The sequence below is a fragment of the Streptomyces parvulus genome, from assembly GCF_014648855.1.
GTDB classification, from domain to species: domain Bacteria; phylum Actinomycetota; class Actinomycetes; order Streptomycetales; family Streptomycetaceae; genus Streptomyces; species Streptomyces parvulus.
On record NZ_BMRX01000009.1, the window covers coordinates 113,258 to 337,761 of the forward strand.

Annotated in this window: 226 protein-coding genes, 4 tRNA genes, 2 pseudogenes and 1 riboswitch (2 of these 233 running past the window's edge); of the genes and pseudogenes, 67 read left to right on the forward strand and 165 right to left on the reverse strand. The window is 71.2% G+C overall.

Annotated features, from left to right (window positions below; genetic code table 11):
* The 4 genes from groL to IE108_RS18715 all read right to left on the reverse strand — a co-directional run.
* On the reverse strand, window positions 1-663 hold the 5' end (the start) of the coding sequence (groL, locus tag IE108_RS18700; RefSeq protein WP_064729387.1) for a chaperonin GroEL. The gene continues 963 nt to the left of window position 1, outside the view; the window shows 663 of its 1,626 coding nt (coding positions 1-663); its start codon is at window positions 661-663; its stop codon lies off the left edge, out of view.
* A gap of 141 nt (window positions 664-804) precedes the next feature.
* Entirely contained in the window at window positions 805-1,113 is a 309-nt protein-coding gene (gene groES, locus IE108_RS18705; protein WP_003974211.1) for a co-chaperone GroES, read from the reverse strand.
* A 298-nt stretch (window positions 1,114-1,411) separates the two neighbouring features.
* Entirely contained in the window at window positions 1,412-2,155 is a 744-nt protein-coding gene (locus IE108_RS18710; protein ID WP_064729386.1) for a polysaccharide deacetylase family protein, read from the reverse strand.
* A complete protein-coding gene (locus tag IE108_RS18715) occupies window positions 2,152-3,108 on the reverse strand; it encodes a polysaccharide deacetylase family protein (RefSeq protein WP_079163633.1) in 957 nt (318 codons plus the stop codon). Before IE108_RS18715 ends, IE108_RS18710 begins: the two co-directional genes overlap by 4 nt.
* A gap of 90 nt (window positions 3,109-3,198) precedes the next feature.
* Between IE108_RS18715 and IE108_RS18720 the strand changes: the two genes are divergently transcribed.
* Window positions 3,199-4,380 carry a class I SAM-dependent methyltransferase gene (locus IE108_RS18720; RefSeq protein WP_229852148.1) on the forward strand — a complete coding sequence of 394 codons (1,182 nt, stop codon included), beginning with the start codon at window positions 3,199-3,201 and terminating at the stop codon, window positions 4,378-4,380.
* Here the strand turns inward: IE108_RS18720 and IE108_RS18725 are convergent.
* The 8 genes from IE108_RS18725 to tsaB form a co-directional block, all read right to left on the reverse strand.
* Entirely contained in the window at window positions 4,377-5,630 is a 1,254-nt protein-coding gene (locus IE108_RS18725; RefSeq protein ID WP_064729384.1) for an RNA polymerase sigma factor, read from the reverse strand. The genes IE108_RS18720 and IE108_RS18725 overlap by 4 nt on opposite strands.
* Window positions 5,631-5,674: 44 nt before the next feature.
* Window positions 5,675-6,031, reverse strand: coding sequence for a YciI family protein (locus tag IE108_RS18730; protein WP_064729383.1), 357 nt, complete (start codon window positions 6,029-6,031; stop codon window positions 5,675-5,677).
* A gap of 119 nt (window positions 6,032-6,150) precedes the next feature.
* Entirely contained in the window at window positions 6,151-7,188 is a 1,038-nt protein-coding gene (locus IE108_RS18735) for an LCP family protein (RefSeq protein WP_079163632.1), read from the reverse strand.
* Between the two features lie 199 nt (window positions 7,189-7,387).
* A complete protein-coding gene (locus IE108_RS18740) occupies window positions 7,388-8,440 on the reverse strand; it encodes a LacI family DNA-binding transcriptional regulator (protein WP_064729382.1) in 1,053 nt (350 codons plus the stop codon).
* 140 nt (window positions 8,441-8,580) lie between these two features.
* The gene (locus IE108_RS18745; protein WP_064729381.1) at window positions 8,581-8,838 is read right to left on the reverse strand and encodes a hypothetical protein; all 258 of its coding nucleotides are present in this window, start codon (window positions 8,836-8,838) and stop codon (window positions 8,581-8,583) included.
* Window positions 8,835-9,932, reverse strand: a complete 1,098-nt coding sequence (tsaD, locus tag IE108_RS18750; protein ID WP_064729380.1) for a tRNA (adenosine(37)-N6)-threonylcarbamoyltransferase complex transferase subunit TsaD — start codon at window positions 9,930-9,932, stop codon at window positions 8,835-8,837. The genes IE108_RS18745 and tsaD overlap by 4 nt, the downstream gene beginning before the upstream one ends.
* A complete protein-coding gene (rimI, locus tag IE108_RS18755) occupies window positions 9,925-10,449 on the reverse strand; it encodes a ribosomal protein S18-alanine N-acetyltransferase (RefSeq protein WP_064731929.1) in 525 nt (174 codons plus the stop codon). Before rimI ends, tsaD begins: the two co-directional genes overlap by 8 nt.
* A gap of 29 nt (window positions 10,450-10,478) precedes the next feature.
* Complete coding sequence (gene tsaB / locus IE108_RS18760; RefSeq protein WP_064729379.1) at window positions 10,479-11,132, reverse strand: tRNA (adenosine(37)-N6)-threonylcarbamoyltransferase complex dimerization subunit type 1 TsaB; 654 nt, start codon at window positions 11,130-11,132, stop codon at window positions 10,479-10,481.
* A gap of 150 nt (window positions 11,133-11,282) precedes the next feature.
* Here tsaB and IE108_RS18765 point away from each other — a divergent pair, with 150 nt between their 5' ends.
* Both IE108_RS18765 and IE108_RS18770 read left to right on the forward strand, forming a co-directional pair.
* Window positions 11,283-11,837 carry a hypothetical protein gene (locus IE108_RS18765; RefSeq protein WP_064729378.1) on the forward strand — a complete coding sequence of 185 codons (555 nt, stop codon included), beginning with the start codon at window positions 11,283-11,285 and terminating at the stop codon, window positions 11,835-11,837.
* Window positions 11,838-11,977: 140 nt separating this feature from the next.
* Window positions 11,978-12,151, forward strand: a complete 174-nt coding sequence (locus IE108_RS18770; RefSeq protein WP_189397703.1) for a hypothetical protein — start codon at window positions 11,978-11,980, stop codon at window positions 12,149-12,151.
* Between the two features lie 25 nt (window positions 12,152-12,176).
* Here the strand turns inward: IE108_RS18770 and tsaE are convergent, their stop codons facing one another.
* The 3 genes from tsaE to alr form a co-directional block, all read right to left on the reverse strand.
* Complete coding sequence (tsaE, locus tag IE108_RS18775; RefSeq protein WP_064729377.1) at window positions 12,177-12,701, reverse strand: tRNA (adenosine(37)-N6)-threonylcarbamoyltransferase complex ATPase subunit type 1 TsaE; 525 nt, start codon at window positions 12,699-12,701, stop codon at window positions 12,177-12,179.
* Window positions 12,667-13,926, reverse strand: a complete 1,260-nt coding sequence (locus IE108_RS18780) for an alpha/beta fold hydrolase (RefSeq protein WP_064731928.1) — start codon at window positions 13,924-13,926, stop codon at window positions 12,667-12,669. The genes tsaE and IE108_RS18780 overlap by 35 nt, the downstream gene beginning before the upstream one ends.
* Window positions 13,927-14,020: 94 nt before the next feature.
* On the reverse strand, window positions 14,021-15,187 hold the full coding sequence (gene alr, locus IE108_RS18785) for an alanine racemase (RefSeq protein WP_064729376.1): 1,167 nt from the start codon (window positions 15,185-15,187) through the stop codon (window positions 14,021-14,023).
* A gap of 91 nt (window positions 15,188-15,278) precedes the next feature.
* Between alr and IE108_RS18790 the strand changes: the two genes are divergently transcribed.
* Complete coding sequence (locus tag IE108_RS18790; protein WP_064729375.1) at window positions 15,279-15,650, forward strand: holo-ACP synthase; 372 nt, start codon at window positions 15,279-15,281, stop codon at window positions 15,648-15,650.
* Between the two features lie 205 nt (window positions 15,651-15,855).
* On the opposite strand, the gene IE108_RS18795 is transcribed toward IE108_RS18790, so the two are convergent.
* Complete coding sequence (locus IE108_RS18795; protein WP_064729374.1) at window positions 15,856-16,473, reverse strand: helix-turn-helix domain-containing protein; 618 nt, start codon at window positions 16,471-16,473, stop codon at window positions 15,856-15,858.
* A gap of 72 nt (window positions 16,474-16,545) precedes the next feature.
* On the opposite strand from IE108_RS18795, the gene IE108_RS18800 reads away from it, so the two are divergent.
* Window positions 16,546-18,012, forward strand: coding sequence for a bifunctional ADP-dependent NAD(P)H-hydrate dehydratase/NAD(P)H-hydrate epimerase (locus IE108_RS18800; RefSeq protein ID WP_064729373.1), 1,467 nt, complete (start codon window positions 16,546-16,548; stop codon window positions 18,010-18,012).
* An 84-nt stretch (window positions 18,013-18,096) separates the two neighbouring features.
* Here IE108_RS18800 and glmS read toward each other — a convergent pair whose 3' ends face one another.
* Complete coding sequence (gene glmS / locus IE108_RS18805; RefSeq protein WP_064729372.1) at window positions 18,097-19,944, reverse strand: glutamine--fructose-6-phosphate transaminase (isomerizing); 1,848 nt, start codon at window positions 19,942-19,944, stop codon at window positions 18,097-18,099.
* A gap of 75 nt (window positions 19,945-20,019) precedes the next feature.
* A complete protein-coding gene (locus IE108_RS18810; RefSeq protein ID WP_064729371.1) occupies window positions 20,020-20,808 on the reverse strand; it encodes a hypothetical protein in 789 nt (262 codons plus the stop codon).
* Window positions 20,809-21,024: 216 nt separating this feature from the next.
* Here IE108_RS18810 and coaA point away from each other — a divergent pair, with 216 nt between their 5' ends.
* Together coaA and IE108_RS18820 are read left to right on the forward strand one after the other, a co-directional pair.
* Complete coding sequence (gene coaA, locus IE108_RS18815; protein ID WP_064729370.1) at window positions 21,025-22,014, forward strand: type I pantothenate kinase; 990 nt, start codon at window positions 21,025-21,027, stop codon at window positions 22,012-22,014.
* 32 nt (window positions 22,015-22,046) lie between these two features.
* Window positions 22,047-22,988, forward strand: coding sequence for a DUF389 domain-containing protein (locus IE108_RS18820; protein WP_064729369.1), 942 nt, complete (start codon window positions 22,047-22,049; stop codon window positions 22,986-22,988).
* Window positions 22,989-23,072: 84 nt separating this feature from the next.
* Here the strand turns inward: IE108_RS18820 and glmM are convergent, their stop codons facing one another.
* The 4 genes from glmM to IE108_RS18840 all read right to left on the reverse strand — a co-directional run bounded on the left by glmM (window position 23,073) and on the right by IE108_RS18840 (window position 27,043).
* On the reverse strand, window positions 23,073-24,431 hold the full coding sequence (glmM, locus tag IE108_RS18825) for a phosphoglucosamine mutase (protein ID WP_064729368.1): 1,359 nt from the start codon (window positions 24,429-24,431) through the stop codon (window positions 23,073-23,075).
* A 200-nt stretch (window positions 24,432-24,631) separates the two neighbouring features.
* Window positions 24,632-25,144: a 30S ribosomal protein S9 gene (gene rpsI / locus IE108_RS18830; protein ID WP_043380984.1), complete on the reverse strand. Its 513-nt coding sequence runs from the start codon at window positions 25,142-25,144 to the stop codon at window positions 24,632-24,634.
* A gap of 42 nt (window positions 25,145-25,186) precedes the next feature.
* Window positions 25,187-25,630: a 50S ribosomal protein L13 gene (gene rplM, locus IE108_RS18835; RefSeq protein WP_064729367.1), complete on the reverse strand. Its 444-nt coding sequence runs from the start codon at window positions 25,628-25,630 to the stop codon at window positions 25,187-25,189.
* Window positions 25,631-25,837: 207 nt separating this feature from the next.
* The gene (locus tag IE108_RS18840) at window positions 25,838-27,043 is read right to left on the reverse strand and encodes a glycosyltransferase 87 family protein (protein WP_064729366.1); all 1,206 of its coding nucleotides are present in this window, start codon (window positions 27,041-27,043) and stop codon (window positions 25,838-25,840) included.
* Between the two features lie 74 nt (window positions 27,044-27,117).
* Here IE108_RS18840 and IE108_RS18845 point away from each other — a divergent pair, with 74 nt between their 5' ends.
* On the forward strand, window positions 27,118-28,011 hold the full coding sequence (locus IE108_RS18845) for a hypothetical protein (protein WP_064731927.1): 894 nt from the start codon (window positions 27,118-27,120) through the stop codon (window positions 28,009-28,011).
* On the opposite strand, the gene truA is transcribed toward IE108_RS18845, so the two are convergent.
* From truA to IE108_RS19025, 36 genes are all read right to left on the reverse strand, one after another.
* The gene (truA, locus tag IE108_RS18850) at window positions 28,012-28,866 is read right to left on the reverse strand and encodes a tRNA pseudouridine(38-40) synthase TruA (protein ID WP_064729365.1); all 855 of its coding nucleotides are present in this window, start codon (window positions 28,864-28,866) and stop codon (window positions 28,012-28,014) included.
* A gap of 139 nt (window positions 28,867-29,005) precedes the next feature.
* Complete coding sequence (gene rplQ / locus IE108_RS18855) at window positions 29,006-29,503, reverse strand: 50S ribosomal protein L17 (protein WP_064729364.1); 498 nt, start codon at window positions 29,501-29,503, stop codon at window positions 29,006-29,008.
* Window positions 29,504-29,679: 176 nt separating this feature from the next.
* Window positions 29,680-30,702, reverse strand: a complete 1,023-nt coding sequence (locus IE108_RS18860) for a DNA-directed RNA polymerase subunit alpha (protein WP_003966937.1) — start codon at window positions 30,700-30,702, stop codon at window positions 29,680-29,682.
* A gap of 147 nt (window positions 30,703-30,849) precedes the next feature.
* Window positions 30,850-31,254 (reverse strand): 30S ribosomal protein S11, encoded by a 405-nt coding sequence (rpsK, locus tag IE108_RS18865; protein WP_007443997.1) that lies wholly within the window; start codon window positions 31,252-31,254, stop codon window positions 30,850-30,852.
* A gap of 67 nt (window positions 31,255-31,321) precedes the next feature.
* Entirely contained in the window at window positions 31,322-31,702 is a 381-nt protein-coding gene (gene rpsM / locus IE108_RS18870; protein ID WP_003974244.1) for a 30S ribosomal protein S13, read from the reverse strand.
* Between the two features lie 187 nt (window positions 31,703-31,889).
* Window positions 31,890-32,003: a 50S ribosomal protein L36 gene (rpmJ, locus tag IE108_RS18875; RefSeq protein ID WP_003974245.1), complete on the reverse strand. Its 114-nt coding sequence runs from the start codon at window positions 32,001-32,003 to the stop codon at window positions 31,890-31,892.
* A 68-nt stretch (window positions 32,004-32,071) separates the two neighbouring features.
* The gene (infA, locus tag IE108_RS18880; protein WP_003948620.1) at window positions 32,072-32,293 is read right to left on the reverse strand and encodes a translation initiation factor IF-1; all 222 of its coding nucleotides are present in this window, start codon (window positions 32,291-32,293) and stop codon (window positions 32,072-32,074) included.
* Window positions 32,294-32,443: 150 nt separating this feature from the next.
* Window positions 32,444-33,280, reverse strand: a complete 837-nt coding sequence (gene map / locus IE108_RS18885; RefSeq protein ID WP_064729363.1) for a type I methionyl aminopeptidase — start codon at window positions 33,278-33,280, stop codon at window positions 32,444-32,446.
* A gap of 139 nt (window positions 33,281-33,419) precedes the next feature.
* Complete coding sequence (locus tag IE108_RS18890) at window positions 33,420-34,073, reverse strand: adenylate kinase (RefSeq protein ID WP_064729362.1); 654 nt, start codon at window positions 34,071-34,073, stop codon at window positions 33,420-33,422.
* Window positions 34,073-35,386 (reverse strand): preprotein translocase subunit SecY, encoded by a 1,314-nt coding sequence (gene secY, locus IE108_RS18895; RefSeq protein WP_064729361.1) that lies wholly within the window; start codon window positions 35,384-35,386, stop codon window positions 34,073-34,075. Before secY ends, IE108_RS18890 begins: the two co-directional genes overlap by 1 nt.
* A gap of 241 nt (window positions 35,387-35,627) precedes the next feature.
* Window positions 35,628-36,083 (reverse strand): 50S ribosomal protein L15, encoded by a 456-nt coding sequence (gene rplO / locus IE108_RS18900; protein WP_003974249.1) that lies wholly within the window; start codon window positions 36,081-36,083, stop codon window positions 35,628-35,630.
* A gap of 2 nt (window positions 36,084-36,085) precedes the next feature.
* On the reverse strand, window positions 36,086-36,268 hold the full coding sequence (rpmD, locus tag IE108_RS18905; RefSeq protein WP_006140898.1) for a 50S ribosomal protein L30: 183 nt from the start codon (window positions 36,266-36,268) through the stop codon (window positions 36,086-36,088).
* Between the two features lie 2 nt (window positions 36,269-36,270).
* Entirely contained in the window at window positions 36,271-36,876 is a 606-nt protein-coding gene (gene rpsE / locus IE108_RS18910; RefSeq protein WP_030420826.1) for a 30S ribosomal protein S5, read from the reverse strand.
* Between the two features lie 43 nt (window positions 36,877-36,919).
* Window positions 36,920-37,303, reverse strand: a complete 384-nt coding sequence (gene rplR / locus IE108_RS18915) for a 50S ribosomal protein L18 (protein WP_064729360.1) — start codon at window positions 37,301-37,303, stop codon at window positions 36,920-36,922.
* Between the two features lie 3 nt (window positions 37,304-37,306).
* Window positions 37,307-37,846: a 50S ribosomal protein L6 gene (gene rplF / locus IE108_RS18920; protein ID WP_055418362.1), complete on the reverse strand. Its 540-nt coding sequence runs from the start codon at window positions 37,844-37,846 to the stop codon at window positions 37,307-37,309.
* Window positions 37,847-37,870: 24 nt separating this feature from the next.
* Window positions 37,871-38,269, reverse strand: coding sequence for a 30S ribosomal protein S8 (rpsH, locus tag IE108_RS18925; RefSeq protein WP_064729359.1), 399 nt, complete (start codon window positions 38,267-38,269; stop codon window positions 37,871-37,873).
* Between the two features lie 209 nt (window positions 38,270-38,478).
* Entirely contained in the window at window positions 38,479-38,664 is a 186-nt protein-coding gene (locus IE108_RS18930; protein WP_003948630.1) for a type Z 30S ribosomal protein S14, read from the reverse strand.
* 5 nt (window positions 38,665-38,669) lie between these two features.
* Entirely contained in the window at window positions 38,670-39,227 is a 558-nt protein-coding gene (gene rplE / locus IE108_RS18935; RefSeq protein WP_019329632.1) for a 50S ribosomal protein L5, read from the reverse strand.
* Complete coding sequence (rplX, locus tag IE108_RS18940) at window positions 39,227-39,550, reverse strand: 50S ribosomal protein L24 (protein ID WP_003992365.1); 324 nt, start codon at window positions 39,548-39,550, stop codon at window positions 39,227-39,229. The genes rplE and rplX overlap by 1 nt, the downstream gene beginning before the upstream one ends.
* 2 nt (window positions 39,551-39,552) lie before the next feature.
* Window positions 39,553-39,921 (reverse strand): 50S ribosomal protein L14, encoded by a 369-nt coding sequence (gene rplN, locus IE108_RS18945; RefSeq protein ID WP_003992364.1) that lies wholly within the window; start codon window positions 39,919-39,921, stop codon window positions 39,553-39,555.
* A gap of 106 nt (window positions 39,922-40,027) precedes the next feature.
* Window positions 40,028-40,315 carry a 30S ribosomal protein S17 gene (gene rpsQ / locus IE108_RS18950; RefSeq protein WP_064729358.1) on the reverse strand — a complete coding sequence of 96 codons (288 nt, stop codon included), beginning with the start codon at window positions 40,313-40,315 and terminating at the stop codon, window positions 40,028-40,030.
* Window positions 40,315-40,539: a 50S ribosomal protein L29 gene (rpmC, locus tag IE108_RS18955; protein WP_003974259.1), complete on the reverse strand. Its 225-nt coding sequence runs from the start codon at window positions 40,537-40,539 to the stop codon at window positions 40,315-40,317. The genes rpsQ and rpmC overlap by 1 nt, the downstream gene beginning before the upstream one ends.
* Window positions 40,539-40,958, reverse strand: a complete 420-nt coding sequence (gene rplP / locus IE108_RS18960; RefSeq protein WP_003974260.1) for a 50S ribosomal protein L16 — start codon at window positions 40,956-40,958, stop codon at window positions 40,539-40,541. The genes rpmC and rplP overlap by 1 nt, the downstream gene beginning before the upstream one ends.
* A gap of 5 nt (window positions 40,959-40,963) precedes the next feature.
* Window positions 40,964-41,794, reverse strand: a complete 831-nt coding sequence (rpsC, locus tag IE108_RS18965; protein ID WP_064729357.1) for a 30S ribosomal protein S3 — start codon at window positions 41,792-41,794, stop codon at window positions 40,964-40,966.
* Entirely contained in the window at window positions 41,794-42,141 is a 348-nt protein-coding gene (gene rplV / locus IE108_RS18970; protein ID WP_003974262.1) for a 50S ribosomal protein L22, read from the reverse strand. The genes rpsC and rplV overlap by 1 nt, the downstream gene beginning before the upstream one ends.
* A gap of 42 nt (window positions 42,142-42,183) precedes the next feature.
* Entirely contained in the window at window positions 42,184-42,465 is a 282-nt protein-coding gene (gene rpsS, locus IE108_RS18975; RefSeq protein ID WP_003974263.1) for a 30S ribosomal protein S19, read from the reverse strand.
* Between the two features lie 12 nt (window positions 42,466-42,477).
* Window positions 42,478-43,314 (reverse strand): 50S ribosomal protein L2, encoded by an 837-nt coding sequence (rplB, locus tag IE108_RS18980; protein ID WP_019329639.1) that lies wholly within the window; start codon window positions 43,312-43,314, stop codon window positions 42,478-42,480.
* Window positions 43,315-43,354: 40 nt separating this feature from the next.
* A complete protein-coding gene (rplW, locus tag IE108_RS18985) occupies window positions 43,355-43,774 on the reverse strand; it encodes a 50S ribosomal protein L23 (RefSeq protein WP_007443985.1) in 420 nt (139 codons plus the stop codon).
* Window positions 43,774-44,430: a 50S ribosomal protein L4 gene (gene rplD, locus IE108_RS18990; protein WP_064729356.1), complete on the reverse strand. Its 657-nt coding sequence runs from the start codon at window positions 44,428-44,430 to the stop codon at window positions 43,774-43,776. The genes rplW and rplD overlap by 1 nt, the downstream gene beginning before the upstream one ends.
* 8 nt (window positions 44,431-44,438) lie before the next feature.
* Window positions 44,439-45,083: a 50S ribosomal protein L3 gene (rplC, locus tag IE108_RS18995; RefSeq protein ID WP_064729355.1), complete on the reverse strand. Its 645-nt coding sequence runs from the start codon at window positions 45,081-45,083 to the stop codon at window positions 44,439-44,441.
* 16 nt (window positions 45,084-45,099) lie between these two features.
* Window positions 45,100-45,408, reverse strand: a complete 309-nt coding sequence (rpsJ, locus tag IE108_RS19000; RefSeq protein ID WP_003948644.1) for a 30S ribosomal protein S10 — start codon at window positions 45,406-45,408, stop codon at window positions 45,100-45,102.
* A gap of 427 nt (window positions 45,409-45,835) precedes the next feature.
* Window positions 45,836-46,351 carry a hypothetical protein gene (locus tag IE108_RS19005; RefSeq protein ID WP_064729354.1) on the reverse strand — a complete coding sequence of 172 codons (516 nt, stop codon included), beginning with the start codon at window positions 46,349-46,351 and terminating at the stop codon, window positions 45,836-45,838.
* Window positions 46,339-50,994, reverse strand: a complete 4,656-nt coding sequence (locus IE108_RS19010; protein WP_064729353.1) for a DUF6531 domain-containing protein — start codon at window positions 50,992-50,994, stop codon at window positions 46,339-46,341. Before IE108_RS19010 ends, IE108_RS19005 begins: the two co-directional genes overlap by 13 nt.
* Before the next feature lie 91 nt (window positions 50,995-51,085).
* On the reverse strand, window positions 51,086-51,565 hold the full coding sequence (locus tag IE108_RS19015) for a hypothetical protein (RefSeq protein WP_064729352.1): 480 nt from the start codon (window positions 51,563-51,565) through the stop codon (window positions 51,086-51,088).
* A 16-nt stretch (window positions 51,566-51,581) separates the two neighbouring features.
* Entirely contained in the window at window positions 51,582-52,547 is a 966-nt protein-coding gene (locus tag IE108_RS19020) for an SUKH-3 domain-containing protein (RefSeq protein ID WP_064729351.1), read from the reverse strand.
* A 10-nt stretch (window positions 52,548-52,557) separates the two neighbouring features.
* Window positions 52,558-53,205, reverse strand: coding sequence for a hypothetical protein (locus tag IE108_RS19025; RefSeq protein ID WP_064729350.1), 648 nt, complete (start codon window positions 53,203-53,205; stop codon window positions 52,558-52,560).
* Between the two features lie 470 nt (window positions 53,206-53,675).
* Here IE108_RS19025 and IE108_RS19030 point away from each other — a divergent pair, with 470 nt between their 5' ends.
* Together IE108_RS19030 and IE108_RS19035 are read left to right on the forward strand one after the other, a co-directional pair.
* Window positions 53,676-54,032 carry a MerR family transcriptional regulator gene (locus tag IE108_RS19030; RefSeq protein ID WP_064729349.1) on the forward strand — a complete coding sequence of 119 codons (357 nt, stop codon included), beginning with the start codon at window positions 53,676-53,678 and terminating at the stop codon, window positions 54,030-54,032.
* 50 nt (window positions 54,033-54,082) lie between these two features.
* On the forward strand, window positions 54,083-54,442 hold the full coding sequence (locus IE108_RS19035) for a hypothetical protein (RefSeq protein ID WP_064731926.1): 360 nt from the start codon (window positions 54,083-54,085) through the stop codon (window positions 54,440-54,442).
* 26 nt (window positions 54,443-54,468) lie between these two features.
* Here IE108_RS19035 and gdhA read toward each other — a convergent pair whose 3' ends face one another.
* Together gdhA and IE108_RS19045 are read right to left on the reverse strand one after the other, a co-directional pair.
* Window positions 54,469-55,830 (reverse strand): NADP-specific glutamate dehydrogenase, encoded by a 1,362-nt coding sequence (gene gdhA / locus IE108_RS19040; RefSeq protein WP_064729348.1) that lies wholly within the window; start codon window positions 55,828-55,830, stop codon window positions 54,469-54,471.
* 179 nt (window positions 55,831-56,009) lie between these two features.
* A complete protein-coding gene (locus IE108_RS19045; protein ID WP_064731925.1) occupies window positions 56,010-56,777 on the reverse strand; it encodes an SDR family oxidoreductase in 768 nt (255 codons plus the stop codon).
* Window positions 56,778-56,863: 86 nt separating this feature from the next.
* Between IE108_RS19045 and IE108_RS19050 the strand changes: the two genes are divergently transcribed.
* Window positions 56,864-57,781 carry a helix-turn-helix transcriptional regulator gene (locus IE108_RS19050; protein WP_064729347.1) on the forward strand — a complete coding sequence of 306 codons (918 nt, stop codon included), beginning with the start codon at window positions 56,864-56,866 and terminating at the stop codon, window positions 57,779-57,781.
* Here IE108_RS19050 and IE108_RS19055 read toward each other — a convergent pair.
* Window positions 57,732-57,926 carry a DUF397 domain-containing protein gene (locus tag IE108_RS19055; protein ID WP_064729346.1) on the reverse strand — a complete coding sequence of 65 codons (195 nt, stop codon included), beginning with the start codon at window positions 57,924-57,926 and terminating at the stop codon, window positions 57,732-57,734. The genes IE108_RS19050 and IE108_RS19055 overlap by 50 nt on opposite strands.
* Complete coding sequence (locus tag IE108_RS19060) at window positions 57,923-58,771, reverse strand: helix-turn-helix domain-containing protein (RefSeq protein WP_064731924.1); 849 nt, start codon at window positions 58,769-58,771, stop codon at window positions 57,923-57,925. Before IE108_RS19060 ends, IE108_RS19055 begins: the two co-directional genes overlap by 4 nt.
* 157 nt (window positions 58,772-58,928) lie before the next feature.
* Here IE108_RS19060 and IE108_RS19065 point away from each other — a divergent pair, with 157 nt between their 5' ends.
* The 4 genes from IE108_RS19065 (at window position 58,929) to IE108_RS19080 (ending at window position 62,107) form a co-directional block, all read left to right on the forward strand.
* Complete coding sequence (locus IE108_RS19065; RefSeq protein ID WP_064729345.1) at window positions 58,929-59,366, forward strand: ATP-binding protein; 438 nt, start codon at window positions 58,929-58,931, stop codon at window positions 59,364-59,366.
* A gap of 84 nt (window positions 59,367-59,450) precedes the next feature.
* Window positions 59,451-60,419, forward strand: coding sequence for a LysR family transcriptional regulator (locus IE108_RS19070; RefSeq protein WP_064729344.1), 969 nt, complete (start codon window positions 59,451-59,453; stop codon window positions 60,417-60,419).
* 10 nt (window positions 60,420-60,429) lie between these two features.
* Complete coding sequence (locus IE108_RS19075; protein WP_159394621.1) at window positions 60,430-60,615, forward strand: hypothetical protein; 186 nt, start codon at window positions 60,430-60,432, stop codon at window positions 60,613-60,615.
* Window positions 60,616-60,733: 118 nt separating this feature from the next.
* On the forward strand, window positions 60,734-62,107 hold the full coding sequence (locus IE108_RS19080; protein WP_064729342.1) for a carbohydrate-binding protein: 1,374 nt from the start codon (window positions 60,734-60,736) through the stop codon (window positions 62,105-62,107).
* 83 nt (window positions 62,108-62,190) lie between these two features.
* On the opposite strand, the gene IE108_RS19085 is transcribed toward IE108_RS19080, so the two are convergent.
* From IE108_RS19085 to IE108_RS19095, 3 genes are all read right to left on the reverse strand, one after another.
* Window positions 62,191-63,327: a hypothetical protein gene (locus IE108_RS19085; protein ID WP_064729341.1), complete on the reverse strand. Its 1,137-nt coding sequence runs from the start codon at window positions 63,325-63,327 to the stop codon at window positions 62,191-62,193.
* A gap of 157 nt (window positions 63,328-63,484) precedes the next feature.
* Window positions 63,485-64,117, reverse strand: coding sequence for a response regulator (locus tag IE108_RS19090; protein ID WP_064729340.1), 633 nt, complete (start codon window positions 64,115-64,117; stop codon window positions 63,485-63,487).
* Window positions 64,117-65,403, reverse strand: a complete 1,287-nt coding sequence (locus IE108_RS19095) for a sensor histidine kinase (protein WP_064729339.1) — start codon at window positions 65,401-65,403, stop codon at window positions 64,117-64,119. The genes IE108_RS19090 and IE108_RS19095 overlap by 1 nt, the downstream gene beginning before the upstream one ends.
* A 171-nt stretch (window positions 65,404-65,574) precedes the next feature.
* On the opposite strand from IE108_RS19095, the gene IE108_RS19100 reads away from it, so the two are divergent.
* Both IE108_RS19100 and IE108_RS19105 read left to right on the forward strand, forming a co-directional pair.
* A complete protein-coding gene (locus IE108_RS19100; RefSeq protein WP_079163631.1) occupies window positions 65,575-66,357 on the forward strand; it encodes an ABC transporter ATP-binding protein in 783 nt (260 codons plus the stop codon).
* The gene (locus tag IE108_RS19105; RefSeq protein ID WP_064729337.1) at window positions 66,351-68,810 is read left to right on the forward strand and encodes an FtsX-like permease family protein; all 2,460 of its coding nucleotides are present in this window, start codon (window positions 66,351-66,353) and stop codon (window positions 68,808-68,810) included. Before IE108_RS19100 ends, IE108_RS19105 begins: the two co-directional genes overlap by 7 nt.
* Window positions 68,811-68,921: 111 nt before the next feature.
* Here the strand turns inward: IE108_RS19105 and tuf are convergent, their stop codons facing one another.
* The 5 genes from tuf to IE108_RS19130 all read right to left on the reverse strand — a co-directional run bounded on the left by tuf (window position 68,922) and on the right by IE108_RS19130 (window position 74,609).
* Window positions 68,922-70,115 carry an elongation factor Tu gene (gene tuf / locus IE108_RS19110; protein WP_064729336.1) on the reverse strand — a complete coding sequence of 398 codons (1,194 nt, stop codon included), beginning with the start codon at window positions 70,113-70,115 and terminating at the stop codon, window positions 68,922-68,924.
* A gap of 168 nt (window positions 70,116-70,283) precedes the next feature.
* Entirely contained in the window at window positions 70,284-72,410 is a 2,127-nt protein-coding gene (gene fusA / locus IE108_RS19115) for an elongation factor G (RefSeq protein ID WP_064729335.1), read from the reverse strand.
* A 39-nt stretch (window positions 72,411-72,449) separates the two neighbouring features.
* Window positions 72,450-72,920: a 30S ribosomal protein S7 gene (gene rpsG / locus IE108_RS19120; protein ID WP_003974303.1), complete on the reverse strand. Its 471-nt coding sequence runs from the start codon at window positions 72,918-72,920 to the stop codon at window positions 72,450-72,452.
* 2 nt (window positions 72,921-72,922) lie between these two features.
* Window positions 72,923-73,294: a 30S ribosomal protein S12 gene (gene rpsL, locus IE108_RS19125; protein WP_003948652.1), complete on the reverse strand. Its 372-nt coding sequence runs from the start codon at window positions 73,292-73,294 to the stop codon at window positions 72,923-72,925.
* A gap of 289 nt (window positions 73,295-73,583) precedes the next feature.
* Window positions 73,584-74,609 (reverse strand): glycosyltransferase family 2 protein, encoded by a 1,026-nt coding sequence (locus IE108_RS19130; protein ID WP_064729334.1) that lies wholly within the window; start codon window positions 74,607-74,609, stop codon window positions 73,584-73,586.
* 101 nt (window positions 74,610-74,710) lie between these two features.
* Between IE108_RS19130 and IE108_RS19135 the strand changes: the two genes are divergently transcribed.
* On the forward strand, window positions 74,711-76,003 hold the full coding sequence (locus tag IE108_RS19135) for a putative hexosyltransferase (RefSeq protein ID WP_064729333.1): 1,293 nt from the start codon (window positions 74,711-74,713) through the stop codon (window positions 76,001-76,003).
* A 73-nt stretch (window positions 76,004-76,076) separates the two neighbouring features.
* On the opposite strand, the gene IE108_RS19140 is transcribed toward IE108_RS19135, so the two are convergent.
* The 11 genes from IE108_RS19140 to IE108_RS19190 all read right to left on the reverse strand — a co-directional run bounded on the left by IE108_RS19140 (window position 76,077) and on the right by IE108_RS19190 (window position 90,320).
* A complete protein-coding gene (locus IE108_RS19140; RefSeq protein WP_064729332.1) occupies window positions 76,077-79,976 on the reverse strand; it encodes a DNA-directed RNA polymerase subunit beta' in 3,900 nt (1,299 codons plus the stop codon).
* Window positions 79,977-80,073: 97 nt separating this feature from the next.
* Entirely contained in the window at window positions 80,074-83,559 is a 3,486-nt protein-coding gene (rpoB, locus tag IE108_RS19145) for a DNA-directed RNA polymerase subunit beta (protein WP_064729331.1), read from the reverse strand.
* Window positions 83,560-84,147: 588 nt separating this feature from the next.
* Window positions 84,148-84,537 (reverse strand): 50S ribosomal protein L7/L12, encoded by a 390-nt coding sequence (gene rplL / locus IE108_RS19150; RefSeq protein WP_064729330.1) that lies wholly within the window; start codon window positions 84,535-84,537, stop codon window positions 84,148-84,150.
* A gap of 117 nt (window positions 84,538-84,654) precedes the next feature.
* Window positions 84,655-85,185: a 50S ribosomal protein L10 gene (gene rplJ / locus IE108_RS19155; RefSeq protein WP_064729329.1), complete on the reverse strand. Its 531-nt coding sequence runs from the start codon at window positions 85,183-85,185 to the stop codon at window positions 84,655-84,657.
* A gap of 306 nt (window positions 85,186-85,491) precedes the next feature.
* Window positions 85,492-86,337 (reverse strand): SCO4651 family lipoprotein, encoded by an 846-nt coding sequence (locus IE108_RS19160; protein WP_064729328.1) that lies wholly within the window; start codon window positions 86,335-86,337, stop codon window positions 85,492-85,494.
* A 143-nt stretch (window positions 86,338-86,480) separates the two neighbouring features.
* Window positions 86,481-87,326, reverse strand: a complete 846-nt coding sequence (locus IE108_RS19165) for an SCO4651 family lipoprotein (protein ID WP_064729327.1) — start codon at window positions 87,324-87,326, stop codon at window positions 86,481-86,483.
* Window positions 87,327-87,489: 163 nt separating this feature from the next.
* Window positions 87,490-88,215: a 50S ribosomal protein L1 gene (rplA, locus tag IE108_RS19170; protein ID WP_064729326.1), complete on the reverse strand. Its 726-nt coding sequence runs from the start codon at window positions 88,213-88,215 to the stop codon at window positions 87,490-87,492.
* Between the two features lie 84 nt (window positions 88,216-88,299).
* Window positions 88,300-88,734, reverse strand: coding sequence for a 50S ribosomal protein L11 (gene rplK / locus IE108_RS19175; RefSeq protein WP_003974315.1), 435 nt, complete (start codon window positions 88,732-88,734; stop codon window positions 88,300-88,302).
* Window positions 88,735-88,913: 179 nt separating this feature from the next.
* Window positions 88,914-89,777, reverse strand: coding sequence for a transcription termination/antitermination protein NusG (gene nusG, locus IE108_RS19180; RefSeq protein WP_064729325.1), 864 nt, complete (start codon window positions 89,775-89,777; stop codon window positions 88,914-88,916).
* 80 nt (window positions 89,778-89,857) lie between these two features.
* Window positions 89,858-90,139 (reverse strand): preprotein translocase subunit SecE, encoded by a 282-nt coding sequence (secE, locus tag IE108_RS19185; RefSeq protein ID WP_064729324.1) that lies wholly within the window; start codon window positions 90,137-90,139, stop codon window positions 89,858-89,860.
* Window positions 90,140-90,247: 108 nt separating this feature from the next.
* A tRNA-Trp gene (locus IE108_RS19190) sits at window positions 90,248-90,320 on the reverse strand.
* Window positions 90,321-90,591: 271 nt separating this feature from the next.
* On the opposite strand from IE108_RS19190, the gene IE108_RS19195 reads away from it, so the two are divergent.
* Both IE108_RS19195 and IE108_RS19200 read left to right on the forward strand, forming a co-directional pair.
* Window positions 90,592-91,818: a pyridoxal phosphate-dependent aminotransferase gene (locus tag IE108_RS19195; protein WP_064729323.1), complete on the forward strand. Its 1,227-nt coding sequence runs from the start codon at window positions 90,592-90,594 to the stop codon at window positions 91,816-91,818.
* A 121-nt stretch (window positions 91,819-91,939) separates the two neighbouring features.
* On the forward strand, window positions 91,940-92,971 hold the full coding sequence (locus IE108_RS19200) for an adenosine deaminase (protein WP_064729322.1): 1,032 nt from the start codon (window positions 91,940-91,942) through the stop codon (window positions 92,969-92,971).
* Window positions 92,972-92,990: 19 nt separating this feature from the next.
* Here IE108_RS19200 and IE108_RS19205 read toward each other — a convergent pair whose 3' ends face one another.
* From IE108_RS19205 to IE108_RS19240, 8 genes are all read right to left on the reverse strand, one after another.
* Entirely contained in the window at window positions 92,991-94,046 is a 1,056-nt protein-coding gene (locus tag IE108_RS19205) for a UDP-N-acetylmuramate dehydrogenase (protein ID WP_064729321.1), read from the reverse strand.
* Between the two features lie 169 nt (window positions 94,047-94,215).
* Complete coding sequence (locus tag IE108_RS19210; RefSeq protein WP_064729320.1) at window positions 94,216-95,697, reverse strand: MFS transporter; 1,482 nt, start codon at window positions 95,695-95,697, stop codon at window positions 94,216-94,218.
* 112 nt (window positions 95,698-95,809) lie between these two features.
* Complete coding sequence (locus tag IE108_RS19215) at window positions 95,810-96,382, reverse strand: TetR/AcrR family transcriptional regulator (RefSeq protein WP_064729319.1); 573 nt, start codon at window positions 96,380-96,382, stop codon at window positions 95,810-95,812.
* A 134-nt stretch (window positions 96,383-96,516) separates the two neighbouring features.
* Window positions 96,517-96,933: a MaoC family dehydratase gene (locus IE108_RS19220; protein ID WP_107420467.1), complete on the reverse strand. Its 417-nt coding sequence runs from the start codon at window positions 96,931-96,933 to the stop codon at window positions 96,517-96,519.
* Window positions 96,934-96,974: 41 nt separating this feature from the next.
* Window positions 96,975-97,427, reverse strand: a complete 453-nt coding sequence (locus tag IE108_RS19225; RefSeq protein WP_064729318.1) for a MaoC family dehydratase N-terminal domain-containing protein — start codon at window positions 97,425-97,427, stop codon at window positions 96,975-96,977.
* 123 nt (window positions 97,428-97,550) lie between these two features.
* A complete protein-coding gene (gene rpmG / locus IE108_RS19230; RefSeq protein WP_003948671.1) occupies window positions 97,551-97,715 on the reverse strand; it encodes a 50S ribosomal protein L33 in 165 nt (54 codons plus the stop codon).
* A gap of 89 nt (window positions 97,716-97,804) precedes the next feature.
* Window positions 97,805-97,877 (reverse strand) — tRNA-Met (locus IE108_RS19235).
* 46 nt (window positions 97,878-97,923) lie between these two features.
* A tRNA-Thr gene (locus IE108_RS19240) sits at window positions 97,924-97,996 on the reverse strand.
* Between the two features lie 212 nt (window positions 97,997-98,208).
* Here IE108_RS19240 and IE108_RS19245 point away from each other — a divergent pair.
* On the forward strand, window positions 98,209-99,480 hold the full coding sequence (locus IE108_RS19245) for an amidohydrolase family protein (RefSeq protein ID WP_064729317.1): 1,272 nt from the start codon (window positions 98,209-98,211) through the stop codon (window positions 99,478-99,480).
* Window positions 99,481-99,614: 134 nt separating this feature from the next.
* On the forward strand, window positions 99,615-100,271 hold the full coding sequence (locus IE108_RS19250) for an NAD(P)H-binding protein (RefSeq protein ID WP_064729316.1): 657 nt from the start codon (window positions 99,615-99,617) through the stop codon (window positions 100,269-100,271).
* A 164-nt stretch (window positions 100,272-100,435) separates the two neighbouring features.
* Here the strand turns inward: IE108_RS19250 and IE108_RS19255 are convergent, their stop codons facing one another.
* Window positions 100,436-100,654, reverse strand: coding sequence for a hypothetical protein (locus IE108_RS19255; protein ID WP_064729315.1), 219 nt, complete (start codon window positions 100,652-100,654; stop codon window positions 100,436-100,438).
* Window positions 100,655-100,761: 107 nt separating this feature from the next.
* Between IE108_RS19255 and IE108_RS19260 the strand changes: the two genes are divergently transcribed.
* On the forward strand, window positions 100,762-101,295 hold the full coding sequence (locus IE108_RS19260; protein WP_107420246.1) for a hypothetical protein: 534 nt from the start codon (window positions 100,762-100,764) through the stop codon (window positions 101,293-101,295).
* A 74-nt stretch (window positions 101,296-101,369) separates the two neighbouring features.
* On the opposite strand, the gene IE108_RS19265 is transcribed toward IE108_RS19260, so the two are convergent.
* A tRNA-Phe gene (locus IE108_RS19265) sits at window positions 101,370-101,502 on the reverse strand.
* Between the two features lie 146 nt (window positions 101,503-101,648).
* On the opposite strand from IE108_RS19265, the gene IE108_RS19270 reads away from it, so the two are divergent.
* On the forward strand, window positions 101,649-102,137 hold the full coding sequence (locus IE108_RS19270; protein ID WP_003974333.1) for a YajQ family cyclic di-GMP-binding protein: 489 nt from the start codon (window positions 101,649-101,651) through the stop codon (window positions 102,135-102,137).
* 67 nt (window positions 102,138-102,204) lie between these two features.
* Here IE108_RS19270 and IE108_RS19275 read toward each other — a convergent pair whose 3' ends face one another.
* Window positions 102,205-102,471 carry a GlsB/YeaQ/YmgE family stress response membrane protein gene (locus IE108_RS19275; RefSeq protein ID WP_064729314.1) on the reverse strand — a complete coding sequence of 89 codons (267 nt, stop codon included), beginning with the start codon at window positions 102,469-102,471 and terminating at the stop codon, window positions 102,205-102,207.
* 138 nt (window positions 102,472-102,609) lie between these two features.
* On the opposite strand from IE108_RS19275, the gene IE108_RS19280 reads away from it, so the two are divergent.
* The gene (locus IE108_RS19280; RefSeq protein ID WP_064729313.1) at window positions 102,610-103,854 is read left to right on the forward strand and encodes an APC family permease; all 1,245 of its coding nucleotides are present in this window, start codon (window positions 102,610-102,612) and stop codon (window positions 103,852-103,854) included.
* Between the two features lie 58 nt (window positions 103,855-103,912).
* Here the strand turns inward: IE108_RS19280 and IE108_RS19285 are convergent, their stop codons facing one another.
* The 13 genes from IE108_RS19285 to IE108_RS19345 form a co-directional block, all read right to left on the reverse strand.
* Entirely contained in the window at window positions 103,913-104,503 is a 591-nt protein-coding gene (locus IE108_RS19285) for an SMI1/KNR4 family protein (protein ID WP_064729312.1), read from the reverse strand.
* 97 nt (window positions 104,504-104,600) lie between these two features.
* Window positions 104,601-105,017: a YccF domain-containing protein gene (locus tag IE108_RS19290; protein WP_064729311.1), complete on the reverse strand. Its 417-nt coding sequence runs from the start codon at window positions 105,015-105,017 to the stop codon at window positions 104,601-104,603.
* Window positions 105,014-105,877: a zinc metalloprotease HtpX gene (gene htpX / locus IE108_RS19295; RefSeq protein ID WP_064729310.1), complete on the reverse strand. Its 864-nt coding sequence runs from the start codon at window positions 105,875-105,877 to the stop codon at window positions 105,014-105,016. Before htpX ends, IE108_RS19290 begins: the two co-directional genes overlap by 4 nt.
* Before the next feature lie 261 nt (window positions 105,878-106,138).
* Window positions 106,139-107,707, reverse strand: coding sequence for an NADH-quinone oxidoreductase subunit N (locus tag IE108_RS19300; protein ID WP_064729309.1), 1,569 nt, complete (start codon window positions 107,705-107,707; stop codon window positions 106,139-106,141).
* The gene (locus tag IE108_RS19305) at window positions 107,704-109,302 is read right to left on the reverse strand and encodes a complex I subunit 4 family protein (protein WP_064729308.1); all 1,599 of its coding nucleotides are present in this window, start codon (window positions 109,300-109,302) and stop codon (window positions 107,704-107,706) included. The genes IE108_RS19300 and IE108_RS19305 overlap by 4 nt, the downstream gene beginning before the upstream one ends.
* A gap of 6 nt (window positions 109,303-109,308) precedes the next feature.
* A complete protein-coding gene (locus tag IE108_RS19310; RefSeq protein ID WP_064729307.1) occupies window positions 109,309-111,303 on the reverse strand; it encodes an NADH-quinone oxidoreductase subunit 5 family protein in 1,995 nt (664 codons plus the stop codon).
* The gene (gene nuoK / locus IE108_RS19315; RefSeq protein ID WP_064729306.1) at window positions 111,300-111,692 is read right to left on the reverse strand and encodes an NADH-quinone oxidoreductase subunit NuoK; all 393 of its coding nucleotides are present in this window, start codon (window positions 111,690-111,692) and stop codon (window positions 111,300-111,302) included. The genes IE108_RS19310 and nuoK (IE108_RS19315) overlap by 4 nt, the downstream gene beginning before the upstream one ends.
* Window positions 111,692-112,420 carry an NADH-quinone oxidoreductase subunit J family protein gene (locus IE108_RS19320; RefSeq protein ID WP_064729305.1) on the reverse strand — a complete coding sequence of 243 codons (729 nt, stop codon included), beginning with the start codon at window positions 112,418-112,420 and terminating at the stop codon, window positions 111,692-111,694. Before IE108_RS19320 ends, nuoK (IE108_RS19315) begins: the two co-directional genes overlap by 1 nt.
* On the reverse strand, window positions 112,417-113,019 hold the full coding sequence (locus IE108_RS19325) for a NuoI/complex I 23 kDa subunit family protein (RefSeq protein ID WP_064729304.1): 603 nt from the start codon (window positions 113,017-113,019) through the stop codon (window positions 112,417-112,419). Before IE108_RS19325 ends, IE108_RS19320 begins: the two co-directional genes overlap by 4 nt.
* Before the next feature lie 2 nt (window positions 113,020-113,021).
* Entirely contained in the window at window positions 113,022-113,990 is a 969-nt protein-coding gene (locus IE108_RS19330) for a complex I subunit 1/NuoH family protein (RefSeq protein ID WP_064729303.1), read from the reverse strand.
* Window positions 113,987-115,393, reverse strand: a complete 1,407-nt coding sequence (locus tag IE108_RS19335) for an NADH-quinone oxidoreductase subunit C (protein ID WP_064729302.1) — start codon at window positions 115,391-115,393, stop codon at window positions 113,987-113,989. Before IE108_RS19335 ends, IE108_RS19330 begins: the two co-directional genes overlap by 4 nt.
* Window positions 115,390-116,169, reverse strand: coding sequence for an NADH-quinone oxidoreductase subunit B (locus IE108_RS19340; protein WP_064729301.1), 780 nt, complete (start codon window positions 116,167-116,169; stop codon window positions 115,390-115,392). The genes IE108_RS19335 and IE108_RS19340 overlap by 4 nt, the downstream gene beginning before the upstream one ends.
* Window positions 116,160-116,600 carry an NADH-quinone oxidoreductase subunit A gene (locus IE108_RS19345; RefSeq protein WP_079163629.1) on the reverse strand — a complete coding sequence of 147 codons (441 nt, stop codon included), beginning with the start codon at window positions 116,598-116,600 and terminating at the stop codon, window positions 116,160-116,162. The genes IE108_RS19340 and IE108_RS19345 overlap by 10 nt, the downstream gene beginning before the upstream one ends.
* Window positions 116,601-116,798: 198 nt before the next feature.
* Between IE108_RS19345 and IE108_RS19350 the strand changes: the two genes are divergently transcribed.
* From IE108_RS19350 to IE108_RS19390, 9 genes are all read left to right on the forward strand, one after another.
* Window positions 116,799-118,058 (forward strand): sensor histidine kinase, encoded by a 1,260-nt coding sequence (locus tag IE108_RS19350; protein WP_064729300.1) that lies wholly within the window; start codon window positions 116,799-116,801, stop codon window positions 118,056-118,058.
* 167 nt (window positions 118,059-118,225) lie between these two features.
* On the forward strand, window positions 118,226-119,593 hold the full coding sequence (locus IE108_RS19355) for a sensor histidine kinase (protein WP_064729299.1): 1,368 nt from the start codon (window positions 118,226-118,228) through the stop codon (window positions 119,591-119,593).
* A gap of 286 nt (window positions 119,594-119,879) precedes the next feature.
* Complete coding sequence (locus IE108_RS19360; protein ID WP_283015861.1) at window positions 119,880-120,539, forward strand: response regulator transcription factor; 660 nt, start codon at window positions 119,880-119,882, stop codon at window positions 120,537-120,539.
* 283 nt (window positions 120,540-120,822) lie between these two features.
* Entirely contained in the window at window positions 120,823-122,760 is a 1,938-nt protein-coding gene (locus tag IE108_RS19365) for a 2-oxoacid:acceptor oxidoreductase subunit alpha (RefSeq protein WP_064729298.1), read from the forward strand.
* The gene (locus tag IE108_RS19370; protein WP_064729297.1) at window positions 122,753-123,811 is read left to right on the forward strand and encodes a 2-oxoacid:ferredoxin oxidoreductase subunit beta; all 1,059 of its coding nucleotides are present in this window, start codon (window positions 122,753-122,755) and stop codon (window positions 123,809-123,811) included. Before IE108_RS19365 ends, IE108_RS19370 begins: the two co-directional genes overlap by 8 nt.
* A 183-nt stretch (window positions 123,812-123,994) precedes the next feature.
* Complete coding sequence (locus tag IE108_RS19375) at window positions 123,995-124,849, forward strand: SDR family oxidoreductase (RefSeq protein WP_064729296.1); 855 nt, start codon at window positions 123,995-123,997, stop codon at window positions 124,847-124,849.
* A gap of 150 nt (window positions 124,850-124,999) precedes the next feature.
* Entirely contained in the window at window positions 125,000-126,001 is a 1,002-nt protein-coding gene (gene rarD, locus IE108_RS19380; RefSeq protein ID WP_064729295.1) for an EamA family transporter RarD, read from the forward strand.
* Window positions 126,002-126,017: 16 nt separating this feature from the next.
* Window positions 126,018-126,488, forward strand: coding sequence for a VOC family protein (locus IE108_RS19385; RefSeq protein WP_064729294.1), 471 nt, complete (start codon window positions 126,018-126,020; stop codon window positions 126,486-126,488).
* A gap of 175 nt (window positions 126,489-126,663) precedes the next feature.
* Window positions 126,664-127,638: a M28 family metallopeptidase gene (locus IE108_RS19390; RefSeq protein WP_064729293.1), complete on the forward strand. Its 975-nt coding sequence runs from the start codon at window positions 126,664-126,666 to the stop codon at window positions 127,636-127,638.
* A gap of 55 nt (window positions 127,639-127,693) precedes the next feature.
* On the opposite strand, the gene IE108_RS19395 is transcribed toward IE108_RS19390, so the two are convergent.
* Window positions 127,694-129,145 (reverse strand): hypothetical protein, encoded by a 1,452-nt coding sequence (locus IE108_RS19395; protein WP_064729292.1) that lies wholly within the window; start codon window positions 129,143-129,145, stop codon window positions 127,694-127,696.
* A gap of 227 nt (window positions 129,146-129,372) precedes the next feature.
* Here IE108_RS19395 and IE108_RS19400 point away from each other — a divergent pair, with 227 nt between their 5' ends.
* Window positions 129,373-129,987 carry a DUF6668 family protein gene (locus IE108_RS19400; protein WP_079163628.1) on the forward strand — a complete coding sequence of 205 codons (615 nt, stop codon included), beginning with the start codon at window positions 129,373-129,375 and terminating at the stop codon, window positions 129,985-129,987.
* Window positions 129,988-130,116: 129 nt separating this feature from the next.
* Complete coding sequence (locus tag IE108_RS19405) at window positions 130,117-130,713, forward strand: flavodoxin family protein (RefSeq protein WP_064729291.1); 597 nt, start codon at window positions 130,117-130,119, stop codon at window positions 130,711-130,713.
* A 17-nt stretch (window positions 130,714-130,730) separates the two neighbouring features.
* Here IE108_RS19405 and IE108_RS19410 read toward each other — a convergent pair whose 3' ends face one another.
* The 4 genes from IE108_RS19410 to IE108_RS19425 all read right to left on the reverse strand — a co-directional run bounded on the left by IE108_RS19410 (window position 130,731) and on the right by IE108_RS19425 (window position 135,142).
* On the reverse strand, window positions 130,731-131,624 hold the full coding sequence (locus tag IE108_RS19410) for an ABC transporter permease (RefSeq protein WP_064729290.1): 894 nt from the start codon (window positions 131,622-131,624) through the stop codon (window positions 130,731-130,733).
* Window positions 131,611-132,585, reverse strand: coding sequence for an ABC transporter ATP-binding protein (locus IE108_RS19415; RefSeq protein WP_064729289.1), 975 nt, complete (start codon window positions 132,583-132,585; stop codon window positions 131,611-131,613). The genes IE108_RS19410 and IE108_RS19415 overlap by 14 nt, the downstream gene beginning before the upstream one ends.
* Window positions 132,586-132,630: 45 nt before the next feature.
* On the reverse strand, window positions 132,631-133,845 hold the full coding sequence (locus IE108_RS19420; protein WP_064729288.1) for a LolA family protein: 1,215 nt from the start codon (window positions 133,843-133,845) through the stop codon (window positions 132,631-132,633).
* A 286-nt stretch (window positions 133,846-134,131) separates the two neighbouring features.
* A complete protein-coding gene (locus tag IE108_RS19425; protein WP_064729287.1) occupies window positions 134,132-135,142 on the reverse strand; it encodes a polyprenyl synthetase family protein in 1,011 nt (336 codons plus the stop codon).
* Between the two features lie 567 nt (window positions 135,143-135,709).
* Window positions 135,710-135,865: riboswitch (cyclic di-AMP (ydaO/yuaA leader) on the forward strand.
* Between the two features lie 4 nt (window positions 135,866-135,869).
* Here IE108_RS19425 and IE108_RS19430 point away from each other — a divergent pair.
* The gene (locus tag IE108_RS19430) at window positions 135,870-136,361 is read left to right on the forward strand and encodes a transglycosylase SLT domain-containing protein (protein ID WP_064729286.1); all 492 of its coding nucleotides are present in this window, start codon (window positions 135,870-135,872) and stop codon (window positions 136,359-136,361) included.
* 15 nt (window positions 136,362-136,376) lie between these two features.
* On the opposite strand, the gene IE108_RS19435 is transcribed toward IE108_RS19430, so the two are convergent.
* The gene (locus tag IE108_RS19435; RefSeq protein WP_064729285.1) at window positions 136,377-137,177 is read right to left on the reverse strand and encodes an HAD family hydrolase; all 801 of its coding nucleotides are present in this window, start codon (window positions 137,175-137,177) and stop codon (window positions 136,377-136,379) included.
* Between the two features lie 265 nt (window positions 137,178-137,442).
* On the opposite strand from IE108_RS19435, the gene IE108_RS19440 reads away from it, so the two are divergent.
* The 3 genes from IE108_RS19440 to IE108_RS19450 are packed head-to-tail and all read left to right on the forward strand — an operon-like array spanning window position 137,443 to window position 140,743.
* Window positions 137,443-138,507 (forward strand): GNAT family N-acetyltransferase, encoded by a 1,065-nt coding sequence (locus IE108_RS19440; protein WP_226485895.1) that lies wholly within the window; start codon window positions 137,443-137,445, stop codon window positions 138,505-138,507.
* Window positions 138,508-138,536: 29 nt separating this feature from the next.
* Window positions 138,537-139,931, forward strand: a complete 1,395-nt coding sequence (locus tag IE108_RS19445; protein ID WP_189397706.1) for a glycosyltransferase family 2 protein — start codon at window positions 138,537-138,539, stop codon at window positions 139,929-139,931.
* On the forward strand, window positions 139,928-140,743 hold the full coding sequence (locus tag IE108_RS19450) for a polysaccharide deacetylase family protein (RefSeq protein WP_229852156.1): 816 nt from the start codon (window positions 139,928-139,930) through the stop codon (window positions 140,741-140,743). Before IE108_RS19445 ends, IE108_RS19450 begins: the two co-directional genes overlap by 4 nt.
* A gap of 26 nt (window positions 140,744-140,769) precedes the next feature.
* On the opposite strand, the gene IE108_RS19455 is transcribed toward IE108_RS19450, so the two are convergent.
* The 5 genes from IE108_RS19455 to IE108_RS19475 form a co-directional block, all read right to left on the reverse strand.
* Window positions 140,770-141,918: a glycosyl hydrolase gene (locus IE108_RS19455; RefSeq protein ID WP_064729283.1), complete on the reverse strand. Its 1,149-nt coding sequence runs from the start codon at window positions 141,916-141,918 to the stop codon at window positions 140,770-140,772.
* Window positions 141,915-142,379, reverse strand: a complete 465-nt coding sequence (locus tag IE108_RS19460; RefSeq protein ID WP_064729282.1) for a hypothetical protein — start codon at window positions 142,377-142,379, stop codon at window positions 141,915-141,917. The genes IE108_RS19455 and IE108_RS19460 overlap by 4 nt, the downstream gene beginning before the upstream one ends.
* A 14-nt stretch (window positions 142,380-142,393) precedes the next feature.
* Window positions 142,394-144,220, reverse strand: coding sequence for a glycosyltransferase (locus tag IE108_RS19465; protein WP_373297013.1), 1,827 nt, complete (start codon window positions 144,218-144,220; stop codon window positions 142,394-142,396).
* Window positions 144,221-144,430: 210 nt separating this feature from the next.
* Window positions 144,431-147,319, reverse strand: a complete 2,889-nt coding sequence (locus IE108_RS34850; protein ID WP_229852160.1) for a lipopolysaccharide biosynthesis protein — start codon at window positions 147,317-147,319, stop codon at window positions 144,431-144,433.
* Window positions 147,312-148,568 (reverse strand): DegT/DnrJ/EryC1/StrS family aminotransferase, encoded by a 1,257-nt coding sequence (locus IE108_RS19475; protein ID WP_079163626.1) that lies wholly within the window; start codon window positions 148,566-148,568, stop codon window positions 147,312-147,314. Before IE108_RS19475 ends, IE108_RS34850 begins: the two co-directional genes overlap by 8 nt.
* 423 nt (window positions 148,569-148,991) lie before the next feature.
* On the opposite strand from IE108_RS19475, the gene fahA reads away from it, so the two are divergent.
* The 8 genes from fahA (at window position 148,992) to IE108_RS19515 (ending at window position 158,500) form a co-directional block, all read left to right on the forward strand.
* On the forward strand, window positions 148,992-150,218 hold the full coding sequence (gene fahA, locus IE108_RS19480; RefSeq protein WP_064729279.1) for a fumarylacetoacetase: 1,227 nt from the start codon (window positions 148,992-148,994) through the stop codon (window positions 150,216-150,218).
* A gap of 174 nt (window positions 150,219-150,392) precedes the next feature.
* On the forward strand, window positions 150,393-151,331 hold the full coding sequence (locus tag IE108_RS19485) for a M56 family metallopeptidase (RefSeq protein WP_064729278.1): 939 nt from the start codon (window positions 150,393-150,395) through the stop codon (window positions 151,329-151,331).
* Window positions 151,332-151,508: 177 nt separating this feature from the next.
* On the forward strand, window positions 151,509-152,297 hold the full coding sequence (locus IE108_RS19490; RefSeq protein WP_064729277.1) for a GntR family transcriptional regulator: 789 nt from the start codon (window positions 151,509-151,511) through the stop codon (window positions 152,295-152,297).
* Between the two features lie 65 nt (window positions 152,298-152,362).
* Window positions 152,363-152,590, forward strand: coding sequence for a 4Fe-4S dicluster domain-containing protein (locus IE108_RS19495; protein ID WP_064729276.1), 228 nt, complete (start codon window positions 152,363-152,365; stop codon window positions 152,588-152,590).
* A 13-nt stretch (window positions 152,591-152,603) separates the two neighbouring features.
* Window positions 152,604-153,971, forward strand: a complete 1,368-nt coding sequence (locus IE108_RS19500; protein WP_064729275.1) for an ABC transporter substrate-binding protein — start codon at window positions 152,604-152,606, stop codon at window positions 153,969-153,971.
* Window positions 153,968-154,900, forward strand: coding sequence for an ABC transporter permease (locus tag IE108_RS19505; RefSeq protein WP_064729274.1), 933 nt, complete (start codon window positions 153,968-153,970; stop codon window positions 154,898-154,900). Before IE108_RS19500 ends, IE108_RS19505 begins: the two co-directional genes overlap by 4 nt.
* Complete coding sequence (locus tag IE108_RS19510; protein WP_079163625.1) at window positions 154,878-155,762, forward strand: ABC transporter ATP-binding protein; 885 nt, start codon at window positions 154,878-154,880, stop codon at window positions 155,760-155,762. Before IE108_RS19505 ends, IE108_RS19510 begins: the two co-directional genes overlap by 23 nt.
* Window positions 155,763-155,773: 11 nt before the next feature.
* Window positions 155,774-158,500 carry a fumarate reductase/succinate dehydrogenase flavoprotein subunit gene (locus IE108_RS19515; RefSeq protein ID WP_064729273.1) on the forward strand — a complete coding sequence of 909 codons (2,727 nt, stop codon included), beginning with the start codon at window positions 155,774-155,776 and terminating at the stop codon, window positions 158,498-158,500.
* Between the two features lie 42 nt (window positions 158,501-158,542).
* Here the strand turns inward: IE108_RS19515 and recQ are convergent, their stop codons facing one another.
* Complete coding sequence (gene recQ / locus IE108_RS19520) at window positions 158,543-160,540, reverse strand: DNA helicase RecQ (RefSeq protein ID WP_064731915.1); 1,998 nt, start codon at window positions 160,538-160,540, stop codon at window positions 158,543-158,545.
* Window positions 160,541-160,734: 194 nt separating this feature from the next.
* Here recQ and IE108_RS19525 point away from each other — a divergent pair, with 194 nt between their 5' ends.
* Window positions 160,735-161,334 carry a Uma2 family endonuclease gene (locus tag IE108_RS19525; RefSeq protein WP_064729272.1) on the forward strand — a complete coding sequence of 200 codons (600 nt, stop codon included), beginning with the start codon at window positions 160,735-160,737 and terminating at the stop codon, window positions 161,332-161,334.
* Window positions 161,335-161,410: 76 nt separating this feature from the next.
* Here the strand turns inward: IE108_RS19525 and nuoN are convergent, their stop codons facing one another.
* Genes nuoN through IE108_RS19595 form a run of 14 tightly spaced genes read right to left on the reverse strand, consistent with a single transcriptional unit; the run spans window position 161,411 to window position 177,481 of the window.
* Complete coding sequence (nuoN, locus tag IE108_RS19530) at window positions 161,411-163,060, reverse strand: NADH-quinone oxidoreductase subunit NuoN (protein ID WP_064729271.1); 1,650 nt, start codon at window positions 163,058-163,060, stop codon at window positions 161,411-161,413.
* Window positions 163,057-164,628 (reverse strand): NADH-quinone oxidoreductase subunit M, encoded by a 1,572-nt coding sequence (locus tag IE108_RS19535; protein WP_064729270.1) that lies wholly within the window; start codon window positions 164,626-164,628, stop codon window positions 163,057-163,059. Before IE108_RS19535 ends, nuoN begins: the two co-directional genes overlap by 4 nt.
* A 5-nt stretch (window positions 164,629-164,633) precedes the next feature.
* Window positions 164,634-166,598 (reverse strand): NADH-quinone oxidoreductase subunit L, encoded by a 1,965-nt coding sequence (gene nuoL, locus IE108_RS19540; RefSeq protein WP_064729269.1) that lies wholly within the window; start codon window positions 166,596-166,598, stop codon window positions 164,634-164,636.
* A gap of 9 nt (window positions 166,599-166,607) precedes the next feature.
* Complete coding sequence (gene nuoK, locus IE108_RS19545) at window positions 166,608-166,907, reverse strand: NADH-quinone oxidoreductase subunit NuoK (protein ID WP_003974374.1); 300 nt, start codon at window positions 166,905-166,907, stop codon at window positions 166,608-166,610.
* A complete protein-coding gene (locus IE108_RS19550) occupies window positions 166,904-167,761 on the reverse strand; it encodes an NADH-quinone oxidoreductase subunit J (protein WP_064729268.1) in 858 nt (285 codons plus the stop codon). The genes nuoK (IE108_RS19545) and IE108_RS19550 overlap by 4 nt, the downstream gene beginning before the upstream one ends.
* On the reverse strand, window positions 167,758-168,399 hold the full coding sequence (gene nuoI / locus IE108_RS19555) for an NADH-quinone oxidoreductase subunit NuoI (RefSeq protein WP_064729267.1): 642 nt from the start codon (window positions 168,397-168,399) through the stop codon (window positions 167,758-167,760). The genes IE108_RS19550 and nuoI overlap by 4 nt, the downstream gene beginning before the upstream one ends.
* Window positions 168,392-169,768, reverse strand: a complete 1,377-nt coding sequence (nuoH, locus tag IE108_RS19560; protein WP_064729266.1) for an NADH-quinone oxidoreductase subunit NuoH — start codon at window positions 169,766-169,768, stop codon at window positions 168,392-168,394. The genes nuoI and nuoH overlap by 8 nt, the downstream gene beginning before the upstream one ends.
* Window positions 169,765-172,269, reverse strand: coding sequence for an NADH-quinone oxidoreductase subunit G (locus IE108_RS19565; RefSeq protein ID WP_064729265.1), 2,505 nt, complete (start codon window positions 172,267-172,269; stop codon window positions 169,765-169,767). Before IE108_RS19565 ends, nuoH begins: the two co-directional genes overlap by 4 nt.
* Window positions 172,266-173,618, reverse strand: coding sequence for an NADH-quinone oxidoreductase subunit NuoF (gene nuoF, locus IE108_RS19570; RefSeq protein ID WP_181849477.1), 1,353 nt, complete (start codon window positions 173,616-173,618; stop codon window positions 172,266-172,268). Before nuoF ends, IE108_RS19565 begins: the two co-directional genes overlap by 4 nt.
* Window positions 173,615-174,487, reverse strand: a complete 873-nt coding sequence (gene nuoE / locus IE108_RS19575) for an NADH-quinone oxidoreductase subunit NuoE (RefSeq protein WP_064729263.1) — start codon at window positions 174,485-174,487, stop codon at window positions 173,615-173,617. The genes nuoF and nuoE overlap by 4 nt, the downstream gene beginning before the upstream one ends.
* The gene (locus tag IE108_RS19580) at window positions 174,484-175,806 is read right to left on the reverse strand and encodes an NADH-quinone oxidoreductase subunit D (RefSeq protein WP_064729262.1); all 1,323 of its coding nucleotides are present in this window, start codon (window positions 175,804-175,806) and stop codon (window positions 174,484-174,486) included. Before IE108_RS19580 ends, nuoE begins: the two co-directional genes overlap by 4 nt.
* Window positions 175,803-176,558: an NADH-quinone oxidoreductase subunit C gene (locus IE108_RS19585; protein WP_064729261.1), complete on the reverse strand. Its 756-nt coding sequence runs from the start codon at window positions 176,556-176,558 to the stop codon at window positions 175,803-175,805. Before IE108_RS19585 ends, IE108_RS19580 begins: the two co-directional genes overlap by 4 nt.
* On the reverse strand, window positions 176,555-177,109 hold the full coding sequence (locus IE108_RS19590) for a NuoB/complex I 20 kDa subunit family protein (RefSeq protein WP_018528252.1): 555 nt from the start codon (window positions 177,107-177,109) through the stop codon (window positions 176,555-176,557). Before IE108_RS19590 ends, IE108_RS19585 begins: the two co-directional genes overlap by 4 nt.
* Before the next feature lie 12 nt (window positions 177,110-177,121).
* Window positions 177,122-177,481: an NADH-quinone oxidoreductase subunit A gene (locus IE108_RS19595; protein ID WP_003974383.1), complete on the reverse strand. Its 360-nt coding sequence runs from the start codon at window positions 177,479-177,481 to the stop codon at window positions 177,122-177,124.
* A gap of 782 nt (window positions 177,482-178,263) precedes the next feature.
* Here IE108_RS19595 and IE108_RS19600 point away from each other — a divergent pair.
* The gene (locus tag IE108_RS19600; RefSeq protein ID WP_079163624.1) at window positions 178,264-179,091 is read left to right on the forward strand and encodes a C40 family peptidase; all 828 of its coding nucleotides are present in this window, start codon (window positions 178,264-178,266) and stop codon (window positions 179,089-179,091) included.
* 152 nt (window positions 179,092-179,243) lie between these two features.
* Window positions 179,244-179,882: a peptide deformylase gene (def, locus tag IE108_RS19605; protein ID WP_064731914.1), complete on the forward strand. Its 639-nt coding sequence runs from the start codon at window positions 179,244-179,246 to the stop codon at window positions 179,880-179,882.
* On the opposite strand, the gene IE108_RS19610 is transcribed toward def, so the two are convergent.
* Window positions 179,883-181,175 (reverse strand): geranylgeranyl reductase family protein, encoded by a 1,293-nt coding sequence (locus IE108_RS19610; protein ID WP_064729259.1) that lies wholly within the window; start codon window positions 181,173-181,175, stop codon window positions 179,883-179,885.
* A gap of 97 nt (window positions 181,176-181,272) precedes the next feature.
* Here IE108_RS19610 and IE108_RS19615 point away from each other — a divergent pair, with 97 nt between their 5' ends.
* Window positions 181,273-181,788, forward strand: a complete 516-nt coding sequence (locus tag IE108_RS19615) for a GNAT family N-acetyltransferase (RefSeq protein ID WP_064729258.1) — start codon at window positions 181,273-181,275, stop codon at window positions 181,786-181,788.
* A 93-nt stretch (window positions 181,789-181,881) separates the two neighbouring features.
* Window positions 181,882-182,262: a PASTA domain-containing protein gene (locus tag IE108_RS19620; RefSeq protein WP_064731913.1), complete on the forward strand. Its 381-nt coding sequence runs from the start codon at window positions 181,882-181,884 to the stop codon at window positions 182,260-182,262.
* Window positions 182,263-182,282: 20 nt separating this feature from the next.
* Here the strand turns inward: IE108_RS19620 and IE108_RS19625 are convergent, their stop codons facing one another.
* From IE108_RS19625 to IE108_RS19645, 5 genes and pseudogenes are all read right to left on the reverse strand, one after another.
* The gene (locus tag IE108_RS19625) at window positions 182,283-182,978 is read right to left on the reverse strand and encodes a demethylmenaquinone methyltransferase (RefSeq protein WP_064729257.1); all 696 of its coding nucleotides are present in this window, start codon (window positions 182,976-182,978) and stop codon (window positions 182,283-182,285) included.
* Between the two features lie 30 nt (window positions 182,979-183,008).
* Window positions 183,009-183,611: an imidazolonepropionase-like domain-containing protein gene (locus IE108_RS19630; protein WP_064729256.1), complete on the reverse strand. Its 603-nt coding sequence runs from the start codon at window positions 183,609-183,611 to the stop codon at window positions 183,009-183,011.
* 7 nt (window positions 183,612-183,618) lie between these two features.
* Window positions 183,619-184,818 carry a cyclic dehypoxanthinyl futalosine synthase gene (gene mqnC, locus IE108_RS19635; protein WP_064729255.1) on the reverse strand — a complete coding sequence of 400 codons (1,200 nt, stop codon included), beginning with the start codon at window positions 184,816-184,818 and terminating at the stop codon, window positions 183,619-183,621.
* A gap of 78 nt (window positions 184,819-184,896) precedes the next feature.
* Window positions 184,897-185,553, reverse strand: a pseudogene (locus IE108_RS35250) (prepilin peptidase); the annotation flags it as partial.
* A 506-nt stretch (window positions 185,554-186,059) separates the two neighbouring features.
* Entirely contained in the window at window positions 186,060-189,071 is a 3,012-nt protein-coding gene (locus tag IE108_RS19645; RefSeq protein ID WP_229852164.1) for a BTAD domain-containing putative transcriptional regulator, read from the reverse strand.
* 300 nt (window positions 189,072-189,371) lie between these two features.
* Here IE108_RS19645 and IE108_RS19650 point away from each other — a divergent pair, with 300 nt between their 5' ends.
* Together IE108_RS19650 and IE108_RS19655 are read left to right on the forward strand one after the other, a co-directional pair.
* A complete protein-coding gene (locus IE108_RS19650; RefSeq protein ID WP_064729253.1) occupies window positions 189,372-190,004 on the forward strand; it encodes a hypothetical protein in 633 nt (210 codons plus the stop codon).
* Between the two features lie 23 nt (window positions 190,005-190,027).
* On the forward strand, window positions 190,028-191,050 hold the full coding sequence (locus IE108_RS19655) for a hypothetical protein (protein WP_107420245.1): 1,023 nt from the start codon (window positions 190,028-190,030) through the stop codon (window positions 191,048-191,050).
* Between the two features lie 83 nt (window positions 191,051-191,133).
* Here IE108_RS19655 and IE108_RS19660 read toward each other — a convergent pair.
* Together IE108_RS19660 and IE108_RS19665 are read right to left on the reverse strand one after the other, a co-directional pair.
* Window positions 191,134-191,927: pseudogene (locus IE108_RS19660) on the reverse strand (hypothetical protein).
* Between the two features lie 33 nt (window positions 191,928-191,960).
* Window positions 191,961-192,386, reverse strand: a complete 426-nt coding sequence (locus tag IE108_RS19665; RefSeq protein ID WP_064729251.1) for an ATP-binding protein — start codon at window positions 192,384-192,386, stop codon at window positions 191,961-191,963.
* A gap of 212 nt (window positions 192,387-192,598) precedes the next feature.
* Between IE108_RS19665 and IE108_RS19670 the strand changes: the two genes are divergently transcribed.
* The 6 genes from IE108_RS19670 (at window position 192,599) to IE108_RS19695 (ending at window position 196,726) form a co-directional block, all read left to right on the forward strand.
* Window positions 192,599-193,450 (forward strand): helix-turn-helix domain-containing protein, encoded by an 852-nt coding sequence (locus IE108_RS19670; RefSeq protein ID WP_064729250.1) that lies wholly within the window; start codon window positions 192,599-192,601, stop codon window positions 193,448-193,450.
* A 10-nt stretch (window positions 193,451-193,460) separates the two neighbouring features.
* A complete protein-coding gene (locus IE108_RS19675; protein ID WP_064729249.1) occupies window positions 193,461-193,652 on the forward strand; it encodes a DUF397 domain-containing protein in 192 nt (63 codons plus the stop codon).
* A 76-nt stretch (window positions 193,653-193,728) separates the two neighbouring features.
* Entirely contained in the window at window positions 193,729-195,321 is a 1,593-nt protein-coding gene (locus IE108_RS19680; protein WP_064729248.1) for a DUF8616 domain-containing protein, read from the forward strand.
* Window positions 195,322-195,344: 23 nt separating this feature from the next.
* Entirely contained in the window at window positions 195,345-195,746 is a 402-nt protein-coding gene (locus IE108_RS19685) for a hypothetical protein (protein WP_064729247.1), read from the forward strand.
* Between the two features lie 100 nt (window positions 195,747-195,846).
* Entirely contained in the window at window positions 195,847-196,368 is a 522-nt protein-coding gene (locus IE108_RS19690; protein WP_229852165.1) for a hypothetical protein, read from the forward strand.
* Window positions 196,369-196,393: 25 nt separating this feature from the next.
* On the forward strand, window positions 196,394-196,726 hold the full coding sequence (locus IE108_RS19695) for a hypothetical protein (RefSeq protein ID WP_064729245.1): 333 nt from the start codon (window positions 196,394-196,396) through the stop codon (window positions 196,724-196,726).
* A 13-nt stretch (window positions 196,727-196,739) separates the two neighbouring features.
* Here IE108_RS19695 and IE108_RS19700 read toward each other — a convergent pair whose 3' ends face one another.
* From IE108_RS19700 to IE108_RS19765, 14 genes are all read right to left on the reverse strand, one after another.
* Complete coding sequence (locus IE108_RS19700) at window positions 196,740-197,333, reverse strand: hypothetical protein (RefSeq protein WP_079163846.1); 594 nt, start codon at window positions 197,331-197,333, stop codon at window positions 196,740-196,742.
* An 8-nt stretch (window positions 197,334-197,341) separates the two neighbouring features.
* Window positions 197,342-197,965 (reverse strand): hypothetical protein, encoded by a 624-nt coding sequence (locus tag IE108_RS19705; protein ID WP_064729243.1) that lies wholly within the window; start codon window positions 197,963-197,965, stop codon window positions 197,342-197,344.
* The gene (locus IE108_RS19710; RefSeq protein WP_064729242.1) at window positions 197,962-199,302 is read right to left on the reverse strand and encodes a hypothetical protein; all 1,341 of its coding nucleotides are present in this window, start codon (window positions 199,300-199,302) and stop codon (window positions 197,962-197,964) included. Before IE108_RS19710 ends, IE108_RS19705 begins: the two co-directional genes overlap by 4 nt.
* Complete coding sequence (locus IE108_RS19715; RefSeq protein ID WP_064729241.1) at window positions 199,299-200,723, reverse strand: putative T7SS-secreted protein; 1,425 nt, start codon at window positions 200,721-200,723, stop codon at window positions 199,299-199,301. Before IE108_RS19715 ends, IE108_RS19710 begins: the two co-directional genes overlap by 4 nt.
* Complete coding sequence (locus IE108_RS19720) at window positions 200,720-201,046, reverse strand: hypothetical protein (protein ID WP_064729240.1); 327 nt, start codon at window positions 201,044-201,046, stop codon at window positions 200,720-200,722. The genes IE108_RS19715 and IE108_RS19720 overlap by 4 nt, the downstream gene beginning before the upstream one ends.
* 48 nt (window positions 201,047-201,094) lie before the next feature.
* Window positions 201,095-201,556: a TadE/TadG family type IV pilus assembly protein gene (locus IE108_RS19725; protein WP_064729239.1), complete on the reverse strand. Its 462-nt coding sequence runs from the start codon at window positions 201,554-201,556 to the stop codon at window positions 201,095-201,097.
* On the reverse strand, window positions 201,553-202,005 hold the full coding sequence (locus tag IE108_RS19730) for a TadE/TadG family type IV pilus assembly protein (protein ID WP_079163621.1): 453 nt from the start codon (window positions 202,003-202,005) through the stop codon (window positions 201,553-201,555). The genes IE108_RS19725 and IE108_RS19730 overlap by 4 nt, the downstream gene beginning before the upstream one ends.
* Window positions 202,006-202,434 carry a TadE/TadG family type IV pilus assembly protein gene (locus IE108_RS19735; protein WP_189397708.1) on the reverse strand — a complete coding sequence of 143 codons (429 nt, stop codon included), beginning with the start codon at window positions 202,432-202,434 and terminating at the stop codon, window positions 202,006-202,008.
* Between the two features lie 142 nt (window positions 202,435-202,576).
* Window positions 202,577-202,837: a hypothetical protein gene (locus IE108_RS19740; protein WP_030145342.1), complete on the reverse strand. Its 261-nt coding sequence runs from the start codon at window positions 202,835-202,837 to the stop codon at window positions 202,577-202,579.
* Between the two features lie 82 nt (window positions 202,838-202,919).
* Window positions 202,920-203,840, reverse strand: a complete 921-nt coding sequence (locus tag IE108_RS19745; RefSeq protein WP_064729238.1) for a type II secretion system F family protein — start codon at window positions 203,838-203,840, stop codon at window positions 202,920-202,922.
* Window positions 203,837-204,838, reverse strand: coding sequence for a type II secretion system F family protein (locus tag IE108_RS19750; RefSeq protein ID WP_079163845.1), 1,002 nt, complete (start codon window positions 204,836-204,838; stop codon window positions 203,837-203,839). The genes IE108_RS19745 and IE108_RS19750 overlap by 4 nt, the downstream gene beginning before the upstream one ends.
* 48 nt (window positions 204,839-204,886) lie before the next feature.
* Window positions 204,887-206,194, reverse strand: coding sequence for a TadA family conjugal transfer-associated ATPase (locus IE108_RS19755; protein ID WP_064729236.1), 1,308 nt, complete (start codon window positions 206,192-206,194; stop codon window positions 204,887-204,889).
* Window positions 206,191-207,096, reverse strand: coding sequence for a hypothetical protein (locus IE108_RS19760; protein ID WP_064729235.1), 906 nt, complete (start codon window positions 207,094-207,096; stop codon window positions 206,191-206,193). The genes IE108_RS19755 and IE108_RS19760 overlap by 4 nt, the downstream gene beginning before the upstream one ends.
* Before the next feature lie 17 nt (window positions 207,097-207,113).
* Window positions 207,114-207,836 (reverse strand): hypothetical protein, encoded by a 723-nt coding sequence (locus tag IE108_RS19765; protein ID WP_064729234.1) that lies wholly within the window; start codon window positions 207,834-207,836, stop codon window positions 207,114-207,116.
* 637 nt (window positions 207,837-208,473) lie between these two features.
* On the opposite strand from IE108_RS19765, the gene IE108_RS19770 reads away from it, so the two are divergent.
* Window positions 208,474-208,860 carry a hypothetical protein gene (locus IE108_RS19770; protein WP_064729233.1) on the forward strand — a complete coding sequence of 129 codons (387 nt, stop codon included), beginning with the start codon at window positions 208,474-208,476 and terminating at the stop codon, window positions 208,858-208,860.
* Between the two features lie 162 nt (window positions 208,861-209,022).
* Here IE108_RS19770 and IE108_RS19775 read toward each other — a convergent pair whose 3' ends face one another.
* Window positions 209,023-209,631, reverse strand: coding sequence for a hypothetical protein (locus IE108_RS19775; RefSeq protein ID WP_229852166.1), 609 nt, complete (start codon window positions 209,629-209,631; stop codon window positions 209,023-209,025).
* Window positions 209,632-209,779: 148 nt separating this feature from the next.
* Here IE108_RS19775 and IE108_RS19780 point away from each other — a divergent pair, with 148 nt between their 5' ends.
* Together IE108_RS19780 and IE108_RS19785 are read left to right on the forward strand one after the other, a co-directional pair.
* A complete protein-coding gene (locus IE108_RS19780) occupies window positions 209,780-210,436 on the forward strand; it encodes a hypothetical protein (RefSeq protein ID WP_064729232.1) in 657 nt (218 codons plus the stop codon).
* The gene (locus IE108_RS19785; RefSeq protein WP_064729231.1) at window positions 210,433-211,470 is read left to right on the forward strand and encodes a hypothetical protein; all 1,038 of its coding nucleotides are present in this window, start codon (window positions 210,433-210,435) and stop codon (window positions 211,468-211,470) included. The genes IE108_RS19780 and IE108_RS19785 overlap by 4 nt, the downstream gene beginning before the upstream one ends.
* A gap of 84 nt (window positions 211,471-211,554) precedes the next feature.
* Here IE108_RS19785 and IE108_RS19790 read toward each other — a convergent pair whose 3' ends face one another.
* From IE108_RS19790 to IE108_RS19810, 5 genes are read right to left on the reverse strand one after another with little or no spacing between them, the layout of a single operon-like run.
* Complete coding sequence (locus IE108_RS19790; RefSeq protein ID WP_064729229.1) at window positions 211,555-212,148, reverse strand: hypothetical protein; 594 nt, start codon at window positions 212,146-212,148, stop codon at window positions 211,555-211,557.
* Window positions 212,141-212,785, reverse strand: a complete 645-nt coding sequence (locus IE108_RS19795) for a hypothetical protein (RefSeq protein WP_229852167.1) — start codon at window positions 212,783-212,785, stop codon at window positions 212,141-212,143. Before IE108_RS19795 ends, IE108_RS19790 begins: the two co-directional genes overlap by 8 nt.
* Window positions 212,786-212,823: 38 nt before the next feature.
* Window positions 212,824-214,173 (reverse strand): hypothetical protein, encoded by a 1,350-nt coding sequence (locus IE108_RS19800; RefSeq protein ID WP_159394620.1) that lies wholly within the window; start codon window positions 214,171-214,173, stop codon window positions 212,824-212,826.
* A 31-nt stretch (window positions 214,174-214,204) separates the two neighbouring features.
* Window positions 214,205-215,719: a putative T7SS-secreted protein gene (locus IE108_RS19805; RefSeq protein WP_064729226.1), complete on the reverse strand. Its 1,515-nt coding sequence runs from the start codon at window positions 215,717-215,719 to the stop codon at window positions 214,205-214,207.
* Complete coding sequence (locus tag IE108_RS19810; RefSeq protein WP_229852168.1) at window positions 215,716-216,018, reverse strand: hypothetical protein; 303 nt, start codon at window positions 216,016-216,018, stop codon at window positions 215,716-215,718. The genes IE108_RS19805 and IE108_RS19810 overlap by 4 nt, the downstream gene beginning before the upstream one ends.
* A gap of 507 nt (window positions 216,019-216,525) precedes the next feature.
* Here IE108_RS19810 and IE108_RS19815 point away from each other — a divergent pair.
* Together IE108_RS19815 and IE108_RS19820 are read left to right on the forward strand one after the other, a co-directional pair.
* The gene (locus IE108_RS19815) at window positions 216,526-217,197 is read left to right on the forward strand and encodes a hypothetical protein (RefSeq protein WP_189397710.1); all 672 of its coding nucleotides are present in this window, start codon (window positions 216,526-216,528) and stop codon (window positions 217,195-217,197) included.
* The gene (locus IE108_RS19820) at window positions 217,194-218,279 is read left to right on the forward strand and encodes a hypothetical protein (protein ID WP_064731906.1); all 1,086 of its coding nucleotides are present in this window, start codon (window positions 217,194-217,196) and stop codon (window positions 218,277-218,279) included. The genes IE108_RS19815 and IE108_RS19820 overlap by 4 nt, the downstream gene beginning before the upstream one ends.
* Window positions 218,280-218,324: 45 nt before the next feature.
* On the opposite strand, the gene IE108_RS19825 is transcribed toward IE108_RS19820, so the two are convergent.
* The 6 genes from IE108_RS19825 to IE108_RS19850 form a co-directional block, all read right to left on the reverse strand.
* Window positions 218,325-218,888 (reverse strand): hypothetical protein, encoded by a 564-nt coding sequence (locus IE108_RS19825; protein WP_064729224.1) that lies wholly within the window; start codon window positions 218,886-218,888, stop codon window positions 218,325-218,327.
* Window positions 218,885-219,583 (reverse strand): hypothetical protein, encoded by a 699-nt coding sequence (locus tag IE108_RS19830; protein WP_079163620.1) that lies wholly within the window; start codon window positions 219,581-219,583, stop codon window positions 218,885-218,887. The genes IE108_RS19825 and IE108_RS19830 overlap by 4 nt, the downstream gene beginning before the upstream one ends.
* The gene (locus tag IE108_RS19835) at window positions 219,580-220,152 is read right to left on the reverse strand and encodes a hypothetical protein (RefSeq protein WP_079163619.1); all 573 of its coding nucleotides are present in this window, start codon (window positions 220,150-220,152) and stop codon (window positions 219,580-219,582) included. Before IE108_RS19835 ends, IE108_RS19830 begins: the two co-directional genes overlap by 4 nt.
* Before the next feature lie 11 nt (window positions 220,153-220,163).
* Window positions 220,164-221,417, reverse strand: a complete 1,254-nt coding sequence (locus IE108_RS19840) for a putative T7SS-secreted protein (protein ID WP_064729223.1) — start codon at window positions 221,415-221,417, stop codon at window positions 220,164-220,166.
* Window positions 221,418-221,419: 2 nt separating this feature from the next.
* Window positions 221,420-221,731, reverse strand: a complete 312-nt coding sequence (locus tag IE108_RS19845) for a hypothetical protein (RefSeq protein ID WP_064729222.1) — start codon at window positions 221,729-221,731, stop codon at window positions 221,420-221,422.
* A gap of 105 nt (window positions 221,732-221,836) precedes the next feature.
* Window positions 221,837-222,136 carry a WXG100 family type VII secretion target gene (locus tag IE108_RS19850; RefSeq protein ID WP_064729221.1) on the reverse strand — a complete coding sequence of 100 codons (300 nt, stop codon included), beginning with the start codon at window positions 222,134-222,136 and terminating at the stop codon, window positions 221,837-221,839.
* Window positions 222,137-222,422: 286 nt separating this feature from the next.
* Between IE108_RS19850 and IE108_RS19855 the strand changes: the two genes are divergently transcribed.
* Window positions 222,423-224,504, forward strand: partial view of an FtsK/SpoIIIE domain-containing protein gene (locus IE108_RS19855; RefSeq protein ID WP_064729220.1) — the 5' portion only. 2,523 nt of this gene lie beyond the right edge of the window; only the first 2,082 of its 4,605 coding nucleotides appear in the window; its start codon is at window positions 222,423-222,425; its stop codon lies beyond the right edge, outside the window.

Here is a 224,504-nt window from a genome sequence, read left to right on the forward strand (position 1 = left end):
GTTGATCAGGATGTACGGGTCGTCGAGGACGGCCTCCATACGCTCCTGGTCCGTCACGAAGTACGGCGACAGGTAGCCCTTGTCGAAGGCCATGCCCTCGGTGAAGTCCAGCTCCAGACCGAAGGTGTTGGACTCCTCGACGGTGATGACACCGTCCTTGCCGACCTTGTCCATCGCCTCGGCGATCAGCTCGCCGACCTGCTGGTCCTGGGCGGACAGCGCGGCCACGGCGGCGATGTCGGACTTCTCGTCGATCGGCCGGGCCGTGGCGAGGAGGTCCTCGGACACGGCGGCGACGGCCGCGTCGATGCCCTTCTTCAGCAGCGCCGGGGAGGCGCCGGCGGCGACGTTCTTCAGGCCCTCGCGGACCAGCGCCTGGGCGAGCACGGTGGCGGTGGTGGTGCCGTCACCCGCGATGTCGTTGGTCTTGGTCGCCACCTCCTTCACCAGCTGGGCGCCGAGGTTCTCGTACGGGTCCTCGACCTCGACCTCGCGGGCGATGGTGACGCCGTCGTTGGTGATGGTGGGAGCGCCGAACTTCTTGTCGATGACGACGTTGCGGCCCTTGGGGCCGATCGTCACCTTCACGGTGTCGGCGAGCTTGTTGACGCCGCGCTCGAGGGCGCGACGGGCGTCCTCGTCGAACTTCAGGATCTTCGCCATGGGAGCGTGAGCCCTCTTCCGGAAATCTTGGGGTTAAACGGCGACTGCGCCCCGGGCGCCCGGCTTTTTATGGTCGCGGGAGCCAGGGGCGCAGCTGTAAAGCAAGGTGCTTCGGTGAAGCGAAGGGCTGGTGAGCCGCTTCTACTTCTCGACGATCGCGAGCACGTCGCGGGCCGAGAGGACGAGGTACTCCTCGCCGTTGTACTTCACCTCGGTGCCGCCGTACTTGCTGTAGAGCACGACGTCGCCGACGCTGACGTCGAGCGGAAGGCGGTTGCCGTCCTCGAAGCGGCCCGGGCCGACGGCCAGGACGACGCCCTCCTGGGGCTTCTCCTTGGCGGTGTCCGGAATGACCAGGCCCGAAGCCGTGGTCTGCTCGGCGTCGAGCGGCTGGACCACGATGCGGTCCTCGAGCGGCTTGATGGCAACCTTGGAGCTGGTGGTCGTCACGATCCGACCTCCCCCTTCGGAGATCTCACGGGGTTAACTGTCTGAGGTGGCGACCAGGTCGATCCGTCGTCGCGGGTGCCGGACCTGCCCGTCGCGTTGTTGGCACTCTCCAGTGGGGAGTGCCAGGGCCGAGACTATGACTGCGATTAGCACTCGGTCAAGCGGAGTGCCAATGCCTGCGGCGCGTCGGCCGGGTTTTCGCGTGAACGCCGGTCTGTGGAGCGCATTCGGCGTGGGTGTGGGCCTCGCTGGGGGCTGCCGCCCCCAGACCCCCGCTTCGGCCTGGACGGCCTCGTCCTCAAACGCCGGACGGGCTGGAAGTGAGGTAGTCGTTCAAGTTGCCCACCTTCAGCCCCTGCTCCTCGATCGTCTCCAGCAAACGCTCCGTACGGGCCGCCAGGTCCACGGACACGATGTCGCCGGGGTGCAGGCGGTGCTCGCCCCGGGTGTAGGACAGGTCGCCGTCGGCGTTCAGGGACGCCCGCCACAGGACCACGGCCGTGATGCCGCAGTCGGCGGCGGCGCGCAGGGTCGTGGTGTCGTACGTGCCGTGCGGTGGGCGGAAGAGGTGGGGGCGGACGCCGAAGCGGGAGCCGAGCTTGGTCTGCTGGCCGCAGATCTCGGCGCGCTGGCCGGCGTAGGGCAGGCCGCGCAGGGAGCGGTGGTCCAGGGTGTGGTTCTGGAGGCTCGCGCCCACCGAGCGCAGGCCGGCGAAGTGGCCGTACGCCGGTCCGGCCACGGTGTCGGTGAGGAACAGGGTGACCGGGAGGCGCCGTTCGCGGATCAGGGCGGTGAAGCCGGGGTCGCGCTCGGCGCCGTCGTCGTAGGTGAGGAAGACGACCCGGTCGGTGGTGCGGACGTGGTCGACGACGGGCGGCAGGTTCCGGCTCTGGTCGCCGCCCCGGTCGCCGCCCCGCGCGGGCTCCCCGGCCACCGGCTGCCCGGCGGGGCCGGCGAACCGCGCGCATCCGGTGAGCAGCACGGCGGTCAGGGCGGCGGCCAGGGTCGCGGTGGTCGCCGGCCGGTACCGCCCCCACCTCACAGGTAGTCCTCCAGGCGGGCCACCGCGTACCCCTCGGCGGTGATCCGGTCCAGGAAGCGGCGCGCCATGTCGGTCATGGTGCCGTCCCAGTCCTCGGTGCCCCGGAAGTGCGTGAGGACGATGTCGCCGGGGTGCAGGTCGCGGTCCCACTCGCGGTACTCCCAGTGGTCGACGAACACCTCCTCGTTCCAGATGGGCGCGTACTCGATGCCGCAGGTCTTGGCGGCGCGCAGGGTGTCGCGGTTGTAGTTGCCGAAGGGCGGGCGGAAGAGGACGGGGCGCTTGCCGTAGCGCTTCTCCATGACGTCCTGCATGCCGCAGATCTCGCGCTTCTGCTCCGCGTAGGAGAGGCCGGGGAGGTAGGGGTGGCTCAGGGTGTGGTTGTTGAGGGTGACTCCGCGGCCCTGCATCTTCTTGAAGTAGCCGTAGTCGTCCTTGATCTCCTCGTCGGTGAGGAAGACGGTGTACGGGATCTTCAGCTCGCTCATCATCCTCAGGAAGGCGCGGTCCTTCTCGGCGCCGTCGTCGATGGTGAGGAAGACGATCTTCTCCTTGGTGGGGATCGTGGTGAAGACCGGCGGGAGGCCGTCATCCTCCTGGCCCTCGACCTCGAAGCCGTCGCGCGCCGTGATCTCCGGCTTCTTCGCGGGGGGCTCGGGCGCCGTCAGCGGGACCTTCGCGAGGTTCCAGCGCTTGGCCGCGGCGACCCGGGCGGCCTGCGCCGCGCGCAGTTTGGCCGCGTAGCCGTCGAGGGCGCGGGCCGGGGGTGCCTGGAGGGGCTCCTGGCCGGGGGCGCCTCGGACGTCCGGGGCGTCCTGCGCACAGCCGGCGGCGAGGGCGGCCGCGGCGAGGAGGACGGCGACGGCGGCGGCGCGCCCGCGCGGCCCGGGGGCAGTCGCCGCCCGCAGCACCCGCGACGCCCGGCTTTTGTCATTTTGTACGACTGCTCGCATGGTGCCGGATCCTCGCAGTCCCGGGCCGCCGGACCCCGCCCGACACCACGCCGGAGGCACACCGTCCACCGACTGGCCCACAATGAGTCGGTGAACGACCTCGACGCCCTGCTCCGCCTGCTCACCCCCGAAGGCCGCGCGCTCCTCGACAAGGTGCGCGACACCGACCCCGCGCGGGAGTTGGCCGTCGCCACCCGGCTGCGCCGCGACCACCCCGCGGAGCTCGTGTCGGCCGCGCTGTGGCAGGCACGGCTGCGGCAGCGGGCGGTGGCGAAGTTCGGAGCCGGGGACGCCGGGCGGATGTTCTTCACGGCCAACGGGGTCGAGCAGTCCACGCGGGCGAGTGTGGCGGCGTACCGGGCGCAGCGGTTCGCCGCCCTGGGCGTCACGTCCGTCGCCGACCTGTGCTGCGGGATCGGCGGTGACGCGATCGCGCTGGCCCGGGCGGGCATCCGGGTGCTGGCCGTGGACCGCGACCCGGCGACCGCCGCGGCGGCGCGCGCCAACGCGGAGGCGCTGGGGCTGGCCGAGCTGATCGAGGTGCGCGAGACGGATGTCGAGGCGGTGGACACCGACGGGTACGACGCGGTCTTCGTCGACCCGGCCCGGCGCGGCGGCCGGGGGCGGATCTTCGACCCCGAGGCCTACTCGCCGCCGCTGTCCTGGGCCGTCGGCGCGGCCCGTGCGGCCTCCCGCGCCGCCGCGCTGAAGGTGGCGCCCGGCATCCCGCACGAGGCGGTGCCGGACGACGCCGAGGCCGAGTGGATCTCCGACGGCGGGGACGTGAAGGAGGCGGTGCTGTGGTTCGGCGGCGCCGCGGGGGCCGTGCGGGCCACCCTGCTGCCGGGCCCCCGCACCCTGCCGGGCGCCGGCCTGCCCGACCCGGAGGTGCGCGCACCCGGCCGGTACCTGTACGAGCCGGACGGCGCCGTGATCCGCGCCCACCTGGTCGCCGAGGTCGCCGCGCAGGTAGACGGCGGTCTGCTCGACGCGACCATCGCGTACGTCACCGCGGACGAGCTGCTACCGACGCCGTACGCCACCGCGTACGAGATCACCGACCTGATGCCCTTCAACGTGAAGAGGCTGAAGGCGCTGCTGCGGGAGCGGGGGGTCGGCACGCTGACGGTGAAGAAGCGGGGCTCGGCGGTGGAGCCGGAGGAGCTGCGGCGCAAGGTCAAGCCGCAGGGGCCGAACGCGGCGACGGTGTTCATGACCCGGGTCGCGGGGGCGCCGACGATGCTGATCGGGCACCCGGCGCCCAGGGCCTAGCCCGCCTCCCGCGCCCGGCGGGTCAGCAGCTCGCGTTCGCGTTCGTTGCGGGCCAGGGACGCGGCCCGTTCGAACTCCGCGCGCGCCTCGGCCGTACGCCCCAGGCGGAGCAGGAGGTCGCCGCGGACGCTGGGGAGCAGGTGGTAGTCGCGCAGGGCCGGTTCGGCGGCCAGGGCGTCGACGAGGGTCAGCGCGGGGGCCGGGCCCTCGGCCATCGACACGGCGACCGCGCGGTTGAGTTCGACGACCGGGGACGGGGCGCGGGCGGCGAGCAGGCCGTAGAGCGCGGCGATCCGCGGCCAGTCGGTCTCCTCGTAGCGGTACGCCGTCGCGTGGCAGGCGGCGATCGCGGCCTGGAGGGCGTACGGGCCCGGGGCGCCGGAGCCGGCCGTGGCGTGGGCGTGGTCGAGGGCCGTGATGCCGCGGGCGATGAGCAGACGGCTCCAGCGGCGGCGGTTCTGGTCGCGCAGGAGCACCGGCTCGCCGCCGGGGCCGGTGCGGGCGGCGGTGCGGGAGGCCTGGAACTCCAGCAGCGCCGTAAGGCCGTGCACCTCGGGTTCCTTGGGCATCAGGGCGGACAGGACGCGGGCCAGGCGCAGGGCGTCCTCGCACAGCGCCGGGCGGAGCCAGTCGTCGCCGGCGGTGGCCGCGTACCCCTCGTTGAAGATCAGGTAGATGACCTCGAGGACCGAGCCGAGGCGGGCCGCGCGGTCCGGGCCGTACGGCACCTCGAAGGCGACGTTCTTCCTGGCCAGGGTGCGTTTGGCGCGCACGATGCGCTGTGCCACGGTCGGTTCCGGTACGAGGAAGGCGCGGGCGATCTCGGGGGTGGTCAGGCCGCCGAGCAGCCGCAGGGTCAGGGCGATGCGGGCCTCGGCGGAGAGCACCGGGTGGCAGGCGGTGAAGACCAGCCGCAGCAGGTCGTCGTCGATGTCGTCCGGCCCGGCGGGCTCCTCGGGCGGCCCCGTCTCGGCGGGCAGTTCGCGGCCGATCTCGGCGAGCTTGCGGGCGTAGGTCTCCCGGCGCCGGATCAGGTCGACGGCGCGGCGGCGGGCGGTGGCCATGAGCCAGGCGCCGGGGTTGTCGGGCACGCCGTCCCTCGGCCACTGCTCCAGGGCGGCGACCAGGGCGTCCTGCGTGAGTTCCTCGGCGATGCCGACGTCGCGCACGAGCCGGGCGACGCCGGCGACGACGCGCGGCGTCTCCAGTCGGAAGACGGTCTCCAGGGCCTCGGTGGGCTGCTGTTCCACAGCCCACCATGCAACACCCTCGAACGGGCCGGGCAAAGCGGAACTCAGCCCTCCATGAGCTGGCGCACCTCGCAGGTGACCGTCCAGTACTCCTCGTGCACCTTCAGGAACCGCTTGGTCCACTCGACGGCCTCGGCCTTGTCCTTCGCCTGGAGGAGGGCGTAGCCGCCGACGACCTCCTTGGACTCGGTGAACGGCCCGTCGGTGACGGACAGCTGCCCGCCCTCGTAGTGGACGCGGGTGCCGTCGGCGGTCGGCGTCAGACCGGCCGTGTCGAGCAGCACGCCGGCCTTCGTCATCTCCTCCATCAGCTTCTCCATGCGCTGCACCAGCTCGGGGCTGGGGCCGCCGGAGAGGGCGTCGGTCTCCTCGATGCGGATCAGCGACAGGTAGCGGGGCACGGTGACTCCTCGGGTTCGGCGGCGGGGTCGCTCCCCGGCCGCTCACCCAGTGCGTCGAACGGGACGCGCGCGGATCGACAGGCTCGCCGACTTTCTTCGAGGAATTTTCCGGGGCGCCGCTAGCGCAGCGATTCCCACAGGTCACGGGCGTCGGGCTCGCGGGCCACCACCCGGTTGGGATCCCAGGGCGCCGGGTCCACCGGCAGGGTCACGGTGCGTACGTCGTCCGCCGCAAGGCCCCCGAGGCTGCGGCCGAGGCCCGTCAGCTCGCCCAGCGAGTCGAGGCCGGTGTCGGTGGTGAGGCTGTCGGTGGCCGCGTCCGCGACCTGGTACAGGCGCGGGGGGTCGGTGAGCAGGTCGGTGGCGGCGATCTGCTCCAGGAGCGCCTTCACCAGGTTCTGCTGTAGCTCTATCCGGGCCAGGTCGCTGCCGCCGGCCAGCCCGTAGCGGGTGCGGGCGAGGCCGAGCGCCTCGGTGCCGTCGAGGTGGTGGGTGCCGGCGTCCAGGTGCAGGTGGCTCTTGTCGTCGTCGATGTCCACGTCCGTGGTGACGGTGACTCCGCCGAGGGCGTCCACCAGCTTGGCGAAGCCGGAGAAGTCGATCTCGATGTAGTGGTCCATGCGGACGCCGGTCAGGGACTCGACGGTCTTGACCGCGCAGACCGGTCCGCCCAGTTCGTAGGCGGTGTTGAACATCGCGCCGCTCGCCTCCCGGGTCGAGCCGCCGGACTCCAGCGGGCAGGACGGGCGGTCGACGAGCGTGTCGCGCGGGATGCTGACCACGGTGGCGGCGGTGCGGCCCGCGTCGAGGTGGACGACCATCGCCGTGTCGGAGCGGGCGCCGCCGCTGTCGCCGCCGCCGAGTTCGCTGTTCTCCTCGCCGGTGCGCGAGTCGGAGCCGAGGACCAGGAGGTTCAGGGCGCCGGTGGGCACCGGGGACGCGGACGGCGAGCCGGAGGGGGCGGTGGCCGGGCGGGCGGGGCGGTCGTCGCCCAGGGCACCGTCGATGTCGACGCTGGTGATGTTGCCGTTGAGGTGCCAGTAGGCCCAGCCGGCGGCTGCGGAGCCGAGCAGCAGGGCGCCGGCGAGCGCCAGGCCGGCCACCTTGAAACCCTTCGAACGCCCACCGCGCCCGTCCCGCGCTTCCCGCGCAGCCATGCGTCCGCCCCCGCCCCAGCCGGTCCCGTTCGCGTCCCCTCGCGCCTGCCCCGTCGGAGGGAACATAAGTCGGAATTGTTGAAACAGGAACGTGCGGGTCGGGATTCTGCGTAAATTCTCAGACTTCGGCCGGGGCCCGGGAGTCGGGGCCGCTGAGACCCGGCGCGACGCGGCCGGGACGCGACGGGCTCCCCGCCGCTCAGCCGGCGCCGGGCGCCGCCGTGCTGCTGCGCACCTCCAGGCTGGTGGCCAGCTCCACCCGGGTCGCCGACGCGGAGCCGTCGTCCCGCCCGAGGTCCAGGACCAGCCGCGCCGCCGCCTCGGCCATCTCCGTCAGCGGCTGCCGTACGGTCGTCAGCGGCGGCCCCACCCAGCGCGCCACCGGCAGGTCGTCGAAGCCGACCACGCTGAGGTCGTCCGGGATGCGCAGCCCCAGTTCGCGCGCCGCCTCGTACAGGCCGAGCGCCTGGAGGTCGTTGCCCGCGAAGACCGCGGTCGGCCGGTCGGGCCGGCGCAGCAGCTCCAGGCCCCGCCGGTAGCCGGCCTCGTGGTGGAAGTCGCCGGTGACGATCAGACCGGGGTCGACCGGCAGCCCGGCGGTCTCCAGGGCGGCCCGGTAGCCGTCGACACGGGCGCGGCTGCACATCATCCGGGTGGGTCCGCTGATCGCGCCGATGCGGGTGTGGCCGAGGTCGACCAGGTGGCGGGTGGCGGCGAGTCCGCCCTGCCAGTTGGTGGCGCCGATGGACGGCACGTCGGCGCCGGGGTCGCCGGCCGGGTCCATCACCACGAAGGGGATGGAGCGGCTGGTCAGCAGCGCCCGCTGCGACTCGTCGAGGCCGGACAGCACGAGGATCACGCCGTGCGGACGGCGGGCGGCGACCTGGTCGGCCCAGGTCCGGCCGGGCGTGAGGCGCCCCGCGCTCTCGGAGAGCACCACGCTGAGCCCGGCGTCCCGGGCCACGTTCTCCACGCCCCGGATGACCTCCATCGCCCAGGCGCTCTCCAGCTCGTGGAAGACCAGGTCGATCAGCGGCGAACGGGCCGACTCGGCACGCCGGCGCCGGTAGCCGTGGGTCCGCAGCAGCTCCTCCACCCGGGCCCGGGTGGCGGGAGCGACGTCGACCCGCCCGTTGAGCACCTTCGAAACAGTCGGCGCCGAAACACCGGCCGCCCGCGCGATCTCGGCGAGGGTCGCGGTCTGCGGGGACCGCTTTTGCGTCCGGGTTTCAGCGGGCTGGGGGGATGTCATGGCGGCGATCGTAACCTCGCGGTGCCCTCCTGACGAAGGGTTCAGCGAAGACGGGACTCCGGAACATTCGGAGAGACGGCCGAATCATTCGACCCGCCCGGCCGCGCCCGGCCGACCGCCCGCGTCAGTCCCCGGCCGCCTCAGTCCCCGTCCGCCGACTCGAACCGCCACCGGTGCACCTGACGGGTGACCAACCCCCCGTCGGGCTCCGGCAGTTCCGGCAGGTCCGCGTCGTACGGCGCGTCCCACCACGTGATGACCAGGACCCGGTCCTGCGGGGCGCGCAGGGTCTCGCGGCGGAGGGGGGAGGGGGCGAGGGGCTGGGCGCGGGCCCAGGCCAGGAGGGCCTCGCCGCGGCCGGGGACGGCGCGCGCCTCCCACATCAGGGCGACCGTCACGAGTACAGGTTCTCCCTGCTCACCTCGTGGACGTGGTCGTGGGAGTGACCGGTCCCGGGCACGTGCGGGTCGGTCACCGGCAGCGAGGAGTCCGCCGACAGGTCCCAGTCGGAGGCGGCCCGGCCGCGGGCGACCATCTCGGCGCCGAGGGCGGCCACCATGGCGCCGTTGTCCGTGCAGAGCTTCGGACGCGGCACCCGCAGCCGGATGCCGGCCGCCTCGCAGCGCTCCTGGGCCAGCGCGCGCAGCCGGGAGTTGGCGGCCACGCCGCCGCCGATCATCAGGTGGTCGACGCCCTCGTCCTTGCAGGCGCGCACCGCCTTGCGGGTCAGCACGTCCACGACCGCCTCCTGGAAGGACGCCGACACGTCGCGCACCGGCACTCCCTCCCCCGCCGCCCGCTTCGCCTCGATCCAGCGGGCCACGGCCGTCTTCAGCCCGGAGAAGGAGAAGTCGTACGCCGGGTCGCGCGGGCCGGTCAGCCCGCGCGGGAAGGCGATCGCGTTCGGGTCGCCCTCGCGCGCGTACCGGTCGATGACGGGGCCGCCGGGGAAGCCCAGGTTCAGCACCCGGGCGATCTTGTCGAAGGCCTCGCCGGCCGCGTCGTCGATGGTGGCGCCCATCGGGCGGACGTCGGAGGTGATGTCCGTCGACAGCAGCAGCGAGGAGTGGCCGCCGGAGACCAGCAGCGCCATCGTCGGCTCGGGCAGCGCGCCGTGCTCCAGCTGGTCGACGCAGATGTGCGAGGCGAGGTGGTTGACGCCGTACAGGGGCTTGCCGAGGGCGTAGGCGTACGCCTTGGCCGCCGAGACGCCGACCAGCAGGGCGCCGGCGAGGCCGGGGCCGGCGGTCACCGCGATGCCGTCGAGGTCGCGGGGCGACACCCCGGCCTCCTTGAGGGCGCGCTCGATGGTGGGGACCATCGCCTCCAGGTGGGCGCGGCTCGCCACCTCGGGGACGACGCCGCCGAAGCGGGCGTGCTCGTCGACGCTGGACGCGATGGCGTCGGCCAGCAGGGTGGTGCCGCGGACGACACCGACGCCGGTCTCGTCGCAGGAGGTCTCGATCCCCAGGACCAGAGGTTCGTCAGCCATGATTGTCGGTTCCCATGTCGGTTCCCGGGGCGGTTCCCGGGCCGGCGGTTCCCTGATCGGTGCCCGCCACGGAGTTGGAAGGGTCGGTCAGGCGCATCACCAGGGCGTCCACGTTGCCCGGCTGGTAGTAGCCGCGCCGGAAGCCGATGGGCTCGAAGCCGAACCGCTCGTAGAGCCGCTGGGCGCGGGTGTTGTCCACCCGGCACTCCAGCAGCACCTCGGTGCACTCGAAGGCGGTCGCCGCCCGCAGCAGCTCGGTCAGCAGCCGCGCGCCGAGCCCGGTGCCCCAGTGGTCGCGGGCGACGGCGATGGTCTGCACGTCGCCCTGGTCCCCGGAGGTGACGAGGCCGGCGTAGCCGACCAGGCGGCCGTCCTCCTCGGCGACGAGGTAGCGCCGGGTCGCGCCGGGGCCGCGCGCGTGGGCCAGCTCGGACCAGAACATGCCCCGCGACCAGGCGTCCTCGGGGAACAGCTCCCGCTCCATGCGGAGCACGGGGTCGATGTCCCACCAGCGCATCTCGCGCAGCACGGCAGTGGCTGACTCGGTCACTTGGGGGTGACCACCTTGTAGTTCTTGGGCACCTGGGCGTCCGGCCGCCGCAGGTACAGCGGCCGGGGCTCCGCCAGTTCCTCGCCCGCGGCCAGCTTCTCGGCGGCCAGGCTCGCGAGGGCGGCGGCGGAGACGTGCTCGGGCTCGTGCGCCTTCGGGAAGGTGTCGGGGTAGAGCAGCGCGCCCGCGCCGACGGCGGGGAGCCCGGCGACCTGTCCGGCGATGTCGGCCGGCCGGTCGACGGCCGGGTCGGTGAGCCGGGTGCGGGAGTCGGCGTAGCGCGCCCAGTAGACCTCCTTGCGGCGGGCGTCGGTCGCCACCACGAAGGGCCCCTCCAGGTCGGCGGCGTACGCCAGGCCGTCCAGCGTGCACACGCCGTGCACGGGGACGCCGAGGGCGAGCCCGAAGGTGTCCGCGGTCATCAGGCCGACGCGCAGGCCCGTGTAGGGGCCGGGGCCGATGCCGGCGACGATCCCGGTGACGGCGTCGAGCCGCAGTCCGGCCTCGGCGAGCACCCGGTCGACGGCGGGCAGCAGCAGCTCGCCGTGGCGGCGTGCGTCCACCTGGCTCGACGAGGCGATGACGTCCGAACCGTCGTGCAGCGCGACGGTCACGGCGGGCGTGGCGGTATCCAGAGCGAGCAAGAGCACGCAAACAGCCTACGGCGCCGCGCGGCCCCCGGCGGACGCCCGGTCGGCTCCCCCACCCCGGACCCGTGTCGCACAGAGCGATCACCACGTCACGTACTGCTACCGTCGCCGGGAACGCAGGCAGGACGTACGACGACGAGGTGGTCGCCCGTGGCAAGCAGCAGCGCCGGTTTCGTCACCGGCCTCACCGCGGCCGCCCTCGCGACGATCGGCTACCTCGGCCACCAGGCGGCGGCCACCGCCCCCGAGGACCTCGGCCGGCCGCGGGCGAGCGGCAGCCCCGCCCCCGGCGCGTCCAAGGCGCCGCGCGACCGCAGGCACCCCGAGGCGCTGCCGGGCGGGTCCGGCCAGGGTGAACGGGTGGTGTACTCGGTGGACGACGACCGGGTGTGGCTGGTCGGCGCGGGCGGCGAGGTGCGGCGCACCTTCCGGGTCACGCCCAGCACCGTCGACCCGGCGCCGGGCACCTACGCGGTCACCTCCCGCTCCAACCGGATCACCGGTTCCGACGGCAGCCCGGTCGAGCACGTCGTGCGCTTCACCAGCACCGAGGGCGTGGTCATCGGGTTCAGTGCGGCGGTCGACGGCTCGACGGCGAGGCCCGATCCGGGCGAGCGCACCGGCGGCATCCGGGAGTCGCGTGCGGACGGCGACGCGATGTGGCGGTTCGCGACGATCGGGCAGCCGGTCGTCGTCGTCCCCTGAGGCGGGCGGACGCCGGGGCGGATGTTCCGACAAGGCGTCGGGAAAATATTGCGTTCCCGGTCTTGGCCGTGGTCACATGGTACCCAGCTCGTAGTTAGGCATGCCTAACTACGCCCGCCCCCGACCCGCAGGAGGCGTCCATGTCCCAGACCGAGCCGCGTCCCGGCCCGAGGCCGCTGTCACCCGCGCCCGGCCCGGTGCCCATGAGCGAACTGCTGGCGTCCTGCGCCGCCGCCGCGGCGGTCTCGACGCCGCCGCGCGCACCCGCGCCGGAGACTCGCCGGCCCGGGCGGGAGCACCGCGAGGCCGCCTGACACCCGGCACGCGGGACGGGGCCGATCAGCCCGCCAGCACGCTCATGTCGGCCTCGGCCCAGCGCGTGCCGACCCCGGTCAGCGTCACGTGCCGCACCTCGTCCGCGGTGTCGCCGACGGCGCGGTCGATCCGCAGCTGCAGCCGGTCGTCGGTCAGCTCCTCGACCTTGCCCTCGCCCCACTCCACGACGATCACGGAGTCGGGCAGCGAGACGTCCAGGTCGAGGTCCTCCATGTCGTCGAGGCCCCCGGAGAGCCGGTAGGCGTCCACGTGGACCAGCGGCGGGCCGGAACCGAGCGAGGGGTGCACACGGGCGATCACGAAGGTCGGCGAGGTGACGGCGCCGCGCACGCCCAGGCCCTCGCCGAGACCGCGGGTCAGCGTCGTCTTGCCCGCGCCCAGCTCCCCGCTGAGCATCACCAGGTCACCGGCGCGCAGCAGCTTGGCGAGCCTGCGGCCCAGTTCCCGCATCTGCTCGGGGGAGGTGACGGTGATCTCGGTGCCCGGGGCGGGCTCAGCCGGGCCCCGCGGTGCTGCTGGTGCTTCCATAGCCCTCAACGGTAGCGGCTGCCGGGACCGCGCCCGCGCGGGCGAGCAGGTCGGCGAGACGGTCGGTGACCAGCTCCGGATGCTCCAGCATCACGAGGTGCCCCGCGTCGGGGACGAGCACCAGTTCCGCCTCCGGCAGCAGCCCCGCGATCGCCTCGCTGTGCTCGCTCGGCGTCACCAGGTCCCGCACCCCGGCCAGCACCAGGACGGGCAGGTCCGCGAAGTGGGCGAGGGCCTCGGTCTTGTCGTGGTCGTTGAAGGCCGGGTAGTACTCCGCGACCACGTCGATCGGCGTCGACTCGATCATCCGCTCGGCGAACCGGGCCACCGCCGGGTCGACGTCCCGGGAGGCGAAGGAGTACCGCTTGATGATCCCGGCGAACAGGTCGGCCGTCGCCCGCCGCCCCTTCTCCACCAGCTCGGCGCGCTGCCCCAGCACCTTCAGCACACCCGGCAGCACCCGCCGGACCGCGTTGACGCCGGCCACCGGGAGGCCGAAGTTGACCTCGCCGAGCCGGCCGGAGGACGTGCCGACCAGGGCGACGCCGACGACCCGCTCGCGGACCAGGTCGGGGTAGGCGTCGGCCAGGGCCATCACGGTCATGCCGCCCATGGAGTGCCCGACCAGCACGATCGGCCCCTCGGGCACGGCCGCGTCGATGACGGCCCGCAGGTCCCGGCCCAGCTCCTCGATGGTGACCGGCGCCCCGTCCCGCCCCTGGGACACGCCCCTTGCGGACCGGCCGTGGCTGCGCTGGTCCCAGTGCACGGTGCGCACGACGCCCCGCAGGGCGGCCCGCTGGAAGTGCCAGGAGTCCTGGTTGAGGCAGTAGCCGTGGCTGAAGACGACGGTGACCGGGGCGGGTGCCTTGCGGCCGAACAGCCGCCTCCTGCGCCGGGTGAGCGCGGACTCCGCCGCCGGTTCGACGTCGTCGACCTCGTAGTACAGCTCGGTGCCGTCGTCGGCGTACGCCTTGCCGGGGGTGCCGCGCAGGCCGCCGTAGGGTCCCGCCGAGTCCAGGGCGAGGCGGGCCTTCTGTCGCATGCCGCGGCCGACCGTCAGCCGCTCTATCGCCACGCCGGCCGCGGCGCCCGCCGCGACCACGCCTATGGCGACGCCCGCGAGGCCCGTCGTCCGGCGCCAGCCGCCGGCGGCGGCCTCGGTGGCCGCTTCCGTGGCGGAGGCGACGGCCGACGCGACGGCCTCCGCGTTGCTCTCGCTCACGTACACCGCTCCTCATTCGCCGGGCCGCTGTGCGCTGTGCGGATACCCGTTGATTGCCGATTCACCTGACCGCGCGGTCCGCCGCGCGGGCGCGTCACTCGTTGACGTAGACGCGCGGCACGCGGGATCCGATCCGGGTGACGATCTCGTACCCGATGGTGCCGGCCGCCTGCGCCCAGTCCTCGGCGGTGGGCTCGCCGCGGTCGCCGGGCCCGAACAGCACCGCCTCGGCGCCCGGTTCGGGCCGGTCGCCGCCGAGGTCGACGACGAACTGGTCCATCGCGATCCGGCCCGCGACGGTGCGCCACTTGCCGTCCACCAGGACGGGTCCGGTGGAGGAGGCGTGGCGCGGTACGCCGTCCGCGTAGCCGAGCGGGACGAGGCCGAGGGTGGTGTCGCCGGGGGTCGTGTAGTGGTGCCCGTAGCTCACGCCGTGTCCGCCGGGGACCTGCTTGACCAGGGCCAGCGCGGCGCTCAGCGTCATCACGGGCCGCAGGCCGAGGTCGGCCGGGGTGCCGATCTCGGGGCTGGGCGAGACGCCGTACATGGCGATGCCGGGCCGCACCAGGTCGAAGTGGGCCTCGGGGAGGGTGAGCGTGGCGGGCGAGTTGGCGATGTGCCGGACGTCGGGGCGCACGCCCTGCCGCTCGGCGTAGGCGGTCATCTCGTGGAAGCGGGCCAGCTGCGCCGCGATGGAGGGGTGTCCGGGCTCGTCGGCGCAGGCGAAGTGCGACCAGAGCCCCGTGACGCGCACCAGGCCCTCGGCCTCGGCGCGCAGGGCACCGCCGACCAGGTCCTCCCAGTCGGCGCCCGGCTGGCAGCCGCCCCGGCCGAGGCCGGTGTCGGCCTTGAGCTGCACGAGAGCGGGGCGTCCGGCGAGCCGGGCTCCCTCGGTGGCCTCCGCCAGGGCCCAGGGGGCGCTGACGGACACGTCGAGACCGGCCTCCACCGCCTCCCGCCAGGGGCCGCCCGGCGTCCACAGCCAGCACATGATCCGTACGTCGTCGGGCACCCCGGCGTCCGCGCGCAGGGCGAGCGCCTCGTGCGGGGTGGCCGTGCCCAGCCAGGTCGCGCCGGCCGCCACGGCCGCGCGGGCGCAGGGGGCGGCGCCGTGGCCGTAACCGTCTGCCTTGACGACGGCCATGAGGGCCGACCCGGGGGCCCGTTCGCGCAGGGCGCGCACGTTGGCCCGCAGGGCGGCCAGGTCGATCTCGGCCCGGGCCCGCAGTTCCGCGTCCCGCCGAGCAGCTGTCTCACTCATCGTGCCCACAGTGTCTCAGAGCCCTCGCCCGTCGCCGTGTGGCCGGGCGTCACCCGCCGGGCGGCGGCCGCCACTGGTTAGGGTGCCCGGCATGAGCATCATCGGGGTCGGGATCGACGTGGCCGAGATCGAGCGGTTCGGGGCCTCGCTGGAGCGCACCCCCGCGCTCGCCGGACGGCTCTTCCTGGAGAGCGAGTTGCTGCTGCCGAGCGGGGAGCGCCGGGGCGTCGCCTCGCTCGCGGCCCGCTTCGCGGCGAAGGAGGCCCTGGCCAAGGCGCTGGGCGCGCCGGCGGGTCTGCTCTGGACGGACGCCGAGGTGTACGTCGAGGACAGCGGCCGACCGCGGCTGCGGGTGACGGGGACGGTGGCGGCACGGGCGGCGGAACTGGGCGTGGCGTCGTGGCACGTGTCGCTCAGCCACGACGCGGGGGTGGCGTCGGCGGTGGTGGTGGCGGAGGGGTAGGGCCTGTCGTTTGGATCAGGCCGGCTGAGAGAAGGGGTCCTTGCCTGCCCACCCGAGCGGGGCGTGGTGCGTGCGGCTGCAAGGCGGAGGAGGGCGACAACGCGGAGCGTTGGCAACCGACGACAACGCCGCAGATGCGCGTGCCACGCCCCGCGACGCCGGCATGATCCAAACGACAGGCCCTAGCGCTCTCGCGGGCGTTACCTCAGCTCCCCCGGGACCCGTCCCCCGTCGGTCGGACCCGGATGTGCATGCGCTCTCCCTGGGCGCCGTACAGGGCGAGCCACTCGACCGGGCGGTCACCCGCGTTGGCGATGCCGTGCGGGACGCGGGTGTCGAACTCCGCCGTCTCGCCCGCCGTGAGGACGAGGTCGTGGTCGCCCAGAGCGAGGAGCAGGCGGCCGGAGAGGACGTAGAGCCACTCGTGGCCCTCGTGCGACCCCTGGGCGGGACGCGGGCTGCCGGGGGTCCGCGGGACGGCCGGGGCGGGGAGGATCTGCTTGTAGGCGTGCAGCCCGTCGTTCGGGTTCCGGGTGAGCGGCACCCAGGTCTGGCCGTGCCGGGTGAAGGGCCGCGGGTGGACGCGGGGGTCGCCGGTGCTGGAGCCGACCAGTTCGTCCAGCGGCAGGCGGTGGGCCCGGGCCAGCGGCAGCAGGTGCCGCAGACCGGGCTCGCGCCGCCCGGACTCCAGCCGGGACAGGGTGCTCACCGAGACGCCGGTCGCGGCGGCGAGCTGGGCCAGGGTCAGTCCGCGGGCCTGCCGGATCGCGCGCAGCCGGGTCCCCAGGGAGGTCATGACCTGTGCCGTCTCCTCGTCGCCCATGGCACCACCATCCCTCACTTCGCGCGGACGGCGCTCGTGCGTGTTCCACGCGTACGGGGAAGACTCGTCGGCATGCGGACTGCGTACGGCGTGGAGACGGTCAGGACGGCGGAACGCCAGGAGATGGCACGGCTGCCGGAGGGCGCGTTGATGCAACGGGCCGCCGCCGGGCTCGCCGCCGCCTGTGCCGAGGTGCTGGGGCGGGTGGCCGGCCGGGTCTACGGCGGCCGGGTGGTGCTGCTGGTCGGCAGCGGGGACAACGGCGGCGACGCCCTGTACGCGGGGGCAAGGCTGGCCCGGCGCGGGGCGGGTGTGACGGCGGTGCTGCTGGCGCCGGAGCGCGCGCACGGGCCGGGGCTCGCCGCGTTGCGCCGGGCGGGCGGCCGGACGGTGGCGGGCGGCCCGGAGGCCGGCACCGGTACGGCGGTGGAGCTGATCGCGCGGGCCGACCTCGTCGTCGACGGGATCGTCGGGATCGGCGGCAGGGGCGGGCTGCGGGAGGAGGCGGTGCCGCTCGCGGACGCGGCCGCGCGGTCCCGGGCCGCCGTCGTCGCCGTCGACCTGCCCAGCGGGGTCGACGCGGACACCGGCGAGGTGCGCGGGGCCGCGGTCCGGGCCGACCTGACGGTGACGTTCGGGGCGCACAAGCCGGGGCTGCTGGTCGATCCGGCGCGGGAGTACGCCGGTTCGGTGCGGCTGGTGGACATCGGGCTGCCGCTGCCGGGCGAGGCGGCCGAGCTGGAGGCCCTGCAACACGCCGACGTGGCCCGGCTGCTGCCGGTGCCGGGCGCGGAGAGCGACAAGTACCGGCGGGGGGTCGTGGGCGTCGCCGCCGGGTCGGCCCGCTATCCGGGCGCGGCCGTGCTCGCCGTCGCCGGCGCGCTGCGGGGCGGTGCCGGGGCGGTGCGGTACGTGGGTCCGGCGGGCGACGCGGTGATCGCGCGCTTCCCGGAGACGCTGGTGTCCGAGCGGGGGCCGCGGCGGGCGGGGCGGGTGCAGGCCTGGGTGGTCGGGCCGGGCGCCGGTGACGACGCCGGGACGGTGGCCGAGGTGCTGGCGGCCGAGGTGCCGGTGCTGATCGACGCGGACGGGCTGCGGCTGGCCGACCGGGACGCGGTGCGGGCGCGCACGGCGGCGACGCTGATGACGCCGCACGCCGGGGAGGCGGCGGCGCTGCTGGGGGTGGCCCGGGAGGAGGTCGAGGGCGCGCGGCTGGCGTCGGCGCGGGAGCTGGCGGCGCGGTACGGGGCGACGGTGCTGCTGAAGGGCTCGACGACGGTGGTGGCGGGGGCCGACGGCGGACCGGTGCGGGTCAACCCGACCGGGACGTCGTGGCTCGCGACGGCCGGCAGCGGTGACGTGCTGTCGGGGCTGGCGGGATCCCTGCTGGCGTCGGGCCTGTCGGCGCTGGACGCGGGCAGCGCCGCCGCCTACCTGCACGGCCTGGCGGGCCGCTTCGCCGCCGACGGCGCGCCGGCCGGGGCGCACGACGTGGCGGAGGCGATTCCCCGGGCGTGGCGGGACGTCGGGAGGGGCTGAGCCCCCCGGCTCACGCCCGCTCCCCCGTACGGCCCGCCCCCGGAACCGCGCCCGAGGGCCGGGGCGCCCGGCTCCCGGGCGCCGCTACTCCACCGTCACCGACTTGGCCAGGTTCCGCGGCTGGTCGACCTCGTTGCCGCGGGCCGTGGCCAGTTCGCAGGCGAAGACCTGCAGCGGCACCGTCGCGACCAGCGGCTGGAGCAGCGTCGGCGTGGCCGGTACCCGGACCAGGTGGTCGGCGTACGGGACGACCGCCTCGTCGCCCTCCTCGGCGATGACGATGGTGCGGGCGCCGCGGGCCCTGATCTCCTGGATGTTGGACACGATCTTGTCGTGCAGGACGGAGCGCCCGCGCGGGGACGGCACGACCACGACGACCGGCAGGTCCTCCTCGATCAGCGCGATCGGCCCGTGCTTCAGCTCGCCCGCCGCGAAGCCCTCGGCGTGCATGTACGCCAGCTCCTTCAGCTTCAGGGCGCCTTCGAGGGCGACCGGGTGGCCGACGTGCCGGCCCAGGAACAGCACCGTGTTCTTGTGGGCCAGGGAGCGGGCCAGCTCGCGCACGGGCTCCATGGTCTCCAGGACCCGCTCCACCGCGCCGGAGATCCGTGAGAGGTCGCGGACGACGTCGCGGATCTCGTCGCCGTACTTGGTGCCCCGCACCTGCCCGAGGTAGAGGGCGACCAGGTAGCAGGCCACCAGCTGGGTGAGGAAGGCCTTGGTGGAGGCGACGGCGACCTCGGGGCCGGCGTGCGTGTAGAGCACGGCGTCGGACTCGCGCGGGATGGTGGAGCCGTTGGTGTTGCAGATGGCCAGCACCTTGGCGCCCTGCTCGCGGGCGTGGCGCAGGGCCATGAGGGTGTCCATGGTCTCCCCGGACTGGGAGATCGCGACGACCAGCGTCCGCTGGTCCAGGATCGGGTCCCGGTAGCGGAACTCGCTGGCCAGCTCCACCTCGCAGGGCACCCGCGTCCAGTGTTCGATGGCGTACTTGGCGATGAGCCCCGCGTGGTAGGCCGTGCCGCAGGCGACGATGACGACCTTGTCGACCTCGCGCAGCACCTCCGGCGGGATGCGCACCTCGTCCAGGCTCAGCGTGCCGGAGCCGTCGATGCGCCCCAGGAGGGTGTCGGCGACCGCCTTGGGCTGCTCGGCGATCTCCTTGAGCATGAAGTAGTCGTAGCCGGCCTTCTCGGCTGCCGAGGCGTCCCAGTCGACGTGGTACGAGCGGACCTCGGCCGGACTGCCGTCGAAGCCGGTGACCGTCACGCCCTCCCGGCGCAGCTCGACCACCTGGTCCTGGCCCAGCTCGACCGCGTCCCGGGTGTGCGCGATGAAGGCCGCCACGTCCGAGGCGAGGAAGCACTCGCCCTCCCCCACGCCCACCACCAGCGGCGAGTTGCGGCGGGCGCCCACGACCACGTCCGGCGCGTCCGCGTGCACCGCGACCAGCGTGAACGCGCCCTCCAGCCGCCGGCACACCAGCCGCATCGCCTCGGCGAGGTCGGCGCGGGCGGAGAACTCCTCGGCGAGCAGGTGCGCGACCACCTCGGTGTCGGTCTCCGAGGGCAGGTCGTGGCCGCGCTCGGCCAGCTCGGCCCGCAGCGGGGCGAAGTTCTCGATGATGCCGTTGTGCACCACGGCCACCCGGCCCGCGTTGTCCAGGTGCGGGTGGGCGTTGGCGTCGGTGGGGCCGCCGTGGGTGGCCCAGCGGGTGTGGCCGATGCCGGTCGCGGCGGACGGCAGCGGGTGTTCGGACAGTTCCTTGTCGAGGTTGACGAGCTTGCCGGCCCGCTTGGCGGTGGCGAGGCCACCGTCGGCGAGCACGGCGACGCCCGCCGAGTCGTACCCCCGGTACTCGAGCCGCTTGAGTCCGGCCATCACGACGTCGAGCGCCGACTGCGGCCCTACGTATCCCACGATTCCGCACATGACCGGCAGCCTACGATCAGATCCGGTCCCGAACCGGCCCAATCGTGCCCGAAATCGGAAATTCCACCGGCCGAATCAGCCCAGCTTGGCGTGCTGCGCGTCGCTGATCTCGGTGGGGAACGGGAAGTCCTTGCCGGTGCCCGCGGCGGCCAGATTGAGGACGGTGTAGGTCGCGACCGTGGAGCCCTTGCGGGTGACGGACACCTTGACCGGGAACTCGTCGCCGTCCTCGCCGACCATCGTCATCGTCATGGCGACGGCCTCGTCCGCCCCGCCGGGCGCCTCTCCCTGCGCCACCTTGGCGATCTTGGCGGGCTCACCCATCGCGGTGAAGGCGAAGCCGCCGGCGCAGGCGCCGGCCGCCTCCTTGACGTCCTTCAGCACCGCCTCGGCGCCGCCGTCGTCGTAGGTGGCCAGCGTGATCAGGGCCTTGTCCAGGTCGAAGGCGGCCCCGATGGACTCCTCGGTGCTCGCGTCGCCGGACGGCTTCTTCGGGCCCTCGGTCCAGCTGCGCTTGACGGACGCGGCCGGCTCGCCCAGCGGGACGCCGGCCTCGGCGAAGGCGAGCGGTTCGCACTCCGCCCCGGCGCCCTTCACCTTGTCCTTGGCCACGTCGTCGGCCGCGGACACCTTGGTGACCTTGCCGTTCTTGACGTCAGCCTGCGCCAGAGCCGCCTTCTCCAGCTCGGCCGCGGTGAGCGCCGGGGCGGCGGACGCGGCCGCGCCCCCCTTGCCGTCGGCGGCCGGCTTGCCGGAGTCGCCGTCGGAGCCCCCGTCGTCGGAGGACCCGCAGGCGGTGGCGAGCAGGGCCAGTACGGCGGCGGAGGCGGCGAGCGCGCTGCGGCGGATGACGGTCGGTCTCACGGCGTGGGTTCTCTCTCCCGGACGGCGGAATCCCCAGCGGTTCCGCACAATTGTGCGAGCACTGTAGACACAGCGGACTGACAGGCGGTCAGCTCTACGCCACCCGGTATCCGACCGTGACAACCACGTGATCTTGCTCGCGGCGGGCACCGAGCGGGAGCGCGGGCGTGACACAGCCCACCTGCCGCCCCGTTCGAACTCCGTTAACAATGGACTGTGATCTCTCCGGTCCCCTCGATACCGCGGAGCGCCCACCGGCACCGGCCGGAGGCGACTCCCTACGTCGACCTCACCCGCCCCGAGTGGAGCGCGCTGCGCGAGAAGACGCCGCTGCCGCTGACCGCCGAGGAGGTCGAGAAGCTGCGCGGCCTCGGCGACGTCATCGACCTCGACGAGGTGCGGGACATCTACCTCCCGCTGTCCCGGCTCCTCAACCTCTACGTCGGCGCCACCGACGGCCTGCGCGGCGCCCTGAACACCTTCCTCGGCGCGCGGGGCTCCCAGTCCGGCACCCCGTTCGTCATAGGCGTCGCCGGCTCGGTCGCGGTCGGCAAGTCCACCGTCGCCCGCCTGCTCCAGGCCCTGCTCTCCCGCTGGCCCGAGCACCCGCGCGTCGAACTGGTCACGACCGACGGCTTCCTGCTCCCGACGCGGGAGCTGGAGCAACGCGGCCTGATGTCCCGCAAGGGCTTCCCCGAGTCGTACGACCGACGGGCCCTGACCCGCTTCGTCGCCGACATCAAGGCGGGCAAGGCGGAGGTCACGGCGCCCGTGTACTCCCACCTCATCTACGACATCGTCCCGGACCAGAAACTCGTGGTGCGCCGCCCCGACATCCTGATCGTCGAGGGCCTCAACGTCCTCCAGCCCGCACTGCCCGGCAAGGACGGCCGCACCAGGGTGGGCCTCGCCGACTACTTCGACTTCAGCGTCTACGTCGACGCCCGCACCGAGGACATCGAGCGCTGGTACCTCAGCCGCTTCCGGAAGCTGCGCGACACCGCCTTCCAGAACCCGTCCTCGTACTTCCGCAAGTACACCCAGGTCTCCGAGGAGGAGGCCCTCGACTACGCCCGCACCACCTGGCGCACCATCAACAAGCCGAACCTGGTGGAGAACGTGGCCCCCACCCGCGGCCGGGCCACCCTCGTCCTGCGCAAGGGCCCCGACCACAAGGTCCAGCGCCTCAGCCTCCGCAAGCTGTGACGGCGCCCGCCGGCAGCAGGTAGAAATACCGGATGCTGCATCTGCGCCTGATCACCCCGGCCGACCGCACCGACGAGGTGGTCCGCCTGATCGACCGTACGGTCGGCACCACCCACCTCGTCGTCCTGCCGGGCGCCGCCCGCGAACCGGAGGGCGACGTCGTCATGTGCGACGTGGCACGCGAGGCAGGCGACGAACTCATCGGCGCCCTGCGGAAACTGGGCATCGACAGCTGCGGCGCCATCACCGCGGAGAACATCGACCTGTCCCTCTCCGAGCGCGCCGACAAGGCGGAGAAGGACGCGCCCGGCGAACCCGCGGACGCGGTGCTGTGGGAGCAGTTGGAGGAGGCGACGCACGAGGAGTCGACCCTCTCCATCACCTACGTCGCCTTCATCACGCTGGCCACGATGATCGCGGCCTGCGGCGTGGTCCTGGACAACGCGATCCTCATCGTCGGCGCGATGGCCGTGGGCCCGGAGTTCGGCCCCCTCGCCGGCATCTGCACGGCCATCGTCCAGCGGGCCCCGCGGCTGGCGCTGCGGTCACTGATCGCCCTGCTGGTGGGCTTCGCGGTGGCCATGGCGGTGACGGTGGGGTTCAGCTGGATCATGTCCGGCTTCAACCTCTTCAGCGAGGCCAAGCTGGAGGGCGACCGCCCCAACACGGGCTTCGTGTACGCGCCCGACGCGTTCTCGTTCGTGGTCGCGATCCTCGCCGGGGTGGCGGGCACACTCTCCCTCACCTCGGCGAAGTCCGGCGCCCTGGTCGGCGTCGCCATCTCGGTCACCACGGTCCCGGCCGCGGCGAACGCGGCCGTCGCCCTCAGCTTCGGCGACACGGACCAGACGGTGGGCTCCAGCGAGCAGCTCCTGCTGAACCTGTTCGGCATCGTGGTGGCGGGCACCCTGACCCTGCTGGCCCAGAAGGCATTGTGGGCCGTGCAACGACGCCGGACGGTATCGCGCCCGTAGGGGCGCGGGGAACTGCGCGCCCGGCCACGACGCACCCGCGCCCCGCGACGCACAGAACCCCCACCCCGGACCCGCCCCCGCGAACTACCCCAGCGCGGACTTGACGGAATCCGCCAGCCGCCCCGCGACAGACCGAGCCTGCTCGATATCCGCCGCCTCGACCATCACGCGCACCAACGGCTCGGTCCCCGAGGACCGCAGCAGCACCCGCCCCGTACTCCCCAGCTCCCGCTCCGCCTCCGCGACGGCGGTCGCCAGCTCGGCAGAGGTCGTCACCCGCGACTTGTCCACGTCCGGCACATTGATCAGCACCTGCGGCAGCCGCTCCATGACCCCCGCCAGCTCCCGCAGCGAGCGCCCGGTCTGCGCGACCCGCGCCGCCAGCATCAGCCCGGTCAGCGTGCCGTCACCGGTGGTGGCGTGGTCGAGGATGATGACGTGGCCGGACTGCTCGCCGCCCAGGGCGAAGCCGTGCTCCTTCATCTCCTCCAGCACGTACCGGTCGCCGACGCCGGTCTGCACGAACCGGATGCCCTCGCGCTCCATGGCCAGCTTGAAGCCCAGGTTGGACATGACCGTCGCGACGACCGTGTCCGAGCGCAGCGCCTCCCGCTCCCGCATGGCCAGCGCGAGCACGGCGAGGATCTGGTCGCCGTCCACCTCCGCGCCGGTGTGGTCCACGGCGAGGCAGCGGTCGGCGTCGCCGTCGTGGGCGATGCCCAGGTCGGCGCCGTGCTCGACGACGGCGGCCTTGAGCAGGTCGAGGTGGGTGGAGCCGCAGCCGTCGTTGATGTTGAGGCCGTCGGGCACCGCGCCGATGGTGACCAGCTCGGCACCGGCCCGCGCGAACGCCTCCGGCGAGACCCGGGAGGCCGCGCCGTGCGCCTCGTCGAGGACGATCTTCAGTCCGTCGAGCCGGTTCGGCAGGACGCCGACGAGGTGGGCGACATACTGGTCGAGCCCCTCGTCGTAGTCCCGCACGCGGCCCACGCCGGCGCCTGTCGGGCGGTCCCAGGGGGCGCCGGTGCGGTGCTCCTCGTAGACGGACTCGATGCGGTCCTCCAGCTCGTCGGCGAGCTTGTGGCCGCCGCGGGCGAAGAACTTGATGCCGTTGTCGGGCATGGCGTTGTGGCTGGCGGACAGCATCACGCCGAGGTCCGCGCCGAGCGCGCCGGTGAGGTGGGCCACCGCGGGCGTCGGCAGCACGCCGACCCGGAGCACGTCCACGCCGGCGCTGGCCAGGCCCGCGACGACGGCGGCTTCCAGGAACTCGCCGGAGGCGCGCGGATCCCGTCCGACCACCGCGGTCGGCCGGTGCCCGGCGAAGGTGCCCGCCTCGGCCAGTACGTGCGCCGCGGCGACGGAGAGGCCCAGCGCCAGCTCGGCCGTCAGATCCGCGTTGGCGACACCGCGCACGCCGTCCGTGCCGAAGAGTCGTCCCACTTGTCCTCCTGAGGAAACGTCAATTCCGGAAGCGGCTGCCGACTACGGCCCACGCCATCCGATCACACAAGCCCTTGAGCCTTTGAGCTTCTGAACGCTTGAACGTCTTGTGCCGTTATACGCCCAACGGCGGGGATAAACGAACGCCCCGGCAGCACAGTGGCGTGCCGCCGGGGCGTTCGGAGTACAGCCGGTGCGACTTAGCGCTTGCTGTACTGCGGGGCCTTGCGGGCCTTCTTCAGACCGGCCTTCTTGCGCTCGACCGCACGGTCGTCGCGCTTGAGGAAGCCGGCCTTCTTGAGCGGGCCGCGGTTGTTGTCGACGTCGGCCTCGTTCAGGGCGCGGGCGACACCGAGACGGAGCGCGCCGGCCTGGCCGGAGACACCGCCACCGGCGATGCGGGCGATGACGTCGTAACGGTCGTCCAGCTCGAGCACCTTGAAGGGCTCGTTGACCTCCTGCTGGTGCACCTTGTTGGGGAAGTAGTCCTCAAGGGTGCGGCCGTTGATCTTCCACTTGCCGGTGCCCGGAACGATCCGGACACGGGCGATGGCGTTCTTGCGACGGCCCAGGCCGGCGGCCGGCTGGGGCTCGCCGAAGGCGGAGGCCATGGACTCCGAGGTGTACTCACCCTCGACGGGGACCTCGGACTCGGTGGTGTAGCTGTCGATGTCGATCTCTTCGAGCGGCTGCTCGGCAGTGGTCTCGGCCACGATGCTCCTCAGATTCTCTTCAGTCTTAGGGGGTGGCCGGAATTACTGCGCGACCTGGGTGATCTCGAACGGCTGCGGCTGCTGCGCGCCGTGCGGGTGCTGGTCACCCTTGTAGACCTTCAGCTTCGAGAGCATCTGACGGCCCAGCGAGTTCTTGGGAAGCATGCCCTTGACGGCCTTCTCGATGGCCTTCTCGGGGTTCTTGTCCAGGAGCTCGTCGTAACGGACGGAGCGCAGACCACCCGGGTAGCCGGAGTGGCGGTACGCCATCTTCTGGGTCCGCTTGTTGCCGGAGAGGTGCACCTTGTCGGCGTTGATGATGATGACGAAGTCACCGGTGTCGACGTGGGGCGCGTAGATCGGCTTGTGCTTGCCGCGCAGGATGGAGGCCGCAGTGGTGGCCAGACGACCCAGGACGACGTCCTGAGCGTCGATGACGTGCCACTGGCGCGTCACATCGCCGGGCTTGGGGCTGTACGTACGCACGGTTCGTAGCCTTCGCTTCTTCAGTGAGTGGTCCTGACATGGTCACCGAAGACGATCACGACAGCCCTGACCGCACCGCGGTGACGCATACCGCGTGCTGGTCGCTGGTCATCGGTCCCGGTGGACCGGTGTAAGGGCCCCTCACGTGAGAATGAGCAAGCCAATACACATACGACTGTGCAGAATACCCGGGGGCCCACGGCCGGGTCAAAACGGGGTCGCGGGGGCCTTCGCGGGCTCCGGCGTCCGCCCCGACGGTACCCGGCCGCCGAGGACCGGCCCCCGGGGCCGGGACTGCCGGGCCACCGTCACCGCCAGCACGCACAGCGTGAACGCGTCCCGGAAGGCCCGCCGCCGCTCCGACTCCAGCCACGGCCAGGTCAGCCCGGGTACCTGCGGCACGAGGGCGATCCAGAACCACACCCCGCGGGCGACGGACCCGGCGTACGGCAGCCCGGCGAGCAGCAGCGGCAGGACGACCAGGAGGTAGTGGTCGTAGGAGGGCCGCGAGACGAGGAACGCCGAGAGCATCAGCCCCGCACCGGTCTCCGCGAGCCGCAGCGGGCCGGGATCGGCCCGCCGCCAGCGCCGCAGCGCGCAGAGCACCCCGGCGCAGGCCGCGGCCGCCGCGAGCCCCTGGGCGAGGCCCTGCGGCACCCCCAGCCGGGGCAGCACGGCCGCCGGCGAGGCCTCGTAGAGCCGGACGAAGCCGTCGTCGCCGTGCAGCAGGAACGGCAGGGTGCGGGTGAAGAACCCCGCCGGGTCGGGCATCGCCAGGGCCGCCGCGGCCGAGGCCAGCGCGGGCACCAGGGCGGCCGCCGCGAGCGCCCGCCACCGCCCGGCGAACAGGAAGAGCAGGAGCAGGGGCGCGAGCAGCGGCTTGAGCGCGACGGCCGCGCCGACCACCGCACCCGCCGCCGTCCACCGGCCCCGGCTCGCCAGCAGCAGGCAGAGCGGGAGCGCCACGGTCGCCGTCACCGTCCAGTTGCCGAGCCGCACCAGGTGCCCGAAGGGCGCGAAGCCCGCCGCGAGCCCGGTCAGCCCGAGACAGGCGAGCCGGCTGCCGAGCGGCACCCGGTGCAGCCTGAGCGCGCAGGCCCAGGCCAGCGCCAGCAGCGCGGTGACCGCGCACGGGACCAGCACCCGCAGCACGGCACCGGGCAGCAGCGCCTGCGGGACGGCGGCGAGGACCGCGCTCGGCAGATAGAGGAAGTGCGGATCGTCGTACGGCGAGCCGCCGGCCAGCCAGGTGCGGGCGGCCCGCACGACGATCGCGTTGTCCATCCCCCCGCTCGGGGTCACGCGTGCCGCGTGCGCGGCGCAGACCGCCAGCACCGTCACCGGCACCGCCCACAGGTGCCGTCCCGCCGGTCGCACCAACCACCCGGAGATGTCGCTTTTGCCCGTCCGCATGAACGGAACGCTAGGCGCTTCGGGCCCCCGGGACGCGCACCAGCACGCCGCCGGGCCCGTCTAAGATGCGCCCCATGAGCTTTGGGCAGGGGGGACCTCAGTCACAGTGGGATCCCTGGAAACCGCAGTCGCAGCAGCCACAGCAGCAGCCCTGGAGCAGCGGCGAGAGTGACAACACCCCGGACTGGGCGGCCCTCGCCGAGGCCTCCGAGGCCCGCGCCAAGCGCCGCCGCCTGTTCCTCATCGGCGGGGGCGCGCTGGCCACCGTGGCGATAGCCGGCGCCGTCGCCGTGGCCGTGGTCTCGGCGAACGGCTCCGGCCAGGCCTCCGACGGTCCCGCCTCGCAGCTCCCCGGGACGGCCGACATCCCGAGCGCGACGGCCACCGCCCCCTCCTTCGCGCCGACCAGCGCGCCGCCGCCGCTGGACCCGAAGGACTTCGTCGCCAGCGCCAAGAAGGACAAGGCCCCGCTCAGCCCGGACCTGCTCTTCCCCGGCACGCAGCTGACCATGGGCGAGACGGTCTACAAGAAGGGCCCCACGGCCGACACCCGCACCTGCGGCTCCGCCGTCCAGGGCTCGCTGCCGAAGGTCCTGAACGACAACGACTGCACCCGCCTGATCCGGGTCACCTACACCGCGGGCGACACCGCGGTGACCGTGGGCGTGGCGGTCTTCGACGCCGAGGCGCAGGCCGCCGCGGCCAAGAAGCAGGCCGACAAGAAGAGCATCGTGCGCTCCCTGTCCGGCGGCGGCGTGAAGTCCTTCTGCACCGGCGCGGTCTGCCGCTCCACCACCAACTCCTACGGCCGCTACGCCTACTTCACCGTGGCGGGCTTCACCGGCGGCAAGGACGTCACGGAGAAGTCCACGGAGGTGTTCCGGGCCGGCGACGACCTCGCCGAGTTCGCCTTCCGGCAGATCCGCGGGCGCGGCGAGGCCCAGGCGTCGGCGGCGGCGGAGGGCTGATCAGCAGCAGCCGGCCCCGGGCAGGGACCGCTTGTTGCGGGCCTCCTTGTTCCGGGCGGCGAGCAGCTCGTCGGCCGGGTAGCCGACCTCTTCCAGGGTCAGCCCGTGCGGTCGTACGACGTGCACGGCCGAGTCCCTGACCCGCGCGGCCAGCACCTTCGCCGGCCAGTCCGGCGGCCGGTGGCCGTCGCCGACGAAGAGCAGCGCCCCGATCAGCGAGCGCACCATGTTGTGGCAGAAGGCGTCGGCCCGCACGGTGGCGGTGACGATCCCCTCCTCACCGCGCATCAGGCTCAGCTCCTGGAGCGTCCGGATGGTGGTGGCGCCCTCCCGCTTCTTGCAGTACGCGGCGAAGTCGTGCTCGCCCAGCAGCCCGCCGGCCGCCTCGTTCATGGCGTCCACGTCGAGCGGCCAGTCGTGCCACAGCACGTGGCCGCGCAGCAGCGGGTCGACGCCGCCCGGGTTGTCGGTGACCCGGTAGGCGTAGCGCCGCCAGACCGCCGAGAAGCGGGCGTTGAAGCCGGCGGGCGCCTCCCGCAGGGCCCAGACCCGCACGTCCCTCGGCAGCCGCCCCGCGAGCCGCTTGAGCAGCTTGCCGTGGTGCTCGTCCCACACCTCGCGGGGCAGGTCGACATGGGCCACCTGCCCCCGGGCGTGCACCCCGGAGTCGGTACGTCCCGCCACCGTCAGTTCGTACGTCTCCCGGGACCGCGTGACGGTCCGCAGCGCGTCCTCGATCTCCCCCTGCACGGTCCGCCGTCCCCCGGCCTGCTTGGCCCACCCGGAGAACTCGCTCCCGTCGTAGGAAAGGTCCAGCCGCACCCGGACGTACCCGGCCTCAACTTCGTCACTCACCCAGCGATCCTCTCACCAACGACAAAGCGGGCCCGCCCCTCGAAGGGAACGGGCCCGCAACGCCCTCAAGGGGCGCGGGGAACTGCGCGACAAGCCACGACGAAGCCGCAGCCGCAGCCGCGCAGCCCGCGGCAGACGCTTACGCGTCCTTCGACTCCTCGGCGGCGTCGTCGGCCTTGGTCGTGTCGACCTTGGTCTCGGCGGCCTCGGTGGTCTCGGCGTCCTTGGCGGCACGCTTGGTCGCGGCCTCCGCCTCGCCGGTCGCCTGCTGCGCGACGGTCAGCGCCTCGACCAGCTCGATGACGGCCATGGGCGCGTTGTCGCCACGGCGGTTGCCGATCTTGGTGATGCGCGTGTAACCACCGGGGCGGTTCTCGTAGCGCGGGCCGATCTCGGTGAAGAGCGTGTGGACGACGCTCTTGTCCGTGATCACCTGGAGCACCTGACGGCGGTTGTGAAGGTCGCCCTTCTTCGCCTTGGTGACCAGACGCTCGGCGTACGGGCGCAGGCGGCGGGCCTTGGCCTCGGTGGTCGTGATCTTGCCGTGCTCGAAGAGCGACTTCGCGAGGTTCGCGAGGAGCAGCTTCTCGTGCGCGGCGCTGCCGCCCAGACGGGCACCCTTGGTGGGCTTCGGCATGGTGTTTCTCCTAGGTGTCTGCCCCGGCCGTATCAGGTACCGAAGTCAGTATCCGAGCAGGCGGCCGCCTGTCGGAGATCCGGGGCGCCTGTTTCAAGCGCCCCGGAGCACCCGTGCCCCAAAGGGGCGCGGGGAACTGCGCGACCGGCCACAGCCGGCGCGCAGCCGAAAACCGATCAGTACTGCTCGGTCTCCACGAACCCGGCGTCCGCGTCGTCGTCGGCGCCGAAGGCGTCCGCGGCGGCGGTCGGGTCGAACCCGGGAGGCGAGTCCTTCAGCGCAAGCCCCATACCCGCGAGCTTGGCCTTGACCTCGTCGATGGACTTCGCACCGAAGTTGCGGATGTCCAGCAGGTCGGCCTCGGAGCGGGCGACGAGCTCACCCACGGAGTGGATGCCCTCGCGCTTGAGGCAGTTGTACGACCGAACGGTGAGCTCCAGCTCCTCGATCGGCAGCGCCAGATCGGCGGCGAGCGCGGCGTCCGTCGGGGACGGACCCATGTCGATGCCCTCGGCGTCGATGTTCAGCTCGCGGGCGAGACCGAACAGCTCGACCAGCGTCTTGCCGGCGGACGCCATGGCGTCGCGCGGCCGCATGGCCTGCTTGGTCTCGACGTCGACGATCAGCTTGTCGAAGTCGGTGCGCTGCTCGACACGCGTGGCCTCGACCTTGTACGTGACCTTGAGAACCGGCGAGTAGATCGAGTCGACCGGGATGCGCCCGATCTCCTGACCGACCTGCTTGTTCTGCACGGCGGAGACGTAGCCGCGACCGCGCTCGACGGTCAGCTCCATCTCCAGCTTGCCCTTGCCGTTGAGCGTGGCGAGGACGAGGTCGGGGTTGTGCACCTCGACACCGGCCGGGGGCGCGATGTCGGCGGCGGTGACCAGACCCGGGCCCTGCTTGCGCAGGTACATCACGACCGGCTCGTCGTGCTCCGAGGAGACGACCAGCTGCTTGATGTTGAGGATCAGGTCGGTGACGTCCTCCTTGACGCCCGGCACGGTGGTGAACTCGTGCAGGACACCGTCGATGCGGATGCTGGTGACAGCAGCGCCGGGGATCGACGAGAGGAGGGTGCGGCGGAGGGAGTTGCCGAGGGTGTAGCCGAAGCCCGGCTCCAGCGGCTCGATGACGAACCGGGAGCGGAACTCGTCGACGACCTCTTCGGTCAACGAGGGACGCTGAGCGATCAGCATGTGGTGATCCTTCAGTCAGGGGCGCCCGCTATTTGACGCCCGACCAGTACTGCAAGGGTACGGGCGATACGACCCGAAGGAGCCGTACCGCCCGAAAACCCTGGTGAAGCGGGTGAAGCGATGAAGCGCTGTCGCGGCGGAACGCGATCAGACGCGACGGCGCTTCGGGGGACGGCAGCCGTTGTGCGGGGTGGGCGTGACGTCCTGGATCGAGCCGACCTCGAGGCCGGTCGCCTGCAGGGAGCGGATGGCGGTCTCACGACCGGAACCCGGGCCCTTGACGAAGACGTCGACCTTGCGCATGCCGTGCTCCTGCGCGCGGCGGGCGGCCGACTCGGCGGCCATCTGCGCGGCGAACGGCGTGGACTTCCGGGAGCCCTTGAAGCCGACGTGGCCGGCGGAGGCCCAGGAGATCACGTTGCCGGTCGGGTCCGTGATGGACACGATCGTGTTGTTGAACGTGCTCTTGATGTGCGCGTGGCCGTGAGCGACGTTCTTCTTTTCCTTGCGGCGCACCTTCTTGGTCGCGCCCTGACGTCCCTTGGGGGGCATGTCGTTCTCCTACGGGAGGTGGTCGGTCCTACAGCGAAGACCGCTGGACGGCGAAGTCCGCTGCGGACTACTTCTTGCCCGGCTTCTTCTTGCCGGCGATGGCGCGACGCGGACCCTTGCGGGTACGGGCGTTCGTGCTGGTGCGCTGACCGCGGACGGGCAGGCCACGACGGTGGCGCAGACCCTGGTAGGTGCCGATCTCGACCTTGCGGCGGATGTCGGCCTGGACCTCGCGGCGGAGGTCACCCTCGGTCTTGATGTTGTTGTCGACGTACTCGCGGATCGCGACGAGCTGCTCCTCGGAGAGGTCCCGAACACGGGTGTTCGGGTCCACGCCGGTGGCGGCGAGCGTCTGCTGCGAGAGCGTCCGGCCGATGCCGAACACGTAGGTGAGGGCGATCTCCACGCGCTTTTCGCGCGGGATGTCAACACCGGAAACGCGTGCCATTCAATGGCTCCAGTTGATTGTCGGAGGTCTTCCACAGAACCGGTCCCCGGCCGCCGTATGAGGTACGAGTCGGGTCCCCGGCCTCCGAACCGGGGGTGTCGGACGCCTGGGCGCCCGGGTCCTGCGTATGAACATATTCAGCTCGCGTCGCGCGAAGTCCTGCGAATCGCGGAGGGAGGGTCGTGCGTCAGCCCTGGCGCTGCTTGTGGCGCGGGTTGTCGCAGATGACCATGACCCGGCCGTGACGGCGGATCACCCTGCACTTGTCGCAGATCTTCTTGACGCTCGGCTTGACCTTCATGGGTGTGAGGTTCTCCGGGTCAGTTGCCGGCGGTCCCTGGGCCTGCGGCCTCGGGACGTGGGCAAGATCTACTTGTACCGGTAGACGATCCGGCCACGCGTCAGGTCGTACGGAGACAGCTCCACCACGACCCGGTCGTCAGGGAGGATGCGGATGTAGTGCATGCGCATCTTGCCGCTGATGTGTGCCAGGACCTGGTGGCCGTTCTGGAGCTCGACCTTGAACATGGCGTTCGGAAGAGACTCGACGACAGTGCCCTCGATCTCGATGGCACCTTGCTTCTTGGCCACGCTTCGCCCTTCGAATCGACTACCTTGATCGACTCTCTTCGCACCGTACGAGCGCATGCAGACATGCGGGTGCACGAGAGCCGACGAGTCAGTCTACGTCAGCAGCCCCGGAAAGGCGAAACGGGGAAGTCTGCCCCGGATACGAGATCGTTATGCAAGAGGATCCGGCGCCGCCGTGACGCCCAGCTCCGCGAGCTTCGCCCGGCCGCCGTCGGGGGACGTGAGGACCAGGGGGCCCTCGTCCGTCAGGGCGACCGAGTGCTCCCAGTGGGAGGACCAGGTGCCGTCCGTGGTGATGACCGTCCAGTCGTCCGACAGGACCTCGGTGCGCGGGGTGCCGAGCGAGACCATCGGCTCGATGGCGAGGCAGAAGCCGGGGACCAGCTTGGGGCCCTTGCCGCGGCGGCGGTCGACGTAGTTCAGCAGGTGCGGGTCCATGTGCATCTCGGTGCCGATGCCGTGGCCGCCGTAGTCCTCGATGATCCCGTACTTGCCGCCGCCGGGCTTCGGCTGGCGGCGGATGTACGTCTCGATGGCCCGGGAGACGTCCACGAGGCGGTTGCCCTGCTTCATGGCCGCGATGCCCGCCCACATCGACTCCTCGGTCACCCGGGACAGCTCCACCAGCTCCGGGGAGTGACCGGAGCCGACGAAGGCGGTGTAGGCCGCGTCGCCGTGCCAGCCGTCGATGATCGCGCCGCAGTCGATGGAGATGACGTCGCCGTCCTTGAGGACCACGTCGTCGGAGGGGATGCCGTGGACGACGACCTCGTTCACCGAGGTGCAGATGGTCGCGGGGAAGCCGCCGTAGCCCAGGAAGTTCGGCTTGGCGTCGTGCTCCGCGAGCACCTTGCGGGCGACCTGGTCCAGGTCCTTGGTCGTGGCGCCGGGCACGGCGGCCTCGCGGGTGGCCGCGTGGATGGCGGCGACGACCAGCCCCGCCTCACGCATCTTGGCGATCTGCTCGGGGCTCTTGATCTGCACCATGGGGACTGCGGCCTTTCTGGACCGGAGGGGACGGGACGCTTCCAACGATACGGGGGACGGACCGGGCCGCCCCACCTCACAGCTCAGCCGCGGGCCCCAGGGCTGGGGACCGCGGCTGACGCCGGGCTTGCCGGGATGACTACTGGTCGCGCTTGAGCGCCTCCAGCGCACGGCCCGTGACCTCGTCCACGGGTCCCGTCGCCGCGATGGTGACGACCAGGCCCTGCGCCTTGTAGTAGTCGATGATCGGCTCGGTCTGCGTGTGGTAGACCTCCAGCCGCTTGCGGACCGTCTCCTCGGAGTCGTCGTCCCGCTGGTACAGCTCGCCGCCGCAGACGTCGCAGACGCCTTCCTGCTTCGGCGGGGTGTACGTGACGTGGAAGACGTGCGCCGAGTTGTTCCGGCACACGCGCCGGCCGGCGATCCGCTTCACGACCTCGGCCTCGGGGGCCTCCAGGTCGAGCACGGCGTCGAGCTTCATGTCCTCGGTCTCGAGCAGCTCGTCCAGCGCCTCGGCCTGCGAGACGTTCCGCGGGAAGCCGTCCAGCAGGAAGCCGCCCTCGGCGTCCGGCTGCTCCATGCGGTCCTTCGCCATGGCGATGGTGACCTCGTCCGGTACGAGGTTGCCGGCGTCCATGTACGACTTGGCGAGCTTGCCCAGTTCGGTCTGCTGGCTGATGTTGGCGCGGAACAGGTCGCCCGTGGAGATGTGCGGAATGTGCAGCGTCTCGGCTAGGCGGGTTGCCTGCGTACCCTTTCCGGCGCCAGGAGGCCCGACGAGGACGATTCGCATCAGCGGAGGAACCCTTCGTAATTGCGCTGCTGGAGCTGGCTCTCGATCTGCTTCACCGTCTCGAGACCGACACCCACGATGATCAGGATGCTGGTACCACCGAACGGGAAGTTCTGGTTTGCCCCGAAACCAGCCAACGCCATTGTCGGGACGAGAGCGATCAGACCCAGATACAGCGAACCCGGCCAGGTGATCCGGTTGAGTACGTAGCTCAAGTACTCAGCGGTCGGTCGGCCAGCCCGGATGCCCGGGATGAAGCCACCATACTTCTTCATGTTGTCCGCGACTTCCTCGGGGTTGAACGAGATGGCCACGTAGAAGAAGGCGAAGAAGACGATCAGGAAGAAGTACAGGATGATGTGCGGCGTCGCCGCGGTGTCCGCGAGGTTCTTCGTGATCCAGGTGGCCCAGCCCGACGTCGAGTTCGAGAACTGGACGATCAGCGCCGGGATGTAGAGCAGCGACGAGGCGAAGATGACGGGGATGACACCCGCCTGGTTCACCTTGAGCGGGATGTACGTCGAGGTACCGCCGTAGGACCGGCGGCCGATCATGCGCTTCGCGTACTGCACCGGGATGCGGCGCTGGGCCTGCTCGACGAAGACCACCAGGCCGACCATGACGAGGCCGACGGCGATCACGGTGCCGAACTCGATCCAGCCGCCCGCCAGGTCGCCCTGCTTCTTGATGGCCCACAGCGCGGACGGGAAGGTCGCGGCGATCGAGATGAACATCAGGATCGACATGCCGTTGCCGATGCCGCGGTCGGTGATCAGCTCGCCGAGCCACATGACGACGGCCGTACCGGCGGTCATGGTGATCACCATGACGATCGTGGTGAAGATCGCCTGGTCGGGCACGATCTGGCCGGCGACGGTGCAGCCGGAGAACAGGGCGCCGCTGCGGGCGGTGGCCACCAGGCCGGTGCCCTGGAGGATCGCGAGCGCGATGGTCAGGTAGCGGGTGTACTGCGTGATCTTCGCGGTGCCCGCCTGGCCCTCCTTCTTGAGGGCTTCCAGGCGCGGGATCACCACGGTCAGCAGCTGGAGAATGATGCTCGCCGTGATGTACGGCATGATGCCGAGCGCGAAGACCGTGATCTGCAGCAGGGCGCCACCGCTGAACATGTTGACCAGGCCGAAGAGGCCCTGGTTGCCGGACGCCTGGTCCACGCACTCCTGGACGTTCTTGTAGTCGACGCCTGGAATGGGGATGTGGGTACCGAGCCGGTAGACCACGATGATGCCGAGCGTGAAGAGCAGCTTCTTGCGCAGGTCGGGCGTCTTGAACGCCCGGGCGAACGCGGTGAGCACGGTGCCTCCTGCGACCCCCGCGCTACTGCGTCAAGGGTGACGGTCTTGAGGTTCGACTGACGACTAAGTGAGTAACGGTGAACTGCCGCTCAGGGTGCCCCATGTGACGCACCCGTGAAAGAGGGCAGCGCAGGCCACCTTACCGGCGGGAGCACTTCCCTTGGAACGACCAACCGGGGATACCCCTTTTGTGGGGTATCCCCGGTCGGGATCGCTCAAGTCATCGAGACGCCTGAAGGGTTCAGACGAGCTCGGTGACGGTGCCGCCGGCGGCGGTGATCTTCTCCTTGGCGGAGCCGGAGACGGCGTCGACCGTCACCTGCAGCGCCACGGAGATCTCGCCCTGGCCGAGGACCTTGACGAGGCTGTTCTTGCGAACGGCACCCTTGGCCACCAGACCCTCGACGGTGACCTCGCCACCCTCGGGGTAGAGCGCGGCCAGCTTGTCGAGGTTCACGACCTGGAACTCGGTCTTGAACGGGTTCTTGAAGCCCTTCAGCTTCGGGAGACGCATGTGGAGGGGCATCTGGCCACCCTCGAAGCGCTCCGGAACCTGGTAGCGGGCCTTCGTGCCCTTGGTACCACGACCGGCCGTCTTACCCTTCGACGCCTCACCACGACCCACACGGGTCTTGGCGGTCTTGGCGCCCGGGGCGGGACGGAGGTTGTGGATCTTGAGCGGGTTGTTCTCCGCCATGATCAGTCGACCTCCTCGACCGACACGAGGTGGCGGACGGTGTGCACCATGCCGCGGAACTCGGGGCGGTCCTCCTTGACGACCTGCGTGTTGATCCCCTTGAGACCAAGGGAACGCAGGGTGTCACGGTGGTTCTGCTTGCTGCCGATGTAGGACTTGACCTGCGTAATCTTGAGCTGCGCCATGATTACGCACCCGCCCCGGCACGCGCACGGAGAAGAGCCGCGGGGGCCACGTCCTCGAGCGGCAGACCACGGCGGGCCGCGATCTCCTCGGGACGCTGGAGACCCTTGAGGGCCTCCACGGTCGCGTGCACGATGTTGATCTGGTTGTCGGAGCCGAGCGACTTCGACAGCACGTCGTGGATACCGGCGCACTCGAGCACGGCGCGCACCGGACCACCGGCGATAACGCCGGTACCCGGGGACGCGGGCTTGAGCAGCACGACGCCGGCAGCCTTCTCACCCTGGATGGGGTGCGGGATGGTGCCCTGGATGCGGGGGACCTTGAAGAAGTGCTTCTTGGCCTCCTCAACACCCTTGGCGATGGCGGCCGGCACCTCCTTGGCCTTGCCGTATCCGACACCCACGGTGCCGTCACCGTCGCCCACCACGACCAGCGCGGTGAAGCTGAAGCGACGACCACCCTTCACAACCTTGGCGACGCGGTTGATCGCGACTACGCGCTCAACGTAAGCGGTCTTCTCGGCGGCAGCTGCGCCGCCGTCACGGCCCTTCCGGTCCCGCCGCTCGCCGCCACCGGCACCGCTGCCGCGGCGCTGGGGTCCAGCCATTGGAATTACCTCTCTCTGTTTCCGCTAGCGATACGGAACCGGCTCAGAACTTCAGACCGGCTTCGCGGGCGGCGTCCGCCAGAGCGGCGATGCGCCCGGCGTACTGGTTACCACCACGGTCGAACACGACAGCCTCGACGCCGGCGGCCTTGGCACGCTCGGCGACCAGGGCGCCGACCTGCTTGGCCTGCGCGGACTTGTCGGCCTCGCCACCACGGATCGAGGTGTCCAGGGTCGACGCCGAGGCCACGGTGTGGCCCTTGATGTCGTCGATCACCTGAGCCACGATGTGGCGGTTGGAGCGAGTAACGACCAGACGGGGACGCTCCGCCGTACCCGAGAGATTCTTGCGAATCCGGATGTGGCGGCGCTTGATCGCGGCGCGCTTGTAGGCGTCGCCCTTGAGGATCTTCTGCCCGTATGCCATGGCTTACTTACCCGCCTTTCCGACCTTGCGGCGGATGACTTCGCCCTCGTACTTGACGCCCTTGGCCTTGTACGGGTCGGGCTTGCGCAGCTTGCGGATGTTGGCCGCAACCTCGCCGACCTTCTGCTTGTCGATGCCCTCGACCGAGAAACGGGTCGGGGACTCCACCTTGAAGGTGATGCCCTCGGGGGCCTCGACCAGGATCGGGTGGCTGTAGCCGAGGGAGAACTCCAGGTTCGAACCCTTGGCGAGCACGCGGTAACCGACACCGCTGATCTCGAGCTTCTTCACGTAACCCTGGGTCACGCCGGTGATCATGTTCGCCACCAGCGTGCGGGACAGGCCGTGCAGGGCCTTGCTCTGACGCTCTTCGTTGGGGCGGGTGACGTTCAGAACGCCGTCCTCACCCTTGGCGATGTCGATCGGTGCCACGACGGTGTGAGTCAGCGAACCCTTGGGGCCCTTGACCGAGACCGTACGGCCGTCGATGGTGACGTCCACGCCGGCGGGAACCGCGATGGGGAGCTTGCCGATGCGCGACATAGCTGTTTCCTCCGTTCCCTTCCGCTACCAGACGTAGGCGAGGACTTCCCCACCCACGCCCTTCTTGCCGGCCTGCTTGTCGGTGAGGAGCCCGTGCGACGTGGAGATGATCGCCACGCCCAGGCCGCCCAGCACCTTCGGCAGGTTGGTGGACTTCGCGTACACCCGGAGACCGGGCTTGGAGATCCGCTTGATGCCCGCGATGGAGCGCTCACGGTTCGGGCCGAACTTCAGCTCGAGGACGAGGTTCTTGCCGACCTCGGCGTCCTCGGTCTTCCAGCCCGTGATGAAGCCCTCCTGCTGGAGGATCTCCGCGATGTGAGACTTGATCTTGGACGCCGGCATCGACACGGAGTCGTGGTACGCCGAGTTCGCGTTCCGCAGACGCGTAAGCATGTCTGCGATCGGATCAGTCATGGTCATGAATTGGCCTTCGGCCTCTCTCGCCGGGGTTTCCTGGTGCGCCATCCCTCTCCCCGATCCGAGACGGGACGGGTGCGGCGCGGTGGACCTACGGCGTAGTAAGTCGTACGGGCGGCAGACGCCCAACCCCACAAGCCTAAGGCATGGAAGGCTGGGCCTCTGCCGACCCAGATGCTTACCGAGAGCCTGGATGAACCCGGATTACCGGATTACCAGGAGCTCTTGGTCACGCCCGGCAGCTCGCCACGGTGAGCCATCTCACGAAGGCAGACGCGGCACAGGCCGAACTTGCGGTACACGGAGTGGGGACGGCCGCAGCGCTGGCAGCGCGTGTAGCCACGCACGCCGAACTTGGGCTTGCGAGCAGCCTTCGCGATGAGAGCCTTCTTCGCCATCTCGCTCACGCCTCCTTGAAGGGGAAGCCGAGGTGACGAAGGAGCGCGCGGCCCTCAGCGTCGTTGGTCGCCGTGGTCACCACGGTGATGTCCATACCCCGGACGCGGTCGATCTTGTCCTGGTCGATCTCGTGGAACATGACCTGCTCCGTGAGACCGAAGGTGTAGTTGCCACGGCCGTCGAACTGCTTGGGGGACAGGCCGCGGAAGTCGCGGATGCGCGGCAGCGCCAGCGACAGGGTGCGGTCCAGGAACTCCCACATGCGGTCGCCACGGAGCGTGACGTGGGCACCGATCGGCTGGCCCTCACGCAGCTTGAACTGCGCGATGGACTTGCGGGCCTTGGTGACGGCCGGCTTCTGACCGGTGATCGTGGTGAGGTCGCGGATGGCGCCCTCGATCAGCTTGGAGTCGCGGGCGGCGTCGCCCACACCCATGTTGACCACGATCTTGACGAGGCCGGGAACCTGCATGACGTTCTCGTAGGAGAACTCCTCACGCAGCTTGCCCGCGATCTCCTCGCGGTACTTCGTCTTCAGACGCGGAGTGGTGGTGGTAGCCATCAGATGTCCTCACCCGTCCGCTTGGCAACGCGGATCTTGTTGCCCTCGTCGTCGAAGCGGTAACCGACGCGCGTGACGACCTTGTTGCCGTCCTTCTCCACGACCAGCTGGACGTTGGAGACGTGGATCGGGGCCTCGGTGGTCACGATGCCGCCGGCCTGCGAACCGCGAGCGGTCGGCCCGGCCTTGGTGTGCTTCTTGACCCGGTTGACACCCTCGACCAGGACGCGGTCCTCGCGGGGGAAGGCCGCGATGACCTTGCCCTGCTTGCCCTTGTCCTTACCGGTGATGACCTGGACCAGGTCGCCCTTCTTGATCTTCATGCTCACAGCACCTCCGGCGCGAGGGAGATGATCTTCATGAACTTCTTCTCGCGCAGCTCACGGCCCACCGGGCCGAAGATACGGGTGCCGCGAGGGTCGCCGTCGTTCTTCAGAATGACGGCGGCGTTCTCGTCGAAGCGGATGTACGAGCCGTCCGGACGGCGGCGCTCCTTGACGGTGCGAACGATGACCGCCTTGATGACGTCACCCTTCTTCACGTTGCCGCCGGGGATCGCGTCCTTGACGGTGGCGACGATGACGTCACCGATGCCCGCGTAGCGGCGACCGGAGCCACCGAGTACACGGATGCAAAGGATTTCCTTCGCACCAGTGTTGTCGGCGACGCGCAGTCGCGACTCCTGCTGGATCACGTCTATCTCCTGATTGTCTGCCGGTTCCCCGGGGGCCGCTCACGTCTCGCGTGAACGGACCCCGGAGCCTGGCGGAACTGACCTGCGAGGGATGCCCCGCAGGAAATTACTTGGCCTTCTCGAGGACCTCGACGACGCGCCAGCGCTTCGTCGCGGACAGCGGCCGGGTCTCCATGAGGAGGACGCGGTCGCCGACACCGGCGGAGTTCTGCTCGTCGTGGGCCTTGAGCTTCTCGGTACGGCGGATGACCTTGCCGTACAGGGCGTGCTTGACGCGGTCCTCGACGGCGACGACGACGGTCTTGTCCATCTTGTCGCTGACGACCAGACCCTCGCGGGTCTTGCGGAAGCCGCGCGCGGCCTTCGTCTCTTCAGTCACGTTGCTCTCGCTCATCAGGCGCTCTCCACCGTCTCGATGCCCAGCTCGCGCTCACGCATCAGGGTGTAGATCCGCGCGATGTCCTTGCGGACGGCCTTGAGCCGACCGTGGTTCTCGAGCTGACCCGTCGCCGCCTGGAAGCGGAGGTTGAACAGCTCTTCCTTGGCCTCGCGGAGCTTCGCCAGAAGCTCCTCGTTGCCCAGCTCGCGCAGCTCGGACGCCTTGGTACCGGCCGACATCACGCTTCACCTGCCTCGCGCTTGACGATCCGGCACTTCATCGGCAGCTTGTGGGCCGCACGGGTCAGCGCCTCACGGGCGATCTTCTCGTTGGGGTAGGACAGCTCGAACATGACCCGGCCCGGGTGCACGTTCGCGATCCACCACTCCGGGGAACCCTTACCGGAACCCATGCGGGTCTCGGCCGGCTTCTTCGTGAGCGGGCGGTCCGGGTAGATGTTGATCCAGACCTTGCCGCCACGCTTGATGTGGCGGGTCATCGCGATACGGGCCGCCTCGATCTGGCGGTTGGTCACGTACGCCGGCGTGAGGGCCTGGATGCCGTACTCGCCGAACGCAACCTGCGTACCGCCCTTGGCCATGCCACGGCGCTTCGGGTGGTGCTGCTTGCGGTGCTTGACCCTACGGGGGATCAGCATGACGGTCAGGCCTCCGTTCCGGTGCTCTCAGCCGGAGCGGCAGCGGCGGGCGCGTCGGCCTTGGGGGCCTCGGCGGCCGGAGCCGACTGCTGCTGCGGCTTGCGCCCACGACGCTCGCCACCGCGGCCACCGCGGGCCGGGCGGTCGTTGCCGCCACGGGCCGGACGGTTGCCGGCGCGGGCGGCGGCGTTCTCGGCGCGGACCTCGGCGATGTTCTTGACGTCGCCCTTGTAGATCCAGACCTTCACACCGATGCGGCCGAAGGTCGTCTTGGCCTCGAAGAAGCCGTAGTCCACGTTCGCGCGGAGCGTGTGCAGGGGCACACGGCCCTCGCGGTAGAACTCCGAGCGGGACATCTCGGCGCCACCGAGGCGGCCACCGCACTGGATCTTGATGCCCTTGGCGCCGGCCTTCATCGTGCCCTGCATGCTCTTGCGCATGGCGCGACGGAAGGAGACGCGGGAGGAGAGCTGCTCGGCGACGGCCTGGGCCACCAGCTGAGCGTCCGTCTCCGGGCTCTTGACCTCGAGGATGTTCAGCTGGACCTGCTTGCCGGTCAGCTTCTCCAGGTCACCGCGGATGCGGTCCGCCTCGGCGCCGCGGCGGCCGATGACGATGCCGGGACGGGCGGTGTGGATGTCCACACGCACGCGGTCACGGGTGCGCTCGATCTCCACCTTCGAGATGCCGGCGCGCTCCATGCCGGACGTCATCATCCGACGGATGGCGACGTCTTCCTTGACGTAGTCCTTGTACAGCTTGTCGGCGTACCAACGCGACTTGAAGTCGGTCGTGACACCGAGCCGGAACCCGTGCGGGTTTACCTTCTGGCCCATTACCGGGTTCCTTCCTTGCTGCTGACGACCACGGTGATGTGGCTGGTCCGCTTGCGGATCCGGTAGGCGCGGCCCTGGGCGCGCGGCCGGAACCGCTTCAGGGTCGGGCCCTCGTCGACGTAGGCCTCGGAGATGAAGAGGCTGTCGGCGTCGGTGTGGTCGTAGTTGTGCGCGGCGTTGGCGATGGCGCTGTCCAGCACCTTGCCGACCGGCACGCTCGCGGCCTGCGGGGCGAAACGCAGGACCGCCTGAGCCTCCGTGGCATCCATGCCACGGATGAGGTCCACCACGCGGCGGGCCTTCATGGGCGTGACGCGGATGTACCGCGCCTGGGCCCTGGCTTCCATGGTTGTCCCTTCAGTGTTTGTCATGGTCATTCCACCCCGCTACTAGCGGCGCTTCGACTTCCGGTCGTCCTTGACGTGACCCCGGAAGGTGCGCGTCGGCGAGAACTCGCCGAGCTTGTGGCCGACCATGGACTCGGTGACAAACACCGGGATGTGGGTCTTGCCGTTGTGCACCGCGATCGTGTGGCCGAGCATCGCCGGGACGATCATCGAGCGACGGGACCAGGTCTTGATGACGTTCTTGGTACCGGCTTCGTTCTGCGTGTCCACCTTCTTGATCAGGTGGTCGTCGACGAAGGGTCCCTTCTTCAAGCTACGAGGCATCTCAACCCGTCCTTAGCGCTTCTTGTTCGTCTTGCGGCGGCGGACGATGTACTTGTTCGACGCCTTCTTGGGCGAACGAGTACGGCCTTCCTTCTTGCCCCAGGGGGACACCGGGTGGCGACCACCCGAGGTACGGCCTTCGCCACCACCGTGCGGGTGGTCCACCGGGTTCATGACCACACCACGCACGGTCGGGCGAACGCCCAGCCAGCGCTTACGGCCCGCCTTGCCCCAGTTGATGTTGCTCTGCTCGGCGTTGCCGACCTCGCCGACGGTGGCGCGGCAGCGCACGTCGACCAGGCGGATCTCTCCGGACGGCATGCGCAGGTGGGCCATCTGACCCTCCTTCGCGAGCAGCTGCACGGAGGCACCGGCGGAGCGGGCGAACTTGGCGCCGCCACCGGGACGGAGCTCGATCGCGTGGATCGTGGTACCGACCGGGATGTTGCGGAGCGCCAGGTTGTTGCCCGGCTTGATGTCGGCCCCGGGACCGTTCTCGACGCGGTCACCCTGCTGCAGGTTGCGCGGGGCGAGGATGTAGCGCTTCTCGCCGTCGGCGTAGTGCAGCAGCGCGATGCGCGCGGTGCGGTTGGGGTCGTACTCGATGTGCGCGACCTTCGCCGGCACGCCGTCCTTGTCGTGCCGACGGAAGTCGATCACGCGGTAGGCGCGCTTGTGTCCGCCACCCTGGTGGCGAACGGTCACACGACCGGCGTTGTTACGGCCGCCCTTGCTGTGCAGCGGGCGGACCAGCGACTTCTCCGGCGTGGACCGCGTGACCTCGACGAAGTCGGCGACGCTGGAGCCACGGCGGCCCGGCGTAGTCGGCTTGTACTTGCGGATTCCCATTTCTCAGTCCTCGTCCGATTCCGGACGATCCGGACCTCCGTCAGGAGGTCGGACCGCCGAAGATGTCGATACGGTCGCCCTCGGCGAGGGTCACGATCGCGCGCTTGCTGTCGGCACGCTTGCCGAAGCCCGTGCGGGTCCGCTTCCGCTTGCCCTGGCGGTTGATCGTGTTGACCCCGGTGACCTTGACCGAGAAGACCGCCTGGACGGCTTCCTTGATCTGGGTCTTGTTGGAGCCCGGCGCGACGATGAACGTGTACTTGTTCTCGTCGAGGAGCGCGTAGCTCTTCTCCGACACGACCGGCTTCAGCAGCACGTCACGGGGGTCCGTGAAGGCCTTGCTGGCCGGGGTGACGACGGTGTTCTTGCCCTCGGCCTCGTGGCGGCGCGCCTTGGCGACGCGCGCGGCCTTGGCGGCCTTGGCCGCCTTGGAGGCGATGCTCGGGTGACGCGTAGCCATCAGGCCTCGCTCCCTTCGGTGTCATTGGCCTTCGGGCCGGACACGAAGGACTCGAAGGCGGCCTGGGTGAAGACCACGTCGTCCGAGACGAGAACGTCGTACGTGTTCAGCTGGCCCGGCTCCAGGATGTGGATCTGGGGCAGGTTGCGCGCGGACAGCCACGCGGCCTCGTCGGCGCGGTCGACGACCAGGAGCAGGTTCTTGCGCTCCGAGATCTTGCCGAACAGCGTCCGGGCGGCCTTCGTGGACGGGTTGTCGCCCTCGATGACGCCGGTGACGACGTGGATGCGGTTGTGGCGGGCCCGGTCGGTGAGGGCGTGGCGCAGGGCCGCGGCCTTCATCTTCTTCGGGGTCCGCTGCGAGTAGTCACGCGGCTGCGGGCCGTGGACGACGCCACCGCCGGCGAACTGCGGCGCACGGGTCGAACCCTGGCGGGCGCGGCCGGTGCCCTTCTGGCGGTACGGCTTCTTGCCGCCACCGCGGACCTCGCCGCGACGCTTGGTCTTGTGCGTGCCCTGGCGGGCAGCGGCGTTCTGCGCGACGACGACCTGGTGGATCAGCGGGATGCTGATCTTCTCCACGCCGAAGATCTCCGCGGGGAGCTCGACGCTTCCGGTCTTCTCGCCCGCAGGCGAAAGGATGTCAACAGTGCTCATCGGTTACCTCAGGCCCCCTTGGCCGCGGTGCGGACCAGGACGAGGCCGCCGTTCGGACCGGGAATGGCGCCCTTGATGAGCAGCAGACCCTTCTCCGCGTCAACGGCGTGGACGGTCAGGTTCTGGGTGGTGACCCGCTCGTTGCCCATGCGGCCCGCCATGCGCATGCCCTTGAAGACACGGCCGGGGGTGGCACAGCCACCGATGGATCCGGGCATGCGGTGCACACGGTGGGCACCGTGCGACGCCTTGCCACCCTTGAAGTTGTGGCGCTTCATGACGCCGGCGAAGCCCTTGCCCTTGCTCTTCGCGGTGACGTCGACCTTCACGCCGGACTCGAAGGCCTCAGCGGTGATCTCCTGGCCGAGGGTGTAGTCGCTGGCACCAGCGGTACGGATCTCGACGAGGTGGCGACGGGGGGTGACGTCGGCCTTGGCGAAGTGGCCCTTGAGGGGCTTGTTCACCTTGCGCGGGTCGATCTCGCCGAAGGCGATCTGGACCGACTCGTAGCCGTCGACGTCGTTCGTGCGGACCTGGGTGACGACGTTGGGGCCGGCCTTGACGACGGTGACCGGAACAACGCGGTTGTTCTCGTCCCACACCTGCGTCATGCCGAGCTTCTCGCCCAGGATGCCCTTGATCTGCTTGGTCATCTTCAGATCACCGCCCTCAGAGCTTGATCTCGATGTCGACACCGGCCGGGAGGTCGAGTCGCATCAGAGAGTCAACGGTCTTGGGGGTCGGGTCGAGGATGTCGATGAGGCGCTTGTGCGTGCGCATCTCGAAGTGCTCGCGCGAGTCCTTGTACTTGTGCGGCGACTTGATGACGCAGTACACGTTCTTCTCAGTGGGCAGCGGCACCGGGCCCGCGACCGACGCACCAGTGCGGGTCACCGTCTCGACGATCTTCTTCGCCGAGGAGTCGATGACCTCGTGGTCGTAGGCCTTGAGCCGGATGCGGATCTTCTGTCCCGCCATGGCTACTCAGTAGTCCTGTCTCTCGTAACGCTCTGGACCCGGCGGCCCTTGTGTCTCCACGCCCCGCCTCCGACCCACGCGGTCGGGCGTGTCGCACTCTCGCTGACACAGATGTCCCTTGTTCGAACATCCCTGCTCTGGGAGGTGCGGGCCCTTCCGGAACCGCGGACCGGGGGCGAGAAGCCCACCGGGTGCCTGGCCGGTACCCCGCTGACACTTCCCGGAAGATTCCCGTACGTCCGCCCCTGATCAGGGACGACGAGTACTGTGGGACTCGCTTCCGGTCCCCCCGGCGGGAGGCGCACAGCATCGGCACTCGACCGAGCAACCCCGCTAGTCTGCCATACGGGGCGGGGGGCTGGCCAATCGGGCCGGAGAGAATACCCCGGGGGTGGCGGGGGTCAAACCAGGGCCTTCCCCAGGCCCCCTACAACCACTCGCCGCCGTCATCTTCCGCGCCGGCTCCGTAGTCGCGTACCACCACAACGAGCTGCACCGGCACGTCGGTGTCGTCATGCTTGACGCCGGCCAGGACGACCTTGCCCGAGACTCGCCACGCAGTGTGGTCGATGTAGTCCGCACCGTCGGTCAGGTCTTCCTCCGAACTCTCCAGCCTGGCCCCGAGGGGTCCGGACTCCAACTGGGCGACGAGTCCCGGGAGCTCCGCGGACGCCGCGTCGTAGAGGTCGTCGATGTATGTGTCCGGGTCCGGCCACTCCTCTTCGACGTCTCGGTGCCAGACGGTGAACTCCACCTGCACCGAGGGCCCGTCCCCTTGAATCCACGCATGGGCATCGCCGCGGCGCCAGGACGTCACCCACTCCGTCGCCGGATTGGCGCGGCCCCCCTCCCAGCCTGCCGCGTCGAGCACGGCTGCTGCCGCCGGCCCGGTGAGCTCGTCGAGATCGGTCAGCCGAACCAGTTCCGCACTTACGTCAACCATTTACTCATTCCACTCATACCGTTTCCGGGCACATGAAATACCGCTAGCGTACCGCTCGCCATCGCTTCCGGGAAATGACTTCCGAGCAATTCCCGGAAGTGCGCAGCCCCGGCTTCATTGGATATCGCGTAACGCACACCCTTTCCGCCCATTTCTTCATTCAATTTCAGGAGCTTGGCGGCCTGGTCGGTGATTTTCGCCTCATTGTAGAAGTCATTACGAGGATTATAGACGGACTTAGCCCACTCACCGTCCCGTCCGCCGGTGAACTTAGCCTCCATGATCCATCCATTGGTGGGACCACCGTCCACGTGCACCTCCCGACCGTTGGACAGCTTCCATATCTGCTCATAGTCCGTACCGGAAACCACACGCTGATACCGGAACGAGGGACGCTTCAGCATCTTTTCGGTCATCCAGGCGAGCCCCTTGAACGTAGGGCAGGACTGGAGACCGAGAGGGTCGGACCAGACCAGCGGGTTGAGCACGTACCCGTAGTGGTCGGGGCCCGCTGCGAGACCCAGCGGGTCGGGAGAAACGTACCGCGCCGTGTATGGATCGTAATAGCGGAAATGGTTGTAGTGCAGCTCGCTCTCGGCGTCGAAATACTGCCCAGGGAAACGAAGCTGACATCCTTCTTCCGACGCTTGAAGGTGCCGCCCTTCCCCCCAAAGACTCGACCTGTTCTTCCAGGTCACGTTTCCGTCTGGAGTGAGCAGTTCGACGGGACTGCCGACGAGATCGCTCACTATGAGCCTGAATCTCTGGTCTACTTCGTCCTGGGGAGCGTCTTTGGCCCATTCCCGTGTACATTGCGCCACTGCACGATGGCTGTCGGGCGTGTACTCCCATGTGATGCTGGTTCGGGCTCCGGGACCGAGCTCATGGATCTCCTCCGCGAGTCGGCTGCCGTCCCACACGAAGAACACCGCTTCGCTGACGTCCCCGAGGGAGTCGAGACGCTCTTTCGCCACCCGGCGTCCGAGAGGGTCGTAGGTGTAGCGCCAGGTAGTCCCATCCGGCGTGACGAGGCATGTCAGCCGGTCGTCGGCGTTCCAGGTATAGGTCCAGCTCTTGCGGAGGCCCGAGAGCGTTCTGCGAGTGCGCCGGATCACCCGCCCCTGGTCGTCATAGACGTAGCTGGTGCGGCCGGCTCGCGTCAGCCGGTTTCCGGCGTACGCGAAGCGCTGCGTGGGTTCGTGCTGGACACCGTCCGCGTTCTCTCGATGAGAGGCGATCAGTCGTCCCCCATCGTCGTAGGCATAGCTTTCGCTCCATCCCTCCGCCCTGACTCCGGTCGGCCGACCCCCCGCGTCCAGGGAAAAGCGCTTCCGGTCGCCCTGGTTTTCGCGTACCTCGAGGGGACCAACAGGGCCATGGATGTATTGACGGTCGATGGAAGGTGCCGGTGCCCCCGGAGCACTGTGCGTCGAGGGGAAGACCTTCTGGCTGCGCATCCGGTGCAACGCATCCCAGGACTGCACAACCGCGGGGCCGTCGGCCAGCCGGATCTCCGTCTCCCGGCCCGCAGCGTCGTAGCCAAACTGCAAGGTATGGCCGGACGCCACCAGTTGACGCGGCTGGCCGTCCATGGTGTACGACCAGTTGCTCTCGACTCCGGAAGGAGTGACTCGGGTTGTGCGGCGACCGGCCAGGTCGTAGCGGAAGCGGCTTGTTCGCCCGTTGACGGACTCCTCGGTCACACGACCGTATTCATCGTGCGCGAAGGTGAGCTGGACGCCGGGCGAGAGCGCTTCCGCCAGTTGCCCGGCGTCGTCATATCGGAACACCGTTGTCGAGTCCCCGGCACGCTTCTCCACCACGTTGCCGATCACGTCGCGCACGTACTCGACGGACTCGCCGGCGCCGTTGACTTGTCTGATGAGCCGGCCCACCTCATCTCGCGCATAGCTGAGCGAACGACCGTCGAAGTCCTGTTCCGCGATCAGGTGGCCTGCGGCGTCATAGGTGTACCGCCAGGAAAGCCCCCGGTCGTTGGCGACGGCTGTGAGCCGAAGCTCGGTGTCGTGCTCGAACCGGAGGATTGCGCCGGCGGGATCAGTTCTGCTCGCCAACTGGTCGAAGTGGGAGTACGTCGAAGTGGTGGTTGCTCCGCTGGGGTCGGCGTACGCAAGAAGATTCCCCTCCGCATCCCAGACCCAGGACTCCACGCTGCCGTCAGCCGCGATCCTTTGCTTCTTCCTGCCCTCCGGCGTCCACGAGATGTGAGTGACACCGCCAAGCGGATCCGTGACCGAGTCGACGCGGCCGAACGGGTCACGGCCGTACTCGACGAACGCGCCCGCCGAGTTCGCGACCCTCACCGGCAGACCCGCGGCATTGGTCACGATGGAGACGCTCGCCCCGTGAGGGTCAGTAATGCCGGTGAGCGCACCTCCGAGTCCATACGTGAAGCCGGTCGTGGCACCACCGGGCTCCACTACGGACGTACGGTTCCCACGCTCGTCGTAGGAGTAGGTGCGCACCGCCCCGTCGCCACCGACCGTCATGACGGGAAGGTGCCATTGGTTGTACTCGGCGGTCGCTCGACGTCCGTCGGGACCGGCGATGGAAGTGACGTTGCCTGCCTCGTCGTAGGTGTACGCGGTCTCCCGTCCCATGGGGTCGGTCTGCTTGAGCAGCCGACCGTGACGATCCCATTCGAGCGACTCCTGCCGGTCCAGTGGATCGATCACCCTGACGAGTTGCAGCAACTCGTTGTGCTCGAACCGGGTCGCGTGACCCAGTGAATCCGAATACGTGGTGACGCGATGCGCGGGGTCGTAGTCGATGACACAGTTCAGGTACCCGTCAGCGCCCCGCCCTGCGACGCAACGATCCTCACCGTCGTACACGAACCTGTACCAACTCGCGTTTCTGTCGGTCCAGGAGACAACTCGCGCTCGGTCGTCGTAGTCGAGTTGGAGGGGCAACCCCGAAGAATTGATGATCTGTGTGAGATGGCGGTCGACCGAGTATGAGTACCGAACAATGGTCGTCGCGTCGTCGGTGTGAGCGCCGTGACGCAACCGCAGAGTCCTGACCAACCCGTCCGTCGTCTCGACCTCGACGTGGTAGCCGGCTGAGTGCCGAACATCGGTCGGAGCACCGTCGGCGCTCCGGGCTATCTCGACGCGGTTGTCATTCCGGTCCGTGATCGCGGACAGTGCCAGTGTGTAGGGCATGTCCGGCAGCGGATCGGCGACCAATGAGAAGTGACGTGTCACGCCGAGCGCCGGATCGTGAATGCGCAGGGTGCCACGGTCGGGCCCATCCCATTCCAGCGGCCACCGCGGCCCCTCGATCGGCATGGCTGTAACCCCGGCCACAGGCACGGGATACGCAAGGATCATGCCGTCTTCCGCGGCGAACAACACCCCTTCGGCGTCCAGCTCGACCCGCTCGTCGAGCGTGGATGCCCAGGACCTACCGAACCATCGGCCTTCTCGATACGTCGAGAGATGGGTGCGCTTCAGCGTCAGCGCCAGGACACCAGGCAACTCGACGTCGGTGTCGTACATCAGCATTTCGCCGGTGACCATGTCGATGGGGTCGCCACCGGGGCATCTGCCCGCAAGTGCCTTGGCTCGCTTCACGAGGTTGCCGGTGCCTCCCCTGAGAGACCTCCCCAGCCCTCTGACGCCCTGCGCCATGCCTTTGAGCCCCAGCTTGCCGGCTGACCTCAGTCCCTTCGCGAGCCCGCCGAGCGTCGTCAGCCCCTTCATACCGGGTATGCAGTCCAGCGCCGCCAGCCCCACGTCCCACAGGGACGCCTGGCCCTTGCTGTATTTGTAGAGCGTGTCCGCCAGGACCACGAGGGCCGCGATCAGCACGATCGCGCCCAGGATCGGCCCGCCGATGATCATCGCGACGATGCCGACGACCGCGACGACGACCTTGCAGACCGTGACGATCGTGTCCCAGTTGTCGGAGAACCAGTCGCCGACGTCCTCCCACCACGACCGGTTCTGGATACCGGCGTCCGACGCCTCGTCGATCTTGTTCTTCGCGTCCCGGGCCGCGTCCTCACGCATCTTGCGCGCGTCCTCGGCCATCTTCTTCGCCGCGTCCAGCGCACCCTGCGCCGAGTCCACCGCCGACTGCGCGTTCGTCTGCGCCGTCTTCGCGTGCTGCGCGTCACGCGTGGCCGCGCGGACCTTCGCCTCGTCCGGCTTGTCCCCGTCCGACTTACTGCCCGTCGGATCGTCCTTGTACTTGTCCGCCTCCTTCGACGCCCGCGTCACCCACGAATCCGCCGAGGACAGCTTCGACTGGGCCGAAGTCAGGTCCTGACGGGCCTCGCGCGCCTTGACGAGGGCCCGGTCGGCCAGGGCCTGGGCGCGCTCCAGCTTCGGCCAGAAGTCGGCCAGGGCGTCGCCGCACATCCCGTACGACTTCTCCAGCTTCTTCAGGTTCTTCGGGACGCCGGAGAACTCCTCCTTGAAGACCGCCGCCGACTTGCCCGCCCACTCCGCGAGCGTGGTCTCCCCCGCCATGCCCTTGACCAGACGCAGCGCCTCGGACACGTCGTCCGCGAAGTCGTGCAACGTCTTCGCGAGCGTGCGCACGCGCTGCGGGTCACCGGGCGTCGGGTCCTTGTCCAGGTCCAGGACATGCCAGTCACTCGGCCTGTGGCCCACCATCACGCAACCCCCGTCGACGCACGCGCATCAGCAACAACCCGTATGCACACGTGAACTTACAAGGCACGGACGTTCGACGAAAGTGCTGTCTTCAGGGCCTGGAGCGGCGTCGGCGCAGGGCTTCGCGTGTGTCGATGAGCGCGTACGACGCCTCCAACCGCCAGGTCTCCAGCTTGTCCAGTACGCGCGACGCGATCTTCCATCCCTTCAGCCACAGCGGCAGTTGCCGGAACGGCACGAACGTCATGGTGTCGTCCACGGCGTTGACGGCGATGCTCCTGCGGCCGGGGCCCGCCGATCGCAGCGCGGCGTACAGCTCTGGCGTCAACTCGCCGTTGAGCCGGGCCGTGGTGCCCGCCGCGGTGTAGGCGAAGCCGCGCTGGGCGGCCTCCGGCAGCTTCATGGCGCGGATGATCCGCGGCGATGCCTCCTGCAGGGGGCAGTTGAAGGCCAACCCGATCACGGCGGTTCCCAGGTGGCGCTCTCCACGTTCGTAGGCCGCGTCCCATGCGGCGGGGTCGTCGATACCGAGTAGGCCCTCGCCCGATTCCCAGTTCAGCTCGGCTGTCACAACCGCGCGCGTCCTTTCAGCCGGCCCCAGGTCGGATTCTCTTGGTGATCTGCTCCATCGCCTGGTCCGGGGTGGAGGCCAGCAGCCAGACGTCGTCCATGCCCTCGTACACCGCGCCGTCCTCCGCCATGGTCAGGTGCGAGTTGCGGCGGTCGCGCATGCCGATGGGGTAGAGGGCCACACCCGCCCGGTCGGACAGGTCTTCGATGATCTCCGTGTCCCAGAAGGCCAGCAAGGGGTCCAGGGCGAACTCCCTCCACGGCATCTCGGAGAATGGCTCGCGGTGCGGGACTCGCAGTGCGCCGAATTCCGCCAGGAAGCGGCGAGCGGCGTCGTGGGGTTCGAAGCCGCCGGTCTCCAGCAGGATGCTCTCCCAGGTGTCCGTGGGGACGGCTCTGCCGGGAGACCAGCCGGCCGCCCGCAGCACACGGTCCGTCTCCGCCGGCCAGCGGGGCGATTGGATGTCCGGGGCGGGGCCCACCGTGTCCACGCGCCGCCAGAAGGCGTGGTCCTCCGCTGCGCCTCCGCTCGGCTTCCAGAGCGCGGACGGGGCGGCCTGCATGTCCACCAGACGGTCCAGGGCCTGGTCCGTTGCCGGGGCAAGCAACTCCACGCGGTCCCTCAACAGGTACAGCGCTCCGCCCTCGCCGATGCCCAGGAGGCTCGCGCCGTCGTCCGCGGCGCCCACGGGGTACAGGGTTGTGCGCGCTTCCCGGCTCACCCGTGCGAATCGCTCCTCCTGCCACTCGGCGACAAGAGGGTCGAACCGGATGGCCGACGGGTGGCGGCGCACGTCGGTGGGCCAGCCGGAGGTGATCAGGCCGCCGAATTCGGCGAGAAAGCTGCGCGCGGCATCGTGGGGTGCGAAGTCGCCGCGCTCGCTCAGGATCGACTCCCAGGTCGCCGTCGGGACCGCGCGGCCCGGTCGCCACCCGGCTCGGCACAGCACGGTGTCCGTGCGGGTCGACCAACGCCGTGTCACGAGGCGGGGCTCATCCCACGAACCGGAACGAAGAAGTGATCGCGTCGAAGATGTCGAAGAAGGAGTCCGCCAGGTCGAGGACCTGGCTGCTGCCCGCCACCAGGGCGACCTTGCCCTCCTGGCCCGGGACCGGGATGTAGGTCTGCATCAGGACGGCGCGGACCGTGCGGTTCAGGGCGTCGTCCGGGACCGGGATGTCCTCCACGCCCTGGGTGCGGGCGGCCGGGCCCACGCCGGGGATGTCGACCGTGGTCACCTTGCGCCAGGAGTCGCCGGGCTTCCTGGCCTCCTTGACCGCCAACTGGCCCGCTATGGCGGCCGGGTCGTTGGGGAGGGGGTCGCCGGAGGACGTGCGGCCGCCGATGAGGGAGACCGTCACGGATCCGGTGATCGGGGTGTCGCCGCCGAAGCTCTCCGCCATGCAGCCGCAGTACAGGGCGCCCGACTTCCACGCGTCCGAGGCCGCCTTCTGGAGGAAGGTGATGTACGCGGAGCGGGACGGGGCCAGCTCCGGGTACCGCCGGACCCGGTCGTCGACCATGCGGCGGATCGAGTCGTCCCGGGACTCCGGACGGACGTCGAACTCCCACCAGGACTCCGGCACCTTGATCCGGAACCCGCCTCGCTCGACGGTCAGTGCCTCCGTGTAACGGGCCATGACGTGACCGGCCTCCCCGTGCGTCGTCCGATGATCCGTTGATCCGTGCCGTCATCGTCCCACCGTTCGAGCGGCCGACAGGGCCAGGGGGCGCTCGCGGCAGATAATCGCTCACCCGGTTTGAGGAAAATCTGTCGTGGTCGCTGTAGACATTCGGCGGCTTCCGTGGTTAATCTTCTGTCGTAGCCAAGAAGTCAGGGAGAGAAGGAGGAGGACGCCATCAGGATCGCCCGGTCGAGGACGTTCTCACCGGGTACCGCAGGCCCCGGAACGGAAGGTGGTCCCACGGTCACGCATCCGCGATCCCTCATCCGCCCGCCCCTCGACGGGGCCCGGGACGGAAGCAGAAGGCCGGCAGTGAAGTAGCCGCCGGCAGATGGTGTTACAAATCCCTCGGGGCCTTGGTGCCGTACGGCACCAAGGCCCCTCGACCGTTTACGCAGGCCCCGAACCCGTCAGCAGAGGTGCAGATGACCGCAGACAGACCGCTCGACCCCATCGACGACGACGACTACCCCGCGTACACCATGGGCCGCGCGGCCGAGATGCTCGGCACCACGCCCGCCTTCCTGCGGGCCCTCGGCGAGGCCAGGCTGATCACTCCCCTGCGCTCCGAGGGCGGCCATCGCCGCTACTCCCGCTACCAGCTGCGCATCGCCGCCCGCGCCCGCGAGATGGTCGACCAGGGCACCGCCATCGAGGCGGCCTGCCGCATCATCATCCTGGAGGACCAGCTCGAAGAGGCCCAGCGCATCAACGCCGAGCTGCGGCGGGGCGGCGCCGAGACCTCCGGGAACCCGGCGGGAAGTGCCCGTACCGCCCGGTAATCCCCCCGAGCGGTGCGCCCCCACCGGTCCGGCGGATAAAATCCGTGCTCATGCCGAAGCCTGACGAGCTGCTCATGGACGTCGCCGCCCTGGTGGAGTCCGGGCAGAGCAGCCGGATGTCCCTGACCGTGGTCACCCACGGCGCTGTCATCACCGGTCGCCTGGCCCCCGAGAGGGTCTGGAGGCGGCGGGTGTCGGAAGTACTGACGGACTCAGCCGACCTGGGCGACTTCTCCGCCGTCTTCGACGGTCACGCGGAGAAGGCCGGGCCACCCACGCACCTGCACTTCCATGTCGCCCGGATCCTCCAGGGCACCATGGGGATCCCGGAGACCGGCGGTATGTACCGCGTGGCGATCGAGGACGTCAGTGCCTGGACCGTGGGTGACTTCAGCTACTCCGACCACTGAACCCCCGCCCGGCGGGGGCGGTTTCCTCAGATCACGCCCTGCGCCAGCATCGCGTCCGCCACCCGCTCGAAGCCCGCGATGTTGGCGCCGGTGACGTAGTCGCCGGGGGTGCCGTAGCGGGTGGCGGTTTCGTGGCAGGTGGTGTGGATGCTGGTCATGATGGCCGCGAGTTCGTCCTCGACGCGGGCCGCCGGCCAGGACGTACGGGCGTGGTTCTGGGCCATCTCCAGGGCGCTGACCGCGACGCCGCCCGCGTTGGCCGCCTTGCCGGGGCCGAAGGCGACGCCGGCCTGCTGGAGGAGGTGGACGGCGTCGGGGGTGGCCGGCATGTTGGCGCCCTCGGAGACCGCCTTCACGCCGTTGCGGACCAGCGCCGCCGCGTCCTGGGCGTCGAGTTCGTTCTGCGTGGCCGACGGGAGGGCGACGTCGGCCGGGACCTCCCAGACACGGCCGCCGGGGACGAAGCGGGCGGAGGCGCCGCGGCGCTCGGCGTACGTGTCGACGCGGCCGCGTTCGACCTCCTTGACCTGCTTGAGCAGGTCCACGTCGATGCCCTTCTCGTCGACCACGTAGCCGGAGGAGTCCGAGCACGTGACGGGGTTGGCGCCGAGGGCGATGAGCTTCTCGATGGTGTAGATCGCGACGTTCCCGGAGCCGGACACGACCGTCGTCTGGCCCTCCAGGTCCTCGCCGCGTTCGCGCAGCATCGCCGCCGCGAAGAGCACGTTGCCGTAGCCGGTCGCCTCCGGGCGGATCAGCGAACCGCCCCAGCCCGCGCCCTTGCCGGTGAGGACGCCGGCCTCCCAGCGGTTGGTGATGCGGCGGTACTGGCCGAAGAGGTAGCCGATCTCGCGGCCGCCGACGCCGATGTCGCCGGCCGGCACGTCGGTGTGCTCGCCGATGTGCCGGTACAGCTCGGTCATGAACGACTGGCAGAACCGCATGACCTCCGCGTCACTGCGTCCGCGCGGGTCGAAGTCGCTGCCGCCCTTGCCGCCGCCGATGCCGAGGCCGGTCAGGGCGTTCTTGAAGATCTGCTCGAAGCCCAGGAACTTGATGACGCCCAGGTTCACCGAGGGGTGGAAGCGCAGACCGCCCTTGTACGGGCCCAGTGCGCTGTTGAACTCGACGCGGAAGCCGCGGTTGACGTGGACGCGGCCCCTGTCGTCCGGCCACGGCACCCGGAAGACCACCTGCCGCTCCGGCTCCACCAGCCGCTCGACCAGCCCCGGCTCGGCGTACTCGGGGCGCGCCGCGAGGACCGGCGCGAGCGTCTCCAGGACCTCGCGGGCCGCCTGGTGGAACTCGGGCTGGGCCGGGTTGCGGTGCTCGATCTCCGTGAGGAGGCGGGCAAGCGCGGTCTTCGTGTCGGGTCGCGTCGTCGTCACGTAGGACCTCTCTGGTATCGGCGGCACCGGTCGTGATCAGTGTTACGTGCAGGAAAACGTCCTGACCAGCACCTGGCCACGGTATGAGACGGAGACCTCCCCGGCCGCGTGCCCCGCCGCCGCGGGCCCGCGAGCGAGCCCGGGGGACGCGTCCGCCCCCCGGCGGGGCGTCGGCACCGTCAGACAAGCCCTCCGTTGGCGCGCAGCACCTGGCCGTTGACCCAGTGGCCGGCCGGGCCGCTCAGGAAGGCGACCACCTCGGCGATGTCCTCGGGGCGGCCCAGCCGCTCCAGCGGCGGGATCTTCGAGAGGCGGTCGATCTGCTCGGGGGTCTTGCCGTCGAGGAAGAGGTCCGTCGCGGTCGGTCCCGGCGCGACCGTGTTCACGGTGACGTCCCGGCCGCGCAGCTCCCGCGCGAGGATCAGCGTCATCCCCTCCACCGCGGCCTTGCTCGCCACGTACGCCCCGTACTCGGGGAACTGCGTGCCGACCACGGAGGTCGAGAAGGTCACCAGCGAGCCGCCCGCGCGCAGGCGCCGTGCGGCCTGCTGGGCGACGACGAAGGTGCCGCGGATGTTGGTGCGGTGCATGGCGTCGAGGGCGGCCAGGTCCAGGTCGGCCACGGTCGACAGGGTCATCCGCCCGGCGGCGTTGACCACCACGTCGACGCCGCCGTACTCCGCCTCCGCCCGGTCGAACAGCGCCGCGACCTCCTTCTCGTCCGCCACGTCGGCCTGTACGGCGACCGCCCGGCCGCCGGCTCCGGTGATCGCGGCGACCGTGTCCTCGGCGGAGGCCGCGTCGCGCGCGTAGTTCACGACGACCGCCAGGCCGTCCCGGGCGAGCTGCTGGGAGACGGCCCGGCCGATGCCGCGGGAGCCGCCGGTGACGATCGCGACCCGGAGGCCGGCGGGGGCGGGCTGGTTCGGCTGTGTGCTCGGTGTCATGTCGGTCATGACTTCACCCTGCGCCGCCCCGGCCCACGCAACCAGGGGATGTCATCCCCTGGGTGGCGGACCCGGCCGGGCGCAGAATGGGGCGCATGGGCGCCGTCAAGTACACCGAGCTGGGAGCCTTCCTCCGCTCCCGGCGTGAGCGCATCCGGCCGGCCGACGTGGGGCTCCCGTCCGGGCCGCGCCGCCGCGTGCCGGGACTGCGGCGCGAGGAGGTCGCCCAGCTCGCCGGGGCGTCGGTGGACTACTACAACGAGCTGGAGCGGGGTGCCGGGTCGCAGCCGTCCGAGCAGATGATCGCCGCGCTGGCGCGGGCGCCGCGGCTCTCGGCCGACGAGCGGGACTACCTGTACCGGCTCGCCGACCGGCCGGTGCCCGTGCAGGGCGGCGCCGCCTCGCACGTCCACCCCGGCATGCTCGACCTGCTCGGCCGGATGGCCTCGACCCCGGCCCAGGTGATCACCGACCTGCACGTCACCCTCGTACAGAATCCGCTCGCCGTGGCGCTGCTCGGGGACCAGTCCGGGCTGCGGGGGCCGAGGGCGAGCTTCGTGCACCGGTGGTTCACCGAGCCGGCCGCGCGGGAGCTGTACCCCGAGGCCGACCACGCGGCCCAGTCCCGCGCTTTCGTCGCCGACCTGCGGGCCGCCGCCGCGCGCAGGAACGCGCGGGACCCGGAGGCCGGGACGATGATCCGTACGCTGCTCGGCCTCTCCCCCGAGTTCGCCGCGCTCTGGGCCGACCACGACGTCGCCGTCCGGCGCGACGACCGCAAACGGCTCAACCACCCCACGCTGGGTCTGATCGAGGTCAACTGCCTCAACCTGTTCAGCGAGGACGGGCGTCAGCGGCTGCTCTGGTTCACACCGGCGGTGGGGACGGAGAGCGCGGGGCTGCTGGAGCTGCTGGCGGTGGTGGGGACGCAGGAGGTCGCGCCGTCCTCCACGGTCAGTCCTGCGACGCGTACGGCAGGAAGGTCGCCCAGGCGGTCGGGGTGAGCGCCAGGCGGGGGCCCTCTTCTACGTGCTTGGAGTCGCGGACGTGGACCGTGCCGGGGGTTTTCGCGATCTCGACGCAGGAGTTGCCGTCCGTGCCGCTGCTGTAGCTGCTTTTGAACCACGCCAGTTCGGCCTTGCGGATCATGTTTCTCCCAGCAGTTGTTCGATGAAGGCGTGCGACTCCCTCGATGGGAGAGCCTGCGCCCGGATGGTGCCGTACCGCAGTTCAAGGATCCGCAGATCCTTGGGGTCGGTGACCGGGCGCCCGTTGAACGCGCCGTCCGATCGCCCCACGGCCGTGCCGTCCGGGAACTTCAGCAACTCGATCTTGCCGTCCACACCCGGATGGGCGTCGGTGCTGGTAGGCATCACCTGAAGTGTGACGTGGTTCAGCCTTCCCACCTCCAGCAGACGTTCGAGCTGGCGCTGCCTCACCATTGTGCCGCCAACCGGCCGACGCAACGGCGCCTCTTCCAGGACGAAGTGGATCGACGGCGCGGGGTCGCGTCCGAGGACCGTCTGCCGTGCAAGGCGAGCCGCCACCATGCGCTCCACGTCGTCCACGGAGTAAGGCGGCTGGGCCGCCTCCATCAATGCGCGGGCATGTTCGGGCGTTTGGAGCAGCCCGTGCACGCTGTTGCACTCGTAGATACCGATCTCAACCGCCTTCCCCTCCAGCTTCCCCAGCTCCCGCACCCGCTTCGGATACCGGACCCTCTTCACGTCCTCCCAGGCCGCCGCGATCAGCCCGCCCGCGTCCAGTACCGCGTCCGCCCTGTCCAGGTACTCCTGGCGGGGAATCCGCTTGCCGCCCTCGACCTTGTAGACCAGGTCCTCCCCGTACCCGACCGCCTCGCCGAAGTCGGCCGCCCGCATCCCCACCGCCTCGCGGCGGAGCCTCAACTGCCGTCCCACCGTGGTGATGACCGCGACGCCCCACTCGTCGTCGGGGTCCACCTCCCACCCCGGCTCGTTCGTCTCGACCGTCATCCCGCGCCCCTTCGTCGTGCTGGCCGTCTCGCTCCGGCGCCCTACCCGCGCGCCCCGGCCCGACAGCCCCGACACCGGTGGACAACCACCGGACAGTGACTGTACGTACCCGCTGAGTCACTTCTCACCGTACGCACCCGGCGCCACGCTGAGTGACGTGAACCAGCGATCCACCGAACTCGACGCGCCCGTACGCAACTTCAGCGTGCAGCTCTCCCCCACGCCGCGCGGGGCGCGCCTCGCCCGGCTGCTCGCCACCGAGCAGCTCCGGAGCTGGGGCCTGCCCCTGGACCCCGCGCGCCAGCTGGTCGCCGAGCTGGCGGCCAACGCGGCGGAGCACGGGCGCGTCCCCGGGCGCGACTTCCGGCTCACGCTCTACGTCGTCGGCGACTTCCTGCGCATCGAGGTCACCGACACCCGGGGCGAGCGGCGTCCCCAGCCGCGTACGCCGGAGCCGGACGCGGAGTCGGGCCGCGGGCTGCTGCTCGTCGAGGCGCTGGCGCACCGGTGGGGCGTCGTGGAGGGGCGGTTTCCGCGGAAGACGGTGTGGGCCGAAGTGCGGTGCGAGGGGCAGGAGCCGGCCTTCGGCACCTGATCGGCGGAAGGCCGGCCGCCCGGCACCGTCACAGGTCCGGACCAACCCCTTGCCCCGGCCCCTCCCCCGCCGCAAGCTCCCCCTATGGAGCTGGAGTTGCGGCATCTCAGGACGGTCCGGGCCATCGCCGACGCCGGCAGCCTCACCAGGGCGGCGACGGCACTGGGGCTCGCGCAGCCCGCACTGAGCGCGCAGCTGAAGCGCATCGAACGGGCGCTGGGCGGCGCGCTGTTCGTCCGGGGCCGGCACGGGGTGCGGGCCACGGCGCTGGGCGAACTGGTGCTGGAACGCAGCCGCATCGTGCTGCCCGCGGTGACCGAGCTGCAACAGGAGGCGGCCCGGTTCGCGCGGGCCCCGCGCACCGCCCGGCACCTCCGGCTGGGCGGCACCCACGGGCCGCTGCTCGGCGCCCTGGTGGACCGGCTGGCCGGGGTGGCGCCGGAGGCCCGGATGACGACGTGCACGTCGTGGTCGGAGCGGGAGCTGGCCGGGCAACTGTCGGACGGACGCCTGGACTTCGCGCTCGCCGGGACCTGCGGATCGGCGGCCCCGCCCGGTGCCGAGGGGCTGGTCTGGCGAGAGGTCGCCGTCGACCCGGTCTTCGTCATGGTGCCCGGCGGCCACCCGCTCGCCGGCCGGCCGGAGGTGGACCTGACCGACCTGGCGGGCGAGGAGTGGGCCTGCGTCCCCGGCGACGGCTGCTTCGGCGACTGCTTCACCGCGTCCTGCGCCCGCGCCGGCTTCACCCCGCGCCGCATGTACGAGACGGACACCGCGTCCCTCGTCCACCTGGTGCGGGTGGGCCGCGCGGTGGGCCTGTGCCGGGCGACCTTCCCGACCACCCCCGGCATCGTCACCCGCCCGCTCACCGGCACCCCACTGGCCTGGCGACACCTGCTGGGCTGGCACGGTGTGTCACAGCGGACGGACCTCGCGACCACCGTCCTCGCCCAGGCCCGGGGCGCGCACGCGGACGTGGCTGCGGGCAGTGACAGTTACACCGAGTGGCTGTCCGCGCACCCCGTCCCGTATGCCGGTGGCCGGCCGGGGTAGGCGGGGCGGCATGAGGCGATGGCTGAAGCTCGTGGCCCTGGCGGCCGTCTTGAGTGCCTGCATGGGCGTCGTCTCCCGGCTGTGGCAGGACACCTGGGCCGACGCCGCGTGGTTCGGCGTCACCATGTGCTGCGTGACGCTGGGCGTCTGGGGCGCCAGGGCCTACGTCGACCGCAACGCTCAGGGCAAGGACTGACGCGCTTCCACCCGCCGCGTCCCATAACGCCACCCAGAGGGCCGACCGACGTCTTACGGCCGCCCTCCGCCCCTCCCTACGGTTTCGGCACCTCCCCACCGAGACCGAGGAGACCCCCATGCCCCACCGACACCGACAGACCAGAGCCGTGGGTGCCGCCCTTGCCGCCACGGCGGCCCTGCTCGTGGCCGGGCTCAGCGGCTCCGCGAGCGCCGGGACGGCACCCTCCCCCGCCGCGCCCACGGCCGCCGAGTCGCTGCGCGCCGACGCCGCCCCTCCCGCCCTGCTCCGGGCCATGGAGCGCGACCTCGGCCTCGGCCGCGAGCAGGCCGAGCGCCGGCTCGGGAACGAGGCCGAGGCCGGTGCCGTCGCGGGCCGGCTCCGGGCCGACCTCGGCGGCGACTTCGCGGGCGCCTGGGTGCGGGGCGCCGAGTCCGGCACGCTGACCGTGGCGACGACGGACGCGGCCGACGTGCCGGCGATCGAGGCGCGGGGCGCGGTGGCCGAGGTCGTCCGGCACTCGCTCGCCGACCTGGGCGCGGCCAAGTCGAGGCTGGACCGGGCGGCCGCTCACCGGGACACCGCCGACGCGCCGGTCCGCTACGTCGACGTACGCACGAACACGGTCACCGTCCAGGCCGTACGCCCGTCCGCGGCCCGGGCGCTGCTCGCCGCGGCCGGGGTGGACGCCGGGCTCGCGCGCGTCGAGACGTCGGCCGAGCGGCCCCGTCCGCTGTACGACCTGCGGGGCGGCGAGGCGTACTACATCAACAACAGCGGACGCTGCTCGGTCGGCTTCCCCGTCACCAAGGGCACCCAGCAGGGCTTCGCGACCGCCGGTCACTGCGGCCGGGCCGGCGCGAGCACCAGCGGCGCCAACCGGGTGGCCCAGGGCACCTTCCAGGGATCGGTCTTCCCCGGCCGCGACATGGCCTGGGTGGCGGCCAACTCCCAGTGGACGGCGACCCCGTACGTCAGCGGGGCCGGCGGCCAGAACGTGCAGGTCGCCGGGTCCACGCAGGCCCCGGTCGGGGCGTCCGTGTGCCGCTCCGGCTCCACCACCGGCTGGCACTGCGGCACCATCCAGCAGCACGACACCAGCGTGACCTACCCCGAGGGCACCATCACCGGCGTCACCCGCACCACGGTGTGCGCCGAGCCCGGCGACTCCGGCGGCTCGTACATATCCGGCAGCCAGGCGCAGGGCGTCACCTCGGGCGGCTCGGGCAACTGCGGCAGCGGTGGCACGACGTTCTTCCAGCCGATCAACCCGCTGCTCCAGAACTACGGCCTCACCCTGAAGACGACCGGAGGCGGCGGCGAGGACCCGGGCGAGCCCGGCGAGCCGGGCGGCACCTGGGCGGCCGGCACCGTCTACCGGCCGGGCGACACGGTGACGTACGGCGGCGCCACCTACCGCTGCCTCCAGGGCCACCAGGCCCAGCGGGGCTGGGAGCCGGCGAACGTACCGGCGCTGTGGCAGCGGGTGTGAGCGACTGACCCCGCGAACGGGGGGGGCGGGCCCGGGTGTGCGCGCAGGGAGAGCGCACCCGGGCCCGGTCGCGCCGCCGGACGTCAGGTGCGGGTGACCCGGCCGCAGGACCCGTCGGGCGTGAGGGGCACGGAGGTGTCGTACGGGTCGACCGCGGGCCCGGTGGGGCGCTCGCCGTCGGGGGCGCCGTCCGCGAACCCGGGGTGCAGGTAGCCGTCGTCGACGCCGCAGTCGGTGTTGTTGTGCTCGGCGTAGTACTTCTCCAGCAGCAGCCTGCCCTCGGTCACGTCCCAGACGGCCGGGTCGTTGAGCGTCAGCGTCAGCTCGCGGCGGACGATCACGCGGGCCACCGGGCCGTCGGGGTCGCCGGCCCGCACCAGCGGGTAGACGAAGGTGTAGTCCGCGCCGACCTTCACCACCCCGGGCTCCCCCGCGGTCGCCCGCATCCGGCCCCGGACCTTGACCACGTCGCCCGCCGGGCGGACCTCGGCCGGGTCGAAGCGGGTGAACAGCAGCAGCGGGTCGTGCTCCTCGTCCGGGTCCCGCAGCGACCGGCGCAGACCGGACAGCAGCTTCGGCTGCTTGGGGTCGAGGACGGCCAGCGCCTCGTCCGGCCGCCCGCCGCGCAGGACACCGGGGTCCAGGTTGGCGGCGACCAGCAGTTCCTTGGTGCGGCGCAGCGCGAACGCCACTTCGTCCGCGCTCCGTCCGGAGAGCGCCTTCGCCTCGGGCACCTCGATGCCGTCGGCGCCCTCGGCCCACGATTCGGCGGGCGAGCCGCGGAACGGGTGCTCGCGGGTGGCCCGCCCGGTGTCGGCGGGGTCCCCGGCGGCGCCGGCCGCGGCCGCCGACGGCTGTCCGGCACCGCCGTCCCCGTCGGGCAGCACCAGCGAGGGCCGTACGGCGACGACCGCCAGCGCCGCCAGCACCAGCACGCCGACGACCGCGCCCACCAGCCGCTTCCGGGAGCCGCCGGCCGGCGCGGAAGGCCCGGTACGCCATCCCGGCGGGCCCTGGTCGCCGCGCCTGCCATCCCGGCGGGCCGCCTCGTCCTCCTCGCGCAGCCGACGGGCCACCATCCGGGCCCGCGCCGACGGCTCCTTCGGCGCGTCACCCCCGGCGCCCTCGGCGGCCTCCCGCAGGAACGCCGCGAGTCGCTCGTCGGAGAGGGAGGAGTCCGGCTCGTCGCCGGAACGATCGGGGGGCGGGACGGTACTCACGGACTCGCTTTCGGGCGGGGGCGGCCGGCGCCGACGGGCGGCGGCACGGGCCGGGGGCTTGTCGGTGATCGATCGTGCCGTTCCGTGAAGGAGAAGTGCAGGGGCCTGAGGGGTTCGTGACCGAATCACAACACCGCCGGGCCCGCATCCGGCCGTCTCACGCCCGCAGATACGCCAGGACCGCCAGCACCCGGCGGTGCGTCTCGGTCGCCGGCGGCAGGTCGAGCTTGGTGAGGATGCTCCCGATGTGCTTGCCCACCGCCGCCTCGGAGACGACGAGTTGGCGGGCGACCGCGCCGTTGGACCTGCCCTCCGCGACCAGCGCCAGCACCTCGCGCTCGCGCGGGGTGAGCCGCTCCAGCGGGTCCCGGCGGCGGCGCAGCAACTGGCGTACCACTTCCGGGTCGACGACCGTGCCGCCGTCCGCGACCTCGGCCAGCGCCTCGACGAACTCCTCGACCTGGCCGACGCGGTCCTTGAGCAGGTAGCCGACGCCCGTACCGTCACCGGAGTCCAGCAACTCGGCGGCGTAGGCGCGCTGCACGTACTGGCTGAGGACGAGGACGGGCAGGGCCGGGCGCCGCTCCCGCAGCCGGACCGCCGCGTGCAGGCCCTCGTCCTGGAAGCCGGGCGGCATGCGGACGTCGGTGACCACGACGTCGGGCGCGTGCTCCTCCACCGCCGCGATCAGCGCCCCGGCGTCGCCGACGGCCGCCACCACCTCGTGCCCGCAGCGGCCGAGGAGGCCGACGAGACCGTCCCGCAGCAGCACGCTGTCCTCGGCCAGCACTACGCGAAGCGTTCGGTCCACTCGCAAGGAATCTCCACGCGCAACAGGGTCGGTCCGCCCGGCGGACTGGACAGGGAGAGTCTGCCATCCAGCACCGACACCCGGTCCGCGAGTCCGGTCAGCCCGCTGCCCCGCCGGGCGTCGGCCCCGCCCCGCCCGTCGTCGCGGACCTCCAGGAACAGCCGCCCGCCCAGGTGTCCGCCGCTCACCTCGGCGCGGCCGGCGCCGCTGTGCCTGCCGACGTTGGCGAGGGCCTCGCTGACCACGAAGTAGGCGGCGGCCTCCACCGCCTGGGGCAGCCGCCCGGCCAGCTCCAGGGTCACGTCCACCGGTACGGCGGACCGGTCGGCGGCGTCGGCGACGGCGGCCTCCAGGCCGTAGTCGGCGAGGACCTTGGGGTGGATGCCGTGGATCAGCTCGCGCAGCTCCTCCAGCGCCTTGCCCGCCTCCCCGTGCGCCTTGGCGAGCTGGTCGGCCAGCGCACCGGGCGGAGCGTCCAGCCGGGCCAGGCCGAGGGCCATCGTCAGGGCGACCAGCCGCTGCTGCGCCCCGTCGTGCAGGTCGCGTTCGATGCGGCGCCGCTCCGCCTCGAAGGCGTCCACCAACCGCACGCGGGAGCGGGCGAGTTCGACGACCCTGGCGTCCGGGCCGCCGTCGCGCGGGGCGATCAGCACGCGGGTCAGCTCGGCGCGGGCGCCGGCCGCGAGGCCCAGCGCGTAGGCGCCCAGGGCGAGGAGCGGCAGCCCCAGCACCGCCACGCCGCACGCGGCCGGCCACGTCGTCACCGTCCACTGCTTGAGCACCTTGGTCTCCTCGCCGCCGCCGACGGTCGCCATCAGCAGCGGCGCGGCGACCAGGGAGAGCGGCAGCGCCAGGGCCGCCGCGACGACCAGCGCGTCCACCACCCAGAGCGGCCCGGCGAACAGCAGCGCGTGCCCCAGCTCCCGCCAGGTCAGCGGCTCGCGCAGCCGGGTGGTCAGCCAGGGCCGGAGACCGGGGGCGGGCTGCCGGTGCCGGTCCGGGGCGGGATCGCGGTCGACCAGGCGCAGCCGGTACCGCTCCAGGTGGGCGACCGGGATGCCCGCGAGGGCGGTGAGGACCAGCAGGGGCAGGCCCACGACCACGACGGCGAGGACACCGCCGACGGCGGCGGCGGTCGCGATCGCCACCAGGGTCACGGCGCCGGCCACCGCCCCCGTCACCAGGTGGGCCACCGCCCGCAGGGGCCACGCCGACCGGAGGTAGCCGGGGGCGGACATGGCCTGCCACACGTTCCGAGGGTGCATGCGGATCACCGTAGGACGCCCGCCCGCGACCGGGCCATCGGTCCAGGGGGTGCTTCGGGGGTAGGGCCGGCCCTACCCCGTTTCTCGCCCCCGCCTCACTGCGCAGCCCTAGGCGCGGACGGTTTCGTGGAGTCGACGACGCAGAAACCGACGAGGGTTGGGTGGGGACGGATGAACGACAGTGCGGTCCACGCGGTGCGGCTGGACGCCGTCAGCAGACGGTACGGGGCGGGGGCCGGCGCCGTGACGGCCCTCGACGAGGTCTCCCTGGCCTTCCCCCGGGGCAGCTTCACCGCCGTCATGGGTCCGTCCGGCTCGGGCAAGTCGACCCTCCTGCAGTGTGCCGCCGGTCTGGACCGGCCCACGTCGGGCTCGGTCCTCGTGGGCGGCACCGACCTGACCGGGCTGAGCGAGACCCGGCTGACGCTGCTGCGCCGCGAGCGCGTCGGCTTCGTCTTCCAGGCGTTCAACCTGCTGCCGTCGCTGACCGCCGAGCAGAACGTGGCGCTGCCGCTGCGGCTGGCCGGACGCCGGCCCGGCCGCGCACGGGTGCGCGAGGTGCTGCGCCAGGTGGGGCTCGGCGACCGCGCCGGGCACCGGCCCGCGGAGTTGTCCGGCGGCCAGCAGCAGCGGGTCGCCCTGGCCCGCGCCCTGATCACCCGCCCCGAGGTGCTGTTCGGCGACGAGCCGACCGGAGCCCTGGACTCGCGGACCGGCCGCGAGGTGCTGGCCCTGCTGCGCGGCATGGTCGACCGCGAGGGCCAGACCGTCCTCATGGTCACCCACGACCCGGTCGCCGCCTCCTACGCGGACCGCGTGGTCTTCCTCGTCGACGGCCGCGTCCACGGCGAACTGTCCGGCGCCGGCGCCGACACGATCGCCGCCCGGCTGGCCCGGCTGGAGACCGGCACCCGCCCCGCCCGCACGCCCCGACCGGAGGCCCACCCGTGCTGAGCGTCGCCCTGCGCACCCTGCGCACCCGCTGGGTCACCTTCCTCGGCAGCTTCGTCGCGCTGTCGCTCGGTGTCGCCCTGCTGACCGTGACGGGGCTCGCCCTCGCCTCGTCGGTGGACGCGCCGGAGCAGCGACCGGAGCGGTTCGCCGCGGCGCCGGTCGTGGTGCGGGGCCAGGACACCCTGCGGGTCCCCACGCCGATCGGCGACCGCACGCAGCGGCTGGCCCATCCGCGGGCCGTGCCGGACGGCGTCGTCGCGGAGCTGCGACGCCTCGGCCGGGTCGTGGCGGACCGGTCCTTCCCGGTCCGCGCCGAGGGCGGGCCCGGCGACCTGGTGGGGCACCCGTGGTCCACGGCCGCGTTCGCCCCGTACGGGATCGACGCGGGCCGGGCGCCGCGCGCCGCCGGCGAGGTCGTCGTCACCGGCGGCTGGGCCGGGCCCGGCGAGCGGATCCGCACGGACCGGGGCGCCGTCGAGGTCGTGGGCACCGTGCCCGACCGCGGCTTCGAGAACGCCGTCTTCTACACCGACGCCGAGGCCGCGCGGCTCTCCCCGGTCAGCCTTCAACTCGCGGTCGACGCGGACGCGGCCGCCGTACGGGACGCGGTGCGCGCCGGCGCGGGGGTGCGGATCTTCACCGGCGACGACCGCCGGTTCGCCGACGCCGGTCCGGACCGGGACCGCGAGGCGCTGACCGCGATGAACGCCCTGTTCGGCACGGCCGGCGGCGTCACCGCCTTCGTGTCGGTGTTCGTCGTGGCGTCCACGTTCGCCTTCGCCGTCGCCCAGCGGCGCCGGGAGTTCGGGCTGCTGCGCACCGCCGGGGCGACGCCCGGCCAGATCCGCCGGACGGTGGTCGCCGAGGCCCTGGGCCTGGGTGTGCTCGCCTCGGCGGCGGGGTGCGCGCTGGGCGCGTGGGGCGCGCCGCACCTGGCCGCCCGGGTGGTCGACGGCGGCCTGGCACCGGCCTGGTTCACGATCGGGGACCACGTCTGGCCGTACCACACGGCCTTCTGGACGGGCCTCCTCGTCGCCCTGTGCGGTGTGATCGCCGCGTCCTGGCGGGCAGGCCGGACCGCCCCCACCCAGGCGCTGCGCGAGGCCTCCGTCGAAGCCGGGACGATGACCCGGGGCCGGTGGCTGTCCGGCACGGTCCTGCTGCTGACCGCGCTGGGGACGCTCGCCTTCGCGCTGGCGGACGCGCCCGGCGACCTGCTGCACCGCAAGACGTACGTGAGCCGCCCGATGCTGCTGATCACCGCGGTCGCGCTGCTCGCCCCCGCGGTGGTGCGCCCGCTGACCCGGCTGCTGGCCTGGCTGCCTGCCCGGCTCCCAGGCGCGGGAGGCATGCTCGTCCGGGAGAACGCAGCCGCCGGGGTGCGCCGCACGGCCGCCGTCGCGGCGCCCGTGCTGGTGACGGTCGCCCTCGCGGGCTCGCTGCTCGGCGCCACCGCGACGCTCGACGAGGCCGGGGCCGCCGAGGCGCGCGAGCGGACCGCCGCCGCCTTCGTGATCACGGGAACGGGCGACGCGGGCTTCGACGCGCGGACGGTGGACCGGATGCGCTCGGTGCCCGGGGCGGTCGTCTCCCCGAGCGCGTCGAGCGCGGTGTACGCCCTGGAGGACGGCGTCGCGCTCATCAGGTCCGACGCGCGTGCCGTCGCCGACCCCGCGGCGCTCTCCGCCACCACCCGGCTGCCGCTCGCCGCGGGAAGCCTCGCCGCCCTCGACGACTCCTCGATCATCGTCAACGAGGAGTGGGAACGGCACTCCGTGGGCCGGAGCGTGCGGGTCTGGCTCGGCGACGGCACCCGCAGGACGCTGCGCGTCGCCGCCGTGATGCGGACCGGCACCGGCGGCAACGGCGTCTACGTCACCTCGGCCAACGCCCCCCGTGCCCCGGTCGACCGCGTGGACGTCGCCCTCGCCGACGGCGCCGACGCCGGCACGGTGGCCGCGGGACTGCGCGCGGCGGTGGACGCGGCCGGCGGGCGGGTGTCGGCCCGGGACGAGTGGCTCGCGGACACCCGCCGGGAGACCGGCGGCACGACTCGGGCCGGCCTCTTCCTGGTCCTGGGCATCGCCCTGCTCTACACCGGGATCTCCCTGGTCAACACCATGGCGATGGCCACCTCCGACCGGGTGCGCGAGCTGGCGGCACTGCGCCTGGCGGGGGCCACCGGACGGCAGGTGCTGCGCCTGGTCGGCGCCGAGTCGCTGACGGTGGTGGCCGTCGGCGCACTGCTCGGGCTGGTCGTGGCCGCTCTCAACCTGGCCGGGATGTGGGGCGCGCTGGGCCTGCTCTCGGTGCACACCACGATCGAGCTGCCGTGGGCGGAACTGGGCGCGGTGACGGCCTGCTGCGCGGTGCTCGCGGTGGCCGCCTCGGTGGCACCGGCGGCCCTCGCCCTGCGGCGGCGCGCGGTGGAACTCGCCGGGGCGCGCGAGTAGGAGCCCCCGGTGCCGCTCCGGACGTGCGAGAGGGCCCGTACGACCGGAGTCGTACGGGCCCTCTCAGGCATCAGCCCATGTCAGGTCATGGGACCGACAAGCAAGCGGAGCTTACTTGTTGATCTTGGTGACCTGGCCGGCGCCCACGGTCCGGCCACCCTCGCGGATGGCGAACTTCAGGCCCTCTTCCATGGCGACGGGCTGGATGAGCTCCACCTTCATCTCGGTGTTGTCACCCGGCATGACCATCTCGGTGCCCTCGGGGAGGGTCACGACGCCGGTCACGTCCGTCGTACGGAAGTAGAACTGCGGACGGTAGTTGTTGAAGAACGGCGTGTGGCGGCCACCCTCGTCCTTGGACAGGATGTAGGCCTGCGCCTCGAACTCGGTGTGCGGGGTGACCGAGCCCGGCTTGATGATGACCTGGCCGCGCTCGACGTCCTCGCGCTTGATGCCGCGGAGCAGGAGGCCGACGTTCTCACCGGCCTGGCCCTCGTCGAGCAGCTTGCGGAACATCTCGATACCGGTGACCGTGGTGGTGGTCTTCTCGGTCTTGATGCCGATGATGTCGACGGTCTCGTTGACCTTGAGGATGCCGCGCTCGATACGACCGGTGACGACGGTGCCACGACCGGTGATCGTGAAGACGTCCTCGATCGGCATCAGGAACGGCTTGTCGACGTCGCGCTCGGGCTCCGGGATGGACTCGTCCACGGCCTTCATGAGCTCGAGGACCGAGTTGCCCCACTCCTTGTCGCCCTCGAGGGCCTTCAGAGCGGAGACCTTGACGACCGGAAGCTCGTCGCCCGGGAACTCGTACTCGGAGAGGAGCTCACGCACCTCGAGCTCGACGAGCTCCAGGATCTCCTCGTCGTCCACCATGTCGGCCTTGTTCAGGGCGACGACGATGTACGGAACGCCGACCTGGCGGGCCAGGAGCACGTGCTCCTTGGTCTGCGGCATCGGGCCGTCGGTGGCCGCGACCACGAGGATGGCGCCGTCCATCTGCGCCGCACCCGTGATCATGTTCTTGATGTAGTCCGCGTGACCGGGGCAGTCGACGTGCGCGTAGTGACGCGTCTCCGTCTGGTACTCGACGTGCGCGATGGAGATCGTGATACCGCGCTGGCGCTCCTCAGGAGCCTTGTCGATCTGGTCGAAGGCCGAGGCCTCGTTCAGGTCGGGGTACGCGTCGTGCAGCACCTTGGTAATGGCGGCCGTGAGGGTCGTCTTACCGTGGTCGATGTGACCGATGGTGCCGATGTTGACGTGCGGCTTAGTCCGCTCGAACTTCGCCTTCGCCACTGGGGTCCTCCTGTGGAGTGGTTCTGTACGCCTTACTCATCGGCGCCAGGTGATCTTTGCTGGAAAGCCCGGGTGCCGGGGCATTCCGCCGGGTTGTGGCGGAATGCCCCATGCTGGCTCCGGGGTCAAGCCTAAAGCGTGGGAACGGGGTCCGGTAAACGGACTCTGTTACTCGCCCTTGGCCTTCGCGATGATCTCCTCGGCGACGTTCCGGGGAACCTCGGCGTAGGAGTCGAACTGCATCGAGTAGCTTGCGCGACCCGACGTCTTGCTGCGGAGGTCTCCGACGTAGCCGAACATCTCCGACAGCGGCACGAGGCCCTTCACGACGCGGGCACCCATCCGCTCCTCCATGGCCTGGATCTGGCCACGGCGGGAGTTGATGTCACCGATGACGTCGCCCATGTAGTCCTCGGGCGTGGTGACCTCGACGGCCATCATCGGCTCGAGGAGCACGGGCGAAGCCTTGCGCGCGGCCTCCTTGAAGGCCTGCGAACCGGCGATCTTGAAGGCGAGCTCGGAGGAGTCGACCTCGTGGTAGCCACCGTCGATGAGCGTGACGCGGACGCCCGTCATCTCGTAGCCGGCCAGGATGCCGAACTGCATGGCCTCCTGAGCACCGGCGTCCACCGAAGGGATGTACTCCTTCGGGATGCGGCCACCGGTCACCTTGTTCACGAACTCGTACGAGGCGTCGCCGCCCTCGATCGGCTCGATCGCGATCTGCACCTTGGCGAACTGACCGGTACCACCGGTCTGCTTCTTGTGGGTGTAGTCCACGCGCTCGACGGCCTTGCGGATCGTCTCGCGGTACGCGACCTGCGGCTTGCCGACGTTGGCCTCGACCTTGAACTCACGGCGCATGCGGTCGACCAGCACCTCGAGGTGCAGCTCGCCCATACCGCCGATGATGGTCTGGCCGGTCTCCTCGTCCGAGTGGACCTGGAAGGAGGGGTCCTCCTCGGCCAGGCGCTGGATCGCGACGCCGAGCTTCTCCTGGTCGCCCTTCGACTTGGGCTCGATGGCGACCTGGATGACCGGCGCCGGGAAGTCCATGGACTCCAGGATGACCGGGTTCTTGTCGTCGGACAGCGTCTCACCGGTGGTGGTCTGCTTCAGGCCCATGACGGCGACGATGTCGCCGGCGCCCACCGACTCGATCTCCTCACGCTTGTTGGCGTGCATGCGGTAGATCTTGCCGATGCGCTCCTTCTTGCCCTTGACGGGGTTCAGCACGGCGGTGCCGGACACCAGGCGGCCCGAGTAGACCCGGACGAAGGTGAGCTTGCCGAGGTGCGGGTCGCTCATGATCTTGAACGCGAGCGCGGCCAGCGGCTCTTCCTCGGACGGCTTGCGCTTGACGACGACCTCGGGGTCCTTGACGTCGTGGCCCTCGATGGCCTCGACGTCGAGCGGGGTCGGCAGGTAGCGCACGACCGCGTCGAGCAGGGGCTGGACGCCCTTGTTCTTGAACGCAGTGCCGCAGAACACCGGGGTGACCGTGGTGTCGCTGGACTTGCCGGAGGCGATGGTGATGCGACGGATCGCGGCGTACAGCTGCTCCTCGGTGGGCTCCTGGCCCTCCAGGAACAGCTCCATGATCTCTTCGTCGTTCTCCGCGACGCCCTCGACCAGCTTGCCGCGCCACTCCTCGGCGGCCTCGGTGTGCGTGGCCGGGATGTCGACGACGTCGTACATCTCGCCCTTGGCGGCCTCGGCGGACCACACGAGCGCCTTCATGCGGACCAGGTCCACGACGCCCTTGAAGTCGGCCTCGGCACCGATCGGGAGCTGCATGACGAGCGGCTGGGCGCCCAGGCGGTCCGAGATCATCTCCACGCAGCGGTGGAACTCGGCGCCGGTGCGGTCCAGCTTGTTCACGAAGCAGATACGCGGCACGCCGTAACGGTCGGCCTGACGCCACACCGTCTCGGACTGCGGCTCGACACCGGCGACACCGTCGAACACGGTCACGGCACCGTCGAGCACACGCAGGGAACGCTCCACCTCGACGGTGAAGTCGACGTGCCCCGGGGTGTCGATGATGTTGATCGTGTAGTCGTTGTCCTCGAGCGGCCAGTGACAGGTGGTCGCAGCAGACGTGATCGTGATGCCACGCTCCTGCTCCTGCTCCATCCAGTCCATCGTGGCGGCGCCGTCGTGGACCTCACCGATCTTGTACGACACACCGGTGTAGAACAGGATCCGCTCGGTGGTGGTCGTCTTGCCCGCGTCGATGTGGGCCATGATCCCGATGTTGCGGACCTTGGCCAGGTCAAGTGAAGTGGTAGCCATAAGGCTTCAGTCTTCTCTCGGTCTCGATGGGGGTAGCGACTACCAGCGGTAGTGCGCGAAGGCCTTGTTGGACTCGGCCATCTTGTGCGTGTCCTCGCGCTTCTTCACAGCGGCACCGAGGCCGTTGGAGGCGTCGAGGAGCTCGTTGAGCAGACGCTCGGTCATGGTCTTCTCGCGACGGGCGCGGGAGTAACCGACGAGCCAGCGCAGCGCGAGGGTGTTGGCGCGACCGGGCTTGACCTCGATCGGCACCTGGTACGTCGCACCACCGACGCGGCGGGACTTGACCTCGAGGGTCGGCTTGATGTTCTCGAGAGCGCGCTTCAGCGTGATGACCGGGTCGTTGCCGGTCTTCTCGCGCAGGCCCTCCATGGCGCCGTAGACGATGCGCTCGGCGGTGGAGCGCTTGCCGTTCAGCAGCACCTTGTTGATCAGGGAGGTCACCAGAGGAGAACCGTAGACCGGGTCGATGATGACCGGGCGCTTCGGGGCGGGGCCCTTACGAGGCATTCTTACTTCTCCTTCTTGGCGCCGTAGCGGCTGCGGGCCTGCTTGCGGTTCTTCACACCCTGGGTGTCAAGCGAACCGCGGATGATCTTGTAGCGAACACCCGGCAGGTCCTTCACACGGCCGCCGCGCACGAGCACGATGGAGTGCTCCTGCAGGTTGTGCCCCTCACCCGGAATGTAAGCGGTGACCTCGATCCCGCTGGTCAGACGCACACGCGCGACCTTACGCAGGGCCGAGTTCGGCTTCTTCGGGGTGGTCGTGAACACACGCGTGCAGACGCCGCGGCGCTGAGGGGAACCCTCGAGTGCGGGCGTCTTGTTCTTCTCGACCTTGTCCTGCCGGCCCTTCCGGACCAGCTGCTGGATCGTAGGCACTACTTCTCCGGTTTCTGTGTGCCGAATGGTGAAGCTAACCCGGAACATTCGCCGACCCACGCGGTCGGGTGTGTCGAAGCCGCGAACCCCTGCCGCCAGGCGGGAGAGAGCGCGGATTGCGGTGGCCGAACACGACCCTCACCGCGGTTGAAGACACGCACGAGGGCCAGGGCACACCCCAGGCACAAGGTCTGAGCGTACCTATCGCATTCGCTGCGGTCAAAACAAATGGGCGGCACCGGCAGCGGCACCCGTTTCGCACCGATTCGTCCCGATCACCGGCGGCACCTCAGCCCCGCGGCAGGGGCACCCGCGGCCCCGCGGGGTCCGCGTCGGAGCCGGCCTCGGCGGGCGTCGGCGCGGCCGTGTCGTCCCGGACGAAGTACGTCGGCCGGTTCTGCACCGCCGTGTATATGCGCCCGACATACTCACCGAGCAGGCCCACGCAGATCAGCTGCACGGCGCCGATGAACACGATGCCGGTGAAGAGCGAGGTCCAGCCCGGGACCGTGCGGCCCAGCGCGAAGGCGGTCAGCGTGTAGACCAGAAGCCCGAGGCAGACCACGAAGGCACCGGCGCCCAGCCAGGTGGCGATCCGCAGCGGCGCCGCCGAGAACCCGGTGACGCTGTCCACGGCGAGGCGGATCATCCGGCCCAGCGGGTACTTGGTGCGGCCGGCCTTGCGCGGCGCCCGCTCGTAGGTCACCGAGCCGCTCGGGAAGCCCAGCCAGGGAACGAGGAGGCGGTAGACCCGCTGCTGGTCCGGCAGGGCCTTGAGCGCGTCCACGGCGGCCCTGCTGAGCAGCCGGAAGTCACCGGCCTGCGCGAGCACCGACGGGCCGGCCAGGCGCCGCATCAGGCGGTAGTAGACCCCCGCCGACCACCGCTTGAACCCGGAGTCGCTGCTGCGGTCGGCCCGCACGCCGTAGACGATGTCCAGCCCCTGGCCGCGGGCCAGCCTCAGCATCTCGGGGATCTTCTCCGGCGGGTCCTGGAGGTCGGCGTCGAGGCTGACGACGTACGCGCCCGCGGCCCGGTCGAGCCCCGCCGTGAGGGCCGCCTGGTGTCCGGAGTTGCGCCGCAGCGCGACCACGCGCAGCTCCGGCCAGCCGAGCCGGAAGGCGGCGAGCAGCTCCGCCGTGCGGTCGATACTGCCGTCGTCCACGGCGACGACCTCGTGCGCCACGCCCAGCCCGGTCAGGACCGGGCGCAACCTGCTGACCAGCGCGGGCAGGACCTCTTCCTCGTTGAACATGGGTATGACGACCGACAGCACGACGGGTTCGTGCTGCTCCGCGTCCGGTTCCTCGGGCACCGCGCCTCCCCTCTCCCTGACACCGAGTACAGATGTGCGACTCTTGTGCGATCTTATGGCAGCAATTGACGCCTGAGGGTGGGCCAAGGGGGATGACAGCCATGGACACGGCCGCCGACGACACGGTGACCGACGGGTCGGACGGCGCCCGCGCCGCGCGGGCCGACGGGCCCCGGGACCGCCCCTGGGCGGCCTGGCCGCCCCGCCTGCCGGACCGCGCCCGCCCCTACCTGGCCCCGCTCCTGCTGTACGGCGTCACGAAGCTCACCGGCCTCGGCGTCTTCGCCGCCCTGCTGACGTACGCCGGGGACTTCCGGGAGAAGAACCCGCGCTTCGGCGGCGGCGCCCACTGGTGGGACGTCCTGGCCACCTGGGACGGCTGGTGGTACCTCCAGGTCGCCGAGCACGGCTACCACCCCTCCCTGGTCCGGCTCGACTCCGAGGGCCTGTTCACGGTCCAGCAGAACTCGGTGGCGTTCTTCCCCCTCTACCCGGCGCTGATCCGCATGGTCTCGGAGTCCACGGGCCTCGGCCTGTACGGCTCCGGGATCCTGGTCTCCGTCGTCTCCTCGTTCGTCGCGGCGGCGGGGATCTACGCCGTGATCTCCCTGCTCGCGGGCGCCCGGGCGGGCACGATCGCGGCCGGCCTGTGGGCCGTGGCCCCGGGCGCCGGCGTCGAGTGGGCGGTGTACTCCGAGTCCCTTTTCGTCGCCCTCGCCGCCTGGACCTGCTACGCGGTGATGACCCGGCGCTGGGTGACGGCGGGCCTGCTCGCCTTCACCGCCGGCCTGAACCGGCCCACGTCCGCCGTCCTCATCGGCGCCGTGGGACTCGCCGCCCTGGTGACGCTGGCCCGCCCCGAGTCCCGGCGCGAACACGGGATACGCGGCCCGGTGTACGCCATGCTCGTCGCCCCCGTCGGACTGCTCGGCTACATCGCCTGGGTCGGCTGGAGCACGGGCGAGGCGACCGCCTACTTCACCCTCCAGCGCGAGGGCTGGGCCCACTTCTTCGACTACGGCGCCTACACCCTGGACGTGCTGCGCAACCTCGCCGTGGGCAGGGGCGACTACCCCTTCGCCTTCTCCACCCCGGACCTGCTCTCCCTCCAGCTGGTCCTGGCGCTGCCCTTCCTCATCGCCCTGATGCTGCGCAGGCGGCCCCCGCTGGTGCTGGTCGCCTACACCCTGGCCTCGATCATCACGGTCCTGGGCACCCAGCAGATGTTCGGCAACACCATGCGCTACCTGCTCCCCGCCTTCCCCCTCCTCCTGGCCCCCGCCGCGGCCCTCGCCCGCCAGAAGCTCCCGACCCTGGCGGTCTTCTTCACCACGGCCGCCGTCGCCTCCGGCTGGTACGCGCACTACGTGATCTTCGAACTGGGCGTGCCGTAGCCGCCCCGCGCGAGAACGCCGAAGGGCGGCCACCCCACGGGGTGGCCGCCCTTCGTTCGTTCAACCGGCTCGCTTACTGGTTGTACGGACCGTAGTCGTAGTCCTCCAGCGGAACGGCCTGGCCGGAGCCCGTGCCGAACGGCGAGTAGTCGATGTCGTCGTAGCCGACGGCCGAGTACATCGCGGCCTTGGCCTCCTCGGTCGGCTCGACCCGGATGTTGCGGTAGCGGGACAGGCCCGTACCGGCCGGGATGAGCTTACCGATGATGACGTTCTCCTTGAGGCCGATGAGGCTGTCGGACTTGGCGTTGATCGCCGCGTCCGTCAGCACTCGGGTCGTCTCCTGGAAGGAGGCGGCCGACAGCCAGGACTCCGTCGCCAGCGAGGCCTTGGTGATACCCATCAGCTGCGGACGACCGGAGGCCGGGTGACCGCCCTCCTGGACCACACGACGGTTCTCGGTCTCGAACTTCGTGCGCTCGACCAGCTCGCCGGGCAGCAGCTCCGCGTCGCCCGACTCGATGATCGTCACGCGGCGCAGCATCTGCCGGATGATGATCTCGATGTGCTTGTCGTGGATCGACACACCCTGCGAGTTGTAGACCTTCTGGACCTCGCCGACCAGGTGGACCTGGACCGCGCGCTGACCGAGGATCCGCAGCACGTCGTGCGGGTTGGTGGCACCCACGGTGAGCTTCTGGCCCACCTCGACGTGGTCGCCCTCGCCCACGAGCAGACGGGCGCGCTTCGAGATCGGGAACGCCGTCTCGTCGCTGCCGTCGTCCGGGGTGACGACGATCTTCTTCGTCTTCTCGGTCTCCTCGATCCGGACGCGGCCGGAGGCCTCGGAGATCGGGGCGACACCCTTCGGGGTACGGGCCTCGAAGAGCTCGACGACACGCGGCAGACCCTGCGTGATGTCGTCACCGGCCACACCACCGGTGTGGAAGGTACGCATCGTCAGCTGGGTGCCGGGCTCACCGATGGACTGGGCGGCGATGATGCCGACCGCCTCACCGATGTCGACCAGCTTGCCGGTGGCCAGCGAGCGGCCGTAGCACATGGCGCAGGTGCCGACCTGGGACTCGCAGGTCAGGATCGAGCGGGTCTTGACCTCCTCGACGCCGTGGGCGACCAGGGCGTCGATCAGGACGTCACCGAGGTCGACGTTGGCCGGCGCGATCACCTTGCCGTCGATGACGACGTCCTCGGCGAGCATGCGGGCGTAGACGCTGGTCTCGACGTCCTCGGCCTTGCGCAGCGTCCCGTCCGCGTCACGCGTGGCGATCGGCAGCTTGAGACCGCGCTCGGTGCCGCAGTCCTCCTCGCGAATGATGACGTCCTGGGAGACGTCGACCAGACGACGCGTGAGGTAACCCGAGTCGGCGGTACGCAGAGCGGTGTCCGCCAGACCCTTACGGGCACCGTGGGTGGAGATGAAGTACTCCAGCACGGACAGGCCCTCACGGAAGGAGGCCTTGATGGGACGCGGGATCGTCTCGTTCTTGGCGTTCGACACCAGACCGCGCATACCGGCGATCTGACGCATCTGCATCATGTTTCCGCGAGCGCCCGAGTTCACCATCATGGAGACCGGGTTGGTCTTCGGGAAGTTGTCGTTCATCGCCTCGGCGACCTCGTTGGTCGCCTTGGTCCAGATCGCGATGAGCTCCTGCGTGCGCTCTTCCTTGGTGATCAGACCGCGCTCGTACTGCTTCTGGACCTTCTCGTCCTGCGCCTCGTAGCCCTTGACGATCTCCTTCTTCGCGTCGGGGACGACGATGTCGGAGATGGCGACGGTGACGCCGGAACGGGTGGCCCAGAAGAAGCCGGCCGCCTTCAGGTTGTCGAGCGTCGCCGCCACGATGACCTTCGGGTAGCGCTCGGCGAGGTCGTTGACGATCTCGGAGAGCTGCTTCTTGCCGACCTCGTAGTCGACGAACGGGTAGTCCTCGGGCAGCAGCTCGTTGAAGAGCGCGCGGCCCAGTGTGGTCTTCAGGGTGAAGGTGTCACCCTGCTGCCACTCCGGCTCACCCTCCTCGCGGGCCGGCGGCTCGAAGCCGCGGGGCGGGATGGTTCCCACCGGGAAGCGGATGTCGATCTTCGCCTGAAGCGTCAGGTCCCCGGCGTCGAAGGCCATGATCGCCTCGGCGGAGGAGCCGAATGCACGGCCCTCGCCCTTGGGGCCACGACCCTCGGAGTCGGTGGTGAGGAAGAACAGACCGAGGACCATGTCCTGGGTCGGCATCGTCACCGGACGGCCGTCGGCCGGCTTGAGGATGTTGTTCGAGGACAGCATCAGGATGCGGGCCTCGGCCTGCGCCTCCGCGGAGAGCGGCAGGTGGACGGCCATCTGGTCACCGTCGAAGTCCGCGTTGAACGCGGTGCAGACGAGCGGGTGGATCTGGATGGCCTTGCCCTCGACCAGCTGCGGCTCGAAGGCCTGGATGCCGAGGCGGTGCAGGGTGGGCGCACGGTTCAGCAGAACCGGGTGCTCCGCGATGACCTCTTCGAGCACGTCGTACACGACCGTGCGGCCGCGCTCGACCATGCGCTTGGCGCTCTTGATGTTCTGCGCGTGGTTCAGGTCGACCAGGCGCTTCATCACGAACGGCTTGAAGAGCTCCAGCGCCATGGCCTTGGGCAGACCGCACTGGTGCAGCTTCAGCTGCGGGCCGACGACGATGACGGAACGCGCCGAGTAGTCGACTCGCTTGCCGAGCAGGTTCTGACGGAAGCGGCCCTGCTTGCCCTTGAGCATGTCGGACAGCGACTTCAGCGGACGGTTGCCGGGGCCCGTCACCGGGCGGCCGCGGCGGCCGTTGTCGAAGAGCGCGTCGACGGCCTCCTGGAGCATGCGCTTCTCGTTGTTCACGATGATCTCGGGCGCGCCGAGGTCGAGAAGCCGCTTCAGGCGGTTGTTGCGGTTGATGACGCGGCGGTACAGGTCGTTCAGGTCGGAGGTCGCGAAGCGGCCACCGTCCAGCTGCACCATCGGACGCAGGTCCGGCGGGATGACCGGCACGCAGTCGAGCACCATGCCCTTGGGGCTGTTGCTGGTCTGCAGGAACGCGGAGACGACCTTGAGGCGCTTGAGCGCACGGGTCTTCTTCTGGCCCTTGCCGGTGCGGATGATCTCGCGGAGGCGCTCGGCCTCCTCGTCGAGGTCGAAGGACTCCAGGCGCTTCTGCAGCGCGGCGGCGCCCATCGAGCCGTCGAAGTAGGTGCCGAAGCGGTCGCGCAGCTCGCGGTAGAGCAGCTCGTCGCCCTCGAGGTCCTGGACCTTGAGGTTCTTGAACCGGTTCCACACCTCGTCGAGGCGGTCGATCTCGCGCTGCGCACGGTCGCGCAGCTGCTTCATCTCGCGCTCGGCACCCTCGCGCACCTTGCGGCGCACGTCGGCCTTGGCGCCCTCGGCCTCCAGCTCGGCCAGGTCGGTCTCGAGCTTCTTGGCGCGGGCCTCGAGGTCGGCGTCGCGGCGCTGCTCGATCTGCTGGCGCTCGACGGAGACGTGGGCCTCCAGCGAGGGCAGGTCGCGCGTACGGCGCTCCTCGTCCACGAACGTGATCATGTACGCGGCGAAGTAGATGACCTTCTCGAGGTCCTTCGGCGCCAGGTCCAGCAGGTAGCCCAGGCGCGACGGGACGCCCTTGAAGTACCAGATGTGGGTGACGGGAGCGGCCAGCTCGATGTGGCCCATCCGCTCACGGCGCACCTTGGCGCGGGTGACCTCGACGCCACAGCGCTCGCAGATGATGCCCTTGAAGCGGACGCGCTTGTACTTGCCGCAGTAGCACTCCCAGTCCCGGGTCGGACCGAAGATCTTCTCGCAGAAGAGTCCGTCCTTCTCGGGCTTGAGGGTGCGGTAGTTGATGGTCTCGGGCTTCTTGACCTCGCCGTGGCTCCACTGACGGATGTCGTCAGCGGTGGCCAGACCGATCCGGAGCTCATCGAAGAAGTTGACGTCGAGCACTATGCGTCAATCCCTCTCAGGGTTGTAAGTCTGTGGTCTGAAACGGGGGTCGCGGGGTCGGCGGGGCCTCTGCGGAAGAGGCCCCGCCTGACTCCCGTCAGACCTCTTCGACGCTGCTCGGCTCGCGCCGGGACAGGTCGATGCCAAGCTCCTCCGCGGCGCGGAAGACGTCCTCGTCGGTGTCACGCATCTCGATGGACATGCCGTCCGAGGACAGCACCTCCACGTTGAGGCACAGGGACTGCATCTCCTTGATGAGCACCTTGAAGGACTCGGGGATGCCGGGCTCAGGGATGTTCTCGCCCTTGACGATGGCCTCGTAGACCTTCACGCGGCCGGTCACGTCGTCGGACTTGATCGTCAGCAGCTCCTGGAGGGCGTACGCGGCGCCGTATGCCTCCAGCGCCCACACCTCCATCTCACCGAAGCGCTGGCCACCGAACTGGGCCTTACCACCCAGCGGCTGCTGGGTGATCATCGAGTACGGGCCGGTCGACCGGGCGTGCAGCTTGTCGTCGACCAGGTGGTGCAGCTTGAGGATGTACATGTACCCGACCGAGATCGGGTCCGGGAACGGCTCACCGCTGCGGCCGTCGAACAGCCGCGCCTTGCCGGTGGGGAGCACCATGCGCTCGCCGTCCCGGTTCGGGATGGTGTGCTGGAGCAGGCCGGCCAGCTCGTCCTCGCGCGCACCGTCGAAGACGGGGGTGGCGACGTTGGTGCCGGGCTCGACCTTGTCGGCGCCGATGGCCTGGAGGCGCTGCGCCCACTCCTCCGCGAGGCCGGAGACGTCCCAGCCGCGGCTGGCGAGCCAGCCGAGGTGGATCTCCAGGACCTGACCCGGGTTCATTCGGGACGGGACACCCAGCGGGTTCAGGATGATGTCGACGGGCGTGCCGTCCTCCAGGAACGGCATGTCCTCGATCGGGTTGATCTTGGAGATGACGCCCTTGTTGCCGTGACGGCCGGCGAGCTTGTCACCGTCGGTGATCTTGCGCTTCTGCGCCACGTACACGCGCACCAGCTGGTTCACACCGGGGGGAAGCTCGTCGCCCTCCTCGCGGTCGAAGACGCGGACGCCGATGACCTTGCCGATCTCGCCGTGCGGCACCTTCAGGGAGGTGTCGCGCACCTCGCGCGCCTTCTCACCGAAGATCGCGCGGAGCAGGCGCTCCTCCGGGGTCAGCTCGGTCTCGCCCTTGGGCGTGACCTTGCCGACGAGGATGTCGCCGGCGACGACCTCGGCACCGATGCGGATGATGCCGCGCTCGTCGAGGTCGGCGAGGACCTCCTCGGAGACGTTCGGGATGTCCCGGGTGATCTCCTCGGGGCCGAGCTTGGTGTCACGGGCGTCGACCTCGTGCTCCTCGATGTGGATCGAGGAGAGGACGTCGTCCTGCACGAGGCGCTGCGACAGGATGATCGCGTCCTCGTAGTTGTGACCCTCCCACGGCATGAACGCGACCAGCAGGTTCTTGCCGAGCGCCATCTCGCCGTTCTCGGTGGCCGGGCCGTCGGCCAGGACCTGGCCCTCGATGACCCGGTCGCCCTCGGCGACGATGACCTTCTGGTTGACCGAGGTTCCCTGGTTGGACCGGGAGAACTTGGCCAGGCGGTACGTGATGTACGTGCCGTCGTCGTTGGTGGTGGTGATGTAGTCCGCGGAGACCTCCTGGACCACACCCGCCTTCTCGGCCTTGACCACGTCACCGGCGTCGGCGGCGGAGCGGTACTCCATGCCGGTGCCGACGAGCGGGGACTCGCTCTTGATGAGCGGCACGGCCTGGCGCATCATGTTCGCGCCCATGAGGGCACGGTTGGCGTCGTCGTGCTCCAGGAACGGGATCATCGCGGTCGCGACCGACACCATCTGGCGCGGCGAGACGTCCATGTAGTCGACGTCGTCACCGGGGACGTAGTCGACCTCGCCGCCACGACGGCGGACCAGGACGCGGGCCTCGGAGAAGCGCATGTCGTCGTTGAGCGTGGCGTTGGCCTGCGCGATGACGAAGCGGTCCTCCTCGTCGGCGGTCAGGTAGTCCACCTCGTCGGTGACCTGGCCCTCGACGACCTTGCGGTACGGCGTCTCGATGAAGCCGAAGGGGTTGATCCGGCCGTACGAGGCGAGCGAGCCGATCAGACCGATGTTCGGGCCTTCGGGCGTCTCGATCGGGCACATGCGGCCGTAGTGCGACGGGTGGACGTCGCGGACCTCGAAGCCGGCCCGCTCACGGGAGAGACCACCCGGGCCGAGGGCGTTCAGACGACGCTTGTGCGTCAGCCCCGACAGCGGGTTGTTCTGGTCCATGAACTGGGACAGCTGGCTGGTGCCGAAGAACTCCTTGATGGAGGCGACGACCGGCCGGATGTTGATCAGGGTCTGCGGCGTGATCGCCTCGACGTCCTGGGTGGTCATGCGCTCGCGCACGACGCGCTCCATACGGGCGAGACCCGTACGGACCTGGTTCTGGATCAGCTCGCCGACGTTGCGGATGCGGCGGTTGCCGAAGTGGTCGATGTCGTCGGTCTCGACGACGATCTCCCGGCCCGACTCGCCGACCGTCTCGGTCTCACCGGCGTGCAGCTTCACCAGGTACTTGATGGTGGCGATGACGTCGTCGGTGGTGAGCACGCCGGCGTCCAGCGGCTCGTCCGCGCCGAGCTTCTTGTTGACCTTGTAGCGGCCGACCTTGGCGAGGTCGTAGCGCTTCGGGTTGAAGTACAGGTTCTCCAGAAGCGTCTGCGCGGCCTCACGCGTGGGCGGCTCGCCCGGACGCAGCTTGCGGTAGATGTCGAGCAGCGCGTCGTCCTGGCCCTGGGTGTGGTCCTTCTCCAGGGTGGCGCGCATGGACTCGTACTCGCCGAACTCCTCCAGGATCTGCTCGGTCGTCCAACCGAGAGCCTTGAGCAGGACGGTCACGGACTGCTTGCGCTTGCGGTCGATGCGGACACCGACCATGTCGCGCTTGTCGATCTCCATCTCCAGCCAGGCACCCCGGGACGGGATGATCTTGGCCGAGAAGATGTCCTTGTCGGACGTCTTGTCGATGGAGGAGTCGAAGTAGACGCCGGGCGAACGCACCAGCTGCGAGACCACGACACGCTCGGTGCCGTTGATGACGAAGGTGCCCTTGTTCGTCATGAGCGGGAAGTCGCCCATGAAGACCGTCTGGGACTTGATCTCGCCGGTCTCGTTGTTGGTGAACTCGGCGGTGACGAAGAGCGGGGCCGCGTACGTGAAGTCACGGTCCTTGCACTCGTCGATGCTGTTCTTCGGAGGCTCGAAACGGTGGTCGCGGAACGTCAGCGACATCGACCCGGAGAAGTCCTCGATCGGGGAGATCTCCTCGAAGATCTCCTCCAGACCGGACTTGGTGGGGACGTCCTGACCGGACTCCAGAGCCGACTCGACGCGAGCCTTCCACGCGTCGTTGCCGAGCAGCCAGTCGAAGCTCTCGGTTTGCAGCGCGAGAAGGTTCGGAACCTCGAGGGGCTCCTTGATCTTTGCAAAGGAGATGCGCAGCGGGGCGGTGCTGGCAGCGTTGTTCGTATTCGCGGTCGAGGCATTGCGCGAGGCGGCCAAGAGGGGGTCCTTCCGAGGGCTCGGACTCACTACGCGCGTACCGGCCCCTCTTCCGTGCACGGAGACAGGGGGTGCCTTACGTGGCTAAAGAGCCAGGTCAGGCATGCTCTGATCGTTAGTGCTCGGGCGAGGGCGGACCCCTGGTGACGGGCAGGGGGCAGCTAACAGGCAGCGCAAAGGGTCAGTGTAGCCACTTGGCACACTGATGTCCAGTGCGGTTCTCGGGGACCGTGTTCGCTCCTCGTTGTTCTCACCACCTGTGCGGCAAGGCCTCGCCCTCAACGCACCCAGATACTGCCCTCTTCGCCGTCGATCCATGCCTCGGATTCGGATCCTTGTGACGACGCCCTGAGAATTGCGCGCTGCGTGCGGTTCGTCAAGGCCCCCCTTGCCCAAACCGGTTGCCGCCAGGGGCTCTCAGGGCCCCGGCGACGGCACAACGAAGATCACCTTACTCTCCGCCGTCACGCGTGCAAGGCAACCGCCGCCGGACCCCCGGTACGCCGAAGAGCGACCACCCGGATGGATGATCGCTCTTCGGTGCTACGGCGTTACAGATCCTGACGGATCCGTGGTGCCTTCGTGGTCTTACTTGACCTCGACGGAGGCGCCGGCGCCCTTGAGGGACTCGGCGGCCTTCTCGGCGGCGTCCTTGGCGACCTTCTCGAGGACGGGCTTCGGGGCGCCGTCCACGAGGTCCTTGGCCTCCTTCAGACCCAGGGAGGTCAGCTCACGCACGACCTTGATGACCTGGATCTTCTTGTCGCCGGCACCCGTGAGGATGACGTCGAACTCGTCCTGCTCGGCCTCGGCCTCGGCAGCGGCGCCACCAGCGGCACCACCGGCGACGACGACCGGCGCGGCAGCGGCGGCGGTGACGTCGAACTTCTCCTCGAAGGCCTTCACGAACTCGGAGAGCTCGATGAGGGTCATCTCCTCGAACTGGGCGAGCAGGTCGTCCTGGCTGAGCTTCGCCATGATGGCGGTCCTTCCACTAATTCGGCAGGTGCCGGATGTACGGGGTGAGGCGGGCGTACGTCGGCCCGCTGCGATCCGTGCCGCGCTCAGGCGGCCCGGATCAGAAAGCGAGCCGAGTTACTCGGCACCGCCCTGCTCGTCCTGCTTGGCACGGAGCGCGTCCACGGTGCGGACGAGCTTCGAGGGCAGCGCCTGGAAGACGGAGGCAGCCTGGGACTGCTTCGCCTTGAAGGCACCGGCCAGCTTGGAGAGCAGAACCTCGCGGGACTCGAGGTCCGCAAGCTTCTTGATCTCGTCGGCGGACAGCGCCTTGCCGTCAAGGACACCGCCCTTGATGACGAGGTTGGGGTTGTCCTTGGCGAAGTCGCGCAGACCCTTCGCCGACTCCACCGGGTCACCGGTGATGAAGGCGACAGCCGTCGGACCATTGAAGTGGTCGTCCAGCGTCGAGATCCCGGCCTCGTTGGCCGCAATCTTGGTCAGCGTGTTCTTCACCACGGCGTACTGGGCGTTCTCACCGAGCGACCGGCGCAGCGTCTTGAGCTGCGCCACGGTGAGACCGCGGTACTCGGTCAGCACGGCGGCGTTGGAGCTGCGGAACTTGTCCGTCAGCTCGGCAACCGCGGCAGCCTTGTCGGGCGTCGCCATAGAGCCTCGGCCTCCTTCCGGGTGATTCGGACCGCGCGGACCCGAAGGAGGACTGGGGCAAACGAAACGCCCCGGCGCAGGCGCACGGGGCGTGGCTCGACCGTCGTTCACGCGCACGAGGCGCTGACTCCGGGAGCTCATCCACAGTCACCTGCGCGGGTCGTCCGCAGTTCAGCGGATCCTTCGGCCACCGTGTCCTCCAGGGAGCACACGGCAACGACCAGCGGTCTTTGGCTTCTGTGGAAGCGTACGGGAACGGGGCAGTGTCAAGCAAATCCGCCCCTGCCGCCACCTCTGGGGGGCGGCTCAGCCCTGCTGGGACTCCTTCATCATCTCGGCCAGGTCCATGGTGTCCTTGGCCGGCGGGGCGGTGACCTTCACCGGCTCGTTGAAGCCGAGGAAGGTGATGGTCATGTCCAGCGGGCCCTTGGCGGCGTCGCCGCGCATGCGGAACTGCTTGGTGTGCTCGTCGCCGTCGACCCACATGTCCATCGTGAGCTTGTCGAGCCCCATCTTCTCGTACTGCTCGAGGCTCTTCTGGCGCTTCTCCCGGGTGGCCTTGTCCTCGCCGTCGAGGGTCTTCTCCAGGTCGGCGAGGGTGACCGTGCCCTTGTAGTGGGTGGTCTCGACGCCGTCGACGGTCTCGGTGCCGACCTTTTCGACGTCCTTCGCCCCGGTGAGGAAGGTGGACTCGGTCGCCGGGTTCTTGTCCGCCTGGGAGGCGCTGCCGAGCTGGTCCAGTTCCTCGCCGCCGGCGCCCAGCGCGGCCAGGTCGAACTTCATCCAGCTCTTGCCGTCCATCTCCTTGGCGGCCTCGGCGCCGCCGCCGATGTACATCGCCTTGTCGACGAGCCGGATCTCCGCGCTCTGGCCACCGCCCTGGTCCAGCGCGGTCATCTTCATGCTCATCGCCGGCTCGGGCTCGAGCTGCATCTGCGCCTCGGCCTTGACGCGGCCCTCCTCGGGGGTCCGGCCGGTCATCCGGTACCGGATGGTCTCGATCTCCTCGGTGTTCTTCGCCGCCTTGGCGACCGCCGCCGCCGGCGTCATCTCCGGGGACTCCTCGGCCCCGCCGGAACAGCCCACGGCCCCGGCGGCGAGGAGCAGCGCGGCCACGGAGGCGCCCACGGGCACACGTACGGAAGTCTTCATCGGTATCCCCCCACAGGATGCAAGGTGCACCTCGGTGCACAGGGGACGCACTGCGGGTGCACAGCCGTCCTCCACGACAAGGACGCGAGCCTAGCCGAGTTGGTTCGCGCGATCTTGGGAATTTCCCACTGGACACCGGGGGTTCAGCCGTCCTGTGCCGCCAGCAGCTCCTTGAAGTCGGCCGTGTCGGCGGCCGGAGGGCGGGCGGCGGAGACGGTGACTCCGTAGTCGTCGTAGTACGCGGTCTGGGTCAGTTCCCCGGTCTTCGTCCGGCCCCGCTCGACCTTCTTGACCAGGAGATTGCGGTCGTCGACCCAGATGTCGACGGTCTGGGCGGTGGCCCCGCCCACCGTGCCGGACCAGTGCGTGGCGCGCCGGCCGCGGATCTTCTCGTCGCCCACCCGGCGCACGTCCTCGGCGGTCAGCAGCAGCTTCACCGCCTGGTGGGGAGTGGTGTTGCGCATCTGGTCCGCGAACCCGGCGCCCGCTCCGCCGCCCAGGTCCTCCAGGTCGGCGTAGACGTACTTGATCCAGTGCCGGCCGCCGAGCCGCTTCGCGAACTCCTCGCCCATGCGGGCGTAGTAGGCGTCGGCCAGGTACCGGGCCTCCATGGCGGTGGTGCCCAGCCGGCGCATGGTCTCGGCGGTGGTGCCGCCGGTGTAGGTGATCATGAGGGTGCCGGTGAGTCCGTCGCGCCAGCCGAGGGCGCCGGTGGCCTCCAGGGACAGCTCGCCGCCCATCACGGTGGTGGAGTCCACCCGTGCGGAGCCGGCCCGCGCGGTGGCCCGTTCGACGGCCCGCAGGGCGTCGGCCGAAGGGCCGGTCGGGGCGGGGGCGTCGCTCGACGCGGGGGCGGACGACGGTGCGGCGGAGGAGGACGGCTTCGCCGGGTCGGCGGGCTCGCCGGAGGAGGTGCAGGCGGTGGCCCCCGCCAGCGTGACCGCCACCGCGACCGCGACGACCGCGCGGCGTATCGCCGTGCCCCTCATCCGCCCACCCCCTGTGCCCCGTGCGCCACCTGCGCCTCGTGCGCCACCTGCGCCTCGTGCGCCGGTCCGCTGCCCGCACGCTAACCCAGGGCCGCGGGAAAAGGGACGGGCCCCGCACCTCGGAAGGTGCGGGGCCCGTGAACCGGTTGGGCGAGCCGTGGGCTCAGACCGCCGCCGGGTCCTCCTCGGTGAGGAGGTTGCGGGTGCGGTTGGAGTCGACCGGGATGCCGGGGCCGATCGTGGTGCTGATCGCGGCCTTCTTGATGTACCGGCCCTTCGCGGCGGACGGCTTGAGACGGAGGATCTCCTCCAGCGCCGCGCCGTAGTTCTCCACCAGCTTGGTGTCGTCGAACGACGTCTTGCCGATGATGAAGTGCAGGTTCGAGTGCTTGTCGACGCGGAACTCGATCTTGCCGCCCTTGATGTCGTTGACAGCCTTGGCGACGTCCGGGGTCACGGTGCCGGTCTTGGGGTTCGGCATGAGACCACGGGGACCGAGCACGCGGCCGAGGCGGCCGACCTTGCCCATGAGGTCCGGGGTGGCGACGACGGCGTCGAAGTCCAGACGGCCCTTCGACACCTCGTCGATCAGTTCGTCGGCGCCGACGATGTCGGCGCCCGCGGCACGCGCGGCCTCGGCACGGTCGCCGGTCGCGAAGACCAGGACCCGGGCGGTCTTGCCGGTGCCGTGCGGGAGGTTCACGGTGCCACGGACCATCTGGTCGGCCTTGCGCGGGTCGACACCCAGGCGGAAGGCGACCTCGACGGTGCCGTCGAACTTGCTCGTGGAGGTCTCCTTGGCGAGACGGACGGCCTCGAGCGGGGCGTAGAGCTTGTCCCGGTCGATCTTGGCGTCCGCAGCGCGGAGAGACTTGCTGCGCTTGCTCACTACTGCTCCTGTTGGCTTCTGAGGAGTCGTGGTGCGGGCCGAGCCGGCCCTGCCACTACTGCTGCTTGCTTACGGGGGTGGAGGTCAGCCCTCGACCGTGACGCCCATGGAACGGGCGGTACCGGCGATGATCTTCTCCGCCTGGTCCAGGTCGTTGGCGTTGAGGTCGGGCATCTTGGTGGTGGCGATCTCGCGGACCTGGTCACGCGTGATCTTCGCGACCTTGGTCTTGTGCGGCTCGCCGGAGCCCTTCTCCACACCCGCGGCCTTGAGGATCATCTTCGCGGCCGGCGGGGTCTTGGTGATGAAGGTGAAGGAACGGTCCTCGTAGACCGTGATCTCCACCGGGATGACCCAGCCACGCTGCGACTCGGTCGCGGCGTTGTAGGCCTTGCAGAACTCCATGATGTTCACGCCGTGCTGACCCAGCGCGGGGCCGACCGGCGGAGCCGGGTTGGCGGCGCCGGCCTGGATCTGGAGCTTGATGAGCCCCGTGACCTTCTTCTTCTTGGGAGGCATGGCTCTCCGGGTCCTTTCGATTCGGGTCCTGCCCACGACCGGGAGCTACCCGGACACAGGCATACCGCACAACGATAGCGGGTATAGATGCGCGGCCAAAAACCGAGCAGGTCAGGCGCCCGCTCGCACGAGGGCCTGACCTGCTCGGACGCTGTGACTCCAGCCGAACCTGTGACGAACTAGTTCTTCTGGATCTGGTCGAAGCTCAGCTCGACCGGGGTCTCGCGGCCGAAGATCTCGACGAGGCCCTTGACCTTCTTCGAGTCGGCGTTGATCTCGTTGATCGTGGCCTGGAGGGTGGCGAAGGGGCCGTCGGTGACGGTGACCGAGTCGCCGACCTCGAAGTCCAGGACCTGGACCTCGACCTTGCGCTGCGGCGCCGGCTTGCCCTCGGCCTCGGCCGCCTCGCGGGCGGCCTTCTCCTCGGCCTCCGGGGCGAGCATCTTGACGATCTCGTCCAGCGTCAGCGGGTACGGGTCGTAGGCGTTGCCGACGAAGCCGGTGACGCCCGGGGTGTTGCGGACGACGCCCCAGGACTCGTTGGTCAGGTCCATGCGGACCAGCACGTAGCCGGGGAGCTTGTTCTGGCGGATCGTCTTGCGGTCGCCGTTCTTGATCTGGACGACCTCTTCCTGCGGCACCTCGGCCTGGAAGATGTAGTCCTCGACGTTCAGCGAGACGGCGCGCTGCTCGAGGTTGGTCTTCACGCGGTTCTCGTAACCGGCGTAGGTGTGGATCACGTACCACTCGCCGGGCAGGACGCGCAGTTCGCGGCGGAGCGCCTCGATCGGGTCCAGCTCGGGCTCGGGCTCCGCGGCCTCTTCCACCTGCTCGGCGGAGTCGTCGTCCGCGGCTTCCGCGGTCTCCGCGGCCTCGTCGTCCTCGGCCTCTGCGGTCTCGTCCGCTTCGACGACGGCGTCGTCGGCAGCCTCGGCCTCGGCGGAGGCCTGGGTGTCCTCGTTGCCGGCGCCCTCGACGGTGCCGGGCTCGTCCTCGACGGACTCGACCGGCTCGAAGGCGTCGTTCACGTTCGGGTCAGACACGGTGGCTGCTTCTTCCTGGATACATAGGGGTGGAACACGCGAAAGGGGCGCCGGGTACCTCGGCGCCCTTCGCTCTCGACTCAGCCGAAGACGTACTTGGCGGCGTGAGAGAAGCCATAGTCAATCAGAGTCACCAGGCCGATCATGATGACCACGAAGATGATCACCACGGTGGTGTACGTGGTCAGCTGATTGCGGGTCGGCCAGACGACCTTGCGGAGTTCCGCGACGATCTGGCGGTAGAAGAGGGCGAGCCGCTTGAGGGGGCCCTTCTTGCCGCGCTTGCCGCCCTTGCGGGACTTCTTGTCCGGCGCCTCGTCCTGGGCATCAGGCATGTCGATGGAGCCCACGGCGTCCGTCACTCGTCCTCACCTGATTCCGGGTCGTGGCCGTGCCGCGCCCGGTTGGAGCCGCACGGCGGTGCATTGCTGTACGTACATGCGCACACATCCTGGCGATGGTGTGTGTAGCAGGGCCGGAGGGACTTGAACCCCCAACCGCTGGTTTTGGAGACCAGTGCTCTACCAATTGAGCTACGACCCTTTGTGTGTCCCCCAACGTACCGCATCCACTCGGATGCTTGGTGTGCACCGAATGACCGCGGGCTGCTGAAGGCCAACGAGGTGAGAGTGTACGTGCTCACGGGCCGGGCGTCGAACAGAATGGGGCGGCGAGGCGGCCCGCCGGGGGGCACCGGCCGAAGATCGCCCAGGCGGGCGCGGGGTTCCGGACAGTTGTTCTGGACCGCGCCCGGTGCTGTTCAGTCCGTGAAACCCGTGTGCCGGTGCTGTTTCCGGTCTGGAACGATGGGGCCATGAGCGCTGCAACCCCTCCCACCGAGCGCCGGGTCTCCGCCCGAGTCGGCGCGATCTCCGAGTCCGCGACCCTCGCCGTGGACGCCAAGGCCAAGGCCCTGAAGGCCGCCGGGCGTCCGGTGATCGGCTTCGGCGCCGGTGAGCCCGACTTCCCGACGCCGGACTACATCGTCGAGGCCGCCGTCGAGGCGTGCAAGAACCCGAAGTTCCACCGCTACACGCCGGCCGGCGGGCTGCCCGAGCTGAAGGCCGCCATCGCCGCCAAGACGCTGCGCGACTCCGGCTACGAGGTCGACCCGTCGCAGATCCTCGTCACCAACGGCGGCAAGCAGGCCATCTACGAGGCGTTCGCCGCGATCCTCGACCCGGGCGACGAGGTCATCGTCCCGGCGCCGTACTGGACGACGTACCCCGAGTCGATCCGGCTGGCCGGCGGCGTGCCCGTCGAGGTCGTCGCCGACGAGACGACCGGCTACCGGGTGAGCGTGGAGCAGCTGGAGGCCGCGCGCACCGAGAAGACGAAGGTCGTCCTCTTCGTCTCTCCGTCGAACCCGACGGGGGCGGTGTACAGCGAGGCCGAGACCGAGGCGATCGGCCAGTGGGCCGTGGAGCACGGCCTGTGGGTGCTGACCGACGAGATCTACGAGCACCTCGTCTACGGCGACGCCTTCTCCGTCTCCCTGCCGGCGCTGCTGCCCGAGCTGCGCGACAAGTGCGTCGTGGTCAACGGCGTCGCGAAGACGTACGCGATGACCGGCTGGCGGGTCGGGTGGGTCATCGGACCGAAGGACGTCGTCAAGGCCGCGACGAACCTGCAGTCGCACGCCACCTCCAACGTGTCCAACGTGGCCCAGGCGGCGGCGATCGCGGCGGTCTCCGGGGACCTGGACGCGGTGGCGAAGATGCGGGAGGCCTTCGACCGGCGCCGCCAGACCATCGTGCGGATGCTCAACGAGATCGACGGCGTGGTGTGCCCGGAGCCCAAGGGCGCGTTCTACGCGTACCCGTCGGTGAAGGCGCTGGTCGGCAAGGAGATCCGCGGCAAGCGCCCGCAGGACACGGCCGAGCTGGCCGCGCTGATCCTGGAGGAGGCCGAGGTCGCGGTGGTGCCGGGCGAGGCCTTCGGCACGCCCGGGTACCTGCGGCTGTCGTACGCGCTCGGTGACGAGGACCTCGTCGAGGGCGTGAGCCGGATCCAGAAGCTGCTGGCGGAGGCGCGGGACTGATCGCGCTCCGCACCGCAGGGCACCCCGTAACGTCACGGGGTGCCCTGTTTGTTTGTGCGAGCAAGACCACGTACGGGGAAAGTGCTGTCGGGTCGGGCGTGTCGTACGGCAGGATCGCGGAATGGAGCGTGTACGTGATGTCTCTGAACTGCCGAAGGCCCATCTCCACCTGCACTTCACCGGGTCGATGCGGCCCGCGACCCTGCTGGAACTGGCCGACAAGCACGGTGTCCGACTGCCCGAGACGCTGACCGAGGCGCTGGGCCGCGGGGAGTCGCCCAAGCTGCGGGCGACGGACGAGCGGGGCTGGTTCCGCTTCCAGCGGCTGTACGACGCGGCTCGGTCGTGTCTGCAGGAGCCGGAGGACATCCAGCGGCTGGTGCGGGAGGCCGCGGAGGAGGACCTGCGGGACGGGTCCGGGTGGCTGGAGATCCAGGTCGACCCGACGTCGTACGCCCCGCGGCTCGGCGGGCTGATCCCGGCGCTGGAGATCATCCTGGACGCGGTGGAGACGACCGTGCGGGACACCGGGATCGGGATGCGGCTGCTGGTGGCCGCGAACCGGATGAAGCACCCGCTGGACGCGCGGACGCTGGCCCGGCTGGCGGTGCGGTACGCGGACCGGGGGGTCGTCGGGTTCGGGCTGTCCAACGACGAACGGCGGGGCATGGCCCGGGACTTCGACCGGGCGTTCGCGATCGCGCGCGAGGGCGGGCTGCTGTCGGCGCCGCACGGGGGCGAGCTGACCGGCCCGGCGTCGGTGCGGGACTGCCTGGACGACCTGGAGGCGGACCGGATCGGGCACGGGGTGCGGGCGGCGGAGGATCCGCGGCTGCTGAAGCGGCTGGCCGACCGCCAGGTGACGTGCGAGGTGTGCCCGGCGTCGAACGTCGCCCTGGGCGTCTACGAGAAGCCGGAGGACGTGCCGCTGCGCAGGCTGTTCGAGGCGGGGGTGCCGATGGCGCTGGGCGCGGACGACCCCCTGCTGTTCGGGGCGCGACTGGCGGCCCAGTACGAGTTCGCCCGCGAGCACCACGCGTTCACGGACGCGGAGCTGGCGGAGCTGGCCCGTCAGTCGGTCCGCGGGTCGGCGGCGCCGGAGGACGTGAAGGGGAGGCTGCTGGCCGGGGTGGACGACTGGCTGGCGGGATGATCCGCCCCGGCCGGGCTGTCTAGAGCCGGACGCCCACCGTCACCGGCTCGTTGACCAGCGTGACGCCGAACGCGTCGCGGACGCCGGCGACGACCTCGCGGGCCAGCGCCAGCAGGTCCTCGGTGGTGGCCTCGCCGCGGTTGGTCAGCGCGAGGGTGTGCTTGGTGGAGATGCGGGCGGGGCCCGCGCCGTACCCCTTGGTGAAGCCGGCCTTGTCGATCAGCCAGGCCGCCGAGGTCTTGATGCGGCCGTCGCCGGCCGGGAAGGCGGGCGGCTCCACCGCGTCGCCGAGGCGTTCGGCGACGCGCGCGCGGAACGCGGCGAACTCCTCGTCCGTGAGGATCGGGTTGGTGAAGAACGATCCGGCCGACCAGGTGTCGTGGTCGTCGGGGTTCAGCACCATGCCCTTCCCGGCGCGCAGCTTGAGCACGGTGTCGCGGGCGGCGGTCAGCCGGACCCGGTCCCCCGGCTCCACACCGAGCGCGCGGGCCGTCTCGGCGTAGCGGACGGGTGCCGAGAAGCCGCGGGCGTCCTCCAGCTCGAAGCGGACGCGGAGCACGACGTACCGCTCGGGTTCGGCCTTGAAGCGGCTGTGGCGGTAGGAGAAGTCGCAGGCGGCGTTGGAGAGGGCGACCGTCTCCTGGCTCCTGCGGTCGTACGCCGTGACCTCGGTGATCGTGGAGCTGACCTCCTGGCCGTACGCGCCGACGTTCTGGATGGGGGTCGCGCCGGCCGAGCCGGGGATGCCGGCCAGGCACTCGACGCCGGCCAGTCCGGCCTCGACGGTGCGGGCGACGGCGTCGGACCAGATCTCGCCGGCCGCGAGCTCCAGCGTCGTGCCGTCGAGGGTGAGGCCCCGGGTGGCGATGTGCAGGGCGGTGCCGTCGAAGCCCTTGTCGCCGATGACCAGGTTGGATCCGCCGCCGATGAGGAGCAGGGGGGTGCCGGTGTCGTCGGCGTCGCGGACGGCGGCGATCACCTCGGCGTCGGTCGTGGCCGTGATCAGCCGGGTCGCCGGGCCTCCGAGTCGGAAGGTGGTCAGCGGGGCGAGGGGGGCGTCGTGGAGTTCCTGCACGCCGCCAAGACTACGAGACGGCACCGACAGGCCGGGGCAGCGGGAAGCGCCCCGGCCGGACGGCCGGGGCGCTTCCTCCGTCGTCGCGGGCGGGCGACGTCCTTGAGGGCCTGCGGCTCCGGGGCTGACGGCGTCCAAGGAGGTCCGCCTGACGGTCTCGTAGCGGCGGTCAGCGAGCGGCCGCGGGGGCGGAGATCGTGTCGGCCGGGGCGGTGGCGGGGCCCCGGAGTGACTTCCCGTCGCCTTCCGCGGGGTCCGAGGGGGTCCGGCCGCCCGGGACCAGCAGGGCGGCGATGCCTCCGAGGGCCACCACGGCCGCGCCGACCGCGACGGCGGGCCGCAGTCCGTCGACGAAGATCTGGGCGGACTCGTACCCGCCCTGCGCCGCGAAGATCGAGGACATGACCGCGATGCCGAGCGCGCCGCCCACCTCGCGCAGGGCGTTGTTCGCGCCGGACGCGATGCCCTGCTCCTTCGCCACGACGCTGGACATCACGAGCGCGGAGGCGGGGGCGAAGTACAGGGCCATGCCGATGCCGCTGATGATCAGCCCGGGCAGCTGGGCCGCGTAGGTGGCGTCGGCCGTGATCACCTGGGCGAGGTAGCCGAGGCCGGCCGCCTGGAGGAAGAGCCCGGCCGCGACGACGGGGCGCCCTCCGATGCGGTCGGAGAGGAAGCCGGCGAGGGGCGCGACGAGCATCGGCATACCGGTCCAGGGCAGCATGCGCAGTCCGGCCTCGGTGGGCGAGTAGCCGAGCACGCCCTGCATGTACTGGCTGAGCAGGAAGATCGAGCCGAACATGCCGAGGAACATCAGCAGGCTCGCCGCGTTGATCCCGGCGAAGGCGCGGGAGCGGAAGAGCCGCATGGGGAGCATGGGGTTCCTGGCACGCGTGCTGTAGAGGACGAAGCCGGCCAGCAGCGCGGCGCCGGCGAACAGGGCCGTCAGCACCACGGAGCCGGTCCAGCCGTCGAGGGGCCCGCGGACCAGGCCGTAGACGATCCCGAAGAGTCCGCCGCTGGCGAGCAGCGTGCCGGGGAGGTCGAGCGGCGCGCCGGTGCCGTGGGACTCGGCGAGGCGGAGGCGGGCCAGCGGCAGCAGGGCCAGGCCCAGCGGAACGTTCAGCCAGAAGATCCACTGCCAGGAGAGGTGCTCGGTGAGGGTGCCGCCGACCAGCGGTCCCGAGGCCACGGCCAGCCCGTTGACGGCGCCCCAGATGCCGTACGCCATCCCGCGGCGCTCCGCCGGGACGGCGGCGGTCAGCAGGGTGAGGGTGAGCGGCATCATGATCGCCGCGCCGACGCCCTGCACCGCGCGGGCGGCGATGAGCGAGTCGATGCCGGGTGCCAGGGCCGCGGCGGCGGAGGCGAGGGTGAAGACGGTCAGGCCGATGGTGAAGAGCCTGCGGCGGCCGAAGCGGTCGCCGAGTGCCGCGCCGAACATCAGGAGGACGGCGAAGGTGAGCGTGTAGGCGCTCACGGTCCACTCCAGGTCGTGCAGCGCCCCGCCCAGGTCCTCGCGGATGGAGGGCAGGGCCGTGGTGACGACGAGGTTGTCGAGGGCAGCCATGAATCCGGCGACGCTGGTGATGACGAGGGCCCAGACCGCTCCCCCGCCGCGTGTGCTCTGTCCCGTGCCGTGCTGTGACATCTCTCCCCCAGAGGGTGTGCACTGCTTGCGGTAATGGATTAGTGATCGATGACTAACTTTTGCGCCCACACGGGAGGCGTCGCAGACGCACATCCCGTGGGCCGCCGGCGCCCTACGCGCCGCTCCGGCCTTCCTTGGCCCGTGCGGAGATGTAGAGGCCTTCCCAGATCCGGTGCCCCGGCGGAAAGCCCATCCCCGCCAGGGTGTTGACGAGCATGCCGTACGCCATGAAGGTCGTCGTCTCGTCGATGTCGCCCCCGAGCGGCACGTGCACGGTGTCCCAGAGCTCCAGCCAGCCCCTGCGCACCATCTCGCCGAACTCGTGGTCACCGGCCGCCTCGGCCGCGGCGACCGTGACGTACACCTGCAACTGCATCTGCAGCTTCTCGGGGTGGTCCGCGATCAGCTGCGTGTAGGCCTCGGCCATGGAGTGCAGGGCCTCTTCGCCGTGCAGCCCCTCGGACGCCTTCTCGAACACCCGGCGCGTGTCGTGCAGGCAGCGCTCGGCCACCGCCAGGAAGATCGCCTTCTTGCCCGGGAAGAGCCGGAAGAGGTACGGCTGGGAGACGCCCACGCGCTTGGCGATGGCCTCCGTGGAGGTGCCGTAGTACCCGCCGCGGGCGAACTCGGTCGTCGCCGCGCGGATGACGCTCTCGCGCCGTTCCTCTGCGCTCATCCTGACCATACGAGTAAGTTAGTGCTCAATCACTAACTACGTCAAGCGGTTACTGGCGCCGATCGCACGCACGCGCGCGGGGGCCCCGGCCGCCGCTCGCCGTAAGGGGCGTCCTCAATGGAGAACGCCCCTTACCGTGCCGTTCAGCCCAGGCGGACGACGGCCCTGGACATGCCGAGGACCTTCTGGCCGCCGCTGGTGGCGAGCAGGTCGACGCGGACGCGGTTGTCGTCGAGCTTGGCCGCGACCTTGCCGCTGACCTCGATCACGGCACCCCGGTCGTCGTTCGGGACGACGACGGGCCGGGTGAAGCGGACGCCGTACTCCACGACCGAGCCGGGGTCGCCGGTCCAGTCGGTGACGACGCGGATCGCCTCGGCCATGGTGAACATGCCGTGCGCGATGACGTCCGGCAGGCCGACGTCCTTGGCGAACTTCTCGTTCCAGTGGATCGGGTTGAAGTCGCCGGAGGCGCCCGCGTACCGCACCAGCGTGGCGCGGTCCACGGGGAAGGACTGCGCGGGCAGTTCGGTGCCGACCTCGACGTCGCCGTACGCGATCGGGGAGGCGGGCGGGGTCGGGGTGGGTTCGGTCACGGTGCTCACGCCTCCTCGGCCGCGCGGGCCACGAGCTTGGTCCAGGCGGTGACGACGTGCTCGCCGCTCTCGTCGTGGACCTCGCCGCGGATGTCCAGGACGTCGTTGCCGGCCAGCGACTTGATCCCCTCGATGGTCGAGGTGACGGTGAGCCGGTCGCCGGCCCGCACCGGGCGGACGTAGGCGAACTTCTGGTCGCCGTGCACGACCCGGCTGTAGTCGAGACCCAGCTGCGGGTCCTGGACGACCTGTGCGGCGGCCTTGAACGTGATCGAGAACACGAAGGTCGGCGGGGCGATCACGTCGGGGTGGCCGAGCGCCTTCGCGGCATCCGCGTCCGTGTACGCCGGGTTGGCGTCACCCACCGCCTCCGCGAACTCGCGGATCTTCTCCCGGCCCACCTCGTAGGGCGCGGTGGGCGGATACGTCCGCCCCACGAACGACTGGTCGAGCGCCATGGGTTCGCATCCTCCTGCTGCTGCTCTGCTCTGCTGTGCGGCGGGTGCCGTCCCCGGCGTCCGCCGACCCAAACGACGCGAGGCCGCCCCCAGCTTCGGGGACGGCCTCGTGTACGAGCCTTGTTAGCGCGTCTCGCGGTGCGCGGTGTGCGCGTTGCAACGCGGGCAGTGCTTCTTCATCTCCAGTCGGTCCGGGTTGTTACGCCGGTTCTTCTTGGTGATGTAGTTCCGCTCCTTGCACTCCACGCAGGCCAGCGTGATCTTCGGGCGGACGTCGGTGGCAGCCACGTGAGTGCTCCTTGACGGACGGATTGATGATATTAACGCAGGAAAGAGTAGCCGATTGAAGGACCGACCCCGCAATCGGCTACTGTCAGTAGCGGTGACCGGACTTGAACCGGTGACACAGCGATTATGAGCCGCTTGCTCTACCGACTGAGCTACACCGCTGTGATGCGATCGGGCCCCGCCTCGCGGCGGGAACCTCTCACACCAGAGCCCCAAAACGGAATCGAACCGTTGACCTTCTCCTTACCATGGAGACGCTCTGCCGACTGAGCTATTGGGGCGAGCGATGAAGACATTACACGGTCGCCCGCCGTTCGCCCAAATCCGTTTCGTCGCCCCTGACCCGTCCCGTCCCCGCGGCTCCGACGGGCCGGACCGCGCCGGTACGACTATTGCGCTCCTCCGCGCCACGGGCTGATCACGGTCCTAGGCTCGACTCACTCTGCGTGATCTTGCGTCCCCCACTGCGCAGCCCCGAGCCCAGAGGAGCGCGATGCCCGACAGCCAGCCGCAGCCGCACCGTTCGCCCTCCCCCTCGGGCGCCGCCGACCGCGGCTCGCTCCTGCTCGCCGGCGCCCGCCTCACCGACGGCCGGACCGTCGACGTACGTCTGCACGGCGGGCGCATCGAGGCCGTCGGCACCGCCGGCAGCCTGACACCGGCCCGCGCTCCCGGCCCGGGCACCCGCGTCGACCTGACCGGCTACCTGCTGCTCCCCGCCCCCGCCGAGCCGCACGTCCATCCCGACACGGCCCTGACCGCCGACGTCCCGGGCCCCGTCTCCTACGAGGCCGAGGACGTCCAGCGCCGGGCCACGGAGGCCGCCCTGCTCCAGCTGGGACACGGGGCGACCGCCCTGCGGGCGCACGTGCGCGTGGGCGACGTCGCGGGGCTGGGCGCCCTGACCGCCGTGCTGCGGGCCCGGCGTTCGCTGCGCGGGCTGGCGGAGCTGACTGCGGTGGCGATGCCCAGGGTGCTGACGGGGGTGGCCGGGGCGGACGGTCTCGCGATGCTGCGGGACGCGGTCAAGATGGGCGCGGACGTGGTGGGCGGGTGCCCCGACCTGGATCCCGATCCGGCGGGGTACGTGGAGGCGGTCCTGGAGGTCGCCGCCGAGCACGGCTGCCCGGTCGACCTGCACACGGACGCCGCCGATCCGGCATGGCTGGCCCGGCTGGCGGCCATGGCGGGCGGGCTGCGCCCGGGGGTGACCCTCGGCCCCTGCGAGGGTCTCGGCCTGCTTCCCCCCGAGGTCGCCTCCCGGGCCGCGGAACAGCTCGCGGCGGCCGGGGTGACGGTGGTCTGCCTGCCGCAGGGCGCCTGCGGCGCCGCCGACCACCCGGACGGCACGGCTCCGGTACGGCTGCTGCGGGCGGCCGGGGTACGGGTCGCCGCCGGGAGCGGCGCGCTCCGGGACGTCTGCAACCCGGTCGGGCGGGGCGATCCCCTGGAGGCGGCCTACCTGCTCGCCTCGCGGCACGGGCTGCGTCCCGAGGAGGCCTACGACGCGGTGAGCACGGCGGCGCGGGCGGCGCTGGGACTGCCGGAGGTGCGGGTGGAGGCGGGCTTCCCCGCGGAGCTGCTCGCGGTACGCGGAGACCGGCTGGCGGGGGCGCTGTCCCTGGCGTACAGCCGGCTGGTGGTGCACCGGGGGTGCGTGGTGTCGCGGACCAGCGCGGTGCGGGAGTACGGGGACCAGGACCAGGCCGCCGACCTGGGGCTGCCTCGGCAGGGGCGGGGGGAGCGCGGGGGCCCGTCGAGCTGACCGACGGTGCCGAGGGGCGGGCCGGCCGCCTCACCGTTCTCGCCGGGGCGCACCGGCATCCGGTGGTGGTACCCGGGAGGGAGCGGGCCGAAGTCGTGCGGCGGGGGCGGCTGTCGGGGCGTACGGTCGAAGACATGCGCATTGTCATCGCTGGTGGTCATGGTCAGATCGCGCTGCGGCTGGAGCGGTTGCTCGCCGCGCGCTGTGACGAGGTGGCGGGCATCATCCGCAAGGCCGAGCAGGCCGACGATCTGCGGGCGGCCGGTGCCGAGCCGATCGTGCTGGATCTGGAGTCGGCCTCGCTGGAGGAGGTCGCGGAGTGCCTGCGGGGCGCCGACGCGGCCGTCTTCGCCGCGGGCGCGGGCCCCGGGAGCGGGGTGGCCCGCAAGGACACGGTGGACAAGGCGGCGGCGGTCCTCTTCGCGGACGCGGCGGTCCGGGCGGGTGTGCGGCGCTTCGTGATCGTGTCCTCCATGGGGGCGGATCCCGGCCACCAGGGCGACGAGATCTTCGACGCCTACCTGCGCGCCAAGGGCGAGGCGGACGCGCACGTCGGCTCGCTGGACCGGCTGGACTGGACGATCCTGCGCCCCGGCATGCTGACGGACGACGCGGGCACCGGTCTCGTCCGGCTGGAGGCCCGTACCGGCCGGGGCCCCGTCCCGCGCGACGACGTGGCCGCGACCCTGGCGGAACTGGTCGACACCCCGGCCACGCACGGTCTGACCCTGGAACTGATCAGCGGCTCGACACCGGTCTCGGTGGCGGTGAAGTCGGTGGCCGGGAACTGAGGGAGCGCCGGGCTCCCGGTCGGTCGGGCCCGGTGTCCGGCGGATTGGGCCCGCCAGGTGCGACGCGTGGCGGACAGGGCCCGCCGGGTGGGACCGGGCGCGCGGACTCGGTGGGCGGGCGCCGTGGCGGCCGGGGTCGGACGCGGGCCGGCTGGGTCGCGCCGTCAGAAGAGGGGCAGTTGCCCGGGGAACTCGGGGACAACGTACCCGTCCAAGGACGGCTGCGCCGCCCCGAGTTGTGCCGTGCGGCGTGAGCCGGGGCAGGAGACCAGGTCATTGCCGTCCCGCGCCCCCGGCGGGTCGTGGCGTGCGTAACGCCCCGCGACGACGGCGATCTCGCGACGGCACTCGGGGCAGATCCTGCGGCGGGAGGTCGAGGCCATGCCCCCAGTCTGCCTCCAACGCCCTCCCGCGGGACGCCCACGCGCATGTGCAGGCGGCGCGAAGCACCCCCAAGGGCGCGGCCGGTGCTCGCAGCACCGGTGCTTCAATGACCCGCATGGTGGCGCACGGCACGAACCTCGGGCCCTTGGAACTGACCGACGGATGCTGGGGAGTCGGCGACGCCGCCCGCCCGGGCACCCGCTGGGTCGAGTTCCGCCCGGAGGGACTCCTCCAGCACGAGCCGGACTCCGAGGGCCGCTTGACGCCGTGGTCGCGCATCATGATCGGCATCTGGTTCACCTGGGGCGAGCACTCCTGGGGCACGAACGGCAGGGGCGCGTACACACTGCGGGGGAAGGTCGCGGGGCGCGGCACCGGCTGGATGCACATGACGCTGCGCGACCCGCACGAGAACCACCAGCTGCGCTTCGACCGCCACGAGCGCCCCTACCGGGCCGTGGACGTCCTCCGGCTGGAGACCCTGATGCGACGGCTCGTCGACGACGGACGACCGCACCTCCTGGGCGACCCGGAATGGCTGGGCCGCGCGGTGCCGCACCTGACCGGCGGCAAGAACACCTGGATCACCAACCGCGCGCTGCGCCGGGCGACCGCGGAGGCCATCGAGACGGCTGGCTGAGAGGCCACGCCCACGTGAACGACGAAAGGGCCTGCGATCAGCATTGCTGCTGGTCACAGACCCTTTCGGTCGTGTGGCGGCGCCAGGATTCGAACCTGGGAAGGCTGAGCCACACCGCCGGGGTTCGCTGCCTGCAGTGCCGCTTTTCGGCGGCGCTCCGTGGCAACGACGTAAACAATACCTGATGTGGCGGGGTGCTTCGCCACCCGATTGATCGCCGCTCGGGGGGCGGCGGGTGGCTAGGCTGGTCCGGATGCGGCCGAGGGACCCAGGCGGGCTCGGCGGCCGCCGCGACATGCCGGTACGGACCCGACACGGGCCGACACGCACCCAGATACAAGGAGCCACAGGACATGGCCGACTCCAGTTTCGACATCGTCTCGAAGGTCGAGCGGCAGGAGGTCGACAACGCCCTCAACCAGGCCGCCAAGGAGATCTCGCAGCGCTACGACTTCAAGGGCGTGGGCGCCTCGATCTCGTGGTCCGGGGAGAAGATCCTCATGGAGGCCAACTCCGAGGACCGCGTGACCGCCGTCCTCGACGTCTTCCAGTCCAAGCTGATCAAGCGCGGCATCTCGCTGAAGGCTCTGGACGCGGGCGAGCCGCAGCTCTCCGGCAAGGAGTACAAGATCTTCGCGTCGATCGAGGAGGGCATCTCCCAGGAGAACGCGAAGAAGGTCGCCAAGCTCATCCGCGACGAGGGTCCCAAGGGCGTGAAGGCGCAGGTGCAGGGCGAGGAGCTGCGGGTCTCGTCGAAGAGCCGTGACGACCTCCAGACGGTCATCTCCCTGCTGAAGGGCCAGGACTTCGACTTCGCGCTGCAGTTCGTCAACTACCGCTGAGTCACCGCGGGCGGGAGGGGCGGGCACCCGGCGGTGCCCGCCCCTCCCGCCCGCGGTTCCCGCGCGGTCAGTCGCGTGAGTTGCCGAAGAGGAGCCGGTAGCCGATCAGGAGCACCAGCGCGCCGCCGATCGCCGCCGCCCAGGTGGCGCCGTCGTAGAAGTCCTTGCTGATCGGGTGGTCCAGCCAGCGGGCCGATATCCAGCCGCCGATGAACGCCCCGGCGATGCCGATGACGGTCGTGCCGACCAGCCCGCCCGGGTCCCGTCCCGGCAACAGGAACTTGGCTATGGCCCCGGCCAGCAGCCCCAGGATGATCCAGCTGATGACGGTCATGCCGTGACCCTGCCCTTCTCGCCGTGCCCGCACCTTCCCAGTGCCGGGGGTCCTGTCCTCCGCGGTGTTCATGTCCTCTTGCCGGAGAGGACGTTGTGACCGCGTCCGGTGGTTGCGCCGATCAGTAGGGTGCGGCCCATGACACCTGCGGGTTCGGAGTTGCGTCGCACGCTGGGTGTGGGCGACGCCGTCGTCGTGGGGCTCGGGGCGATGATCGGCGCCGGGATCTTCGCCGCCCTCGCTCCCGCCGCCGGCGCCGCCGGGACGGGGCTGCTGACCGGCCTCGCGGTCGCCGCCGCGGTGGCCTACTGCAACGCCATGTCCTCGGCGCGGCTGGCCGCCCGGCATCCCGTCTCCGGCGGGGCGTACGTCTACGGGCGCGAGCGGCTCGGTGAGTTCTGGGGCTGTCTGGCGGGCTGGTCGTTCATCGTCGGGAAGACGGCCTCCTGTGCTGCCATGGCGCTCACCGTGGGCGCGTACGTCTGGCCCGAGTGGTCGCATGTGGTGGCAGTCGCCGCCGTCGTGGCGCTGACCGCGGTGAACTACGGCGGTGTGCAGAAGTCCGCCTGGCTCACGCGGGTGATCGTGGCGGTCGTCCTGGCCGTCCTCGCTTCCGTGGTGGCGGTCTGTCTGGGGTCGGGTCGGTCCGATCCCGGGCGGCTGGGCGTCGGGGTGCCGGAGGGCGCCGGCGGGGTGCTGGAGGCGGCCGGGCTGCTGTTCTTCGCGTTCGCCGGGTACGCACGCGTCGCGACCCTGGGTGAGGAGGTGCGGGATCCCCGGCGCACCATTCCCCGCGCGATCCCCCTGGCGCTGGGGATCGCGCTGGCGGTGTACGCGTGTGTCGCGGTGGCCGTCCTCTCCGTGCTGGGACCGGTCGCGCTGGGGCGGTCGCCGGCGCCGCTGGTGGACGCGGTGCGGGCGGCGGGCGTGGCGGAGCTGGCTCCGGTCGTGCGGGCGGGCGCGGGGGTCGCCGCCCTGGGTGCGCTGCTCGCGTTGATCCTCGGAGTGTCGCGGACGACGCTCGCCATGGCCCGGGACCGTCAGCTGCCCGAGGCGCTGGCGGCGGTGCATCCCCGTTTCCGGGTACCGCACCGGGCGGAGCTGGCGGTGGGCGCGGTGGTCGCCGTCCTGGCGGCGACGGTGGATCTGCGGGGCGCCATCGGTTTCTCCTCCTTCGGTGTGCTCGTGTACTACGCGGTGGCCAACGCGTCGGCCTGGACGCTGGACCGGTCGGCGGCGTCGCGGGTGGTGCCGGCGCTCGGACTCGTCGGGTGTGCGGTGCTGGCGTTCGCGCTTCCGGCGGCGTCAGTCGTCGTGGGTGTGGGTGTGCTGGCGGTGGGTGCGGTCGCGTACGGCGTGCGGGGGCGGCGGGCCTCTCGGTAGGGGTGCCCGGTCGGTCGGGCGCGGATGCGTCGTATGGAGCCAGGGTGGGTCGAGGCTCTCAGGAGGCGTGGAGGGGCGGGGTGGCCGTCGCGGGATCCCTGCCCGTCCGCCGGGCGAAGTCGGCCCACGGGAGCAGGTCCGGTCCCTCGCTGTCCTCCTCGTACCAGCCCGTGCCGTCGAGCCAGGTCCGCAGCCAGTCCGCGAGGCTCGGGGCGTCGAGGTACCAGGCCTGGTCGGCATCGCCGGCGTTGGGCTCGAAGAGGAGGACGGTGGCCTGCGGGGAACGGCAGTCCACGCAGGCGTACATCGCGCAGCCCCAGTGGGATATCGGCAGGACGCCCTCGGGCCAGGGCCAGTCGGGGTCCTTGCGTCCGCCCTCCCGGTTGGCGAGGTACTGGGGGACGGCCGCGGGCTCGTCGGCGGGCGGGCTGTCGAGCAGGGGCAGCAGACCGTACTCCGGGCCGAATCCGCCGTCGCCTATCCGTCGGTACAGCTCGGTGAGCAGGGGAGGCAAGGGGAAGCCGAGGGCGGCCTCGGCCCGGGACGGGGCCGTCCGGTCCACGGGTGCGGGCAGGGAAGCCCAGCCCCACGGGCGGGTGTTGCGTGCCTTGTCGGCCACCCGTGCCAGCAACTGCTCGTTCTCGGTCATGCGTTCATGATGCAGGCCGCCACCGACATCCGGGCGGGCCTGTGGACAACCCGGAGGCTGTGGACAACTCGGCCCCTCCGAAGGCTCCGCAGCCGCTCTACCAGCCGGTCTGCCGGCCCCCCGCGGTGGCCGTGAACGGCTGGTCCGTCCGTACGATCTCGCGTCCCATCGGGAGCAGCGAGACGGGGATCAGCTTGAAGTTGGCGACGCCGAGCGGGATACCGATGATCGTGACGCACAGCGCGATGCCCGTGACGATGTGGCCGAGGGCGAGCCACCAGCCCGCCAGGACCAGCCACAGCACGTTGCCGACGCAGGAGGGGGCTCCGGCGCCCGGGCGCTCAACCGCCGTGTAGCCGAAGGGCCAGAGGGCGTAGACGCCGATGCGGAAGGCCGCGATGCCGAACGGGATTCCGATGATCGTGACGCAGAGCAGCACGCCCGCGAGCAGGTAGGCCAGGAACAGCCAGAAGCCGCTGAGCACGAGCCAAATGACGTTGAGGATGGTCTTCACTGCTGACGACCTGCCATCTTTTCGAGCCGGGCGATTCGCTCCGCCATCGGCGGGTGGGTGGAGAACATCTTCGACAGCCCCTGTCCGGGTCGGAACGGGTTGGCGATCATCATGTGGCTGGCCGTCTCGATGCGGGGCTCCGGGGGCAGCGGAAGCTGCTTGGTCCCCGCCTCGAGTTTGCGCAGGGCGCCGGCGAGGGCGATGGGGTCGCCGGTGAGCTGTGCGCCGGAGGCGTCGGCCTCGTACTCCCTGGAGCGGCTGATGGCCAGCTGGATGACGGTGGCTGCGAGCGGACCGAGGAGCATGATGAGGAGCATGCCCAGCAGACCCGGCCCGTCATCGTCGTTCGAGCGTCCGACGGGGATCAGCCAGGCGAAGTTGACCAGGAACATGATCACGGAGGCCAGAGCGCCCGCGACGGACGAGATCAGGATGTCCCGGTTGTAGACGTGGCTCAGTTCGTGCCCGATGACGCCGCGCAGCTCGCGCTCGTCGAGCAGGCGCAGGATGCCCTCGGTGCAGCACACGGCCGCGTTGCGCGGGTTGCGTCCGGTCGCGAAGGCGTTGGGCGCCTCGGTCGGTGAGATGTAGAGGCGCGGCATGGGCTGGCGGGCCTGCGTGGAGAGCTCCCGGACCATGCGGTAGAGCGCCGGGGCCTCGAACTCGCTGACCGGCCGGGCCCGCATGGCGCGCAGCGCCAGCTTGTCGCTGTTCCAGTACGCGTACGCGTTGGTGCCCAGGGCGACGAGTACGGCGACGACGAGCCCGGGCCGGCCGAAGAAGCTGCCGATGACGATGATGAGTGCCGACAGTCCCCCGAGGAGTACTGCGGTCCTGAGCCCGTTGCGCCGGCGGTGCACGGTACGCCCTCCAAGTGGTGCGGCAGGGGAACCCTTCGCTTGCTGGTCTCGCTCGCTGTGGTTGCTTCCTGGTCTCCGGTGCCACTGGTGCCGTGGCGTCACGTCCAGTGGACCCTTCCGTACTGGTCAACGCCAGGCGAGGGCCACCAGTTCCCCGGCGCTCTCGGCGGGAGGCGTGGTCCGTACGGGTGACGGACCCCGGCGCGGGCACGCGCGCGGGGAGGACGGACGCGGTACGCGCGGGTGCCGGGGCGGCCCGGCTCAGAAGAGGCCGGTGCCGGTGAAGCGCAGGATCAGCTGGGGTGCTCCCGAGAGGGCGAGGGCGAGGACCGCCGCCACGGTGATCGCCGCCGTGAGGGGGGCGGGCACGCGGTGGCCGGGGGCCGGCTCGGCGGGCGCCCGGAACAGCAGGGCGGTCCACTGGAGGTAGTAGAAGAGCGCGATCACGACGTTGACCGCCATGACGACGGCCAGCCAGCCGAGTCCGGCGTCGACCGCCGCGGAGAAGACGGTGACCTTGGCGAACAGGCCGATGACGCCGGGCGGCAGCCCGGCGAGGCAGAGCAGGAAGAACGCCAGGAGCAGGGCGGTGAGGGGGTTGGACGCGTACAGGCCGCGGTAGTCCGCGACGCGGTTCAGGGACCGGGTGCGGCCCACCAGGGCGGCCACCGCGAAGGCGCCGAGGTTCACGGCGGCGTACATGAGGGCGTAGGCGACGGTGGAGCCGATGGACCGTTCCGGGTCGTCGGAGTACGCGGCGGCGGCGATCGGCACCAGGAGGTAGCCGGCCTGGCCGACGGAGGACCAGGCGAGCAGGCGTACCGCGCTGTACGCGCGCGTGGCCTGCTGCCGGAGGGCTCCGACGTTGCCGACGGTCATGGTGAGGGCGGCCAGCGCCGCCAGGGCGGGGCCCCAGACGTCGGCGTAGGACGGGAGGGCGACGACCGTGACGAGGATCAGGCCGGAGAAGCCGACCGCCTTGCCGATCACCGACAGGTACGCCGCGATCGGCAGGGGTGCGCCGACGTAGGTGTCGGGCACCCAGAAGTGGAAGGGCACGGCCGCCGTCTTGAAGGCGAAGCCGACGAGGGTGAGGACGACGCCGGTCTGGACGAGCGTGGTGAGCCGGCCGTCGACGTGCTGGATGCGGTCGGCCACCTCGGTGAGGTAGAGGGTGCCGGTGGAGGCGTACACGAAGCTGATGCCCATGAGGCTGACCGCGGTGGCGGTGACCGAGGACAGGAAGAACTTCAGGGCGGCCTCGGAGGACCTGCGGTCGCCCTGGCGCAGGCCCACCAGGGCGAAGGCGGGCAGGGAGGCGACCTCCAGGGCGACGATCAGGGTCGCGAGGTCGCGGGAGGCGGGCAGCAGCGCGGCGCCGGCCGCCGAGGACAGCAGCAGGAACCAGAACTCGCCCTCGGGCAGTCCCCGCTCGGCGTCCTTGACGGCGGTGACCGAGAGGAGCGCGGTGACCAGGGCGCCGCCTAGGACGAGGAACTGGACGACGAGGGTGAAGGTGTCCGCGGTGTAGCTGCAGACTCCCGCGTCGCCGGTCCGGCAGAAGGTCGAGCGGTCGCCGTTCACCAGGGGCAGCAGCATGAGCGCCGCGGCGGCGAGTCCCGCGACCGACATCCAGCCGAGCAGCGGCTTCCGGGCGTCCTTGAGGAACAGGTCGGTGACGAGGACGGCGAGTCCGACGACGGCCGCGATGGTGGGCGGCGCGATGGCGAGCCAGTCGACGGACTGGACGAGGTTCTGGGCCAGGGGCTGGTGCGCGGATCCGGCGAGCGCGTGCGCCGGTCCGGCGAGGTCGTGGGCCTGCAAGCTCATCGGGTGCCTCCTGAGAGGAGCTGCTGCACGGCCGGGTCGGTCAGCCCGAGGAGGGTCCTCGGCCACAGCCCGGCGACGACGGTGAGGGCGACGAGCGGGGTCCAGGCGGCGAACTCGAACGTGCGTACGTCGGCGAGCTTGGGGGCTTCCGGCCGCTGGGCGCCCATGCAGACGCGGCGGACCACGATCAGCATGTACGCGGCCGTCAGCAGGGTGCCGAACGCGGCGATCGCCATGAACGTGAGGAAGGCCGGCCGGCTGAGGTCGTCGTGGGGGTCGAAGGCGCCGAACAGGGCCAGCATCTCGCCCCAGAACCCGGCCAGGCCCGGCAGGCCGAGCGATGCGACCGCGGCGAAGGCGAGCAGACCGCCGAGGCGGGGCGCCTTGCCGTACAGCGCGGCGCCGGTCTCCTCGGCGAGTGTGTCGAGGTCGGTGGTGCCGGTGCGGTCCTTGAGCGCGCCGACCACGAAGAAGAGCAGGCCGGTGATGAGGCCGTGGGCGATGTTGGCGAACAGGGCGCCGTTCACGCCGGTCGGGGTCATGGTCGCGATGCCGAGCAGCACGAAGCCCATGTGGCCGACGGAGGAGTAGGCGATGAGGCGCTTGAGATCGCCCTTCGCGCCCCGTCTGGCGAGGGCGAGGCAGGCCAGGGAGCCGTAGATGATGCCGACCACGGCGAAGGCGGCGAGGTAGGGCGCGAACGTGCTCATGCCGTCCGGCGCGATGGGGAGCAGGATCCGCACGAACCCGTACGTACCCATCTTGAGCAGTACGCCGGCCAGCAGGACCGAGCCGACGGTCGGCGCCGCGGTGTGGGCGTCCGGCAGCCAGCTGTGCAGCGGCCACATCGGGGTCTTCACCGCGAGTCCGATCCCGATCGCCAGAACGGCGATGACCTGCACGGATGTGGTCAGCGACCGGCCGTTGTCAGTGGCGAGTGCCACCATGTCGAATGTGCCCGCCGTGATTCCGATCACGAGCAGACCGAGCAGCATGACGACGGAGCCGAGGAGCGTGAAGAGGATGAACTTCCATGCGGCCCCGGCCCGTCCCTCGCCGCCCCAGCGGGCGATGAGGAAGTACATCGGGATGAGGACCGTCTCGAAGGCGAGGAAGAACAGGATGAGGTCGAGGGCGGCGAAGGTGGCGAGGGTGCCGGCCTCCAGGACGAGCAGCAAGGCGACGAAGCCCGCCGGGCCCTTGCCGCCGGAGTGGGTCTCGGGCCGCTCGTCCCGCTGCCTGAAGTACGAGTAGAGCGCGCAGAGGAAGGTCAGCAGCGCGGTCAGGACCAGGAGGGGGAGGGAGATGCCGTCGATGCCGAGGTGGATGCGCACGTCGAGTGCCGGGATCCAGCTGATGTCCGTGCTGGCCTGCATCTTCGACGGATGGTCGTGGTCGAAGCCGAGCACGAGGACGATCGCCGCGATGAGTACGGCACCGGTGACGGTGACTCCGTGCCGCAGGACGGCCTGCTCGGGAGACTTCCCCTTCAGCCCGGGCGGGGCGGGCAGCAGAGCGGTGACGGCGCCGAGGAGCGGGCCGACGACGACGAACGCCAGAAGAAACTGCATCACGGACTCGTTGATATCGATCACGCCTGCTCACGCTCCCGTGGCGACGAGGACGGCGGCGACCGCGAGGACGACGGTGCCGGCGAGCAGCGCGCTCACATAGGTCTGCACATTGCCGGTCTGGGCTCGTCGTACGGCCGCCCCGAGCCAGCGGGGCAGGGCGGCGGCCCCGCGTACGTAGGTGTCGACGACCTCGCGGTCGAGGAACCGCACGAGGCTCGCGCCCGCCTGGACGGGCCGGACGAAGAGGGCCTCGTAGACCGCGTCCAGGTGGAATCCGACGGCCGCGTGCCGGTGCAGCGGGCCCAGCAGGAGCCGTCCGGGGTCCGCGGGGTCGGGGGCGGAGGCGACGTTTCCGTAGGCGGGCCGGTGAGTCGCGATCGCCTCGGCCTCCACCAGCGCGGCGTCGCCCTCCGGGTGGGCCGCGACCGCGCCGAGCGGGGTCCGGGCCGCGAGGGCGGTGGTGTGCCGCCAGGCCGCGTAGGTCACGATGCCGCCGGTCAGGGCCACGCCCGTGCCGAGCACGGAGGTGGTGAGGGTCGGGGTGAGGTCCCGGCCGTCGAACCAGTCGGGAAGGAGGCGGAAGGCCAGTCCGCCGAGGGCGAGTGAGGGGACGGCGAGCACCCAGAGCACGGCGTTCATGACCACCGGCTGCCGGCCGTGGTCGGGGGCCTCGGCGCCCTGACCGCGGAAGGCCAGCAGCCACAGGCGTGTCGCGTACGCGGCGGTGAGCAGGGCCGTGATCAACCCGGCGAGCAGGACCGTCCAGCCCGCGGCACCGGGGGCGTGCTCGGTGTGGCCGGTGGCGACGTGCTCCGCGACGCCGAGGACGGACTCCTTGGAGAAGAAGCCGCTGAAGGGAGGGACGGCGGCGAGGGCGAGCAGCGCCACGCTCATCGTCCAGTAGGCGTCGGGGACGCGGTCGCGCAGGCCCCGCATGCGGGACATGGCGGCCAGCGAGTTGGTGCCGGCCGCGTGGATGATCACGCCGGCCGCGAGGAACAGCAGTGCCTTGAAGGCGCCGTGGGTGAGGAGGTGGAAGACGGCGGCACCGCGGTCGCCGGCGGCGAGCGCGCCGGTCATGTAGCCGAGCTGGCCGATCGTCGAGTAGGCGAGGACGCGTTTGATGTCGTCCTGGGCGAGCGCGGCGAGCGCCGAACCGACCATCGTGACGGCGGCCATGGCGGCGAGGACGACCATCGCGGCCCGGGAGGCCTCGAAGAGCGGGAGGAGCCTGGCGACGAAGTAGACACCGGCGGCGACCATCGTCGCGGCGTGGATCAGCGCGGAGACGGGCGTCGGGCCCGCCATCGCGTCGGGGAGCCAGGTGTGCAGCGGGAACTGCGCCGACTTGCCCGCGACACCGGCCAGGAGCAGCAGGGCGATGAGCGTGGGGTGGTCGAGCGAGCCGTTGGCCACCGCGCCGAGGATCGTCGTGATGCGGAAGGAGCCGGCCTCGGTGGCCAGCGCCAGCAGGCCGATCAGGAAGGGGACGTCGCCGAGCTTGGTCACCAGGAAGGCCTTGAGGGAGGCGGCGCGCGCCTCGGGGGTCTCCCAGTAGTGGCCGACCAGGAAGTACGAGCAGATGCCCATGATTTCCCAGCCGACCAGCAGCACCATCAGGTCGCCCGAGTAGACGACGAGGAACATGGCGGAGGTGAACAGGGAGACGAGAGCGGCGTACGAGGGGTAGCGCGGGTCGTCGCGCAGGTAGCCCGTCGAGTAGATCTGCACGCAGGTGGCGACGCAGCCGACCAGGACGGCGACGAGGGCGGCGAAGCCGTCGATGTGCAGGGCGAGTTCGATGAGGACCGAGCCAGTGGGCGTCAGCTCCGTGGCGGCGTCGACGGGCCGGCCGCCGCCCTGGCGGGAGGCGACCAGTACGGCGAGGACGAGGGCCGCCAGGGTCGGCAGGACCGCGAGCGGGCGGACGAAGCCGGGCGCCCCGCGCCCCAGGAGCAGGCCCGCGGCAGCCCCGAGGAACGGGAGGAGGGGGACGAGTACGGCGAGGGTGGTCGTGGTCACGCGGTGGCCTCAGCCTTCTCGGCGGCCGTCCCGGTCGCGGCGGTGTCGTTGTCGGTGCCGTCCGGCCCGTGGCCCTCGGCGGTGTCGCGCAGCCGGTCGATGTCCGCGGTGCCGCGATTGCGGTGGACGGCGAGCACGATCGCCAGGCCGATGCCGATCTCGGCGGCCGCGATGGCGATGGTGAAGAGGGTGAGGGCCTGGCCGGAGTGCAGGGTCTCCTCGGCGGCCCGGCTGAGCCAGACGTCGAAGGCGACGAGGTTGAGGTTGACGGCGTTGAGCATCAGCTCGACGGACATCAGGACCAGGATCGCGTTGCGGCGGGCCAGGACGCCGTAGAGGCCCGTGCAGAAGAGGAGGGCGGAGAGGACGGCGGGATAGGCGAGGTGCATCAGCGGTCACCGTCCTTGCCGGGCGCGTCGGGGGCGGGCGCGTTCGGGGCGGGCGCGTTCCGTGCGGACGGCTGCCGGGCGGGCGCCGCGTCCGTGGACGGCGCGTTGGTGGGCGGCGCGTTCGTGGGCGGCGCGTCGCGCGCGGGGCGTGAACCGGCCTTGCGGGACAGGACGATCGCGCCGACCAGCGCGGCGAGGAGGAGGACGGAGAGGGCTTCGAAGGGGAGGACCCAGTGCTGGAAGAGACTCGCCCCGGTGACGGCGGTCGAGCCGGCGGCCGGGCCGTCCAGGTCGATCCACGTGGCGCGGAAGGCGTCCACGACGACCCACACCAGGGCCGCCGCGGAGGCCACGGCAACGGTGAGGGCGGCCCAGCGGTTGCCGGAGTCGGCGTCCGGCGACCGGCCGATGGGCGCCCTGGTGAGCATCAGGCCGAACAGGATGAGGACGACGACGGCCCCGACGTAGATGAGGACCTGGACCCAGGCGATGAACTCGGCGGTGAGCAGGAGGTATTCGACGGCGAGCCCGCCGAGGGCCACCACCAGCCACAGGGCGGCGTGGACGAGCTGCCGGGTGGTGACGGTGAGGACGGCGGCGCCGAGGGTGACGAGGCCGACGAGGAGGAAGGCGATCTCCACGCCGGTCGGCGAGAGGAAGCCGTGTGTCCCGGCTGCCGTGGTCGCGGGGCCCGCGGACAGGTGGCGGACGGTCGCGGCGAGGGTCATTCCCGGCCCTCCTGTTCCGGTGCCGGCTGCTCGGGGGCGGCGGCCGGCTCCTGCCGGGCGGCCAGCTTCTCGGCGGTGCGGCGGGCGGCGGCGAGTTCCTTCGGTTCCTCGGCGCCGGGGTCGAGGGCGGGTGGGGCCGGGACGGTCCACATCCACTCGCGGAGCTTGTCGCGTTCGTGGGTCAGTTCGCGGATGTCGGTCTCGGCGTACTCGAACTCCGGGGACCAGAACAGGGCGTCGAAGGGGCAGACCTCGATGCAGATACCGCAGTACATGCACAGGGAGAAGTCGATGGCGAAGCGGTCGAGGACGTTGCGGCTGCGGTCGCGGCCGCCCGGAGTCGCCGCCGGGACCGTCTCCTTGTGGGAGTCGATGTAGATGCACCAGTCGGGGCACTCGCGGGCGCACAGCATGCAGACCGTGCAGTTCTCCTCGAACAGGCCGATCACGCCGCGGGTGCGGGGCGGAAGTTCGGGCTGGGCGTCCGGGTACTGCTCGGTGACGGTCTTCCTCGTCATCGTGCGCAGGGTGACGGCGAGGCCCTTGGCCAGGCCGCTGCCGGGGATGCGGGGCCGGGACGGCGGGACGGAGGCGGCCATGGTTACCGGATCACCACCTTGACGATGCCGGTGAGGGCGATCTGGGCGAGGGAGAGGGGGACGAGGAGGGTCCAGGAGAGTCGCTGGAGCTGGTCCTCGCGCAGCCGCGGGTAGGTCACGCGCAGCCAGATCACGACGAAGGCGAGGAGGGCCGTCTTCAGCAGGGTCCACACCCAGCCGAGGCCGTCCGCGCCCCAGGGCCCGTGCCAGCCGCCCAGGAAGAGGACGGTGGTCAGGCCGCACAGGACGACGATCCCGGCGTACTCGGCGAGGAGGAACAGGGCGAAGCGCAGGCCGGTGTACTCGGTGTAGGCGCCGAAGATGATCTCCGAGTCGGCGACCGGCATGTCGAACGGGGGACGTTGCAGCTCGGCCAGGCCGGCGACGAAGAAGACGATCGCGCCGACGATCTGCCAGGGCAGCCACCACCACTCGAAGGCGTCCAGGATGCCGACGAGCGAGACGGTGCCGGCCGCCATGGCCACCGACGCGGCGGTGAGCAGCATGGGGAGTTCGTACGCGAGGAGCTGCGCGGCGGTGCGCAGGCCGCCGAGGAGGGAGAACTTGTTGGCCGAGGACCACCCCGCCATGAGCGAGCCGAGGACGCCCACGCCCATCACGGCGAGTACGAAGAAGACACCCGCGTCGACGACCTGGCCGACCGCGCCCTCCCCCGGGCCGATCGGGATGGCCAGGAGGACCAGGAGGTAGGGCAGCAGGGCTACGGCGGGGGCGAGCTGGAAGATGCGGCGGTCCGCGTCGGCGGGGACCACGTCCTCCTTCTGCGCGAACTTCACGCCGTCCGCGACGAGCTGGGCCCAGCCGTGGAAGCCGCCCGCGTACATCGGGCCGAGGCGGCCCTGCATGTGGGCCATCACCTTGTGCTCGGTCTGGCCGACGATGAGCGGGAAGGTGAGGAAGACGACGAACACGATCAGGAGGCGCAGGGTGACGTCGAGCACGTCGTTCACTGCGGGCCTCCTGGGGAGTTCGGGGTGTCGGGGGTGTCAGGCGGATCGTGAGGCTTCGGCTTCGGGGACTCAGCCGCATCCGCAGGCTCAGGAGCCTTGGGCGGCTCAGCCGATTCCGCAGCTTCGGACGGCACCGCGGGCTCAGAGGGCTCACCAGGCTCCGCAGGCTCACCGGCCTGCGCCGACTCACCGGGCTCCGCAGGCTCACCGGACTCACCGGGCTCACCGGGCTCCGCAGGCTCACCGGACCCCGGCGACTCACCGGGCCGCGCAGGCGTTGCGGGCTGGGTCTGCTCCCCCGGAGTCCGGGACTCCCCCGGGGCCTCGTCCTCGGTGGGCTTGCCGGGCGGTTCGTCGAAGGCCGGGCGGTCGTGGTGCCAGGGCGCGTCGGAGCTGCGGGGCGCCGGCGCGGGCGTCCTGCCGGACGACGGCCCGGCGCTCTCCGGGCGCTCCGCCGCGGAGTCGGCCCACTGGCTCGCCGAACCCTGCGACGCGCTCCGCGCACGCCTCGGCGTCGCCGGAGATGGCTGATCCGCCGGTGGCGTCACGCCGCCCTCCGCCAGGGTCTGACTCGCCGAACCCTGCGACGCGCTCCGCATACGCCGCGGCGCCGGGGAGGGCGGCGGGGCCGGTGACGTCACGCCCTTGTCGGCGCCACCGGCGGCGGCATCGTCGGCCGGAGTCCGACTCGGCGGCTCCTCCGCCGCCCGCTGGCCGGCGGAGCCCTCGGCGGCCGTGCGGGTCCGGCGGACCGGGCGGTCGCCGGCCGCGCGGGCCGGGCGTTCCCCGGCCGCACGTCCCGCGCCGCGTGCCGGGCGGGCCGGGGCGGGCGGGAGCTGGCCCTTCTGCGGGCCCCACTCGTTGGGGTCGGGGACGCCCGGCGGCAGCATCTGGCGGCGACGGGGCCCGCCGTGATCGGACTCGCCCGGCTCCTTGGCCCCGGGCCAGGCCTTCGCCACGCGGGCGGCGAGGACGAAGTCCTTGCGCAGCGGGTGGCCCTCGAAGCCCTCCGGCAGGAGCAGGTGGTCCAGCGCGGGGTGGTCCTCGAAGACGACGCCGAACATCTCGTGGGTCTCCCGCTCGTGCCAGGCCGCTCCCGCGTACACCGCGAGGGCGGTGGGCAGGACCGGCGACTCGTGCGGGACGGTCGTGCGCAGCAGCAGCCGGCGCACGGGGGCGAGGGCCACGACGTGTGCCGCGACGCGGAAGCCCGTGCCGGGTTCGTCGACCGCGCTCAGCCAGTCGAAGTACGTACAGCCGAGGCGGTCGCGCGCGGTCTCCAGCGCGGGGATCCAGGACGCGGGCGGTACGTCGACGGTCAGGACGTCGTACGACTCCTCGGCCGTGGCGTCGGGGCCGAAGAGTTCCTCGGTGCCGGCGGGCAGCCAGCCGACCACCGTCATCGGCCGTCCTCCGTCCCCGAGTCCGGCACCGAACCGTCGGCCGATCCCGAACCGTCGGCCGATCCCGAGCCGGCAACCGGTCCCGAGCCCTCAGCCGATCCCGACCCCCCGCTCGGGCCCGGACCGGCGTCCGACCCGGCGTCCGACCCGGCGTCCGGAGCGGACTCCGCCCCCGGCCGCGTCGCGGGAGGACGCACCAGCCCGCTGCGCAGTGCGGTCGTCGGCGGTCGGCCCGAGGTGGCGTAGCGCTCCCCCAGTGACTCCCGAGCGATCTTCTCCTGGAGCTTGAGGATCCCCTGGAGCAGCGCCTCGGGACGCGGCGGGCAGCCGGGTACGTAGACGTCGACGGGGATGATCTGGTCGACGCCCTTCGTCACGGAGTAGGAGTCCCAGTACGGGCCGCCGCAGTTGGAGCAGGCGCCGAAGGAGATGACGTACTTCGGCTCGGGCATCTGCTCGTAGAGGCGCTTGACCGCGGGCGCCATCTTGTCGGTCACCGTGCCCGAGACGACCATCAGGTCGGCCTGGCGGGGGCCCGGCGCGAAGGGGATGACGCCGAGCCGGATGAAGTCGTGGCGGGCCATCGACGCGGCGATGAACTCGATGGCGCAGCAGGCGAGGCCGAAGTTGAAGACCCACAGGGAGTACCGGCGGCCCCAGTTCAGGACGACCTTCATCGGCTCGGGAGCCAGGCGCGCGAGGGTGCCGAGCCGCTTGGGCTCGGGAAGCGGCACGGGCTCCGGGAGCGGTGCGGGTCCGGAGGGGTTCACGTCCACGACAGGACGCCCTTCTTGTAGGCGTAGAGCAGGCCCACGGCCAGGAAGCCCAGGAAGACGAACATCTCCACGAGGGTCGTCGCTCCGTATCCAGGATCGGCGAAGACCGTCGCCCAGGGGAAGAGGAAGATCGAGTCGACCGCGAAGATGACGTAGAGGAACGCGTAGACGTAGTAGCGGACCTGGGTGTGGGCCCAGCCCTCGCCGACGGGGTCCACGCCGCACTCGTAGGTCAGCAGCTTCTCGGGCGTCGGGACCACGGGCCGCAGCAGCCGCCCGGCCCCGAAGGCCACGGCGACGAACAGGACGCCCACCACGGCGAGGAGTCCGACGACCGAGTACGACTGGAAGTAGTCCGCGGCGAGCGCGGAGGCCGGGTCGGCGGCGGTCACATCGCCCGCGGCCATGCCACCGGCGGTCGGTTCCGGCACGTGCGTCCCTCGCTCCCTGTCGTGAACGCCTGCTGCTCGACGATCTGTACGCACGGGAGTCTAGGGCCTGATAAAGAGACGGTAAGCAGCCCGTCGGACGTTGAGACGCGGGGCGGTGCCGAGGTGGGGTTTTCCTCAGTACATCCCGGCCGGTCCACCTCATGGCGCGGTACCGCGGCGCACGGCACGCTGATCGGTATGACCGAACACCTCGCGACTCCGACCCCCGCCGGGACCACCGGTGGGGCCGCCGGCGACCGTCCGCCGCCGGCCCGCCTCGCCTTCGACGGGCACACCTGGAAGGAGATCGCCCATCTGCTGGCGAACTTCCCGGCTGCGCTGGCCGGTTTCGTCTACGTCACGACGGTGCTGCTCGTCGGGGCCGGGCTGACGGTCACGGTGATCGGGCTTCCGCTGCTGGCGGCGGGGCTGCTCGGGGCGCGCGAGTTCGGCAAGCTGGAGCGGGCGCGGGCCCGGGCGCTGCTCGGGGTGCGTGTGGAGGAGCCGAGTCCGCTGCCGTTGCGGCGCGAGGGCGGCGGATTCCTTCCCCGTCTGTGGATGGCGCTGAAGGATCCGGTGGGCTGGCGCACGGCCCTGTACGCCTTCATGCGGCTGCCCTGGGGCGTGTTCACCTTCGCCGTCACGCTGACGTCGCTGTTCGTGCTGTGGCCGGTGCTGCCGTTCATCGCGCGGGGTCTCGCCAACGCCGACCGCGCGATGGTGCGCGGGCTGCTGTCCCCCTCCGACGAGCTGGAACGGCGGATCGCCGAGCTGGAGTCGGACCGGGGGATCGTGGTGGACACGGCGGCGGCGGACCTGCGGCGCATCGAGCGCGACCTGCACGACGGGGCGCAGGCGCGCCTGGTGAACCTGGCCATGGGGCTCGGCCTGGCCAAGGAGAAGCTGCTGGAGGACCCCGACGCGGCGGCCGCCATGGTCGACGAGGCGCACGGCGAGGTGAAGCTGGCCCTCCAGGAGCTGCGGGACCTGGCCCGCGGCATCCACCCGGCCGTGCTGACCGACCGCGGCCTGGACGCGGCGCTCTCCTCGGTCGCCTCCCGCTGCACCGTGCCGGTGCGGGTGGAGGTCGACCTCGCGGAGCGGCCGGCGCCGGCCATCGAGGGCATCGCCTACTTCACGGTCTCGGAGCTGCTCCAGAACGTCAGCAAGCACAGCGGGGCGCGGTCGGCCTCGGTGGAGGTGTGGCGGGTGGAGAACCGGCTGCTGATCCAGGTGGGGGACGACGGCCGGGGCGGCGCGCGGCTGGACGGCGGCACGGGGATGAAGGGCCTCGCCGACCGGCTGTCGGCGGTAGACGGCCTGTTCGTCGTCGACTCGCCGGAGGGCGGCCCCACGGCGGTCACGGCCGAGCTGCCGTGGCGCGACCGCACCGCGGCGGACGCGGAGGGCGGAGCGTCCGGCGGCGACCGGGCACGGCGGACGACCGGGACCCGGTGACGGGCGGTCCCGGCCGGCCGTGACCGCCCCGGGCGCGCACCCGCCTGTCCGGGGTGGGGAAAACCCCCCTCTGCGGACGCCGACGGGCTCCATGGCCCGGGCGGGCGCCGACGGGGAGGGTGGAGGTACGACAGCGGAGCCGTAGGACGAGGAGAAGGACGGCAGCGATGGCCACGGATTACGGACAGGGTTACGGGTTCGGGAGCGGGCCCGGATTCCGCGGGGACACCGGGGCGCGCCGCCACCGGGTGCCGGCGGGTCTGCGGGCGCCGTTCGAGGCGCGCGGCTGGCGCGAGTTCGGCTATGTGCTGCTGGGGCTGCCGATCAGCATCCTGCTCTTCACGTACGCGGTCACGATGGTGTCGCTGGGGGCAGGCCTGCTGGTGACGTTCCTGGGGGTGCCGGTGCTGGCGGCGGCGCTCGCCGGATGCCGGGGCTTCGGGGCGATGGAGCGGGCGCGGGCGCGGGCCCTGCTGGGGCTGGACGTGGCCGACCCGGAGCCGCTGCGGGTGCGCAAGCGGGGCGCGATGGGCTGGATGGGGGCCGTGCTCAAGAGCGGCGCCTCCTGGCGGAGCCTGCTGTACGCGCTGCTGCAGTTCCCGTGGGCGGTGTTCTCGTTCGTCGTCGCCGTGAACTTCTGGGCGGTCGGGTGGGCGATGCTGACGTACCCGCTGTGGTTCTGGGTGTTTCCGATGTACGCCGGCCAGGACGGGCTCCAGCTCTACGGCGACGAGACGCACCGGGTCTACCTGGACAACCCGTTCGAGATCGCGGTGACCGCGCTGGTCGGGCTGCTGTTCACGCTGGCGACGCCGTGGATCGTGCGGGCGCTGACGACGGTGGACCGGGTGATGGTGCACGGGCTGCTGGGGCCGTCGCGGCTGGCGACGCGGGTCGTGGAGCTGGAGTCGGACCGGGGCGTCGTGGTGGACACGGCGGCGGCGGACCTGCGGCGCATCGAGCGCGACCTGCACGACGGGGCGCAGGCCCGCCTGGTCACCCTGGCGATGGACCTGGGCCTGGCGAAGGAGAAGCTGCGGGAGGACCCGCGGGCGGCGGCCGTCATGGTCGAGGAGGCGCACGGCGAGGTGAAGACGGCCCTCCAGGAACTGCGGGACCTGGCCCGCGGCATCCACCCGGCCGTGCTGACCGACCGCGGCCTGGACGCGGCGCTCTCCTCGGTCGCCTCCCGCTGCACCGTGCCGGTGCGGGTGGAGGTCGACCTCGCGGAGCGGCCGGCGTCGGCGATCGAGGGCATCGCGTACTTCACGGTCTCGGAGCTGCTCCAGAACGTCAGCAAGCACGCGCGGGCCACGGCGGCCGCGGTGGAGGTGTGGCGGGTGGAGAACCGGCTGCTGATCCAGGTCGTGGACAACGGCGTCGGCGGGGCGGACGCCACGGCCGGCTCGGGACTCGCCGGGCTGGCGGAGCGGCTCGACGCGGTGGACGGGATCCTGGTGGTGGACTCCCCGGCCGGCGGCCCGACGCGGGTGACGGCCGAGCTGCCCTGGCGCAGCGAGCCGGTGACGGGGTAGCGGGCCGGATGACGGGGTGACGTACGCGGGGCGGATCCGTCCCGCACTCCCCCGAGCGCCCCCGCCGACCCGAGCGGCCCGGTCGGCGGGGGCGAGATCCGGCCGTTGTGGAACCGAAGCCCCTCCGGCGGCGGGGACTTGCCCCGCTCCTGCCGTTGCCCGGGCGCGTCAGGCCTCCGATGCTGGAATGCTGGTGCCGTCGCACGAACGGTTCGTGGACGCGGCGTGGGCCGCGGGGACCGTGAGGCGGACGGGCTGTGGGGGGCCGAACATCGTGGAGGACAGGGTGCGGGTGGTCATCGCCGAGGATTCAGTGCTGCTCAGGGAGGGGCTGACCCGGTTGCTGACCGACCGGGGGCACGAGGTCGTCGCCGGGGTCGGTGACGGCGAGGCACTGATCAAGACCATCACCGAACTGGACGCGCAGGGTCAGTTGCCGGACGTGGTGGTGGCGGACGTGCGGATGCCGCCGACGCACACCGACGAGGGGGTGCGGGCGTCGGTGCTGCTGCGCAAGGCGCACCCCGGCCTCGGCGTCCTGGTGCTGTCGCAGTACGTGGAGGAGCGCTACGCCACCGAGCTGCTGGCGGGTTCGAGCCGGGGCGTGGGCTACCTGCTCAAGGACCGGGTGGCCGAGGTCAGGGAGTTCGTGGACGCCGTGGTGCGCGTCGCGGACGGGGGGACGGCGCTGGACCCCGAGGTGGTCGCGCAGTTGCTCGGGCGCAGCCGCAAGCAGGACGTGCTGGCGGGGCTCACCCCGCGGGAGCGCGAGGTGCTGGGACTCATGGCGGAGGGCCGGACGAACTCGGCGATCGCCCGGCAGCTCGTGGTGAGCGACGGCGCGGTGGAGAAGCACGTCAGCAACATCTTCATGAAGCTGGGCCTGTCCCCGAGCGACGGCGACCACCGGCGGGTGCTGGCGGTGCTCACCTACCTCAATTCCTGACTCCGGCCACCCGGGCCCCGGGGGCCGCGCCCCGAAGCGGAGGCGGTCCGCCCACTCGTCCGGCTCATCCGGACGAATGAGAAACGGGGGCGGGGGCCGGGGGTGCCCGTCCCGGTGCCCGGAAGCGGGAAATCCGCAGAATGACGGGCCTGTGGGCCGTCTCGAAGTCGTGTCCATCATGCGAATCTCCACCGGAAGTCAGGATCCGCGGACGTAGTGTTGATCCTGGGAAGGTCGCGGGAGACCTGTCCCCGGACAGCCGCCTCGAGGGAGGTCCAGTTCAGTGACCAGCCAGGTCAGCAGCCCAGCGGAGCAGGCCGACGGAACCGACGAGACCGTCGTAGGAGCGCAGCGCAAACCGGTGGGGACGAAGGACGTCCGCCGGCTGGACCGGGTGATCATCAGGTTCGCCGGCGACTCGGGCGACGGGATGCAGCTCACCGGTGACCGGTTCACCTCGGAGACCGCGTCGTTCGGCAACGACCTGTCGACGCTGCCGAACTTCCCGGCCGAGATCCGGGCGCCCGCCGGGACCCTGCCGGGTGTCTCGTCCTTCCAACTGCACTTCGCCGACCACGACATCCTCACGCCGGGCGACGCGCCCAACGTGCTGGTGGCGATGAACCCGGCCGCACTCAAGGCCAACGTCGGCGATCTGCCGCGCGGCGCGGAGATCATCGTCAACACGGACGAGTTCACCCGGCGTGCCATGCAGAAGGTCGGCTACGACACCTCCCCGCTGGAGGACGGCTCCCTCGACGGCTACCACCTGCACCCGGTGCCGCTGACGACGCTGACCGTCGAGGCCCTCAAGGAGTTCGACCTCAGCCGCAAGGAGGCCGAGCGCAGCAAGAACATGTTCGCGCTGGGGCTGCTGAGCTGGATGTACCACCGGCCCACCGAGGGCACGGAGAAGTTCCTGAAGGCGAAGTTCGCGAAGAAGCCGGACATCGCCGCCGCCAACATCGCGGCCTACCGCGCGGGCTGGAACTTCGGGGAGACGACGGAGGACTTCGCGGTCTCCTACGAGGTGGCGCCGGCGGCGACGGCGTTCCCGCCGGGGGTGTACCGCAACATCTCGGGGAACCTGGCCCTGTCCTACGGCCTGATCGCCGCCTCCCGGCAGGCGGACCTGCCGCTGTTCCTGGGCTCGTACCCGATCACGCCGGCCTCGGACATCCTGCACGAGCTGAGCCGGCACAAGAACTTCGGGGTGCGCACCTTCCAGGCCGAGGACGAGATCGCCGGGATCGGCGCCGCGCTCGGCGCGGCGTTCGGCGGCTCGCTCGCGGTCACCACCACCTCGGGTCCCGGCGTGGCGCTCAAGAGCGAGACGATCGGTCTGGCGGTCTCGCTCGAACTGCCGCTGCTGGTCGTGGACATCCAGCGCGGCGGGCCGTCGACCGGGCTGCCGACCAAGACGGAGCAGGCCGACCTGCTCCAGTCGATGTACGGGCGCAACGGCGAGGCGCCGGTCCCGGTCGTCGCCCCGCGCACCCCGGCGGACTGCTTCGGCGCGGCGCTGGAGGCGGCGCGGATCGCGCTGACGTACCGCACCCCGGTCTTCCTGCTGTCCGACGGCTACCTGGCCAACGGCAGCGAGCCCTGGCGGGTGCCGGATCCGGACGAGCTGCCGGACCTGGCGGTGCGGTTCGCGCAGGGCACCAACCACACCCTGGACGACGGCACCGAGGTCTTCTGGCCGTACAAGCGCGATCCGCAGACCCTGGCCCGGCCCTGGGCGGTGCCCGGCACGCCCGGCCTGGAGCACCGGATCGGCGGCATCGAGAAGCAGGACGGCTCGGGCAACATCTCCTACGACCCGGCCAACCACGACTTCATGGTCCGCACCCGGCAGGCCAAGATCGACGGCATCGACGTCCCCGACCTGGCCGTCGACGACCCGGACGGCGCGAGGACCCTGGTGCTGGGCTGGGGCTCGACGTACGGCCCCATCACCGCCGCGGTGCGCCGGCTGCGCACGGCCGGGGTGCCCGTCGCGCAGGCCCACCTGCGCCACCTCAACCCCTTCCCGGCCAACCTGGGCGAGGTGCTGAAGCGGTACGACAAGGTGGTGGTCCCCGAGATGAACCTCGGTCAGCTGGCCACCCTGATCCGGGCGAAGTACCTGGTCGACGCACGCTCGTACAACCAGGTCAACGGCATGCCGTTCAAGGCGGAGCAGCTCGCCGCGGCGCTGAAGGAGGCCATCGATGACTGACGCCAACGCGCTGCTCCAGCTCGTGCCCAAGGCCGAGGCCAAGCAGTCCATGAAGGACTTCAAGTCCGACCAGGAAGTGCGCTGGTGCCCCGGCTGCGGCGACTACGCGATCCTCGCCGCCGTCCAGGGCTTCATGCCGCAGCTCGGCCTGGCGCGGGAGAACGTCGTCTTCGTCTCCGGCATCGGCTGCTCCTCCCGCTTCCCGTACTACATGAACACGTACGGCATGCACTCCATCCACGGCCGCGCCCCCGCCATCGCGACCGGGCTCGCCTCCTCGCGGCGCGACCTGTCCGTCTGGGTCGTCACCGGCGACGGCGACGCGCTCTCCATCGGCGGCAACCACCTCATCCACGCCCTGCGGCGCAACGTCAACCTCAAGATCCTGCTGTTCAACAACCGGATCTACGGGCTGACCAAGGGCCAGTACTCCCCCACCTCCGAGGTCGGGAAGATCACCAAGTCGACGCCGATGGGATCCCTGGACGCACCCTTCAACCCGGTGTCGCTGGCCATCGGCGCGGAGGCCTCCTTCGTCGCCCGCACCGTCGACTCGGACCGCAAGCACCTCACCGAGGTACTGCGCCAGGCCGCCGAGCACCCGGGTACGGCGCTGGTCGAGATCTACCAGAACTGCAACATCTTCAACGACGGCGCCTTCGAGGCACTCAAGGACCGGGAGCGGGCCGAGGAGGCGGTGATCCGCCTGGAGCACGGGCAGCCGATCCGCTTCGGTGCCGACGGCGCCAAGGGTGTGGTGCGCGATCCGGCGACCGGTGACCTGGAGGTCGTCACCGTCACCGCGGCCAACGAGGGGGACGTCCTGGTCCACGACGCGCACTCCACGTCCCCGACCACGGCCTTCGCCCTCTCCCGGCTCGCCGACCCCGACACCCTGCACCACACCCCGATCGGCGTACTGCGCTCCGTGGAACGGCCGGTCTACGACACGCTCATGGCCGACCAGCTCGACACCGCCGTCGAACGCGACGGCAAGGGCGACCTCGCCGCGCTGCTCGCGGGCACCGACACCTGGACGGTCGTCGGCTGACCGCCGGAGACGAGAAGAGCGGAAGGGGCCCGGGCAGACGCCCGGGCCCCTTCCGCATGCCCGCCCACGCCCCCCTAACGGCTAACCCAAAGGTAAGTACCTAACTTCAAAGTGGGCACTATCCAATGGTTAGCGCAGCTCCTATGGTGGATCGCACCGCACCCCACAAGGAGTACTGAACCCATGAGCATCGTCGTCACCGGAGCCACCGGACACCTCGGCCGCCACGTCGTGCGGCAGCTGCTGGAGAAGGTGCCGGCCGACCAGGTCACCGCCGTCGTCCGGGACCGCGACAGGGCCGCCGACCTCGCCGGCCAGGGCGTACGGCTGGCCGTCGCCGACTACAACGCGCCCGGGACCTTCGACGGCCTGTTCGCCGCCGGAGACCGGGTGCTGCTGATCTCCGGCAACGAGTTCGACAAGGGCCGCATCCGGCAGCACACGGTGGTGATCGACGCGGCGAAGCGCGCCGGTGTCGCCCTGCTCGCCTACACCAGCGCCCCCAGCGGCCTCAAGGCCGCGCTCGCGGACGACCACCGCGCCACCGAGGAGGTCCTCGTCGGCTCGGGCGTGCCGTACGTGCTGCTGCGCAACGGCTGGTACCACGAGAACTACACCGAGCGGCTGGCCACGGTCCTGGAGCACGGCGCCGTCGTGCAGGCGGCCGGCGAGGGCCGGATCTCCTCGGCCTCCCGCGCCGACTACGCGGCCGCCGCGGTCGCCGTACTGACCGGCGAGGGCCACGAGAACAAGGCGTACGAGCTGGGCGGGGACGAGGCCTGGGGCTTCGCCGAGTACGCCGCGGAGCTGAGCCGGCAGACCGGCCGGGAGATCGCCTACACTCCCGTCTCCGCCGAGGCCTACACCGAAATCCTGGCCGGTGCGGGACTGCCCGCGCCGCTGACGGCGATCCTCGCGGGCGTCGAGGTCTCCATCGCGAAGGGCGAGCTGGTCGTCACCACCGGTGACCTCGCCCGGCTGGCCGGCCGCCCGACCACACCGCTCGCCGAGGCGGTCGCGGCCGGACTCAGGGGCTGAGGCCGGAGCGGGAACCGGCCCGGCCCCCTCACGCCCCGCCCGCCTGTCATGACCGTATGCCGATACGGGCATGACAGGCGGACCGGTGCGGCGCTACCTTTCCTCGTGGCACGCCCCTCCCCGCGTGCCGAGTGCGAGAAGGAGGTGCCCGTGGCCGGGTCGTCCAGGAACGAGCAGCGCATAGGCCTGCTGAACGGCTTCGCGGCGTACGGGATGTGGGGGCTCGTCCCACTGTTCTGGCCGCTGCTCAAGCCGGCCGGTGCCGGGGAGATCCTCGCCCACCGGATGGCGTGGTCCCTCGTCTTCGTCGCCGTCGCGCTGCTCTTCGTACGGCGCTGGTCCTGGGCGGGCGAGCTGCTGCGGCAGCCGCGCCGGCTCGGCCTGGTCACCGTGGCCGCCGCAGTGATCACCGTGAACTGGGGCATCTACATCTGGGCCGTGAACAGCGGCCACGTGGTCGAGGCCTCGCTCGGGTACTTCATCAACCCGCTGGTCACCATCGCGATGGGCGTGCTCCTGCTCAAGGAGCGGCTGCGGCCCGTCCAGTGGGCGGCCGTCGGCACCGGATTCGCCGCCGTCGTGGTGCTCACCGTCGGCTACGGGCAGCCCCCGTGGATCTCCCTGTGCCTCGCCTTCTCCTTCGCCACCTACGGCCTGGTGAAGAAGAAGGTCAACCTCGGCGGCGTGGAGTCGCTGGCCGCCGAGACGGCGATCCAGTTCCTGCCCGCGCTCGGCTACGTGCTGTGGCTGTCGGCGCAGGGTGACTCGACCTTCACCACCGAGGGCGCCGGGCACGCCGTCCTGCTGGCCGCGACCGGCCTGGTCACCGCGGTCCCGCTGGTCTGCTTCGGCGCGGCCGCGATCCGCGTGCCGCTGTCCACCCTCGGGCTGCTGCAGTACCTGGCGCCGGTCTTCCAGTTCCTCCTCGGCATCTTCTACTTCGGCGAGGCCATGCCGCCCGAGCGCTGGGCCGGCTTCGCCCTGGTCTGGCTGGCGCTGTCGCTGCTCACCTGGGACGCGCTGCGCACGGCCCGCCGGACCGCGCGGGCGCTCCGGGAGCAGCTGGCCCGCACGGGCGCGGGCGTGCCGCCGGTCAAGGACGGCGACGCGGCGCGGGAGTCCGGCGATTCCGTTGCCCGCTCGGCGACGTAGCCCCTATGACTGGTCCATGACCTCGACACCGCGCCCCGCCCCCCTGCACTACAAGATCGTCGTCGACGCACTCGCCCCGCACGCGCAGGCGGAGTTCTGGTCCGCCGCCCTGCACTACGACGTGGAGGACCACAGCCCGCTCATCGGGAAGCTGCTGGGCCTCGGCGCCGTCCCGGAGGAGCTGACCCTGGAGTCCCACGGCCGCCGCGCCTGGCGCGACCTGGCGGCCGTACGCCACCCCGACGACCCCTACGACGAGGAGAACGGCGCCGGGCTGGGACGGCGGCTGCTCTTCCAGCGGGTGCCGGAGGCCAAGACCGTCAAGAACCGGGTCCACCTCGACGTGCACGCGCGGGAGGGGGAGCGGGAGGACGAGGTGCGCCGGCTGGAGGCGCTGGGCGCGGGCGTACTGCGGCGGGTGCGCGAGCAGGGCGGGGAGTGGGTGGTGATGGCGGATCCCGAGGGGAACGAGTTCTGCGTCCACTAGGCCGTGTCCGCGGCACCCGTGCCGCGCACCGTGCGGCCCGGGGCTTCCGATATCCGCGACGCCCTGGCCGAATAGCGGTCTTGACGCGCGGTCAGTCCCGGCCACACCATCCAGGCACCCCATTCACTGTGGAGTTCCCTCCCCAGGGACTCCCTAGGAATTCGGAGCCCCCCACATGAAGCTCCCCTTCTCCGGGCGCGCGCTGACGGCCGGTGCCGTCGCGGTCGTCACACTGGCGGCCGGCGGTTCCGTGGCCGGCGTCGCCTCGGCCGCCGACCGGTCCGGGCCCGCCCCGGGCACCGCGGCCGTGGCCGCCGCGCCCGACCTGCCGATAGCCAACGTCAAGGCCCACCTGTCCCAGTTCCAGTCGATAGCCACGGCGAACGGCGGCAACCGCGCCCACGGCCGTCCCGGCTACAAGGCCTCGCTCGACTACGTGAAGGCCAAGCTCGACGCGGCCGGATTCACCACCCGCATCCAGCAGTTCACCGCCTCCGGACGCACCGGGTACAACCTGATAGCCGACTGGCCCGGCGGCGACGCGAATCAGGTTGTCATGGCCGGGTCACATTTGGACAGCGTCACCTCCGGACCCGGCATCAACGACAACGGCTCCGGCTCCGCGGCCGTCCTGGAGACCGCGCTCGCCGTCGCCCGGTCCGGCTTCAAGCCCGCCAAGCACCTGCGCTTCGCCTGGTGGGGCGCGGAGGAGCTGGGTCTCGTCGGGTCCCGCTACTACGTCAACAGCCTCCCCTCCGCCGACCGCGCGAAGATCGACGGCTACCTGAACTTCGACATGATCGGCTCACCCAACCCCGGCTACTTCGTCTACGACGACGACCCGGTCATCGAGAAGACGTTCAAGGACTACTTCGCCGGGCTCGGCGTCGCCACGGAGATCGAGACCGAGGGCGACGGCCGCTCGGACCACGCGCCCTTCAAGAACGCGGGCGTCCCCGTCGGCGGCCTCTTCAGCGGCGCCGACTACCGCAAGACGTCCGCCCAGGCGGCCAAGTGGGGCGGCACCGCCGGCCAGCCCTTCGACCGCTGCTACCACTCGTCCTGCGACACCACCGCCAACATCAACGACACGGCCCTGGACCGCAACGGCGACGCCATCGCGCACGCGATCTGGGCGCTGTCGCAGTAGTACGCCCACGGTGGAGCGGGTCCGTCCGCCCCACTACGGGGCCGGCCCCGTCCGCTCAGCCGGCCTGGGCGCGGGCGCGTTCGGCGAGGCGGCCCATGCGGGTGCGGGCGGACTCCAGCTGCTCGGCGTCCTCGGCCGCCGGGCCCTCCTCGGCGGCGAGTTCGCCCCACAGGCCGACCAGGTCCCGCCCCAGCTCCATGCCCCGCTCGGGGTCGCGCACGGCACGCCAGGCGGTCGCCGCGCTCTGGACGTTGCCGTACGCGGCCTCCGCGTCGCCCGCGCGGCGGTGTATCCGGGCCAGGTCCAGGGAGAGGACGCAGGCCCGGTCGGGGTCGCCGGACAGGTAGGCGATGTAGGCGGTGAGTTCACGGAGCCGGAGTACCTCGGGGTGCTCCGGCCCCAGCGTCCGCGAGGCCTCCGTCACCGCCTGCTCCGCGAGCTGCGCGGCGTCCCGGGTGCGTCCCTCCTTGACGGCCTCGTTCACCCGCGCCGTCGGCTCCGCGAGCAGCGCCGGGGCGGTGGAGTCACCGGGCGCGGTGAGCGGACCGTCCCCGAGCACGGCTTCGGCCACGGCGTCGAAACCGCGGGCGGGGGTCGGCCTGGGGTCGGGGTCGGCGAACGCCCCGGCGTCGGCGACGGGTTCGTGCCCGGCGAGGGGCCGGGGTCCACCGACGGGACGTGGAGCGGCGGCGGGAGACGGGACGGCCGAGGGGGGCGGCGGGACGGCGGCGGGAGCGGACGCGGCCGCGGGACGGGTTCCGGAACCGGACCGCGACGGCTCGCCCGCCGGCGGTCCGCTCACCGGCATCCCGGGCCCGTGCTCCCCGGCCGCCGGGGAAGCCCCGCGCCCCGCACCGGCCCCCGGCCCGCCCGCGGACCCGTACCCCGTGCCCGCGAACGGCCCGGCGGGCTCCCGCGGCACCGCGCCCGCGTCACCACCGGCCCCGTCCATCCGCGGCGGCGGTCCGAACACCCCCGTCGGCGGCGCCACCGTGCCCGGCGCGCTCAGGTCGGCGGCGCTCGGCAGGGCGCCCGAGGTAAAGGTCGGCGGCGAGTCGGCGGAAGGCACCGCACCGGGCTCGGACGCCTCTGGCAGCGGGGCCGCGGGGGCACTCTCCGGTACGCCCTCCAGCGGGCGCAGGACCTGCGTGACCCGGTCCCCGCCCGGCGTCCCCTCCCGCGCGGGCGCGGTCGGCACCGGGTCGGCGGCGAGGTGGCTGGAGCCGTCCGGATCGACCCGGAGCGGGACGGAGTAGCCGATGCGCCGGTCGTGGACGGTGGCGAGGACGGGCCGCCCGACGGCGAGGGCGAGGCGGTGGAGGCGGTTCAGGACGGCGTTCTGGATCTCCTCGCCGGGCGCCGCGACGATCGTCGCGCCGTCGACCGTGGCGGTCCGCGCGCCCGAGGCGGTCTCCGGCACGCGCACGTCGATCGGCGTCGCCGCGGGCTCCGGCGAGCGCTCGGCGCGCTCGTGCTCCCGCTGCTCTTCGCGGCCGAGTCGAGACATCGTTCCCCCACTCTTCGGCGGCTTCAGTCGGCGGTCCCGTGTTCCTGCCGTCCAGAGCCTGTCATGCCAGTCGTGCACCTGCCGTCGAGTCTCTCCGCTCGCCCCCGGTTCTCACGTCACCGGGGTGTCACAGGCTCGTTCCAGGAGGTCACGCCGGTGCCGGCGGGTCGGCGGGGGCGAACGGGCGGGGTGCGTGAGCGGGCCGGTGAGCGGGCAGGCGGTGAGGCATGCGACAGGGACCGGAGATCTGGATCCGCGGCCCGGTGGCGGGGCCCGAGCCGCTGCCGCCGCCGGCCGCCGCCGACGCGCTCCCCGCCACCGGGGCACCCCCGGCCCCCGACGTGCCACCTGCCCCCGACATGCCGCCTGCCCCCGGGGCGCCGCCCGCCCCCGCCCAGGCGCCCGCCGCCGACCGGGCGCCCGCCCCCGTCCAAGCGCCCGGCTTCTCCTGGATCGGCGCGCACGGCGGCGCGGGGGTCTCCACGCTCGCCGGGGTGTACGGCGGGCGCGACTGCGGGCAGAGCTGGCCCGGCCCCGGCGATCCGCCGTCGGTGCTGCTGGTGGCCCGCACGCACGCCGCTGGACTCACGGCCGCCGGGCGGGCGGTGGAGGAGTTCCGGCTCGGCCGCGCCCCGGCCGGCGTCAGACTCGACGCCGTCGTGCTCGTCGCGGACGCCCCCGGACGGCTCCCCCGGCCGCTCGCGCAGCGCGTGCGGCTGCTCGAATCGGCCGTGGACGTCCACCGCGTACCGTGGGTGCCCGCCTGGCGCCTGGACGGCACCCAGGACGCGCCGCCCCGCGGGACGGAGTCGCTGGTCAGCCGCATGCGCCGGGCGCGCTGAGGCGCGCGGACCGCCCCGGGACCGGCACACGGACACCTCCTGCGCATGCACACGCATGGACATTTAAATGCGTACGCATATAATGCATGTGCTGGTATCCGCTCTCCGCCGATCATTCCAGGGGTCACCATGACGCGCCGCTTTCTCTTCCTGCTGGGCAGCAGCCGCCCGGACGGCAACACCGAACTGCTCACCCGCCGCGCCGCCGAACAGCTCCCCGCGGACGTCGAGCAGCGCTGGATCGACCTCGCCCGGCACCCGCTGCCCGACTTCGAGGACCTGCGGCACGACAGCGACCACACCCGCCCCACGGAGGGCAACGCCCGGCTGCTGCTCGACGCCACGCTCGACGCGACCGACCTCGTGATCGCCTCGCCGCTGTACTGGTACTCGGTGTCCACGCCGGTCAAGCACTACCTCGACCACTGGTCGGGCTGGCTGCGCACGCCCGGCCTCGACTTCAAGGCGACCCTGGCCGGCCGCACCCTGTGGGGCGTCACCGCGCTGGCGCACGAGGAGCAGGAGGTCGCCGACCCGCTGATCGGCACCCTCCACCTCACCGCGGCCTTCATGGGCATGCACTTCGGCGGCGTACTGCTCGGCAACGGCAGCCGGCCCGGCGACGTGCTGCGGGACGCGGACGCGCTGGGCCGCGCGGAGACCTTCTTCGCCCGTGAGGCACCGCTCGCCCGCTTCCCGTACGAGAAGGAGCCGGCCGCCGTCTGAGGACTCGGACGGAACGCCTACGCGGTGATGTCCTTCGCCGTGAACCGCGCCCAGGCCGCCGAGCCGAAGACGGCCGCGTAGAGCGCCTGGAGGCCCAGGTTGCGCACGAGGTCGTCCCAGTAGACCGGTTCGCGCATCAGGTCGGCGAAGGACAGCCAGTAGTGCGAGAAGAAGTACGGCTGGAGCGCGTCCAGCTGCGGGATCTGGTCGAGGATCTGGACCGTGATCAGCAGCCCGACGGTGGTCGCCATCGCCCCGATGCCGCTGCCCGTCAGGGTCGAGACGAACAGGCCGAGGGCCGCGAACCCGACCAGTGAGGCGGCCACCACCAGGGCGATCAGCAGGGCCCGGCCCAGTCCCTCGGCGTAGCCGATCCGGGTGCCGGAGATGGTGGTCAGGTCGCCCAGCGGGAAGAGCAGCGCCCCCACCGCCAGCGCCGAGACGGCGACCACCAGGGTGGCCGCGAGGCAGAAGGCCATCACGGCGGCGTACTTGGTGAGCAGCAGCCGGGTGCGGCCGGCCGGAGCGACCAGCAGGTAGCGCAGCGTGCCCGCGCTCGATTCACCGGCGATCGCGTCGCCCGCGACGACGCCGACGGCCATCGGGAGGAAGAACGGCAGCGTCGCGGCGAGCGCGGTGAAGACCAGGAACAGGCCGTTGTTGCTGATCTGCGAGATGAAGGCGGGGCCCTCGCCACCGCCGCCGGACGGCCCGTCGCCGGTCTCGATCTTCACGGCGATGCCCACCAGGACCGGCACGGCCGCCAGGACGCCCAGCAGGGCGAGGGTGCGCCAGCGCCGGAAGGTGATCAGCAGTTCGCCGCGCAGCAGGCCGAGGGACCACAGCGGGTTCGGCGTGCGCGCCGCCTCCGGCGTCCCGGACCCCGCGGTCTCCGGCTCAGCCCGCGACATCGAATCCCTCCCCGGTCAGGGCCACGAACGCGTCCTCCAGGGAGGCCCGTTCCAGCGCGAAGCCGCGGACCCGGACGCCCGCCGCGACCAGGGCGGCGTTGACCTCGGCCGGGTCGCGGTCCGGGGGTTCGGCGGTCACCCGGTCCTCGGCGATCACCACGTCCCCGGCGCCCTGCTCCTTCAGCACCCGCGCCGCCTCCCCCGCGTCGGGCGTCGTCACCACCAGCCGGCCGCGCGCGCCCGCCGACAGGTCGGCCACCGCGCCCTGGATGATCAGGCGGCCCCGGGCCATCACGGCGGCGTGCGTGCAGACCTGCTCGATCTCGTCCAGCAGGTGCGAGGAGAGGAAGACGGTGGTGCCGTCGGAGGCGAGTTCGCGCACCAGCGTGCGGATCTCGCGCATGCCCTGCGGGTCGAGCCCGTTGGTCGGCTCGTCCAGGACCAGCAGGCGGCGCGGCTGGAGGAGCGCGGCGGCGAGGCCGAGCCGCTGCTTCATGCCGAGCGAGTACGCCTTCGCCTTCTTGCCGGCGGCCGCCGCGAGCCCCACCCGGTCCAGCGCCGCGGCGACGCGCTCGCGCCGGGTGCGCGGGTCGGCGGTGGGGTCGGCCTCGTCGTAGCGGAGCAGGTTGTCGCGGCCGGAGAGGAAGCCGTACAGGGCCGGGCCCTCGATGAGGGCGCCGACCCTGGGCAGCACCGTGCGCGCCGCGTGCGGCATGGGCCGGCCGAGGACCCGGGCGCTGCCCGCGGTCGGTCCGATCAGGCCCATCAGCATGCGGATGGTGGTGGTCTTGCCGGAGCCGTTGGGGCCGAGGAAGCCGAAGACGCTGCCCGCCGGGACGGTCAGGTCGAGCCCGTCGACGGCGAGCTGTCCGCCGCGGTAGCGCTTGGTGAGCCCGCGGGTGGAGATGACGGCGTCGTCCGCCCGCTCGGGCTCCGGCTCCGTGACGGACGGTCCGGCCATCGGCTTCCTCTCCCGTGCCTCTTGTCGTACGGAAAGGCCGCTCCGCTACTTCGCGGCGTCCGCCGCCTTCACCAGCGCGTCCTTGGTGACCGCACCGGCGTAGACCTTGCCGTCCTCGGTGATCAGGGCGTTGACCAGGCGGGTCTTGAAGACCGTGCCGGAGCCGAAGTCGCCCTTGACCTGGTCGCCGAGGGAGCCGAGGAAGCCGCCGAGGTCGCCACCCGCCTCGGCACCCGTGGGCAGGCCCTGGCCGCCGGTGTCGAACGCGGCGATCGAGTTCCAGCCCTCGCCGATGACCTTCAGGCCGTCCAGCTCCTTGGCGAGGTCGCCCTCGGCCTTGCGCCCGGGCTCCGGGGCCTTGGCGGCCTTCTCGTCGGCCTCGGTCACCTTCGCGCCCTTGGGCGGGGCGAAGTCGAACGTCGACGCGTCCGGCTTCGCGAAGCTGACCTTGGTGAAGCCCGCGTCGACGACGGCGGCGCCGCCGCTCGCCGGGGTCAGCGTGAACTTCAGCGGGGTGCCGGTCTCGGCGTCCACGGCGACGGTGACCGCACCGACCGTGGAGCCCTTCTGCCTGGGCTCGACGACCAGCCGGTACGCGTCGCGCCCGGCCACCTGGGCGGTGCCGGCGACCTTGACCGAGGTGGTGTCGTCGATGGCCTTCAGGGCCTGGTCGGCGAAGTCCTTCGGGGTGGCCGGCACGTCCTTCTCGGGCCGCTCCCCACCCTCCTGGGTGGAGTGGTAGACCTCGTTGGACTTGCTGTCGTAGCCCCAGACGTCCTTGCCGTCGTGGATGAGGCTGTACTCGGCGGCGTCCTCCAGCAGCGACACCTTCTGCCGGTCGGGGCCGTCGGCCGCGACCCGCAGGGTGTGGGAGCCGGACGCCAGCTCGGTGAGCTTGGCCGAGGGGTCGGCCGACGAGCCGCCGTCCTTCCCGCCCCCGCCCGGACCGCCGGCCATGCCCGACATCATGCCGCTCTCCAGGCCGCCGAGGTCCGGGAGGCCCAGGTCGGTGCTGATCCGGACGGTGCCGGAGAGCTGCTGGACGTCCGACTCGGCGATCTTCTGGACGAGTTCCTCCGCCGTGACCTTCGGCAGGTCGGGGTCGCCGGAGTCGGCGAGCGCGGGGACCAGGCCGATCGTCGCGGCCGCGAGTCCCATCACCGCGACCGGGACGACGTACCGCGCGGCCCTGCTCCGTCCGCCGCCCGGCTCCTCGCCCGCCCCGGCGGTCGTGTTGTCGTCGGAATCGATCGGTGCCATGTGTGCCCTACCTCCGTCGTCGGCGGCGGCCGTCCCGCGGTCTCGCTCTCGTTCACCCGGGAGCATCTCGTTCACCCGTGAGCCGCCATTCTCACCCGAATCGGTGAGGATTGGTGTTTTCCGTGGTGTCCATCTGACCAAATCACCGGAGCGCAATCGTCAGACCGCGGGCTCAACTCCGCGTACTCCTGCGGGATGACACAGGAGGGCGGTGCGTCCCCCGCCCCGTAGGGGACGCGCCGACGAGCGGCACCCGTCCGGGGCGCGGTCCACGGGCGGGGCGGGGTCAGCCGGCCCGGTGCACCACGGCGTCGCACAGCTCCACCAGCGCGTCCTTCGCCTCGCACGCGCGCAGCGGGGCCAGGGCGGCGCGGGCGTCCTTGGCGTAGCGGACGGTGTCGCGGCGCGCGTCCTCCAGGGCGGGGTGGGCGCGCAGCAGGCGGAGCGCCTCGGCGTGCCGGGCGTCGTCGCTCAGGTCGGAGTCGAGCAGCTCGCTCAGCGCGACGTCCTCGGCCAGACCCAGCCGGGCCGCGCGCTCGCGCAGCCGGAGCACCGGCAGGGTGGGGATGCCCTCGCGCAGGTCCGTGCCGGGCGTCTTGCCCGACTCGTGCGAGTCGGAGGCGATGTCCAGGACGTCGTCCGCGAGCTGGAAGGCGACGCCGAGCCGCTCGCCGTACTGGGTGAGCACGTCCACGACCGTCTCGTCGGCGCCGGACATCATCGCGCCGAAGCGGCAGGAGACGGCCACCAGCGAGCCGGTCTTGCCGCCCAGCACGTCCAGGTAGTGGTCGACGGGGTCGCGGCCGTCCTGCGGTCCGGCGGTCTCCAGGATCTGGCCGGTGACCAGCCGCTCGAACGCGAGGGCCTGCACACGGACCGCCTCGGGCCCGAGGTCGGCGAGGATCTGGGAGGCGCGGGCGAAGAGGAAGTCGCCGGTCAGGACGGCGACCGAGTTGTCCCAGCGGACGTTGGCGCTGGCGACGCCGCGCCGCACGGCGGCCTCGTCCATGACGTCGTCGTGGTACAGCGTGGCCAGGTGGGTCAGCTCCACGACCACGGCCGAGGGCACGATCCCGGGGGCATAGGGGTCGCCGAACTGGGCCGACAGCATCACGAGGAGCGGGCGGAACCGCTTGCCGCCGGCCCGCACGAGATGCTGGGCGGCCTCCGTGATGAAGGGCACCTCGCTTTTGGTTGCTTCAAGCAACCCTTCCTCGACCGCAACCAATCCGGCCTGGACATCGGCTTCCAGAGCCTGGTCCCGCACGCTCAGCCCGAACGGCCCGACGACGGTCACGAGGGGTCTCCTGTCTGCTGGTGTCCACTGGCGATTACCTGGAATGTCGATAGGTCGCTGCCACCACTCCGGCCAGCGTATCCGGTCACCTTTCGATCACCGCTAGCGCCCACCGTTACAGGCCGGTCGGTATCGGATCATGAGCGGTATGTTTTTGATCAGTCGATATGAGTAGGTATGGACTGTTTTCCAGACCCCCTCCTCCGCCCGGTACGGATGCCCGCCCGGCGCACGGAAACACCGGACGGGCGAAGCGCTCCACATCGGGGGCCGGTTGGGGCAGAGTTGGAACTAATGCCCGTTTTGCCGCGCTTGTTGAGGCCCGTGAGTTGGCTCACTCCGCACCGCCCCCGGGCAACCTCGCCGCAACCTGTGCCCTCCCTTTGCCCCGCAAGCAAGTTGAGGCTGTGCGACCGCAAAGGATCAAGAGCCTCAAAGGCCCCAGACCAAGGTCAACAGGACGTTGGGTGATTCCTGCACTTGTTCCGGACATGTGCTCTCGCATACGTTCCCGGCCTGTCGGGCGGACGCCGAATCCTGCCACCGCCCCGACGCACAGTCATCCACTCAACTCACTCGCCGGCAGGAGCGGGGGACCCAGGTAAGTCGCCGCACCGGTCACCACCGGAGCGGCTCGGGGTGAAGCCGCACCCGTCAGGGCGCGGCCGGGCACCTCCCCGCCCGAACCCGACAGCTCACCTCGCAGGCGTAAGGAGAGGGACACACCATGTCTGCCAACGGTCAGAACCGTCACGCCCGCACCACCCGCCTCGTCCGCAAGCTCGCCGTGGCCGGCACCGGTGCCGCGGTGCTCGCCCTGCCGCTCATCGGCGCCACCGGCGCGTCCGCGGCCACCCCGGCCGCCACCAAGACCGCCGCCACGGCCGCGACGACGTACCCGGACAACCTCGACGGCTGGATCCGCGAGTCGCTCGACGTCATGGCGCAGCACGGCATCCCCGGCTCGTACGACGGCATCCACCGCAACATCATGCGGGAGTCCTCGGGCAACCCGCTGGCCATCAACAACTGGGACATCAACGCCGTGAACGGCACCCCGTCCAAGGGCCTGCTCCAGGTGATCGACCCGACCTTCCAGGCGTACCACGTCGAGGGCACCTCCTGGGACCCGTACGACCCGGTCGCCAACATCACCGCCGCCTGCAACTACGCGGCCGACCGGTACGGCTCGATGGACAACGTCTTCGGCGCCTACTGATCCGCTCCGGGACGTTCAGAAGATCCGTTCGAGGACGACGGCCACGCCGTCGTCCTCGTTCGTCGTGGTGACCTCGTCGGCCACCGCCTTGAGTTCGGGGTGCGCCCCCGCCATGGCGACGCCGTGCGCCGCCCAGTCGAACATGGGGATGTCGTTGGGCATGTCGCCGAAGGCGATGGTCTCCCGCCGGCCCGCCCCCAGGTGCTCGGCGGCCAGCGCCAGGCCGGTCGCCTTGGTGATGCCGCACGGCTGGAGCTCCACCGTGCCGGGCCCCGACATGGTGACCGTGGCGAGGGAGCCGACCACCGCGCGGGCGGTCGAGGCCAGCTCGTCGTCGCTCAGGTCGGGGTGGCGCAGCAGCACCTTGCTGATCGGGGTGCGCCAGAGCTGCTCGCGCCGCTCCACCCGGACCGCGGGCAGCGTGGGGTGGGGCATCAGGTAGCCGGACTCGATGAGGGTGAGGCCGTCGACGCCGTCCTGGTCGACCGCGGCGTGCACCTGGCCCACCTCGGCCTCGATCTTGCCGAGCGCGGTCTCGGCCAGCTCACGGTCCAGCGTCACCGACCACAGCATCCGGTGCGCGCCGGCGTCGTACACCTGCGCGCCCTGCCCGCACACCGCGAGCCCGGTGCACCCGAGGCGGTCCAGCAGGGGGCGCACGCGCGGGGCCGGCCGCCCCGTCACCACCAGGTGCCGCGCGCCCGCCCGGGCCACCCGCGCCAGCGCGGCCAGCGACCGTTGGGAGACGGTGTCGTCGCCGCGGAGCAGCGTGCCGTCGAGGTCGGTGGCGACGAGTGAATACGCGGTGCGGTCCATGATCAGAGAATACGGACGCGGCACCCCTCCGACTCACCCGCGACCGCTTCCGAACGAGGACGCGGCGAGTACGTTCGAACGCGCCCGACGACGCACGAACATGTCCGAAACCTGGCACATCATCGGCTAAAGCCGGTTAAAGGCCTGTGCACCGGTTGGCAACAACATGGCCCGCTACCTACCCCGTCGGGCGGCCCTCGGGTACCTTCCTTCTGTCCAGGGGGGACTTGATCGGGGGGTCGGGTTGAACAGCGGACGCGTACGTGTGCTCAGGCCACACGAGCTGGGCGAGGGGGAGCGGGAGCGCTGGCGGGAGCTGCGCGCCGGATCGACGGCGCCGCGCAACCCGTTCATGGAACCGGAGTTCACCGACGCCGTGGGCCGGGTGCGGCCGGGGGCGCGGGTGGCGGTGCTGTACGACGGAAGCGGGGCGGCGGGCTTCCTGCCGCACGAACGCGGGCCGCTGGGCCAGGGCCGCGCGGTCGGGCTGGGGGTGTCGGACTGCCAGGGCGCCGTGCTGCGCCCCGGCCTCACGCCGGATCCCCGGGCGCTGCTGCGGGCCTGCTCCCTGTCCAGCCTCGCCTTCGACAACCTGGAGGCGGAGCAGGGCCTGTTCGTGCCGTACGCCGCCGAGGAGCACACCACCTACGTCATCGACGTGGAGAAGGGCTACGAGGCCTACGAGAACGTGCTGCGCACCCAGTCGCCGAAGTTCCTGAAGACCACCCTCGCCAAGGAGCGCAGGCTGGGGCGGCAGGCCGGTGACGTGCGCTTCGTCTTCGACGAGCGGGACCCGGCCGCGCTGCGCACGCTCATGGAGTGGAAGTCGGCGCAGTACCGCAGGACGGGGCGCCGCGACCGGTTCGCCCGGGAGTGGATCACCCGGCTCGTCGGCCGGCTCGCGCAGACCCGCGCGCCGCAGTGCAGGGGCACGCTGTCCGTCCTCTACGCGGGCGGCCGGCCGGTCGCCGCGCACTTCGGGCTGCGTTCGGCGACGGTCCTTGCCTGCTGGTTCCCGGCCTACGACCCGGACTTCGCCAAGTACTCGCCGGGGCTCGTGCTGCACCTGCGGATGGCGGAGGCCGCGGCCGCCGAAGGCGTCGGACTGCTGGACCTGGGGCGGGGTCCGGCCGAGTACAAGGACTCGCTGAAGACCGGCGACATGCCGGTGTACGAGGGGGCGGCGACGCGTCCGGGGGCGGGCGCCGCGCTGCACTGGCTCGGGCGCGAACCGGCCCGCCGCGCCCACGGTTTCGTGCGCGGCCGGCCCCGGCTGGCGTCGCTCGCGGCACGGACGTTGAGGGGCGCGGCGCGGCTGCGCCGGCCCTGACGAGGATCGATCACCAGGGGGGTGGGCGCATGGCCGGTGTGCGGCGTGCGTGGCGCGAGACGGTACGGGTGACGCGGGGGGAGGCACCGCCGGGGGTGCGGCGGGAGATCGACGACTTCCTGGGCATCGGACCGGTGCAGGTCGCCGAGCTGGACCTGGACGACGGGCCCGCGGCGGGGGCGGACGGGACCGGCCCGGACGGAACCGGGGGGCGGGCGGTGCTGAAGCCGGGGCCCGGCAGCCCGCCGGTGGCCGCCGGCGCGGTGTTCGTGCTGGTCAGACGGGCGGGCGTACCGGTGGGCACGCTGCTCGGGCAGGTCCCCGAGGGCGCGGACCCGGCGCGCGTGCTGGCCGGGCTCGCGCGGGAGCTGCCCCGGGGCGCGCCGCCCGAGCCGCTGCCCGCGCCGCCGGCCGCCAGTGTCGTGGTCGCCACCCGGGAGCGGGCGGACCAGCTCGCCCGCGCCCTCGACTCGCTGCTCGCGCAGGACCACCCCGACTTCGAGATCGTCGTCGTCGACAACGCGCCCGTGACCGGCGAGACCCGCGAGCTGGTCGGGCGGAAGTACGCCGAGCGGGTGCGGTACGTGTGCGAACCGGTCCCCGGACTGGCCGTCGCCCACAACCGGGGCCTCATGGCGGTCCGGGGCGAGGTGGTCGCCTTCACCGACGACGACGTGGTCGCCGACCCGCGCTGGCTCACCGAACTGACCGCGCCGTTCGCCGCCGACCCGCGGCTCGGCTGCGCCACCGGGCTGATCCTGCCCGCTCGGCTGCGCACCCCCGCCCAGGTGCTCCTGGAGAGCCACGGCGGCTTCGCGAAGGGCTTCGTCCCGCGCACGTACGACCCCGAGCACCCGCCCGCCGACGAGCCGCTGTTCCCGTTCACCGCGGGCCGCTTCGGCTCCGGCGCCAACATGGCCTTCCGTACGGCGGTGCTGCGGGCGGCCGGCGGCTTCGACCCGGCGACCGGCGCGGGCACCCCCGCGCGGGGCGGCGACGACCTCTACGGGTTCGTCCGCGTCCTCGCCCAGGGGCGGCGGCTGCGCTACACGCCCCGCGCGCTGGTCTGGCACCACCACCGCGAGACCTGGCGGGACCTGGAGACCCAGGCGTACGGCTACGGCGCCGGCCTCACCGCCTACCTCACCGCGATCCTGGTGAACCGGCCCGCGCTGCTGCCCGCCTTCCTCGCCCGGGTGCCGGGCGGACTGGCGCACGCCCGGGGCCTGACCGCCGTACGCGCCACCGGCGACGGCGCCGATCCGGGCGCGCGGGCGGGGGCCGCACCGGGCGGGCACGACACCCGCACCCATCCCTGGCCGCGGCGCCTGGCGCGGTTGCAGCGCCGGGGCATGCTGTACGGACCCGTCGGCTATCTGCGGGCCCGGCGTGCGCTGCGCGCGGCCGTGCGGGAGGCGCGATGAGCGGGCCCGGCGGGCCGGGCGGCGGGCACATCCCCGTGTTCCTGTACCACGCGGTGATGGAGGACCCGCCCGCGTGGATCGCCGAGTTCACCGTCACGCCGAAGGAGTTCTCGGCCCATCTGGACGCGATCGTCGACAGCGGCATGACGCCCGTCACGATCAGCGCGCTGGCCGGCCACCTCGCCGGGCGGGCGCCGCTGCCGCCCCGGCCGGTGCTGCTCACCTTCGACGACGGCTTCGCCGATCTCCCCGGCCCCACCGCCGAGGCGCTGGCCGAGCGCGGGCTGCCGGCCACCGCGTACCTCACCACCGGGGCGATCGCGCCGGGCGGTCGCAGTCTGCTGCCGCCCGCCCCGATGATGACGCTGGACGCGGTGGCCGGGCTGGAGCGGGCCGGCATGGAGATCGGCAGCCACACCGTGACGCACGCCCAGCTCGACACCCTGTCCGGCGCGGACCTCGCGCGCGAGCTGCGCGAGTCCAAGGAGGTCCTGGAGGACGCCCTCGGGCACCCGGTCCGGCACCTCGCCTACCCGCACGGCTACAACAGCGCGAAGGTGCGGGCCTCGTCGGCCCGGGCCGGGTACGAGACGGCCACCGCCGTGCGGCACGCGCTCAGTTCGGACCGCGACGAGCGGTACCGCATCGCGCGGCTGATCGTGCGGCGTGCCCACACCGTCACCGACGTGGAGGCCTGGCTGGCGGGCGGCGGCGTACGCGTCGCCCCCTACCGCGACGGTCCGAAGACCGTCGCGTGGCGCTGGTACCGGCGGGGGCGGGCGGTGCTGCGGGGGCCCGAGTTCGCGGGGTAGCCCGCGGAGTGGGGCGACGGTGAAGGTCACTCGCGCGGCTGGTTGAGGTGCGGGTCGGCGGCCACCTCCCGCAGGCTGTCCCACGCCCGGTCGTCGGCCACGGCCAGGTCGCAGTGCGGGCCCGGGTCGCGGTAGTTCCACTGGAGGGCCGCCTTGACGCCCTCCAGGTCCTTGAGCACCCGGGGCACCCCGGCGTACCAGTCCGCCTGCCGGCCCGGCCGCTCCGGGTCGGCGGCGCTGCCGAACTCCGAGAGCATCAGGGGCTTGTCGTCGGAGATGTGGGCGCGGATCCAGTCGTGGGTGGCGTACTGCGTCTGCGCGAAGCTGAGCCAGCCGGTCTTGTGGCAGAGGTAGTAGTTGTACTGGTTGTAGCCGATCCAGTCGACGTACTCGTCGCCCGGGTACATCCGCTCGAACAGGTCGCCGTGGTTCAGGTAGCCGGTGATGATCCAGGTCCACACCACGTTGTCGACGCCCAGTTCGCGGAAGCGGTCGTGGAGGTGGCGGTAGGCGCGGACGTAGTCGGCGGGGGTGCCGTTGTCCGGGGTGCGGGTGTCCATCTCCAGGTCGAAGGAGAGGAACACCTTCCTGCCCGTGCGCTGTCCGTACTCCTTGACGCGCCGGGCCTGGACGTCGATCACGGACTCGTCCAGGTCCCCGGCGGCGATCTCCTTCCAGGTGGGCTGCTGCCCCTTGGTGCCGCCCCACCACTTGCTCTCCCAGGAGAGCAGCAGCATGCGGTCCTCGCCGACGCGCTGCTCCTGCGGGGTGAGGAGCTGCCCCTCCAGCCGGGTCTCCGTGACGGCGGACATGTCGTGGTACGTGTACACGATGTCGAGCCTGCGGCCGACCTTCTCCTCGTACCCCCGGACCTTCGCGGCCAGGTCGGACTTGTCGTGCGGCACGAAGGCGCCGAACCAGGCGCCGCAGGGCGGTTCGAGGAGGGCGGTGGGGCGGCACCGCGGGTCGTCGGCCGGGTCGGCGGGGCCCGAGGCGTCGCGCAGGGCGAGGACCGCGACGAGGACCGCGCAGGTGGCGGCGACCGAGGTGATCAGGAGGCATCGGCGGCGCTTGAGGTGGCCGGGGTGTCCGGTGGGGCCGGAGGGCTTGGGCGGGCGGTGCTGTCCGGTCGTCGAGTCCGCGGTCGTGCGGCGAGCGGGACGGGCGAACCTCACAGGGTGGAACCCTTCCTTGTCGGTGGTGCGGCGCCCGGCGCCGTCCTGGGCGCCGTCCCGGACGCCGGCAGGGCGCGCAGGCTCGGGCAGAAGGCGGCGAGCGTGGTCAGCAGGGTGAGCGTCAGCAGGACGCGGTCGCCGCTGAGGGCCTGCGTGGCGATCAGCGCCGTGGCGACGAGGATCGCGGCGCTGACACTCAGCAGGACGGCCAGTACCAGCTGTTCCAGCAGGTCGGAGTGGCGTTCGAAGGCGGCGTCCCCCGGCTCGTCCGGGGTCTCGGCGCGGCGGGACCGGAGCGCGGGCCCGCAGATCCTGACCAGCGCGGCGCCCGGGCCGACGGCCAGGAAGAGGGCGACCGCCGCGCCGCGCGGCGGGGAACCCCCGGGCAGGGCGAGCGCGGCCAGCGCCAGCCAGCCGGAGAACGGGGGGAGCATTCGGATCACGAGGTCCTGCGGTGTCATGGTGCGTGCCCTCCTCAGCTCGCCGGGTTCAGGACGTAGAGCACGCCCGCGCTGTTCCGCGCGACGCGCTCGAAGCGTGGCGAGTCCGCGACGGACTCCCTCACGCGTCTCAACTGGGCCGCGGTCAACTGGCCGTTCATCTCGGAGTTGGCCATCTGCCCCTGGGTGAGCAGGAAGTAGGCGCGGGCCGGGGCCGCCACGCCGGCCATGTCGCGGGCGAGGACGGCCGCCGGGTCCCGCACGATGTCGTCGACGTGGGTCCGGGTGTCCTCCAGGAACCAGTAGTGGTCGACCCGCCAGTACTGCTCGTAGGCGAGCGGATAGTTGCGGTTGGCGGCGACGACCAGGGAGTTGTCGGGCGCCTGGTCGAAGAGCTGCCGGACGAGCGCCACCTCGCCGGGCGGGAAGTAGTTGACGCGGTCCTTGCCCGAGTAGCTGGGCACGAAGGCGAGCGTGGCGGCGAGCAGCACGAGCGGCGACAGCCACGCGGCGTACCGCAGCCGTGGCAGCGTGGGCGGCGACGGCAGTGACGGCCGTGACCGCGAGAAGGGGCGGCGGCGGGCCGCGGGCTCCGGGTGGGCCTCCCCCGGCGCGGCGGACGGCGTGCGGGCCCCCGGCAGCCGCGCCCCGGGCAGCTGCGCCGCGGGCAGCAGCGCGGCGGCGGCGAAGAAGGCCGCGCCGGGCAGCATGAACATCAGCACCCGGAAGATCATCTCGCTGCCGTAGCTGCTGGCCACGAACATCGGCAGCGGTGCCGCCGCGACCAGCAGCAGCGGCAGCGCCCGCCGCCGCAGCTCCCGCGCCCGCAGTACGCCGGCCAGCGCCAGCAGCAGCACGCAACCCGACAGCAGCCGGGCGGCCCAGGAGGTGGCCACCGCGCCGGTGCCGGTGGGCGTGGACCCGTAGCCGGTCTCGACGTTGGCGCCGATGTCGCCGACGGAACGGATCATGTCGGGCATCGCGGCGGACAGGAAGGGCAGCGCCGCCGTGAGGCACCAGGCCAGGAAGATCACGACCGTGGTGACCAGCGGGATCCAGTCGCGGTGGCCCCGGGTGAGGGCCAGCGCGAGGAGCGTGACGACGAGCATGCCGGGGGTCAGCTGATGCGAGATGACGATGGCGATGACCAGCACGCTGAGCAGCACCGTCCACACCGCCTGCCGCTGCCGGGCGCCGTGGGCGCCGGGCCGGCCGTAGCGGCGCAGGACCACGGCGAGGACGCCCAGGTGCAGGGCGAAGGCGACGGACTGCGGCGAGAAGTAGTCCTGGCCCACCCAGTTGCCGACGCAGAACAGCCACAGGGCGGTCCAGATCAGGCGCCGGTCCCGGGTGAACGTCCGGTAGATCAGCAGCAGCGGCAGCAGGAGCAGCACGCTGGAGACCAGCGGCCACCACGCCATGTACATCGCCGCGTTGTCCACGCCCAGCAGCCGCACCAGGGCGGCCTGCGCCGCGAAGAAGCCGGGCCACTGGTCGTACACGGCCATGTCGCCGAGCCGGTCGGCGCTCTGCAGTCCGCCGGAGGTCAGCAGGTGGTCGATGACCGCGTCGTGCTTCCACGCCCACGCGTACAGCGGGGTCGGGTAGAGCACGGCCTGGGTGGCCCGCTCCATCACCAGCAGGCCCAGGACGTACGCCGCCGGCCAGCCGGCCCGGCGGCGGGGGTCGCGGACGGTGAACCAGAAGCCCGCGGTGAGCACGGCCAGTCCGGCCCAGAACGTGGGGTGCAGCGCGCTGACGAGACCGTAGTCGTCCAGGGCGGAGACATCGGTGTGCCGGACCGCCCAGCCCCACAGCGCGAGCGCCGCGAGCAGCGGAACGGCGGGCCAGGCGGCCACCACCCGGCCCGGCCGCGCGGTGCTCCCCGGGTCCGACGGGGCCGCCTCCTCGCGCGAGGGCGGGCCGGCCGGCTCCCGCGGGGCGCGGGCGTCGCGGGAGTCGTGGGCGGGGGTCTCCCCCGTGTCGGGCACGGGATCCGGTGCTGATCTCTCCCGTGGAGTTGTTGGCGGACGCACGGCGGTTCCCCCCTGGCGGTTCGGCTCTGCGCTTGATCAGTCCTGGGACGTGTCTGTGGGGCTTGCGGGTCTCGTGAAGCTTGCGGGGCTTGCGGGTTTCGTGGGGCTCGTGGTTCTCGTGGGGCTTGTGGGTCGGGTGGACGGGGCAGGTCGGGTGGATTGGGCGGGCCGGGTGGATCCTGAGGTGCTGGGGCCGGTGGTGCTCCCGGCGCCGGCCGGGTCCGGGCGGCGCAGCGACAGCAGTACGGCGGCGAGGCCGAGCAGCAGCAGGAGCGGCGGCGTGACCGGCGCGAGTTCCTGCCGCCAGACCCAGCCGGCCACCGCGGCGAGGTAGAGGAGGCCCCAGCGTCCCGGCCACGGAAGCCGGCCGTCCGCCTTCCCGAGCAGCGTCCACAGCGGCACGAGGCACAGCGGCAGGAGGACGAGCGGCGCCCAGCGCAGCACCGGGCCGGGCCCGTCGAGCCCCAGCGCCTCGGCGAGGAACCGGGCCGCCCTCACGTACAACGCGCCGCCGACCGCCTCCGGTTCACGGCCGAGGGCGACGGGTGCCGCGTACAGCGCGAGCAGGGCCGAGCCCAGCGCGGCGCCGGGCAGCCACGGGTCGAGGCGGACGGACAGGGTCGCCGCCGCGACGAACACCACGAGCAGCACACCGCCCGCGACCAGCGCCGGCAGGGGCAGCCCGCGCAGCAGCTCCCGGCCGGTGAGCCCGGCGGCGGACGCGGACGGGCCCTCCAGCCAGGGCAGTTGACGCACGGCCGCCCAGAACACGGCGGTCGCGGCCGCGGCCAGCAGCCACAGGGCGGGCCTGAGGAAGCGCTCGGGAATCGGGCCGGGCGCGTCGTCGTACCGGGCGGATGGGACGGCCTCGGGGGCGGGGCCGGAGGCGGACGGTGGGGTGCCGTACTCGGGCGGGTGGGCGCTCGCCGGGTCACTGCCGGCCGGGCCAGTGGCCGCCGGGTCCGTGACCGCCGACTCCCTGCCCACCGGGTCCGTGCTCGCCGGGTCCGCGCCCGCCGGCTCGCTGCCCGCCGGGACAGTGCTCGTGGGGTCCGTGCCGGCCGGGTCGCTGCCCGCCGGGCCAGTGGCCGCCGGACCCGTGACCGCCGGCTCCCTGCCCACCCGGTCAGTGCTCGCCGGGTCGCTGCCCGCCGGGTCCGTGCCCGCGGGATCGCTGTCCGCCGGGCCCCTGCCCGCAGGGTCCGTGCCCGCAGGGTCGCTGCCCACCGGGTCCCTGCCCGTCCGGCGCGCGCCGCGGGTGTCCGCGTCGATGCCGGCATGCGCGTCGTCGTCCGTGGCGGGACCGGGGCGGCGGGGCCTGCGGATCACCGCGAGGGTGTCCGCCTCCAGGGCCTCCCGCTCGAAGCCGGGGCGCCCTATGAACAGCGCGACGGTGTCCTCCCCCGACGCGTCCCCGGACCGCCCGTGCTCGTGCGCCGCCCGGCGCGCCCAGCTCGTCCCGTACTCGGCCGGGCCGTACCCGGCGTTGGCGTACCCCGCGGTGGCGTTGAGCCGGACCGGGCCGGTGCCCTGCGAGGTCCCCGGCCTGGGCTTCGGGCGGAGCCCCGGGCCGGCGTCCTCGGCTGCGGCCGGGGCCTCCGGGCGGCCCGCCCCCTCGATGCCCCGCAGCGCGGACCGCAGGCCCGGCGCGCAGCCGAGGGCGACCACCGTCATGCTGCCCAGCACCGCCCAGCCGGCGCCGGAGATCCCGGCCGGTGTGAACAGCACCGCGGCGCTGCCCAGTACCAGGACGCACATGGTGCCCTGCACCGCGGCGAGTACGCCGGTGCGCCCCTGGACGCGCAGCACGCCGATGTACAGCTCGACGACGATCCTCGGCAGCGCCCCGACGGCGAGCAGCCGCAGCACCGTGGAGCCGTGCTCGGCGTAGTCCTCGTCGAAGGGCGCGAGGATCTGCGGGGCGAAGACGACCAGGAAGAGCACCACCGGCACCAGCAGCACCGTCATGCGGCGCAGGGCTCCCCGGATGCCGTCGGCGAGGCGGCGCGGGTCGTGCGAGGCGTGCGCCGTGAGGGAGGAGGCCATGTTGATGGCCATGAACTCCATCGTGCCGCCGACGGTGTAGGCGACGTAGAAGTAGCCGTTCTGCGCGGCGCTGAAGTTGACCGCGACCATTACCGGCAGCAGGTTGATCATCGCCAGGCTGAAGAGCGCGCCCAGGGAGTCACCGGCCAGGAAGCGGCCCATCTCGCGGGCCTTCGGCGGCTCCACGTCGCGGTCGGCCTCGGCCTGGCGCGGGATCAGCCGGCGGAAGATCAGCCAGCCCAGCGGCAGGGTGGAGAAGGCGATGGCCACGGCCCAGGACACGAAGATGCCGAGGACCGGCAGCGAGGTGGCGAAGAGGGCGAGCAGGATCAGCTTGCCGACCGAGAACACCGCGTTCCCCGCGGGCACCCACTCCGCCCTGCGCAGACCGGTCAGCACCCCGTCCTGGAGGGTGAGCAGCGCCCAGGCCACGCACGCCAGGACGAACAGCACGCCCGTCGCCGCCGTGCCCAGCGGGGCGTACGAGGGGCCCCACAGGTCGAGGGTGAGCAGGAAGACCACGGCGGCCACGGCGACCACCACCGAACTCGCCGCGTACGCCCGCCACACCAGCGTCCCGGTGGCCCGTCCGGCGCGCGGCACGAAGCGGACCACGGCGCCGATCATCGTCGTGGCCGTGATGCTGGCGAGCAGTCGCATGGCGGCGATGGCGGCGGAGCCCTGTCCGACGGCCTCCTCCGAGTAGTAGCGGGCGGCCACGAGCCAGAAGCCCAGGCCGAGCACGGCCGAGACGCCGGTGCTGAGCATCAGGAAGTAGGCGTTCTTGAAGAGCGAGTCGCTCCCGTGCCCGCCCTCGGGCAGCTCGGTACCGCGGTCCGCCGGTGGAGCGGCCGCCTCGTGCACCCGGGTCTCAGCCACCGGACGGAACCAACCCCTCCGGCGCCTCGGCGGGCCGTACGCCGGACTCCTCCAGCGCGGCGATCACGGCGCGGGCCCGCAGCGGCTCGACGGGCAGCGCGTGCCGCGCGAACCAGCGGGCGCCCTCCGGAGCGGGCGACGGGTCGGTGAACCCGGCGCCCGCGTAGTCGTCGAGCGGCGGGTCGTAGAGGTAGCCCACGACGATGCCGCGCCGGGCCAGCGCCCGTACCGCCGCGTCCCGGTCGGCCACGAGCAGCGGCACCCGGAACAGCGGCTGCGCCCGTCCGGGCGAGCGGCTCGGTGCCGCCTTCCACGCCGCCGGTCCCGCCCAGGGCGTGGACGTCAGCAGCTCCGTCCCCGCCCGGCTCTCCGCCAGGACGCGGTCCAGCCGGTCGAGTCCGCGTCCGATCCTGCCGAGCCGGAACCGGCCGCCCCGCAGCCGGTAGTCGTGCATGTCGACGCGGACCCAGGGGTCGAAGGCGTCCAGGCCGGGTGCCGAGCGGCCGGCGCGGGCCAGTTCGTCCGGGCGCAGGGGCATCCGGATCTCTTCGCGCTCCATCCGTCCCAACGCCCGCAGGGTGGCCCACGCGGCCCGCCGCAGCCCCAGCCCACGCACGGCGGCCTCCGCGTACGGCCGTACGGCGTAGGCGACTTCGGCCTTCGGGCGGCCGGGCAGCAGCAGGTCCTCGCAGGTCTTGGCCAGCGTCTCGCGCAGTCCCGGGTCGGCGAGCGCGAGGATCCCGCCGGCCTTGGCGCCGACATGCTTGGACAGGCTGAAGACGGAGGCGTCGCCCCAGGCGCCGACCGGGCGGCCGCCCACCTCGCTGCCGATGGCGTGCGCCGCGTCCTCGAACAGCGGGATGCCCAGGGCGTCGCAGCGGGCCCGCAGCCGGGGCGCCGGGTCCGGATTCCCGTACAGGTTGGTCGTCAGTACGGCGGACAGCGTGCCCCAGAGTCCGTCGGGCACGGCGTCGACGTCGATGGAGGCGTCCGACGGGTCGAGCGGCGCCTGCACGGGACGCAGCCCGGCCGCGAGCACCACGAAGAAGATGACGTCGTCGTTGACCGGCGACATCAGCACCCGGCCGCCGGGCGGGCACCAGTGACGCAGCGCCGCGTACAGCCCGAAACGGCATGACGGTACATACACGCATTCCCGGTCGAGCCGGGCGCGCATGGTCTCTTCCAGCCGTCTGCTCGGCCGTGAGCCATCCCGCACCGGACCCGGACCGGCCTCCCCAATGGCCATCCGTTTCCCCCCAGATGCGCCGTCGCAGGCCCCCTCCCCGAGACCTCCCGGCACCCGCCCAGAGTCTCCCTTTTCGCACCGCTCCGTCAAGATTGCGTGGCGGCCTGTGGACAACTTCCCGCACACGGACGGCGACTGAGCGCCACATCGGCGGCGGTGCGCGCGGGCGTGCGCCGACGGCCCGGGGCCCGCTCCCCGGTGGTGTTCCGCGCCACGCGCACCGGCGCGCGGGACGCTCGGCGCACGTCAGAGAGGTTGCGCGCGCCCTCGTCCCCCACATGGAGCCACCTCCCGCGGCACTGCCCAAGACGACCGTGTCACCCGTAACGTGTGGCCAGTCCACGCACCACGTGGCGCACACCGGTCACGTGGCACACGGCGCGCACGGCGCACATGGCGAGCACGAAAGCGAGGCAGCACCCGATGCCCCCCTTCGATGTCCCCGAGGGCGACCCCTTCGGACCGCACAACCTTCCGTACGGCGTGTTCTCGCTCCCCGGCACCGCGGAGCGGACGGTGGGCGTCCGGCTCGGCGACCACGTACTCGACGCGGGCGCGGCGGCCCACGCGCTCGGCTCGCCGTACGCCTCCCTGCTGGCGCGGCCCACCCTGAACCCGCTGCTGGCCGCCGGGCGCACGGCCTGGTCCGACGTGCGGCGCGCGCTGACGGCCTGGGTGACGGTGCCCTCCCACCGCGAGACGCTGGAACCGCTGTTCCACCCGCTGTCGTCGGTGACCCTGCACCTGCCCTTCGAGGTCGCGGACTACGTCGACTTCTACGCGTCCGAGAACCACGCCCGCAACGTCGGCCAGATCTTCCGCCCCGACGCCGCCGACTCCCTCACCCCGAACTGGAAGCACCTCCCGATCGGCTACCACGGCCGCTCCGGCACGGTGTTCGTCTCGGGCACCGACGTCGTACGGCCCTCCGGGCAGCGCAAGGGGCCGGCCGACGCCGCCCCCGTCTTCGGCCCGTCCGTCCGCCTCGACATCGAGGCCGAGGTCGGCTTCGTGGTGGGCGTGCCGTCCGCACCGGGCAGCACGGTCGCGCTCGGCGACTTCCGCGAGCACGTCTTCGGGCTCTGCCTGCTCAACGACTGGTCCGCGCGGGACGTGCAGGCCTGGGAGTACGTCCCCCTCGGCCCGTTCCTCGGCAAGTCCTTCGCCACCTCGGTGTCGGCGTGGATCACACCGCTGGACGCCCTGGACGAGGCCCGGGTGGCGCCCCCCGCGCGCACGCACGAGCTGCTGCCCTACCTGGACGACACGGACGGCGAACACGACGGGCCCGGCGGCTACGACCTGCGGATCTCCGTCGCCGTCAACGGTCACGTCGTCTCCGAGCCGCCGTTCTCCACCATGTACTGGACGGCCGCCCAGCAGTTGGCCCACATGACGGTCAACGGCGCCTCCCTGCGCACCGGCGACCTCTACGGCTCGGGCACGGTGAGCGGACCCGGCGAACGGGAACGCGGGTCGCTGCTCGAACTGACCTGGAACGGCCGCGACGCGCTCGAACTCCCGGACGGCAAGCGGACGTTCCTGGAGGACGGGGACGTGGTGACCCTGTCGGCCTGGGCACCGGGCCCGGACGGGATCCGGGTGGGTCTCGGCGAAGTCACGGGGCGGGTGGTCGGACGGGCGGAATGAGGCCGGTCCGGGTGGCGGCGCGGCTTTCGGAAACGGTGGGCGCCGGCACCTGACTCACACCGTCCGGCGGCGGCATACTGGCGTCGGGCGGTGTGCGCGGGCACTCCGACGCGCGTTTCCGCCCCGCACTGCCAGAGCCGCCCGTCCTCTCGACCAGGATCCGGAGCCAGTGGCATGACCGTCTGCCTGCTCCTGCTGTTCGTCGTCGCCGTGACCGCCGCGGTGCCGGTGCCGCGCGTGCTGACCCGGTCCGCGTGGCCCGAGCGGGACCCCGTCGTCGCGCTCTGGGTGTGGCAGTGCCTGGTCGCCACCGTCCTGCTGTGCTGTCTGACGGCCCTGACCCTCGGTGCCACCGCCGTCTTCGGCACGGTCCGCGCGCAGCTCTTCGCGCCGGCGCCGCCCGCCGTGACCGCCGCGTACGACCTCTCCGCGGGGCCGGCCTGGGCGGCCGGCCTCACCCTGCTGCTGGCGGCCGGCGCCGCCTGGACGACCGCGATGCTGGGCCGCGAACTCGTCGAGGCCCGCAGGCGGCGCGCCCGCTCCCGCGCCCATCTGCGCGAGCGCGCCCCCGACCTGCCCGCCGGGCTGCCCGCCGCGCGCGGTCCGCTGCTGGTCCTGGAGGACGAGTACCCGGACGCCTGGTGGCTGCCGGGCAGTCCGGCGCAGCTGATCGTCACCACGGGCGCCCTGCACCGACTCACCGACCACCAGCTGGACGCCGTACTGACCCACGAACGCGGCCACGCCCGGGCCCGTCACGACTGGCTGCTGCACCTGTCCACCGCCCTGGCCACCGGCTTCCCGCGGGTCCCGCTCTTCGCCCACTTCTGCGACCAGACCCACCGCCTGGTCGAGCTGTCGGCCGACGACACCGCCTCCCGCCGCTGCGGCCACCTCACCACGGCCCTGGCCCTGATCGAGCTGAACCAGCACCGCGGCGTCCTGTCCTGCGCCTCCAGCCACCGCCTCCTCGGCGAGCGCGTCGACCGCCTCCTGGAACCCCCGCCCCGCCTGACCCCGCGCCACCGCGCCCTGACCACGGCGACGGCCGCGCTGGTGCCGCTCGTCCCCCTGCTGATCACCTTCGCCCCGGGCCTGACCGCGCTCACGTAGCTCCCCACGGCCCCCGCCTCCGGCCCACGACGGCGCCGGGCACCTCCGCGAGAGCGGTGGCAGAAGTCCCGGCCCCACCCCCGGAAACCCCAGCTCATCCCCTCGCCCGGCGGAGCACCCGGTGGCGCAACAATCCAGCAACACCACGAACCCCACCCGATCGGTAGGGTTCCAGCCATGCCGCCCACCGACCGCCTCCGCGACCACGCCGGCCAGGGCGCGACCACCGTCGCCGCCCACCGCGCGCGGCGCCGGTTGCGCGCCGACCGGGCCCGCCAGCTCGCCGACCTGATCCGCCGCCAGCTCCTGGACGACGCCTTCCCCGACGGCACGCTCCCCCACGAGGACGTCCTCGCCGCCGACTACGGCGCCACCCGCAACACCGTCCGCCAGGCGCTCGGCCTGCTGCGGGCCGAGGGCCTCGTGGACCGCCAGCCCGGCATCGGGACGGTCGTCGTGGCCCGCAAGTACGCCCACGGACTCGACCGTCTGATGGGCCTCGCGGAGACCCTGCACGAACAGGGCCGCGTCACCAACGAGGTCCGCACCACGGTCCCCGTCCCGGCCCCCGCCCCGGTCGCCGAACGCCTCCGGGTGCCGCCGGGCTCCGACGTCCTGTACATCGAGCGTCTGCGCCGTCTCGGCGGCGTCCCCCTGTCCCTGGACCTCACCTACCTGCCCCTCGACATCGGCACCGCCCTGCTCGGCGCCGACCTGGAGAACACCGACGTCTTCCGGCTCCTGGAGACCGTCACCGGCCGGCCGCTGGGCCACGCCGACATCACCCTGGAGGCGGTGACGGCGGACGCGCACACCGCCGCCGTGCTGGAGGCGCCGCGCGGTACCGCCGTCCTCATGCTGGAACGGCTCACCCACCTCGACGACGGCCGCCCCGTGGACCTGGAGTTCGTCCGCTTCCGCGGCGACCGCATCGCGATGAGCGGCCTGCTGCACCGCTCCCGCTGACACCCCCGCCCGCGCAGCACCGCATCCGAACACCCCTCCCACGCCCCCTCCCTGGAGAGACAGCCATGCCCTTGGCGCCCCAGCGGGCCGACGTGCCCGTGACGATCGACGAGTCGAAGTGCATCACCGGCTGCACCCTCTGCGTGGACATGTGCCCGCTGGACTCCCTGGCCATCGACGAGCGCGACGGCAAGGCCTACATGCACGTCGACGAGTGCTGGTACTGCGGCCCGTGCGCCGCCCGCTGCCCCACCGGGGCGGTCACGGTCAACATGCCCTACCTGCTCCGGTGAGAGGCCGACTGCCATGAAACCGAAACGACCCCCGCTCCCCGCCACCGCGTCCGCGGCCGCCGTCGCCCTGCTCCTCTCCCTCACCGCCTGCGGCGGCGACGCGTCGGCCGGCGGGGACGGCTCCACGGTCACCGTGACCGTCGGCTACCAGTCCCGGACGATCAACACGGTCACCGCAGGCACGCTGCTCCGCTCCCTCGGCCACTTCGAGCGGCAGCTCAACGCCCTCGGCGACGGCGTCACCTACAAGGTGGACTGGCAGGACTACGCCACCGGCGCCCCCATCACCGCCCAGATGACCGCCGGGAAGATCGACATCGGCTCGATGGGCGACTTCCCGCTCCTCATCAACGCGGCCCGCGGCAAGCAGCTCGGCAAGCCGACCCGCCTGGTCTCGGTCACCGGCTACAACCTCCGCGGCGGCCTCAACACCGTGGTGACCGCCCCCGGTTCCCCGCTCACCTCCCTCAAGGACCTCAAGGGCAGGAAGGTCTCGACGAGCGTCGGCTCGGCCGCCGACGGCACGCTCGTCCGCGCCCTGCAACGCGCCGGTCTCGACCCCGACGAGGACATCGAGAAGCTCAACCAGCAGCCCGCGGTGGGCGCCTCGGCGCTCTCCTCGGGCAGCGCCGACGCCCTGTCCCAGTTCGTCGCCTGGCCCGGTCTGCTCGCCCACCAGGGCAAGGCGAAGGCCCTGTACGACGGCGCCCGGCTCGGCCTGCCCACCTTCCACGGCGTCGCCGCCCGCGAGGACTTCGCGAAGGAGCGGCCCGCCGTGCTGGAGGCGTTCCTCAGGGCCCAGGCGCAGGCGACCGACTACCTCGACGCGCATCCGGTGGCCGCCGCCGAGAAGGTCGCCGAGGCCACCGGCCTGCCCGCCGAGGCCGTCTACCTCTACAACGGCGCGCAGGGCATCGCCACCTTCGACCCGGCGATCAGGCCCTCGCTCGTCGCCGCCCTCGAGAAGGACGTGGCGATCCTCAAGGACGCCCGGCTCACCGGCGACGTGGACGTGGACGCCTTCGTCGACGACCGGTACGTGAAGAAGGCGCTCGGCCCCGCCGCCTACGCCCGGCACCTCGCCGCCGGTCCCCCGGAGCCGGCCGGAGAGGTCTGGCCGAAGGGCGCCGCCAAGACCCTCCCCTTCACCTCCGCGCGGTCCCTGCTGAAGTACGTGGCCGCCCACCGCGACCAGGTGCGCGCCGCCTACGTCCCGGACGCCACCACCGGCACCCTGTGGTTCGCCGACCGGTCGGTGTGGGTGGCCGACGGCGACGAACTCCTGCCCTTCGTCACGCCGGAGAACGCCCGCGACCACATCGCCGGGCACGGCGGAGCGCGCGTCGTCCCGTACGCCGAGGCGCTGGAGCGGGCGTCGTGATCCGGTACGCGCTGCGCGTCCTCTCGCTCGCCGCCGCCCTCGGCCTCTGGCAGGTGCTGACCAGCCGGGACGTCGACCTGTGGCTGCGCTTCTCGCAGTTCCCCACGGTGACCGACGTGGCCCGCGCCTTCGCCGACCGGCTCGCGGGGCCCGACTACTGGACGGACCTCACCGACAGCCTCACCCGCATCCTCACCGGCTTCCTGCTCGCCGCCGTGCTCGGGGTGGCCACCGGTGTGCTCGTGGCCCGGTCGCGGCTCGCCGAGGACCTGCTCGGCCCGGTGCTGGAGGTGATCCGTCCCGTCCCCGCGATCGCCCTCGTCCCCGTGGCGATCCTCATGTTCCCCTCCAACGAGCAGGGCATCGTCTTCATCACCTGCACGGCCGCCTTCTTCCCGGTGCTGGTCTCCACCCGGCACGCGGTGCGCGCGCTCACCCCGACCTGGGAGGAGGCCGTGCGCACCATGGGCGGCGGGCGGTGGCGGGTGCTCGCCTCGGTGGTCCTGCCGGGCGCGCTGCCCGGCGTGTTCGGCGGGCTGTCGGTCGGCATCGGCGTCTCGTGGATCTGCGTGATCTCCGCCGAGATGATCTCCGGCCAGTACGGCGTCGGCTACCGCACCTGGCAGGACTACACGGTCGTCGACTACCCGGGCGTCTTCGTCGGCATGGTCACCATCGGCGTGCTCGGCTGGCTGACCTCGACCGCCGTGGAACTCCTGGGCCGCCGCCTGACGCACTGGCTGCCCCGCACGGCGTACGTCCCCGCCGCCCGCCCCCGGTCCGCGCGGCGGCGGACCGGCGCGACTGCGCCCGCCGAGACCGCCGCCGCCCCGCCCGCGGGCCCTGGCGCCCCACCCGCGGACACCGCCGCCGCGCCCACGCACACCGACTCCGAGGAGGCACGCGATGAGCACCTCGTCCGAGACTGAGACCGGGGCCGGGACCGGGACCGGGACCGGGACGGGAACGGATACCGAGGCCGGAACCCCGACGGGAGCGGAGACCGGGGCGGAGACCGCGCCCGGCACCAAGAGCGCGAGCAGGACCCTGACCCCACCTCGCGGCACCCGCCTCGCCCTGCGCGACGCCACCCTCGGCCGCCCCGGCGCCATCGCGCTGACCGGTGTGGACGTGGACGTCTCCCCCGGCGAGATCCTCGCCGTCGTCGGCCCGTCGGGCTGCGGCAAGTCGACCCTGCTGCGCACCCTGGCGGGACTGCTGGCACCGCTGTCCGGAGCGGCGGAACAGGACGGGCACCCGATCACCGGCCCCGGAGCGGACCGCGCGCTGGTCTTCCAGGAGGACGCCCTCCTGCCCTGGCGCACCCTCCGCGCCAACGTCGAACTCCCCCTCGCCATCCAGGGCCGGCCCCGCGCCGAACGCCGCGAGCGGGCGACCGCCTGGCTGGACCGGGTCGGACTGACCGCGCAGGTTCGGCAGTTGCCGCACCGCGTCTCCGGCGGGCAGCGCCAGCGCGCCCAGCTGGCCCGCGCCCTGGCCGGACGCCCCCGCGCCGTCCTGATGGACGAACCCTTCGGCGCCCTCGACGCCCAGACCCGGGCCGGCATGCAGGACCTGCTGGTCGAAGCGTTGCACGGCACCGGCGCCACCGTCGTCTTCGTCACCCACGACGTGGACGAGGCCCTGTTCCTGGGCGACCGGGTGGCCCTGCTCGGCGCCGGCCGCCTCACCGCCGTACGCGAGGTCCCCCGGCCCCGGGAACGCGCCGCGCACGACGATCCGGCCCGGACGGCGCTGCGGCACGACGTACTGACATCCCTCGGCACCTGAAAGGCCCTCTGGTGGAGATCCCCCCGCTCGACGACGCCGAAGAACTCTCCTGCGACGTCCTCGTCATCGGCGGCGGCACCGCCGGCACGATGGCGGCCCTGACCGCGGCCGAGCACGGCGCGAACGTACTGCTGCTGGAGAAGGCCCACGTCCGGCACTCCGGCGCCCTCGCCATGGGCATGGACGGCGTCAACAACGCGGTCGTCCCCGGCCGCGCCGAACCCGACGACTACGTCGCCGAGATCACCCGCGCCAACGACGGCATCGTCGACCAGTCCACCGTCCGCCAGACCGCCACCCGCGGCTTCGCCATGGTCCAGCGGCTGGAGTCGTACGGCGTGAAGTTCGAGAAGGACGAGCACGGCGACTACGCGGTCCGGCAGGTGCACCGCTCCGGCTCCTACGTGCTGCCGATGCCGGAGGGCAAGGACGTCAAGAAGGTCCTGTACCGGCAGTTGCGGCGGCGCGAGATGCGGGAGCGGATCCGCATCGAGAACCGCGTGATGCCGGTCCGGGTGCTGACCGCCGACGGGCGGGCGGTGGGCGCGGCCGGCTTCAACACCCGCACGGGCGCCTTCGTGACCGTCCGGGCCGGCGCGGTGATCCTCGCGACCGGCGCCGCCGGCCGGCTGGGCCTGCCCGCCTCCGGCTACCTCTACGGCACCTACGAGAACCCCACCAACGCCGGTGACGGCTACGCCATGGCCTACCACGCGGGCGCGGAGCTGACCGGCATCGAGTGCTTCCAGATCAACCCGCTGATCAAGGACTACAACGGACCCGCCTGCGCCTACGTCGCCAACCCCTTCGGCGGCTACCAGGTCAACCGGCACGGCGAGCGCTTCGTCGACTCCGACTACTGGTCGGGCCAGATGATGGCCGAGTTCGCCGCGGAGGTGGCCGGCGACAACGGACCGGTCTACCTGAAGCTCAGCCACCTGCCCGAGGAGTCCGTCTCCGCCCTGGAGTCGATCCTGCACTCGACGGAGCGCCCGACCCGCGGCACCTTCCACGCGGGCCGCGGCCACGACTACCGCACCCACGACGTCGAGATGCACATCTCCGAGATCGGCCTGTGCGGCGGCCACTCCGCCTCCGGTGTCCGGGTGGACGACCACGCCCGCACCACGGTCCCCCGCCTCTACGCCGCCGGCGACCTGGCCTGCGTGCCGCACAACTACATGATCGGCGCGTTCGTCTTCGGCGACCTGGCGGGCGCGGACGCCTCCCGGTACACCGCGTACGCGGGCGAACTGCCCTCCGAGCAGCTGCGCGAGGCGCACGAGCTGGTCTACGGCCCGCTGCGCAACCCCGACGGCCCGCCGCAGCCCCAGGTCGAGTACAAGCTGCGCCGCTTCGTCAACGACTACGTGGCCCCGCCGAAGTCCGGCGCCCGGCTGTCGCTGGCCCTGGAGTCCTTCGAGCGGATGCGGGCGGACATCGCGTCGATGGGCGCGCGCACCCCGCACGAGCTGATGCGCTGCGCCGAGGTCTCCTTCATCCGCGACTGCGCGGAGATGGCCGCGCGGGCCTCGCTGGCCCGCACCGAGTCCCGCTGGGGGCTCTACCACCAGCGGGTCGACCTCCCCGAGCGCGACGACACCGCCTGGTTCCACCATCTCGACCTGCACAAGTCCCCCTCCGGTGCGATGGAGTTCACGGCCCGTCCCGTGGCTCCCTATCTGGTGCCGGTCGACGAGTTCCGCCCGGCCGGCGGTGCCTCCAGGCACCTCGGCGAGGTGCACCCGGAGCAGGTGGCGACGGCGGGCCCGCGCGACGCGGCGCCCCGCGCTGCGACCGCGGCGCCCCCGGCCACCGGGGACGGAGGCCCCACCCCGGCCCGGCCCACCGCGACGGCCTCGCCCCGCCTCCTCGAACTCCTCGCCCTGGCCGACGAGCAACCCGGGCTCACCGGCCTGAGGCCCTACCTGACCGACCCCGACCCCGCGGTCCGGCGCACGGCCGTCGCCGTGCTCACGGAGAGCGTCCCCGCCGGGAGCGGCCCGGTGCTGGCCGCCGCCCTGTCCGACGCGGACGGCGAGGTGCGCGCCGCCGCGGCCGCCTCGCTGCGCGAACTGGCCGACACCCTGTCGCCCGAACCGGCCCTGGCGAAACCCTTGGCGGAGGCGCTGGCCCAGGACGACCCGGTGGTCCGCGCCACCGCCCTGGACCTGCTGCGCATCCTGCGGCTGGGCGAGACCGGCACCTTCGGCGCGCACCTCGGCGACCCGGACCCCGCGGTGCGCATCGAGGCGGTGCGGGGGCTGGTCTCGCTGGACGACGCGCGGGCGCTCTCCCCGGCCGCCGACGACCCGTCCCGCGAGGTCCGGGTCACCGTCGCCAAGGCGCTGGGGACGCTGCGGGCGCCCACCGGCACCGGGAGCGCGCTCGACCGGCTCACCGCGGATCCCGACGCCCTGGTCCGCGGCGCGGCCTTCGCCGCCCTGGCCAGGACCGGGTGCCCGGCCCCGCTGGCGGCACGGGCGGTCGCCGCCCTGGCCGACCCCGCCTGGCAGGTCAGGGCGGGGGCGGCCGGAGCGCTGTCCGCGGCGGACCCCGGCAGCGCGGTCCCCGTCCTCGCCGAGGCCCTCGCCGATCCGAACGCCGACGTGCGCAAGGCGGCCGTCCTGGCCCTGACCCGGCACGCGGACGCAACGCCGGACGCCCGGTCGGCACTCGCCGCGGCGACGGACGACAGCGACGCCGACGTCAGGGCGTACGCGGCTCGCGCCCTGTGAGGCGCCGGGCCGGCCGGTGGCCGGGAGGCCGGGCCGCGTCCCCTATATCCAGTCCTCGGGCTCCGGGTCGGGCTCGGTGTCGGGCCAGTCGTCCGGGCCGTCCCCGGCGTCGCCGCCCGGGGCGGGAGCCGCCTGGGCCGCACCCGACAGTCCGGCCAGGACGGCGACGACCCCCTCCCCGTAGGTCGCGAGCTTCTTCTCACCGACGCCGCTGATACCGCCGAGCTGCGCGACGGAGGTGGGCCACACCGTGGCGATCTCCCTGAGCGTCGCGTCGTGGAAGATCACGTAGGCCGGGACGCCCTGCTCGCGGGCGCGCTCGGCACGCCAGGCGCGCAGTGCCTCGAACGCCGGCTGCAGTTCCTCGGGCAGCTCGGCCACCGCGGCCTTGGCCTTGCGCTCGCCGCGCGTGCCCGTCCCGCGCGCGGACGCCGGCTTCTTGGGCTCCTTGCGCAGCGGCACCTCCCGCTCCCGGCGCAGCACCGCCCCGCTGTCGTCGGTCAGCACCAGCGTGCCGTACTCCCCCTCGACGGCGAGGAGGCCCTGGGCGAGCAGCTGCCGGGCGACGCCCCGCCACTCGCTCTCGGCGAGGTCCTCGCCGATGCCGAACACGGAGAGCTGGTCGTGGTCGAACTGGATGACCTTGGCGGTGCGCTTGCCCAGCAGGATGTCGATGATCTGCCCGGCGCCGAACTTCTGCCCGCGCTCCCGCTTCAGCCGCACCACCGTGGACAGCACCTTCTGCGCCGCGACCGTGCCGTCCCAGGTCTCCGGCGGGGTGAGGCAGGTGTCGCAGTTCCCGCAGCCGGCCGGGTCCGGCTCCTGGCCGAAGTAGGCGAGGAGCTGGCCGCGGCGGCAGCGGACGGTCTCGCACAGCGCGAGCATGGAGTCCAGGTGGGACTGGGCCCGGCGGCGGAAGGCCTCGTCGCCCTCCCCCGACTGGATCAGCTTGCGCTGCTGCACGACGTCGTTGAGCCCGTACGCCATCCACGCCGTCGACGGGAGTCCGTCGCGGCCGGCGCGGCCGGTCTCCTGGTAGTACCCCTCGACCGACTTCGGCAGGTCGAGGTGGGCGACGAAGCGGACGTCGGGCTTGTCGATGCCCATGCCGAAGGCGATGGTCGCCACCACCACCAGGCCCTCCTCCCGCAGGAAGCGGGACTGGTGGGCGGCGCGGGTGCCGGCGTCGAGGCCCGCGTGGTACGGCACCGCCTCCACACCGTTGCGGGAGAGGAACTCGGCGGTCTTCTCGACCGAGTTGCGCGAGAGGCAGTACACGATGCCCGCGTCGCCCGCGTGCTCCTCGCGCAGGAAGTGCAGCAGCTGCTTCCTGGGGTCCGTCTTCGGCACGATCCGGTACTGGATGTTGGGGCGGTCGAAGCTGGCCACGAAGTGCCGCGCCGTCGGCATGTTCAGCCGCTCGGTCAGCTCGCGGTGGGTGGCGTGGGTGGCCGTCGCCGTCAGCGCGAGCCGCGGGACCTCCGGCCAGTGCTCGCCGAGCAGCGACAGGGCGAGGTAGTCGGGGCGGAAGTCGTGGCCCCACTGCGAGACGCAGTGCGCCTCGTCGATGGCGAACAGCGAGATCTTGCCGCGGGAGAGCAGGTCGAGGGTGCCCTGGAGGCGCAGCCGCTCGGGGGCCAGGTAGAGCAGGTCCAGCTCGCCGGCGAGGAACTCGGCCTCCACCACGCGCCGCTCGTCGAAGTCCTGCGTGGAGTTCATGAAGCCGGCCCGCACGCCCAGGGCCCGCAGCGCGTCCACCTGGTCCTGCATGAGCGCGATGAGCGGCGAGACCACGATGCCGGTGCCGGGCCTGACCAGGGCCGGAATCTGGTAGCACAGCGACTTGCCGGCGCCGGTGGGCATGAGCACGACGGCGTCGCCGCCCGCCACCACGTGGTCGACGACCTCTTCCTGCTCGCCGCGGAACGATTCGTACCCGAAGACCCGGTGCAGCGTGGCCAGCGCCTCGCTGCGCCCGCCGTCCCCGGCCCCGGTCACTGCCGCCTCTGCCATCTCGCCGATCACACCCGTCCCGCCCATCGTCCCGTCCCCCGTACGTCTTGCCTGGTCCGTCCGGTCCGCCTTGTCCATCCGGCCCGTCCTGTCCCGACCACTGCCTCAACGATAGGGGGCGGCGCCGACAGTCTGGGAGTTATCCACAGGCTTCGGCGGTCGCCGTCCGTTACCTTTCGCTAGCCTGAAGTGACAACAATCGCTCCTGTCGACGGGCATTCATGAAAGTGGCATCCGAGGCCTCGCTGCCTGACTGGCCGGACCCTCCCGCCGGGGGCTGGACCGCTGACGATCTGGACCGTCTGCCCAACCTGCCCCCGCATACGCAGCTGATCGATGCCGGACTCGTCTTCCCCTGCCCGCAATCGATCTTTCATGAGCGGGCAACATCCTTCTTCGGTCGACAGCTCGCCGTAGCTGCGCCGCAGGGACTCGATGTCCTGTGCAGATTCAGCATCGACGTGGACCGGCAGAACAGGTTGGAGCCGGATGCGCTGCTGCTGCACGAAGAAGCGCTGACAGGTCCCGACCAGACCCGCGTCCCGGCGACGGCCGTAGTGCTGGCCGTGGAGGTCGTCTCGCCGGACTCCGTCACCCGCGACCGCGAGACCAAGCCCCTCAAGTACGCCCGCGCCGGTATCCGCCACTACTGGCGCGTCGAGAACGAGAAGAGCCTCGCCGTCGTCCACGCCTTCGAGCTGGAGCCCACCACCGGCGCCTACACCAGCGTCGGCATCTTCCGTGAGCGCATGAAGCTGAGCGCCCCGTTCCCGATGGATCTGGACCTCACCGCCATCAAGGCACGCCGCGGCGGCGAGTAGCCCCCCGCACACACGACGGCGGCCCGGCACCTCCGAGGGGTGCCGGGCCGCCGTCTCAAGCACAGCAGGCGCCGCGTCAGCGCACGAACACCCCCGCCTGGCCGGCCAGGTCCAGGAAGTACTGCGGTGCCACTCCCAGGACCACCGTGACCGCGACGCCGACGCCGATCGCCGTCATCGTCAGCGGGGACGGGACCGCCACCGTCGGGCCCTCCGGCCGGGGCTCGCTGAAGAACATCAGGACGATCACGCGGATGTAGAAGAACGCCGCGATCGCCGACGAGATCACGCCGATGACCACCAGCGGGGCCGCGCCGCCCTCCGCCGCCGCCTTGAAGACGGCGAACTTGCCCGAGAACCCGGAGGTCAGCGGGATGCCCGCGAAGGCCAGCAGGAAGATCGCGAACACCGCCGCCACCAGCGGTGACCTGCGGCCGAGCCCGGCCCACTTGGACAGGTGCGTCGCCTCGCCGCCCGCGTCGCGCACCAGCGTCACCACGGCGAAGGCGCCGATCGTGACGAAGGAGTACGCGGCCAGGTAGAAGAGGACGGACGAGATGCCGTCCGGCGTGGTCGCGATGACACCGGCGAGGATGAAGCCGGCGTGCGCGATCGACGAGTACGCCAGCAGCCGCTTGATGTCGGTCTGCGTGATCGCGACGATCGCGCCGGCCAGCATGGTGACGATCGCCACGGCCCACATCACCGGCCGCCAGTCCCAGCGCAGGCCGGGCAGCACGACGTAGAGGATGCGCAGCAGCGCGCCGAAGGCGGCCACCTTGGTCGCCGCCGCCATGAAGCCGGTCACCGGAGTCGGCGCCCCCTGGTACACGTCCGGCGTCCACATGTGGAACGGCACCGCGCCCACCTTGAACAGCAGGCCCATCACGATCAGCGCGGAGCCGACGAGGAGCAGCGCGTCGTTGCCCATGGTGTCGGCGAGCGCCGGGGTGACGTTCTGCACGGTGCCGTCGACCACCTGGGCGATCGTGCCGTACGACATGGAGCCCGCGTAGCCGTAGAGCAGGGCGATGCCGAACAGGGTGAACGCCGAGGCGAACGCGCCGAGCAGGAAGTACTTGACCGCCGCTTCCTGCGACATGAGCCGCTTGCGGCGGGCCAGCGCGCACAGCAGGTACAGCGGGAGGGAGAAGACCTCCAGGGCGACGAAGAGCGTCAGCAGGTCGTTGGCGGCCGGGAAGACCAGCATGCCGGCGACCGCGAACAGCAGGAGCGGGAAGACCTCCGTGGTGGCGAAGCCCGCCTTGACCGCCTTCTGCTCGCTCTCGCTGCCCGGCACCGCGGCGGCCTGCGCGGCGAAGGAGTCGACGCGGTTGCCGTGCGCCTCCGGGTCGAGCCGCCGCTCGGCGAAGGTGAACAGACCGACCAGCGCCGCCAGCAGGATCGTGCCCTGGAGGAACAGGGCGGGTCCGTCGACGGCGACGGCGCCCATGGCCGCGATGCCCGCCTTGGTCGTGCCGTATCCGCCCGCAGCGAGGGCGACGACCGCGGCGAAGGCGGCGACCAGGGCGACGGCCGACACGAACATCTGCACGTAGTAACGGGCCCGGCGCGGCACGAAGGCCTCGACCAGGATCCCGACGATCGCCGCGCCGACGATGACGAGGGTGGGCGCCAGCTGCCCGTACTCGATCTTCGGCGCGTCGATCTTGGCGATCGGGTCGGCCGCCGTTGTCCACAGGCTGTGGACGGCTGTTGCGCTCACTTGGCCGCCTCCACCTCAGGCTGGGGGTCCTTCTTGTGTACGTCGGACATGGTCTGCTCCACCGCGGGGTTGACGATGTCCGTCACGGGCTTCGGGAAGACGCCCAGGAAGATCAGCAGCGCCACCAGCGGTGCCACGACCACCAGTTCGCGCACCCGCAGGTCCGGCATCGCGGACACCTCCGGCTTCACCGGGCCCGTCATCGTCCGCTGGTAGAGAACGAGGGTGTAGAGCGCGGCGAGGACGATGCCGAAGGTGGCGATGATGCCGATCACCGGATAGCGCGTGAACGTGCCGACCAGGACCAGGAACTCACTGACGAAGGGCGCGAGCCCCGGCAGCGACAGGGTCGCGAGGCCGCCGATCAGGAAGGTGCCGGCGAGTACCGGCGCCACCTTCTGCACCCCGCCGTAGTCGGCGATGAGCCGCGAGCCGCGCCGCGAGATCAGGAAGCCGGCGATCAGCATCAGCACCGCGGTCGAGATGCCGTGGTTGACCATGTACAGCGTCGCGCCGGACTGGCCCTGGCTGGTCATCGCGAAGATGCCCATGATGATGAAGCCGAAGTGCGAGATCGACGCGTACGCGATCAGCCGCTTGATGTCGCGCTGGCCGACCGCGAGCAGCGCGCCGTAGATGATGCTGACCACCGCCAGGACCAGGATGACCGGCGTCGCCCACTTGCTGGCCTCCGGGAAGAGCTGGAGGCAGAAGCGGAGCATCGCGAAGGTGCCGACCTTGTCGACGACCGCCGTGATCAGCACGGCGACCGGCGCGGTCGACTCCTGCATGGCGTTGGGCAGCCAGGTGTGCAGCGGCCACAGCGGCGCCTTCACCGCGAAGGCGAAGAAGAAGCCGAGGAAGAGCCAGCGCTCCGTGCTGGTCGCCATGTCGAGTTCGCCGCTCGCGCGGGCCGCCGCGATCTCGGTCAGCGAGAAGTTCCCGGCGACCACGTACAGCCCGATCACCGCGGCCAGCATGATCAGACCGCCGGCCAGGTTGTAGAGGAGGAACTTCACCGCCGCGTACGACCGCTGGGTGGCGGCGGTCTGCTCGCCGTGCGCGTGGGCCCGGTCCCCGAAGCCGCCGATGAGGAAGTACATCGGGATGAGCATGGCTTCGAAGAAGATGTAGAAGAGGAAGACGTCGGTGGCCTCGAAGGAGATGATCACCATCGCCTCGACGGCCAGGATCAGGGCGAAGAAGCCCTGCGTCGGCCGCCACCGGCTGCTGCCGGTCTCCAGCGGGTCGGCGTCGTGCCAGCCCGCGAGGATGATGAACGGGATCAGCAGCGCGGTCAGCGCGATCAGCGCCACCGCGATGCCGTCGACGCCCAGTTCGTACCGGACGCCGAAGTCGGCGATCCAGGCGTGCGACTCGGTGAGCTGGTAGCGGTCGCCGCCCGGGTCGAAGCGGACCAGTACCGCGATCGCCAGGGCGAGCGTGGCCAGCGAGACGAGCAGCGCGAGCCATTTGGCCGCGGTGCGTTTCGCGGCCGGCACGGCGGCCGTGGCGATCGCCCCGACGGCCGGGAGGGCCGCCGTGACTGTCAGCAGGGGAAAGGACATCGGTATCAGACCGCCCTCATCAGCAGGGTCGCGGCGACGAGGACCGCCGCACCGCCGAACATCGAGACCGCGTAACTGCGCGCGAACCCGTTCTGCAGCTTGCGCATCCGTCCGGACAGGCCGCCGACCGAGGCCGCCGTGCCGTTGACGACCCCGTCGACCAGGGTGTGGTCGACGTAGACCAGGGAGCGCGTGAGGTGTTCGCCGCCGCGGACCAGGACGACGTGGTTGAAGTCGTCCTGGAGCAGGTCGCGCCGGGCGGCCCGGGTGAGCAGCGACCCGCGCGGGGCGACCGCCGGGACGGGACGGCGCCCGTACTGCGCCCAGGCGACCGCGACGCCGATCACCATCACGGCGACCGTCGAGACCGTCACCGTCAGGGCGCTGATCGGCGCGTGGCCGTGGTCGTGCCCGGTGATGGGCTCCAGCCAGTGCACGAACCGGTCGCCGATGCTGAAGAACGCGCCGCCGAACACCGAGCCGACGGCCAGCACGATCATCGGGACCGTCATGAGCTTCGGCGACTCGTGCGGGTGCGGAGGTTCGTACGCGCCGCGGGTCTCGGCGGCCGGCTCCACGTCGGGGGCGGCGGGCGACGGCGTCGGCGCCTTGCGCCAGCGCTCCTCGCCGAAGAAGGTCATCAGCATCACGCGGGTCATGTAGTACGCCGTGATGGCCGCGCCCAGCAGGGCGACGCCGCCGAGGATCCAGCCCTCGGTGCCGCCCTTGGCGAACGCCGACTCGATGATCTTGTCCTTGGAGAAGAAGCCGGACAGGCCCGGGAAGCCGATGATGGCGAGATAGCCGAGGCCGAAGGTGACGAAGGTGACCGGCATGTACTTGCGCAGTCCGCCGTAGCGGCGCATGTCGACCTCGTCGTTCATGCCGTGCATGACGGAGCCGGCGCCGAGGAACAGGCCGGCCTTGAAGAAGCCGTGCGTCACCAGGTGCATGATCGCGAAGACGTAGCCGATGGGGCCGAGGCCGGCGGCGAGCACCATGTAGCCGATCTGCGACATGGTCGAACCGGCCAGCGCCTTCTTGATGTCGTCCTTGGCGCAACCGACGATCGCACCGAACAGGAGCGTGACCGCGCCCACGATGGCGACGACCAGCTGCGCGTCGGGCGCGCCGTTGAAGATCGCGCCGGACCGGACGATCAGGTAGACGCCCGCGGTCACCATGGTCGCGGCGTGGATGAGGGCCGAGACCGGGGTCGGGCCCTCCATCGCGTCCCCGAGCCAGGACTGGAGCGGCACCTGGGCGGACTTGCCGCACGCGGCGAGCAGCAGCATCAGGGCGATCGCGGTGAGTTTGCCCTCACCGGCCGACCCCGCGATCCCGGCCTCGCCCTCGCCGCCGAGCACCGGCCCGAAGGCGAAGGTGCCGAACCAGAGGAACATCAGCATGATCGCGATGGACAGGCCCATGTCGCCGACGCGGTTGACCAGGAAGGCCTTCTTCGCGGCGGTGGCGGCGCTGGGCTTGTGCTGCCAGAAGCCGATCAGCAGGTAGGAGGCGAGTCCGACGCCCTCCCAGCCGACGTAGAGCAGCAGGTAGTTGTCGGCGAGGACGAGCAGCAGCATCGCCGCGAGGAACAGGTTCAGGTAGCCGAAGAAGCGGCGGCGGCGCTCGTCGTGCTCCATGTAGGAGACGGAGTACAGGTGGATCAGCGAGCCGACGCCGGTGATCAGCAGGACGAACGTCATCGACAGCTGGTCGAGCCGGAAGGCGACGTCGGCCTGGAAGCCCTCCACCGGGATCCAGCTGAACAGGTGCTGCGTCAGGGTGCGGTCCTCGGCGCCGCTGCCGAGCATGTCGGCGAAGAGGACCACGCCGATCACGAACGACGCGGCCGCCAGCAGTGTGCCGATCCAGTGGCCCACGGCGTCCAGCCGGCGGCCGCCGCACAGCAGGACCGCGGCACCGAGCAGGGGCGCCGCCACCAGCAGCGCAATCAGGTTCTCCACTTCAGCCCCTCACAGCTTCATCAGGCTGGCGTCGTCGACCGAGGCCGAGTGGCGGGAACGGAACAGGGACACGATGATCGCGAGCCCGACCACGACCTCCGCCGCGGCGACGACCATCGTGAAGAAGGCGATGATCTGGCCGTCGAGGTTGCCGTGCATGCGGGAGAAGGCGACGAACGCGAGGTTGCAGGCGTTGAGCATCAGCTCGATGCACATGAAGACCACGATCGCGTTGCGCCGGATCAGCACGCCGGTGGCGCCGATCGTGAACAACAGGGCCGCGAGGTACAGGTAGTTGACGGGGTTCACTTCGACGCCTCCTCGGACCGCCGGGAGTCGTCCGGCCCGGCCGCGCCGCGCTCCAGGCGCTCCTCGGCCCGCTGCTCCAGTGCCTTCAGGTCGTTGAGCGCGTCCGTCGACACGTCGCGGATCTGGCCCCGCTCGCGCAGGGTCCTGCTGACGGTCAGCTCGGACGGGGTGCCGTCGGGCAGCAGGCCCGCGATGTCGACCGCGTTGTGCCGGGCGTACACGCCGGGCGCCGGGAGCGGCGGGAGGTACTTGCCCTCGCGGACGCGGCGCTCGGCCAGCTCGCGCTGGGTCGCCGCCCGTTCGGTGCGCTCGCGGTGGGTGAGCACCATCGCGCCGACGGCCGCGGTGATGAGCAGCGCGCCGGTGATCTCGAAGGCGAAGACGTACTTGGTGAAGATGAGGGAGGCGATGCCCTCCACGTTCCCGTTCGCGTTGGCCTGGGCGAGGCCGGTGAACTCCGTCAGCGAGGCGTTGCCGATGCCGGCGATCAGCAGGATGCCGAAGCCGAGCCCGGAGACGAGGGCCAGCCAGCGCTGGCCCTTGATGGTCTCCTTGAGGGAGTCCGCCGCGGTGACGCCGACGAGCATCACCACGAACAGGAACAGCATCATGACCGCGCCGGTGTAGACGACGATCTGCACGATGCCGAGGAAGTAGGCGCCGTTGGCCAGGTAGAACACCGCCAGGACGATCATGGTCCCGGCGAGGCAGAGCGCGCTGTGCACGGCCTTCCGCATGAAGACGGTGCACAGGGCGCCGATCACCGCGACCGTGCCGAGGATCCAGAACTGGACGGCCTCTCCGGTGGAGGTGCCCGCGGAGAGGGTGGCCGCGGCGGCGAGCTGTGCGCTCATCGGCGGATCACCTCCTCCGACGCCGGTTCGGTCCCGCCGAAGGTCGAGTCGCCCTCCTGGACCACCTCGCCCTTGGAGTGCGCGACCTGCTGCTCGGTGCCGGGGGCCGCCTCGGTCACCAGGCCCCGGTAGTAGTCCTGCTCGTCCGTGCCCGGGTAGATGGCGTGCGGCGAGTCGACCATGCCCTCCTCCAGGCCGGCCAGCAGCTGGTCCTTGGTGAAGATGAGGTTGGCGCGGCTGGAGTCGGCCAGCTCGAACTCGTTGGTCATCGTCAGCGCGCGCGTGGGGCACGCCTCGATGCACAGGCCGCACAGGATGCAGCGGGCGTAGTTGATCTGGTAGACGCGGCCGTACCGCTCGCCCGGGGAGTAGCGCTCCTCGTCGGTGTTGTCCGCGCCCTCCACGTAGATGGCGTCCGCGGGGCAGGCCCAGGCGCACAGTTCGCACCCGACGCACTTCTCCAGGCCGTCCGGATGGCGGTTGAGCTGGTGCCGTCCGTGGAAGCGCGGAGCGGTGGTCTTCTGCTGCTCCGGGTACTGCTCGGTGAGCCGCTTCTTGAACATGGCCTTGAAGGTCACGCCGAAGCCGGCCACGGGGTTCTGGAAACCGGGGTTGGTCTCCTTGGGTTCCTCAGCCATCGGACGCCTCCTTTCCATCCGTAGATCCGCCGGCAGGTCCGTCACTCTGAGTATCGGGCCCGCCACTGACAATCAGCTCCCGCTCCCGGCGCGGGCGGCGTCGTGGCACCGGCGGCAACTCCTGTCCGGGCATCGGCGGTACGGGGAATCCGCCGGCCATCGGGTCGAAGGCGGCGGGTTCCTCGACGGGCGCCGCCGCCCGCCTGCCCTTCTCGCGGAAGATGTCCGCGACGAAGGACAGCAGCAGCAGGGCCAGGACGCCGCCGCCGACGTAGAGGGCGATGTCGGCGAAGTCGTAGTTCTCGTTGCGCAGCGCCCGCACGGTCGCGACCAGCATCAGCCAGACCAGCGAGACCGGGATGAGGACCTTCCAGCCGAGCTTCATCAGCTGGTCGTAGCGCACGCGCGGGAGCGTGCCGCGCAGCCAGATGAAGAAGAACAGCAGCAACTGGACCTTGACCGTGAACCAGAGCAGCGGCCACCAGCCGTGGTTGGCGCCCTCCCAGAAGGTGCTGATCGGCCACGGGGCCCGCCAGCCGCCCAGGAACAGCGTGGTGGCGACCGCCGAGACGGTCACCATGTTCACGTACTCGGCGAGCATGAACATCGCGAACTTGATCGACGAGTACTCGGTGTTGAAGCCGCCCACCAGGTCGCCCTCGGACTCCGGCATGTCGAAGGGGGCGCGGTTGGTCTCGCCGATCATCGTGACGATGTAGAGGATGAAGGAGACCGGCAGCAGCACGATGTACCAGCGGTCGCCCTGCTGCGCGACGATCTCCGAGGTGGACATCGACCCGGAGTAGAGGAAGACCGAGGCGAACGCGGCGCCCATGGCGATCTCGTAGGAGATCATCTGGGCGCAGGAGCGCAGTCCGCCGAGGAGCGGGTACGTCGATCCGGAGCTCCAGCCCGCCAGCACGATGCCGTAGATGCCGACCGAGGCGACCGCCAGGATGAACAGCATGGCGATCGGCAGGTCGGTGAGCTGCATCGCGGTGCGGTGGCCGAAGATCGAGATCTCGTTGCCGGCCGGTCCGAAGGGGATGACGGCGATCGCCATGAAGGCCGGGATGGCCGCGACGATCGGCGCGAGGACGTACACCGCCTTGTCGGCGCGCTTGACGATCAGGTCTTCCTTGAGCATCAGTTTGATGCCGTCGGCGAGCGACTGGAGCATGCCCCAGGGGCCGTGCCGGTTCGGGCCGATGCGCAGCTGCATCCAGGCGACGACCTTGCGCTCCCACACGATGGAGAACAGCACGGTCACCATCAGGAAGGCGAAGCAGAACACCGCCTTGACGACGACCAGCCACCACGGGTCGGTGCCGAACATCGAGAGGTCTTCAGCGGCGAGGTACGGGCTCATCCCTCCACCTCCTTGGGGGCCTCGCCGGCGGACGCCGCCGGACCGATGCGGACGAGGGACCCGGGCAGCGCACCGGCGTCGGAGGCGACGCCCTGACCGGCCGAGTTCAGCGGGAGCCAGACCACGCGGTCGGGCATCTCGGTCACCTGGAGCGGAAGGGCGACGGCGCCGGCCGGCCCGGTCACGGTCAGCAGCTCGCCGTCCTCGACGCCGGCCTCCGCGGCCGTGGCGGCCGACACGCGCGCGTGCGCGGCGTGCCGGGTGCCGGCCAGCGCCTCGTCGCCGCGCTGGAGCAGGCCCTGGTCGAGCAGCAGCCGGTGTCCGGCCAGGACGGCCTCTCCGGCGGCCGGCCGGGGCAGGGCGCTCGCCGACTGCACCGGCTCACCGGCCGCCGGCCCGCCCCAGGAGCCGAGCCGGTCGATCTCCGCGCGCGTGGTGCGCAGGTCCGGCAGGCCGAGGTGGACGTCCATGGCGTCGGCCAGCATCTGCAGGACGCGGCCGTCGGTGGGCGCGACACGGCGGGTCATCTGGTCGGGCTTGAGCGCCGCCTCGAAGAAGCGCACCCTGCCCTCCCAGTTGAGGAAGGTGCCGGGCTTCTCGGCGACCGCGGCGACGGGCAGCACGACGTCCGCGCGTTCGGTGACCTCGCTGGGCCGCAGCTCCAGCGACACCACGAACCCGGCCTCGTCCAGTGCCGCACGCGCGCGTGCCGGGTCGGGCAGGTCGGCGACCTCCACGCCCGCCACCAGCAGCGCCTGCAGTTCGCCCCGGGCCGCGGCCTCGACGATCTCGCCGGTGTCCCGGCCGTAGCGGTGCGGGAGGTCGGCCAGGCCCCAGACCGCGGCGACCTCCTCACGCGCGCGCGGGTCGGTCGCCGGGCGGCCGCCGGGCAGCAGCGACGGCAGTGCGCCGGCCTCGATCGCGCCGCGCTCCCCGGCCCGGCGCGGGATCCACACCAGCCGGGCGCCGGTCGCCGCGGCGGTCCGCACGGCGGAGGTGAGGCCCCCGGCCACGGACGCCAGCCGCTCGCCGACGACGATCACGGAACCCTCGGCGCGCAGGGCCTCGGACGCCTGGCTGCCGCCGTCCTCAAGGCCGACGCCGCTCGCGAGGGCGTCCAGCCACTCGGTCTCGGTGCCGGGCGCGGCCGGGAGCAGGGTGCCGCCGGCCTTCTCCAGGCCCCGGGTGGCGTGGGTCGCCAGCGAGAAGACCCGCTGTCCGTGACCCCGCCAGGCCTTGCGCAGCCGCAGGAAGACGCCGGGCGCCTCCTCCTCGGCCTCGAACCCGACCAGCAGCACCGCCGGCGCCTTCTCCAGCACGGTGTAGGTGACGCCGGTGCCGTCGAGGTCGCGGCCGCGGCCGGCGATCCGGGCGGCCAGGAAGTCGGCCTCCTCGGCGCTGTGCACGCGCGCGCGGAAGTCGATGTCGTTCGTGTCGAGCGCCACGCGCGCGAACTTGCTGTACGCGTAGGCGTCCTCGACGGTGAGCCGGCCGCCGGTCAGCACGCCGGTGCGGCCCCTGGAGGCGAGCAGGCCCTGCGCGGCGATCTGGAGCGCCTCCGGCCAGGAGGCCGGTTCGAGGTCACCCTCGGCGTTGCGCACCAGGGGGGTGGTGAGCCGGTCCCGCTGCTGCGCGTACCGGAACCCGAACCGCCCCTTGTCGCAGATCCACTCCTCGTTGACCTCGGGCTCGTTGGCCGCGAGGCGCCGCATGACCTTTCCGCGCCGGTGGTCGGTGCGGGTCGCGCAGCCGCCGGAGCAGTGCTCGCAGACCGACGGCGAGGAGATCAGGTCGAAGGGCCGGGAGCGGAACCGGTAGGCGGCCGAGGTGAGCGCGCCGACCGGGCAGATCTGGATGGTGTTGCCGGAGAAGTACGACTCGAAGGGGTCGCCTTCGCCGGTGCCGACCTGCTGGAGCGCGCCCCGCTCGATCAGCTCGATCATCGGGTCGCCCGCGATCTGGTTGGAGAAGCGGGTGCAGCGGGCGCAGAGCACGCAGCGCTCCCGGTCGAGCAGCACCTGCGTGGAGATGGGCACGGGCTTCTCGTAGGTCCGCTTCTTGCCCTCGAACCGCGAGTCGGACTGGCCGTGCGACATCGCCTGGTTCTGCAGCGGGCACTCGCCGCCCTTGTCGCAGACCGGGCAGTCCAGCGGGTGGTTGATGAGCAGCAGCTCCATCACACCGTGCTGGGCCTTCTCCGCGACGGGCGAGGTGAGGTGGGTCTTGACCACCATGCCGTCGGTGCAGGTGATGGTGCAGGACGCCATGGGCTTGCGCTGGCCCTCGACCTCGACGATGCACTGGCGGCAGGCGCCGGCCGGGTCGAGGAGGGGGTGGTCGCAGAACCTCGGGATCTCGATGCCGAGCTGCTCGGCGGCCCGGATGACCAGGGTGCCCTTGGGCACGCTGATCCCGACGCCGTCGATCGTCAGCGACACGAGGTCCTCGGGCGGGACCGCCGCCTCTCCCCCGCCGGAGGGAGCGCTGGTGGTCACGGTCATGCGTTCACCTCCGTACGGTGGTCGGCCCAGGCCGTCGACCTGGCCGGGTCGAAGGGGCAGCCGCGGCCCGTGATGTGCTGCTCGTACTCCTCGCGGAAGTACTTGAGCGACGAGAAGATCGGCGAGGCGGCGCCGTCGCCGAGGGCGCAGAAGGACTTGCCGTTGATGTTGTCGGCGATGTCGTTCAGCTTGTCGAGGTCGGACATCACGCCCTTGCCGGCCTCGATGTCGCGCAGCAACTGCACGAGCCAGTACGTGCCTTCACGGCAGGGGGTGCACTTGCCGCAGGACTCGTGGGCGTAGAACTCGGTCCAGCGGGTGACGGCGCGCACGACGCAGGTCGTCTCGTCGAAGCACTGGAGCGCCTTGGTGCCGAGCATGGAGCCGGCGGCGCCCACCCCCTCGTAGTCGAGGGGGACGTCGAGGTGCTCGTCGGTGAACATCGGCGTCGAGGAGCCGCCCGGCGTCCAGAACTTGAGCCGGTGGCCGGGCCGCATGCCGCCGCTCATGTCGAGCAGCTGGCGCAGGGTGATGCCGAGCGGGGCCTCGTACTGGCCGGGGCCCGCGACGTGGCCGCTGAGCGAGTACAGCGTGAAGCCCGGGGACTTCTCGCTGCCCATCGACCGGAACCATTCCTTGCCCTTGTTGAGGATGGCGGGAACGGAGGCGATCGACTCGACGTTGTTCACCACGGTGGGGCAGGCGTAGAGGCCCGCGACGGCGGGGAAGGGGGGACGGAGCCGCGGCTGGCCCCGGCGGCCCTCGAGCGAGTCGAGCAGTGCGGTCTCCTCACCGCAGATGTACGCGCCCGCGCCCGCGTGCACGGTGATGTCGAGGTCGAGTCCGCTGCCCAGGATGTTCTCGCCGAGGAAGCCGGCCGCGTAGGCCTCGCGCACGGCCTCGTGCAACCGCCGCAGCACGGGGACGACTTCACCGCGCAGATAGATGAAGGCGTGCGACGACCTGATGGCGTGGCACGCGATGATCATGCCCTCGATGAGGCTGTGCGGGTTCGCGAAGAGGAGCGGGATGTCCTTGCAGGTGCCCGGCTCCGACTCGTCGGCGTTGACGACGAGGTAGTGGGGCTTGCCGTCGCCCTGCGGGATGAACTGCCACTTCATGCCCGTCGGGAAGCCGGCGCCGCCGCGTCCGCGCAGACCGGACTCCTTGACGTACGCGATCAGGTCGTCCGGCGCCATCGCCAGCGCCTTGCGGAGCCCCTCGTACCCCTCGTGCCTCCGGTAGACGTCCAGCGTCCAGGACTCGTCCTCGTCCCAGAAGGCCGACAGCACGGGTGCGAGCAGCTTCTCCGGGCTGCTGCCCTTGATCTCGGCGGCCACGGTCATCACTCCCCCTCCTCGGCGGTGGGCCCTGCCGGATTGGCCGGGTCGGACGCCGACGTGTCCTGCGGCGCGTCGTGCGAGCTGAGGTGTTCCGTCGGTGACGGCTCGTGCACGTCCCGGTCCGGCGCGGCGTCGTGCGGTCCGCCGTCGCGCGGGTGCACCACGCGCGCGGGTGACGTCTCGCCCTTGGCCAGCCGGAGGCCGGCCAGGGAGGCGGGGCCCGCGCTGCCGCCGGCCGCGACGGCGCCGTCCCGCTCGTCGGGGAAGCCGGCCAGGATGCGGGCGGTCTCCTTGAAGGTGCACAGCTGCGCGCCGCGCGTGGGGGTCACCGGGCGGCCCGCGCGCAGGTCGTCGACGAGGCCGCGGGCGCTCTGCGGGGTCTGGTTGTCGAAGAACTCCCAGTTGACCATCACGACCGGCGCGAAGTCGCAGGCCGCGTTGCACTCGATGTGCTCCAGGGTGACCTTGCCGTCTCCGGTGGTCTCGCCGTTGCCGACGCCCAGGTGCTCCTGGAGGGACTCGAAGATGGCGTCGCCGCCCATGACCGCGCACAGGGTGTTGGTGCAGACGCCGACCTGGTAGTCGCCGCTCGGCCGGCGCCGGTACATGGAGTAGAAGGTCGCGACGGCGGTTACCTCGGCCGTGGTCAGGCCGAGCGCCTCCGCGCAGAACCGCATGCCGGTGCGGGTGACGTGGCCCTCCTCCGCCTGCACGAGGTGCAGCAGCGGCAGGAGGGCGGACCGGGAGTCCGGGTAGCGGGCGATGACCTCGCGCGCGTCGGTCTCGAGCCGGGCCCGGACGTCGTCCGGGTAGGCGGGCGCGGGCAGTTCCGGCATGCCCAGGCTGACGCCCCGCTCCGAAGAAGAGGTGGTCACCGGTCGACGCCTCCCATCACGGGGTCGATGGAGGCCACCGCGACGATGACGTCGGCGACCTGGCCGCCCTCGCACATCGCCGCCATGGCCTGAAGGTTGGTGAAGGACGGGTCGCGGAAGTGGACCCGGAAGGGGCGGGTGCCGCCGTCGGAGACGACGTGCACGCCCAGTTCGCCCTTGGGCGACTCGACCGCCGTGTACGCCTGGCCCGGCGGCACCCGGAAGCCCTCGGTGACCAGCTTGAAGTGGTGGATCAGGGCCTCCATGGAGGTGCCCATGATCTTCTTGATGTGGTCGAGGGAGTTGCCCAGTCCGTCCGGTCCCAGGGCGAGCTGGGCGGGCCAGGCGATCTTCTTGTCGGCGACCATGACCGGGCCGGGCTCCAGCCGGTCCAGGCACTGCTCGACGATCCTGAGCGACTGGCGCATCTCCTCCAGCCGGATCAGGAAGCGGCCGTAGGAGTCGCAGGTGTCGGCGGTCGGGACGTCGAAGTCGTACGTCTCGTAGCCGCAGTAGGGCTGGCTCTTGCGCAGGTCGTGCGGCAGGCCGGTGGACCTGAGCACCGGGCCGGTGGCGCCGAGGGCCATGCAGCCGGCCAGGTCGAGGTAGCCGACGTTCTGCATGCGGCCCTTGAAGATGGGGTTCCCGGTGGCGAGCTTGTCGTACTCCGGGAGGTTCTTCTTCATCTTCTTGACCAGCTCGCGCATCTGGTCCACGGCACCGGGCGGCAGGTCCTGGGCGAGGCCGCCGGGGCGGATGTACGCGTGGTTCATCCGCAGGCCGGTGATGAGCTCGAAGATGTCGAGGATCAGTTCGCGATCGCGGAAGCCGTAGATCATGATCGTGGTGGCGCCCAGCTCCATGCCGCCGGTGGCGATGCACACCAGGTGCGAGGAGAGCCGGTTCAGCTCCATCAGCAGGACGCGGATGACCGAGGCCCGGTCGGGGATCTGGTCCTCGATGCCGAGCAGCTTCTCGACGCCCAGGCAGTACGCCGTCTCGTTGAAGAACGGCGTCAGGTAGTCCATGCGCGTCACGAAGGTGGTGCCCTGCGTCCAGGTCCGGTACTCGAGGTTCTTCTCGATGCCGGTGTGCAGGTAGCCGATGCCGCAGCGGGCCTCGCTGACCGTCTCGCCGTCGATCTCCAGGATCAGGCGGAGCACGCCGTGCGTGGACGGGTGCTGCGGGCCCATGTTGACGACGATGCGCTCGTCGTCGGCGCGGGCGGCGGACTGGACGACCTCGTCCCAGTCGCCGCCGGTGACCGTGTAGACGGTGCCCTCGGTGGTCTCCCTGGGGGAAGCGTGCGAAGTGCTCACGAGTACGACCTCCGCTGGTCCGGAGCCGGGATCTGGGCGCCCTTGTACTCGACGGGGATGCCGCCGAGGGGATAGTCCTTGCGCTGCGGAAAGCCCTGCCAGTCGTCCGGCATCATGATCCGCGTGAGGGCCGGGTGGCCGTCGAAGACGATGCCGAAGAAGTCGTAGGTCTCCCGCTCGTGCCAGTCGTTGGTCGGGTAGACCTCGAACAGCGACGGAATGTGCGGGTCGGCGTCGGGGGCGCTGACCTCGAGGCGGATCAGCCGGTTGTGGGTGATCGAGCGCAGGTGGTAGACGGCGTGCAGCTCGCGGCCCTTGTCGTGCGGGTAGTGGACGCCGCTGACGCCGGTGCACAGCTCGAAGCGCAGGGCCGGGTCGTCGCGCAGGGTGCGGGCGACGCGGACCAGGTGCTCGCGCTCGATGTGGAAGGTCAGCTCGTCGCGGTCGACGACCGTCTTCCCGATGGCGTTGTCGGGGAGCAGTCCCTGCTCCTCCAGGGCGCCCTCCAGCTCGTCGGCGACCTCGTCGAACCAGCCGCCGTAGGGCCGGCTCGCCGGTCCGGGCAGGCGGACGGAGCGGACCAGGCCGCCGTACCCGGAGGTGTCGCCGCCGTTGTTGGCGCCGAACATGCCGCGCTGGACGCGGATCTCCTCGCCGCCCCGGCCGCGCTGGCCCGGCAGGTTCTCCGCGGAGAGGTCCTTCTCGGGGTTCACCCCGTCCGCGTCACCGGGGGTGTTGTTGGCGTCGCTCACCGCAGCAGCCCCTTCATCTCGATCGTGGGCAGGGCCTTGAGCGCCGCTTCCTCCGCCTCGCGGGCCGCTTCCTCCGCGTTCACCCCGAGCTTGGAGCTCTGGATCTTCTGGTGGAGCTTGAGGATGGCGTCCATCAGCATCTCGGGCCGCGGCGGGCAGCCGGGGAGATAGATGTCGACCGGGACGATGTGGTCGACGCCCTGGACGATGGCGTAGTTGTTGAACATGCCGCCCGAGGAGGCGCAGACCCCCATGGAGATGACCCATTTCGGGTTCGGCATCTGGTCGTAGACCTGCCGCAGCACCGGCGCCATCTTCTGGCTGACCCGGCCCGCGACGATCATCAGGTCCGCCTGCCGCGGAGATCCGCGGAAGACCTCCATGCCGAAGCGCGCCAGGTCGTAGCGGCCGGCGCCGGTGGTCATCATCTCGATGGCACAGCAGGCGAGTCCGAACGTGGCGGGGAAGACGGACGACTTGCGCACCCAGCCCGCGGCCTGCTCGACGGTGGTCAGCAGGAAGCCGCTCGGCAGTTTTTCTTCAAGTCCCATGTCAAAGGCCCCTCAGTCCCATTCCAGGCCGCCGCGCCGCCATACGTACGCGTACGCGACGAAGACGGTGAGCACGAAGAGCAGCATCTCCACGAGCCCGAAAATCCCCAGGGCGTCGAAGGTGACGGCCCAGGGGTAGAGGAAGACGATCTCGATATCGAAGATGATGAAGAGCATCGCCGTCAGGTAGTACTTGATGGGGAAGCGCCCGCCGCCGGCCGGCGTGGGGGTCGGCTCGATGCCGCACTCGTAGGCCTCGAGCTTCGCCCGGTTGTACCGCTTCGGACCGATCAGCGTGGCCATGACCACGGAGAAGATCGCAAAGCCTGCCCCGAGGGCTCCCAGTACGAGGATGGGCGCATAAGCGTTCACCGCTCCTCGCTCCTCTCAGTCGGCACTGACTGCATGGGGGTCCCCCCTGGTCGAGCGGAGCCGAGACCTGGGGGAGGTTGCACTGGACTCGCAGCCGCCCCAACAGCCCCACGAGCCCCGCTCGTCCCGGCGAAGATCGCGAACATGTGAAGCAGGTCACAAGCCCAACTGCTTCGCATCCTATGCCCGCCGCTCTGTGATCTGCGACACGGGGTATTGCACAAGCTTTGTGATCTCCACCACCTGACGAACGATCATGAAGTCGGATGAGCGGTGATCTTCACACAAGAAGCGTTCAGCTGATCACCAGAGGTGACATTTTTGATCGTCGCCGCTGGCCAGAGGGGGTCGGCGCGGGGCGTCTCCATATCAAGATGCTTCCCTTGCATGCAAATTGGCGTTGGACGGGGTGGCTTGATAGAGGGCGCGTTCACACGTCGGGGGGAGGGCGGGGTGCGATGTGGACACGTGCACGCGTTCACGAGCACCCCGGGCGCGACGAGACGCAGCCGCCGGGGTAACCGTTCCGTGACCTGCGCCACATCGATGAGAGGCGCATGAGAACCGGGCTTGGCCAACTGAACCAACCAGTGGTAGGCGCGGGGCAATTCGGGCGTAATGATCAAAGACCGTGATCACAGGCCTGATATGGACAGTCCGCAATGTCCGTTACGGCGTCAATAAAGAGCGACACGCCCGGCATTCGGCGGCTCGATTGAACAACTGTGGCGCAGCCCACGTTTCTTGAAGGTATGGAGGAGCTACTGATACCGGTTGTCCCTATGTCCCACACCGCTCACATACGCAGCCACCGGAAGCCCCGCCGCAGCGCGTCGAAAATCGCGATGCGGGCCGGAGTTGCCGGTGGCGTCCTCAGCACCCTGGCAGTCGCCGGTGCGTCGGGGTCGGCCAACGCGGCCGAACCGGTGACGCAGACCCTCGAACTGCCCACCCTGACGGCCGATCTGTCCGCTCAGGTCGCCCAGTCCGCGGACGTCACGCAGCAGGCGGCGTCGAGCTACGAGCTGCGTGCCGAGCGCGACGCGGCCGCCGCGAAGGCCGCCAAGCAGGCCAAGGCCGACCTCGCCGAGGCCAAGAAGAAGGCCGCGGAGGCCAAGAAGAAGGCCGAGGAGGCCGAGCGCAAGGAGGCCGCCGAGCGCGCCGCCCGCAGCGCCGAGCGCACCACCCTCAGCGCCTCCGCGGACACCGGCACGTCCAGCAGCTCCGACAGCGGCACCAGCACCTCCACCGCGACCGGTTCGGCCGCCGCGGTCGTCGCCTTCGCGCAGGCCCAGGTCGGCAAGGCGTACGTCTCCGGCGCCACCGGCCCGTCCGCCTACGACTGCTCCGGTCTCGTGCAGGCCGCCTTCAAGCAGGTCGGCATCAGCCTCCCCCGCGTCTCCCAGGACCAGTCGACGGCCGGCACCCAGGTCGGCCTGGACAGCCTCCAGCCGGGCGACATCCTGTACTGGGGCGGTGCGGGCAGCGCGTACCACGTGGGCATCTACGTCGGCGACGGCATGTTCGTCGGCGCGCAGAACTCCTCCACGGGCGTCGTCCAGAAGACGCTCGACTACGACCCGCCGAGCGGCGCGGTCCGCGTCCTGTAGCACTCGGGCACATCCGTACGAAGGGCCGCGGCCGCTCGGGGGCCGCGGCCCTTCGGCATGCCGGAAACGGCCCGGGGCCGACACCGCCCCCTGGCATGCTCGGGCGCGGGCCGGCGCACCGCCGGCCCGTTCGCGAGCCGGAGGAGAACGTCATGCCCAGTGTGTTCGTACAGGGGCGGCCCGTCGCCGCGTATCCGCCGCTCGCGCCCGAGGCCGGGCGCGGGTCGGTGCGGCGCGTCACCGAGGTCGGCGAGGAGGTGCTGCACAAGCCCTGCCGGGACGTCACGGAGTTCGGTCCCGACCTGGCCGCGCTCATCGACGACATGTTCCGCACGATGTACGTCGCCGAGGGGGCCGGACTGGCGGCCAATCAGGTCGGGGTCGGCCTGCGGCTGTTCGTCTACGACTGCCCGGACGACGACGGTGTCCGGCATGTCGGACACATCGTGAACCCGGTCCTGGAACCCCTCGCCCCGGCCGCGCGCCGGCTGCTGGAGGAGGGCGAGGGCTGCCTGTCGGTGCCGGGCGCCGTCGTGGCCGTACCGCGGCCCGACCGGGCCGTCGTGCACGGCCGGGACCGGGACGGCGAGCCGCTGCGCGTGGAGGGCACCGGCTACTTCGCCCGCTGCCTGGCCCACGAGACCGACCACGTGAACGGGCGGGTCTATCTGGACCGGCTTTCCACGCGTGAGCGGAAGGCCGCGTTGCGGCGGTCGGCGGACCGGCGCGCGGAGGTTCTCGCGCGCCGGGACGTCAACGCCCGCGCCCTCGACGAGGGGCGCGAGGGCTGATCAGGCCTTCGGCGCGACCTTGCTCAGTCCGTTGATGATGCGGTCCATCGCGTCGCCGCCCGTCGGGTCCGTCAGGTTGGCGAGCATCTTGAGGGTGAACTTCATCAGGACGGGGTGGGTGAGGCCGCGCTGGGCCGCGATCTGCATCACCTTCGGGTTGCCGATGAGCTTCACGAAGGCGCGGCCCAGCGTGTAGTAGCCGCCGTAGGTGTCCTTGAGGACGCGCGGGTAGCGCTGGAGGGCGGTCTCCCGCTGGGCCGGCGTGGCCCGCGCGTGCGCCTGGACGATGACGTCGGCGGCGATCTGGCCGGACTCCATGGCGTAGGCGATGCCCTCGCCGTTGAAGGGGTTCACCAGGCCGCCGGCGTCGCCGACCAGGAGCAGGCCCTTGGTGTAATGGGGCTGGCGGTTGAAGGCCATGGGCAGGGCGGCGCCGCGGATCGGGCCGGTCATGTTGTCCGGGGTGTAGCCCCAGTCCTCGGGCATGGACGCGCACCAGGCCTTGAGGATCTCGCGCCAGTCCAGGTCCTTGAAGGAGGCGGAGGTGTTCAGCACGCCGAGGCCGACGTTGGAGGTGCCGTCGCCCATGCCGAAGATCCAGCCGTAGCCCGGCAGCAGGCGGTCCTGGGGGCCGCGGCGGTCCCACAGCTCCAGCCAGGACTCCAGGTAGTCGTCGTCGTGGCGCGGCGAGGTGAAGTACGTGCGGACCGCGACGCCCATCGGCCGGTCCTCGCGGCGATGCAGGCCCATCGCGAGCGACAGCCGGGTGGAGTTCCCGTCGGCGGCCACGACTAGCGGCGCGTGGAAGGTGACCTCGCGCTTGTCCTCACCCAGCTTGGCGTGCACGCCCGTGATGCGACCGGTGCGCTCGTCGACGACGGGGGCGCCGACGTTGCAGCGCTCGTACAGGCGGGCGCCGGCCTTCTGGGCCTGCCGGGCGAGCTGCTCGTCGAAGTCGTCGCGCTTGCGGACGAGCCCGTAGTCCGGGAAGGAGGCGAGATCCGGCCAGTCCAGCTGGAGCCGGGAGCCGCCGCCGATGATGCGCAGGCCCTTGTTCCGCAGCCAGCCCGCCTCCTCGGAGATGTCGATGCCCATGGCGACGAGCTGTTTGACCGCGCGCGGGGTCAGGCCGTCGCCGCAGACCTTCTCCCTGGGGAACGCGGTCTTCTCCAGCAGCAGGACGTCCAGTCCCGACTTGGCCAGGTGGTAGGCGGTCGTGGAGCCGGCCGGCCCGGCGCCCACGACGATGACATCGGCGGTGTTCTCGGAGAGCGGCTCGGTCTCGACGGTCACGGCGGGATCTCCCCAAGTTCGAAATCTGCGTGCCGACCGGCACTGGACATGGGCAGTCTATTCAGCGTCACCGATCACCCGGCTGAAGGGCTGCCCTGTGAACCGAGCTGCGCCCGTCGTACGGCTGCGCGTCCCCACCGACGAGGACGCCGTGGCCTGGCACCGGATCTTCGCCGACCCGGACGTCATGGAGTTCCACGGCGGCCGTGCCGCGGAGTTGTCCGTCTACGAGGAGCTGACCGCCCGCCAGCGCCGGCACGACGCCGAGCGGGGTTTCTGCCTGTGGACCATGGTGGACGGGTCCGGGCGGGTCATCGGCTTCACCGGCGCCCAGCCGTGGCCGGGCGACTGGGGGCCCAAGGGCGAGATCGAGATCGGCTGGCGGCTCGGACGGGCGCACTGGGGCAAGGGGTACGTCACGGAGGCGGCCCGGCAGACGCTGGAGCGGGTGCGGGGCGCGGGTGTGGCGGAGGTGGTCGCGATGGTCAACGCCCGCAACGCGCGCTCCATCGCGGTGACGGAGCGGCTGGGCATGCGGCTCGCCGAGGTCTTCACCATCCCCGGCTCCGAGAGGCGGGGCCACTGCTACCGCCTGAACCTCCACCAAGGGTGACGCGGTGTAGTCGACTGTCACAGAAAGCCACTTGACGCTTCCGGGCGGTGCCGGGCGGGACTACGCTGCCGGGTACCGCTGGGGGTGACGTCCGTGCGCCTGGTACCCGAGGAACCCGAAGTCCACGTACCGCGCCTGGTCGGCCTGATGGCCGTGGACGCGCGGGAGACGGCACGCGCGCGGGGCCTGTCTCTGTACGCGTCCGACCGGCCCGATGTGCGCCTCGCCGTCGTCGACCACGTCGTACGCCAGTTTCCGCAGCCCGGTGCCCGGGTGCCGCGGGACTCGACGGTGTACGTGTGGTTCGACTTCGGGGAGGGCGAGGGCGGCGGAGGCATCCGCGAACCGCGGGTGCCGTGGCCGCCGGCCGGCGGGCTCCGCCGGGAGCTGGCGGAGCCGGCCGAGCCCGGGGTGGAGCCGCTCGGGGCGGCGCCCGGCGGGTCGCCCCGCTGTGCGGTCCTCAGCTCCTTCTGAAGCCCCGGTGCCGTGCGGTCTCAGCTCTCCTTGAAGCCCCGGTGCAGCGCCACCACGCCGCCCGTCAGGTTCCGCCACGCCACCTTCGACCAGCCCGCCTCGCCCAGCCGCCGGGCGAGCGACGGCTGGTCGGGCCAGGCGCGGATCGACTCGGCGAGGTAGACGTACGCGTCCGGGTTGGACGACACCGCGCGGGCCACCGGCGGCAGGGCGCGCATCAGGTACTCGGTGTAGACGGTCCGGAACGGCGTCCAGGTCGGGTGCGAGAACTCGCAGATGACCACGCGGCCGCCGGGCCGCGTCACCCGGTACATCTCGCGCAGCGCCGCGTCCGTGTCCTGCACGTTGCGCAGCCCGAAGGAGATGGTGACCGCGTCGAAGACGTCGTCGGCGAACGGCAGCCGCGTCGCGTCGCCCGCGGTGAACGGCAGCCACGAGTGCCGCTCCTTGCCGACCTGGAGCATGCCGAGGGAGAAGTCGCAGGGGACGACGTAGGCGCCGGAGCGCGCGAAGGGCAGCGAGGAGGTCGCCGTGCCGGCCGCGAGGTCCAGGACCTTCTGCGCGGGCCGGGCGTCGACGGCGCCGGCCACCTCCCTGCGCCACGCCCGGTCCTGGCCGAGCGAGAGCACGGCGTTCGTCAGGTCGTACCGCCGCGCGACGTGGTCGAACATCGAGGCGACTTCGTGCGGCTGCTTGTTCAGGCTGGCTCGGGTCACCCGGCCATTGTGGCAGGCGGCCCCCGGCGGCTACGCGCGCCGGTGCACCAAACGGCCGCCCACGACGGTGGCCACGCACGCCGAGGCGCCCTCCCGCACCAGCGCCGCCCGGTCGGGCACGTCGAACACCGCGAACCGCGCTGGCTTCCCGGCGGCGAGGGCCGGCAGCAGCACCAGGGGCACGGGCGAGAACGCGGCGGGGCCGGGCAGCGTCGCCGGGCGCCCGGCCAGGGCGAGTCCCGCCCGGCGCACGGCGTCCAGGGCCCCGCGCCCGCGCAGTTCGCCGGCGACCGCGACCGTGCCGTGCGCCAGCATGCGCTGCACGCCGCGGCGCGCGCTGGCGCCCCGGGCGGAGGGGGAGCTGTCGAGCAGGGCCCGCGCTCGCTCACCGAACAGCGGCTCGGTGCCGAGCCGGTCCGCCTCGCGCGGGTCGGGGTGGTAGGCCTGCTCCAGGAGTTCGGGGCCGTACGGGTTGAGCAGGCCGGGCGTCAGGATGCCGGGCCATCGTCGCAGCCGCGCGCCCGGGTGGGCGGCGGCCAGTTCCTCGTAGGGGCCGACGGCGGCGAGATGCGCGCCGTCGACCAGGACCGCCGCCTCGGGCGAGGCCTCGGCGACGTGGATCGTCGTGGGCACGGTGACCTCAGTTGGGCGCGAGCAGCTTCAGTTCGGGGTGGGCGGTGCCGCCCTCGATCGCCGTGGACGAGATGTGTGAGACGACGCGCTCGTCGACCGGGTCGTTCGCCGGGTCGTCGTGCACGACCAGGTGCTCGTAGGTCGTGGCGCGCTGCGCCGGGACGCGGCCCGCCTTGCGGATCAGGTCGATGATCTCCAGCCGGTTGGAGCGGTGCTTGGCGCCGGCCGACGACACCACGTTCTCCTCCAGCATGATCGACCCGAGGTCGTCGGCGCCGTAGTGCAGGGAGAGCTGGCCGACCTCCTTGCCGGTGGTCAGCCAGGAGCCCTGGATGTGGGCGACGTTGTCCATGAACAGCCGGGCGATGGCGATCATCCGCAGGTACTCGAAGAGCGTCGCCTGGGTGCGGCCCTTCAGGTGGTTGTTCTCCGGCTGGTAGGTGTACGGGATGAAGGCGCGGAAGCCGCCGGTGCGGTCCTGCACGTCCCGGATCATGCGCAGGTGCTCGATGCGCTCGGCGTTGGTCTCGCCGGTGCCCATCAGCATCGTGGACGTCGACTCCACGCCGAGGCCGTGTGCGATCTCCATGATCTCCAGCCAGCGCTCGCCGGACTCCTTGAGCGGCGCGATGGCCTTGCGCGGGCGCGCGGGGAGCAGCTCGGCGCCGGCACCGGCGAAGGAGTCCAGCCCGGCGGTGTGGATGCGCTGGATCGCCTCCTCCACGGAGACCTTCGAGATCCGCGCCATGTGCTCGACCTCGCTCGCCCCCAGGCTGTGGATGACGAGCTGCGGGAACTCCGCCTTGATGGCCGCGAAGTGCTTCTCGTAGTACTCCACGCCGTAGTCCGGGTGGTGGCCGCCCTGGAACATGATCTGCGTGCCGCCCAGCTCGACGGTCTCCGCGCAGCGGCGCAGGATGTCGTCGAGGTCGCGGCTCCAGCCCTTCTTGGTGTCCTTGGGAGCCGCGTAGAAGGCGCAGAACTTGCACGCCGTGACGCACACGTTCGTGTAGTTGATGTTGCGCTCGATGATGTACGTCGCGATGTGCTCCGTACCCGCGTACCGGCGCCTGCGTACGGCGTCGGCGGCGGCGCCCAGCGCGTGCAGCGGGGCGTCGCGGTAGAGGTCGAGCGCCTCTTCCGGGGTGATCCGCCCACCGGCGGCGGCGCGGTCGAGGATGGGCTGAAGGTCGGCCTTCTCGGTCACCGGCGTCCCTTTCGCAAGGTTCGTAAGGGTTGTGGACGGACCTGCCCAGCGTACGCCAGGGGGTTCGGGGGTCCGTGGTCAGGCCGCGTACGCACCGGCCAGTACGCCGAGGAAGGCGCCCGCGATCAGGAACGGCCCGAACGGGATGGCCGTCTTGCGGCTCGCGCGGCGGGCGACGAGGAGGGCGCCGCCGTAGAACGCGCCGAGCAGGAACCCGGCGAAGGTGCCCAGCATCAGGGTGGGCCAGCCGTACCAGCCGAGGACGGCACCGGCCGTGAGGGCCAGCTTCACGTCGCCGAAGCCCATGCCGGCCGGGTTGATGAGGAACAGCAGGAGGTAGCCGGCGCCGAGGGCGAGGGCGCCGAGCAGGGCGGTCGTCCACTCCCCCGCGTGCTCGGGCAGGAGGGCGGCGAGGCCCAGCAGGGCGAGCGCGGCGCCGGCGAGCGGCAGGGTTAGGGGGTCGGGCAGCCGCCGCACCTTCAGGTCGACGGCCGCGAGCAGGACACCCGCGGGCGCGAGCAGCAGCCAGACGGCCAGCTCCGGGCGGACGCCGGTGGCGGCGGCGAGAGCGGCGCAGACGAGGGCGGTGACGAGGGCGAGGGGGGTGGCGCGGGGGCCGTAGACCGCCTGGCCGGCCGGACGGGGGCCGGAGGACGGGTCGCCTGTCGGACGGGGGCCGGAAGACGGGTCGCCCGCCGGACGGGGGCCGGATGCCGGATCCCCTGCCGGACGGGAGCGGGAGGCCGGATCCCCTGCCGCAGGGGGGCCGGAGGACGACTCGCCCGCCGGACGGGGGCCGGAAGACGGGTCGCCCGCCGGACGGGGGCCGGAGGCCGGATCCCCTGCCGGACGGGGGCGGGAGGCCGGATCCCCTGCCGGACGGGAGCGGGAGGCCGGATCCCCTGCCGCAGGGGGGCCGGAGGACGACTCGCCCGCCGGACGGGGGCCGGAAGACGGGTCGCCCGCCGGACGGACGCCGGAGGCCGGATCCCCTGCCGCACGGGGGCCGGAGGACGGCTCGCCCGCCGCGCACTGCCCGCACCGGGCCCGTCCCAGCCAGCCGCGCACCGGATGCCCCTGGGGGCACCGCTCGCGCCATGCCTCCCCCGACGGGGCGGAGAACCGGTAGGCGGCGCGCGGCAGCAGCGCGCCCGTCGCCGCGCCCCAGAGCGCGGCGACGAGCACGACCAGGAGGCCGAGGTCCACGCCGATGTCCGTCCGGACCATGTCGGCCGGCCGGGTCAGCCCGCTGCCGCGACGCCGTCGCGCCAGGTCGGCAGCAGTTCGTCGAGCAGCGCCTCGGTGCGCGGCGGCAGCCCGCGCGCCCCGCTGCGGCCGATGAGGTCGGCGGCGAGGGCGCGCAGCCGGTCGGCGTCGTCGGTGGCGTGCGTGGCGCGCAGCAGCTCGTGCCACAGGCGCTCGTCGGCCGGGGCCGTGCGCAGCGCGGCGTTCAGCGCCTCGATGGCCTTCTCCGCGCGGTCGCGCTCCAGGTGGAACTCGGAGAGCGCGAGCCCGGTGTCCGCGACCAGCAGCGGCAGCTGGGCGTCGATGATCTCGTGGGTGAGCCAGCGGTAGCGGCCCTCGGGCCGGTCGGCGAGCAGCGGCCCGCGCACCAGCACCAGCGCGTCGGTGAGCAGCCGGCCGCGCACCTGGCGGCTGTCGACGCCGCGGCCCTGGGTGGCCTCGTAGTAGAGGGAGCGCAGGACGTCGAGGTCGGAGACGACGGACTTGGCGAGCGTGAGCCGGCCGGTGGCGTCGGTGCCGAGCCGCGGCGTGCCGTCCGGGTCGCTGCCCAGCCAGGCCCGCAGCCGCTCCAGGAGCGCGTCGCGCACGTCCTCGGTCACGCCCCGCGGCCACAGCGCGGAGGCCAGCACGCGCGGGTGGACACCCTCGCGGTGCAGCAGGAGCAGCGCCAGCGCCTCGTGCAGCTGCGCGCTGCGCTCGCCGTCGGGCGCGTCCAGGCCGATGATCTCGTACGACCCGACCAGCCGCGCGTACACCGCGGGCCGCCCCTGCTCGCTGATGTCGACGAGGAACGGCGGGGTGTTGGCCGGTCCGCCGGGGCCGCGCTCGGGGTCGGCGTCACTGAACAGCTCGACCACGGCCCGCTGCTGCGCGACCGGCAGCAGCTGCGCCTCCAGCTCGAGCCCGAGGAGCGGGGCGAGCAGCTTCCCGTCCCCGGTGATCTCCATCTCCCAGGCGGCGCCCGGCAGATCGGTCCCGCCGGTGCCGACGAGGTAGCCGATGCCCAGGCGGCCCGCGTCGGCGGCGAGTTCGGCGAGGCGCAGGGCGTCCTCGTCGGACGGCTGTGCGGCGAGCAGGACGAGGTGCGGCGCCCAACGCGTGTGCTGGGCGGGCCCGGTGCGGCCGGTGAGCACGGAGTCGTGCCCGGCGGCGCCGAGCGCGCCGCGCCGCTGGCGGGTCTCGGCGGACATGGTCTCGAAGAGGTCCTCGAAGCCGTCGAGGTGCCGTATGCGGTTGGGCGCGAGCGGCGTGAGGTCGTCGCCGAAGCCGACCAGCGTGATGGTCATGCGGTCCGACCAGCCGTTGGTGGCCAGCTCGGCGGCGACCGACGCGAACACGGCGGCCCGGTCCTGCTCCGCGCCGCTCAGCGATACGAGGCCGGGCACGGCCTCCAGGTTGAGCAGCAGCCGGGAGTCGTCCATGGTGCCGAGGCTGACGAGGCCGGGGTAGGGGGCCGCGGTCTCGGCGTCCTCGTACCGCTCGGCGTCGGCGCGGGCCAGCATCCAGAAGGTCTGGTCCTGCCCGACCTGCCAGGGCGTCGGCGGCTTCCCGGCGGGCTGGGCGAGCTGCAGGTGGAGGTCGCCGTTGCCGCCCATCCAGGCCGCGTAGACGACCGGCAGGGGTCGGGACTCGGCGGCGAGGGATGCGGCCAGCCCGCGCAGCGAACGGTCAAGCAGGCGTACGCCGTCGGGGTCGGCGCCGACCAGCAGCGCGTCCTGTACGTCCTGGGCGTCGCCGGTCGGGGTGGGCGGCTCCATGCCGCGCCGGCCGCCGACGGCACCGAGCGCCGAGTGCCACAGCGCCTGCCGGCGCCGGCGGCCGAGGGCGCCGAGCAGACCGGCGGCGAGCAGCGGGGCGGCGAGCAGGGCCTCGGGGAGCCCGAAGGAACGCCCGGACTCCTCGGCGGCGGGGGTGGCGTGCTGTCCGCCGGCGGCGGGGCCGGGTGCCGGGGTCGCGGGGGTGACCGGCGTCGCGGGACCGGGGGCGGGCCGCTGCTCGGGCAGGGAGACGTGGGCGTCCCCGCCTCCCTGGGCTCCGCCACCGCCTTGGGCGTGGTCGCCGCCCGTCCGCGCGTAGTCGCTGATTTGCTGCTGCACCTGTTCCGAGACGTTCGGCGCCTCGTCGGGCATCTCGACCAGCTCGCCGCCGCGGGCGTCGCCGGGCATCTCCATGATCCAGCCGGGCCGGATGAGGGACGCCTCGGACAGCTTGGACCCGTCGGGCTGCACGCGGTCCTTGTTCAGCTCGAAGATCTCCTTGTACCGGCGTCCGTCACCGAGGTGCCGTTCGGCGACCTCCCAGAGGGAGTCGTGGTGGCGCCCCTCGGGGGGCTGGATCCGGTAGTACTTCGTGTCGCCGCTCGCGGCCGTCGCTCCCCCGTCGGCACGGGCGGCGGCCTGGCCCGCCTGTCCGGCCTGCTCGGCGAGGGCGCTCGCGGTGGAGGCGGCCTGCTCCTGCTGCTGGGCGAAGAGTCCCGGCGTCTGCTGGGCGGCGGCGACGGCCGGCTTCTGGTTGCCCTCCAGGCTCTGGCCGAGCTGGGACAGGCCCGGGGTGAGGCTCGCGGCGGTGGCGCCGACGAGCAGCAGGGCGGCGACGAGCTGCCGGGCCAGCAGCTGACTGGGTCCGGATCCCGGCACCCGCCCCGGCACCCCTACGCCGGACAGGGCGGCCTTGACCTCGACGAGCACGCAGGCGGTGAACTGGGCCCAGGCGAGCCAGACGATGACGGTGAGGATGTGCAGGAAGGTCTGCACGGTGATCTCGCGCTGGAGCCAGTCCAGTCCGGGCGCTCCGTCGGGCAGCGGCCAGCCGACCGTCACGGCCAGCGCGAGCGGCACGCCGGCGACCAGCACGAGCAGCACCGCGAACGCGAGGAACGCCTTGACGAAGTCCCCGAACGAACGCCGCCGCACGCGCACGGGCTGGGGCGTGCGGTTCCTCGGCGCCGCCGGGCCGGCCGAGGGAGCCGTCGAGCTGCTGGAGGAGCTTGAGGTGCGGCGTCGCGGCATGGGCGGAGTCCTGGGTCGAGGCCGTGGGCGGCGAAGCCCGCCGGGGCGTTGGGTATGAGGGGTGTGCTGAGCCTACAGAGATCTTATGGACTGCCGCCGACAGCGTCGAAGGCCCGGTGGAAGAGGGAGGAACAACTTCCGCCCGCTCCACGCCCTTTACCCCCTTTCGTCGCCCGCCTCTTCACATCCCCCACACAACCCCCCGAAACCGGTCAGGCCCCCCGCACGGCCCACTGATAGCTTCGTTCCCTGTCGCAACGCTTACCCAGGGGGAACACCGTGGCCCGCAGAGCCGTCACCATGACCACCGCCGCCGCCTTCACCGCGACGGCGACCCTGCTCCTGACCGCCTGCGGCGGGGGCGACGAGTCCTCGCCGGAGGACATCAAGGGGGCGGGGGGCGGGAGCCCTTCGGCGTCGGCGTCGGCGTCTTCCTCTACGCCGCCCGGCGTTGACCGTCCGGTGGTCAAGCTGCCGAGTAGCTTCGAGTTGACCTTCGAGGACTGGACGAGCGGAGACGCTCGGGAGCAGGCCGTACTCAACGACGCCAAGGAAGAACTACGGGCGGGATACGCAGCGATCATCGCCAATGACCCGGACAGTGAAGCCGTCTCGTTCTACGACACCGACTCCGGCCGTGCGCAGAGCAAGAAGTGGATCAAGTCGTACACGGACAAGAACGTAACGGTCATCGGCAAGCTGCCGGTCTTCTATCCCAAGGTAACCCTGCTCAAGGACGGCACCACGGCCTCTCTTGGCTACTGCACCGACGAGAGCGAGGCACGCACCAAGCACCGGAAGACCGGCCAGGTCGAAGGCAACGCCCCGGAGATGGACCCCGAGGTCTACTACCTGGTCACGCTGCGAAAGAGCAGCGAGGGCGTGTGGCAGAACTCGTCCGTCCGCTCGGAGCGGGGGAAGTGCGCGAAGTGAGGGCTCGACACAAGGCGCTGCCCGTGCTCGCCTCATCCGTGGCCACGGCACTCTGCTGCACTGCACCTGCTCACGCCTTCGGCGGCTCCGACACGAGGGGCGAGGCCGAGGGCAAGGAGCTGACGGCTTCGGCCCAGCACACCAGCATCAAGGTCACGCAGGTGAGCGGCCCCACTGGCGGCCAGCGGGGAAGCCTGAACGCGACCGATGTCAACTGGGAGCCCCCGCCGTGCTGGTACGAGCCGGTGTTCACTCCCGAGCAGTTGAAGGACTTCGCGGAGAACGACGGCGGCGGCGACGTCAGCATCCGCCAGGGCTGGTACGGCTCCAAGCTGTGGACCGACCACTTCAAGGACGGCAAGGACGCGCCCAACTACTTCGGCACGCCGTCGACCGCGAAGGGCTACAAGGACTACAACCTCGGCGAGAAGGGCTACTTCTGGCGCGGCGTCGCCCCGAGCCTGTCGGCTCTCGACGACACGTCCCTGTGCAACCGGCTGATGTTCTGGCAGGACGCCGGCCAGATCCCCGACGTGCCGAACGCCCCGACACCGCGGACCCTCGCGGAGTACGCCTACGACAAGGTCGAGGTCCCCGCCACCAAGATCGAGGCGAAGCCGGCTGCCAAGTCCACCGTCAACCTGCCCACCTGGGTCTGGCTGGACAAGGGCACCTTCAAGGACGTCAAGGTCCGCGCCGAACTGCCCAACACCGGCCTGTGGGCGGAAACGACCGCCAAGCCGGTCGCCCTGCACCTGGACCCCGGCACGGAGGACGCCGAGACCTTCCCCGCGTCCGGCGACTGCGAGATCAACGCCGACGGCTCCATCGGCACGCCGTACGCGAAGGGCAAGTCCGACGAGACCCCGCCCTGCGGCATCCGCTACCTGCGCGCCTCGGACGGGCAGCCGTACCAGCTGAAGGCGTCGATCACCTGGGACATCTCCTGGCAGGGCACGGGCGGAGCGGCGGGCGACCTCCCCGACGGCACCTTCGAGACGACACAGGACATGGACGTCCAGGAGATCCAGTCCATCAACCGCTGAAGACGTCCTCGGCCCGCTCGACCGTCAGCGCACGCCGCGCCAGGACTTCGAGCTGGTCGAGGTCATAGCGGTCGAGCTGGGCATCAGGCCCGCCCTTCGCTGAACAGATCCTCCGCGCGAGTGACGTGCACGGCCCGCTGGGACCAGACCTTGAGCTGGTTCAGGTCCGTGCATGTGAGCACACGCTCCCGCACGGCGCCGGGCACGGGGATGCCCCGCCACTCCAGAATCTCCAGCGTGATCTCGGAACGATCCTCGGCCCGCCCCTCCTCGCGGCCCGTCACACGACCCTCAACCCGTCCTTCCTCACGGACCTTCTCGGCCACCGGGTTGTTGAAGAAGTAGCGGATCTCCGACATCAGGTCCCTCCAGAGGTCCTTGGCCCGGGGATCGCCCAGGCACGATTCGATGAGCTGTCCGAACACCGCCGCGCTCTCGCCGTCGACGGTCCGCAGGGCGAAAGCCAACGGTTCCAGTATGGCGGCGGCCCGTGGGCCCCGCCCGTGCGTCATGGCCGACAGCACGGCGAGCGGAACGTCCCTCTCGGCCTCCAGCTACTCGCGATCGCCGGCACGTTGCCCGGACCGATCACCAACGGCCGCACCGTCAGCGAATCCCAGCCGGGCAGCCCGCGCCGGATGGGCCGCGCCGCCCAGCGCGCGGTCGCGCTGCTCTGCGTGATCACGACGAGCACGGGCTCACAGCAGTGTGTCACCCGCCGTTCGACGGGCTCGATCTCCGTGACGTCGGTGTTCAGCACCGCGAAGTCACGCGGTTCGGGGAACGGAACACGCAGGACGTTCTGGAACGCCCGCGTGAGCAGTGCCGGATCCTTCTGGAAGACCCAGTGCAACGCCTCGTGCGACGAGCTGACCATCGGCTCTCCTTCCTGTACTACGCGATCAACGCGCTACGCCGCGACGAGGTCACACCACACGTACTTGCCCCGGTTTCCGTCCCTGGCCAGCGGCTGCCACCCCCACAGGTCGGCGCACGCCCGCACGAGCGCGAGCCCGCGCCCCTCCTCCGCGTCCGCGAGCGCCTCGAAGGCCGTCGGCGGCTCGGGCGGTCCCGGATCGGCGTCCCACGCCCCGATCCGCAGCACGCCGGCCACCCATCGCACACGCAGCGCGGCGGGGCCCGTGGTGTGCCGTACGGCGTTGGAGACCAGCTCGGTGGCGAGCAGTTCGGCGGTGTCCACGAGGCGGATGAGGCCGTGCATGGTGAGGATCAGGCGGAGGGTGCGGCGGCAGACGGTGACGGCACGTAGGTCGTTCGGGATGTACAGGGTGTACTCCCAGGGGGTGGCCGGGTCGACGGGATCGGTTTCGGGCATGGCTGAACTCCGTTTCACAAGAGGGACATTGACCGGTGGCATCGCCGCAGCCGTCACCACCAGGACGGCGCGGTGCACTTCCAACCGTGGACAGCACAGCGTGTGCGTCACATCACTGAAGGTAGGGCAAAAATTTTTCCCCGTGCAAGCCATTGCCCTAATCTGACCCCGTAAGCGGTACAGCAATGGGTGAGTTGAGGTCCGGAGGGCACGTGGCGCCAAGGAACCGACCGACGGCGCGTCAGGTACGTCTGGGCACCGAGTTGCGCAGGCTGCGGGAGGCAGCCGGCCTCAAGGCTCGCGAAGTGGCGGGGCTGCTCAGCTCGACCTCAGCACAGATGAGCCAGGTCGAGGCCGGATTCGCCGGCGCGAGCGAAGAGCGCGTGCGCCGACTGGCCGCTCACTACGCCTGCGCGGACGATGCCCTCGTCGAGGCTCTGGTGACGATGGCCACCGGCCGCTCCACCGGCTGGTGGGACGACTTCCGAGGTGTCCTGCCCCCGGTCTTCCTGGACGTCGCCGAGCTGGAACACCACGCGACCTTCCTGCACGAGGTCGTGATCACGCACGTACCCGGCCTCCTACAGACCCCGGATTACGCCCGCGCCGTCTTCGGATACATGGTTCCGGAGCTGCCAAACAGCGAGCTGACGCCCCGAGTCGAACACCGCATGAGACGCCGTGCCGTGATCGACCGCGACCCGCCCGTTCCCTACGAGACCATCGTCCACGAGGCCGCACTGCGCATCCGCGTGGGCGACCGCGCGGTGTCCCGCGCCCAGCTCCGAAGGGTCCTGGACGAGTCGGAGAACGAGCACATCACCGTGCGCGTGGTCCCCTTCGACACCGACCACTTCGCGGGTGCCGGCGCGGCCATGATGCATGTGGGCGGTCCACTCCCCATCCTGGACACCGTCCTTCGCGACTCCCCCAGCGGCACGGCGTTCCTCGACGCCCAATCCCAACTTGAGCGCTTCCGAACGCTCTTTCGTAAAGTGGGTGAAGCGGCACTCGACCCCATCCGAACACGGGACTTCATCCACAAGCTGGCGAGGGAACTGTGAGGCACCGCACGTGACCGGACCCATCAACTGGCGGAAGTCCTCGTACTCCGAGGGCGGCGACGGCAACACCTGCGTGGAGATCGCCCCACTGCGCAGCCGCGTGGCGATACGCGACTCCAAGAACCCCACCCACGGCACCCTGACCGTCCCGCTCGCCTCCTTCACCGCACTCGTGCGGAGCCTCAAGACGCCGGCCACCTGAGCCCCGGGAACACGTGCGCTAAGTTCATACGCGCGTTCTGAACGCAACGCATCGCACGTGTACGGGGGAGAACACGGTGTCGCACAGGCCCACGGACTGGCACGTACTCGACCTGGAGAGCGACCCGACGCCGGGCGACCCGCAACGCATACGCAAACTCGCCGGCACCCTGCACGGCTTCGCCGACGACGTGGGCGACGTACTGCGTGATCTCAAGGGCATCGCCAAGGAGGAGGAGATCCTCTCCTGGGCGGGCAAGACCGCGGCCGTGTTTGCGGAGGAGTTCGGGGACGCGCCGAAGAAGCTGCGCAAGCTGAAGAAGTCGTACAACCTGGCGGGCGACGCGCTGACGACGTTCTGGCCCGACCTCCAGGACGCCCAGGACAAGGCCGACAAGGCGCTGCGCGACGGCCGCAAGGCACGTGAGGAACTGACCACCGCCCAGACCGCGCTGACCGGCGCCGACGACTGGGTCCGCAGGGCGACGGAGAAAACTGACTCGTACGACCCCGCCAAGAACGGCGGCAAGGACGTCCCCAAGCCCGACGAGGCCGACGTCCGCCGCGCGACCCGCGACGCCCAGCACGCGAAGGCCCGCCAAGCGGCGGCGGAGCGGAACGTCGAGAGCGCGCAGACCGCGCTGGACGCGGCCAAGAAGCTCGCCGGCCAGGCCAAGGGCCTGCGCGAGGAGGCCGCCCGGCGGACCGTGACCAAACTCCAGGAAGCCTCCGACGCCGGAATTCCGAACCGGCACTGGTGGGAGGAGATCGGCGACTGGGTCACCGACAACTGGGACGAGATCGTCACCATATGCAAGTGGGTCGTCACGATCGTCGGCATCATCGTGATGATCGTCGGCGGCCCGCTGGGGTGGCTGGTCTTCGCGGCGGCGCTCGTCGTGATGGCGGACACGATACGAAAAGTCATCAAGGGCGAGGCCGGTTGGGGTGATCTCCTATGGGCGGCCCTGGACTGCATACCTGCCACGAAGGGCTTCACCAGCCTCGCCAAGCTCGGCAAGCTCTGGAAGGCGGGCGGTCTCAAGGCACTCGGCGCCGGATTCATGGGCGGGATCGGCGGCGGCCTAAAGAATTTGGCGGCCGGGGTAAGGAGCGGTGGCTCCGGGCTCAAGAATCTCTTTTTCCGCACCATGGGGAAGGGGCACCCGGAGCGAACCGGGTCGAAAATCCCTGCTCCACCCAAGCATCTGGGCGACGATGCACTGGCTTCAGGAATGCCCATTTACCATGGCGACGACATACTTGCCATTGGGTACGACAGCTCAACACTTCGGAACTTCCAGGTAGCAGAACGCCTGCCAGGGCACCGTGACGCCGTGATCCACGGACTTCGCGACGGCACCTTCCTCGCCGGCGCCGACAATCTTTCCGGATACCGGGCAGCGGGTGAAACCGTCAACCCGCACCAAGTAGCTGACGCGATTCGTCGTTCGCCCGGCTACGAGGGAGGACCCGTACGTTTGCTATCTTGTCACAGTGGCGCAATACCCCCCACTGGAATTGCGCCTGCCCAGGAGATGGCGAACATCCTCGGAACCACCGTGAAAGCTCCCACGAACGCCGTGGGCGTGCCACCCATCGGTGACGGTCCGTTCAAGCCCGCCATCATGGACAACGGAAACTGGCGAACCTTCCTGCCCCTTCTGTGACTTCCCAAGAGCAAGGAAAGACAATGATCAGAACTGTCGGCTTCTTCCGAGAGCAGGCCTCCAGTTGGGGAATCGAGAGGGAGCAATCGATTCATGACCTGGTTCGCGCGACCGGCGAGGCGGATGAGGAAGCCATCGTCCAATACCTGGTCAGCGGTGCGGATATCTTCAGTGAGATGGGCGCAGAACTGGACGTTCTGTCCACTGACGGATTTCCCATCGCAGGCGGTGCATCCCTGAAGACCGACGGCACCTGGGTATGGCGCCTCGATCTTCCTCACTACGTGGACACGTACCACGTGGCCCTGCCGGAGGATTTCCTCAAGACGATCAGGGCACGCGCGTACGTCGTACCGCAGCTCGATGACGAAGCCCTGTTCGCCGTCCTGGAAGAGGTGACAGGAATTGACTACCGACGGAAGTAGCAGGCAACCGGCGTACACGGCGGGCCTTTCACTCTCGGTACCCGAGTCGTGGTGGGAGTTCGACATTCGGCCCGAAGGCCGGGGCTCCACCATCCGCTCCTTGGTCGAGGAGCGGATCCGCGCGAACCCTGAGATCGCACCGTATCGCGACGACATGACGGCCATGCTTCGCAAGATGGCCAAGGACGCGCACGATTCGGGCGCGGTCTACCTGGGCTGCATGGCCGAGAACTTCGACGGCGTCCCGCTCTCCGCGACCGTCACCGTGTCCATCCTCGGTGCGAAGAACCAGCAGGGTGTGGCCCTCTCCACCGACCCCCGCGCCATCGCCGAAAGCCTGCGGACCATCACCCCCCGCCGCGAGGGCGATGCCTGGCGGAAGGTGACGACCGTCGACATTCCGGATGTCGGGCCGGCCGCCCGGACCTACGGTGTGGAGGACGTGCCCGTCGCGCAGGGCGACAGCCGTACCCTGCGTATGGTGCTGACCCAGACGTACATCCCGGTGCCGGGAACCACCGACCAGGTCGTGCTCGTCTCCGGGGCCAGCCCGGTGCTGGATCTCGCGGAGGCGTTCCACGACGTCTTCGACGCCGTGACCGGCACGTTCCGGTTCGTCTGACCCGACCGCAGAGAGGACTTCGCGCATGGCCAAGAGCGACCTCGCGATCCCGCTGACCGAGCTGGAGGACTACGGGCGCCAGTTGCGGTCACTCAAGACCCGACTGAACCACACGAAGAAGCTCTTCGAGTCGTACAAGGACGACATCGGCGACGGCAGCGTCAACGACGCCCTCGGCGACTTCGAGTCCAACTGGGAGGACGGCCGCGAGGACATCACCCAGCAGCTCGACGCGCTCGGCGACATGTCGGACGCCGTGGTCCGCGAGTTCAAGAAGCTCGACGACGAGCTGACCAAGCAGGTCAACAAGGCCGTGAAGACGGAGGACAAGCGGGGCGGGAAGGGCGGCAGCAAGTAGGGCGTCCCTGGCCTCACAGGTGGAGGGTGTGGGCGATGGCGTCCACGACGGCCTCCAGCGGTTCGTCCAGCACCGGTTCCGTCCAGGAGGCGAGCAGAGTGACGGCGGCGTCCGTCGTCGGCGGGCGGACGCCGTAGAAGAGCGTGCGGACCACGGGACGCGGGCCGAGGAGGCGCTTCTTCTCCTCGATCAGGTTCTGCCGGATGCGGACCGCGTCGCCGAGCGGCAGTCGGAGTTCGCGGACGTCCGGCTCGCCGAAGTCGCGCGCCGACATGTGCTCCGTGAGCAACCCGAGGGTGACCTCGGGGAAGGTGCCGTCCGGATGGATCGCGTCGAGTTCGAGAACGGCCGCGACGGTGTGATGGCCGCTGATGTACCAGCCGAACGCGCCAAGCGGCTCACGCGTACGGCTGTCCGCCGCGGCACGCCTCAGGTCGCGGGCCAGAAGCCGGGTGCTGCCCTTCTCCCCGTCGCGCTCGTACCGTTCGGCGAGGTCGGCCGCTTGGTGCTTCGCCCAGTAGTCGAGCTCCAGCGTCCCGGCGACAGGGAACGGCACCCAGTCCTCCGAGCACTCCAGGCCCAGGTTCGAGAGGTCGTCGGTGGTCACGGCGGCGGTCACTCCGTCCAGGTCAGCGAGCCCGCGATCGCGTCGAAGAGGCCGGCCATGGCGTCGGCGATCGGTTCCAGAGGGGTGGAGAAGGTGAGCAGGAGGAACGCGGCCGTACCAGGCACGGGCACGTGATACTCGACGGACACGGAGACGGGAGCGGATGGCGTCTCGGCGCTCATGTCATCGTCCGCAGAGGGCTGCTCCGTGCGTCTGCGCACGCGTACGGCGGCGCCGGCGGCCAGTTCCTCGACGCTCACCTCCGGCGCCTCTCCGGGCTCGGCTTCCGCTGCCAGGGCTCGGGCCAGGTCCTGTGGCGAGAGTGGCTCGGCATGGCGCAGCGGTGCCAGCGTGACCAGCAGCGAGGCGGGCACGGTGAAGGGACCCGCCTCCTGGAGACTGAGGTAGAGCTCGATGCCCCCGCTGCGGTAGGCCTTGGCGGCGCGGCGCCGCAGGTCCGCGCGCAACTCCTCCTTGAGATGCGGGGCGTTGTCGATGCCGTTGAACTGGCGCTCCACCAGCGCGTCGACCGAGCTGTTCCGCATGTCGGGGGTCAGCAGGATCCGGAACCAGCCGTCGGGCAGCAGCAGACGGTAGTCGGCGGGGGCCGTGTCGTTCTCGGTGGGCGTCATCCGGAAACCTCCCTGGATGTCTGTGGCGACGACTCGAGTGGCCGAAGCGGCCTGTCGAGCCGGAGACGGCTGACCAGTTGGTGGACGGCGTACGGTGCGACCTGGAGGATCAGGCCGAGGACCCCCATGAGCACCGCGGTCAGTGACGCCTCGGGGTGCTCATCGGAGATCCCCAGTCCCTGCACCATGGAGAAGGCCGACGCGAAGGCCATGACGGCCGTCGACGAGACGCCGGCGATGGTGCCGGGGAAGCGCGATTCGCGGCGGGCCGCACGGGGCGACTCCGGGAGTATCCGCGGGCCCAGGACAGGGCCTTTGGGCCAGTGCGTCTTCGGGCCCAGGCGGCGTTCGGACACCGTCAGCCCGGCGGCGCGGCGCAGCCGGGACCAGCCCTCGGCGCCCGACTCGCCGGCGAACCAGAGGTCCCATGGGAGCACGGCCCGCACCTGTTCCCCCGGGCCCCGCACCTCCACCCCGAGCGGGGTGCCGGTGTGGGCGTTCACCCGGGCCAGGCTTCGCACGGCGTGCGGCCCGGTCAGCGGGAACCAGTACTCCTGCCCGCCCAGGTCCCGCAGGACGAGATCCGCGTCCTGCACGCGCAGTTCCGTGTCCCGGCGGAACCTGACGGTCGCACCGCACCCCGGTGCGGGCGAGGGGGCGACGCGCTCGCGGACGACTGGAGCGTGCCGGTCGCGGCCCAGCCAGGTCCAGGCCCGCAGGACGATCCGGGCGAGCGGGGCAGTGAGCGCGGCGGACGACAGGAGGAGTACGGCCCAGGGCGCAGCGCTGTCGGAGATGACGAGGAACGTGAAGACGGCGAACCAGGTGACCCCGGCGGCGGCGCGGACCGCCCAGTACCAGAAAGGGAAGTCGCCGCCCGGCCCGAGCCGGACGCCGCCACCGTCCGGCGCCACCAGCGGATCGTTTCTGTCCCGGACCACGTGCAGAGGAATGCCGGCCGCCTTGAGCAGCGAGGCCACCCCCGAGCGGCCGAGAAGGTGCTCGCCCTGAACGGATCGCTTGGGCAGCACCGGAGTCTCGGGCAGCCACTGCTCCACGTCGAGCCGGGCGATCGGACCACCGTCCCGGTCCTGCAGTTGCAGCTCTCCCCAGGAGCCGGGGATCGGGGGCCCCATACGCTCCATGTCCGCACCGGGAACGTCCACGAAGACGGCCCGTGCGATACCCGTACCGCCCACCGGAAGGCGCCGGGTGCGGCGACGGGTGCGCAGCACCAGCTCGCCGTCCTCGACGAAGAGCCGGGACACCCGGCAGCGTTCCAGTCCCGGACCGCGCGAGGCGGCCGGGCGGAGCGCGGGCTCGGGGGGCTGCGTCATCCCGTGGCCCCTTCGTACAGGGAAGTGACCGCGCCGTAGGCGCCCTCGGAACCGGCGGCGACACCTGTGGCCGTGGCACCGGCCCACACGTTGGTCTGGCCGGAGAAGTTGTTCAGGGCACTGCTGATCGCCGGCATCTGCGTCGCCGCGGGTGCGATGCCGTCGAGGTCGGCGGCGGCCCTGGCCAGGTCGGGATCGAGGGTGCCCGCAGAACGGGGCGCGGCCATGCCCTGGAGACCTTCGCGCCAGCCCTGCCTGGAGAACGCGTTGCCGATGGACTTCACGCCGTCGACGCTATCGCGGTACAGGGAGACGGGGCTGAACCCCTCCTTCAGGTTGCTCCAGGTGGGCAGCTTCCCCTTGGGCATGGCGGCCATCGCCCGTGCGGCGTCCTTGCCGCGGAGGGCGCCCTGCGCACCCCGGTTGGCGAGGTTCCAGGCCTTGTTGGTCTTCATTCCGGAGGCCACGGCGTTCTTGTAGAGGCTGCTCCGCGCGAGGGCCTTGCTGCCGGCCGCGACGCCCTTGGCTCCGGCCATCGCCGCGCGTCCGAGGCCGAAGGTGGCGACGCCGACGGCGTCCAGGATCACCGACTTCCAGCTGCCCTCACCTCCGAGCGCCAGCACCAGGTCGGTGGCGAGGGCGACGACGCTGGCCAGCAGGGCGACGGCGTTGGCGACGACGGCGATGGCCTGGCCGATGACCGGGATCCAGCCCAGGGCGAGCGCCGCCACGCCTGCCCACAGCGCGATACGGCCCGCCCATTTGGAGATCTGGGTGAGCCAGCCGGCGTTCTCGTGGACCCAGTTCTTGAACTTGTCCGTCCAGCCGTCCTTGAGACCGTCGTTCTCGATGACGTCGTGGATCGCGTCCGCCGCCCGGCTCGCGGCGGCGTCGCGGACCTCCTTGGCGGTGCGCAGCGCCTCCTTGGCCGCGGACAGCGCCGACGAGGCGTTCTCCTGCTGTTCCTTGTACTTCTTGGTGTCGGGATCGTCCTTGGGTACGTCCTCGGGCTGCCCGTCAAGTGACCGCTGCGCGGCGCGGTCGTCCTCGTCGGCGGCCTCGGCGTCGTGCAACGCCTTGTCGGCCATCTGCTGCGCCCGGTGCAGCTCCGAGGCGTACTCCGTGCTGCACACCCCGTCCACGACGCGCGTACCAAGTGCGTCGGCGGCCTCGTCGTACCGCTTGAACGCCTTGCGGAGCTTGTCGCCGGCGCCCTCGGCCGCTCCGCGGAACTCGGTGGCCGCCTTGCCCTTCCAGTTCTCGACGGAGGCCAGTTCCTTGATCTCCCGGGCCTCCTTCTCGATGGCCTCGGCGGTCTTGCGCAGCTGCCGGCCGAGCCGGGCCACCTCCTCGGGATCGCCGGGTACCGGGTCGGAGGCCTCGTCGAGCACCGCCCAGCGGTGGGCTGCGGGACGCGTCAACTGCCCGCCTCCTTCCTGCCGTCCTTCGCCTTCCGGTCCGCGCGGCGCAGGGCCTCCGCCAGCTCGTGGTCGATCTTGTCGTACGCGTCCGCCGCGCCCTTGGTGATCCCGTGGAGCTTCTCCAGCTCGTCCGTCAGCTGTCTGCGGTGGATCTTCCAGTTGCTGCCGAACTTCTCGAAGGCGTCGAGGATCTTCTCCGACCCGATCTCGCCGACGCCGTACCCCTCCGCCGGATTGGCCCGTTCGGCGAACGTCTTCCGGATACGGCTCAGAGCCCGGGCGCTCTCCCGGATCCGGTCGATGTCGGCTTCCTGGTCACCCATGCTCTCCTCCTCCGCGCAACGTCAGCGCCCGCCGTCCCGGGACCGGGGTCACCCCACCTCGTTCTCCGCCACCGCCTGCCCGTGGACCACCACGTCGCCCCCGTAGAACATGCCGGTGAAGACCGGGGAGTACGTGAGCTGGACTTCGACCTCGACCTGGGCCGCGTCGGCCGTGACGCAGTACGTCGCGGCGATGTCCGCGCCGGTCATGTCCATCTCCGCGGCGAAGGCCTTCACGCGGGCGTCGCAGTTCTCGTAGTTGATGGGGGCGGGGCCGCCGACGTCGTCGTAGAGGGCCTCGCGGTCGATGTCCTGGGCGGCGTAGCGGGCGGCCTGTTCGGCGATGTCCGCGGCGCGTTCGCGCTTCGAGATGGACATGCCGCCGTCGATGACGAAGGCGGAGAGGGAGAGGAAGACCAGGGCGAAGATGATGACCGCGCCGGCGCCCGAGCCGCGGTCGTCCAGGTGGGCGCGCCGGGCGGCGAGCCAGTGGCGCACGGAAGATCTCACGCGGTCCTCCGGTACGGGTCCAGCGGGGAGCTGAAGGTCGCCGACAGGGTGGTCGGGACGTTCAGGCCGATCGAGGCCAGGCCGCGTACCTCGCAGCTCACCTCGACCGTGAAGAGGGTGTCGGGTTCGAAGCCGGGGCTCTTCTGGACGACCGAGACGGGGCCCGAGCAGACGTCCGCGAGGTTGGACTCGGCCGCCTTCTTCGCCTCGGCGATCGCCGTGCCGTGGTCCTTCTGGATCGAGCCCGCGCGAGCGGCGTCCCGGGCCGCGCCGTCGAGGGCGCCGCGGCCGTCGACCAGCTGGCCGAAGGCCACCAGGACCAGGATGAAGAGGATCATCACGGGGGCGAGGATGACCACCTCGATGGTCGACAGCCCTTTGTCGTCGCAGGGGCCTTCGTCGTCGCAGGGGCGGCGGCGGGGCGGCCTCGCCAGGGGAAACGCGTCCATCTAGTTCTCCCCCTCCTGCACGAAGCGCTCCACCGGGCCCACCGACTGCGCGTGCACCGTCAGGTCCAGGCCCGGGAAGACCGTCGGGATGCGGGCCGTGATCTCCACGCCCACCGTGTCCTGTTCCGGCTGGAGCAGCTTCACGTCCGGCGACAGGACCAGCTGCGGACCGAGTTGGCGGATGTAGCTGTCGACCACGTCCTGGGCCTCCCCGCGCCAGCCGCCCGGCTGCGCGTCGGCCGTCGCGCGGGCCTTGCGCGCGCCCGCCTGGGCCGCCGCCTGCGCCACGTGGTCGGCGAAGAAGTACAGCCCGAACTGCACCGTCGCGAAGATCATGAAGAACAGCACCGGCGTGAGCAGCACGAACTCGATCGCGGTCATGCCGGAGTCGTCGCCGCGGGTGGCCGCGGCGTTCCGCGCGGTCTCCACCCTGCGGCGCACCCGTCCGCGTACGCCCCCCAAGGCGCCGCCAAGCACGCCGAGCACGCCGCGTCTGCCGCGCGCGGCACCCGGCATCCCCGTCCCCGTCCGTCCCGTCACATCGTCCCCGTCAGCGCCGTACGTCGGCCGGTCAGCAGGTCTTGCCCGCGTCCGCGCCCTTGATGCAGTCGCCGACCTTGTTGGCGCCGTCGCTGAGCGCGGCGTTGATGATGGCGGCCACCACGCCGACGATCGCGACGACGACCGCGGAGATGATGACCCACTCGACGGCGGACGCGCCGCGGTCCAGTTCGCCGGAGCGGGCGCGGTCCACGCGGGCCCGCAGGAAGGTGATCAGGAAGTCCACGGGCACGATGCCGGTGGTGCCGGTGCGGAGGTTGCGTCCGTTCATGGTGAGTCTGTCCTCTCGTGTCGGTTCTGGGAGCGATGCGGCCCGGAGTGGCCCGCGGCTGGCGTCACTGGCTTCGCCGGCGTCACACCTGGAACACCCGCATCGCCGCGGGGTAGATCAGGAAGACCAGGAACCCGGCGCACAGCAGGAGCTGCGCCACGAGCATCGACTGGGACTTCTCGCCCGCGCTGCCCTCGATCTCGGCCAGTTCGCGGTGGCGCATGGTCTCCGCGCGGGAGGCCAGCGACTCGCGGACCTTGGCTCCGTCGTCCGCCACCAGGGCGAGCGAGGCGGAGAGGTCCTTCAGTTCCTCGACGCCCAGGTCCTCCCCGAGCTGCCCCAGCGCCTGCCACTGGCTGATGCCGGTGATGCGCGCGTCGGCCAGGGCGTTGCGGATGCGGTGGGTCGCCCAGCCGTCCGACACCTCCGCCGCCGCCATCAGCGCCTCCGGCAGACCGCGGCCGCCGGCCAGGCTCATGGAGACCAGGTCCAGGTAGGCGCCGATGACACGCCGCAGGTCACGGCGCTTCTCCTGCGCGTCCCGGCGTACTTCGAGGTCGGGCAGGAAGAAGAAGAGCACCGCGCAGAGCAGAGCCAGCCAGACCGGGATGATCGGGCTGTCGCCGAAGCCGAGCTGCCAGACGATCGCGAACAGGAACGGACCGAAGAACAGACCGCCCGCCGCCAGCAGCGCCTTCGTCGCCAGGAACTTCTCCCAGCTGCGGTCGAGCACCGCCAGGTCCGCGCGCAGTGAGCGCTGCTCCCAGCCCTGCTGGAGATACAACTCGGCGACGCGCGCGCCCACCTGGGCCCGCAACGAGCCGAAGCGGCTGGTGTCCTGCGCCGTCCGCGACGCCCCGTACGCCGCCCCGCGCGCCCGCATCGCGTCGATCCGGGCGACCTGCTGGATCGGGCTGCGCCTGCTCGGCATCAGCGCGCGGACCAGGGCGTAGACGCCCAGTCCGATGACGGCGCCGACCAGGACCGGCATGGTCAGGTTCATCGTCGTACCCCCTCGTCACCAGACGCCTGCGACGGCTGCGCCGGTTGCGGCAGTCGCTGCGCGGGCTGACCCGGGTGGCCCTGCGGACCCGGCTGACCCGGGGTGCGGGGACGTACGAACTGCACATCCGAACCGTCCCGGACCAGGAAGCGCTCCGGTGTCTCGATGGTCGACAGCTTGCGCAGCCACCAGAAGCCCAGCGCGAACAGGCCGCACACGCAGGCCAGCACGAGCTGACCGACGGGCGATCCGTACGGCTCGACGAAGTCGCGGTTGAAGACGGACAGGCCGAGCACGAACAGCACCGACACCGCGACGACGATCTGCACCGAACGGCGGGTCGAGGCGCGCTGCGCCATCACGCGCTGGCGCATGTCGACCTCCTCGCGCGCGGACTTGGCGAGCGCGCCGAGGACCTGCCGCAGACCGGGGCCGCGCAGGCGGGCGTTGAGGATCAGCGCGGCGACGATGATGTCGGCGGAGGCGTCGTCGATCTCGTCGGCCAGGTGCTGGAGCGCGTCGGGCAGCGGGGTGCGCGAGCGCAGCCGGTCGACCAGGGCGTCCAGGTGGGGCCGGAGTACGGGGGCCGCGGCGCGGGCGGAGGCCGGGATGGCCTGCTCCAGGCCGACGGCGCCCGCGATGGTGTCGCGCAGCGACTCGGTCCAGGAGGCGAGGGCCTCCACCCGCTTCATGGCGGCGCGTTCCTCGGCGGCGCCGCCGAAGAGGCGGTCCCAGAAGAAGACGAGGACGCCGGCCGCGATGCCCAGCACCGCCCAGCGGGTGAGGAGCAGGACGACGAGGCCGACGATGGCGGCGGCCGAGCCGCGCCGGCCCGCCCAGCGGATCAGCTCGTTGACCCGCTCACTGGCCTGCCGCTTCTCGTGTTCGGGCTTGGCGGGCAGTCCGCGTACGGCGACCAGGAACAGGGCGAGGCCGCCGCCGACGGCGACTCCGCAGCCGAGCGCGTACAGGACCGTGGTCGAGAACAGGCCGCCCATGGAGCCGAGGGAGTCGAGGGCCGCGAGGGTGTTCATCTCCATCTCCCGTCACCCCCAGGTTCCGTTGGGCCGGTAGCCGTAGGCGATGAGTTCCTCCAGGCAGGCTATGGGGGCGTGCGGTACGACCTGGCCGTCGGGCGTCTCGGCGAAGACCTCGCTGGACAGCACCCGGCCGTCGACGCCGTTCACCTCGCGGACGGAGGTGACCACGCGCTGGAGGCGGCCGCCGCTCTGGAAGTTGTTGCGCCGCTGGATGAAGACGACGAAGTTCACCGCGCCGGCCACCAGCATCTGGCTGGCCTCGATCGGCAGCCGCTCCGACGCCTGGAGGGCGTAGGTGGAGATGCGGTTGAAGACCTCGTGCGAGCTGTTGGCGTGGATCGTGGAGAGCGAGCCGTCGTTGCCCTGCGACATGGCGTTCAGCATGGTCACGATCTCGTCGCCGAGCACCTCGCCGACGATGACGCGGGAGGGGTTCATACGGAGGCTGCGGCGGACCAGTTCCGCCATGCCGATCGTGCCCTGGCCCTCGGAGTTGGGCAGCCGTTCCTCGAACGCGACCACGTTGGGGTGCAGGTCGGGGAAGGTGTCGAGGCCGAGCTCCAGCGCGCGCTCGACCGTGATCAGGCGCTCGTGCGGCGGGATCTCGTTGGCGAGGGCGCGCAGCAGCGTCGTCTTCCCGGCGTTGGTCGCACCGGCGATCATGATGTTCTTGCGGGCGCGCACCGCGCAGGCCAGGAAGTGGCCCAGCTCGGGGGCGAGGGTTCCGTTGCCGACCAGGTCGGAGATGAAGACCTTGCCCATGCGGGCGCGACGGATGGAGAGCGCGGGGCGCCGGGCGACGTCCATGACCGCCGACAGTCGCGAACCGTCCGGCAGCCGCAGGTCGAGCTGCGGGTTGGCGGAGTCGAAGGGGCGGGACGAGAGGCCCGAGTACGCGCCGAGGATCTGGATCAGCTCGATGAGTTCCTCATCGGTCTCGGCGACCGGCTCGCCGCGCGTCTCGCGCCCGTCGGAGTAGCCGACGAAGACGTGGTCGCAGCCGTTGATGTCGATGTTCTCGACCTCGGGGTCGTCGAGCAGCGGCTGGAGCCGCCCCACGCCGAACAGCGCGGCGTGCACCGCGGCGGCGTACGCCTCCTCCGTCTCCGCGTCCAGCGGCGTACGCCCGGCGTTGATCTCGGCGCGGGCGTACTCCTCCAGGATCTGGGCTATGACCGCGCGGGCGTAGTGCCGTTCGTCCTCGGTGGACATCGGCGTGACGCCGGCGGCCTGGTCCTGGCGGCGCTGCTCGGCGATGCGGTCGCCGGCGTCCTGCCGGAACCGCTTGACCAACGAGTGGTCGACAGCGGTCATCGGCCGGCCCCCGCGTGGCCGGGCATGCCGGTGCCGGCGGGGCCGTCGTGTCCGGCGGGGTGGTGGCCGGCGGAGTGGTGTCCGGCGGGTCCGGTGGGCATCGACCAGGCGGCGCCGAACTGCTGGTACAGGTCCGACGTGACCTTGCGTGCCGAGCGGATGAGCAGCGACTTCTCCAGCCGCCCGCGCCTGCGCCCGGCCAACTGGTCCGCGCCGGCCGGGTCGTCGGCGATCGTGCCGACCACGCGGGCGCCGGTCTGGGCGTGCACGAGCATGTCGTTGACCTGGCCGGACAGCTTGGCGGCGTTGTTCGTGTCGGCGACGAGGACGACGCCGATCAGCGGCATGCCCGCGTTCGCGGCGCCGCGCGCTCCGCCGTGCAGTTTGTTGGAGAGGGCGGCGGCGCGGTCGCGCACGCGGGCGATGGCCTCCGGCTCGGTGCGGGAGAGCAGGAGGACGAGCGCGGCGTGCTGGAACAGCTCCGTCGCCGGGCTGTCCCCGCTGATACGGCCGCAGTCGGCGATGACGTCGGCCGGCGCGTTCGGGGAGTCGGCGAGGGAGGCGAAGGCCCGGCCGAGGGTGGGCCACAGCCCGGCGAGCCCGGCGGCCTGCTCGGAGATGCCGAGCCCGACGAGGACTTCGAGGCCGCCGCTCAGGGGCTGTACGTGGTCCCAGAGCTGGTCGGGTACGAGGCCGCGGCGCGCGGTGGCGGCGATCGACAGCATGCCGGTGTTCGGGTTCAGCGGACCGCCGTGCGCGGCGGCGGACCGGTACACCAGGTCGCCGCCGGCCGGATCGGTCTCGGCCAGCAGGACACGGCGCGGCCAGACCGCCGCGAGGGCGACGGCCGCGGTGGTGACGCCGGGGGAACCCTTGTCGGCGGCCAGTGCGATGAGGGCCATGGGATGGGGGTCGCCTTCTAGTTGCCGGGGATCAGGACGACGGCGACCTCACCGGCGGACGCGGCCTGCGCGACGGCGGAGGCGTCGTCGGCGTCGACGGTCAGCGTGGCGGCCTGGCTGGTGCTCGCGAGGCCGTCGCCACCGGCGGCCGGCGCGGACTCGACCACGGCACGCTCGACCAGCAGGGAGTTGTCGCCGCCGGCCGAACCGGAGGCACCGCCCTCCTGGCCGGTGTTGCCGGCGGCCTTGCTGCCGACGCGGTAGACGGCGACGTTGTCGCCCGCGTCGAGGCCGGACGGGAACTGCCCCTCCTTGAGGGACACGCCGACCGTCGCCTTGCCCTGTTCCATGTCGGCCTTCTTGGCGAACATCTCACCGACGACGACCGTGCCCGTGTAGAGCCTGGACTTCGCCTGGAGCTCCATCAGCCCCGCACGCTGCTCCCACGGCACGAAGTTGGCACCGGAGTCGTCGTTCACCATGACGACCTTGATGTTGTTCTTGTTGATGGACTCACCGGGCTTGATGTCGGCCGTGATCTGGATCGCCTCGACCCGGTCGCCGACGCGCAGGACGAGCATCGTCGCCCCGAGCGCGCCCAGCAGGATCAGCAGCACCGCCAACGCGGCGAGCGCGGGTTTGCGCTCGCGAGGAGGGCTGGGAAGCCGGTCACCGACCGAAGGCTGAGCCGGAGCCGCGGAACGCCCCGCGCCCGCCCCCGTACGCTCCTGGATCTTCACGCAACCGCTCCCCGTACGACCAAGAATTCGTCTGCCACGTTCACACCCGAGCCGGGACGGCCCAAGTACGCAGAATCATCTGCAAATTCGGACACTCCACCCGCGTCCACCCGACCGGTGACGCCCCGGGACATCCCCTCACACACCCGTCCTACCTGGGCGAATGGCCAGCAGGGAGGCGGGTGTCAAGCCATCGCACCGTATCAGCCACACATAAGCCCCTCAAGGCGTCGCCACCCCCCGCCCCACCACCCCGAACACCGTTATTCATCTGCAACTCCACGTCCACGAAACCCCCTTGAGCGCAGCGCCGGAAACCACGCCTCCGCTGTGCGCATGCGAATCCACGCCCGCCGCGAACGAACACCGTCCGCGTGCCCTTCGTCACGGTGCGCCCATCAGGCCTGCACGATTCACTCACGAGGGAGCGGACCGGTCATGCCATGATCTTCGCTCGGATCGGTGACGGGGCGAGCACGGAGAGATCACGGGGGCGTCGGTGGGCCTTCTTCCGGTATGAGGGGCGATGGCGGGCGCGCGGGTGCCGGAGCTCTCCTTCGAACTGCGGAAGCCGGCGGACGAGGCCTAGCCCCCGACCCTCCACCGCCCCCCACTCCCCCACATCAAGGAGCCCCCGATGAACCCCGCCACGAAGGCCACCGCTCTCTCCGCCCTGTCCCTGCTTGCTCTGGCCGCGCTCACGGCGTGTGGTGGGGATTCCGGTTCGGACGGGGACCCGACCGCCGGGAAGCCGGAGGCGGCCACGTCCGGGGCTGCGCAGCCCTCGCCGGCGGAGCGCCTGGCCAAGACGATGGTCACGGAGCCGGAGGTCGGCGGGCTCAAGGTGGAGAAGACGGACGAGAAGTTCCTGTTCGCCCAGTCCCCCGACGAGGTGACCACGGACAAGCCCGGCTGCGCGCCGCTGGCGCTCGCAGTGCTGTTCGTGGCGGCGGGAAGGAGCGCGTGGCTGGGGCGGTGGGTGCGGTTCCAGACGGTGGAACTGCCAAGGGGGGCGCTCGCCTGAGTCACTGCTGCCTCCGGCCCCCCGGCACCACTACCGAGCGGCGCGACTCTTCCCCTTGCCCTTCTTGCGCAGCTTCCGCAGGCGCTCCCGCTCCCGCGCACGACGCTCTTCGCCGGCGGCGCGGCGCCACCGGTAGCAGAGAAGCCCCACCCCACCGGCGCATCAGGCAACGCCATACTCCCGATCCCACCTGCTCTGCCGCACGCCGCCCCAGGTGCCCATCACTACGGCCGCGCCGAAGAGCGACGCGAGCAGCGTCCCGTCGGAACCGCTGTCCCTGTCCCCGGTGTCCTCGGTCGGACCGGCGATGCCTTCGGGGTCGTACCGGACGCGCATCTCGTGCCCCTCCTCCACCCAGTCCTCGCAGCCGTCGCCCTCCGCAAGGGAGGGCGATATGGCCCACCCGTCGGTCGAGCGAAGGCGGCAGTAGTTGGTGCCACTGTCGTCCATGTCGACGACCACTGCCTCGGTCCACCGGCCCCGGTCGGCCAGCGCGACCTCTCCGCCGGCTTCGGTACCGAAGACACCCATGGCGACCCCTGCGGTCAACGGCACGATGAGCTGCCATGCGAGCTTCCGCTTCTTGCGCGGCACCCGCCGCAACGTGAGCATAGGAACCAGCACGGAGGCGAACGGGAGCACGAAGACCGCGAGCAGGCCCGCCGGTGCGCGCACCCAGGAGGGAAGCGGCACGACGGGCCCCAGCCAGGCGAGCCCCAACGAGCCGCCGGCGCATACGAGACTGAACAACAGCCAACGGATCCAGTCCACGCGCCACCACGTGAGCGGTCTGGTACCGGTGTGGGCTATGTCGTCTGCCACGTGTTCCCTCTCGACTCAGTTCGCTCTGGCGAAACCGGCAACCTCGCGGATACCGTCAGTAGCCAAGACCGTACTTCTGTCTCACGGGGAGTTCACTGTGAAGCGCCGCTCTTTGCCCGTTGCTGCCGCGCTCGCCGCCTCAGCAGCCCTGCTGCTGACGGCCTGCGGCAGTTCGGATGACAGCTCCAAGGCCAACGACGAGATCCCCGGTGCGGATACGGCGGAGTCTGGAGCGGCGTCAACCCCGTCTACCCCTTCGGGCGATACCCCGGCCCGACCGGACATGAAGCTGCCGGGAGATGTCAAAGAGACTTTCGAGGGCTGGAAGACCGGAGACCCCCTTGAGGATGCCGCCTTGGCGGATGCTGGACGATCGCAGACTGCGGTGACGTACGCCGTCACCCAAGGCGACCCAGATGTCCCTGCCCTCAGCTTCTACCAGGCCAAGACGGCGCTCGCCGGCAGCCAGGACTGGGTGAAGGGCATCGTCGACGCCGGTCTCACGTACTCCGGTTCAGTGCGCTACTACGCCCCGAACATCAATGTGTTCGACAAAGAGTCCGCCGGGGTCGTCTACTGCGCCGACGAGAGCGGTGCCTACAACAAGAACCGCAAGACGAACAAGGTGGACAAGGCTCCCGCAACGGACCAGTCCTACGTGCTGTACAGCACACGTTTGGAGAAGAACGGCGAAGGTGTCTGGCAGACGACGAAGCTGGAATCCGAGCGGGGCAACAAGAAGTGCATCCGATGAGGACGCGCCGCCGATGGCTTACGGCGAGCGCAGCAGCCGGGGTGATCGCGTTGGCCCCGAGTACGGCGTTCGCCTGGGGCACACCCGGTGAGTCGAACGGTCAGAGAGCAGAGACCAGCGGCGCCAGCAGCAACGACAGCATCAGCTCCAAGGTCACCTTCCGCGGCTCCGTGGCCAGTTCCTCGGGGCAAGGCTCAGGAAGCCTGAAGCCGGTCGGTAACTGGACCCCGCCCGCGTGCTGGTACGAGCCGCGGTCTGCCGAGGAGTTCTCGAAGTACATCGAGGACATGTACGAAACCACCGTCAATGCTCCCGGGCAGCACAGCTACGCCAAGACCAGTGCCGGCGAGACGCGGGAAAAGTACAAGGACGGTAAGTACAAGAACTACAACCTCGACCAGAAGAACGAGGGCAACTGGTGGGTTGCCGTGCAGGACGAGGACCGGTGGATGGAACCGGAGGCGCAGGTGTGCGACGAGGAGCCCTTCTGGGCGGAGAACGGTACCGCTCCACCGGTCGAGAACGCCGTCACCCCAGAGGTGCTGGCCGAGCTCGCCTACAACCGCATACAGCTGCCGACCACGAAGGTGACGCTCGCTCCTGCCGACACCACCAAGGTCAATCTGCCTACGTGGGCCTGGCTCGACAAGACCAGGTTCGACGCGGTGTCCGTCACGGCCTCGCTTGACGCGGGCGCCCTGAACATCGAGGCCACCACCACAGCGACCCCCGTAGCCCTGAAACTGGAGCCGGGCACTGAGGACGCAGAAACCTATCCCACTTCCGGCGAGTGCACGATCAGCGGCGACGGGTCGATCGGCGAACCGTATGCCAAGGGCAAGGCCGACCAGACCCCGCCCTGCGGCCTCAAGTACCTCCGCTCATCCGGCGAAGGCACCTTCGACCTCCAGGCCACCATCACCTGGGAGATCGCCTGGACGGGCAGCGGCGGCGCGGGCGGCGACCTGCCGGACGGCACGTTCGGGACCACGCAGGCCATCACGGTCCAGGAGATCCAGGCGGTCAACCGCTGAGAACGGGGGCAGGGCGGTTCCCTCTCCGCTGGTACAGACAGCCGCCAAGCCCCCGGCGCTCGTTCGCTGACCGAGAGGGCGTCGTCAGAAGCTCACGGTCAGCGTCTCGGCGATACCGGCCGCAGCTTCCTCCATCTCCTCTGACAACCCTGGCACAGTCCAGGACACGAGCAGCATCACCGCGGCTTCGGCGCCGTCCGGCAGAACTCCGTATGTCAGCGTCTCCATGAGGATCCCCGGACTGCGACGTGCACGAGGAGTCGCGGCGAAGTTCTGCCGGATGCGAACGGCGGGGCCGATCGGCAGGCGGGTGCGGGAAATCCGCGGGGGACCGTAATCGTCGGCGCTGAAGGTTTCCGCCAGCCAGTCGAGGGTGATCTCCGGGACCGTTTCGTCGGGATGGATCAGGTCGACTTCCAGGATGGCGAGGGCGGCGTCGAAACCATCGGGATAGAGAGCAAAAGCGTAGAAGGGCTCGCGACTGCGGCTGTCCTCGGCCCGGGACCGCAGATCCTTCCGCAGAGCCGCCCTGTCGATGTCATAGCCCGCCGCCTCCCCACGCTTCCGCAGCTCCGCCGCGGTGGCCTTGGACCAGCTCCGGACATCATCCGACGGCTCGACCGGGAGCCCCACCCAGTCGGTTGGGACCACAATGCCGCATTCGCGAATGTCACTCATCGTTCCCCTCACCATCCACCCATGTCAGTGACCCAGCCACCGCGTCGAAGAGCTCGATCATGGCGTCGGCGATCTGCACCAGCGGCGTGGAGAAGGTCATGAGCAGGTGGGCACTCGTCGCCGGTACCGGCAGCTGATAGTCGAGCGTGACCGACGGCAGCGACTCCTCGGTCTTCCCGGGCATCCCGGCCGGCGGCGCATGGCCAGGCCCGCCCGTTGCACGGCGAACGCGCAGGGCTGCCCCGGCGGCGAGTTGGACGACCTCTCCTTCGCCCTGCCTGGCTGACGCCAGCGAAGCGGCGATGTCCTCAAGGCTGAGAGTGCCGGCGCTGTTCGGGGCCGGCAAGAAAGTGATCAGAAGGGAGGCGGGAATCGTCAGGGGCCCTGCTTGCTGGAGGCTGAGGTACAGCTCGACTCCGCCCTCGCGGAAGGCGGCGGCGGCCTGAGCCAGCAAATCCTGTCGCAGTTGCCGCTTGATATGGGGGGCGTTGTCCGTTCCCTCGAAGCGGCGGTTCACCAAGGCATCGACCGAACGTTCACGCCGTTCGGGCTCGATGTCCAGACGGAACCACCCCTCGGGCATGAGCAGTCGGTAATCGGAGGGCGGCGCCGCCTGGCTGCCGGGTGGCGTGGTCACTGGTGCTCCGTTGTCATCGACTCGCTTCACGTCTCGCCCTACGCAGCCGCGGGGGTTCTGTCGTACGAGACGCGGCTGATCAGCGCACCGGCTGTGGCGGGCCCCAGAGACAGCAAGATGGTCAGAGCGGACAGCACGCCGGCGGCAAACATCGGCGCCTCTTCGCTCAGGAGCCCTACCAGCAGCAGGGCGCTGAAGACCGGAAGGATCATCGCTTCGTTCGCACCGACGACCGAGCCGTACCAGCCGACCTGCTTACGAGCTGCCTTACCCTCCATGGCCGACATTCGGCGTGCATCCCCCGCGAGTGCGTGACCCTGCCACCAGGGTTGCGCTGGTCCTGACCGCCGATACTTCTCGTCCGAGGACGGCACTCCCAGCGCCGCCACCAATGCCGCCCAGCCATCGCTGCCCCCCGGGCCCGCGAACCAGAACCGCCACGGCAGCAGTGCCCGCGCCTCACCTTCCGCGTCCCTTACCTCGACACCGAGCGGTTCCCCCGTCGAGGCGTCGACCAATCGCACCAGCTGCGCCACTCCGTGCGGGCCGGTACGCCCGAGCCAGCGTTCCTCACCGAGCGCGTTGGTCAGAACGAATTCACGAGGGAGCACGCTGAGTGACGCCGTGCGCAGAAATCGTCGCGTTCCGCCGCTCCCGGCTTCCGGAGAAGGCTTGATCTCCGCTTCCTCGACACGGCGATCATGCTGCCTGTTGCGCCACCACGCACCGATGCGTACTACCGCATCGGCTGCCGGCAGCAGGAAGAGAGCTCCCGCGGCAACCGTCATGGCCCAGCTGAGGTCGACAGCGAAGCCAACGACCAGAGCAACGAACCATCCGAAGACGCCGACACCTCTGGCCCAGGTGTGCCACCGGGGCAGTTCTCCATAGAACGCCCTGGCAGGCATGTCGCCCTGGCCATCGTCCGGTACCCCGGAGGCAGTGAGTGGCTGCGGACTCTCCGCCAGCGGAATGCCAAGTCTCTCGACGAGTTCGCGCAGCCCCGTGCGGCTGAGGCACTTGTGGGGTCGCAGGTCCAGGGCGCCTACGCTCCTCGCCTCTGGAAGCCACCCCGCGAGGGGTACGTGCAGGATGTCTCGCCCGTTCTCATCCTCAAGGGCCAGGACACCCCAGCGATCCGCAGGGCGCTTCTGCACGATCCCGGAAAGGTCTTTGGGCAGGTAGAAGACCGCGCGCCGAATGCCGCCTGCACCAACGGCATACCTGCGCTCCCGGCGTCGGGGGTCCCGTACGACCAGGTTCGGTCCGTCGGCATAGAGCCGGGCCCGGCGTACGACGTGAGTGCCATGGGGCGGCATGCCTCCCGGGCGTACCACAGGCTCGTCCGGCTTTCGCGCCGCATCACCTCGTCCTGGCAGCTCAGACATCACTCGTCCCCTCGCCCATGACTCGCCTCATTCACCCGTCACTCGTCGTCGTGGCGTCCTTGACCCCCGTGGCCGACCAGACTCCGTCATCCAGCCCTTGTATCCCGGCATGATCGCCGATCCAGCCGGTGATCTCACCCTTGTCCAGAGCGTCGGTGGCCGACGCCACGGCGGTAGAGCCCGCCCAGATGCGAGTCTGCGTCTGGAGGACGTCTGCCGCTCCGGTGACCGCGCTCTCAGCCCGCAGGGCATCGGACATCTGGTCGATCCCCTTGGCCGCGTCGCTGATGCCCGGGTCGCCCAGCCTGGCCCCAGCCCATGTGTCCGCTTGTCCGAGCTTACGAACATTGCTCCAGCTCAAATCCTTGACACCCTTGAGGCCGTCGATCGAATCCCGGTAGATCAGCTTCGGATTGAAGGCGTCCACCACGCGTTGGGCTCCGGGGAACCACCCCTTCGGCGCCTTGGCAGCAGCCTCGGCGGCGGCCTTTCCCCGTATACCGCCGCCACTGGCGGCGTTGGCCTTCTTCCATGCCTGATTCACAGCCTTGTTCCAGGCGGCGGAGCCGCGCTTCGCCTTGACCCCTTGCATGAAGCCCTTGTAGGCGGCCGTCCGTCCAACGCTCTGTGCCGCGGCCGATGCCCCCTTGGCTCCCGCGAGGGCGGCACGGCCTATGCCGAGAGTCGCCAGTCCGACGACGTCGAGGGCGACGTCGAACCAACTGCCCTTCCCGGCCAGCGCCAGCAGGGTGTGCCCCACAAGGGACACCAGGGTGGCCGCCAAGGCGATGGTGCCGAGGATTCCCGCGAGTGCCTGTCCGATGACCGGGATCCACCCGACCATGAGCGCCAAGGTGCCGCAGATGGTGGAGATCCAACCCGTAACTTTGAGGACCTTCTCGATCCAGCCGGAGTTGTCGTTCACCCAGTCCTTGAACTTGTCCCAGGTGCCGTCCTTCAACCCATCGTTCTCGATGGCGTAACTGATGGACTCCCGGGCCCGCTTGGCAGCTGCGTCCCGAACATCCTTGGCGGCCTCCAGGGCCTTCCTGGCCCGCTCCACCGCAGAAGCCGCCTCGTCCTGGCGCTTGTCCAGCTTCTTGCGTTCAGGATCGTCGTCAGCCGTGTCCTGGGGCAGTCTGTCGATTGCTACCCCGCTCGCCTTGCGCTCGCGGTCTGCCTCCTGCGCGTCACGCAAGGCCTTGTCAGCCATCTTCTGTGCGCGATGAAGTTCCGAGGCGTACTCGGTGGAGCACCCGCCTTCCATCACCTTCTCGCCCAGAGCATCCGCCGCGGCGTCATAACGCTTGTACGCCTTGCGCAGCTTCCCCTCGGCCTCTTCGGCCTGACTGCGGAACTCCTCGGCCGCTTTGCTCTTCCATGCCTCAACCGATGAGAGCGCTTTAATCTCTTCGGCTTGCTTTCTAATGGATTCTGCCGTTTTCCGCAGATCCCTGCCGAGTTTGGCTACCTCGTCCGGATCACCGGGGATGGGGTCCCCGGACTCTCCAACGACCGCCCACTCGTCAGCTCCGGGACGCGTCACTTGGCCTCCCCGTCGCCGCCGGGCTTCTTCTTGTCGGTCCCCCGGAGAGCCTCGGCAAGCTGATGGTCGATGTCCTCGTATGCCTTGGCCGCCGTGGAGAGGATCTTGGACAGCTTCTCCAGTTCCTCCATGAGACGCTCACGATGGATCTTCCAGTTGTCGCCGAACTCGTCGAAGACCTTGACCAGCCCTTGGTCACCCAACGTGCTCACACCCAGCCCCTCCGCCGGGTTCGCCCGGTTCGTGAAGTCCCGGTGGATCTTGGAGAGAGCACTGCCGCTCTCCTTGATGCGCTGCACATCTGCAGTCTGGTCCGACATCGGCTCCCCCTGTGGCGCACGCTCGAGTCCAGCTGGGTACGACCCTCGCACCACCCCCGCCGGCGACTGAATGCCTACACAGCCACGTGGCGGCCCGTCAAGAATCCCAGGCGACGTCCGCGGCGCCGGCGCCAACGACAGCAGAGACAGCCCATTTCGCCCTACGACGACGTCCGCGAGCACTGCCGGCCCTGCTCCGGAGATGTACGCACAACCCGGCTCGTAAGAGCGAACGTTCTTCCACGATCGGCGCTGTCGCGGCCACACCTCCCGCGCCACCCACGGCGTCGTCTGCGACGCGGTCCCTGGCCCTTCCACCGCACCTAGCGTGTCCTGGGTACCGCTCCAACAGGCGTGCCATGTCCGCAATCACCCATGCAGTCCCAATTGGCACGATTCTCCGCACAGTTCGCTCTGGCGAAACCGGCAACCTCGCGGATACCGTCAGTAGCCAAGACCGTACTTCTGTCTCACGGGGAGTTCACTGTGAAGCGCCGCTCTTTGCCCGTTGCTGCCGCGCTCGCCGCCTCAGCAGCCCTGCTGCTGACGGCCTGCGGGGGCGGGGATGACAAGTCCAGCGACAACGACAAGATCGCGGGGGCAGACCAGGGAACGGAGACACCCAAGGAATCGGCCAAGCCCTCGGGAGCAGGGGCGACCGACAAGCCGGACGGCGTGGACGTGTCCCTTCCGAAGGATATGAACCTGGTCTTCGACTGGGACAAGCCGGAGAACAAGGACGAAGCGGCGGCGATGGAGGGCGCGGCGAACTTCTTCCGCGCCATCTACCGGGGCGTCGACAAGCGCACGTCCGAGGACGCCGCCGTAATCGCCTACTCGACAGGCGAAGGACTGCATTACGCGAAGACCCAGATCGACAGCCGAGTGGAGGGTGGTTGGACCGCTACCGGCACCCGCCGCCACTACGAGGCCACTACCCGTTCCGCGCCGAACGGCGCGTCAGTAGAGATTGCGACCTGCGTCGATTCCAGCAAGTTCTACGGGAAGGAAGTCGAGACTCAGAAGGTCCTGAAGAGCGAACCCAGCATCGCCGACTACGACCACTTCAGGATCGTCATGACCAAGTACCCCACGAGTGAGAACCTGTGGCAGGCATCCAAGGTGTTCGTCGAGACGAAGGCGGAGCAGTGCCGGTGACCAGGTCGCGACGTGCGGCGGTCAACAAGGGTGCTGCCGTACTGACACTTGCCGGCTGCCTGGTGACCCTCGCGGGGCCGGCCTACTCGGCAGAGCCGACAGGGAACGGCCAAGGCTCCTCCACCGACCAGAGCGCCGGCACCGAAGGCACCGACATCTACGCCTCCGCTCGCGTTCAGTACTCCGGATCGGTCGCCCCCGACGGCGGTACAGGAAACGTGACGTCCTCCGACGTCAACTGGGAACCACCACCCTGCTGGTACGCCCCCGCCTTCGGCGCCAAGGCCTTCAAGAAGAAAATGTCCGCGGAACTGGACAAGGCCACAAGCTCCCCCGGTATGGCCGGGCACGCAGGTTCGGCGATCGGACAGACGAAGGCTCACTACGAAGACGAATTGGGCTGGGGAGACAACCCCGGCTACAAGGACTACAACGTCGCCAAGGACGGCGAGGGCATGTTCTGGTCCGGCGTCGAGAACCCCAACGAGCCCGACATCCTCAAGAGGGGCGCCTGCACCGATCTCCCCTTCTGGGTCGACAACGGCGAGGCACCTCCGCCTCGGCACGAGCAGGCCATCACACCGGAAATCCTGGCCGCCCTCGCCTACCAGCACATGCAGCTCCCCGACACCAAGGTCAGTCTCGCCCCCGAGCAGACCACCAAGGTGAACCTGCCGACCTGGGCGTGGCTCGACAAGGCCGTCTTCGACGAGGTCCAGGCCACAGCCGCGATCAATGTTCCCGGCTTCGCCCTCACGGCGACGACCACCGCGAAACCGGTGTCGCTGAGGCTGGAGCCCGGCACTCCGGACGCCGAGACCTACCCGGCGTCAGGCGAGTGCGCCATCGGCACCGACGGCTCGATCGGCGAGCCCTACGCCAAGGGCAAGGCCGACCAGACCCCGCCCTGCGGCCTCAAGTACCTCCGCTCATCCGGCGAAGGCACCTTCGACCTCCAGGCCACCATCACCTGGGAGATCGCCTGGACGGGCAGCGGCGGCGCGGGGGGCGATCTGCCGGACGGCACGTTCGGGACCACGCAGGCCATCACGGTCCAGGAGATCCAGGCAGTCAATCGCTGATGAGAGCGAGACCCGTGATGGCCGAGTCGGCCCTTGCGGTCACGGTCACCGCCCTGGGACCCAGCGGAGAGAGTGAGCCATGGCCTCACACAGGCCGGCCATCGGGCCCTCCGAGCCACTCAGCGGCATCGAAAAGGCCAGATGCAGGTACCCTGCGTCACCTGGCATCCGGACGTGGTAGTCGATGGTCACGGCGGTGCGGATACATACCGTACGGCCCGCCGGCAAGTCGATGACCTCGACATCGCATTCCGGGCTCGAGCGGTCGCCCAACGCCTCAGCGAATTCTTCCGCCGTCGGAGCCAGGCCGCGAGGCATCGGCGGCCACGAAATCAACAGAGTGGCCGGTGCTGGAGCCGTTCCCTGGGGCGATTCTGTGCGGAGGAAAAACTCCAGTGCTCCGCGCGCCAGGCCGTTCTCGGCCGTGTTGCGAAGGGTGACCCAGACACTGCGGGGAACGACCGCGGAAGTGCTCCCGGCGAACTCCTTGTCCACGTAGGTCTTCAGTTGACCACGCCAGCGTTGTTGCGTCAGGTCGACACGGAACCAGTCGCGGGGGACCAGGATGCGGTAGTCCGAGGGCGGGACTTCGGGTATGGGAGCGGTCACGCCGTCGCCGCGGAAGTGATGAGTGGCGTTCCATCGGCAAGGAACAAGCGGATGCTGCTGACGGTGTTGCCGAACATCGTCGAGAACGCATCCCAGCCCGCCATGGTGGGCGTCGACATCTCCATCATGAGAGAGGTGCCGTTGGGAAGTGGCACGTAGACGCGTATGAACCATGTCGGGAAGGTGAGGTTCTGGCCCGTGTCCGTGAGTTCACCGATCAGCTTGTCATCACGACTACCGACGTACGACACGGCCGATCCGCACGGAAGCTCGATCCTGGTCACCTCTCCGTCGCCGAGGTCGTGGAGGTTCGCGACGATCGCCTCCACCGCATCACGGACGTCTGCGGCATCCGGACTGTCCATCAGAGTGGCAAACACCGTCGCCGTGCAGGGAGTGTCGTCGATCGCCGCGACGCAGAGGCCGGCGTACTCGGCCCCGGCCGCCAGCAGGTCGTCCACGCCCAGCGCGCACGTGACCCCAAGCGCTGCCTGCGCCTCTTCCCCGGCACCCGGCAGTGCCTTCTCAACGAGTTCGCCCAGCAGGCGCACGGCCTCGTCATCGTCCGTCTCCTGGACCGGGATGTCATGGAAGATCTCCGGCATCACCCAACGCACCTGGATGTCGTCGGCGTGCAGTACGGGCGGGGCCGGGTGGGTGGGTATCAGGTCGGCGAGTTCGGGCTGGCTCGTCACGGGGACTGCTCCCTTTCGGGCATGGGACGTTCAGGCGCTTCGGGGAAGAACTTCCGAGAGGTTGCGTACATGCCGTAGTAGGGATACATACGGGGAATATCGGCACCACCCTTGCGAGCGACTCCGACGATCTTTCGGTACAGGCGAGCTCGGCAGCGCACGTTTCTGACAACCGGGTCGAGAAGGCTACGCCGCCGAACGAGGTAGACAGCGAGGATCGATGCGCAAACGACAAGAGCGTCCACAGCGATGAAAGCAATCTGAAACTGGCGTGACTTTTCGGAAGCGACAAGGTCCCAGAAGGGCCAGGCCCCCACCCCGAAGACGATCAGCGGGATGGCGAGAGCACATCCGAGAAAGCTTCCCTTCTCCGTGTCCTCGCGCCGCTGAAAGAGCATCCAGTGCACCGCCCTGTCGTCGAGGAAGTCGAAGCGCACCTCCCGCCCGTAGCGTTCAGCCATTTCCTTGGCCGAGGGAACGGCGGCCACGACCGAACCAGGGACCATGTTGTGGACAACCCCCTGGTCGTCGACGAATGTTCCAGGTTCCAAGGCGTAGTAGTCGCTCACGGGTCATCTCCTTACGCAGTGGGGGCCAGTGCAGTGTGGAATGACGTCGACCGCGGCTTCGGGCTGGGCTGCGGCGATGGAGATGGGGTGGGCTGAGGCCCTCCACTCGGGGTCCTGCTCTCGTGGGACGAGTCACCGACATCTTCGAACCGGTTCTTCAGCTTCACCACGCTTTGTACGCCCAGGTGAGCCAGTGCCCCACCCTTGATGTAGCGCGTGAGGAGCTCCGGCTCGAAACCGCCCGCCGGCAGCTTCACCTTGGTGATGCCCTTGTTCTTCAGGAACTTCGAGGCCCAGACCACCCCCTTGTTGATGTTCTTCACCGCGAAGCCATTGGTGAAGCCGGACCAGATGGCATTCCTCGCAGTGAGCAGACGTGCGCCCTTGGCCGCCGCAGTGAGCCCCCTGACCGCCCCGAGCCCGGGGATCATGCCCAGGATGTCCAGGCCAATCTTGAGCAGATCGAGCTTTCCACCCCGGGCGAAGACGTCGTAAAGGCGCCCAGACAAAGCGGTTGCACTCATGACTCCGGCCGCAACGACGAGGAATACCGCCAGCGTGCCGCCAGAAAGGACTATCGCAGCCACCAGGGCGACCACTGCCAACGCCGTCGCCGCGGCGGAGAACCAATCGGCGTGATCCGCGATCCAGTCCATGAAGCCGCCCGGGTCCCGGACGCCGTCATGATGGATCACGTTCTTTATCTTCCTGGAAGTAGCGCTTACAGCCTCATCGCGGATGACTTTCGCTCTCATGATCTTCTTTGCCGCTGTGAGCATAAGATCCGCAGCATCGTCCTGCTTCTTCTGCTCCTTGCTGCGCTGCACCGCGTCTTCACCGGTCAGGACTTTGCCCTGGAACGGTTCCAGGACCTTGTTCGCGGCCTTGTAGTCGACCTCGGCCTCCCGGTACTCCTCCAACCCCTTGTCCGCCATTCGCTGCGCCCGTCGCAACTCGCTGGCGTACTCGGACGACTCCCCGTCGCCCTCCTGGACCTTGGTGCCGATCGCGATCGCGGCCTCGTCGTAGCGGTCGTAGGCCTTCTTCAGACGGCCCGCGGTGTCGCCGGCAATCTCGTGGAAGGCGCGGCCGGCGTCACTGTCCCAGCCTTCGACGGACGCCAGAGCCTTGATGTTCCTGGCCTGCTTGTCGATCTCATCGGCCATGGCACGCAGCTCTTTCCCGAGCCGCGCCACCTCGTACGGGTCACCGGGCACCGGATCGGAGTCGTGCAACGGTGACCAGTCCTTCGGACGGGCTGTCACGGCTACTTCTCCTTCTTCCCGCTCTTCTTGGCGTCTCGGAGTGCGTTCGCCAGCTCGTGGTCGATTTCCTCGTACGCCTTGGCCGCCTTGCCGGTATACTTGGCGAGGTTTTCGACGTCCTCCATGAGCTTCTTGCGGTTCTTCTTCCACGTGTCAGAGAAGTCACTGAAAGTGTCCCGCAATTTGTCGCTGCCGAGGGCGTCACCGTACTCGTCGGCGGGGTTACCGTTGTCCTTGAACTCCCGGTGCATGCGGTACAGGGACTTCGAGCATTCCTTGATCAGGTCGAGGTCGTACCGAGTTCTGTCTGCCACCCGTTCAGACTTTCTTCTTCAGGGGCCATCCGCCCCGCGCGTCCGGGCACGACCGCACACGTCAGATGCGGCCGTGCCCGGACAACGGGGCGACTGTCGGTGTAACTAGCCCTTAGTGCTCTTCGCCAGCTGCTCGTCCAGGTCCTCGTACGCCTTCTTGGCGTTGGTGAGGAACTTGGACAGGCCCTCGAGGCCCTTGATGGTCTTGGCCGCGCCCTTGGTGAAGTCCTTGATGGACTCGTCGTAGGCTCCGGACGCCTTCTGCGTGGTGAAGCCGTTGGCGACCAGTTCCTCGACGCCCTTCTCGATGGCCTTCAACATGTCTTCCATGTCGCCCATCGCCTTGATGAGGTCGTTGGCCTTCTTCTCCATCTCGGCGTAAGTAAGGTCTGCGTCTTTGGCCATGACGGCTCTCCCTCCCTCTGCGGTTGCCGCAGGGCCTTCCCCCGTGGCTCACTGACGCGGTCCGTCGGGTCGTCTACCGGCGGTCCGCATGAGCAAAGATCCTACGGGTGAGGCTGTTGCGATGACAGGGATGCCCGGCAAGGGAAGCGTGAACCGTTGCACATCCCGGACGGGCACGTGACGGCAGCGTGCCGCCCGTTGCACGGGGGAAGGGTGCGGCGGCTAAGGTCACTCCACAGTGTCAAGCGTTGCGGGGGGCGGCCTCAGCCCAGCAAGGAGGACGAACGTGCGCCTGAGTCTGACCGTCGTCGACCCGATCGGCGGGGCCAGCGCCGATGTCGTGCTCGACGCCGATCCGGAGTCGTCGGTCGGCGACATCACCCGGGAGCTGGCAAGCCAGGTCGGAGTTGCCGGTGGTGCGCAGATCATCCCGATCGGTGGTCGCCCCGGACCCGGCGGTACTCCGCAGGCCTTCGTCGACGGCTACCCCCTGGATCCCGACGCCAACATCGCCGGCTCACCCCTGCGCGAGGGCGCTGTCGTCAGCCTGCACGATCCGGCCGGTTGCGTCCCCGGTGAACCGACCGGCGTCGTGGAGTTCCGCGTGGCCGGCGGTCCCGCCGCCGGCGCCGTGCACCGGCTGGGCGTCGGCCGGTACGACATCGGCAGCGGCCCCGCCGCACACATCCGCATCGACGACCCCGAACTCGCGCCGCGTGCTGCCACGTTGTCCATCGCCATGGACGGCAACTGTGACGTCGTACTGCACGGCATCGAGAAGAAGGGCACCAAGGACAAAGAGAAGGAGAAGGCGAGGGACAAGGGGGACGACAGCAACCACCCCCGACTCGACGGCGAGGACTTCGACGGCGGCGCGTGGCCACTGGGCTCCCAACTCGGCCTCGGCAACACGCTTCTGGAGATCGACGGTTATTCGCTGCCCAACGCCGCCCTGAAGTGGTCGGAGGACGGAGCGGGGCTCGACTACAACCGCCCCCCGCGGCTGCGCCCGGCAGATCGCGAGACCCACTTTCGGTTGCCGTCTCCGCCCCGGGAGTACGAAGCCCGGCCGCTGCCCTGGCTGATGGCCCTGTTCCCGCTGGTCGGCGCGGTCGTGTCCGTCATGATCTTCGGGCGCTGGTACTACATGATCATGGCTCTGCTGAGCCCGCTCATGCTGTTCGGCAACTACTTCATGGACAAGAAGCACGGGCGCAAGTCCCACGCGAAGCAGGTCAAGGAGTACAAGGAGATCAAGGAGCGGATCGAGAAGGACGCCCAGGACGCGCTGCGACTGGAGCGACTCGACCGGCGCGGAGCGATCCCCGATCCCGCCTCCGTGCTCGCCTTCGGCACCGGCCCCCGCACCCGGCTGTGGGAGCGGAGGCGCACGGACGCCGACCATCTGCTCCTCCGGGTCGGTACCGGCCGGGTACCGTCCGAGGTGGTCCTCGACGATCCGGAGCAGGACGAGCACAAGCGTCAGGTCACCTGGGACATCGAGGACTCGCCCGTCGCGCTCCCTCTGACGGAGCTGGGTGTCGTCGGGATAGCGGGGCCGGGCGACTCGGCACAGGCACTCGCGAGATGGGCCGTGGCGCAGACCGCCGTGCTGCACAGCCCGATGGACGTCCAGTTCTACGTGCTCACCGAGAACCACGCGCAGCCGCGCTGGGACTGGGTCCGCTGGCTCCCGCACGCCCGCCCCGTGAACGGCCAGGACGCCAACGTGATGGTGGGGACGGACTCCGAGACCGTGAGCGCCCGGGTCGGTGAGCTGACGCAGTTGCTCGACGCCAGGCAGAAGGCCCTGAAGGAGAACAACCGCAGTGGAGCGGGCCCCGCTTTCACCGACCCGGATCTCGTCGTCGTATGGGACGGGTCGCGTCGGCTGAGGTCGCTGCCGGGCGTCGTACGACTCCTGCGGGAAGGGCCGGCGGTCGCGATGTACGCGATCTGCCTGGACGAGGAAGAGCGCTTCCTGCCCGGAGAGTGCCAGGCCTTCGTCGTCGCCGAGCAGCTGAGTCACGGTGACGGCGTCGCCGCTCGGCCCGGCACCTCCCCCCAGCCCCATGCCGGTGGCTTCCCCTCCTTCCAGGCCTGGCACCAAGGCAGCCCACAGCCCCAGCAGGTCTCCGAGCAGGCACTCGAACTGCGACTGCGCGTCGAGCAGACCGGCGCCCGCCGCAGGTCCGGGGTACGGCCCGATCTCGTCTCCCCGGCCTGGTGCGCGCGGCTGTCCCGGGCGCTGTCGCCCCTGCGCGACATCAGTGGCGAGACCGAGGACTCGGCGCTCCCGTCCTCGAGCCGGCTCCTCGACGTGCTCCAGCTGGAGCCCCCGACGCACGACGGCGTCGCCGCGCGTTGG

What these genes read in the sequence shown, in the direction of transcription:
- IE108_RS18715 (WP_079163633.1), bottom strand. Translation starts at nt 3,108, where the DNA reads ATGCGAGCAGTCGTACAAAATGACAAAAGCCGGGCGTCGCGGGTGCTG.
- IE108_RS18735 (WP_079163632.1), bottom strand. Translation starts at nt 7,188, where the DNA reads ATGGCTGCGCGGGAAGCGCGGGACGGGCGCGGTGGGCGTTCGAAGGGT.
- IE108_RS18740 (WP_064729382.1), bottom strand. Translation starts at nt 8,440, where the DNA reads ATGACATCCCCCCAGCCCGCTGAAACCCGGACGCAAAAGCGGTCCCCG.
- tsaD (WP_064729380.1), bottom strand. Translation starts at nt 9,932, where the DNA reads ATGGCTGACGAACCTCTGGTCCTGGGGATCGAGACCTCCTGCGACGAG.
- rimI (WP_064731929.1), bottom strand. Translation starts at nt 10,449, where the DNA reads ATGCGCTGGTGGGACATCGACCCCGTGCTCCGCATGGAGCGGGAGCTG.
- IE108_RS18770 (WP_189397703.1), top strand. Translation starts at nt 11,978, where the DNA reads ATGTCCCAGACCGAGCCGCGTCCCGGCCCGAGGCCGCTGTCACCCGCG.
- tsaE (WP_064729377.1), bottom strand. Translation starts at nt 12,701, where the DNA reads ATGGAAGCACCAGCAGCACCGCGGGGCCCGGCTGAGCCCGCCCCGGGC.
- alr (WP_064729376.1), bottom strand. Translation starts at nt 15,187, where the DNA reads ATGAGTGAGACAGCTGCTCGGCGGGACGCGGAACTGCGGGCCCGGGCC.
- IE108_RS18790 (WP_064729375.1), top strand. Translation starts at nt 15,279, where the DNA reads ATGAGCATCATCGGGGTCGGGATCGACGTGGCCGAGATCGAGCGGTTC.
- IE108_RS18795 (WP_064729374.1), bottom strand. Translation starts at nt 16,473, where the DNA reads ATGGGCGACGAGGAGACGGCACAGGTCATGACCTCCCTGGGGACCCGG.
- IE108_RS18800 (WP_064729373.1), top strand. Translation starts at nt 16,546, where the DNA reads ATGCGGACTGCGTACGGCGTGGAGACGGTCAGGACGGCGGAACGCCAG.
- glmS (WP_064729372.1), bottom strand. Translation starts at nt 19,944, where the DNA reads ATGTGCGGAATCGTGGGATACGTAGGGCCGCAGTCGGCGCTCGACGTC.
- IE108_RS18820 (WP_064729369.1), top strand. Translation starts at nt 22,047, where the DNA reads ATGCTGCATCTGCGCCTGATCACCCCGGCCGACCGCACCGACGAGGTG.
- IE108_RS18840 (WP_064729366.1), bottom strand. Translation starts at nt 27,043, where the DNA reads ATGCGGACGGGCAAAAGCGACATCTCCGGGTGGTTGGTGCGACCGGCG.
- IE108_RS18845 (WP_064731927.1), top strand. Translation starts at nt 27,118, where the DNA reads ATGAGCTTTGGGCAGGGGGGACCTCAGTCACAGTGGGATCCCTGGAAA.
- rplQ (WP_064729364.1), bottom strand. Translation starts at nt 29,503, where the DNA reads ATGCCGAAGCCCACCAAGGGTGCCCGTCTGGGCGGCAGCGCCGCGCAC.
- IE108_RS18860 (WP_003966937.1), bottom strand. Translation starts at nt 30,702, where the DNA reads ATGCTGATCGCTCAGCGTCCCTCGTTGACCGAAGAGGTCGTCGACGAG.
- rpsK (WP_007443997.1), bottom strand. Translation starts at nt 31,254, where the DNA reads ATGCCCCCCAAGGGACGTCAGGGCGCGACCAAGAAGGTGCGCCGCAAG.
- rpsM (WP_003974244.1), bottom strand. Translation starts at nt 31,702, where the DNA reads ATGGCACGCGTTTCCGGTGTTGACATCCCGCGCGAAAAGCGCGTGGAG.
- rpmJ (WP_003974245.1), bottom strand. Translation starts at nt 32,003, where the DNA reads ATGAAGGTCAAGCCGAGCGTCAAGAAGATCTGCGACAAGTGCAGGGTG.
- map (WP_064729363.1), bottom strand. Translation starts at nt 33,280, where the DNA reads ATGGTGCAGATCAAGAGCCCCGAGCAGATCGCCAAGATGCGTGAGGCG.
- IE108_RS18890 (WP_064729362.1), bottom strand. Translation starts at nt 34,073, where the DNA reads ATGCGAATCGTCCTCGTCGGGCCTCCTGGCGCCGGAAAGGGTACGCAG.
- rplO (WP_003974249.1), bottom strand. Translation starts at nt 36,083, where the DNA reads ATGGCGGAGAACAACCCGCTCAAGATCCACAACCTCCGTCCCGCCCCG.
- rpmD (WP_006140898.1), bottom strand. Translation starts at nt 36,268, where the DNA reads ATGGCGCAGCTCAAGATTACGCAGGTCAAGTCCTACATCGGCAGCAAG.
- rpsE (WP_030420826.1), bottom strand. Translation starts at nt 36,876, where the DNA reads ATGGCTGGACCCCAGCGCCGCGGCAGCGGTGCCGGTGGCGGCGAGCGG.
- rplR (WP_064729360.1), bottom strand. Translation starts at nt 37,303, where the DNA reads ATGGCATACGGGCAGAAGATCCTCAAGGGCGACGCCTACAAGCGCGCC.
- rplF (WP_055418362.1), bottom strand. Translation starts at nt 37,846, where the DNA reads ATGTCGCGCATCGGCAAGCTCCCCATCGCGGTTCCCGCCGGCGTGGAC.
- rpsH (WP_064729359.1), bottom strand. Translation starts at nt 38,269, where the DNA reads ATGACCATGACTGATCCGATCGCAGACATGCTTACGCGTCTGCGGAAC.
- IE108_RS18930 (WP_003948630.1), bottom strand. Translation starts at nt 38,664, where the DNA reads ATGGCGAAGAAGGCTCTCATCGCGAAGGCTGCTCGCAAGCCCAAGTTC.
- rplE (WP_019329632.1), bottom strand. Translation starts at nt 39,227, where the DNA reads ATGGCTACCACCACCACTCCGCGTCTGAAGACGAAGTACCGCGAGGAG.
- rplX (WP_003992365.1), bottom strand. Translation starts at nt 39,550, where the DNA reads ATGAAGATCAAGAAGGGCGACCTGGTCCAGGTCATCACCGGTAAGGAC.
- rpsQ (WP_064729358.1), bottom strand. Translation starts at nt 40,315, where the DNA reads ATGAGCGAGAGCAACGTGACTGAAGAGACGAAGGCCGCGCGCGGCTTC.
- rpmC (WP_003974259.1), bottom strand. Translation starts at nt 40,539, where the DNA reads ATGTCGGCCGGTACCAAGGCGTCCGAGCTGCGCGAGCTGGGCAACGAG.
- rplP (WP_003974260.1), bottom strand. Translation starts at nt 40,958, where the DNA reads ATGCTGATCCCCCGTAGGGTCAAGCACCGCAAGCAGCACCACCCGAAG.
- rpsC (WP_064729357.1), bottom strand. Translation starts at nt 41,794, where the DNA reads ATGGGCCAGAAGGTAAACCCGCACGGGTTCCGGCTCGGTGTCACGACC.
- rplV (WP_003974262.1), bottom strand. Translation starts at nt 42,141, where the DNA reads ATGGAAGCCAGGGCCCAGGCGCGGTACATCCGCGTCACGCCCATGAAG.
- rpsS (WP_003974263.1), bottom strand. Translation starts at nt 42,465, where the DNA reads ATGCCTCGTAGCTTGAAGAAGGGACCCTTCGTCGACGACCACCTGATC.
- rplB (WP_019329639.1), bottom strand. Translation starts at nt 43,314, where the DNA reads ATGGGAATCCGCAAGTACAAGCCGACTACGCCGGGCCGCCGTGGCTCC.
- rplW (WP_007443985.1), bottom strand. Translation starts at nt 43,774, where the DNA reads ATGGCTACGCGTCACCCGAGCATCGCCTCCAAGGCGGCCAAGGCCGCC.
- rplD (WP_064729356.1), bottom strand. Translation starts at nt 44,430, where the DNA reads ATGAGCACTGTTGACATCCTTTCGCCTGCGGGCGAGAAGACCGGAAGC.
- rplC (WP_064729355.1), bottom strand. Translation starts at nt 45,083, where the DNA reads ATGACCAAGCAGATCAAGGGCATCCTGGGCGAGAAGCTCGGCATGACG.
- rpsJ (WP_003948644.1), bottom strand. Translation starts at nt 45,408, where the DNA reads ATGGCGGGACAGAAGATCCGCATCCGGCTCAAGGCCTACGACCACGAG.
- IE108_RS19005 (WP_064729354.1), bottom strand. Translation starts at nt 46,351, where the DNA reads ATGGTTGACGTAAGTGCGGAACTGGTTCGGCTGACCGATCTCGACGAG.
- IE108_RS19010 (WP_064729353.1), bottom strand. Translation starts at nt 50,994, where the DNA reads ATGGTGGGCCACAGGCCGAGTGACTGGCATGTCCTGGACCTGGACAAG.
- IE108_RS19025 (WP_064729350.1), bottom strand. Translation starts at nt 53,205, where the DNA reads ATGGCCCGTTACACGGAGGCACTGACCGTCGAGCGAGGCGGGTTCCGG.
- IE108_RS19030 (WP_064729349.1), top strand. Translation starts at nt 53,676, where the DNA reads ATGACCGCAGACAGACCGCTCGACCCCATCGACGACGACGACTACCCC.
- IE108_RS19035 (WP_064731926.1), top strand. Translation starts at nt 54,083, where the DNA reads ATGCCGAAGCCTGACGAGCTGCTCATGGACGTCGCCGCCCTGGTGGAG.
- IE108_RS19045 (WP_064731925.1), bottom strand. Translation starts at nt 56,777, where the DNA reads ATGACACCGAGCACACAGCCGAACCAGCCCGCCCCCGCCGGCCTCCGG.
- IE108_RS19050 (WP_064729347.1), top strand. Translation starts at nt 56,864, where the DNA reads ATGGGGCGCATGGGCGCCGTCAAGTACACCGAGCTGGGAGCCTTCCTC.
- IE108_RS19055 (WP_064729346.1), bottom strand. Translation starts at nt 57,926, where the DNA reads ATGATCCGCAAGGCCGAACTGGCGTGGTTCAAAAGCAGCTACAGCAGC.
- IE108_RS19060 (WP_064731924.1), bottom strand. Translation starts at nt 58,771, where the DNA reads ATGACGGTCGAGACGAACGAGCCGGGGTGGGAGGTGGACCCCGACGAC.
- IE108_RS19070 (WP_064729344.1), top strand. Translation starts at nt 59,451, where the DNA reads ATGGAGCTGGAGTTGCGGCATCTCAGGACGGTCCGGGCCATCGCCGAC.
- IE108_RS19075 (WP_159394621.1), top strand. Translation starts at nt 60,430, where the DNA reads ATGAGGCGATGGCTGAAGCTCGTGGCCCTGGCGGCCGTCTTGAGTGCC.
- IE108_RS19080 (WP_064729342.1), top strand. Translation starts at nt 60,734, where the DNA reads ATGCCCCACCGACACCGACAGACCAGAGCCGTGGGTGCCGCCCTTGCC.
- IE108_RS19095 (WP_064729339.1), bottom strand. Translation starts at nt 65,403, where the DNA reads ATGCACCCTCGGAACGTGTGGCAGGCCATGTCCGCCCCCGGCTACCTC.
- IE108_RS19100 (WP_079163631.1), top strand. Translation starts at nt 65,575, where the DNA reads ATGAACGACAGTGCGGTCCACGCGGTGCGGCTGGACGCCGTCAGCAGA.
- fusA (WP_064729335.1), bottom strand. Translation starts at nt 72,410, where the DNA reads ATGGCTACCACTTCACTTGACCTGGCCAAGGTCCGCAACATCGGGATC.
- rpsG (WP_003974303.1), bottom strand. Translation starts at nt 72,920, where the DNA reads ATGCCTCGTAAGGGCCCCGCCCCGAAGCGCCCGGTCATCATCGACCCG.
- IE108_RS19135 (WP_064729333.1), top strand. Translation starts at nt 74,711, where the DNA reads ATGGACACGGCCGCCGACGACACGGTGACCGACGGGTCGGACGGCGCC.
- rplL (WP_064729330.1), bottom strand. Translation starts at nt 84,537, where the DNA reads ATGGCGAAGCTCAGCCAGGACGACCTGCTCGCCCAGTTCGAGGAGATG.
- rplJ (WP_064729329.1), bottom strand. Translation starts at nt 85,185, where the DNA reads ATGGCGACGCCCGACAAGGCTGCCGCGGTTGCCGAGCTGACGGACAAG.
- IE108_RS19160 (WP_064729328.1), bottom strand. Translation starts at nt 86,337, where the DNA reads ATGAAGACTTCCGTACGTGTGCCCGTGGGCGCCTCCGTGGCCGCGCTG.
- IE108_RS19165 (WP_064729327.1), bottom strand. Translation starts at nt 87,326, where the DNA reads ATGAGGGGCACGGCGATACGCCGCGCGGTCGTCGCGGTCGCGGTGGCG.
- rplK (WP_003974315.1), bottom strand. Translation starts at nt 88,734, where the DNA reads ATGCCTCCCAAGAAGAAGAAGGTCACGGGGCTCATCAAGCTCCAGATC.
- IE108_RS19195 (WP_064729323.1), top strand. Translation starts at nt 90,592, where the DNA reads ATGAGCGCTGCAACCCCTCCCACCGAGCGCCGGGTCTCCGCCCGAGTC.
- IE108_RS19200 (WP_064729322.1), top strand. Translation starts at nt 91,940, where the DNA reads ATGGAGCGTGTACGTGATGTCTCTGAACTGCCGAAGGCCCATCTCCAC.
- IE108_RS19210 (WP_064729320.1), bottom strand. Translation starts at nt 95,697, where the DNA reads ATGTCACAGCACGGCACGGGACAGAGCACACGCGGCGGGGGAGCGGTC.
- IE108_RS19215 (WP_064729319.1), bottom strand. Translation starts at nt 96,382, where the DNA reads ATGGTCAGGATGAGCGCAGAGGAACGGCGCGAGAGCGTCATCCGCGCG.
- IE108_RS19225 (WP_064729318.1), bottom strand. Translation starts at nt 97,427, where the DNA reads ATGGCGCTCGACCAGTCGTTCGTGGGGCGGACGTATCCGCCCACCGCG.
- IE108_RS19245 (WP_064729317.1), top strand. Translation starts at nt 98,209, where the DNA reads ATGCCCGACAGCCAGCCGCAGCCGCACCGTTCGCCCTCCCCCTCGGGC.
- IE108_RS19250 (WP_064729316.1), top strand. Translation starts at nt 99,615, where the DNA reads ATGCGCATTGTCATCGCTGGTGGTCATGGTCAGATCGCGCTGCGGCTG.
- IE108_RS19255 (WP_064729315.1), bottom strand. Translation starts at nt 100,654, where the DNA reads ATGGCCTCGACCTCCCGCCGCAGGATCTGCCCCGAGTGCCGTCGCGAG.
- IE108_RS19260 (WP_107420246.1), top strand. Translation starts at nt 100,762, where the DNA reads ATGACCCGCATGGTGGCGCACGGCACGAACCTCGGGCCCTTGGAACTG.
- IE108_RS19270 (WP_003974333.1), top strand. Translation starts at nt 101,649, where the DNA reads ATGGCCGACTCCAGTTTCGACATCGTCTCGAAGGTCGAGCGGCAGGAG.
- IE108_RS19275 (WP_064729314.1), bottom strand. Translation starts at nt 102,471, where the DNA reads ATGACCGTCATCAGCTGGATCATCCTGGGGCTGCTGGCCGGGGCCATA.
- IE108_RS19280 (WP_064729313.1), top strand. Translation starts at nt 102,610, where the DNA reads ATGACACCTGCGGGTTCGGAGTTGCGTCGCACGCTGGGTGTGGGCGAC.
- IE108_RS19285 (WP_064729312.1), bottom strand. Translation starts at nt 104,503, where the DNA reads ATGACCGAGAACGAGCAGTTGCTGGCACGGGTGGCCGACAAGGCACGC.
- IE108_RS19300 (WP_064729309.1), bottom strand. Translation starts at nt 107,707, where the DNA reads ATGAGCTTGCAGGCCCACGACCTCGCCGGACCGGCGCACGCGCTCGCC.
- nuoK (WP_064729306.1), bottom strand. Translation starts at nt 111,692, where the DNA reads ATGCACCTCGCCTATCCCGCCGTCCTCTCCGCCCTCCTCTTCTGCACG.
- IE108_RS19320 (WP_064729305.1), bottom strand. Translation starts at nt 112,420, where the DNA reads ATGACCCTCGCCGCGACCGTCCGCCACCTGTCCGCGGGCCCCGCGACC.
- IE108_RS19325 (WP_064729304.1), bottom strand. Translation starts at nt 113,019, where the DNA reads ATGGCCGCCTCCGTCCCGCCGTCCCGGCCCCGCATCCCCGGCAGCGGC.
- IE108_RS19335 (WP_064729302.1), bottom strand. Translation starts at nt 115,393, where the DNA reads ATGACGGTGGTCGGCTGGCTGCCCGCCGGCACCGAGGAACTCTTCGGC.
- IE108_RS19350 (WP_064729300.1), top strand. Translation starts at nt 116,799, where the DNA reads ATGACCGAACACCTCGCGACTCCGACCCCCGCCGGGACCACCGGTGGG.
- IE108_RS19355 (WP_064729299.1), top strand. Translation starts at nt 118,226, where the DNA reads ATGGCCACGGATTACGGACAGGGTTACGGGTTCGGGAGCGGGCCCGGA.
- IE108_RS19370 (WP_064729297.1), top strand. Translation starts at nt 122,753, where the DNA reads ATGACTGACGCCAACGCGCTGCTCCAGCTCGTGCCCAAGGCCGAGGCC.
- IE108_RS19375 (WP_064729296.1), top strand. Translation starts at nt 123,995, where the DNA reads ATGAGCATCGTCGTCACCGGAGCCACCGGACACCTCGGCCGCCACGTC.
- IE108_RS19385 (WP_064729294.1), top strand. Translation starts at nt 126,018, where the DNA reads ATGACCTCGACACCGCGCCCCGCCCCCCTGCACTACAAGATCGTCGTC.
- IE108_RS19390 (WP_064729293.1), top strand. Translation starts at nt 126,664, where the DNA reads ATGAAGCTCCCCTTCTCCGGGCGCGCGCTGACGGCCGGTGCCGTCGCG.
- IE108_RS19395 (WP_064729292.1), bottom strand. Translation starts at nt 129,145, where the DNA reads ATGTCTCGACTCGGCCGCGAAGAGCAGCGGGAGCACGAGCGCGCCGAG.
- IE108_RS19400 (WP_079163628.1), top strand. Translation starts at nt 129,373, where the DNA reads ATGCGACAGGGACCGGAGATCTGGATCCGCGGCCCGGTGGCGGGGCCC.
- IE108_RS19405 (WP_064729291.1), top strand. Translation starts at nt 130,117, where the DNA reads ATGACGCGCCGCTTTCTCTTCCTGCTGGGCAGCAGCCGCCCGGACGGC.
- IE108_RS19410 (WP_064729290.1), bottom strand. Translation starts at nt 131,624, where the DNA reads ATGTCGCGGGCTGAGCCGGAGACCGCGGGGTCCGGGACGCCGGAGGCG.
- IE108_RS19415 (WP_064729289.1), bottom strand. Translation starts at nt 132,585, where the DNA reads ATGGCCGGACCGTCCGTCACGGAGCCGGAGCCCGAGCGGGCGGACGAC.
- IE108_RS19420 (WP_064729288.1), bottom strand. Translation starts at nt 133,845, where the DNA reads ATGGCACCGATCGATTCCGACGACAACACGACCGCCGGGGCGGGCGAG.
- IE108_RS19430 (WP_064729286.1), top strand. Translation starts at nt 135,870, where the DNA reads ATGTCTGCCAACGGTCAGAACCGTCACGCCCGCACCACCCGCCTCGTC.
- IE108_RS19435 (WP_064729285.1), bottom strand. Translation starts at nt 137,177, where the DNA reads ATGGACCGCACCGCGTATTCACTCGTCGCCACCGACCTCGACGGCACG.
- IE108_RS19445 (WP_189397706.1), top strand. Translation starts at nt 138,537, where the DNA reads ATGGCCGGTGTGCGGCGTGCGTGGCGCGAGACGGTACGGGTGACGCGG.
- IE108_RS19450 (WP_229852156.1), top strand. Translation starts at nt 139,928, where the DNA reads ATGAGCGGGCCCGGCGGGCCGGGCGGCGGGCACATCCCCGTGTTCCTG.
- IE108_RS19460 (WP_064729282.1), bottom strand. Translation starts at nt 142,379, where the DNA reads ATGACACCGCAGGACCTCGTGATCCGAATGCTCCCCCCGTTCTCCGGC.
- IE108_RS19475 (WP_079163626.1), bottom strand. Translation starts at nt 148,568, where the DNA reads ATGGCCATTGGGGAGGCCGGTCCGGGTCCGGTGCGGGATGGCTCACGG.
- fahA (WP_064729279.1), top strand. Translation starts at nt 148,992, where the DNA reads ATGCCCCCCTTCGATGTCCCCGAGGGCGACCCCTTCGGACCGCACAAC.
- IE108_RS19485 (WP_064729278.1), top strand. Translation starts at nt 150,393, where the DNA reads ATGACCGTCTGCCTGCTCCTGCTGTTCGTCGTCGCCGTGACCGCCGCG.
- IE108_RS19490 (WP_064729277.1), top strand. Translation starts at nt 151,509, where the DNA reads ATGCCGCCCACCGACCGCCTCCGCGACCACGCCGGCCAGGGCGCGACC.
- IE108_RS19495 (WP_064729276.1), top strand. Translation starts at nt 152,363, where the DNA reads ATGCCCTTGGCGCCCCAGCGGGCCGACGTGCCCGTGACGATCGACGAG.
- IE108_RS19500 (WP_064729275.1), top strand. Translation starts at nt 152,604, where the DNA reads ATGAAACCGAAACGACCCCCGCTCCCCGCCACCGCGTCCGCGGCCGCC.
- IE108_RS19510 (WP_079163625.1), top strand. Translation starts at nt 154,878, where the DNA reads ATGAGCACCTCGTCCGAGACTGAGACCGGGGCCGGGACCGGGACCGGG.
- recQ (WP_064731915.1), bottom strand. Translation starts at nt 160,540, where the DNA reads ATGGGCGGGACGGGTGTGATCGGCGAGATGGCAGAGGCGGCAGTGACC.
- IE108_RS19525 (WP_064729272.1), top strand. Translation starts at nt 160,735, where the DNA reads ATGAAAGTGGCATCCGAGGCCTCGCTGCCTGACTGGCCGGACCCTCCC.
- IE108_RS19535 (WP_064729270.1), bottom strand. Translation starts at nt 164,628, where the DNA reads ATGTCCTTTCCCCTGCTGACAGTCACGGCGGCCCTCCCGGCCGTCGGG.
- IE108_RS19550 (WP_064729268.1), bottom strand. Translation starts at nt 167,761, where the DNA reads ATGAGCGCACAGCTCGCCGCCGCGGCCACCCTCTCCGCGGGCACCTCC.
- nuoI (WP_064729267.1), bottom strand. Translation starts at nt 168,399, where the DNA reads ATGGCTGAGGAACCCAAGGAGACCAACCCCGGTTTCCAGAACCCCGTG.
- nuoH (WP_064729266.1), bottom strand. Translation starts at nt 169,768, where the DNA reads ATGAGCCCGTACCTCGCCGCTGAAGACCTCTCGATGTTCGGCACCGAC.
- IE108_RS19565 (WP_064729265.1), bottom strand. Translation starts at nt 172,269, where the DNA reads ATGACCGTGACCACCAGCGCTCCCTCCGGCGGGGGAGAGGCGGCGGTC.
- IE108_RS19590 (WP_018528252.1), bottom strand. Translation starts at nt 177,109, where the DNA reads ATGGGACTTGAAGAAAAACTGCCGAGCGGCTTCCTGCTGACCACCGTC.
- IE108_RS19600 (WP_079163624.1), top strand. Translation starts at nt 178,264, where the DNA reads ATGTCCCACACCGCTCACATACGCAGCCACCGGAAGCCCCGCCGCAGC.
- def (WP_064731914.1), top strand. Translation starts at nt 179,244, where the DNA reads ATGCCCAGTGTGTTCGTACAGGGGCGGCCCGTCGCCGCGTATCCGCCG.
- IE108_RS19645 (WP_229852164.1), bottom strand. Translation starts at nt 189,071, where the DNA reads ATGCCGCGACGCCGCACCTCAAGCTCCTCCAGCAGCTCGACGGCTCCC.
- IE108_RS19650 (WP_064729253.1), top strand. Translation starts at nt 189,372, where the DNA reads ATGACCACCGCCGCCGCCTTCACCGCGACGGCGACCCTGCTCCTGACC.
- IE108_RS19665 (WP_064729251.1), bottom strand. Translation starts at nt 192,386, where the DNA reads ATGCCCGAAACCGATCCCGTCGACCCGGCCACCCCCTGGGAGTACACC.
- IE108_RS19685 (WP_064729247.1), top strand. Translation starts at nt 195,345, where the DNA reads ATGATCAGAACTGTCGGCTTCTTCCGAGAGCAGGCCTCCAGTTGGGGA.
- IE108_RS19695 (WP_064729245.1), top strand. Translation starts at nt 196,394, where the DNA reads ATGGCCAAGAGCGACCTCGCGATCCCGCTGACCGAGCTGGAGGACTAC.
- IE108_RS19705 (WP_064729243.1), bottom strand. Translation starts at nt 197,965, where the DNA reads ATGACGCCCACCGAGAACGACACGGCCCCCGCCGACTACCGTCTGCTG.
- IE108_RS19710 (WP_064729242.1), bottom strand. Translation starts at nt 199,302, where the DNA reads ATGACGCAGCCCCCCGAGCCCGCGCTCCGCCCGGCCGCCTCGCGCGGT.
- IE108_RS19720 (WP_064729240.1), bottom strand. Translation starts at nt 201,046, where the DNA reads ATGGGTGACCAGGAAGCCGACATCGACCGGATCCGGGAGAGCGCCCGG.
- IE108_RS19730 (WP_079163621.1), bottom strand. Translation starts at nt 202,005, where the DNA reads ATGGACGCGTTTCCCCTGGCGAGGCCGCCCCGCCGCCGCCCCTGCGAC.
- IE108_RS19740 (WP_030145342.1), bottom strand. Translation starts at nt 202,837, where the DNA reads ATGAACGGACGCAACCTCCGCACCGGCACCACCGGCATCGTGCCCGTG.
- IE108_RS19745 (WP_064729238.1), bottom strand. Translation starts at nt 203,840, where the DNA reads ATGAACCTGACCATGCCGGTCCTGGTCGGCGCCGTCATCGGACTGGGC.
- IE108_RS19750 (WP_079163845.1), bottom strand. Translation starts at nt 204,838, where the DNA reads ATGGGCGGCCTGTTCTCGACCACGGTCCTGTACGCGCTCGGCTGCGGA.
- IE108_RS19755 (WP_064729236.1), bottom strand. Translation starts at nt 206,194, where the DNA reads ATGACCGCTGTCGACCACTCGTTGGTCAAGCGGTTCCGGCAGGACGCC.
- IE108_RS19760 (WP_064729235.1), bottom strand. Translation starts at nt 207,096, where the DNA reads ATGGCCCTCATCGCACTGGCCGCCGACAAGGGTTCCCCCGGCGTCACC.
- IE108_RS19770 (WP_064729233.1), top strand. Translation starts at nt 208,474, where the DNA reads ATGAACCCCGCCACGAAGGCCACCGCTCTCTCCGCCCTGTCCCTGCTT.
- IE108_RS19785 (WP_064729231.1), top strand. Translation starts at nt 210,433, where the DNA reads ATGAGGACGCGCCGCCGATGGCTTACGGCGAGCGCAGCAGCCGGGGTG.
- IE108_RS19790 (WP_064729229.1), bottom strand. Translation starts at nt 212,148, where the DNA reads ATGAGTGACATTCGCGAATGCGGCATTGTGGTCCCAACCGACTGGGTG.
- IE108_RS19800 (WP_159394620.1), bottom strand. Translation starts at nt 214,173, where the DNA reads ATGTCTGAGCTGCCAGGACGAGGTGATGCGGCGCGAAAGCCGGACGAG.
- IE108_RS19850 (WP_064729221.1), bottom strand. Translation starts at nt 222,136, where the DNA reads ATGGCCAAAGACGCAGACCTTACTTACGCCGAGATGGAGAAGAAGGCC.